Genomic DNA, 225,182 nt, shown 5'->3' with positions numbered 1-225,182 from the left:
GAGACGCCGACCTCGGCCGAGACGTCGACCGCGACCTGCCCCTCGCCGTTCCGGCCTCCGGCGCCCCGCCCTTCGGCGACGGTCTGTCCCCCGCCGCGCGGGCCCTGTGCGACGCCCTGTCGGCCGTCTTCCCCGGCCCCGGGGACGTGGCCGCGCTCCGGGCCGCCTCGGCGCCCCGGGACAAGCCGGCCCGCGCCCTCGCCTCCGTCCACGACACGGTCGCCCAAGGGGTGCCGGTACGGGTCTACGACCCCGCGCCCGGGTCCGTGGGCCGGCCCCTCGTCGTGTACTTCCACGGTGGCGGGTGGGTGATGTGCGGGCTGGACACGCACGACGCCCTCTGCCGTGACCTGGCCGCCGCCTCCGGGGCGGTGGTCGTCTCCGTCGACTACCGCCTCGCCCCGGAACACCCCTGGCCCGCCGCGCCCGACGACGCGCTCACCGTGCTGCTGTGGGCGCGCTCCGAGGCGGGCGCCCTCGGCTGCGACCCCGGGCGGGTGGTGGTCGCCGGGGACTCCAGCGGCGGCAACCTGGCCGCCGTGACCGTGCTGCGGGCGCCCGGGCTGACGGCGGGGCAACTGCTCGTCTACCCGCCGCTGGACGCCTCCATGGGCTCCGGGTCCGTGACCGCGTACGGGCGCGGGTACTTCCACACCGCCGCGCACATGGCCTGGTACTGGGACCAGTACGGCGGCGACCCGGCTCACCCGCACGTCTCCCCGCTCCGCGCCCCGGACCTCTCGGGGCTCCCGCGCACCCTGATCGTGCTCGCCGACTGCGACGTGCTGCGGGACGAGGGAGTGGCGTACGGGCGCCGGTTGGGCGAGGCGGGAGTGGACTGCGAGGTCCGGATCCACCCGGGCGTCTTCCACGGCTTCCTCGGCCTGCCGCTCCCGGCCGCCCGCGCGGCTGTGGCGGGAGCGGCGGCCTGGCTCGCGGCGACGCCGTAGACCGGCCGGGACGGGGGCCGTTGCCCAGGGCCTCGGGTCTCGGGTCCCGGGTCTCGGGGGGCGGACGGACGGGTGCGCCACGCCCGTTCGACTGCATGATGTGTCCATGCCTGGATTCCTGTTGCGCGCCTGCCTGCTCCTCGCGGGCCAGTACGCGGCCCACGTGCTGCTGAGCGAGGTCGGCGCGCCCTGGATCCCCGTCCTGCTGGGGGTGTTCGTCCTCGGCTCGGCCGTCCCGCACGGCACCCCGGCCGAGTTCGGGGGCCGCTTCCTCGTCGCCGTCCTGGCGGTCGGCGCCACCCTGGCCGGCTCCGCGGCCTGGGAGGCGTACGGCCGAGCGGACGCCGGCCCCGCCGAATGGGCCGCCCAGGCCGCCGCGGTGGTGCTCCTCCTCTTCCAGACGGCCGTCCTGATGCGCCTCTCCCTGCGCCGCGCGTGAGGCCCGGTCGGCCGACCGGCGCGGCAGGACCTGGCCGCCGAACGGGCTGGTCACGGGCCGGGCGGTCGAAAACAATGGGGACATGACCACACGCGCCCGCTCCTTCGACTCCGCCGCGGCCCTCTACGCCGCGCACCGGCCCGGCTACCCCGAGGCGTTGTACGACGCGCTGGAGGAACTCGCCGGCCGGCCGCTCGCCGGAGCCCGCGTCGCCGACGTCGGCGCCGGTACGGGCATCGGGACCGGACCGCTGCACGCGCGCGGGGCCGACGTGGTCGCCGTCGAGCCCGGAGACGGCATGGCCGCGCAGTTCCGGCGCGCCCACCCGGGGATCCCCGTGGTCCGGGGCGACGGGGACCGGCTGCCGCTCGCCGACGCCTCCGTGGACCTCCTCACGTACGCCCAGGCCTGGCACTGGACCGACCCCGCCCGCTCCGTCCCCGAGGCCCGCCGCGTGCTGCGCCCCGGCGGCGCGCTCGCGATCTGGTGGAACGACATCGACGATTCCGTCCCGTGGGTCGCCGCCCAGGGAGCCCGGATCCGCGAGCTGTTCGCGGCCGACGGCGCCACCCCCTTCCGCACCCTTCCCCAGGGCCTCGACACCGGTTTCACCAGCCGCTCCCTGGCCTGGTCGCGGCGGATCCCCCTGGCCGCGCACCTGGCGAACCTCTCCAGCCACTCCGCCTTCCTGCTCCTCGGCGAGGACGGCACGCGCGCCTTCATGGACGCCGAGCGCGCGCGGTTGGCGCCGCTCTTCCCGGACGGGGTGGTCGAGGAGCCGTACGTCGTCGGCCTGCACGTGGCCCGGATCGGCTGACGGGTGACCCGCTCCGCCCCGCACCGGGCCTTCGCCCTGCTCAACGACGTCCTCGCGTTCCTGCTGGAGGTCGTCGCCCTCCTCGCCCTCGCCGTCTGGGGCTACGAGCAGGGCGGCGGGCTCGTGCTCGGGGTGCTGCTCGGCGCCGTGGTGGCGGGCGCGGCGGCCGTCCTGTGGGGGGCCTTCGCCGCGCCGCGCGCCCGCCACCCGGTCCCGACACCGGTCGCGCTCGCCGTGAAGGCCCTCGTCTTCGGGGCCGCCGCCCTCGCCATCGCCGGGCTCGGGCAGCCCTCGGAGGCCCTCTGGTTCGCCGGAGTGGCGCTCGTCAACACCGCCCTCGTCACGGCCTACCGTTCAGCCGCCCACCGTTGCGCCTCCCGCCCCTCCCGGGACTGAAGCACCAGCGCCCGACACTGCGCGGGCGTTCCCCACGCGTCGCGCAGCGGCCGGGCCTTGCGCAGCCACAGCGAGAGGTCCAGCTCCTCCGTGTAGCCGACCGCGCCGTGGAGTTGGAGCGCCGTCAGCGCCGCCGCGTACGCCGCCTCGCCCGCGGTCAGCTTCGCCGCCGCGATCTCGCCCGCCTCCAGGGACAGCGCCGCCGCCCACAGCAGCGGCCGCGCGAACTCCAGGCCGATCAGGGTGTCGGCGAGGCGGTGCTTGACCGCCTGGAAGGAGCCGATGGGCGCGGCGAACTGGGTGCGCTGCTTGGCGTACTCCACCGTCCGGGCCAGGAGCGCCTCGCCCACGCCCAGGCTCTGGGCCGCCGTCAACAGCCGGGCCCAGCCCAGCGCTTCGCCGGCCGCCCGCGCGACGGCCGGCCCCGCCGCGAGGAGTTCCCCGCCCGGCGGCGACACCGACAGGCGCCGGGCCGGGTCGAGGGAGGTCAACGGGGCGCCGCCCGCCGGAGCCAGCCGCAGCTCCCCTTGCGCCGACACCGTGAACCGGTACGCGGCGGCGTCGGCGTCCAGGGCGTACGGGGAGCCCCCGGGCAGGGTCAGGGTGGCCAGGGAGTCGCCCGCGACCAGCCCCGGGAGGAACCGTTTCGCCAACCCCTCGTCCCCGAGCCGGGCCAGCAGCACGCACACCGCGGCGGTCTCCACCGCGGGTCCCGCCACCCCCGCCCGCCCGAGTTCCACGAAGCCGAGGGCCAGCTCCACCGGCAGCAGTCCGACCCCGCCGAATTCCGCGGGTTCCTCCGGCGCGGCCAGCGCCCACAGGCCCGTCCCCGCGAGCCGGGACCACAGGGCCAGCCCGGGGCCGTGGTCGCCGGCCGCCCAGGCCCGTACCGTCGCCGGGACCTCGGCGGCGCCCAGCAGGGAGCGCAGCGTACGGGCGAAGTCGGACTGTTCCTCGGTCGGCAGGAAGCGCATCAGCGGCGGCCCTTCGGGAGGCCGAGCAGCCGCTCGGCGATGATGTCGCGCTGGATCTCGTTGGTCCCGGCGTAGATCGGTCCGGCCAGGGAGAACACCCACGGCTCGGCCCACTCGCCGTCCGCCAGCTCCGCGTCCGCCCCCAGGAGGTCCAGGGCCGTCTCGTGCAGGGCGATGTCGTACCGGGACCAGAACACCTTGTTCAGGCTGGACTCCGCGCCGATGGTCTCGCCCGCCGCGAAGCGGGAGGCGTTGGTCCAGGTGAACAGCTCGTAGGCGCGGGCGCCGACCACCGCGTCCGCGACCCGGTCGCGCAGCGCCGTGTCCGAGGGGTCCCCGGTCGCCTCCCACAGGCAGACGAGGCGGTCGGCGGCGGCGAGGAAACGGCCGGGGGAGCGCAGGGTCAGCCCGCGTTCGTTGCCGGTGGTGGACATCGCGATCCGCCAGCCCTGACCCGGCTCGCCGATGACGTCGGCGTCGGGGACGAAGACCTCGTCGAGGAACAGCTCGGCGAAGGCCGGCTTCCCGTCGAGCCGGCCGATGGGCCGCACCGTCACCCCCGGCGCCCGCAGGTCGAACATCAGGTACGTGAGGCCCTGGTGGGGCTTCGGGGTGTCCGGGTCGGTGCGGAAGATGCCGAAGGCCCGGTCCGCGAAGGCGGCCCGCGAGGACCAGGTCTTCTGCCCCGACAGCAGCCAGCCGCCCTCGGTGCGCACCGCCCGGGACTTCAGGGAGGCCAGGTCGGAGCCCGACTCCGGCTCGGACCAGGCCTGCGCCCAGATCACCTCGCCGCTCGCCATGGAGGGCAGGACGCGGGCCCGCTGTTCGTCCGTCGCGTGGTCGAACAGGGTGGGGGCGAGCAGGTTGATGCCGTTCTGGGAGACCCGTCCGGGCGCGCCCGCCGCCCAGTACTCCTCCTCGAAGACCAGCCACCGCTCGATGTCCGCGCCCCGGCCGCCGTACTCCTCGGGCCAGGACACCACGGCCCAGCGGTCCGCGTGCAGGCGCGCCTCCCACTCCCGGTGGGCGGCGAAGCCCTCCTCGGTCTCCAGGGACGGCAGGGGCACGGGGGGCACGTGGGCGCGGAGCCAGGCGCGGGCCTCGGCCCGGAAGTCCGCCACGCCCGCCGAGTGGTCGAGGTCCATCAGCCGTTCGCCTCCTTCGTCGCGGCGCTCTTCATGGCGGCCACGTCCATGCCGCCGAGCGGGTCCGCCGCCGTCTCGGCGTTGTGGGCGTGCGCGAGGTGGTGCAGTCCGAAGACGGAGTCCATGCCGGTGTGCAGGCCCTGGAGGTCCTCGGCCTGGTTGACGGCCCGCTTGGTCAGGGCCAGCCCGAAGCCGGGCATCTCGGCGATCCGCAGTGCCAACAGCTCGGTGGCGGCGTCGAGTTCGGAGTGCTCCACGACCCGGTTGACCATGCCGACCTCGTACGCCCGGCGGGCGGGCATCCGGTCGCCGGTGAAGAGGAACTCCTTGGCGACGCGCGGGGGCATCGCCCACGGGTGGGCGAAGTACTCCACCCCGGGGATGCCCATCCGCACCACCGGGTCGGCGAAGAAGGCGTCCTCGCTCGCCACGATCAGGTCGCACACCCAGGCCAGCATCAGCCCGCCCGCCACGCACGCCCCCCGCACCGAGGCGATCACCGGCTTGGGCAGCTCCCGCCAGCGCCGGCACATGCCCAGGTAGACCTCCGACTCGCGGGCGAAGCGGGATTCGGCGCCCGACCGCTCGGAGTGGTCCCACCAGAGCCCGGCCCGGCGGGTGAAGGGGAGGTGGGCGTCGCGGCCGGGGGTGCCGATGTCGTGGCCCGCCGAGAAGTGGTCGCCGGCCCCGGTCAGGACCACGACCTTCACGGCGGGGTCCTCGGCGGCCCGGTAGAAGGCGTCGTCCAGCGCGTAGGTCATGGCGCTGTTCTGGGCGTTGCGGTAGCGGGGGCGGTTCATGGTCACGTACGCGACGGGGCCGCGGCGCTCGTAGAGCACCACGGGAGCCTCGGTGAGGGCCTCGTCGGCGGTGGGGTCAGCAGGCATCCACGGATCCTTCCCTAACAAGTGTTTGGTAGGTTAACGTACGCCCATGAGCAGCGTCGAGGAGTTCCGCACCGAGGTCCGCAGTTGGCTCCGCGCCCACCTCACCGGCGGGTTCGCGACCCTCAAGGGCCGCGGCGGACCCGGGCGCGAGCACGAGGCCTTCGCCGAACGCCTCGCCTGGGAACGGCACATGGCGGCCCACGGCTGGACCTGCGTCGGCTGGCCCGTCGAACACGGCGGGCGCGGCGCGAGCGTCGAGGAGCAGATCGCCTTCCACGAGGAGTACGCCCTCGCCGACGCCCCCGCGCGCGTGGGCCACATCGGGGAACAACTCCTCGGCCCCACCCTCATCGCCCACGGCACCGAGGAACAGAAGGCCCGCTTCCTCGAACCCATCAGGACCGTCCGGGAACTGTGGTGCCAGGGCTACAGCGAACCCGACGCCGGCTCCGACCTGGCCGCCGTCCGCACCCGCGCCACCCCGCTCGACGGGCAGTGGAGCATCGACGGCCAGAAGACCTGGACCTCCCTGGCCCACGAGGCCCAGTGGTGCTTCGTCCTCGCCCGCACCGAGCCGGGCTCGCGCCGCCACGCCGGCCTGTCCTACCTCCTGGTCCCCATGGACCAACCCGGCGTCGAGGTCCGCCCCATCACCCAACTCACCGGCACCTCCGAGTTCAACGAGGTCTTCTTCGACGGAGCCCGCACCGACGCCGCCCACGTCGTCGGCGCCCCCGGCGACGGCTGGGCCGTCGCCATGGCCACCCTCGGCTTCGAACGCGGCGTCTCCACCCTCGGCCAACAGGTCGGCTTCCGCCGCGAACTCGAAGGCATCGCCGACCTCGCCCGCCGCAACGGCGCGATCGACGACCCGCTGGTCCGCGACCGCCTCGTCCGCGCCTGGATCGGCCTGGAGGCCATGCGCGCCACCGCCCTGCGACCCGACGCCGCCCCCTCCAGCGCCAAGTTGTACTGGGCCCGCTGGCACCGCGACCTCGGCGAACTCGCCATGGACGTCCGCGGCGCCGCCTCCCTCCTCGCCACCGGCGCGCACGGGGACCCGTACGACCTCGACGACCACCAGCGGCTCTACCTCTTCTCCCGCGCCGACACCATCTACGCGGGCTCCGACGAGATCCAGCGCAACATCGTCGCCGAGCGGATCCTCGGCCTTCCCAAGGAGGTCCGGGCATGAACGAAGCGCCCGCCTACGTCCCCGCCCACGGGCTCCTCACCGGCCGCACCGCCGTCGTCACGGCCGCCGCCGGAGCGGGCATCGGCGGCGCCACCGCCCGCCGCTTCCTGGAAGAGGGCGCCCGCGTCCTCCTCGGCGACGCCCACGCCCGCCGCCTCAAGGAGACCGAGGAGGCCCTCGCCGCCGAGTTCGGCGCCGACCGCGTCGCCTCCCTGCCCTGCGACGTCACCGACGAGGACCAGGTCGGCGCCCTCTTCGCACGCGCCGAACACCTCCACGGCGGCCTCGACGTCGTCGTCAACAACGCCGGCCTCGGCGGCACCGCACCCCTCGTCGACATGACCGACGACCAGTGGTCCCGCGTCCTCGACGTCACCCTCAACGGCACCTTCCGCTGCACCCGCGCCGCCCTGCGCTCCTTCCGGGCCGCCGGCCGGGGCGGGGTCATCGTCAACAACGCCTCCGTCATCGGCTGGCGTGCCCAGACCGGCCAGGCCCACTACGCCGCCGCCAAGGCCGGGGTGATGGCCCTGAGCCGCTGCGCCGCCCTGGAGGCCGCCGAGTTCGGCGTACGGATCAACACGGTCGCCCCGAGCCTGGCCATGCACCCGCACCTGGTGAAGGTCACCAGCGAGGAACTGCTCACCGAACTCACCGCCCGCGAGGCCTTCGGCCGCTACGCCGAGCCCTGGGAGATCGCCAACGTCATCGTCTTCCTGGCCTCCGGCTACTCGTCGTACATGACGGGCGAGACCGTCTCCGTCAGCAGCCAGCACGCGTAGGGGGTGTCTGGTGGATCAGACACCCCCGGGGCCCAGAATGGGCGCGTGCCAACGAACAAGAAGAAGACGCAGGTGACGGCGTCACCAGAGCGGCGCCGCGAGCTGCTCGACACCGCAGCCGAGGTGTTCGCGGCCCAGGGCTACAACGCCACCACCGTCCGGAAGATCGCCGACGCCGCCGGGATGCTCGCCGGCAGCCTCTACTACCACTTCGATTCCAAGGAATCGATGCTCGACGAGATCCTCTCGGCCTTCCTGACCGAGCTGTGGGCGGGCTACGACACCGTCCTCGCCTCCGGCCTCGGCCCCAGGGAGACCATCGAGGCCCTCGTCACGGAGTCCTTCCGGGAGATCGACCGGCACCGCGCCGCCGTCGCGATCTACCAGAAGGAAGCGCGCACCCTGTCCGCGCAGCCCCGCTTCCACTACCTCTCGGACTCCCAACAGAAGTTCGAGAAGGCCTGGTTGGGGACGCTGGAGCGGGGGGTCGCCGCGCAGGTCTTCCGGGCCGACCTCGACATCCGCCTCACCTACCGCTTCGTGCGCGACACGGTGTGGGTGGCGGCGTCCTGGTACCGGCCCGGCGGACAGCACAGCCCCGAGGAGATCGCCCGTCAGTACCTGTCGATGGTGCTGGACGGGATCGCCGTACGGACCTGATCCGTCAACCCGTCAAGGAGTCGTCATGGCCGAGGCCTACATAGTCGATGCGGTACGCACCCCCGTGGGACGGCGCAAGGGCGGCCTCGCGGCCGTCCACCCCGCCGACCTCGGCGCCCACGTGCTCAAGGCCCTCGTGGAGCGGACCGGAGTGGACCCGGCCGCCGTCGAGGACGTGGTCTTCGGCTGCCTCGACACCGTCGGGCCGCAGGCCGGCGACATCGCGCGGACGGCCTGGCTGGCGGCGGGCCTGCCGGAGGAGGTCCCCGGCGTCACCGTCGACCGGCAGTGCGGCTCCTCGCAGCAGGCCGTGCACTTCGCCGCGCAGGGCGTCCTGTCCGGCACGCAGGACCTCGTGGTCGCGGGCGGCACCCAGAACATGTCCATGATCCCCATCGCCTTCGCCTCCCGGCAGGCCGCCGAACCCCTCGGCTTCAGCGAGGGCCCCTACGCGGGCTCGGCCGGCTGGCGCGCCCGCTACGGGGACGCCCCCGTGAACCAGTTCCACGGGGCCCAACTCATCGCCGAGAAGTGGGGGATCAGCCGGCGCGACATGGAGGAGTTCGCCCTGCGCTCCCACCGGCGGGCGCTGCGGGCCATCGACGAGGGCCGCTTCGAGCGCGAGATCGTGGCCTACGGGGACGTGCGCGTGGACGAGGGACCGCGCCGGGACACCACCCTGGAGAAGATGGCCGGTCTCAAGCCGGTCGTCGAGGGCGGCACCATCACGGCGGCCGTCTCCTCGCAGGTCTCCGACGGGGCGGCGGCGATGCTGATCGCCTCCGAGCGGGCGGTCGCCGAACACGGCCTCACGCCGAGGGCGCGCATCCACCACCTCTCGGTGCGCGGCGAGGACCCCATCCGGATGCTGTCCGCGCCGATCCCGGCGACCGCGTACGCCCTGAAGAAGACCGGCCTGTCCCTCGCCGACATCGACCTGGTCGAGATCAACGAGGCCTTCGCCCCCGTGGTCCTGGCCTGGCTGAAGGCGACGGGCGCCGACCCGGAGCGGGTCAACGTGAACGGCGGAGCCATCGCCCTGGGTCACCCGCTGGGCGCCACGGGCGTCAAGCTCATGACGACGCTCCTGCACGAGCTGGAACGCACGGGCGGCCGCTACGGCCTCCAGACGATGTGCGAGGGCGGCGGACAGGCGAACGTGACGATCATCGAGCGGCTCTGAGCCCGTGACCGGGGGCGCCACCCGAGGCGCCCCCGTAGGGGGCCTTCCGGGCGGGGGGAGGTTCCTCCGACGGAGGTGTGCTAGCTTTGGACGCGTTGCAGTTGTGGTACCCATGAACTTTATGTGCGCCTGACGGGAACTCTCCGACAGGCGCTTTAATTGTTTTTACCGGGATCTCCGGATGGGGCCCTTGCCGCCTATTCAGGAGATTCAAATGGCACTTGGCACCGTGAAGTGGTTCAACTCGGAAAAGGGCTTCGGCTTCATCGAGCAGGACGGTGGCGGCCCGGACGTCTTCGCCCACTACTCGAACATCGCCACCCAGGGCTTCCGTGAGCTCCAGGAGGGCCAGCGCGTGTCCTTCGACGTGACCCAGGGCCAGAAGGGCCCCCAGGCGGAGAACATCCTCCCCGCCAACTAAGTACGTCAGCCGGCCGGGGTCCGCACCGCGAGGTGCGGGCCCCGGCTTGTCTGCTGTTCCACCCGTTTCACCCGCGTTCCTACCTCACCGCGTACGAACGTGTTTACCTGCCGGTATCAGGAGGGCGTTTTCCGCATGACCAGCTCCAGCTCCGCACGACCCAGTCGCCGCCCCACCCGGGGTCGAGGTGCGGCCCAGGGACGTCCGAAGGCTGGCGCGGGACGGCAGAAGTCCGCCCCCGTAGCCCGGCCCCAAGAATTCACCATGCCCGAACCGCTGACCCCGGCCCTCCCGCCGGTGGACGCCTTCGCGGACATGGACATGCCCGAGGCGCTGCTGAAGACCCTCGCCGCCCAGGGCGTCACCGAGCCGTTCCCCATCCAGGCCGCGACCATCCCGAACTCCCTCGTCGGCCGTGACCTGCTCGGCCGCGGCCGTACCGGCTCCGGCAAGACGCTGGCCTTCGGCCTGGCCCTGCTGGCCCGCACCGCCGGCCGCCGCGCACAGCCGAAGCAGCCGCTCGCGCTGGTCCTCGTACCGACCCGCGAGCTCGCGCAGCAGGTCACCGACGCGATGGCCCCGTACGCCACCTCCGTCAACCTGCGGATCACCACCGTCGTCGGCGGCATGTCGATCAACCGGCAGTCCGGCGCCCTGCGCCGCGGCGCCGAGGTGCTCGTCGCCACCCCCGGCCGTCTGAAGGACCTCATCGACCGCGGTGACGCCGACCTCTCGCAGGTCTCCATCACGGTCCTCGACGAGGCCGACCAGATGACCGACATGGGCTTCATGCCGCAGGTCACCGCCCTGCTCAAGCAGGTCCAGCCCGAGGGCCAGACCATGCTGTTCTCGGCGACCCTCGACAAGAACATCGACAAGCTCGTCAAGATGTTCCTGCACGACCCGGTCGCCTTCTCCGTCGACCCGTCCGCCGGTGCGGTCAGCACGATGGAGCACCACGTCCTGTACGTCATGGACGAGACCGACAAGAAGGCCGTGGCCACGCGCATAGCCGCTCGTGACGGCCGGGTGATCATGTTCGTCGACACCAAGCGCGGGGTCGACCGCATGGTCAAGAAGCTCCTCGCGGACGGCGTGCGCGCCTCCGGCCTGCACGGCGGGCGCTCGCAGCCGCAGCGCAACCGCACTCTGGACTGGTTCAAGACAGGCGAGGTCACCGCGCTGGTCGCCACGAACGTGGCCGCGCGCGGCATCCACATCGACGACCTCGACCTGGTCGTCAACGTGGACCCGCCGACCGACCACAAGGACTACCTCCACCGCGGCGGCCGTACCGCCCGCGCCGGCGAGTCCGGCAGCGTGGTCACCCTGGTGCTGCCCGACCAGAAGCGGGACATGACCCGCCTCATGTCGGACGCCGGGATCAACCCGCGCACCGCGCAGATCAAGTCCTCCGACGCCGAGCTGTCCCGCCTCACCGGCGCCAAGGAGCCCTCGGGCATCCCCGTGGTGATGGAGGTCCCGCAGGCCACCCCGCCGAAGCAGCGCAACGGCAGCGGGAACGGCAGCGGGAACGGCAACGGCGGCAACGGGTCCGCGCGCCGCCGCTCCGGCGGTCCGCGCACCGGCTCCGCCACGGGCGGCGCCCCGGCCACCGGCGGTCGCGCCCCGCGCCGCTCCGGCGGCGGCGCCTCCGGCCAGGCCCCGGCCTCCGGGTCGGGCCAGGCCCGCCGCGGCCAGGGCGGCCAGGGTGGCGCCGGCGGCTCCGGTTCCGGCTCCGCCGGCCAGGCCCGTCGCACCGGGGGCGGCGCCTCCGGTGGCGCCGCCGCGGCCTCCGCGCGCAGCCGGGTGGGCACCGGCGGCCAGGGCCGCCGCCGCGCGGTCTGATCCGTACGCACGCACGACGAAGCCGGGCAGCGCCTCACGCGCTGCCCGGCTTCGTGTCGTTCCGCGCCGGTTACCGGACCATCTTGGCCTGGAGCTTCGCGAGCGTCCCGAGGTCCAGGCCGAGGCCCTTGGTCAGGTAGCCGTAGAAGCTGCCGTAGTCGGCCTCCATGCGCTCGGTCGCCGAGTCCAGGTAGTCGGGGCGGACCTCCTGGAGCGGGATCAGCAGGTCCGGGTTCTGCATCCGGCCCGATTGCTTGAGGCCCGCGCGCACCTGGGCGTCGTAGGCACCCCGGAAGGTGTTCGACGCCAGGTAGTCGCTCTCGGCCGTCGCCTCCGGCACCGCCAGCGCGCGCAGCAGCACGTAGCTCATCCAGCCCGTACGGTCCTTCCCGGACGTGCAGTGGTAGAGCAGCGGGCCCTGCTTGCCGTCGGCGATCTCCCGGAGCGTCTTCGCGAACTGCGCCCGGTTCTCGGGGCTGGTCACGAACGTCCGGTAGATGTCCCGCATGTACGCCTCGGCCTTCCCGCCGCCGAGCATCTGCTCCTGCGTGACCGGGTCGCCGCTGGCGATCGCGCCGACCAGGGTGGCGTACAGGCCCAGGTCGCTGACCGGGCGGGCGGTGGCGGTGAGTCCCGGCGGCAGCTTGTCGGCGCCGTCGTACTGGACCTCCATCGGGATGCGGAAGTCCACGGCCTTCGTGAGGCCCAGACCGGCGACGGCGGTGATGTCCGCGGCGGTCAGCTTGCCCAGTGCGTCGGAGCGGTAGACCAGCCCCTGGCGGACCTGTCCGCCGGTGTACGTGCGGTAGCCGCCGAGGTCCCGGACGTTGACGGCGCCCTGGAGGGGTATCTGGCGGATCGTTTCAGCCCTGGAATGCCGGGACCCGGAGGCGGTGTCGGGCACCGGCGCCGCCTGACGGGCGGCGGCGGGCAGGGCGGCCACGGCGACGAGCGCTGCCGCGGCGCAGGCGGCGGTCGCCAGGCGGATTCGTGCACGGCTCATGGAGACGACTCCTGTGACGGAGAAGGGGGATCACCCTGGTGGTGGCAGGGCGCTGAGCGTGAGCAGTACTGCGCGGGCCTCGGCCATGACGCGCTCGACGAGTTCCGCACACGACGGAAGATCCTCGATCACGCCCGCGACCTGGCCCGATGCCATGACGCCGAGGTCCGTACGGCCCTCGACCATGGACGCCTTGAGGAGCATGGGGGTGTTCGCGGCGAGCAGGACCTGGCTCCAGGACAGGTCCTTGCCGTGCTTCATCGCCAGCCCGTCGCGCACCATCCGCGACCAGGACAGGCCCGACATCTTCTTGAACCCGGCCGCGTGCCGCACCGCCCGCGCCAACGCCCGGGCCCGCCCGGACCGCTCCAGCGCGTCCACCAGCTCGGTGCGCAGCATCCGGTGCGGAAGCCCGTCGACGGCGGTGGTCACGGTGACGTCCTTCACGCCGGCCTTGAGGTACTCGGCCTTCACCGCGTCCGGGACGGTGGAGTCGGACGTCAGCAGGAAACGGGTGCCCATGGCGATGCCCGCCGCCCCGTACGCCAGGGCCGCCACCAGCCCGCGGCCGTCGTGGAAGCCGCCCGCCGCGATCACCGGGATGTCCACCGCGTCGACCACCTGGGGCAGCAGCACGGTCGTGGCCACGTCCCCGGTGTGCCCGCCGCCCTCCCCGCCCTGGACGATCACCGCGTCCGCGCCCCAGGCCGCCACCTTCTCGGCGTGCCGGCGCGCCCCGATCGAGGGGATCACCACCACCCCGGCGTCCTTGAGGCGGGAGATCAGCTCCTTCGACGGGGCCAGGGCGAAGGAGGCCACCCGTACGCCCTCGTCGATGATCAACCGCGCCCGTTCGGTCGCGTCCCCGGCGTCCGCGCGGAGGTTGACCCCGAACGGCGCGTCGGTGCGGGACTTGACCTCGTGGACGGCCACCCGCAGCTGCTCCAGGGTCATCGTGGCCGACGCCAGGATGCCCAGCGCGCCCGCGTTCGCCGCGGCCGACACCAGGCGCGGGCCCGCCACCCAGCCCATGCCGGTCTGCACGATCGGGTGGCGGACCCCGACCAGCCTGGTGAACTCCGTCTCCATCCCCGGCCCGCCCACGTCAGACCCGCACTTCGCGGTCGCGCAGACCCTTGGGGTCGATCACCTCGCGGATCAGCCGCAGCTCCTCGGCGGTCGGCTCGCGGGTGAACGGAACCTCCTCGGGCAGCGCCGGCTCGAAGCCGGTCGCCTCCCGGACCCGCTCCAGGGTCACCCCCGGGTGCAGGGAGGCCAGGCGCATCGTGTGCCCGGGGCCGGCGAAGTCGAAGACGCAGAGGTCGCTGACGACCCGGGGCAGCCGGTGGAAGCGGGTCACCCCGGCCGCCTCGGCGCGGTCGTAGCCGACCCCGCTGACCATGTCGACCCGCTCGACGAACACCCGCGTGGAGTGCTTGGGCACCCAGTAGCTCACCGGGTTGTTCAGGGTGTTCACGGGAGCCCCGCGCACGCCCAACAGTTGGCGTGCGGGCCGCTCCCAGTCGCCGATGCAGGAGATGTTCTGATTGCCGTACCGGTCGATCTGGCTGGCGCCCATCATCACGTGCCGCCGCCCACCGGTGACCATCGCCAGGTGCCTGCGGTACGGGAGCCAGCCCTCCGGCGTCCCGTCGAGGCCGACCAGCATCGCCTCCCCGTCGGTGAGCAGCAGGTCGGGGGAGAAGGTGCGCTTGGCGAGACGGGCCCCGAAGGAGGGCACCAGGCCCATCGGGCTGGCCAGCACCTCCCCGTTGTCGCGCCAGGCCTCGGCGCAGGCGATCACGCAGTATTCGGCGCGGGTGGTGGGGGCGGTCGCGGCGCTCACTGCTGCTCCTCGTGCCAGGTCCGGACGGCGGACTGGTAGTCGTGCTCGCTCGCGCCGGACAGGAAGCGGGCGGCGAACTCGGGCCAGGGGGTGGTCGCGTAGAGCTTCTGGAAGGTCTCGTCGCGGTCGTAGTCGGGGGCGCAGGAGGTGAAGTGGGCGCCGTTGGGGGTCTCCACGACCCCGGTGACGGAGTGTCGGCTGACCAGGAGGGACTGCGGGGGTCCGGCCTTGGACAGCTCGGCGGTCTCGACGAGCTGCTCGCAGGAGACGTACGCGGTGTCGGCGGCCTCGCAGAAGAGGTCGTCGAAGTAGGGGTCGGGGCCCAGGTACTGGCCGTTGCCGAGGCGGTCGGCGCGGTTGAGGTGGACCAGGGCCGCGTCCATGCGCAGGGCGGGGGCGGCGACGAACTCCTCGCCGTCGTCGTACGGGGAGGTGACGGTGCGCAGTTCCGGGTTGACCCGCATCACGTCGGAGCCGAGGCCGGCCCGGACGGGCAGGAAGGGCAGCCGGTTCGCGGCGGCGTGCAGCCCCCACATGAACATGGCCTCGTCGTATTCGGTGAGGGCGAGCGCGCCGCTCTCGCGGGCGGCCCGGTAGTGCGGCTCCAGCGGGATGCTGTCGAGGGTGACGAAGGGGGTGACGAGCCGGCGGATCCGGCCCGCCGCAGCCAGGAGGCCCACGTCCGGGCCGCCGTAGGAGATCACGGTCAGATCGGTGATCTCGGACCGGAGCAGCGCTCTGACCAGGGCCATCGGCTTGCGCCGGGAGCCCCAGCCGCCGATCCCGAGGGTCATGCCGCTGTGCAGCCGCCCGACCACCTCGTCGGGGGTCATGGTCTTGTCGGTCACGGGGTCTCTTCCTTCCCGAAGGTGTCGCGGACCCGGTCGGCGACACCGCTGAGGTTGGCCTCGAAGGTGAAGCCCTGCTCGAAGCGGTAGCTGCGGCGGACGTCGACGGGGTCGATGCCGTTGATGGCGGCCTTGGCCAGCCGGATCAGGTAGCCGTCCTTCTTCGCGATCTCGGCGGCCAGTTCCAGGGCGGCGGCCCGCAGTTCCGCGCGCGGGACCACCCTCCAGACCGAGCCGTGCGCGTGCAGTTCGGCGGCGGTCGCCGTGCGCGAGGTGTAGTAGAGGGTGCGCATCAGGTGCTGCGGGACGAGCCGGGCCAGGTGGGTGGCGGCGCCGAGGGCGCCCCGGTCCAGCTCGGGCAGGCCGAAGGTCGCGTCGTCGGAGGCGACGATCGCGTCCGCGTTGCCGACCAGGCCGATGCCGCCGCCGAGGCAGAAGCCGTTCACGGCGGCGACCACCGGGACCTCGCACTCGTAGACGGCGGCGAAGGCCTCGTAGCAGCCGCGGTTGGCGCCGATCAGGGAGGCGTGGCCGGTGTCGCGCTGCATCTCCTTGATGTCCACGCCGGCGTTGAAGCCGCGGCCCTCGGCGGCCAGCACCACGCAGCGGACCTCGGGGTCGCGGCCGGCGGCGCGCAGGGCGTCGGCGAGGTCGTACCAGCCCTGCACCGGGAAGGCGTTGACGGGCGGGAAGTCGACTGTGACGAGTGCGATGCCCTTGTCCGGGCTGGAGGTGGAGACACCCATGAGCGGATCAGCTACCTTTCCACCAAACATTTGTTAGGTGAGGAAGGTAGCAGCCGATGGAGCTCAATGGGAGGGTTGTCGTCGTCACCGGCGGAACCCGGGGCGTGGGCGCCGGGATCGCGCGCTCGTTCCTCGCGGCCGGGGCGGAGGTGGTCGTCTGCGCCCGCCGGCCACCGGAGGAACCGGTGGCCGAAGGCGGCCGGCAGGCCGACTTCACCGCCCTGGACCTGCGCGATCCGGACGCCGTCGGCGGCTTCTTCGCCGGGGTCGCCGAGCGGTACGGGCGGCTCGACTGCCTGGTCAACAACGCGGGCGGCACCCCGTACCGACTGCTGGACGAGGGTGATCCACAGCGGCACGCGCGGGTGCTGGAGCTCAACCTGATCGCGCCGCTGACGGCCTCGCTCGCCGCCCACCCCTGGCTGCGGGCCTCCCGCGGCTCGGTGGTGATGATCGGCAGCGTGAGCGGCACCCGGCCCTCGCCGGGCACCGCCGCCTACGGGGCGGCGAAGGCGGGCCTGGAGAACCTGGCCCGCTCCATGGCCGTGGAATGGGCGCCCGAGGTACGGGTCAACTCCCTCGTCCTCGGCATGGTGCGCACCGAGCTGTCGCACCTGCACTACGGGGACGAGGCCGGCATCGCGGCGGTCGGCGCCACCGTGCCCCTGGGGCGGCTGGCCGAACCGTCGGACGTGGGGGCGGCGGCGGTGTTCCTGGCCTCCGAGCGGGCGGCCTACGTGAGCGGGGCGAGCCTGCTCGTGCACGGCGGCGGGGAGCGACCGGCGTTCCTGGACGCGGCAACTGTCAACAAGGAGGACTGAGATGGGTATCGCAGAGGGTCGTGTGGTCATCGTGACGGGCGCCGGGCGCGGACTGGGCCGGGCCCACGCGCTCGCCTTCGCGGAGCAGGGCGCGCGGATCGTCGTCAACGACCTGGGCGTGGGCCTGGACGGGCTGCCCGGGCCCGACGGTCCGGCGGCCCGGGTGGTCGAGGAGATCCGGGCGGCCGGCGGGGAGGCCGTGGCGCACGGCGGGGACATCGCGACCGTCGAGGGGGCGGTCTCCCTGGTGGAGTGCGCGGTCTCGGAGTTCGGCCGCCTGGACACCCTCGTCAACAACGCCGGCTTCCTGCGGGACCGGATGCTCGTCAACCTCGACGAGGACGACTGGGACGCGGTCATGCGGGTCCACCTCAAGGGCCACTTCCTGCCGCTGAAGCACGCCGCCGCCTGGTGGCGGGCCGAGGCGAAGGCGGGCCGGCAGGTCGCCGCCCGGGTGGTCAACACCTCCTCGGGGGCCGGCCTGCTCGGCTCCGTCGGCCAGGGCAACTACAGCGCCGCCAAGGCGGGGATCCTCGGCCTGACCCTGGTGGCCTCGGCCGAGATGGGCCGGTACGGGGTCCAGGTCAACGCCATCGCCCCGGCGGCCCGGACCCGGATGACCGAGGAGACCTTCGCCGCGACCATGGCGGCCCCCGTCCCCGGAGCCTTCGACGCCATGGCCCCCGAGAACGTGTCCCCGCTGGTGGTCTGGCTCGGCTCCGACGCCTCGGCCGGGGTGACGGGCCGGGTCTTCGAGACGGAGGGGGGCCGCATCACGGTCATGGAGGGCTGGCGCCCGGGCCCCACCGTCGACCGGGCAGCCCGCTGGACCCCGGCGGAGGCGGGGGAGGCGGCGGCGAAGCTGCTCACGGCCTCGGAGCCGCCGTGGCCGGTGTACGGGGCCCGGTAGGGCGGTCGGTAGCAGGGCCGGTCGGTAGGTCGGCCGGTCGGGGCGGCGTTGGTCCGGAGGGGGTGGGGCCCGGGCGGCGGCTTTCGGGACATCCTGGGGGCCGCCCCGCGTCCGGGCGGGGGTGTCCGGATGCCGGGTCCACTGGTCGGCGGTGGTCGGCGATGGTCGGCGGGGGGTGCGGACTCGCGGGTTCCGGCCAGGGGGCGGGCGGCGGGAGCGGGGGCGGGGCCGTTGTCCGGTACGCGCCCCCACCGGACCCCGTTCCCCGTGGTGGCATGTGCATGCCCAATCGCACGGGATCCGCACCGGTCCCGCACGCGTCCCGCACCGTTACGACGGACGGAGCACCCGAACATGTACCCGCGCAGACTGGCCTTCGGGGCCGCGGCCCTGACCCTGGCGGCCGTGGCCGCCCCCGCGCCCGCCCAGGCTGACACTCCCTCCGCGCCACCCGGCCGGGTCACCGTGGAGGTGGTCGGGGCGAACGGCTCCGGCTGCCCCCAGGGGACCACCGAAGTGGCCACCGCCCCGGACAACACCGCCTTCACCGTCACCTACAGCGACTACCTCGCCCAGACGGGCGCCGGCTCGGGCGGCACCGAGTTCCGCAAGAACTGCCAACTCGCCCTCCAGGTCCACGTGCCGCAGGGCTTCACGTACGCCGTCGCCCGCGCCGACTACCGCGGCTTCGCCAGCCTCCAGCGCGGGGCCTTCGGCCAACAGCGCGCCGGCTACTACTTCCAGGGCGCCTCGCAGACCGCCCGCACCACCCACCAGTTCGGCGGCCCGTACGCGGACAACTGGCAGGCGAGCGACCAGACCGGATACACGGACCTGGTCTGGGCCCCCTGCGGAGAGACCCGCAACCTCAACGTCAACACCGAACTGCGCGTCTACCAGGGCTCGTCGAGCCCCCAGACCCTGAGCTTCATGAGCATGGACTCGACGGACGGGAGCGTCAGCACGGTCTACCACTTCGAATGGAAGCAGTGTCCGGCCGCCTGAGCGTGCGCACGCAGAAGGAGTGACAACGATGTCCCGTTCCCTGTCCCGCACCCTGCTCATCGGCTGCGCGGCCGTCGCCCTGGTCGCCACCGCCGCCCCGGCCCAGGCCGGGGGCCACACCCCCGGCCCGATCACCGCCCCGCCGGACAAGATCGTCATCGAACTCGCCACCGTCAACGGCTCCGGCTGCCGCGAAGGCACCGCCGAGGTCGCCGTCGCCCCGGACAACACCGCCTTCACCGTCACCTACAGCGAGTACCTCGCCCAGGTCGGCGCCGGCGCCCCGCCCACCGGATTCCGCAAGAACTGCCAGCTCAACCTGCGCGTCCACGTCCCGAACGGCTTCACGTACGCCATCGTCCAGGCCGACTACCGCGGCTTCGCCTCGCTCCAGCCCGGCGCGTGGGGCCAGGAGCGGGCCAACTACTACTTCCAGGGGATGTCACAGACGGCGCAGCGCACCCACCAGTTCAACGGCCCCTTCAACGACAACTGGCAGTCGACCGACAGGACCGAGTACGCCGACCTCGTCTGGGCCCCGTGCGGCGAGAAGCGGAACTTCAACATCAACACCGAACTCCGGGTGAACGCCGGCACCTCCGGCCCCACCGCCACCAGCTTCATGGCGATGGACTCCACCGACGCGAGCGTGAGCACCCTCTACCACCTCGCGTGGGCGGTCTGCCCGACGTAGGCGCTGCCGCTTGAGGTGGGGTGCCTACGGGGGGGGGGGGGCGGGACCGACGTGCGACGGGCCCCGCCCCTTTCCCGTGGGGGTGACGGATCGACCGTTCCCCGTGCCGGAGCGGATCCGAGTGGTTACGCTCGGGAGTCGACCGGAACGAACGTCGTACGGCGCGTACTTGGGGGTGACCGCCTCGTGGTCAACATCCGCGACCTCGATCCCAGCGCGTCGGCGCTGGACTACTACGGCTCCGAACTGCGTCGCCTACGGGAGGCCGCCGGACTGAAGCAGGGGCAGCTGGGGGACATCGTCTTCTGCACGGGCTCCCTGATCGGCCAGATCGAAACCGCGCGCAAGGTCCCGACCAGGGACTTCTCGGAACGGATCGATGCCGCGCTGGGGACCGGTGGAGTGTTCAGCCGGCTGGTGGGACTGGTCCTGCGGAGCCAGTTGCCGCACTGGTTCCAGCCGTATGCGGAGATGGAGGCCAAGGCCGAGTACCTCTCCACGTACCAGGCGCAGGTGGTTTACGGCCTGCTGCAGACCGAGGCGTACGCGCGTGCCGTGCTGGCAGCCGATCGCCCGAGCAACCTCGACGAACTCGTGGTGGCTCGGCTGGAGAGGCAGCGCATTTTGATGCGGAGCTGTCCTCCTGCTCTCTGGGTGGTTCTGGACGAGGCCGTGTTGCTTCGGCAGGTGGGCGGCCGGGACGTCATGCGGGAGCAGCTCTTGTATCTCCTGAGCCTGCGAGACCGGCCGTGGGTGCAGATCCAGGTGCTCCCCTTCGTGACCGGTGAACACAGTGCCACCCGAGGGTCGTTCAACCTCCTGCGCTTCGAAGGCGATCCGGATCTCTTCTACGCCGAGAGTTACGACATCGGTCACATGACCGCCAATCCACAAGTGATCAAGGAGCGTTCGGTCGGCTACGCTCGCTTGCAGGCCGACGCGCTCTCGCTGGAGGACTCGGCGGCACTGATTGCCCGCGTAGTGGAGGAGCGCTATGGACATCACCCTGGCCCTGACGGGTGCGCAGTGGCGTAAGGCGTCGTACAGCGGATCCGGCGGCGGTGACTGCATCGAGTGTGCCCCCCTCGGCGCCGCCACCTGGGTCAAGTCCAGCTACAGCGGAGGTACCGGCGGCGAGTGCGTCGAGGTCGCCGCGCAGCCCCGCGTCGTCGCCGTGCGGGACTCCAAGGTTCCCGGGGGGCCCGTCTTCACCGTCGGGCGGGACGCCTTCGCCGCCTTCGTCGGGGCGCTCTAGGTCGGGCTGGCGTCGAAGTGGCCGTGGTCTGAAGGGACTTCGACGACAGAGGCCAGGCCGGCTCCGCGGTCCCCGCCGATAACCGGTGGCTCCGGGGTCCGCTGCCCGCGCAGGATGGCGCACATGACCACGCCGACGGGCCGCCGCCCCGACCGTCCCGACCCGCACCGGGTGGAGTTCCTGCGCCACCCCCACGCCGACTTCCCCCACCTGTCGGCGTGGGGCATCCGGATCGACGGCACCGACCTGCGTGTCCTCGTCGCGGAAGCGACGCGGGGGCTCTGGGCGCTCGAACTCGACGACGGCGAGCCCGACGAGTACGACGACACGCCGCAAGAGCGTGACGCGTTCCTCCTGCGCCAGCACGCCCCACTGCACCTGAACGACGATGACGACGGCGCCGCCGCTCGGGCGCACTTCCTGGGCGACGCCCGGCCGGAGCTGCGCCACGCCGAGAGCGGCGCCCTGGTACTGCTGAGCTGCTCCTGCGGCATAGACGCCTGCTGGCCGCTGCTCGCCACGGTCACGGCCACGGCGCAGACCGTCACCTGGTCCGGCTTCCACCAGATCCACCGCCCCCAGTGGGGCGAGCTTCCCCTCGGCCCCTACACCTTCGCGCGAGCGCCCTACGAACAGACCCTGGCCGCCCCGGTGCACCTCCCCGAGGACCCGCTCGACCCACGCCCGGGGTCCGACCAGGCCGGCGACACCTCCCGGCGGTAGCCGCGCCCTTTCCCGCTGAGCGGGAACGCGACCTCCCGCCCGCACCCGCCCCCCGCCTACCGTCTGCGGCACCACACACCACCGCAGCCGGGAGGCCCCCATGCTCAACGACCGGCTCCGGCGCGAAGCCGCCGAGCTGCTGCGCGCGGCGGAGGCGCTGCGCGCGCCCGTGCGGCCCCTGACCGAGCTGTTCGAGGGGATCGACGCGCAGGACGCGTACGAGATCCAGCTGTACAACGTCCGCCGCCGGGTGGAGGAGGACGGCGCCCGCGTCACCGGCCACAAGGTGGGGCTCTCTTCCCCGGTCATGCAGGCCATGATGGGCGTCGACGAGCCCGACTACGGACACCTCCTCGACTCCATGGAGCTGCGGTCGGGCACCCCCGTGCGGGCCGCCGCCTACTGCGCGCCCCGCGTGGAGGTCGAGGTCGGCTTCGTCCTCGGCGCCGACCTGCCCGGCGAGGGCTGTACCGAGGCCGACGTCCTGGCCGCCACCGAGCGGGTCGTCCCCGCCCTGGAGCTGATCGACAGCCGCGTCGCGGACTGGCGGATCGCCATCGCCGACACCATCGCCGACAACGCCTCCTCCGCCGGCTACGCCATCGGTGAGGGCCGCGATCCGCGCGAGCTGGACCTCAGGGCGATCGAGGCCCGACTGACCTCGGGCGCCGACACCCTCGCCACCGGCCGCTCCGACGCGGTCCTCGGCGACCCGACCACCGCCGTCGCCTGGCTGGCCCGCACCGTCGCACGGTTCGGCGTACCGCTGCGCAAGGGGCACCTGATCCTGCCGGGGTCCTGCACCCGCGCCGTGGACGTGAGCGCCGGGCGGACCTACACGGCCGGGTTCGCCGGTCTGGGCTCCGTGTCCCTGTCCTTCGTCTGACATCCCCGTACGGGAGTAACCGCATGAAGAAAGCCACCGCCGCCATCGTCGGCTCCGGCAACATCGGCACCGACCTGCTCCACAAGCTCCTGCGCTCCCCGCACATCGAGCCCCGCTGGATGATCGGCGTCGACCCGGACAGCGAGGGCCTCGCCCGGGCCCGCCGCTTCGGACTCGACGCCTCCCACGAGGGGGTCGACTGGCTGCTGGCCCGCGACGAGCTGCCCGACCTGGTCTTCGAGGCCACCTCCGCGTACGTGCACCGGGCCAACGCCCCGCGCTACGCCGAGCTGGGCATCAAGGCCGTCGACCTGACCCCCGCCGCCGTCGGCCCCGCCGTGGTCCCGCCGGCCAACCTGACGGCCCACCTCGACGCCGCCAACGTCAACATGATCACCTGTGGCGGTCAGGCCACCATCCCCATGGTGTACGCCGTCTCCCGGGTGGTGCCCGTGGCCTACGCGGAGATCGTCGCCTCGGTGGCCTCCGTCTCGGCCGGCCCCGGTACCCGCGCCAACATCGACGAGTTCACCCGCACCACCTCACGGGGCATCGAGGAGATCGGCGGCGCCGCCCGCGGCAAGGCGATCATCATCCTCAACCCCGCCGACCCGCCCGTGATCATGCGCGACACCGTCTTCTGCGCGATCCCCGAGGACGCCGACCGCGAGGCGATCACCGCCTCGGTCAAACAGGTCGTCGAGGACGTGGCCTCCTACGTCCCCGGCTACCGGCTGCGCGCCGAGCCGCAGTACGACGACCCCTCCCCGCAGAGCGGCGGCACGGCCCGCGTCGCGATCTTCCTGGAGGTGGAGGGCGCGGGCGACTACCTGCCGCCGTACGCCGGGAACCTCGACATCATGACCGCCGCCGCCACCAAGGTCGGCGAGGAGTTCGCGAAGGGGCTCACCGCGTGAAGACGTACCCGAACACCCGCACGTACTCCGACACCCTCGACATCCGGATCACCGACTCCTCCCTGCGCGACGGCTCGCACGCCGTGGGCCACCGGTTCACCGCCGAGGACGTACGGGCGATCGTGTCCGCCCTCGACGGCGCGGGCGTTCCCGTCATCGAGGTCACCCACGGCGACGGACTGGGCGGCTCCTCCTTCAACTACGGGTTCTCCACGACGCCCGAGCAGGAGCTGATCAAGGTCGCGGCCGAGACGGCGCGGCACGCGAAGATCGCCTTCCTGATGCTGCCGGGGCTGGGCGTCATGGACGACATCCGCGCTGCCCACGGCAACGGCGGCCGGATCTGCCGGATCGCGACCCACTGCACCGAGGCCGACATCTCCGTCCAACACTTCGGCCTCGCCCGGGAGATGGGCCTGGAGACCGTCGGGTTCCTGATGATGTCGCACTCCACCACCCCCGAGAACCTGGCCCGCCAGGCCCGGATCATGGCCGACGCCGGCTGCCAGTGCGTGTACGTCGTCGACTCCGCCGGCGCGCTGGTCATGGACGAGGTCACCGACCGCGTCACCGCCCTGGTCGCCGAGCTGGGCGACGACGCGCAGGTCGGCTTCCACGGCCACGAGAACCTCGGCCTCGGCGTCGGCAATTCCGTCGCCGCCGTCCGCGCGGGCGCCCTCCAGATCGACGGCTCCACCCGCCGGCTCGGCGCGGGCGCCGGCAACACCCCCGTCGAGGCCTTCGCCGCCGTCTGCCAGAAGATGGGCATCCGTACCGGCATCGACGTCCTGAAGATCATCGACGCGGCGGAGGACGTGGTCCGGCCCGTCATGGACGAGGAGTGCCGCCTCGACCGGATGTCCCTGCTCATGGGGCACGCCGGCGTCTACTCCAGCTTCCTCAAGCACGCCTGGCGCCAGGCCGAGCGCTACGGCGTCCCCGGCGCGCAGATCCTGCTCCGCGCGGGCGAACGCCGCCTGGTCGGCGGCCAGGAGGACCAGCTCATCGACATCGCCGTGGAACTCGCCGGCGAACGCTGACCGCGCCCCCGTACGCCGCCGCATCCCCGTACGCCGCCACACCCGCCACGCCCCCCACCCGGGGGCTCGCACCACCTCGCTCGCCCCCCCCGTACCGCACCCACAACGAAGTGGAGGGCCACCCCGTGACCTCAACCGACGAATCCCCCCGCGTCATCGAGGCGGCCGCCGTGCCGACCCGGTTCGCCCGCGGCTGGCACTGCCTCGGGCTCGCCGCCTCCTTCAAGGACGGCGCGCCCCACGAGGTCGAGGCCTTCGCCACCAAGCTCGTCGTCTTCCAGGGCGAGGCGGACGGCGCCCTGCACGTCCTCAACGCCTACTGCCCGCACATGGGCGGCAACCTCGCGCACGGCTCCGTCAAGGGCGACACCGTCGCCTGCCCGTTCCACGACTGGCGCTGGTCCGGCGACGGCCGCTGCGCCGCCGTCCCCTACGCCCGCCGCGTACCGGCCCGCGCCAAGACCCGCGCCTGGACCACCCTGGAGCGCAACGGCCAGCTCTACGTCTGGCACGACCCCGAGGGCAACCCGCCGCCCGCCGGGGTCACCATCCCCGAGATCGAGGGCCACGGCAGCGCCGACTGGAGCGAATGGAGCTGGAACTCCCTGCGCGTGGAGAACGCCAACTGCCGCGAGATCGTCGACAACGTCGTGGACATGGCGCACTTCTACTACGTGCACTACGCCTTCCCGCACTACTTCAAGAACGTCTTCGACGGTCACGTCGCCACGCAGTACATGGAGTCCACCCCGCGCGGGGACGTGGACCTCGGCACCCTCTCCACCGGCGGCGGACTGCGCTCCGACGCCTCCTACCACGGCCCCTCCTACATGATCGACCGGCTCTGGAGCGATGTCGGCGGGGGCCTGGAGATGGAGTCCGTCCTCATCAACTGCCACTACCCGATCGACGAGAACAGCTTCGTGCTCATGTACGGGGCCACCGTCAAGAAGCTCCCCGGCATGAGCGACGCACAGGCCGCCGACGCGGCCCGCCTCACCGCCGAGGGCCTCGCCGTCGGCTTCGAGCAGGACGTGGAGATCTGGCGGAACAAGACCCGGATCGACAACCCCCTCCTCACCGAGGAGGACGGCCCCGTCTACCAACTGCGCCGCTGGTACGAGCAGTTCTACGTGGACACCGCCGACGTCAAGGACGAGATGGTCCACCGCTTCGAGTTCGAGATCGACACCGCCCGCGCCACCGCCGCCTGGAAGGCCGAGGTCGCCGAGAACCTCGCCCGCCGCGCCGCCGCCGGGGGCACCGGTCCCGGCGCCTCCGGGGAGCGGTGATGCGGCCCGTCGCCTGCGGGGAGTGCGGCAACCAGGTGCTGTGCGAGAAGTTCAGCGCCGCCCACACCCAGGTCCAGTGGACCGAGGAGGCCGCCGCCGTCTGCCCCCGCATCGCCGACCGGGTCGCCGCCGGGCAGCCCAGCGCCCGGGTCCGCTCGTGCCCGGCCCTGCGCGACAGCATCGACGCGGCCGTCCGCGAGGGCCGCCTGGAGGTGCCCGCCGATGTCTGACGCCCCCCTTCCGCCGAGGGCCGGCGGCCCGCTGAGGGTCCGGGTCCGGGAGCGGATCCAGGAGACCCCGGAGGCCGTCTCCCTCGTCCTGGAGCCCGAACTGCCCTATCTTCCGGGCCAGTTCCTGACCGTACGGATCCCCGGGGGCGCCGCCCGCTGCTACTCCCTGGCCGGCTCCCCGCACACCGGCGAGCCGATGCGGATCACCGTCAAGCGGGTCCCCGGCGGGCTCGGCTCCGGCTGGATCTGCGAGCAGGTGGCCCCGGGCGACGAACTGGAGGTGCTCCCGCCGGCGGGGACCTTCACCCCCGGCCCCGGCGGCCTCGACCGGGACCTCCTGCTCGTCGCGGGGGGCAGCGGGATCACCCCCGTGCTCTCCCTCGCCAAGTCGGCCCTCGCGGCCGGGCGGGGGCGGGTCGCGCTGGTGTACGCCAACCGCGACGCCGCCTCCGTCATCTTCCGCGCCGAGCTGTCGGCCCTGGCCGGGGAACATCCCGACCGGCTCACCGTCGTCCACTGGCTGGAGGACCTGCGGGGACTGCCGACCGCCGACCGGCTCGGCCCGCTCCTGGCCCCGCACGCCGGCCGCGAGGCCTGGCTGTGCGGACCCGCGCCGATGATGGACGCCGCCGAGGCCGCCCTGCGCGCGGCCGGAGCGCCCGGCCGCCGGATCCACCGCGAGCGCTACTTCTCGCTGAACGGCGACGTCTTCGCACCCGTGGCGCCGGTCGAAGGGGCCCGGCCCGGAGCCGGGGATCCAACCGACCCGGACCCCGGCGACCCGGACCCCGCCGGTCGGGCCCTCGCCGAGGTCGAACTGGACGGGCGCGAGCACCGGCTGCCCTGGGCGCGCGGGGCGCCGCTGCTCGACGTGCTGCTCGCCGCCGGGGTCGAGGCCCCGTACTCCTGCCGGGAAGGGGCGTGCAGCGCCTGCTGCTGCCGGGTGGTGGAGGGCGAGGTCACGATGGCCCGCAACGAGGTCCTGGACGCCGAGGACCTGGCCGAGGGGTACGTCCTGGCCTGTCAGGCGCTCCCGCTGAGCGACCGGGTCCGCGTCACCTACGCCTGAGCCCGAACCCGCGCCCGAACCCGCGCCCGGGCCGCGCGTCGACCGCCGTGGAAAACCGTGGGGCACACACACGGGAGGCCCCGGTTCCGGCCCCCTGGCGAGGGGTCGGGGCCGGAGCCTCACGCGTGCTGTGGAGTATGACTACCCGCTACATCCACTCGCTGAACCGCAGCCAGCCCATCATGTTGTCCATCGCCCGCGCGGAGACCGCCGGCGGCTGCTCCCGAGGCGGCGCGGACGCCGAACGACCGGCCCGTCCGGGCCCGTACAGCTCCCGCCACACCGCCCGCGCGCACGCCAGTACGGCGGGGGCGAGCCGGGCCGACTCGCGCTCCCCGTGGCAGGAGGACACCGAGACGGCGGCGACGGCCCGCCCGGCCCCGCGCAGCGGCGCGGCCACGCAGGTGATGCCGCGGAAGTTCTCCTCGCGGTCGTAGGCGATCCCGCGGTCCCGGGTCGCCGCCAGCTCCGCCCGCAGCGCGAGCGGCCGGACCAGGGTCCGGGGGGTGCGCGGGCGCAGCCCCTGACCGAGGACGTGCTCCACGGTGTCCGGGTCGCTGAAGGCGAGGATCGCCTTGCCGGAGGCCGTGCAGTGCGCGGGCATCCGGCCGCCGACCCGGGAGGGCACGGTCGTGGTCTCGGAGCCGCCGATCCGCTCCAGGCAGACCACCTCGGCCCCGTCCAGCACCGACAGGTGCACCAGCCGACCGGTCTGCTCGTGCAGGGCGTGCAGCAGCGGCAGGGCCGCCCGGCGCAGCCGGTTGTGGTGAGAGGCGAGGCCGCCCAGCTCCAGCATCCGCATGCCCATGCGGTAGTCCCGGCCCTCCCGGTCCAGCCAGCGCAACTGCACCAGTTGATCGAGGATGCGGTGGGCGGACGAGCGCGGGATCCCGGAGCGGCGCACGACTTCCGTGAGGGAGAGCCGGGGCTCCGGGCCGTCGAAGGCGCCCAGGACCCGCTCGGCCTTCTCCAGCAGCGACAGCGGTGCGAACTCGGTCTCCATGACCTGGTCGAGCACGAGAAACCCCCTGCGTGAGGCGTTGGGCCGACCCTGCCACGCACCCCCCGGCGCAGGGAAGCACCCGGAAGCATGTATTTCAATCAGTAATACTCCTGATCGTCCGATCGGGGTGTTCCGGGGACCCGGGAACCCCCGTCGGACGGCCTTCCCACTCAGCGGGAACGCCGCGTTCCACGCCCCGGACCCCCGGGCGTACGTTCACCGCACCCCGAAGCCGCCGCCCCCGAGAAAGGGACACCATGAGCGACGAAGACGTCCTCGACGCAGTCCGCGCCCTCGCCCCGGCCCTGCGCGCCCGCGCCGCCGAGGCGGAGGCCCAGCGCAAGGTCCCCGAAGCGAGCATCAAGGAACTGGCCGACACCGGCCTCTTCCGCCTCCTCCAGCCCCGGGCGTACGGGGGCCGCGCCGCCCACCCCGGCATCTTCTACGCCGCCGTCAAGGAGATCGCCAAGGCCTGCGGCTCCACCGGCTGGGTCTCCTCCGTCGTCGGCGTCCACCCCTGGCACGTGGCCCTCTACGACCCCCGCGCCCAGGAAGAGGTCTGGGGCGAGGACCGCGACGCCCGGATCTGCTCCTCCTACGCCCCCACCGGCAAGGTCACCCCCGTCGACGGAGGCTTCACCCTCAGCGGGCGCTGGCACTTCTCCTCCGGCTGCGACCACGCCGAATGGGCCCTCCTGGGCGGGCTCGTCACCGACGCCGAAGGCCGGCCCGTCGACATGCGGACCTTCCTCGTGCCCCGCTCCCAGTACCGGATCGACGAGGTCTGGGACACCGTCGGCCTGCGCGGCTCCGGCTCCAACGACATCGTCGTCGAGCCCGTCTTCGTGCCCGAACACCGTGCCCTCAGCTTCGGCCCCGTCACCGCCCTCCAGGTCCCCGGGCACGAGACCAACCCCGAGCCGCTCTACCGCCTCCCGTACGCCTCCGTCTTCACCACCACCATCTCCACCCCGATCGTCGGCATCGCCGAAGGCGCCTACGAGGCGTACGTGGCCGCCACCCGCGAGCGGTTCCGCGTCTCCTACGGCCAGCAGGTCGCCGAGGACCCCTTCGCACAGGTCCGCATCGCCCGCGCCGCCGCCGACATCGACGCCGCCTGGCTCGCGCTCGCCCGCAACATCGACGAGCTGTACGCCCTCGCCGAGCGCGGCGAGCCCCTCCCCACCGAGCTGCGCACCCGCACCCGCCGCGACCAGGTCCTCGCCACCGAACGCTGCGTCGGCGCCGTCGACCTCCTCATGGAGAACGCGGGCGGCGGCGCCATGCGCACCGGGCCCCACCCCGTCCAGCGGGCCTGGCGCGACGCCCACACCGGGCGGGGCCACGCCGCCAACGACCCCGAACGGGCGCTGGTCCTCTTCGGCCAGGGCGCCCTCGGCCTCGACATCCAGGACACGATGCTGTGAGCCCTCGCCCCCTCACCCACGCGAGCACCTCCCGTACGGCCAAGGCCGCCGGACTCACCCTCCACTTCCACGAGGCAGGCCCCGCCGAGGACCCCGACGCACCCGTCGTGATCATGCTGCACGGTGGTGGCCCCGGCGCCTCCGGCTGGTCCAACTTCGGCGGCAACCTGCCCCACTTCGCCGAGCGGTTCCGCACCCTGCTCGTCGACCAGCCCTGCTACGGCCGCTCCGACAAGCCCGAGCCCGACCGCGACTACTTCGGCTTCAGCGCCGCGGCCGTCGTCGCCCTCATGGACGAACTCGGCATCGAACGGGCCCACTTCATCGGCAACTCCCTCGGCGGCGGCGCCGCCACCCGGATCGCCCTCGACCACCCCGACCGGGTCGGCAAACTGCTGCTGATGGGCCCCGGCGGGATCTCCCTGAACCTGTTCTCCGCCGACCCCACCGAGGGCATCAAGCGGCTCTTCGAGTTCAGCCTCGACCCCGAGCCCACCCGCGAGCGGATGCGCACCTTCCTCACCACCCTCGCCCACGACCCGGCCCTGGTCACCGACGCCCTCGTCGAGGAGCGCTTCGCGCAGGCCACCGACCCCGAGGCCCGGCTCGGCAACGCCCGGATGGCGGCCTCGTTCGCCAAGTGGCCCGAGGAGGCCATGCTCTGGCGCGAGGCCCACCGGATCACCTGCCCGGTGCTGCTGACCTGGGGGCGCGAGGACCGCGTCAACCCCATCGACGGGGCCTTCCTCGCCCTGAAGACCATCCCCGACGCCCGCCTCCACGTCTTCCCGCACTGCGGCCACTGGGCCCAGACCGAGGCCGCCGACGAGTTCAACCGCCTCGCCACCGACTTCTTCCTCCACTGACCGCCCCAGGAGCCCCCATGGACATCCGCGCACTCGGCTACCTCCGCATCGAGACCGCCGACCTCCCCGCCTGGCGCACCTACGCCCTCGACGTCCTCGGCATGGCCGAGGCCCAAGGCGGCACCGACGACCAGCTCAACGTCCGCATCGACGACCGCGCCCACCGCTTCCAGTTCGTCGCCGGGACCACCGACCGCCTCCTCGCCGCCGGCTTCGAGGTCGCGAACGCCCGCGCCCTGGCGGAGGCGACCGCCGAACTGGAAGCCGCCGGCCTCGCCGTCAAGCAGGCCGACGGCGCCACCCTCGCCGACCGCCGCGTCCAGGGCCTGATCCACTGCGAGGACCCCAGCGGCAACCCCCTGGAGATCTACTGGGGCCAGGCCCAGGACCACAGCCCGCTGCCCGCCCGCTACGGCAACCGCTTCGTCACCGGCGGACGCGCGGGCGACCTGGGCCTGGGCCACGTGGTCCTGCCGGCCCCCGACACCGAGGCCACCCTCGACTTCTACGAGAACCTCCTCGGCTTCCAACTGCGCGACTCGATGAGGCTGCCCCCCGTCGCCGTCCCCACCGGAGCCCCCGGCAAGGACTTCCACCTCATGCACTTCCTCAGCCCCAACCGCCGCCACCACAGCCTCGGCCTCTACCCCGGCGCCCTCCCGCCCGGCATCGTCCACTTCATGGTCGAACTGGAGCGCCTCGACGACGTCGGCTACTGCCTCGACCGGATGAACGCGGCGGGCATCCCCATCGCCTCCACCCTCGGCCGGCACTCCAACGACCACATGGTCTCCTTCTACGCCCAGGCCCCCGGCGGCTTCCAGGTCGAGTACGGCTGGGACGGCCTCCTCGTCGACCCCGCCACCTGGACCGCGAAGGAGATCACCGCCGACAGCTTCTGGGGCCACCAGTGGAACGGCTGACCACGCCCCCGGCCGCCGCCCTGGGCCCCGCCGAGACGCCGGCACCGGCCCCCGCCGAGGCCCCCGTCGACCCCGCCGCCTTCCGCGAGGTTCTCGGAGCCTTCGCCTCCGGCATCACCGTCCTCGCCGCCACCGACGCCGACGGCAGCCCCGTCGGCCTCGCCTGCCAGTCCTTCGCCTCCCTCTCCCTGGACCCGCCGCTGGTGCTCCTCTGCGTCGGCAAGGGCTCCTCCAGCTGGCCCGCCGTACGGGACGCCGGCCGGTTCGGCGTCAGCATCCTCGGCGCGGACCAACGGGCCGTCTGCGAGGCCCTCGGCCGCCGGGGCGGCGACAAGTTCACCGGCGTCGAGTGGGAGACCTCCGCCCACGGCGCCGTCCGCGTCACCGGAGCCCTCGCCACCGCGGACTGCGCCCTCGAAACCGTCCACGAGGCCGGCGACCACTGGCTGGTCACCGCCCGGGTCCTCGAACTCACCACCCGCGAGGGCGGATCACCCCTGCTGTACTTCCGCAGCGACTACGCCACCGGAGCCTTCGGATGACCGACGCCCTCACCCACGAGTACGACGTCGTCGTCGTCGGCTCCGGCGCCGCCGGCCTCGCCGCCGCGATCACCGCCCGGCTGCGCGGCCTGAGCGCCCTCGTGGTGGAGAAGACCGACAAGTACGGCGGCTCCACCGCCCTGTCCGGCGGCGCCGTCTGGGTCCCCGGCAACCTCCACCTCGACCGCGCCGGCATCGCCGACACCCACGACAAGGCCCGCGCCTACCTCGACGCCACCGTCGGCGACCGCGTCCCCGCCTCCCGCAAGGAGGCCTACCTCACCCACGGCCCCCGCATGGTCCGCGAGTTCCACGACCGCACCGAGGTCCGCTTCATGTACACCCCGGGCTACTCGGACTACTTCCCCGAGGCCCAGGGCGGCATGGCCCAGGGCCGGTCCGTGGAGCCGTGCATCGTCGACCTCAAACGCCTCGGGGAGCTGGGCCGCGGGATGCGCCGGGCGGGCCTGCCCACCTATGGGCTGACGATGACCTCGTACGACTTCCGCTTCCTCAACATGGTCGCCCGCACCTGGGCCGGCCGCCGCACCTCCGTCAAGGTCGGGCTGCGCGCCGTGAAGGCCCTCGCCACCGGACGCAGACTGCTCTCCCTGGGCGAGGCCCTCATCGCCCGGATGCGGCTCTCCCTGGACCGGCTCGACGGCGACCTGTGGCTGTCGGCCCCCCTGACCGGGCTGCTCACCGACCCCGACGGACGGGTGAGCGGCGTACGCGTCACCCGCGACGGCCGCGAGGTCACCGTCCTGGCGCGCGGCGGGGTGGTGCTGGCCTCCGGAGGCTTCTCGCACGACCAGGCGCTGCGCGAGAAGCACCTGCCGGCGCCCACCTCCACCGCCTGGACCCATGCCTCGGAGGGCCAGAACGGCGACGCGCTGCGCCTGGGCGAGGAGTTGGGGGCCGCCACCGACCTGATGGACCGGGTGTGGGGCGCGCCCTCGGTCTGCCCGCCGGGGGAGCGACCGTTCTTCCTCGTCGCCGACCGGGGCATCCCCGGCATGGTCATCGTCAACGAGGCGGGGGAGCGCTACGCCAACGAGGCCCTGCCCTACCACGCGTTCGTGGACGAGATGTACGCCGCGGACCGGCCCGAGGCGACGACCGTGCCGTCCTGGCTGATCCTCGACGCCCGCTCCAAGGCCCGCTACCTCTTCGCGGGCCTGTTCCCCGGGCAGCCCTTCCCGAAGTCCTGGCGCGAGAGCGGCTTCCTGAAGCAGGCCGCCACCCTGGAGGAACTGGCCGAACGGATCTCGGCCCCCGGCCTGCCCGCCACCGTGCGCCGCTTCAACGGCTTCGCCGAGCGGGGCGTGGACGAGGACTTCGGGCGCGGCGAGAGCGTCTACGACCGCTACTACGGAGACCCGACGCTGCCCCATCCGAACCTCGCGCCCATCGAGAAGGGCCCCTTCTACGCGGTCCCCGTGCACCCGGGCGACATCGGCACCAAGGGCGGACTGGTCACCGACGGCGACGGCCGGGTCCTGCGCGAGGACTCCACCCCGATCCCGGGCCTCTACGCCTCGGGCAACTGCTCGGCCGCGGTGATGGGGGAGACCTATCCGGGGCCGGGCGCCACGATCGGCCCCGCGATGGCCTTCGGTTGGGCCGCCGCCAACGCCATCGCGGCCTCCCTCGGAGCTCCGGAGCAAGAGGCGGACATACACTGACGGAGCAGGGTGTTCCGCCGCCGCGTTCCGGGCACAACGCCCGAAACGACGCCGGGGGGCGGTGGGGGCATGGGTCGGTTCGGTTGGTGGACTCTGATCAACGGAGTGCTGTGCGGGGGGACGTGGGGTGTGCTGGGCTGGGTCCTGTGGGACCCGGGCCTCCAGCCCACCCAGGACGCCCTGGGCGGGTGGATGATCGGACTCGCCGTCATACCGGCGGTGATCGCCGCCGTGAGCCTGCTCACCGTCGGTGAGTGGACGGGCGGGGGCGGGGGCGGCGGGAGCTGGAGCGGCGGCGACGGGGGCGCCGGCTTGGGGGGGTGGCTGTGGCGGCGGTTGCGGCGGGTGCGGAGGCGGACTCTGAGCGCGCCGCCGCACCGGCCGCGCGGGGTCAGGAGAGCTTGCCGCCGTAGTCGGGGAGCTTGACCGTCCGCTCGGCGTGGCCGCCGACCAGGTCGCCGTCGTTGTTCCCGATGTTGGCGATGATCGTGTAGCCGCGGGCCTCGATCTCGGCGCGCTTGGCCGTCTTGTACGCGCTGACCGGGCCGAAGAGGTCCGGCAGGTCGCGGACGTAGAGGCCGCTCACCGGGTAGCCGACGGAGGTCAGGTTGCGCTCGGTGAGGGAGTACACGATCCCCGGGCGGGCCGTCACGAAGAAGATCGCCACCCCGCGGTCGTTCGCGTACCGGGTCAGCTCGCGCACCTTGGAGATCGCCGGGGTCGGGACGGTCCAGAACCAGTGGAAGTCCGTCTCCAGCGAGGTGTTGTCGATGTCGAGGACGATCGCCGGCTTCTCCCCCGCCGGGGAGTCGGCGATCCGCCGCTCGATGCCCGGACGGGCGGCGTCGACCACGGCGGCCACGTCGCGCTGCCAGCCGCCGTAGTCGATGCCCAGGAGCAGCGCGTTGCCGCCGGGCGCGGAGGCCGTCACGGCGGCGGCCGTCGTGGAGGCGGTCCCCGCGGTCACTGTCTGCGCGGCGGTCCGGGCGGCGGCGGCAGGGGCCGCCTCGGCCGTCCCGCCGGGCAGCAGGGTCAGCGCGGCGGCCGCGAGGGCGCTCGCGGCGACGGTACGGGTGGTCCTGGTGCGGCGGGTGCTGCGCATGTGGGGGACGCTCCTCGGTCACGCATTGGCATGTACGCGACCAGGCTGGGGGAGTGCGCCCCCTGTGTCTACCGGTCGGTAGGAAATTTTTCGTGGCCCCCCGATGAATCCCCCTCGCGCGGCCCCCTCACGTGTCGCACTCCAGCACCGAGCGGCACAGCCCGCACCGCGCCCGCAGCGGGCCGCCCACCGCCACCCGCAGCAGCTGCCCGCACACCGGACAGGGGAACGCCACGCGCAGCGGGCCGCCCTCGGGCCGGTCGAAGCGGTACGCGGCCCCGGGCGCGGGGGCGCTCGCCCCGGCCCGGCGGTGGCGGGCGTAGCGGCGGGCCTCCGAACCCCGGGCGGCGGCCAGGGGGGCCCGGCGCAGCTCCCGGTCGGCCTCCGCGCGACCGCGCGCGTACGCCTCGTACGCCTGGGGGCTGGTGAACCAGGGGGAGGGGTCCTCCCCGAAGGCCCGGGCGCGCCGGGCCAGGACGTAGCCGAACTCCTCCGGGGTCAGGTAGCCGAGCCGTTGGCGGGTGAGGGCGTCCTCGCGGTAGGCGTCGAGGAGCAGCCAGCCCACGCCGAGGTAGGCGGCGGCCGTGTCGGTCAGGATCTCGTCCTCGGCGGTGGTGGGGAAGCGCAGGCCCAGGCGGTGCAGCAGCACGTGGGTGACCTCGTGGGCCAGGGCGGCGCCCAGGTCCCGGCGGTGGATCCGGAAGCGGTCGCTCACCTCGACGAAGTACTCCGGGCCCGCGGTCAGTTCCACCGTGGCCGCGTCCCGCATGGGTCGGAAGGCGACCACGATCCGCGCGTCGGGCAGCCGCAGCGCGCCGACGATCGCGGAGGCCACCCGGTGGGCCCCCAGGTGCAGGTCCTCGCCGGCGCCGAAGGCGACGTCGGCGGCCGGGACGGCGGTGGCGTAGGCCTCGATCCCGGTGGGGGAGAGGGCGCGGTACAGGGCGGTGACCGCCGCGCGGACCGTGTCCAGATGTGGAAATCCGTGCTCCACCGGGCTCGGGTGCCCACCGTTCTGCGTCATGCCGCCCCCTGGGCCGGAAGTTGTCCGAAAACACCGTCTTGTTGTCCGCGGCACGAGAGATGTGTCATGGACGTGTCATTGACCCGATGGCAGTACGCACGGCACAGCTCGCCCAACCCCCCACGAAAGGCAGTGTGTTGACCGTGACCACCCTCGGCACGTTCTTCAAGCGCACCCTCGCCGTCAGCGCCGTCGCCCTCGCGGCCGTCAGCCTCCAGCCCACCAACGCCGGCGCCTCCCAGGCCCCCGTCGTCGGTGGAACCCGCGCCGCGCAGGGCGAGTTCCCCTTCATGGTCCGCCTCTCCATGGGCTGCGGCGGCGCCCTCTACACCCAGCAGATCGTCCTCACCGCCGCCCACTGCGTGAACGGCTCCGGCAACAACACCTCCATCACCGCCACCGCCGGAGTCGTCGACCTCAACAGCGGCAGCGCGATCAAGGTCAAGTCCACCAAGGTCCTCCAGGCCCCCGGCTACAACGGCAAGGGCAAGGACTGGGCCCTCATCAAGCTCGCCAAGCCCATCAACCTCCCCACCCTCAAGATCGCCGACACCAAGGCCTACGACAACGGCACCTTCACCGTCGCCGGCTGGGGAGCCACCCGCGAGGGCGGCGCCCAACAGCGCTACCTCATGAAGGCCACCGTCCCCTTCGTCTCCGACGCCTCCTGCCAGAGCGCCTACGGCAGCGATCTCGTCCCCTCCGACGAGATCTGCGCCGGCTACAACCAGGGCGGCACCGACACCTGCCAGGGCGACTCCGGCGGCCCCATGTTCCGCCGCGACAGCGCCAACGCCTGGATCCAGGTCGGCATCGTCAGCTGGGGCGAGGGCTGCGCCCGCGCCGGATACCCCGGCGTCTACTCGGAGGTCTCCACCTTCGCCGGCGCCATCGCCTCCGCGGCGGCCGGCCTCTAGGTCCTGCCGGCACGGCCCACCCCCGTCGCCTCGTCCTTCCGGTCCCCCCGCGAACGGGCCGGAAGGACGAGGCGACGTACCCCGTACGCACGTAGGGTCGGCTGAGCCTTCCCGGGGCCGCGCCACCGCCGTCCCCGCCCCGCGACAGGCTCCCGACGGCCCGCCGTGCGGTTGCGGGCCGACGCGCGCACAGGTCCCATGGGAACGATCCATAGGCGACGGCGGGCGACAGTGGGGCAGGCAGCGCATGGCGATCAGAGTGGTCATCGCGGACGACCAGGAGATGGTCAGGACCGGCTTCCGGATGATCCTCGAAAGCCAACCGGACATCGAGGTGGTAGCCGACGTCGTCGACGGCGAAGCGGCCCTCGCCGCCGTCGCCGAGCACCGCCCCGACGTCCTCCTCCTCGACATCCGCATGCCGAAGCTCGACGGCCTCGAAGTCACCCGCCGCCTCGCCGGCCAGGACACGCCGCACATCGTCATCGTCACCACCTTCGACCTCGACGAGTACGTCCACGCGGCCCTGCACGGCGGAGCCTCCGGCTTCCTCCTCAAGGACGCCAGCCCGGCCATGCTGGTCGAAGCGGTCCGGGCCGCCGCCGTCGGCGACTCCCTCGTCTCACCCGCCATCACCGTACGGCTGCTGCGCGAGATGGCACCGCGCATTCCGGCCGCCCAGGCGGCCCGCCGCCCCGTCGAACCCCTGACCGAACGCGAGCGGGAGGTCGTACGCTGCCTCGCGCGCGGGATGACCAACGCGGAGATCGCCGGCGAGCTGTACGTGTCGCTGTCCACCGTCAAGACGCACCTGGCGAACGTCCAGGTCAAACTCGACGCCCGCAACCGGGTCGAGATCGCCGCCTGGGCCTGGGAAAGCGGCCTCGCCACAGCCCCCCGGTGACCGCCGCCGCCCCCGCACGAGCCGGCGGCGGCGACCGGCGCCGGGCCTCCCGCCGCGCCGCCCGGCCCACCTGCGCTGCCGCCCGGCCCACGTGCTGTGCCGCCCGGCCCACCTGCGCTGCCGCCCGGCCCACCTGCGCTGCCGCCCGGCCCACGTGCTGTGCCGCCCGGCCCACGTGCTGTGCTGCCCGCCCCGCCTGCTGTGCCGCCCGGCCCACGTGCCGTGCCGCCCGGCCCGCCTGTCGCGCCGCCCGCCCCACCTGCGCTGCCGCCCGGCCCACGTGCTGTGCCGCCCGGCCCGCCTGCTGTGCCGCCCGGCCCACGTGCCAGCGCGCCCTGCCCGCCTGCCATCGGCCCGCCTGCCGCCGTGCCCGGCCCGCCTGCCACCGAGGCCGGCCCGCCTGTCACCGAGGCCCGCGCGCGGGCCTCGGCCGGGACCTGCGCGCGGCCTCCCACCGGGGCCCGCGCGCGGCCTCCCACCGGGGCCTGCGCCGGGCTTCCCGCCAGGACCCCGGCGGGGGTCCGCGGTGAGCCCCCTCGCACCTTGGGCCCGCCGGCACCCCTACGCCGCCCGCTGGACCCGCGTCCTGCTCTCCCTGGTCCTCTTCGCCCTCGTCACCTTCGAGGGCGTCGTCCTGGCCCGCCAACCCAGCCTGCCCCACGCCGCCGTCTGGATCTCCGGCATCCTCGTCTGCCTCAGCGCCGTGTCCTGGCCCGGGATCCCTCTGATCACCCGCGCCTGGTTCGCCGCCGTCACCACCTGGACCGTCACCTTCCTGCTGATGTTCGGCCACCACCCCCTCGTCGTCTGGGGCGGCGGCGAGGCCATCGCCCTGCTCGTCCTGCTCACCCAGGTCCTGCTGCGGGCCCCCGCCCGCACCGCCGCGATCCTCGGCCCCCTCCTCGGGCTCGGCTGCATGGCCGTACCCGTGCGCGACGCCGACCCCGGACGCTTCACCCTGCTCTTCTCCGTCCTCGCCGTGGTCGTCGGCGCCTACTCCCTCCTCCTGCGCCTCCAGTCCGTGCAACGCGTCCGCGAACTCCGCGCCGTCCGCACCGCCGAACGCCTCGAACTCGCCCGCGAACTCCACGACCTCGTCGCCCACCACGTCACCGGCATCGTCGTAGAGGCCCGCGCCGCCCACTTCACCAAGGTTTCCGCCGAACGCGCCGCCGAGATCTTCGGCCGCATCGAAACCGCCGGGGACGAGGCCCTCGGCTCCATGCGCCGCCTCGTCAAGATCCTCCGCGAGGACGCCGGCGGCGCCCCCGACGCGGACCGGCCCCCCGCCGCCGGCCGGGCCCCCGTCGCCGGCCTCGCCGACATCCGCGTCCTCGCGACCCGCTTCTCGGCCACCGGCCCGCCCGTCGCCCTCTACGTCGAAGAAGGCCTGGAGGACCGCCTCCCCGGCGACGTCGCCGCCACCGCCCACCGCATCGTCCTCGAAGCCCTCACCAACATCGGCAAGCACGCCGCCGGCGCCACCGCCGTCCGCATCGGCCTGCGCACCATCCCCGCCGGCCTGGAGGTCCGCGTCGCCGACGACGGCGGCCACTCCGCCCGGCTCTCCGAGAAGGCCCGGGGCGGCGGCTACGGCCTCGTCGGCATGGCCGAGCGCGCCGAAGCCCTCGGCGGCTCCCTCACCGCCGGCCCACCCCCGGAAGGCGGCTGGCTCGTCACCGCCACGCTCGCCCTGTGACCGCCATGTCACCGCTGTGACCTGCGCGCCACCGCAGTGACCGCCACGCTGCCGCAGTGACCTCCGCGCCGCCGCTGTGAAGGCCCACCGGCCCACGGTCACCCCAGGGCGATGGCCCGCAGCGCGTCCAGATGCCGCCGGTAGACGACGCGCCCCTCGGGAGTCAGGGAGAGCCAGGTACGCGGATGCCGCCCGACCCGCCCCTTGTGCACGCCGACCAGCCCCGCCCCCTCCAGCGCGGCGACCTGCTTGGACAACACCGAGTCGCTGACCTCCACCACGTCCCGGACGAAGCCGAACTCCGCCTTGTCGAGCGGAGCCAACGCCGCCACCACCGAGAGCCGCACGGGCGCGTTGAGCAGCGGTGCCAAGTCGTGCCGCGGATGCCCACCAACCCACGTCCGGGCCGCTCCGTCCGCACCCGTCGCGTCTGCCGCTTCCGGTGCTTCGGCTGCCCCGTCCGCGCCGTCCGCGCCGTTCGCCCCGTCCGCCGCCCCCGCCGTGTCCGTCCGCGGGTCTTCTTCCCTCACGAGGCCCTCCGCGTCTCGGACAGGGCGCCGATCGCGGGCGGCAGCGCGCAGGCCACCGCGGCGGCCACCGCGAAGCCCGTCCGGTCCGCGAACACCGTGGTGCCCAGCCCGACCCCGACGCCGAACAACGCCCCCCAGGTCCCGATCACCAGTCCGTGCTTGAGCCCGAAGCCCCGCCGCACCACGCGCTGCCGCGCCGCGTACACGCTCAGCCCGCCCACCAGTGCCGCGTTGAGCACCGCGAAGGCGATCGCCTGCGCGGGACCGTGCCACAGCAGGGCCAGTGGCACGAGGACCAACTGTCCCGCCGCGAAGACCCACAGGTAGCGCGCGTACCAGCCCGAACGTGCCCGAGCCGTGTGCTCCAGCCCGGCCGACCGGGCCAGAGCCTCCTTCGCGCCGGCGTAGTCGCTCACGACCTGCCCCCTTCTCCCCGATCCCGTCCGTGGGCGATCTGCCCACTTGCCAATATGGGAGCTACTTTCCACATGGGCAAGTACTCAAAATGCGCCAATGGCCGAGAAGGAGTGGGCACCCGTCTCAAGGACCGATTGGCCGAGGAAACACGCGCGTCCGCCCCGTATTCTCGGGAACCATGAACACCAGCGACATCGACGAGAGCGTCAGCGCCGAGCTGGCCCGCCTGCGCGACAGCATCGACAACATCGACGCGGCCGTGGTCCACATGCTCGCCGAGCGCTTCAAGTGCACCCAGCAGGTCGGCCACCTCAAGGCCAAGCACCAGCTCCCCCCGGCCGACCCGGGCCGCGAGGCACGCCAGATCACCCGGCTCCGCGAACTCGCCGAGAACGCCAAACTGGACCCGGCCTTCGCCGAGAAGCTCCTCAACTTCATCATCGCCGAGGTCATCCGGCACCACGAGACCATCGCCGCGGGCGAGGACCAGTAACCGGCGGGCGGCGCCGCCCCGCCGCCCCACTCCGCCCCCCGCTCCGACCGGCCGCCCGAGTCCGGTCCGCCGTCCGCGTCAGGCCCGCCCGGCCCGCCGCCGCGAGATCCTCGCCCCCCGCCGGTCGACCCGGGCCCGCAGCCCCGGGGTCCCAGGACCCGCCCCGCCGCCCCCGTCCCGACCGCCACCGGGGCGCCCTCGCGCCACGGCCCCTTCGACACGGCCCGCCCATCCGGCAGCATGGGCCCCATGTCCGCACTGACGCGCAACGAAGCGCAGCTCCGAGCCCGCATCCTCGACGTCCACCACTACGCCGTCACCCTCGACCTCACCACCGGTGACGACACCTTCGACTCCACCACCGTCATCCGGTTCACCGCCCGCACCGCCGGAGACACCTTCCTGGAGCTGAAACCGGACGAGCTGCGCACCGCCACCCTCGACGGACACCCCCTCGACCCCGCCGCCCTCGACGGCAACCGCCTCCCGCTCACCGGCCTCGCCGAAGGCCCCCACGAGCTGCGCGTCGACGCCCGCATGCGCTACTCCCGCACCGGGGAGGGCCTGCACCGCTTCACCGACCCCGCCGACGACGAGACGTACGTCTACTCCCAGATGTTCCTCGACGACGTCCAGCGCGTCTTCCCCGCCTTCGACCAGCCCGACCTGAAGGCCGTCTTCGAATTCGCCGTCACCGCCCCCGCCCACTGGACCGTCCTCGCCAACGGCATCACCACCCGCACCGGCGACCGCGAAACCGACGGAGCCGGCCACTGGACCTCCGCCCCCACCCCCGTCATCTCCACCTACCTCGCCGCCGTCGCCGCCGGCCCCTGGCACAGCATCACCACCGAACACGCGGGCATCCCCTTCGGCATCCACTGCCGCCGCTCCCTCGCCCCCCACCTCGGCGCCGACGCCGACGAGTTGCTCTCCCTCACCACCGCCTGCTTCGACCACTACCACGCCACCTTCACCGAGCCGTACCCGTTCGACTCCTACGACCAGGCCTTCGTCCCCGAGTTCAACGCCGGCGCCATGGAGAACCCCGGACTCGTCACCTTCCGCGACGAATACGTCTTCCGCTCCGCCGTCACCGACACCGAACGCCAACGCCGCGCCGTCACCATCGCCCACGAGATGGCCCACATGTGGTTCGGCGACCTCGTCACCCTCGCCTGGTTCGACGACATCTGGCTCAACGAGTCCTTCGCCGAGTACATGGGCTACCAAGCCCTCACCGAAGCCACCCGCTTCACCGGCACCTGGACCGACTTCGCCGTCAGCCGCAAGGCCTGGGGCTACGACGCCGACCAACGCCCCTCCACCCACCCCGTCGCCCCGGACCCCGCCGACGTCCCCGACACCGCCTCCGCCCTCCTCAACTTCGACGGCATCTCCTACGCCAAGGGCGCCTCCGCCCTGCGCCAACTCGTCGCCTGGATCGGCGAGAAGGACTTCCTCGCGGGCATCAACACCCACTTCGCCCGCCACAAGTTCGCCAACGCCTCCCTCGCCGACTTCGTGGACTCCCTCGCCGCCCACACCGACCGCGACGTCCACACCTGGGCCGAGAGCTGGCTGCGCACCACCGGCACCGACACCCTCACCCCCCGCATCCAGGAGAGCCGCGGAGGCTGGACCCTCACCGTCGACCGCCACGGCAGCCGCCCCCACCGCATCACCGCCGGCACCTACGAACTGGCCCCCGACGGCATCCTCGAACGCGGCGAACTCATCGACCTCGACGTCCCCACCGACGAGATCCTCTCCGTCGCGGGCCCCCGCCCCGACCTCCTCGTCCTCAACGACGGCGACCTCACCTACGCCAAGGTCCGCCTCGACGAGACCTCCCTGGAGACCGCCCTGCGCGGCATGCGCCGCATCCCCGACCCGCTGACCCGCGCCGTCGTCTGGGGCTCCCTGCGCGACATGGTCCGCGACGGCGAACTCGCCCCCGCCGCCTACCTCGCCACCGCCGAGGCACACCTCCCCGACGAGAGCGACCTCGCCATCGTCCAGGGCGTCCTCGCCTTCGCCCGCACCCACGTCGCCGACCACTACACCGCCCCCGCCGACCGCGGCGACGCCCTCGCCACCCTCACCGGTATCGCCCGCGACCTCCTGCGCCGCACCGAGGACGCCACCGACCCGGGCCTGCGCCTCACCGCCGTACGCACCCTCGTCGACAGCGCCACCCAGCCCGACACCATCGCCGCCTGGCTCGCCGACGGCACCGTCCCCGGCGGCCCCGAGCTGGACCCCGCCCTGCGCTGGCGCATCCTCGCCCGCCTCGCCGTACTCGGCGCCGTCGACGAGGCCGCCATCGACGAGGCCCTCGCCGCCGACCCCAGCGCCACCGGCCGCGAAGGCGCCGCCCGCTGCCGCGCCTCCCTCCCCACCCCCGAGGCCAAGGCCGCCGCCTGGCAGAGCCTCTTCCACGACGACACCCTGTCCAACTACCTCTTCAGCGCCACCGCCCAGGGCTTCTGGCAGCCCGAACAGGCCGACCTCGTACGGGACTACGTCCCCCGCTACTACCCCGACGCCATCGCCCTCGGAGCCCGCCGCGGCCCCGCCATCGGCGAAGCCGCCGGCCGCTGGGCCTTCCCCGTCCACGCCGCCGACGAGACCAACCTCGAAGCCGGCCGGGCCGCCCTCGAACACCCCGACCTCATCCCGCTCCTGCGCCGCAAACTCGCGGACCACCTCGCCGACCTCACCCGCACCCTCCACATCCGCAACCCCTGACCCGCCCCCCACCAGGCCAAGCCCCCGCCCCGGGGGCGAAGAGCGGGGGCGAGCCCCGCCCCGGGACCCCTGCCCCGTCCTCCGACGTGGTTCCCCGGGCCCGGCACCCGGGCTGGGGCCCGTGCCCCGGCCCGCGCCGAGCGGGCCCCGCCCCCGGCCCGGCCCGGTACATCCCCCGGCGTGGTTCCCCTGGCCCGGCACCCGAGGCAGGTTGCCGTGCCCCGTTACGGGGGAGTGAGCCCCGGCCCTCCGGCCCGGTCCCGGCCGGGGAGCCCAGTACGTCCCCCGGGCCCGGCACCCGGGGGCCGTGCCCCTTCCGGTCCGCGCTCGGCGCGGCGGTGCGTCCGCAGCCGGCCCCCGGGACCCGCGCGGTGGACCGCCTCCGCGGTGCGATTCCGGCCACGGCCGGGCCCCCAGGGGCCCTGCGCCGCTCCCGCCCTGCCGGCCCCACGAGGACGGCACCCGCAGTCGGGCCCCACTGGTGCGGGCAGCCCGTCCGGGAGGCTGTGGCCGTGCCGTCCGGCGAGTGGCACCGCTCCCCGCCGCAGAGCCACGCGTACGACCCTGCTCCGGAGATCGACCACAAGGCGGCCCCCGCCGCCCGGCAGAGCCACCCCCCGCCCGGCAGGCCCCCTCGCCCGTCGGGGGGTCCGCCCCCACCCAGCAGGCCCCGCCCCACCCGGCCAGAGCCACCCCCCACCCGGCAGGCCCACCCCCCACCCGGCAGGGCCCCCGCCCGCGCCCCACCCCCGGCTGGGCCCGGCCGGAAATCGACCCCGGACAAACCCCGGCGGTTACCCCATTCGGGTCTGATCGTTGTACCGGCAGGGTGTCCCGCCCGGCCTTCGCGACGTACGGCGGTGGCGGTCGCGGCGACGCCCCACCCCGCCCAGCCACCGGAGGCCACCATGACCGTGCCAGAGCCGGCGCCGGCCATGGCGCCCCCGCTCGCCGGCGGACCTCGCGGACCCGACGCCCTGCGGCCCCTCCTCGACACCGTCCTCGACGCCCTCCGCACCGGCGCCGAGGAACGCGGCGGCCCCCTCCCCGCCGGCGGCCCCGCCACCACCGCCGCCCGCGTCGCCGCCGCACTCGGCGACGTACTGCCCACCCACGGCACCGGCGACCACGAAGCCCTCCGCACCCTCGTCCACACCCTGGCCGCCGGCGCGGCCGACCCCGCACACCCCCTGTGCGCCGCCCACCTGCACTGCCCCCCGCTCGCCGTCGCGGCCGCCGCCGACCTCGCCGCGAGCGCCCTCAACCCCTCCCTCGACTCCTGGGACCAGGCCCCCGCCGCCTCCGCCCTCGAAGCCGAACTCACCCGCACCCTCGCCGCCGAGTTCTACGACACCCCCCACCCCGAAGCCCTCCTCACCACCGGCGGCACCGAAGCCAACCAACTCGCCGTCCTCCTCGCCCGCGAACGCCACGGCCCCCGCCTGACCGTCCTGCACGGAGCCAACGCCCACCACTCCGTCCCCCGCGCCGCCTGGCTCCTCGGACTGCCCCCCGCCCGAGCCCTCCCCACCCCCACCGGCACCCTCGACCCCCGCACCCTCGCCGAGGCCCTCGCCACCACCCCCGGCCCCGTCCTCGTCACCGCCACCGCCGGCACCACCGACGCCGGGCTCATCGACCCGCTCCCCGCCCTCGCCGACCTCTGCGAGCGGCACGGCGCCGACCTCCACATCGACGCCGCCTACGGCGGCCTCCTCGCCCTCAGCCCCCGCCACCGCCACACCCTCGCCGGCCTCCACCGCGCCCGCTCGATCACCCTCGACCTGCACAAACTCGGCTGGCAACCCGTCGCCGCAGGACTCCTCGTCGTCCCCGACGCCGCCCTGCTCGCCCCCCTCGCCCACCAGGCCGACTACCTCAACGCCACCGACGACACCGAAGCCGGCCTCCCCGACCTCCTCGGCCGCTCCCTGCGCACCACCCGCCGCCCCGACGCCTTCAAGATCGCCGTCACCTTGCGCTCACTCGGCCGTCAAGGCCTCGCCGACCTCCTCGACCGCACCGTCGCCGCGGCCCGCCACCTCGCCGAACTCCTCGAAGCACACCCCCGCTTCGAACTCCACGCACACCCCACCCTCACCACGGTCCTCTTCCGACCCACCCCCACGGACGACGACCGCCTCGCCGCACTACGCCGCACCCTCCTCCACACCGGCACCGCCGTCCTCGGCCGCGCCACCGCCGACGGCCGCCTCTGGCTCAAGGCCACCCTCCTCAACCCCCACACCACGACGGCGGACCTGCACACCCTCGTCGCCCTCCTGGAAGGCAGAACCCCGCGATGACCGCCGCCCCCCTCGACACACCCCACGACCTCGTCGGAATCGGCATCGGCCCCTTCAACCTCTCCCTCGCCGCCCTCGCCCACGGCCTCCCCCAACAAGGCGTCGGCCCCCTCGCCACCGCCTTCTACGACCAACGGCGCGACTTCCGCTGGCACCCCGGACTCCTCATCGACGGAGCCACCCTCCAAGTCCCCTTCCTCGCCGACCTCGTCACCCTCGCCGACCCCGCCAGCCCCTGGAGCTTCCTCAACTACCTCCGCCACAAGGAACGACTCTTCCCCTTCTACTTCGCCGAGCAGTTCCACATCCAACGCGCCGAATACGACGCCTACTGCCGCTGGGTCTCCGAACGCCTCCCCGGACTCCACTTCGGCCACCAGATCGACGCCGTCCGCTGGAACCCCGAACGCGACCTCTTCGAAGTCGACTACACCCAACTCGACCCCGACGGAGAAGCCCAAGCCCTCGGCCGCACCCACACCCGCAACCTCGCCCTCGGCATCGGCACCGCCCCCTTCGTCCCCGAACCCCTGCGCCCCCTCGCCGACGCCCCCACCGTCCCCGTCATCCACTCCGCCGACTACCTCGACAACCGCCAACGCATCCTCGGCGCCGAACACGTCACCGTCATCGGATCCGGCCAATCGGGCGCCGAAGTCTTCCTCGACCTCCTGCGCGCCCGCCCCCACGGCCGCGAACGCCTCACCTGGCTCTCCCGCACCGAGTCCTTCGCCCCCATGGAGTACTCCAAACTCGGCCTCGAACACTTCACCCCCGACTACACCCGCTACTTCCACGCCCTCCCCGAACCCGTACGCGACCGACTCGTCCCCGCCCAATGGCAACTCCACAAGGGCATCGACTCCGCGACCATCGCCGCCATCCACGAAGAGCTCTACCGCCGCACCCTCCACGGAGGCTGGCCCGACGCCGTCCTCACCCCCGGCGTCAACGTCCGCACCGCGGGCCGCGTCGCCACCACCAAGGTCGAACTCCACCTCGAACACGCCCAGCAGGGCACCCGCTCCCGCCTCACCACCGACGCCGTCGTCCTCGCCACCGGCTACCAGGAACGTTCCCTCACCAGCCTCTTCGCCGGCCTCGACCCCTACATGCGCAGGGACTCCGCCGGCCGCCCCCGCATCGACGACCGCCACCGCATGATGCTCGATCCCTCCGTCACCGGCAGCGTCTTCGTCCAGAACGGCGAACGCCACACCCACGGCGTCGGCGCCCCCGACCTCGGCCTCGCCGCCTCGCGCAGCGCCTCCATCCTCAACACCCTCACCGACAAGGACCCCTACCCCCAGCCCCGCCGCACCGCCTTCACCACCTTCGGCCTCGAACAGCGGGAGCACACCCGCCCCCACCCCGCGGGCGAGCTGCTCCCACTCGTCGAACACCCCTGACGAGGCCGGCCCGCACACCGGCCCCCCAGGAGACCGACGGCTAGAACACCGGCACACCCGCCCGCGTCAGCCGCCAGTCCACCGAAGCGAACACCGACGGATCCACCGTCCCCTTCGCCTTCACCCACTGGATGATCGTGTTACGGATCTCGTCCGAGTCCGCCCACAACTGCCTGGCCTGCGGCACGTGCGGGAAGTTCCCGCCACCCGAGGCCCGGTAGTTGTTCACCGCGAACACGAACCGCCCCGCCGGATCCACCGGCTTCCCCTGGAAGGACAACCCCACGATCCGCGACCCCACCGGCTGCGCCACGTCTATGTCATACGTCAACCCGTACACCGCGTCGTAGTTGTAGTCCGGGATGCTCTCCGCGTTCGTCAGCTTCGCCGGATCCACCACGTCACCCGGCGCCGTCCGCACGTAGTACCGCGCCGAATACTCCAGGTAGTCCTTCAGCTGCGCACCCGTCAACAGCCGCGCCTCAAGGGTGTTCTCGAACGGGTACAGCCCCGCCGCGTCCTTGATCGTGATCTGCCCCGCCGGGATCGCCGCCGTCCGCGAGAAGCAGGACGCCTGCGAGAGCACCGGCAGCGCCGCCCACTCCGAACCGGCCAGAGCCGCCTTCACCGTCTCCGCCTGCACGTGGTTGATCAGATCGATGATCGCCACGTCCTTCACCGGCCCCTCCGCCGAGGACATCGCCTGCGTCGAGGTGCCGATCACCTGGTTGACGTACGCCACCACCTTGCGGTGCTCGTCCGACAGCAGCCGCACGATCTTCGGGTCCTCGACCACGGCGTTCGAGTTCAACACCCGCGCCGCGACCTTCGCCACCGACCAGCGCCCCCGCTCCCACGTCAGGTCGAAGTCGAACAGCGTCAGGCGCTGACCCCACTTGAGCGGCTCCGACAGCACCACGTCCTTGCCGGTCGCCTTGTTCCGCACCCGGTACTCCGGGATCTCCGTGTGCGCGTGACCGACCAGGATCGCGTCGATCCCCGCCACCTGCTCCGCCACCAGACCGGCCGCGTTCTCCACGTACGGCAACTGGTCACCGTAGGACGACGTACCGCTCGACCCGGAGTGCGCCGACACGATCACCACGTCCGCGCCCATCGAACGCAGCCGCGGCACGTACTTCGCCGCCTGCTCCTCCAGCCCCGGGAAGGTCATCTTCCCCTGCACGTTCGCCTTGTCCCAGATCGCGATCCCCGGGTTCGTCAACCCCAGCACCGCCACCTTCACGTCCCGCCCGCACGGCGTCCGCAACCGGTGCATGCTGTACGGCGCGAACGCCGGCCGCAGGGTCTTCGCGTCCAGCGCGTTCGCCCCCAGCAGCGGGAAATCGCACTGCTCCTCGAACTTCCGCAGGACCGGGATGCCGTAGTTGAACTCGTGGTTCCCCAACGCCGCCGCGTCGTAGCCGATGGCGTTCATCGCCTGCGCCATCGGATGCACCGGACCACGCCGCGCCGTGATCGGGTCCACCTTCGCGTAGTAGTACGAGAGCTGCGTCCCCTGGATCGTGTCGCCCGCGTCGATCAGCAGCGTGTTGCGCCGACCCTTCTGCTCCCGCACCTGGTTCACCAACGTCGAGATCTTCGCCAGACCGACGTCGTTGTGCGCCTTGTCGTCGAACTCCTTGTCGGTGAAGTAGTCCCAGTTGAAGACGTTCCCGTGCAGGTCGGTCGTCCCCATCACGGTGAACGCGTACGTGCGCGCGCCCGCCGCGTTCGCCGCCGGCGCGGGCTCCGCCGCGGCCGCGACCGCCGGGGAGCTCGTGGCCCCCGCCAGCGCCACGGCCGCACCGGTGGCCGCAGAGGCCCCCATGAACTTCCTACGGTCAACCGCCATGTCATCTCCCCTTGTGAGGCGTGTAATGAGGCGTGAACAACGCGCGTAGATTCTGACCCAGGAGTAACAAGGCGCAACACCCCCACCAGGTTTCGATCCGGTGACCGCCGGGTCGCGCGAGCGGTACGCGCGTCTTGACGCGGCCGAGGCGTCGCGCCTTCAATCAAGTCGTGAGCGAAGAAGTCTCGTTCGCAGTCATTGTCATGCGCATGCCCCCACGCGAAGCGATGTGATGTGATGACCCCCCGCCCCGCCCACTCCCACACAGGCCGACACCGCCCCGGCCGGCGCCACCCCACCTGGCGCCACCGCGCCACCCTCGGCGCCCTCGCCCTCCTGTGCTGGAGCGCCCTCGCCGCCCCACCCACCGGCGCCGCACCCCTCCCCGGCAACCCGGCCGCCGCCTCGGCCGCCGCCGGCTTCACCGACAACTTCGACGGACCCGCCGGAGCCGCCGTCGACCCCGCCCGCTGGCAAACCGAAACCGGCGACAACGTCAACAACCACGAACGCCAGTACTACACGGCCGGCACACAGAACGCCGCCCTCGACGGCCAAGGCCACCTCGTGATCACCGCCCGCCGCGAAAACCCCGGCAACTACACCTGCTGGTACGGACGCTGCGAATACACCTCCGCCCGCCTCAACACCTCCGGCCGCTACGCCCAGGCCTACGGACACGTCGAAGCCCGCCTCAAGATCCCCCGGGGCCAAGGCATGTGGCCCGCCTTCTGGATGCTCGGCAACGACATCGGCCAGGTCGGCTGGCCCGCCTCCGGCGAGATCGACATCATGGAGAACGTCGGCTTCGAACCCTCCACCGTCCACGGCACCCTCCACGGCCCCGGCTACTCCGGAGCCGGCGGCATCGGCGCCCCCTACACCCTCCCCGGCGGTCAGGTCTTCGCCGACGCCTTCCACACCTTCGCCGTCGACTGGGCACCCGGCTCGATCACCTGGTCCGTCGACGGCACCGTCTACCAACGCCGCACCCCCGCCGACCTCGGCGGCCGCGCCTGGGCCTTCGACAAGCCCTTCTTCCTCATCCTCAACCTCGCCGTCGGCGGCTACTGGCCCGGCGACCCCGACGGCGCCACCACCTTCCCCCAACAACTCGTCGTCGACCACGTCCGCGTCACCACCTCCACCACCGACCCCACCCGCACCGGCCCGGTCACCGGCCTCGCCGGCAAGTGCGTCGACGTCGCCGCCGCCAACCCCGCCAACGGCACCCCCGTCCAGCTCTACGACTGCAACGGCACCCCCGCCCAACAATGGACCGCAGCCGCCGACGGCACCCTGCGCGCCCTCGGCAAATGCCTCGACGTCAAGAGCGGCGGCACCGCCGACGGCACCCCCGTCCAGCTCTACGACTGCAACGGCACCCCCGCCCAACAATGGGCCCTCCCCGCAGCCCGCGACATCGTCAACCCGCAGGCCGACAAATGCCTCGACGTGACGGGCGCCAACCCCGCCAACTCCACCCCCCTCCAGATCCGCACCTGCGCCGGCACCCCCAACCAGAAATGGACCACCCCCTAAGCCCCGTAGCCCCCTGAGCCCTCCGGGCCCAAGACCTGAGCCCTCCGGGCCCAAGGCCATCGGACCGGCCGGCGGACACCCGCACGAAACTCCGCCGGCCCACCGCCGCACACCCCACCACGGTGCGACAGTGAATCCATGACCCAGGACTCCGCACACCAGCCCTACGGAACCCCCGAAGTCCCCCGCGTCGCGGTACGCGGCGAAGCCCGACTCGAAGTCGACCCCGAGATCGCCCGCATCGGCATCACCGTCAGCGCCCGGGGCACCGACCGTCGCACCGCACTCGAAGACCTCACCCGCCGCAACAACACCGTCCTCGACCTCATCAAGAGCTACGGCGACCCCGTCGAAAAACTCGAAACCGGCGCCTTCTCCATCAGCCCCGAACTCACCCGCCACGGCCGGGGAGAACGCGTCCGCGCCTATCACGGCCGCGTCCACCTCACCGCCGAACTCAACGACTTCACCGCCCTCGGCGAACTCACCACCCGCCTCGCCGACCTCGAACTCACCCAGGTCGACGGCCCCTGGTGGGACCTGCGCCCCACCTCGCCCGCCCACGGCGAAGCCCGCCGCCAAGCCGTCCTCGAAGCCGTCCAACGCGCACGCGAATACGCCCAGGCCCTCGGCGCCAACCTCGCCGCCCTCGTCGAACTCGCCGACCTCGGCGCCGAGAACGCCGCCCCCTTCGCCCAAGCCCCCGGCGGCGGCATGCGCACCATGGCCTTCGCCTCCGAGGAAGCCGCCCCGGCCCTCGACCTCGAACCCCAACGACAGACCGTCTACGCCCAGGTGAACGCCCGCTTCACGATGACCCCGCCCCAGCTCTGAAGCCCGTACAAAAACTCGAAGCAGTGCCACCCCGGGGGTGCTCATCAGAGCACCCCCGTGCACATTCAACATTTGTCAACAAGCTTTTTCCCAAAGGTTGTTGATAGGACACCCAGAACCAATTTCCTACTGCCTGGTAGGGGCATACGCTCGCCTTATGCGCCGAGCGAAAATCGTATGTACCCTGGGCCCCGCAACCGACTCATACGACCAGATCAAAGCCCTGGTCGAAGCCGGAATGGACATCGCCCGCCTCAACCTCAGCCACGGCACCCACGCCGAACACGAGGAGCGCTACCAGCGCGTACGCAAGGCCTCCGACGAGACCGGCCGCAGCGTCGGCATCCTCGCCGACCTTCAAGGCCCGAAGATCCGCCTCGGCCGCTTCCGCGAAGGACCCGTACTCCTTGAACGCGGAGACGAGTTCACCATCACCACCGAGGACCACGAAGGCGACCGCCACACCTGCGGCACCACCTACAAGGGACTCGCCGCAGACGTCACCACCGGCGAACGCATCCTCGTCGACGACGGCCGCGTCACCCTCGAAGTCACCGACATCGACGGCCCCCGCGTCCGCACCCGCGTCATCGAAGGCGGCATGGTCTCCGACCACAAGGGACTCAACCTCCCCGGAGTCGCCGTCTCCGTCCCCGCCCTCTCCACCAAGGACATCGACGACCTCCGCTGGGCCCTGCGCACCGGCGCCGACGTCATCGCCCTCTCCTTCGTGCGCAGCGGCCGCGACATCGAAGACGTCCACCGCATCATGGACGAGGAAGGCCACCGCCTCCCCGTCATCGCGAAGATCGAAAAGCCCCAGGCCGTCGAGAACATCGACGACATCGTCGCCGCCTTCGACGGCATCATGGTCGCCCGCGGCGACCTCGGCGTCGAAATGCCCCTGGAACAGGTCCCGATCGTCCAGAAGCGCGCCGTCAAACTCGCCAAGCGCAACGCCAAGCCCGTCATCGTCGCCACCCAGATGCTCGACTCGATGATCGAGAACTCCCGACCCACCCGCGCCGAAGCCTCCGATGTCGCCAACGCCGTCATCGACGGCACCGACGCCGTGATGCTCTCCGGCGAGACCAGCGTCGGCAAGTACCCCATCGAAACCGTCAAGACCATGTCCCGCATCATCGAAGCCGCCGAAGAGGACATCCTCGCCAAGGGGCTCCCGCCCCTCACCGACCGCAACAAGCCCCGCACCCAGGGCGGAGCCGTCGCCCGCGCCGCCGCCGAGATGGGCGACTTCCTCGAAGCGAAGTTCCTCGTCGCCTTCACCCAGAGCGGCGACACCGTCCGCCGCCTCTCCCGCTACCGCTCACCCATCCCGCTCCTGGCCTTCACCCCCGACGAGGCCACCCGCTCCCAGCTCAACCTCACCTGGGGCGTCGAGACCTTCCTCGGCCCCCACGTCGACTCCACCGACGCGATGGTCGCCCAGGTCGAGGAAGAACTCCTGCGGATCGGACGCTGCTATCCCGGCGACATCGTCGTCATCACCGCCGGCTCGCCCCCCGGCGTCAGCGGCAAGACCAACCTCGTCCGCATCCACCACATCGGCGACGCCGTCCGCTGACCGCAGCACCCCGGTGACACCCCGCCGCACCCAGGGGTGTCACCACCCGAACCGCCGGTCCACCACCGCCGCGAACTCCTCGAAGCTCAACACCGAGTCCCCGTTCGCGTCCGCCGCGTCGAACAACGCCGACGACGCGTCCGCGTCCCCCAGGCCCCAGAACGGCAGATCACCCCGCGCCGCCAACGTCGGCCCCTGGCTCCGCAACGCCGAGATCACCTCCTCGCGCGTCAGCTCCCCGTCGTGGTCCAGATCCAACGCGTCGAACAACTTCCGAGCCTTCTCGCTCACAGCGGTCCCCCTCTTTCCTTGACCTCGTACGTTCGGGATGAAGACCAAGACATACCCCGAAGAGCCGGTCGCTGCCCAGGCCGTCGCCCCCTGAAGCACCGCCGCCGGCCTGCGGGCCGACCCACCTGGTACTTGGCCCCGATCCGCGCGTCCATGAGCGCGACGGAGTCCCGCCGGGCGACGGACACGTTGAAGGGGTCCCCACCCCGCGCCGTCACGGTCCACCGGATCCCGAGCGCGGTGAGCGTGTCCGTGCACAGCCGACGGATGTCGTCGGACTTGTTGGTGAAGAAGTACCGGGGGTACTCGTACCGCTTCCCGTTCCGCACGGTCCAGTTGGTGATCCGACACCCGTCGGAATGGATCAGCCCCCGCACGAACTCCCAGGGATGCGCCTCGACGATCCCCCGCTGCCACCCTTCGAGCACGATCGCCCGCTCATGCTTCTTCCCGGGCCCGTGCTGCGGGAACAGGCAGGTCCAGTGGTGACTGTAGGACTTGACCTCCACGCACCCGCTTCTGTGCCGCCGACTGACTCGCGGGAGTTGCATGACGCGCCGCATGGCTTCCTCGGCGGCGTCGATCAGGCCGGTCCATGCCGCATCACAGGAGATGGACAGATGGTGCTGCTTCGTCTTCGACGTGATGTGGCCATCGCCGAGGTAGAGGCCGAGCAGGTACGCGTACGCGGGCCGATCGAATTCCAGGCCAGTGCACAGGGGGCAGTCGGTCGGCGGGACGTATATGTCGCCCCGGTGTCTTCGGTCTTCGTACCGCCACCAGCCGACGGTTCCGCGTGGGACTCCGAGGGACTCGGCCACGACTCGGTTGGTCACGCCTTGGCGCAGTAGGAGTACTGCTTCTTCGCGAATGGCAGGATTGTGCTCCACGCTCGGAGCTTCACTGCTGTTCGTCCGCTGATCGTGATTCGAAGATTCGTTCACCGGGACGAGTGAAGATCGCAAAAAACGCTTGGCGTCCTTTGAATCGAAGGAGAAGTGCCCCGAGTCGGATTCGAACCGACGCTGAATGGGTTTTGAATCCATCGCCTCTGCCGCTGGGCTACCGGGGCCCCTTCGAAACGAAGGATACATAAGACCCTCCGTGTCACAAACATACAGGAGCTAGGTAGGCTCGGGGGAGCTGAATCACCTTGCAACAAGGAGCCCCCCGTGACCGCCGAGCACGAGTCGACGCCCACGCCCGACGCCGACCAGTCGCACGTTCCGCCGCTGACGACCCGCGTCGTCATCGCCGAGGACGAGGCGCTCATCCGTCTCGACCTCAAGGAGATGCTCGAAGAGGAGGGGTACTCCGTCGTCGGCGAGGCCGGGGACGGCCAGCGGGCCGTGGAGCTGGCCCGGGAGCACCGGCCCGACCTGGTGATCCTCGACGTGAAGATGCCCGTCCTGGACGGGATCTCCGCCGCCGAGCAGATCGCGGCGGAGTCCATCGCCCCGGTGCTCATGCTGACCGCGTTCTCGCAGCGCGACCTCGTCGAGCGGGCCCGTGACGCCGGTGCCATGGCGTACCTGGTGAAGCCGTTCAGCAAGAGCGACGTGGTGCCGGCCATCGAGATGGCGGTGTCCCGCTTCGCGGAGCTGAAGGCCCTGGAGAAGGAGGTCGCCGACCTCTCGCTCCGCCTGGAGACCCGCAAGCTCGTGGACCGCGCCAAGAGCATCCTGCAGACCCAGTACGGGCTGACCGAGCCCGCCGCCTTCCGGTGGATCCAGAAGACCTCCATGGACCGCCGCATGTCCATGCAGCAGGTCGCCGAGGCGGTCATCGAGGACGCCGAGGAGAAGAAGAACGCCGCCAAGGGCGAGTAGCCCCGCCCGCCGCCCCGCACTCCCCGCACGCACGCGTGAGGCCCGTCTCCCCCCGAGGGGAGACGGGCCTCACGGCGTACTACGGCGTGGACTCAGTCCTCGCCGAGGTAGGCCTTGCGGACGTCCTCGTTGACGAGGAGCTCGCGGCCCGGGCCCGACAGGACGATCTTGCCGATCTCCATGACGTGGCCTTGGTCGGCCAGCGACAGCGCGGCCTGGGCGTTCTGCTCGACCAGCAGGATCGTGGTGCCGTCCGCCTTGAGTTCGGCGATCGTCGCCATGATCTTCTGCATCATGATCGGGGAGAGGCCCATCGAGGGCTCGTCGAGCATGAGCAGCTTCGGGCGGCACATGAGCGCGCGGCCCATGGCGAGCATCTGCTGCTCGCCGCCCGAGAGGGTGCCGGCCGCCTGCTTGCGACGCTCTCCCAGGATCGGGAAGAGGTCGTAGGCGCGGTCGATGTCCTTCTGGATGCCGACCTTGTCGTTCTTCAGGTAGGCGCCGAGGAGGAGGTTGTCCTCGATGGTCATGCGCGGGAAGATGTGCCGCCCCTCCGGGGAGTGGGCGAGACCGAGCGCGACGATGTCGTGCGCCTGGACCTTCTTGAGGGACTTGCCCTCGAACCTGATCTGGCCGCCGCGCGGTTTGATCAGGCCGGAGAGGGTGCGCAGGGTGGTCGTCTTGCCGGCGCCGTTGGTGCCGATCAGGGTGACGATCTGGCCGGCTTCGACGCTGAAGGAGATGCCCTTGACGGCTTCGATCTTGCCGTAGGCGACGCGGAGGTCCTCGACCTCGAGGAGGGCGGTCACTTGGCTTCTCCGTCCGTGCTGGTGGTGCTCTGCGCTTCCGCGGCCTCGACCTCCGCGACCTCTTCGGCGCCGGGGGCGCCTTCGAAGGGTTCGCCGAGGTAGGCGGCGATGACGCGCTCGTCGCCCTGGACCTCGGCGGCGGTGCCTTCGATGAGCTTCTCGCCCTGGACGAGGCAGGCGACCCGGTCGCAGAGGTTGAAGATGAAGCGCATGTCGTGCTCGATGACGAGGACGGCGATGCCTTGGTCCCGGATGGCGAAGATGAGCTCTTCGGTGGCGCGGGTCTCCTGCGGGTTCATGCCGGCGGTGGGCTCGTCCAAGAGGATGAGGCCGGGGTCGCTGGCGAGGGCGCGGGCGATCTCCAGCTTGCGCTGCTCGCCGTAGGGGAGGTTCCGGGCGAGGTGTTCGGCCTTCTGGTCGAGGCCGATGAACTCCAGGAGTTCCATGGCGCGCTTGCGGCTGGCTTCTTCGGCGCGGCCGAAGGAGGGCAGGCGCAGGAGGGCGGACCAGAGGCCTTCCTTGGTGCGGGTGTGACGGCCTACGAGGACGTTTTCCAGGACCGTCATGTTGTTGAAGAGACGGATGTTCTGGAAGGTGCGGGCGATGCCGGCCGCGGTGACCTTGTAGGACTTGGGGGGCAGGACCGTGCCCTTGTACCGGACTTCGCCCTCGGTGGGGATGTAGAGGCCGGTGAGGCAGTTGAAGAAGGTGGTCTTGCCGGCGCCGTTGGGGCCGATGAGTCCGACGATCTCGCCGCTCCGCACGGTCAGATCGACGTTCTTGACTGCGGTGAGGCCGCCGAAGCGCATCGTGACGCCACGGGCGTCGAGGACCGTCTCGGTGACCGTCTCGGTCGTGGTGGTGGTCATGGATCAGGCCCCTGTCTTGCCGAGGACTGTGGGCGCTTCGAGGTCCTTGTGCAGTTCGAGCTGGTTGCGCCGGTTGGGGATGAGGCCCTCGGGGCGCAGGCGCATCAGGATGACGAGCGCGAGGCCGAAGACGAGGAGTTGGTACTCGCCCAGGAACTGGAGCTTGTTGGGGATCATGAAGAGGAGGGCGCCGCCGACGAGGGGGCCGGAGATGGTGCCCATGCCGCCGAGGACGACCGCGGCGAGGAGGAACGCGGAGTTCGGGGGTACGGCGTTGGCGAAGACGTACTGGTCCGGGGTGACGGTGTAGTTCACGTGGGCCTGTACGGCGCCGGCGAGGCCGGCGAGGGTGGCGCCGAGGGCGAAGGCGATGAGCTTGACGCGGAAGCCGTTGATGCCCATGGCTTCGGCGGCGGTCTCGTCTTCGCGGATGGCGACCCAGGCGCGGCCGATGCGGGATTCGGCGCTGCGGCGGAAGACCAGGACCACGATGAGGGTGATCACGAGCATCAGGAAGAAGTAGTTGGCGAAGCGGCCGATGGTGATTCCGGCGAGGGTGTGGGTGGCGCCGAAGTCGAAGCCGAAGAGGTCGACGTTGGGGACGCCGGCGATGCCGTTGGGGCCGTTGGTGATGTCCGGGCCGGAGACGCCGTCGAGGTTGCTCATCGAGATGCGGAAGATCTCTCCGAAGCCCAGGGTGACGATGGCGAGGTAGTCGCCGCGCAGCCGCAGGGTCGGGGCGCCGATGAGGACGCCGAAGACGAGGGAGGCGCCGGCGCCGATGAGGATGGCGGCCCAGAAGGGGAAGTGCACTCCGAAGGGGGAGTTGGGGGAGCCGGAGACCAGGGCCGCGGTGTAGGCGCCGACGCCGAGGAAGGCGACGTAGCCCAGGTCGAGGAGACCGGTGAGGCCGACGACGATGTTCAGGCCGAGGGCGACGGTGGCGAAGATGAGGATGTTGACGCCGAGGGTCGCGTACTGGTCGTCGCTCTGGGTGAGGGGGAAGACGGCTGCGGCGGCGAAGGCGCCGATGAGGGCGATGTTGCGGTGCTTGTTGGTGAGGGCGGTGAAGCGGGCCACCAGGCCGGACTTCTGGAGGGCTGCGAAGCCGAAGCCTGCGGCGAACAGGAAGCCGACGAAGAGTTCCTGGTAGGGCGTGGTGACGCCGTAGGTGAAGACGGCGAGGCTGACTGCCAGGACGGCGGTGATGATGAGGATCTCGGCGTAGGCCGGGAGGGCGCGGGCCGGGGCGGGGGTGCCGCTGGCGTAGGCGGCCTTGGTCGCGGCCCACCTGTTGGAGGCGTTGTGCTTGGTCTGCTCCCACCAGGTGTCTTCGGGGTCGGCCGGTTCGAGGACGGCCGGTTCGAAGGGGAGGGCGCGGGCGCCGACGGACGCGAGGAGCGCGGTGAGGATGGCGACGAAGGCGCCGGGCTCCAGGTTGACGAAGCCGCCGAGGGTGTTGGAGATCGCGCAGGCGGTGTAGAGCATCGTGAGGAGGGTGCCGCGGGCGGCGAGTTTGATCGCCGCGTCGGCTCCTGCGGGGGTGATCCAGCGCAGGCCCTTGATGCCGTAGGACGAGAGTCCGAAGACGGTGGTGAGGGCTCCGCCGACGAGGACGAGCCACTGGAGGCCGCCGGGGTATCCGTAGACGGTGAGGTCGCCGGGGAAGGCGGAGGTCCAGGTCCAGGCGAGGAAGCAGGAGACGACGGTGAGGGCGCCGCCGGCGGTGGCGAGGGCGCGGGCCGTCTTCTCGGGGATGCTGATTCCGCTTCGGCCTTCCGTGGCCTCGGGCGTGGTGTCGGTGATGGTCGTCGTCATGGTTCTCACGCCCTGTCGGCCACGCGCTCGCCCAGCAGACCTTGAGGTCGCAGGAGGAGTACGAGGATGAGGAGTACGAACGCCCAGGTGTTGCCCCAGGACTGGCCGCCGAGCTGGCTCATGCCGGGGACGTCGGCGATGTAGGCGGTGGTCAGGGTCTCGGCGAGACCGAGGACCAGGCCGCCGATCATGGCGCCGTAGATGTTTCCGATGCCGCCGAGGACGGCGGCGGTGAAGGCCTTGAGTCCGAGGATGAAGCCCATGCGGTAGTTGACTTCGCCGTACTTGAGGCCGTAGGCGACGGCTCCGATCGCGGCGAAGGCGGCGCCGAGGGCGAACGCGATCGTGATGATGCGGTCGGTGTTGATGCCCATGAGCTTGGCGGTGTCGGGGTCCTGGGCGGTGGCCTGCATGCCGCGGCCGGTGCGGGTCTTCTTGACGAAGAAGCCGAGGATGGCCATGGAGATGGGGGCGGCGATGATCAGGAAGACGTCACCGGTCTGGATGGTGATGCTGCCGAGGTGGAAGGGGCCGCCGGGTATTTCCGGGAAGACTCGGGAGGACTTCGCGTCGGGGTACCAGGCCCATACCGCCTGCTGGAGGACGATGGAGAGGCCGATGGCGGTGATGAGCGGCGCGAGACGGGGAGCGCTGCGCAGGGGGCGGTAGGCGAAGCGTTCGGCGCCGACGGCTATGAGGGTGGCGATGATGATCGCCCCGATGATCATGAGGGGCAGGGCGACCCACATGGTGGTGCCGCCGGGGAGCATCAGCCAGACCGTGAGGGCTCCGAACCCACCGGTCATGAAGATCTCGCCGTGGGCGAAGTTGATGAGCTGGACAATGCCATAGACCATCGTGTAGCCGATGGCGACGAGCCCGTACATGGATCCCAGTAGCAGGCCGTTGACCAGCTGTTGCGGCAGTTCGTGCACCGCAGGTCCTCCGAGTCTTTCGACGGATGTGACACCGCGCGGGGCGCTTTGGTGCGCGCCCCGCGCGGCAGGTGAGGGGTGAGGGCTAGCGAGCGGGTGCTAGCGGTTGTGGGTCAGCCGGCGAGGGTGCCGGACTCGACGGCCTTGAAGTCGTCGCCCTCGACCTTGTAGACGGTGAGCTGCTTGTTGGTGGCGTCACCGAACTCGTCGAAGGCGACCTTGCCGGTCACGCCGTCGAAGGAGACGTTCTGGACGGCTTCGAGGACCTTGGCGCGGGCGTCGCTGGGGAGCTTGCCGTCGTTGGCCTCGACGACCTTCTTGACGCCCTCGATGATGGCCCAGGCGGAGTCGTACGAGTAGCCGCCGTAGGCGGAGAAGTCGTCCTTGTAGCCGGCCTTCTTGTAGTTCGCGATGAACTCCTTGGCGGACGGCAGGGACTCGACGGGGGCGCCGACGGAGGTGCAGAGGTCTCCGGCGGCGGTGGCGCCGGCGAGCTCGACGAACTTCTTGTCCTTGATGCCGTCGCCACCGATGAGCGGGATGTTGGCGCCGGAGGCCTTGATCTGCTTGCTGAGCGGGCCGGCCGCGGGGTACTCGCCGCCGTAGTAGACGACGTCGGCGCCGGAGCTCTTGACCTGGGTCACGATCGCCGAGAAGTCCTTCGACTCGGGGTCGATGTGGCCTTCGCCCGCGACGGCGCCGCCGAGCTTGGTGAACTCGCCCTTGAAGGTGCCGGCGAGGCCTGCGCCGTAGGTCTTCTTGTCATCGATGATGAAGACCTTCTTCTTGCCCGCCTTGTTGAAGAGGTACTGCGCCGCGTACGGGCCCTGGATGGCGTCCGTGGTGGCGGTGCGGAAGTAGCTCTTGTAGGTGCGGGCCTTCTGGCCTTCGGCCCACTTGGGGCCCTGGGTCAGGGAGGGGCTGGTGTTGGCCGGGGAGATCTGGACGAGCTTGGCGTCGTCGAAGACCTTCTGCATCGACTCGGAGACCGAGGAGTTCAGGGGGCCCACGACACCGAGGACGTTCTTGTCCGCGGTGAGCTTGGTGGCGTTCTGCTGGCCGGAGGAGGCCTGCGCCTGGTCGTCGAGCGCCGTGAACTTGAAGGTGACGCCCTTGACGTACTTCTTCTCGTTGGCCTGCTTGACGGCCAGTTCGGCGGAGTTCTTGATGCCGAGGCCGAGGGCCGAGAGGTCGCCGGTGAGCGGGGCGTCGACGGCGATGGTGACGGTGGTGTCGCCGCCGCCGGTGTTGTCGCCGGCCTTGTCGTCGCGCGAGCCGCAGGCGGTGAGAGTGAGGGCACCCGCGGCGAGGGCGGCCGTCACGGCGATGAGCTGACGATGACGCACGTTCAGTCCTTTCCTGGCGCCGCGTCCCCCGTGGGACGCGCCGAGTCGAACGCGGGGAACCGAACTGAATGGAATCCGGCGGTCGCGGTAACTGGCCGTGACTCTAAGCGGGTCATCGGGGGATATGGAGGGCTGAGGCCAAGGATGTGACTCTCTTGTTATGCCACGGCGTAATACATAGCGGATCTCTAGGGGTGGAACGGGGGAATTCAGGCCGGTTCGTCTTGTCCGCATGGTGAGATGCGTCAGTGCTCTCGGGTGGTTTGAGTCCTGTCATTCCAGGAGTCTGGGGCTAGTTGACTCATGACCGCGGGGAGGGGTCGACGTCTCGATCTTCGGGACAGGCCCTGGTCAGGGCGACGGAGAGATCCCTGGCATATCGGTCACCGGGGATGTAACTGTGATCCTCTTTCTGAAATCCATTACTGAGGGTTACTTCCAGGAATGGCAGGCTCGAATTCCGTGCCACATGCACGCAGTCTTTCGCCTGAATCGTCAGGATCACCTCGACCGCTTCCCCCGGACCGACCGTGACCGGCAGGCGTGGCTGGATCGTCACGCTGAGCGCTCGGGACGGTTGCCCGATCCGCTCCACCGTGACGGGGGGCCCGCCCGTGTTCCGCACACGGACAGTGAACGTGAAACCGGCCTGGTCGGGCGTCGGGGGCAGTGGCTCCCCGTAGCTCAGCGAGAGGGTCTGCGAGGGCGCCGCCGGGGGGAGCGGAGCCGGATGTTCCGGGCGGGTGGCGTAGAAGCGGACGGTGCCCGCCGCCACGACGCAGGCCGCGGCCAGGACGATCAGGGGCCGGCGGTGGCGGCCACCCAGGGTGCGCAGGCCGTGGACGGCTCGGGCGAGCGGGCCGGGCCCGGGCGTACGGGATTGCGTGCGCGGGACTTCGTGGCCCTCGGTGCCCTCGCCCGGCTCCACGGGCCCGATGCCGCCGCCGGGGAACCCGCTCACCAGGACCCGCCGGTCGGGGTCCCGGAGCGGTGGCGTTCGGTGCGGCGGTGGCCGGTCGGGCGGCCGTGGGCCCGGTCCTGGGTGCGTGGTGCGGGCGCCCGGGGGCGGGGCGGGGCTGCCGGGAGCGCCGGCTGTGCGCGTGCGGCCGCGACATGGCGCGGCGCCGGTCCGGATCCCATGCGGGAACGCTAGACCGGCGCCGGATGCCGCACAACTGCTCGTCTCGGCCTTGTTGTTAAGAGTCCGTGTCGCGCAGGAGGCAGGTCAGGCGGGCCGTGCAGACGCGGCGGTCCTGGTCGTCGGTGATGACGATCTCGTACGTGGTGGTGGAGCGGCCCCGGTGGACGGGGGTGGCCACGCCGGTGACCAGGCCGGAGCGGGCGCCGCGGTGGTGGGTGCAGTTCAGGTCGACGCCGACGGCGACCTTCGTGATGCCGCCGTGCATCATGGCGCCGACGGAGCCGAGGGTCTCGGCGAGGACGGCGGAGGCTCCGCCGTGCAGGAGTCCGTAGGGCTGGGTGTTGCCCTTGACGGGCATGGTGCCCACGACCCGGTCGGAGGAGGCCTCCAGGATCTGGATCTCCATGCGTTCGCCGAGGGCGCCGGCGGAGAACAGGGCGGGCAGGTCTATGCCCAGGGCCGTGTACTCGTCGAGGACTTCCTGCGGGAACTTCACGGCGTGCTGCTCGCCCATGGGGCTGCTCCGTTCGTCAACGTTCGTTAACCGGTCTGTCGGAGCCGTTCTATCAGGCCGGCTCGAAGCGCACGACGACGGACTTGCTCGCGGGGGTGTTGCTGACGTCGGCGGTGGAGTCGAGGGGGACCAGCACGTTGGTCTCGGGGTAGTAGGCGGCGGCGCAGCCGCGGGCGGTGGGGTAGTGGACGACGCGGAAGCCGGGGGCGCGGCGTTCGACGCCGTCCTTCCACTCGCCGACGAGGTCGGTGTAGGAGCCGTCGGCCAGGCCCAGCTCGGCCGCGTCCTGGGGGTTGACCATGACGACGCGGCGGCCGCCGGTGATGCCGCGGTAGCGGTCGTCGAGGCCGTAGATGGTGGTGTTGTACTGGTCGTGGCTGCGCAGGGTCTGGAGCAGGAGGCGGCCGGCGGGGACCTTCGGGTACTCCACGGGGGCGGCGGTGAAGTTGGCCTTGCCGGTCTTGGTGGGGAAGCGGCGTTCGTCGCGCGGGGCGTGGGGGAGGCGGAAGCCGCCGGGGTGGGCGACGCGGGCGTTGAAGTCCTCGAAGCCGGGGACGACGCGGGCGATGCGGTCGCGGATGGCGGCGTAGTCGCGCTCGAACTCCTCCCACGGGGTGGCGGAGGCGTCGCCGAGGACGGCGCGGGCCGTGCGGGCCACGATCGCGGGCTCGGAGAGCAGGTGGGGGGAGGCGGGGGCGAGGTTGCCGCGGGAGGCGTGGACCATGCCCATCGAGTCCTCGACGGTGACGATCTGCCTGCCGCCGGCCTGGACGTCCTTGTCGGTGCGGCCGAGGGTGGGCAGGATCAGGGCGCGCCGGCCGGTGACGGTGTGGGAGCGGTTGAGTTTGGTGGAGACGTGGACGGTGAGGGAGGCGCGGCGGATCGCGGCCTCGGTGACTTCGGTGTCGGGGGTGGCGCCGACGAAGTTGCCGCCCATGGCGAAGAGGACCTTGGCCCGGCCGTCGCGCAGGGCCTGGATGGAGCGGACCACGTCGAAGCCGTGCCGGCGCGGTGAGGTGATGCCGAATTCGCGGTCGAGGGCGTCGAGGAAGGCGGGTGCGGGGCGTTCGAAGATGCCCATGGTGCGGTCGCCCTGGACGTTGGAGTGGCCGCGTACGGGGCAGACGCCGGCGCCGGGGCGGCCGATGTCGCCGCGGAGCAGGAGGAGGTTGACGACCTCGCGGATGGTGGCGACGGAGTGCTTGTGCTGGGTGAGGCCCATGGCCCAGCAGACGATGGTGCGCCGGGAGGTGAGGATCATGGCCAGGGCGGCTTCGATCTCGGGGCGGGTCAGGCCGGTGGCGGTGAGGGTCTCGTCCCAGTCGGTCTTCGCGGCGGCGGCGGCGAGGTCCTCGTAGCCGTGGGTGTGCTCGCGGACGAACTCCTCGTCGACGGCGCCCTCGGTCTCGATCACGAGCTTGTTGAGGAGCCGGAAGAGGGCCTGGTCGCCGCCGATGCGGATCTGGAGGAAGAGGTCGTTCAGGGCGGTGCCCTTGACCATGCCGAGGGGGGTCTGGGGGTTCTTGAAGCGCTCCATGCCGGCTTCGGGCAGCGGGTTCACCGAGATGATCTTCGCGCCGGCGTTCTTGGCCTTTTCCAGGGCGGAGAGCATGCGGGGGTGGTTGGTGCCCGGGTTCTGGCCGGCGACGATGATCAGTTCGGCCTGGTGGAGGTCTTCGAGGGTGACGCTGCCCTTGCCGATGCCGATGGTCTCGTTCAGCGCGGAGCCCGAGGACTCGTGGCACATGTTGGAGCAGTCGGGCAGGTTGTTGGTGCCGAACTCGCGGGCGAAGAGCTGGAAGAGGAACGCGGCCTCGTTGCTGGTGCGCCCGGAGGTGTAGAAGAGGGCCTCGTCGGGGGAGGCGAGGGCTCGCAGTTCCTCGGCGATCACCGCGAAGGCCCGCTCCCAGGTGACGGGCTCGTACCGGTCGGCGCCCGCTTCGAGGAGCATCGGCTCGGTGATGCGGCCCTGCTGGCCGAGCCAGTAGCCGGAGCGGTCGGCGAGGTCGGCGAGGGGGTGCGCGGCGAAGAACGCCGGGGTGACCCGGCGCAGGGTGGCCTCCTCGGCGACGGCCTTGGCGCCGTTCTCGCAGAATTCGGCGGTGTGCCGCTTGTCCTCTTCGGGCCAGGCGCAGCCGGGGCAGTCGAAGCCGTCCTTCTGGTTGACCTTGAGCAGGGTGCGGGCGGTGCGGGCCAGTCCCATCTGCTGCTGGGCGATCCTCAGGGTGTGCCCGATGGCCGGCAGTCCGGCGGCGGCGTGCTGCGGGGGCGCGACCTGCGGCGCGTCCTGTACGGGATCACCTGCGGGCGGCTTGGTGGCCATGTCGCTCCCCTTCGAGCTTCCTGAGTGCGTCGGGCCGCGTGGCCGGACCGCACGGTATTCGCCTACACGTCCGATCCTGTCACGCCCTGCGGACATCGCCGTCGCCGGAATTGTCGGCGGGGCGGCCTAGGATCGGGGGCGTGGCAGAGAACGCATCGAAGAAGACCGACCAGACGACCGCAGCGGACCGCCCCCGCCTGATGCTCATGGACGGGCACTCCCTGGCGTACCGGGCGTTCTTCGCGCTGCCCGCGGAGAACTTCACCACCGCGTCGGGCCAGCCGACGAACGCCGTGTACGGCTTCGCGTCGATGCTGGCGAACACGCTGCGCGACGAGGCGCCCACGCACTTCGCGGTGGCGTTCGACGTCTCGCGCAAGACGTGGCGTTCGGTGGAGTTCCCCGAGTACAAGGCGAACCGCTCCAAGACCCCCGACGAGTTCAAGGGGCAGGTCGAGCTGATCGGCGAGCTGCTCGACACGATGAAGGTGCCGCGGTTCGCGGTCGACGGCTTCGAGGCCGACGACGTGATCGCGACGCTGGCCACCCAGGCCGAGGCCGCCGGTTTCGACGTCCTGATCGTCACCGGTGACCGGGACTCCTTCCAGCTGGTGTCCGAGCACACCACCGTGCTGTACCCGACCAAGGGCGTCTCCGAGCTGACCCGGTTCACCCCGGCGAAGGTCGAGGAGAAGTACGGGCTCACCCCGCAGCAGTACCCGGACTTCGCGGCGCTGCGCGGGGACCCGTCGGACAACCTGCCCGGCATTCCGGGGGTGGGCGAGAAGACCGCCGCCAAGTGGATCACCCAGTTCGGGTCGTTCGCGGAGCTGGTGGAGCGCGCCGAGGAGGTCAAGGGCAAGGCCGGGCAGAACTTCCGGGACCACCTGGAGGCCGTCAAGCTCAACCGGGTCCTGACCGAGATGGTCAAGGACGTGGAGCTGCCCAAGACCCCCACCGAGCTGGAGCGGGCCCCGTACGACCGGACCGCCATGATCGGCGTGCTGGACGTGTTGGAGATCCGCAACGCCTCGCTGCGCGAGCGGCTCCTCGCGGTGGACCCGGGCGCGGCCGAGGAGGCGCCGCCCGCGCCGGCCGCCGGGGTGGAGCTGGACGGCTCCGTGCTGGGCGCCGGCGAGCTGGCCCCGTGGCTGGAGGCGCGCGCCGGTGCGCCGCTGGGGGTGTCCACGGTGGACACCTGGGCCCTGGGCCAGGGCAACGTCGCGGAGATCGCGCTGGCCGCGGCGGACGGGACGGCCGCGTGGTTCGAGCCGTCCGCGCTGGACGAGGCCGACGAGAAGGCCTTCGCGGCGTGGGCCGCCGACGAGGCCCGGCCCAAGGTCGTGCACCACGCGAAGGGCCTGTGGCGGGTCCTGCCCGAGCACGGCTGGACGTTGGCCGGGGTCACCATGGACACCGCGCTGGCCGCCTACCTGGTCAAGCCGGGCCGGCGGTCCTTCGCCCTGGACGTACTGTCCAACGAGTACCTGCACCGGGAGCTGGCGCCCGCCGCCGCCGATGGGCAGTTGGCGTTCGGCGCGGACGAGACCGCCGAGGCCGGCGCGCTGATGGCGCAGGCCCGCGCCGTCCTGGACCTCGGCGACGCCTTCACGGCGAAGCTCGCCGAGGTCGGAGCCGCCGAGCTGCTCCACGACATGGAGCTGCCGACCTCCGAGCTGCTGGCCCGCCTGGAGCGGGCGGGCATCGCCGCCGACCGGGACCACCTCGAAGGCATGGAGCAGCAGTTCGCCGGAGCCGTGCAGCAGGCGGTGAAGGAGGCGCACGCGGCGGTGGGTCACGAGTTCAACCTCGGCTCGCCCAAGCAGCTCCAGGAGGTGTTCTTCGGCGAGCTGGACCTGCCGAAGACGAAGAAGACGAAGACCGGCTACACCACGGACGCCGACGCGCTGGCCTGGCTGGCCAAGCAGACCGACCACGAACTGCCGGTCATCATGCTGCGGCACCGGGAACAGGCCAAGCTCCGCGTCACCGTCGAGGGCCTGGTCAAGTCGATCGCGCCCGACGGCCGGGTCCACACGAGCTTCAGCCAGACCGTCGCCGCGACGGGCCGGCTGTCCTCCACCGACCCCAACCTGCAGAACGTGCCGGTGCGCACCGACGAGGGCCGGGCCATCCGGCGCGGGTTCGTCGTCGGCGAGGGCTACGAGTCGCTGATGACGGCCGACTACAGCCAGATCGAGCTGCGCGTCATGGCGCACCTGTCCGAGGACGAGGGCCTGATCGAGGCCTTCGCGACCGGTGAGGACCTGCACACCACGGTCGCCTCCCAGGTGTTCGGGGTGGAGCGGTCCCAGGTCGACGCCGAGATGCGCCGCAAGATCAAGGCGATGTCCTACGGTCTGGCGTACGGGCTGTCCGCGTTCGGTCTCGCCCAGCAGCTGAACATCGAGCCCGCCGAGGCGCGCGGGCTGATGGACACCTTCTTCGAGCGGTTCGGTGGGGTTCGCGAGTACCTCCAGCGCGTGGTGGACGAGGCCCGTGCCACCGGGTACACGGCGACGGTCTTCGGGCGCCGCCGTTACCTGCCGGACCTCAACAGCGACAACCGTCAGCGCCGCGAGGCCGCGGAGCGGATGGCGCTGAACGCCCCGATCCAGGGCACGGCCGCCGACATCGTGAAGGTGGCGATGCTGCGGGTGGACGCGGCCCTCACCGGGGCCGGGCTGACCTCGCGGATGTTGCTCCAGGTCCACGACGAAATCGTGCTGGAGATCGCCCCCGGCGAGCGGGAGCGGGTCGAGGAGCTGCTGCGGCGCGAGATGGGCGCCGCCGTCGAGCTGCTGGCCGCGCTGGACGTGTCCGTGGGCGTGGGCGGCGACTGGGAGTCCGCCGCGCACTGACCCGGCCGGCACGCCCCGACGCCCGTCCCCGCTATCGGCTGGGGGCGGGCGTTCGCGTGGGGCGGTCCCGGTCGGGGAGGTGCCGGTCGGGGCGGTGGCGCAGCCGCACGAGCGCCCCGTACAGCAGGAGTCCGACCGCGAGGCCGCCGCCCGCTCCGAAGCAGACGGTGGGGATGATGTCCAACGGGGTGCGGATCTCGTCGAAGAAGGTGAAGAAGCGGACCACCCGCAAGGTGATGCCGACCGCCGCGCAACCGCCGAGCAGGGCGAGGGAGCCCAGGAGTTCGGCGCGGCCGAGGTGGGGCACGGTGGGCGGGGCGGGCGTGGCCGGGAGCCGGCGCAGGCCGGTCACCGTGAACCAGAGCAGCGCGTAGCCGGCCGCCGCCGAAGTGCCGTACTGGAGCCAGGAGTAGAGCGGAAGCCCGAGGGCGAGGGGTTCGCCCAGCCAGGGGAGGGCGGTCGTTCCCCAGCGGTCCAGGTGCGTGAAGCTGTCCCAGACCACGTGCGTCAGCGAGCCGATGACGGCGGACAGGTAGAACCGGAGGGCGAGCGCGGTCCGTCGCCGCCCGCGCCAGTCCTCCCCGCGCAGGAAGCGGTGGACGCGGCCCTGCCGGGCGTACGGCAGGAGGGCGACCAGCGGCTCGCGCAGCAGGAGCCAGCACGCGGCGAGGACGGCCGTCAGGGCGGCGTCGGCGGTGAGGACGCCGAGCGGGGAGTGCGTGAAGGCGCCGTAGCCCATGACCCCTTCGACGATCGCGTCGCCGAAGTAGAAGGTGTCCGGCGCGAACGAGCCGAGGACCAGTGCGCAGGCGACCAGCGGTCCGCGGGCCCGTCCGGTCCGGCGGAGGGCCGGAAGGACCGCGGCCGCGTGGCTGAGGGTGAACGGCACTGCGCTCTCCAGGGTGCTCGGCGGTTCGGACAGTATGCGTGAGCTGCGGGGTACGTGGTGATGTGGTGAATTCCGATGCTCACCCCCTCACCTCTACGGGGAGTTGACGTATGGTCACGCGAACGTCTAGGGGAGGGGTTCCGTCATGGCGGCACGCACATTCGGACGCGATCTGCGCAGGATCGCCACCGCGGCCCTGGTCTCGGCGCTCGTGGCGGCGGCCGTGACGGCCTCGCAGGGCCCGGGGGGCGGGCGCGACCGGCTGCTCGCGGCCGGGGACGGACCCGGTGGGACCGCGGCGGCCGCGGCGGCGGGAGGCAACGGCTCCACGGGGAGCGACTCCTCCTACTACACCGAACTCCCGCCGCTGGTGAGCCCCGAGCCGCCCGCCGTGCTGCTCCCGGAGGGGGCGGTCCCGGGGGAGCCGGTCGTACCGGAGCAGCCCGCGCCGACGCCCGCCGTGGTGCCGGCGGTGGCACCCGCCCCCGCACCCCTGGCGGCGGGCGCGAAGGGGATACCCGCGAGCGTCCTCGCCGCCTACCGGGGGGCCGAGGAGAAGATCGGGCGCAGCGACCCCGGGTGCGGGCTGCGCTGGCAACTCCTGGCCGCGATAGGCAAGGTCGAGTCCGGGCAGGCGGGCGGTGGGCGTCTCGACGCCGCCGGGAACACCCTGCGGCCGATCCTGGGCCCGGTGCTCGACGGCAACGGCTTCGCGAACATCTCCGACACGGACGGCGGGGCGTACGACGGCGACGCCCGTTACGACCGCGCGGTCGGACCCATGCAGTTCATCCCGTCCACCTGGGCGGCCTGGGGCCAGGACGCGGACGGCGACGGCCGGCGCAACCCGAACAACGTCCACGATGCGGCCCTGGCCGCCGGCCGCTACCTGTGCGCGGGCAGCCGTGACCTGCGGGCGGGCGCCGACCTGGACCGGGCGGTGCTCTCCTACAACCAGTCCGGGGAGTACCTCCGCACGGTGCGGACCTGGTACGCGTACTACCTCCAGGGCGCGCAGGAGATCCCGGACGCGGGCGGTACGGGCGGTACGGGTACGGGGGCGCCCCTGCCCGGGGGTCAGCCGGCGGGCGGCAGGCCGACCCCGAAGCCGACCCCGGATCCCAAGCCGACGCCGACGCCGACGCCGACGCCGACGCCGACGCCGACGCCCACGCCGGAGCCGACCCCGACTCCCACGCCGACCCCGACGCCGACCCCGGATCCCAAGCCGACGCCCACCCCGACCCCGACGCCCACTCCGACCCCGGAGCCCAAGCCGACCCCCACGCCGACTCCGACCCCGACGGCCACCCCCAAGCCGACGCCGACGGGCGGCGCTTCGGGCAGCGCGGCGCCCTCGCCGAAGGCGACCCCGTCCCCGCTCCCCAGCACCGCCCCGAGTACGACGAAGGCCGGCTGATCACCCTCCCGGCATGACGCCCCACCCCGCCGGCACCGCGCGCAGCAGGACTTGAGGCGCGGCCCGGCGGGACCGGGGCACCCCGCACCCCCCGCACGCCCGGCCCCCGAACCCCCGGCCCCGGCCCCCGCGGCCGGCCCCCGGCCCCCGCGCGAGCACGGCCCCGTTGCCCCGGCCCGCGCCGCCCGCGCCCCCGCGCGCGTACGCGCACACGCATCCGCACGCCCCCGCCGGCCCCGCGCGCCCGGCCCCCGCGCGAGCACGGCCCCGGCCTCGGCGCCCCGCCTCCGCGTCAGCACGCTCACGCGCACGGCCCCGTCGCCCCCGGCCCGCGCCGCCCGCCCCCCCCGGTCGCCCCCGCGCGCGCGCGCACACGCCCCCGTCGCCCGCCGGCCCCGTACGCCCGCCGCCCGGACGGTTCTCATCTCACCTCCGCGTTGCTACGGTGCGCCTCCGTCCCTGACTCCCCATCAGATTCCGGAGGCCCCGGCATGCGCGCACTCGTCGCCGCCGCCCTCGGGCTGGCCGCCGCGCTGGCCCTCGTCCTCGCCATCACGGCGGTCGGGGTGCCGGACGGCAAGACCTCGCCCAAGCCGCTGCTCACCACCGCGCCCCCCGCGCCCGGAAAGTAGAGGAGGCCCGGCCATGCGACGCAGAGCGAGCCTCGTCCTGCTGGCCCTCGCCGTGTTCTGCGCGGCCCTCGCACCACTGCTGCGCTGGTACGCGTACCCGCGGCTCGCCAAGATCCCGCCGAACCAGTACCAGGAGATGGTGTTGGAGGCGAAGGACGCCACGCTCCTCGACTACACCGGCGGCATGCAGCCCAAGAAGGTCGACAAGGTCACCATCGTCCAGACCCTCAAGGGCAACGTCGAGGCGTCGAAGGAGATCGAGGCCGACGCGGGCAAGGACGTCGTCGTCTGGGACACCCTGTCCTACATCATGGGCCCCGACGGCAAGATGGTCTCCCGGATCCCCGAGCGCTACATCTTCGACGCCCACACCCAGGACCCGGTGCACGCCACCGGCGAGATGGTCGACGGGGACCCGGTCCGCCGCGAGGGCATCGAGTTCAAGTGGCCGTTCTTCACCGAGCCGCGCGACTACCTCTACTTCGACGCCCAGACCCGCACCTCCTCGCCGATCCACTACCTCGGACCGCGCACCTTCAAGGGCATGGACGTCTACTACTTCGAGCAGACCGTGCCGTGGACCAAGGTCTCCATGCCCAAGAAGATGCCGATCGAGGGCATCGACCCGGCGACCATCGAGCAGACCACCGGCACCACCCTCTGGTACACCGTGACGGCCCGCTTCTGGGTGGACCCCGTCACCGGCGCGCCCGTCAACGCCGAACAGGACATCCGGCAGGAGATGCGCGGCGGCATCGCGGCCGGCGCCCCCGACGGCAAGCTCACCGCCTTCGCCGGACACGTCACCATGCGGGAGGACTACGCGAAGTACACCCGCGACCTCGTCGCCGCGAACCGTACGAAGGTCCTCGCGCTGCACACCTACGCCCCGGCGGGCCTGGCCCTGGGCGGTCTCGCCCTCCTCGGCCTCGCCCTGTGGCTGGAGGCCCGCGGCCGACGCGGGGAGGACCGGGACGGGGCGGACCCCGACCGGGAGCCGGACGGGCTCAGCGCCTGAGGCGGGCGTTGGTGTGCCGGGTGGGCTCGGCGGTCGCCGGGTCCTCGGGCCACGGGTGCTTCGGGTAACGGCCGCGCAGCTCCGCCCGGACCGATCGGTAGCCCTCCCGCCAGAAGGAGGCCAGGTCGGCGGTGACCGCGGCGGGCCGCCCCGCCGGCGACAGCAGGTGCACCAGGACCGGGACCCCCGCCACCCGAGGGGTCTCGGCCAGCCCGAACAGCTCCTGGAGCTTCACCGCCAACACCGGCTGCTCCCCGGAGTAGTCGACGCGGATCCGGGAGCCGCTGGGCACCTCGATCCGCTCGGGGGCCAGCGCGTCGAGCCGGCCGGCCTCCCCGCCCGCCCACGGCAGGAGCCGGTTCAGGGCCTGACCGGCGTCGATCCGGGCCAGGTCGGAGCGGCGCCGGGCCCTGGACAGCTCGGGCTCCAGCCATTCGTCGGCCCGCTCCACCAGGACGGAGTCCCGCGCCACGTCGGGCCAGGCGCCGCCCAGCGTGCGGTGCAGGAAGCCCAGGCGGGCCCGCAGCGCCACCGCGTCGGGGGACCAGCGCAGCAGGCCCGTGCCCTGCGCACGCAACCCGTCCAGCAGGGCGGCGCGCACCAGCGCCGGGGCCGGGTCGCGCAGCGGCCGGGCCACCAGCTCGATCGCCCCCAGCCGCTCGGCGGAGCGGGCCACCAGGTCGCCGTCTTCCCAGCGCACCTCGTCCCCGGAGGTCAACAGGTGCGCGGCGGCCGTCCGGGCGGTGTCCTCGTCGAGCACCGCGCCCAGGCGGACCCGGGCCGACGCGGAGTGCGGCGCCCGGTCGGCGACGGCCACGGCCAGCCAGGGCGCGGCGCGCAGCACCGACCCGTCGCCGACCTCGGCCCCCGTCCCGGAGGCCATGAGGAACGCCCCCGCGCCCCGGGCCCTGGCGACCCGCTCGGGAAAGGCCAGGGCGGCCACCAGCGCGGCCGCGGCGTCGTCGGAGGGCGGGGGTCCGGTCCGTGCGGGCTCCCCGTCGCCGGCGGCCCGCTCCAGTCGGCGGACCTCCGCCCGCCAGCGGGCCCCGTACGCGTCCCGGCCGGCCCGGGCCGCCCGCCAGGCGGCGGCCAGGTCGTCGCCGTACTCCCGGGGAGGCTCCTCCGACAGCAGCGCCACCACCTCGGCGGCCCGCCGCACCCCCAGGGTCCGCGCCCCGTCCAGCAGCGCCCGTGCCAGCCGGGGGTGCACCCCCAGGCGGGCCGTGCGCAGCCCGCGCGGGGTGGGCCGCCCGGCGGCGTCCACCGCGCCGACGGCGGTGAGGACCTCCCGGGCCGCGGCCATGGCCCCGGCGGGCGGCGGGTCCAGCAGGGCGAGGCCGGTGGCGTCGGGGTCGCCCCAGCAGGCGGCCTGGAGGGCGAACTGCGCCAGGTCCGCGAGCCGGATCTCGGGGGAGGGGTAGGAGGGGAGCCGGGCGTCCTCGGCCTGCTCCCAGCAGCGGTACACCGTCCCGGGCGCCTCGCGTCCGGCCCGGCCGGCCCGCTGCCGGCCGGCCGCGCGGGAGGCCCGTACGGTCGCGAGCGCGCCCAGGCCGCGGGCGTGGTCCACACGGGGTTCGCGGGCCAGTCCGGAGTCCACGACGATCCGTACGCCCGGCACGGTCAGGCTGGACTCGGCGACCGCCGTGGAGAGGATCACCCGGCGGTGGTCGGCGGCGGTCAGCGCCGCGTCCTGCACGGCCTGCGGGGCCCGGCCGTGGACCTGGAGGACCTCCGCGTCGATCCCGGAGAGCCGACCGGCGACCCGGGAGATCTCCCCGACGCCGGGCAGGAAGCACAGCACGTCGCCCGTGCGTTCCGTCAGGGCCCGGCGCACCACCGAGGCCACGTGCGCGAGCTGCGCCGGATCGACCCGCATCCCGTGCGGCGGGCGCACGGGGCGGGCCGGCGGCGCCCACACGGTCTCCACCGGGTAGGAGACGCCGGCCGCCTCCACCACCGGGGCGTCCTCGCCGCCCCCCGACAGCAGCCGGGCCCAGCCGGCCGCGTCCGTCGTCGCCGAGGCGGCCACCAGGCGCAGCTCCGGGCGCAGGGTCGCGCGCACGTCCAGCAGGAAGGCGGCGACGGTGTCGGCGTCGAGGTGGCGCTCGTGGCACTCGTCCAGCACCACCACGTCCACGCCCGCCAGCTCCTGGTCCCGCTGGAGGCGCTGGAGTAGCACCCCGGTCGTGACCACCTCCACCAGGGTGTCGGGGCCCGTCACCCGCTCCCCGCGCACCGTGAAGCCCACCGAGGCGCCGACCCGTTCGCCCAGCAGCCACGCCATCCGTCGGGCGGCGGCCCGGGCGGCGATCCGGCGGGGTTCGGCGACGACCACCCGGCGCCGCCCACCGGAGCCCACGAGCCCCGCCAGCACCAACGGCACCAGCGTGGTCTTCCCGGTCCCGGGCGGCGCGCACAGCACGGCCGCGCCCCGGGACTCCAGGGCGGCGACGAGCGCGGGCACGGCTTCGCGGACGGGCAGGGCTTCGAGGGCGGCGGTGCGGATCAAGGGATCAGTCCCTCTCGCACACGAAGATCGCGGTGCCCGGGATCAGGTTGCCGCGCAACGGGGACCAGCCGCCCCACTCCTGGTCGTTCCAGGCGGGCCACTCCGGCTCGACGAGGTCCACCAGGCGGAACCCGCCCGCGACCACGTCCCGGACCCGGTCGCCCAGGGTGCGGTGGTGTTCCACGTAGACGGCGTTGCCCTCCTCGTCCTGCTCCACGTACGGGGTCCGGTCGAAGTAGGAGGCGGCGACGGACAGCCCCTCGGGGCCCGCCTCGTCGGGGAAGGCCCAACGGATGGGGTGGGTGACGGAGAAGACCCAGCGCCCGCCGGGGCGCAGTACGCGGCGCACCTCCCGCATCACGTTGACCGGGTCGGCGACGAAGGGGACGGCGCCGTAGGCGGAACAGGCCAGGTCGAAGGAGGCGTCGCGGAAGGGCAGGCGTCCGGCGTCGGCCTCCACCAGCGGGACCTCGTCGCCGATGCGCAGGGCGTGCTGGAGCTGGCGGTGGGAGAGGTCCAGGGCCACCGGCCGGGCCCCGCGCGCGGCGAGCCAGCGCGAGCACTGGGCGGCGCCGGCGCCGATCTCCAGGACGTCCTTGCCCTTGAGGGAGTCCGCCGGGCCCAGCAGCCCGGCCTGCTCCTCGTCGAGGCCCTCGGGGCCCCACACGAAGCGGTCGTCGCCGAGGAAGGCGCCGTGTTCGCTCTGGTAGTCGTCGGCGTTGCGGTCCCACCAGCCGCGGCTGGCCCGGCTGCTCTCCGCTTCCCCGGCGTCACGCCGGGTGGCGTCGGCGTCGTCGGCGTCGTTCCCGGCGGGAATCGGCGCCTCGTACGCGTCTTCGTGGGCGTAGTCCTCTTGGTTCATGGGGCCCGTCGTCGTAGTCTGCGGATGGCTGGAGCGGCGTGGTGCGTTCCGGTCATGGTGTATGGCCACGGGTGTGGCCGTGCGTCGCGGTGCGCGGCCGGCCTCGGTCGTGAAGTGGACCGAAAGGGCCATCGGGGCGTCTGTGCCCGCGAATTGTGCCGGTTGTGCGGTGATCTGCCCGTGGTGTGCACCTTCGCGCATTGACCCTGTCCGGCTGCCCCCGTATGCTACAAGTTGCGCTGCGAGCCTGTGCTCCTCAGACCTAGCAGGCTGCGCTTGCTTCTGTCGATGTCCCCTCGGTTTTCGAGGCCCTGCCGCATTCGCGGATCCGGGCTTCCTTGGCTGTCCGGCTTCGGCAGATGCCGATAAGGGCTCCCGGCGTAGCAGTACCTACGACTTTCTGTCCGTAACCGGAGCCCTTTCCCACATGACGAGCAGCACCGAGACCACCGCCACCACCCCTCCGCAGGTAGCGGTCAACGACATCGGCGACGCGGACGCGTTCCTCGCGGCCATCGACGCGACGATCAAGTACTTCAACGACGGCGACATCGTCGATGGCGTCATCGTCAAGGTGGACCGGGACGAGGTTCTCCTCGACATCGGTTACAAGACGGAGGGCGTGATCCCGAGCCGCGAGCTCTCGATCAAGCACGACGTCGACCCGAACGAGGTCGTCAAGGTCGGCGACGAGATCGAGGCCCTGGTCCTCCAGAAGGAGGACAAGGAAGGCCGCCTGATCCTGTCCAAGAAGCGCGCACAGTACGAGCGCGCCTGGGGCACGATCGAGAAGATCAAGGAAGAAGACGGCATCGTCACCGGTACCGTCATCGAGGTCGTCAAGGGTGGTCTCATCCTCGACATCGGCCTCCGTGGCTTCCTGCCGGCCTCCCTCGTCGAGATGCGTCGCGTCCGCGACCTCCAGCCCTACGTGGGCAAGGAGCTCGAGGCGAAGATCATCGAGCTGGACAAGAACCGCAACAACGTGGTCCTGTCCCGCCGCGCCTGGCTTGAGCAGACCCAGTCCGAGGTTCGCCAGACGTTCCTCACCACCCTGCAGAAGGGTCAGGTCCGCTCCGGCGTCGTTTCCTCGATCGTCAACTTCGGTGCCTTCGTGGACCTGGGTGGCGTCGACGGTCTCGTGCACGTCTCCGAGCTGTCCTGGAAGCACATCGACCACCCGTCCGAGGTCGTCGAGGTCGGTCAGGAAGTCACCGTCGAGGTTCTCGACGTCGACATGGACCGCGAGCGTGTCTCCCTGTCGCTGAAGGCGACGCAGGAAGACCCGTGGCAGCAGTTCGCCCGGACCCACCAGATCGGCCAGGTCGTCCCGGGTAAGGTCACCAAGCTGGTTCCGTTCGGTGCGTTCGTCCGCGTGGACGAGGGCATCGAGGGTCTGGTCCACATCTCCGAGCTGGCCGAGCGCCACGTGGAGATCCCGGAGCAGGTCGTCCAGGTCAACGACGAGATCTTCGTCAAGGTCATCGACATCGACCTTGAGCGTCGCCGGATCTCGCTGTCCCTGAAGCAGGCCAACGAGTCCTTCGGTGCCGACCCGGCCTCGGTCGAGTTCGACCCGACGCTGTACGGCATGGCTGCCTCGTACGACGACCAGGGCAACTACATCTACCCCGAGGGCTTCGACCCCGAGACCAACGACTGGCTCGAGGGCTTCGACACCCAGCGCGAGACGTGGGAGCGCCAGTACGCCGAGGCGCAGGTCCGCTTCGAGCAGCACCAGGCCCAGGTCATCAAGAGCCGCGAGGCCGACGAGGCCGCTGCCGCCGAGGGCGCTGCTGCCCCGGTCGCCAGTGGCAACACCGGTGGCGGCGCGGGCGGCGGCAGCATCTCCGGAGGTTCGTACTCCTCCGAGGGTGCGGACGAGACCTCTGGCGCCCTGGCGTCCGACGAGGCCCTCGCCGCGCTCCGCGAGAAGCTGGCCGGCGGCCAGAGCTGATCGCAGCACGACGACGCTCCACGCCACGGCGTGAGCTGAGCCGTTAGACGAGGCCCGTCCCCTTCGGGGGGCGGGCCTCTTCGTGTGCCCGGGGAGCCGGCTCGCCCACCGGACGGAGGCTCCCAGGGGTCGATTTCCCGTGAATGCCGTCAACTGGGGAATGACGTCGCCCCCTTGGACGTTCTTGGCAGGGACCGCGCGGCGAGGGAGGAGTGGTGACGTTGCTTGATCCACAGGGTCTGTACGAATGGGATGCCAAGGGCCTGGCGGTGGCCGACCTGGCGCTCGCCCAGGACTCGGCCGGGTTGGTCATGCTCTACCACTTCGAGGGGTACATCGACGCGGGCGAGGCCGGCGAGCAGATCGTCGAGCGCGTCCTCGACACGCTGCCCCACCAGGTCGTGGCCCGCTTCGACGCGGACCGCCTCGTGGACTACCGGGCCCGGCGCCCGCTGCTGACCTTCCAGCGCGACCACTGGACCGAGTTCGAGGAGCCCCTGCTGGAGGTCCGGCTCGTCCAGGACGCCACCGGCGCCCCCTTCCTGCTGCTCTCCGGCCCCGAGCCGGACGTGGAGTGGGAGCGCTTCGCCGTTGCCGTCCGGCAGATCGTCGAGCGGCTCGGCGTCCGCCTGTCCGTCAACTTCCACGGCATCCCCATGGGCGTCCCGCACACCCGACCCGTCGGCATCACCCCGCACGGCAACCGGACGGACCTCATGCCCGGCCACCGCAGCCCCTTCGACGAGGCACAGGTCCCCGGCAGCGCCGAATCTCTGGTCGAGTTCCGCCTCGGCCAGTCCGGGCACGACGTCCTCGGCGTCGCCGCGCACGTCCCGCACTACATCGCCCGCTCCCCGTACCCGGACGCGGCCCTGACCGCCCTGGAGGCGATCACCGCGGCCACCGGGCTGGTCCTGCCGGCCGTGGCGCACGCCCTGCGGACCGAGGCCCACCGGACCCAGACGGAGATCGACCGCCAGATCCGCGAGGGCGACGAGGAACTCGTCAGCCTGGTCCAGGGGCTGGAGCACCAGTACGACGCCGCCGCCGGGGCCGAGACCCGGGGCAACATGATCGCCGAACCCGCCGAGATCCCCTCGGCCGACGAGATCGGCCGCGAATTCGAGCGGTTCCTCGCGGAGCGCGAGGGCGAGGGCTGATCCCGTCCCGGGCCCCCGGGGGGCTGATGCGGCCCGGGGGTCGGGGTCTAGGCTGCCGAGCATGCTGAAAGTGGGCCTGACAGGCGGAATCGGTGCCGGCAAGAGCGAGGTCTCGCGGTTGCTGGCGGGGTACGGGGCGGTCGTGGTGGACGCCGACCGCATCGCGCGGGAGGTCGTGGAGCCCGGTACGCCCGGGCTCGCCGCCGTGGTGGAGGCCTTCGGCGGCTCCGTACTGACCTCCGACGGGCAGCTCGACCGGCCGGGCCTGGGGGCGCTCGTCTTCTCCGACCCGGCGAAGCTGCGGACCCTGAACGCGATCGTGCACCCGCTGGTCGGTGCCCGCTCCGCCGAGCTGGAGGCCGCCGCGGGCCCCGACGCGATCGTGGTGCACGACGTGCCCCTCCTCGCGGAGAACGGCCTCGCGGCCCTCTACGACCTCGTCGTCGTGGTGGACGCCGCCCCCGAGACCCAGCTGGCCCGACTGACCGGCCGGCGCGGGATGACGGAGGACGAGGCGCGGGCGCGGATGGCGGCGCAGGCCGAGCGGGAACAGCGGCTGGCCGTCGCCACGATCGTGATCGACAACGACGGGCCGCTGGAGGCCCTGGAACCGCAGGTCCGCAAGGTCTGGGAGGAACTCGTCGCCCGCGCCGCGGCCCAAGCGTCCCCGGAGGGGGACCCGAAGGGCTCCGCGGAAGCGTCCCCGGCGGAATAGGGCGCGCGCGGTCGCGCGTTGAACGCGCCCGTAGAGGGAAGGAATCACACCGTGTCCGACACCACGCCCCCGCCGCCGCCCGACTCCTCCGCCTCCGGGGACCCGTCGTCCTCCGGGGCGTCCTCCGGGTCGCGCCGGTCGGTGAGCCCGGAGACCCACGTGATCGACTACCGGGCCGCCGAGCGACTGTTGGAGGCCCGGGACCCGCGCGGGGCGGTCAGGCTCCTCGACTCCGTCATAGCCGCCCACCCCGAGAACACCTCCGCCCGGCTGCTGCGGGCCCGGGCCTTCTTCGCGGCGGCCCAGCTGCGGCCGGCGGAGCTGGAGTTCGAGCTGGTCCTGGAGCGGGAACCGGACAACGCCTTCGCCCACTTCGCGCTGGGCCGCACCTACGAACGCTCCGGCCGGCGCGAGCAGGCCCGCCGCCACTTCCGGCTGGCCGCCGCCCTGGACCCCCGGCCCGACTACCTGGCGGCCGCGCGCTTCGAGGACTGATCCGGGCGGGCCGGCCCGGACCGGGGCGCCGGCCGCGTCCTCAGCGGGACGCGCGCGGAGGCTCGTACGGGGGCACGTCGCGGCCCGGCTGGTAGTGCGGGCCCTGCCGCATGTGCCGGACGACGACGAACAGGTCCGCACCGGCCAGCAGGACCACCACCGCGCAGGCCGCCGCCCATCCGGGCCGGCCGACGAGGGAGAAGGCGACCGCCCCGGCGGCGGCCCAGATCAACCCCCACAGACTCAGCCAGAACCGCAGCCGCAGCGGGCTGCGGGCGGTCACCGGCTCGTTTCCGGTACGCATGGCCATCGCCGCCTCGTACTACGCCCCCCGGTGGGACCCCCTCCCATGGTCCCACCGGGGGGCGCGCCGCGTCATGGGGTCACGGGTTGAGCTTGTTCACGGCCGTGACGGTGGTCTTCTTGAAGGCGGGCACCGGGGCGTCGGTCAGGTGACCCATCTGCCCCCACTTCACGACGGTGACGGTGGCCCCGTCCCGCCCGATCCCGTACAGGTGCACGCCCGGCTCGGAATCCGGGACGGAGGTGTCCACGCCGTAGACGTGCGCGCCCTCCTCGACGCTCAGCTTCCCGTAGTCCTGCCAGGAGGCGGTGCCGCCCGGAGTCCGGCGCAGCCAGTCGGCGGCGCAGGCGGCGACCTTTCGCTCCAGGGCGGAGGCGAGACTGCCCGCCTCGGCGTCCGACGCGGTCCGCACGGAGACCTGCACCGCGCCGGTGTCGAGGTCCGTTCCGAAGGTGCGGTGCCAACTCCCGGTCTTCGGGAGCACTCCCTCCAGGCAGAACGGCGTGGTCTCGGGCAGGCCCTTGGTGACCGGGCCCTGGAACCAGGCGGAGGACGGGTGCGGCGGCAGGTCGGTGCCCTTCAGGAACCCGGGTGCGGTCACGGCGGCCGAGGCGGTGGTCGAGGTGGTGAGGGTGAGCGCGGCGGCCGCCGCCAGGAGGGCGGTGGCGAGGGCCGAGGTGCGGGTGGTTCGGAACACGGTGTTCTCCCCGTACGAGATGCGGTCGTGGTGCGGTGCGGTGCTGTGCGTGGTGCGTGGTGCGTGGTGCGTCGTGAGGTGTGGAGCGATGTGTGAACAGCCTTACCCGGAGGGGGCCGTGGGACGACAGGGCGTGGCGGAATCGGGACACTGGAACGGCCGTACACGCGGTCACCTGGGGGAACACCCCCGGGGTGGAACGCGGTCACGGGACGGGGGGACAAGGTGGGCGAGGGGGAACGGTCGGTGGGGACGGAACGGTCGGTCGAGGCGGAGCGGTTCGCGCGGCTGATGCGGGAGCTGAAGGAACGTGCCGGGCTGAGCTACGGGGCGTTGGCGCGGCGGCTGCACACCAGCACGTCGACGCTGCACCGGTACTGCAAGGGGGAGGCGGTGCCCGCGGAGTTCGCGGTGGTGGACCGCTTCGCGCGGGCCTGCGGGGCGGAGCGCGAGGAGGCGGTGGAACTGCACCGGGCCTGGCTGTTGGCGGACGCGCGACGCAGGGCGGGGACGGCGACGGGGGTGGGGGCCGCAGCCGTGGAGCCGCCCGCTCCGCCCGCGCCGTCCGCGTCCGCGTCGTCCGAGGAGCCGTCGTCCGAGCGGGCGCCGGTGGTGGTGCCGGCGGTGCGGTACGGGAGGTTGCGGCGGCGGGTGCTCGCCCTGGCGGTGTCCGGGGTGGTCGCCGGGGCGGTGGTGGCCGCGCTGGCCGTCGCGGCCCCGGAGCGGGGGCGCGACGGGTCGCCCGCGGTCGCGGCGTCGGCGGGACCCACGGGCAGCGCGCCCGGGTCCCCGTCCCGGGCGGGGTCAGCCGCCCCCTCGGGGGCCGGGACCGAGTCGCCCGGGACCGCCTCGGCCGGGGCCACGGGCGGCTCCGGGGCGTCCCCGTCCGCCGCGCCGGACGCCGGCGCCGCCACCGACGGGGCCCCGAGCGGCGCGGCGAGCGGTCCGGCTCCCGGTTCGGGCGGTTCCCCCGCGCCGCCCGCCGGGGTCGCGCCCCTGGGCGTGGCCGTGCGGTCGCACGTGTGGGCCTCGGGCTGCGACCACGCCTACCTCACCGACCGGGCCCCGGCGGCGGTGCCCGCGCCGCCCGTGCAGGCGGACGCCCTCGGCTGGGCGCGGGCCCAGCGGGCGGTGCACGCCGGGACCCAGATCGTGGAGGTCACCCTGCACGGCAAGGGGGAGGGGGCGGTGGTGCTGGAGGGGCTGGAGGTACGGGTCGCCGCCCGACGGACCCCGCCGGCCTGGAACGTGTACCGGATGTCCCAGGGCTGCGGCGGCGCCCTCACCCCCGCCACCTTCGCGGTCAACCTGGACGCGCCGAGGCCGCTGGCCCGCGGAGTGGCGGGCAATGACGCCGGGGAGCCGCTGCCCGCTCCGACGTTCCCGATGCGGGTCTCGGCGGCGGAGCCGGTCGTGCTCCGGGTGGAGGCGGCGACGACGGGCTGCGACTGCGACTGGTACCTCGACCTGCGCTGGAGCGGGCCCGGGGGCTCCGGCACCCTGCGCCTCGACGACGGGGGCCGGCCCTGGCGGGTCAGCGCCTCGGGGGGCCGGCCCGCGTACGGGTTCGCGACCGAGCTGGGCCGCTGGACCCGCTGACCGCGCGGCCCGCACGGCCTGCACCGGCCTGCACCGGCCTGCACCGGCCTGCACCGGCCTGCACCGGCCTGCACAGCCTGCACCGGCCTGCACAGCCTGCTCGGCCGGTACGGCCTGCTCGGCCGGTACGGCCTGCACGCCTGCACGGCCGGTACGGCCCGCACGCCTGCACGGCTCGCACGCCTGCACGGCTCGCACGCCTGCACGGCCTGCACGCCTGCACGGCTCGCACGCCTGCACGGCTCGCACGCCTGCACGCCTGCACGGCTCGCACGCCTGCACGGCCGGTACGGCCCGCACGCCTGCACGGCTCGCACGCCTGCACGGCCTGCACGCCTGCACGGCTCGCACGCCTGCACGGCCTGCACGCCTGCACGGCTCGCACGCCTGCACGGCTCGCACGCCTGCACGGCTCGCACGCCTGCACGCCTGCACGCCTGCACGGCCTGCACGCCTGCACGGCCTGCACGCCTGCGCGGCCTGCACGCCTGCGCGGCCCGCACGCCCGCCCGGCCGTACCGCGCGCGGCGGTGAACGTGCAGGTCAGCCGCCCTTGTCGGTGGCCCCCTCTAGACTCGGCCGCACAGGCCGTGCCATGACCGGGCGGGGCCGCGACGAGGGAGGGAGGACACCGTGGCCACGCGACCACCGGCGTACGCGTCCGGGCCGGAGCCGTTGCTCGGCCGCGCCGCCGTGTTCCTCCCCGCCGCCGTGCCCCGAGAGGGCCGGATCGCGTTCTGGGCGCCCGGGGGAGAGGCCCTGCCCGAAGCCGGGACGCCGCACACCCTCTCCGTGGTCCGGCCCCACGGCGAGGGCGTCCGCACGCGCACCGTTCCCGCCGTGACCCTGGGCGTCGCCGAGGCCCTGCCCGTGCTGGTGCGGGCCGCCCGCGCCGCCGCCGCGCACCCCGCCGCCCGAGCCTGGGGCACCGCCGCCGTCCAGGCGCTGTCCCTCGCCGCCCGGGGCCGCCTGCTGCCGGGCCTCACCCCCGAGGGGATCGACGCCTGGCGGGCCGGTCCGCTCGACGCCGAGGACCTGGGGCACCTGCGCGCCGTCGCCGCCGCCCTGCCGTACGAGGGGTACGCCGTCCCCCTGTCCGGGCGCCGTCCGCTGACGCTGCCCGAACCGGAGGCCCTGGTCCGGGCCTTTCTCGACGCCGTCGCCGACACCCTGCCGCGCACCGCGGCCGCGCCCTTCGCCTCCGGCGCCCCCTTCGCCGCCCGGGAGCCGCAGCGGGTGCCCGGGATACAGGAGTGGGCCGCCCAGGTCGCGGCCGGCGCGGACACCGGGGTGGGGATCTCGCTGCGGCTCGACCTGTCCTCCTTCGCCCTGTTCGACGAGCCGGAGCCGCAGGACGTCCGCCGCGCCGGAGCCGCCGTCGTGCAGGTGCACAGCCTCGCCGACCCGACCCTGGTGACCGATGCCGGGACGCTGTGGGCCGGGGCGTCCGCCGCCGGTTTCGGCCCCCGCGCCCGGATCGACGCCGTGCTCGCGCTGCGCCGGGCCGCCCGGGTGTGGCCGCCGCTGCTGCGGCTCCTGGACCAGCCGGCGCCCGACTCCCTGGCGCTCTCGGACCCGGAGCTGGAGGACCTCCTCGGCGTCGCCGCCACCCGCCTCGCCGCGGCCGGGGTTCCGGTCCACTGGCCGCGCGAGTTGGCCCGTACGTTGTCCGCGACCGCCGTCGTACGGTCCACCGCGCCCGGCTCCGCCACCGACGGCACCGCCTTCTTCGACGCGGCCTCCCTGTTCGCCTTCTCCTGGGAGCTGGCCCTCGGCGGGGACCGGCTCACCCCGGGGGAGATGGACTCCCTCGCCCAGGCGCACCGGCCCGTGGTGCGGCTGCGCGACCAGTGGGTCCGGGTCGATCCGGCGCTCGTGCGCAAGGCCCGCAAGCGGGAACTGGGCCTGCTGGACCCGGTGGACGCGCTGACGGCCGTGCTCACCGGTTCGGCCGACGTGGACGGGGAGCCGGTGCCCGCGGTCCCGGTGGGTTCGTTGGCGCGGTTGCGGGACCGGTTGGCGGGGGATCCCGAGCCGATCGCGGCGCCCGCCGCGCTGAAGGCGACCCTGCGGGACTATCAACTGCGGGGACTGGCCTGGCTCGACCTGATGACCTCCCTGGGCCTCGGCGGCTGCCTCGCCGACGACATGGGTTTGGGCAAGACCGTCACCCTCATCGCCCTCCACCTCCACCGCGACCGCCCCGAACCCACCCTCGTCGTCTGCCCCGCCTCCCTCCTGGGCAACTGGCAACGCGAAATCGAGAAATTCGCCCCCGCCACCCCCGTACGCCGTTTCCACGGCGCCGGCCGCACCCTCGACGACCTCCCGCCCGGCGGATTCGTCCTCACCACCTACGCCACCATGCGCGCCACCGCCCCCCACCTCGCCACCCACGCCTGGGGCATGGTCGTCGCCGACGAGGCCCAACACGTCAAGAACCCCCGCTCCTCCACCGCCAAAGCCCTCCGCACCATCCCCACACCCGCCCGCGTCGCCCTCACCGGCACCCCCGTCGAGAACAACCTCTCCGAACTCTGGGCCCTCCTCGACTGGACCACCCCCGGCCTCCTCGGCCCGCTGACGACCTTCCGGGCCCGCCACGCCCGACCGGTGGAGCACCAGCAGGAGGAGGACGGGGGCAACGAGGCCGCGGTGGCCCGTCTGGCCGCGCTCGTACGGCCGTTCCTGTTGCGTCGCAAGAAGTCCGACCCCGGGATCGCCCCCGAACTTCCGCCCAAGACCGAGACCGACCACCCGGTGTCCCTCACCCGGGAGCAGGCCTCGCTCTACCAGGCGGCGGTGGAGGAGGCGATGGCCGTCATCGAGGCGAGCGAGGGCATCGAACGGCGCGGCATGATCATGAAATTGCTGGCCTCGCTCAAGCAGATCTGCAACCACCCGGCGCAGTACCTGAAGGAGGATCCGCCCCGGATCCCGCACCGCTCGGGCAAGCTCGCCCTCCTCGACGAGCTCCTCGACACGATCCTCGCGGAGGGCGGCTCCGTCCTGATCTTCACCCAGTACGTGACCATGGCCCGGATCATCGAACGGCACCTGCGCGAGCGGGGAATCTCCCACCAACTCCTGCACGGCGGGACGCCGGTGCCGCGCCGCGAGGAACTCGTCGACCGCTTCCAATCCGGCGAGGTCCCCGTCTTCCTGCTCTCCCTCAAAGCCGCCGGAACCGGCCTCAACCTCACCCGCGCCGGCCACGTCGTCCACTACGACCGCTGGTGGAACCCCGCCGTCGAGGAACAGGCCACCGACCGCGCCTACCGCATCGGCCAGACCCAACCCGTCCAGGTCCACCGCATCGTCGCCGAGGGCACCGTCGAAGACCGCATCGCCGAACTGCTGGAGGCCAAGCGGGCCTTGGCGGACGCGGTGCTGGGATCCGGCGAGGCCGCCCTGACCGAGCTGACCGACCGCCAGCTGGCCGACCTCGTCTCCCTGCGGGGGCCCGCGTGATCACCGCGCGCGAGGACCGCCGCCGCACCTTCGAGACCGTGCCCGCCGGGGTGGAGGCCGTGACCTGGTGGGGTCGGGCCTGGGTGGCCGCGCTGGAGCGGCGCGCCCACGATCCGGCCCGGCTCGCGCGCGGCCGGACGTACGCCGCCGAGGGCCACGTCGACGCGGTCACCGTCACCCCGGGGCGGATCGTGGCGTACGTCCGCGGCAGCCGGGCCCGCCCCTACCGCACCGAGCTGTCCCTCGCCGCCTTCACCGACGCCGAGTGGGACGAGGTGCTGGAGGCGGTGGCGGCGGATCCGGCGGCCCTCGGGGCGCTGCTGGAGCGGGAGGTCCCGCAGTCCCTGGCGGACACCGTCCTGCCCGGTGCGGGAGAGCCGACCGCCCGCTGCTCCTGCCCGGACCCGGCCAGGCCGCCCTGCAAGCACGCCGCGGCCCTCTGCTACCGGGCGGCCAGGCTCCTCGACAGTGATCCCTTCGTCCTGTTGCTCCTGCGCGGCCGGGGCGAGCGGGAGCTGCTCGACGAGCTGACCCGCCGCAACGCCGCCCACGCCGCCCGCGAACAGCCCGACACCGCACCGGACTTCCCCGGGGTGCCGGCCCGCGCCGCGGTGGCCCGTACGGTGCTGCCCCCGCTGCCCGCCCCGCTCGCGGTGCCGGACGTGGTGGGCCTGCCGCCCGCGTACCCGGAGGACCCGGCGGCGCCGGACCCGCTCGCGCTGGACCAGCTCGCCACCGACGCGGCCGCCCGCGCCCTGGGCCTGCTGGCCACGGGCGTCGACCCGACGGGGGACCTCACCCTGTGGCAGGACGCCGTCCGGCTGGCCTCCGCACACCCGACGGCGGGGCTCACCGGCGCGGCCCGGACCCTGTACCGGGACCTGTCCCGGGCCACCGGCCGCAGCACCACCGCCCTGGCCCGCGCCGCGGCGGCCTGGCGGCAGGGCGGCCTGCCCGCCCTCACCGTGCTGGAGGAGCCGTGGGACCCCCCGGCGGGCCCCTTCGACCGGGCCCGTCCGGCCCTCCTCGCGGCGGGCCAGGGCACGTTCCGCCCGGACCGCAACCGCCTCACGTCCCGCACCCGTCAGCTCCGTCTGAGCCGCGAGGGCCTCTGGTACGCCTACGAATCGCGCCCGGAGGAGGAGGACTGGTGGCCCACCACGCCCCCCTCCCCGGACGCGGTCACGGCGCTCCTGCGCCACGCGGAGTCCTGAGGGGCCCGACGGCCGCCGGGCCGGGGGCCGTTCACCGCGGCGGGGGCGCCTCCAGGCCGGCCGCCCAGGTGGTCAGGGTGGTGAAGTCGCGCTCGCGCAGGCCGTGGCGGGGGTGGATGCGCAGGAGGAGGGCCGGCGACGGGTGGTGGGCGTCGACCCAATCCCGGTCGTGCGCGGTGATCATGTCGTCGACCCAGGCGAAGGGCCGGCCGGCGGCCCAGGCGACGAGGGCGCGGGTCTTCCAGGACAGGCCGTCGGGATCACGTGCGAAAAGTTCCGGCCAGTCGACGACGGGCAGGTCGACGGGCAGCCCGATGTGCGGGGCGATCAGCGTGTTGGCCTGGTGGGTCCAGGCCGTGGCCCAGGTGAGCTCGAAGGGCAGGGCCAACAACCGCGCCCCGTGGGCCGGGTGGAGGCGGACCCGCGCCCCGCGCCGGGTGCGCCGGGCGGCGGGGTCCCGGTGGGCGAGCCAGACGTCGGGCCGCATGCGATGGCTCGTGTAGCCACGCAGCCCGGCGGAGAGGGACCGGAAGGGATTGAGGGGGCCGTCGACGTCGAGCAGGAGCAGCGGTCGTCCAGTCATGAAGTAGGGACTACCCAGTACACGATGGAGTGAAATGCGTACCGGCTCTATAACCCGAACGGGTTTGAGGGCGTTGTCTCCGGTAAGGGCGAGATGCCCCGCAACCCTCCGGAAGGCAGGAACACTGATGCGTCACAGTCGTCGAAGTGGCTTGATCGCGGCCGTCGTCGCGGGCGGCGGACTGGCGGTCGCGGGTGTGGGCGGTCTCGCCCATGCCGATGCGGACGCGGCCGGTCGGGCCGAGCGTTCGCCGGGTCTGCTCTCGGGGAACCTGGTGCAGTTGCCCGTGCACACCCCGGTCAACGCGTGCGGGAACACGGTCAGCGTGGTCGGCGTCCTCAACTCCGCCGCGGGCAACAGCTGTACGAACGCGAGCCCCGGTGGAGGGAGGTCTTCCCATCCGGGCTCCTCGGGCTCTTCGCACTCCTCCGGGTCCTCGGGATCAGGGTCGGGATCGGTGACCCACGGGGGAGCGGTGGCCGCCGGCGGCGGAAAGGATTCTCCGGGAATCCTCTCGGGGAACGGGCTCCAACTCCCCGTCGATCTGCCGCTGAACATCACCGGCAACTCGGTGAGCGTGGTCGGCGTCGGCAACACCTCGCACGGCAACACCTCCGTCAACGGGGAGACCCCCAGCGGGGCCAAGCCGCCCCAGCCGCCCGTCGTCCGGCCGCCCGTGACCCCGCCGCCCGTCGCCCCGGTCACCTCCGTGACCCCGCCCCGGCACGCCGAGGCGCTCGCGCACACCGGCTCCGACGGCCTCGGGTACGTGCTGGCCGGCAGCGGGGTGCTGATGCTCGGCGGGGTCGTGCTGTACCGGCGCTTCCGCCTCAACTAGGCCGTCTCTTACGGATCTTGTTCGGATCTTGCCGGGCCGGGGCCGTCCGACACGGCACCTCTCCTCGGCTACCGCCGGGGAGGCCCCCGCGTTGTCGGGCCTCCCGCGTACGACCGGTGCGCGGGAGGCCCTCCGCCCGGCGAGCCGTCCCCTCGGGCCTGGGAGGCCCCGGTAGTGGACGCCTCGGCCCCGTCCGCGACCCCCGAAGCGCGGTTTGACCCTCCCCTTACGTCAGGCTTGAGGCTGGGTGCCGACGAAAGGGCGGGTGGATGAGCTACTCCGTTGGACAGGTCTCGGCGTTCGCCGGGGTGACGGTGCGGACACTGCACCACTACGACAAGGCGGGGTTGCTCTCGCCCGGTGACCGCAGCCACGCCGGCTACCGGCTCTACGGCGAGGCGGACCTGGTCCGTCTCCAGCAGATCCTCTTCTACCGTGAACTCGGCTTCCCCCTCGACGAGATCGCCGCGATCTTCAAGGATCCCCGGGCGAACCCGCTGGACCGCCTACGGGAACGGCAGCGGCAGTTGAGCGAGGAGATCGCCAGGCTGCAGCGGCTGACCGAGGTGGCGGAACGGGCGATCGAGGTCCAGAAGACCGGGGTGTCCCTCACCCCACAGGAACGCTTCGAGGTCTTCGGAGAGATCACCTTCGACCTGAGCTACGCCACCGAGGCCGAGCTGAAGTGGGCCGGCTCGAAGGGACAGCGCGAGGCCATGGCGCGCGCGACCGCCCACACCAGGGAGGACTGGCGCAGGCTCATGGGCGAGGCCACCGCTTGGCGCGCGGACCTGCTCGCGACCTTCGACGAGGGGGAGCCGACCGACGGCGAGCGGGCCATGGACCTCGCCGAGGAGCACCGCCTGCACATCTCGTGCTGGTTCACCTCCTGCCCGCCCGACATGCACCGGCGCATCGCGGACGACTTCGTCGCCGACCCGCGTGCCTTCGCCCTGGTCGTACCGCCGTCGCAGCAGCGCCCGGGCCTGGCCGCCTACACCCGCGAGGCGGTCCACGCCAACGCGGCCCGCCACGGGGCCGGCCCCGCGGATCCCGAGGGGGCCCGATGAGAATCCTGATCGCCACGGCCGGATCGCGCGGCGACGTCGCGCCCTACACGGGCCTGGGCGTGGAACTGCGCCGGGCCGGGTACGAGGTCGCCCTCGCCACCACGGAGACCTTCGCACCCCTCGTACGCGACGCGGGCCTGGAATTCCGCGGTCTCCCCGCCGACACACGGGCGCGTGGCGGGGTCACCGGCAAACGTGAACTGATGCGCACTGCCGCCGCCTTCACCGCCGACCTGGGCCAGGGTTTCGCCGATGCGTGGGACGAAGGCACGGATCTGCTCCTCCTGTCGACCACCACAGCCCCGCTGGGCTGGCACCTCACCGAGGCCACCGGCACTCCGAGCCTCGGCGTGTATCTCCAGCCCACCGCGCCGACCGGCGACTTCCCGCCCGTCGTCACGGGCTCCCGCTCCCTGGGCCGCGCGGCCAACCGGACCACCGGACGCTTCGCTCTGGGGATGGCCGACCGCGTCTACGCGGACGCGGTCACCGGACTCCGCCGCCGTCTCCGGCTGCCCCCGGCCACGCCTTCCGCCATGCGGCGGCGACAGGAACGGGCGCACTGGCCCGTCGTGCACGGCTTCAGTACGGCTCTGGTGCCCCGCCCGTCCGACTGGCGCTCGGGCCTGGAAGTGGTGGGCAACTGGTGGCCCCACCACGCCGCGAACGAGCAGCTGCCCGCCGACCTGGAGGACTTCCTGACGGCCGGCCCCCGGCCCGTCCTGATCGGTTTCGGGAGCATGGCGTCCGGCGACGGGGAACGGCTGAGTGGGATCGCGGTACGGGCCCTGCGCCGCGCCGGACTGCGCGGCATCCTCCAAGCCGGCAGCGCGGGACTCGCCGCCGACGGGGACGACGTGCTCACCATCGGGCACGTACCGCACGCCCTGCTCCTTCCCCGGGTGGCCGCGGTGGTCCACCACGCGGGCGCCGGTACCTCGGCCGCGGCGTTGCGGGCCGGAGCCCCGGCGGTCACGGTGCCGGTGACCGCGGACCAGCCGTTCTGGGCGGGGCGGCTCGCCGCCGTCGGCGCCTCCAGCGCCCCGATTCCCTTCCGCCTCCTCACCGCCGAACGGTTGGCCGACGCACTCCACCGAGTCGTGAACGACCAGACGTACGTCCGGGCCGCGGCAAGGGCGGCGCAGCACCTGGCGACCGAGGACGGAGCGGGCCGGACGCTGAAGGCCATCCAGCGGCTGACGGAGGGATGACGACGGCCCCGCGGCAGGCGCTGGTGTCGGCGGGTGTTCGTGGACACCGGCCGCGTCCGGCGCCGCGAGCCACCGCGGAACCTCCGTACCGACCACCCGTGCCGAGGTTGACCTGATTGCGCGCTGCCGGGATCCGTCCGAGCCCCCACCATGGGCCGCACCTGCGGGAACGCCGCCCACGGACGGGACGACCGACCATGACCGCACTCCTCCGGCACGCCGTGTGCCCCGAAGGCACCTGGGACGTGGCCCTCGCCCGCCCCGGCCCCGCGCTCTTACCCGGCGTGCGCCTGTACCGGGGCGTGCGCTTCGGGACGGGGGTGGTCCGCCGCCGGCTGGAGATCCCCGGGCCCTGGGTCACGCTGGTCCTCGGATTCGGCCCCCCGATGCGGCTCATCAGCCCGGCCCGGGCCCCGGGGGTCCCGGCGATCGACCTGCTCCTGGCCTCCTCGGTGTCGGGCCTCCAGACCCGGCCCACCATCGGGGAACACGGCGGCCACCTCGCCGCCCTGGAGGTGGTCCTCACCCCGTACACCGCCCACCGCCTGCTCGGCGTCGAGATGGGCGCGCTGGCCAACCGCCACCTCGACCTCGCCGATGTGGCCGGGGCCCGGGCCTCCCGCCTCGGCGACGCGCTCGCGGAACTGCCCGGCTGGTCGGCGCGGTTCGCCCTGCTCGACCGGGAGTTGACCCGCTGGCTGGAGGCCGGGCCGGAGCCCGCGGCGCGCCTGGTGTGGGCCTGGCGGCGGCTCGCCGCGTCGGGGGGCCGGCTGCCGGTGTCCGTGCTCGCGGCCGAGACGGGCTGGAGCGTGCGGCAGTTGGAGAACCGGTTCAACGAACAGGCGGGGATGCCCCCCAAGGCCGTGGCCCGCGTCATGCGGTTGAACCGGGCGATGCGCCTGCTCGCGGCGGGCTCCCTCGCCCCGGCCGACGTCGCCACCACCTGCGGGTTCAGCGACCAGTCGCACCTGCACCGCGACTTCAAGGCCATGACCGGGGCCACCCCCCGCGCGTTCTTCGCGGCCCGCCTCACCGGTCCCGGCGGTCCGGCCGAACCGCCCGTCGCCGATCGGGTGGCGGGGCAGGTCACGAGCGCCCCCGCCGGGTCCCGGGGCGGGGCGAGTGCGCATTCGTCCAAGACCGCGGCCCGTGCACTCCGCGAGGATCCCGTCCCAGCAGGGCGCAATCCGGCGCCGGGCACGTGAGGAGACGCAGCATCATGTTCCGTACCTCCAGCGACACCCCCAAGAAGTCCCGCACCGTCCGCAAGGCCCTCGTACTGGCGGGCGCGGCCGCCGCCGCGGTGGTGCTCATGGCCCCCTCGGCGGGTGCGGCCGGCAGTGTCGGGGGAGCGGGCTCGGCCACCTGGTACTCGAACGGCGACAAGATGACCGTCTGCGACAACGCCTCGGACGGCAAGTCCGTCGTGGTCGAGGCCTACGTGAACGGCAGCTGGCAGTACAAGTGGCACACCGGTGGCGCCGGCGGCTGCACCGACCGCTCCTACGGCAACCTGCCCGAGGGCTACCAGTTCGACTTCCGCGTGTGTCTGGGGACCAACAACACCGTCCAGTGGAACACCTGCGGCGGCTGGGCCCACGCCACGGCCTGATCCGGCAGACCGCCCGTGAGGGGCGCCGGTCCGGCGGCCGGCGCCCCTCACGCGCCACCGGACCCGTTCACCCGTGGGCGGTGTCGACGGGCGGCCCCGCCGGACGCGGTGCGCCAGTCGTCGAGGATCACGTCGATCCGGGACGCCAGTCGGGCGCGGGCCGTGAACCGGGGCACCCCCGCCATCAACAGGGCGTCGTAGTCGGTGTCGAGGTGGCGCACGGCGGCCCGGACCGCCATGGACACGGCCCCTTCGTCCAGGGCCCGGCCGGCGGCGGTGCGACCCACCCGGCCGCTGCCGCGCACGGAGGCGTGGGCGGCGATCGCGTGCGCGCGCTCGGGCGGGCAGCCGGGGAACAACCGCAGGATCTCGGCGGCGAAGGCGGCCGTGAAGCGGACGTCCTCGGCGGCGCGCCGCAGCCGGTCGCGCTCGCGGCGTCGGGCCCGGGCGTCGGCGTCCGCGAGGCAGGCCCGCTCGGCCCGGGCCAGCGCGCCGTCCTCGACCAGCAGGCCCTGGCGTTCGTAGCGGCGCCGGCCCCGGTGTCGGCGGACCACGACGGCGTGCAGCGAACTGGCCTCCCGTGCCCGCCGGGTGAGGGCCGCGTTCCCGCGCGGGAGGTACACGAGGTGTCCCAGGTCGGCGCAGTCCAGGCAGCGGGGCACGCCGGCCTCGCGCACGAGGTGCCGTAGCGGACCCCGTCGGCACTCCGCGCAGTGAATCTGCTTCTGTGACTCGAAAACGACGAGACTCATAGGGTGGTGATACCGCTACGCAATGCGTATATCACCTTGTCCGAATGGGTTGTTGGACTTTCATCAAACCCTCTTCGACGTCATGATGTCCTCCTACCGTGAGTCGGATGGGCCGAGGTGGGCCCATGGAGGAGGGCGCATGGGTGGGCGACAGGTGATGGCGCGACGGTCGGGAACGGCGGCGCCCTCGGAGTTGATGCTCCGCGAGGTGGTGATACCGGCCGGCGGCTGCACGGGCTGGCACTACCACCGGGTCCCGCTGATGGCGGTGGTCAAGTCCGGAACGCTGACGAGGATCCTGGCCGACGAGAGCCGCGAGGTGCACACCGCCGGGGACACCTTCGTCGAACCGGCGGGCACCGGACACATCCACCTGGGGCGCAACCTGGGTGAAGAACCGATCCTCCTCCACGTCACCTGCCCCCTCGCGTCCGACGACGCGTTCGCGGTGGCCGTCGCGGCCCCGCCCGGGGCCACGCCGTGCGGCTGTCCCGAACACGCCGGGTGAGGAGGCTCGCGGTGCCGTGGTGACCCCCGTCCGCCACGGCACCGCGAGAACACGGACCGGCGGGCGCCCCGCGCCCGGCCGGTGGTTCGGGACCGGTCGACGACTCCGTTTCGACGACCCGGACCGGTGGACGACTCAGACCAGGCGGCGGATCTCGCCGCGCACCCGGTAGAAGCCTCCGGACGCCGCGTGCAGCCCGTCCACGACGTACCGCGCGCCGGGCTCCCGGATCCCGCGCGGGAACTGGACGTTCCAGGAGCCGTCGAACCCGTCCGACACCACCTGCACCCGCACCCGCCCGGACTGCTGGACGCACTCGACGACCACACCGCCGGCCGGGAGCGAGGCCACCGACACCGTCTGCACCGCCGAGGCGGAGGCCGCCGGGGTGAAGACGGGCAGGGCCGCCGCCGACTTCACATCGAGCGGTGCGGGGACCGAACCCCGCTGGGCGGCGGCGATCGCGGCCTCGCTCGCGTCCACGCACACCAGCGAGCCGTCCGTGGTGACCAGGTAGAGGCGCTCGTCCAGGTACTGCATGGACAGGGCCGATCCGCTGCCCGTGCCGAGCTTCCACAGCCGCCGCCCGTCGGCGTCGAAGCAGTACACCGAGGACGAGGAGTCCCCGGCGAACACGTGCCGGCCGTCGGGCGAGGTCGCGCACGAGTACACCGCCGCGTCGCAGGCGTAGGCGGCCTCGATCCGGCCGGTCTCCTTCGAGAGGCGTTGCACGCTGTTGCGCACCGTTCCCGCGTAGACCGCCCGGTCCTCCTGCCAGCCGAACAGCACCCCGCCGGGGGTCTTGGTGTGCCACAACTGCCCGGTGCCGTCCGCCGCGTACGCCGTCACGCCGTCGGCGTGGCCGTGGTAGACCGCCCGCTCGTCCGCCCGGACCATCCAGGCGCCGGCCCCGGAGGACTTCCGCGACCACTGGTGCTCGTCCTCGTGGTCGATGACGGTCAGCCCGCCGTTCGCGTCCGAGACGTTCAGCACGCCCTCGTGGATGTCGAGCCAGTAGATGTCCACGTCCGCCGCGATCCCGTAGGCCGCGAAGGGAACCTTCGACGACAGGTCGTACACCGTGCCGTCGTCACAGCCCGCGTAGATCCAGAACTCGTCCGCCACCAGGCACTTCACCCCGTCCGGCAGCGAGTAGCGGGCCAGGACCTCGCCGCCGTGGCTGAGGGTGTGGACGTCGCCGGCCTGGTTGCCGACCCAGCAGCGGTCCTGGTCCACGTGGATGCCGAACGCCGAGGACCCCGTGCGGAAGCGCCACAGCACCGGGGCCACCGCCCGCGCCGTGGACGGAGCCGAGGCCACCTGGCGGCGGGTCACCGAGCGTGCCGCGCGGCCTCCGGGCACGGCCGGGGCGTACCCCTTGCGGACCTTCTCGCCGATCTTCTTCGCCGCGGCGGCGCGGGCCTTCTCGGCCGTGGGGAAGGCGGAAGTCTGCAGCTGACCGGCGGCGCCGATGCGCCCGTACCGCACGGAGACCGCGACGCCGTCCACGATCACCTCGTAGAACTTGTGCGCCGCGCCGTCCGCCTGCGACAGCTCCAGGTACGTCGTCTCCCGAGCCATGACAGACCCCTCCCCAAAACCGGTCCGACCGGCTCCTGTTCGCCGGCGGTCCCTCGTGGAAAAAGCTAGGCGCCGCCACTGACAATGGGTCGGTGAAGCTCGAAGCGATCACCTGGCAGCGCATGGCGGACCGGCTCGCCGCCCACCTCGACGACCACGCGCCCGCCCCCGGCGCGCGGACCTGGCAGCGGGTGGGGATCGACGGTGCGCCGGCCGCCGACACGGGCCTGCTCGCCGGCCTCCTCGCCGACGCCCTGCGCCCGCGCGGTCGTCCGGTGCTGGTGGTCGCGGCCCGGGACTTCCTGCGACCGGCCTCGCTGCGCTTCGAGTTCGGCCGCGAGGACGTGGACGCGTACCTCGCCGGCTGGTACGACACCGGCGCGCTGTGGCGCGAGGTGTTCGGCCCGACCGACCCGGGCGGCGCCGGCCGGGTCCTGCCCGACCTCTGGGACCCGGCGACCGACCGCGCCACCCGCAGTCCCTACGTCGAGCTCCCGGCCGGCGGAGTGCTGATCGTCCACGGCCCGCTGCTGCTGGGCCACTGGTTCCCTTTCGACCTCAGCGCGCACATCAGCCTCTCCGCACCCGCGCTGGCCCGACGTACGGACCCCTCCGAGCAGTGGACCCTCCCGGCGTTCGCCCGCTACGCCCGGGACACCGAGCCCGCCTCGACGGCGGACGTCCTGGTCCGGGCCGACGACCCCCGCCACCCCGCCTGGTCGGACATCCGCCCGGGCGGGGAGGGCGGTTGACGGGCCCGGTCGGCAAGATCCGAAAGAGACGGCCTACCCCCGCGCCAGGTCCATCGGGGGTCGGCCGCCCAGGTGGGCCACCGCCCGGGCCGCGGTACGGCAGCCCGCCCGGGCCGCCTCGGCCGGTCCCGCCCCGGCCAGGCGCGCCGCGAGGAAGCCGCCCGTGAAGGCGTCCCCGGCGCCCGTGGAGTCCACCGCCACGGTCGGCTCCGCCTCCACCTCGGCGGTGATCCGGCCGTCCTCCGCGACGAGCGCCCCGCCCGTGCCCCGGGTCACCACCACCAGGGGCACGCGAAGGCTCAGCTCCACCGCCGCCCGGGCGACCCCGGCCCGCTCCGGCAGCCCCGCCAGCAGCAGGGCCTCGTCCTCGTTCGGCAGGAGCGCCCCGGCCCCCGTCACGGCGGTCAGGAAGCGGTCCGGCCCCAGCTCCGAGAGGAACCCCGCCGACGCCGGGTCCACGCTCACCGGGACCCCGTGCGTACGGGCGGCCCGCAGCGCGACCAGGGCCAGCGCCCGACTGCTGTCCGCGAAGAACAGGTAACCCGACAGGTGCAGATGGGCGGCGCCGTCCAGCAGGGCGGGCACCCAGTCGGCGGGGCACAGCCGCAGCGAGGCCCCGCTGTCGGTCAGGAAGGTCCGCTCCGCGTCCCCGCCGACCAGCGCCACCACCGTCCCGGTCGGCTCCGCCGGGTCCACGACCAGTCGGGGCCGCACCCCCGCGTCGACCAGGGCCCGTTCGTGCCACCGCGCCGACTCGGCGCCCACCCGCGCCAGGAGGCGTACCTCGGCCGCGCCGGAACGGGCCGCCCAGCAGGCCGCGTTGGCCCCGGCGCCACCCGGCAGGGTCCGGATCCTGGCCGCCGTGTCGGTGGCCGGGGCCAGGGGCCGCGGGTGCACCGCCACCACGTCGGTCACCACGTCGCCGACCACCAGCAGCGCCCCCGGGGTCGCCGTCACGCCCGGGCCGCCCAGGCCGCCGCGATCCGGGCCCCGAGCCGCACGTTGCCCCGTACCGCGGCCAGGTTCGCCTCCAGCGAGGCCCCTCCGGTCGCCCGTACCAGGAAGTCCAGCAGGAACGGGGTCACCGCCTGTCCCGCGATCCCCCGCTCCCGGCAGGCGTCGAGGGCCTCGGCCAGCACCCGGTCGTGCAGATCCGGGTCCAACTGCTCGTTCACGGCCACCGGGTTGGCGACCAGCAGGGCCGACTCCGCGCCGCCCAGGGCGTCCTGGGCGGCCATCACCGCCGCCACCTCCTCGGGCCGCTCCACCGTCCAGTCGACGCCCTCGCCGGAGTCGGCCAGGTAGAAGCCGGGAAAGCGTCGCGTCCCGTAGCCGAGGATCCCCACGCCCAGGGTCTCCAGCCGCTGGAGGGTGGCCGGGACGTCCAGGATCGACTTCACCCCCGCGCACACCACCGTGATCCGGGTCCGCGCCAACAGCGCCAGGTCGGCCGACTCGTCCTGGGACGCGGTCCACTCCCGATGGACCCCGCCGAGCCCGCCCGTCGCGAAGACCCGCAGCCCCGCCCGCGCGGCCAGGAAGGCCGTCGCCGAGACCGTCGTGGCGCCCGTGGCCCCCGCGGCCAGGGCGGGCGCCAGGTCCCGGTGCCCGAACTTGCGCACGTCGTCGCCCGTCGCGACGCGCTCCAGGCGCGCCTTGTCGAGCCCGGCGTACGCCACTCCGTCGATCACCGCCACCGTCGCCGGGACGGCGCCCTCCGAGCGGACCAGGGCCTCCAGTTCGAGGCCCACCTCCAGATTGCGGGGGCGGGGCAGCCCGTGCGCGATGATCGTCGACTCCAGCGCGACGACGGGCCTGCGCGCGGCGAGCGCCTCGCGCACCTCCTCCGACAGGACCGGTACCTCTGCTGCTCTGTGCTGTGGCATGTCCCCATCCATGGCACGGGATTCGCGCCCCCAAACGCGCCGTGTCCGCTCCCGGGCGAAAGGTGTCCGAGTAGCGTGCCCCCATGGACACGCGAGGCTTCTACGACGAACTCGCCTCCCGCTACGACCTCATGTACGAGGACTGGGACGCGAGCGTCGCCCGCCAGGGCCGGGCCCTGGACTCCCTGCTCGTCTCCGCGCTGGGCCCCGGACCGCACAGCGTGCTCGACAACGCCTGCGGGATCGGCACCCAGGCGCTGGGCTTGGCGGGCTTGGGCCACCGGGTCACCGGAACCGACCTCAGCCCACGCGCGGTCGCCCGCGCGACCCGGGAGGCCGCCGACCGCGGACTGACCCTGCCGGTCGCCGTCGCCGACATGCGGGCCCTGCCCTTCCCCGAGGCCTCCTTCGACGCCGTGGTGTGCGCCGACAACGCCCTCCCGCACCTGCTGACCGCCGAGGACGTCCACGCGGCTCTGGCCGAAACCCGGCGGGTGCTGCGCCCGGGCGGCCTGCTCCTGCTCTCCACCCGACCCTACGGAGCCCTGCTCCGGACCCGGCCGCAGAGCGAGCCCCCGCGCGTCCGGACCGGCCCCGACGGGCGGACGATCACCTTCCAGCTGTGGCACTGGCACGCCGACGGGGAGCGCTACGACCTCGAACTGTTCCGGCTGCTGCCGTCCGGGGAGACCTGGACCACCCGGACCTCGACGGTGACGTACTGGGCGCTTCCGGAGGAGGAGACGGCCGGGTACGTGCGCCGGGCCGGCTTCGGCGAACCGGTGTGGCACTCCGCCGAGGCCTGTGGCTTCCACCAGCCCGTCCTCGGCGCCCGCCGCCCGCTGCCCCGGGTCCGCTCGACGCAATGACGCGTCCGACGCGCCCGCGCTGGACGATCTGGCCACCCCGGAGCCCGGTGGGACCGCACTAGGCTGGCGCGCCATGAGCACCAGTGATCACACCGCCCCCGCCTCCTTCGCCGTCTCCGTGGCCGACGTCCCGGACGCCGAACTGGAGGTGGAGGAGCTCGACCCCGCGCAGGTCGTGTCCGGTACGCCGGTGGTGACCGGCAAGGTGCTGTGGGAGTCGGCGGACGGGTCCCAGATCCGGGGCATCTGGCAGATCACCCCCGGGGTGGTCACCGACACCGAGGCCGACGAGCTGTTCGTGGTGGTGACCGGCCGGGCGACCATCGAGGTCGAGGGCGGTCCGACCCTGGAGGTGGGCCCCGGCTCCGCCTGCGTGCTGCGGGAGGGCGACAAGACGACCTGGACGGTCCACGAGACGCTCCGCAAGGCCTACCACATCAACGGCTGACGGCCCCGTGGGCCGTCGTCGCGCCCTGATGGACGCCGCCTCCCGGCTCGCGCCCTCCCGCCGAGTCCCTCAGGCCTGCGCCGACGGAGCCGGCCCCGCGGGCGTCTTCGCGGGCGCCGGGTGTCGCCGGGCGGTGAAGAGGGCGAGCGCCGCCATCGGCAGGAGCAGCGCGGCGCCGATGGCGTTCAGCCGGCCGTAGCCCGCGTGGGCCATGACCAGCCCGGACAGCGCTCCGCCGACGCCGGCGGCCGTGTTCATGGTGAGGTCGCTCAGGCCCTGGACGGCGGCCCGGGTGGGCTGCGGGACCGAGTCGGTCAGCAGCGCGGAGCCGGAGACCATGCCGGCCGACCAGCCGAGTCCCAGCAGGAACAGGCCCGCCGCGCTCTGGGCGTGGTCGCCGTCGGCCGTTCCGGCGAGCAGCGCGGCGACGCAGAGCAGGCCGGCCGCCATGCCGATCACGGACAGTCGCCCGAGCCGGTCGGCGAGCCACCCCATGACGGGGGAGAAGGCGAACATCCCCGCGATGTGCCCGCTGATGACCAGACCGACCAGCCTGAGGTCGGCGCCGTGGTGGCCGAGGTCGACCGGGGTCATCACCATGATCGACACCATGGTGGTGTGCGAGACGGCGACGGCCACCAGGGCGAGCCGGGCCCGGGGCGAGGCCTTCACGGCGGCGAACCCGGCGCGCAGGGAGCGGCTCTGCGGGGTCTGTTCCGCGGGCCCGGCCAGGGCGCGGGCCGTCAGCAGCGGGTCCGGCCGCAGGAACACGGCGAGCAGGGTGGCCGTGAGGACGAAGACACCGGCGGCCCAGACGAAGGGCCCCGCCGTCTGGGGCACGGGGGTCCCGGCGAAGCTGTCGGCGGCCGGGGCCGAGAGGTTGGGGCCGAGCACCGCCCCGATGGTGGACGCCCAGACGACCATCGAGATCGCCCGGGCCCGCCGGTCCGGGGCCGCGAGGTCGGCGGCGGCGAAGCGGGCCTGGAGGTTGGCGGACGAGGCGGCGCCGAAGGCGGCCATGCCGACCATGAGCAGCGGGAAGCTCTTCACCCAGGCGGCCAGGACGACCAGACAGGCGCCGAGGGCGCCGATGACGTACGCGAGGACGAGCCCGGGGCGACGACCGCGCGCGGTCATCAGCGCGGCCAGCGGCAGCGAGACCAGGGCCGTGCCGATCACGGAGGCCGTGGAGGCGAGTCCGGAGAGGGCCTCGGTGCCGCTGATCTCGGTCGCCAGCACCGGGGCCAGGGCGATGCTGATCGGGACGCCTATCCCGCCCAGTATCTGGCCGGCTATCAGCACCCCGGTGGTGCGGCGCCGCAGCCGGGGCAGCTGCGCGGCGTCGACCGCGAGCCCGACGACGGGCCCGACCGCGGGTGCGGGGGAGGCACCGAGCGGATCCCGGGCCGAGGTTCCGGGCGGGGTTCCGGGCGAGGCCTCGGGCTGGGAGGTCACGCCGGGCACCCCCGTCGCGGGGAGACGGGTCGCACGTCGGGGGCGTGGGGGTGCGCGGTGGGGCCGGCTGCGGCGCGAGTGGTCACCGCGGAAGTTTCCCACCCGGCGCCGTACGGGGGAACAGGCCGGGGGACGGCCCGATCCCCGGGTCGCGGGGCGGGGCGCGGCCCGTCGCGCCGGCGGGCTCCCCGGTCGGGAACGGCGGGCCCCGTCGGCGACGGCTGATCCCCGGTCCGGAACGGCGGGGCCCCCCCGTCGGCGACGGCTGATCCCCGGTCGGGTCGGGAACGGCGGGCTCCCCGTCGGAGACGGCACATCCCAGGTCCCGGACTCCCCGGTCAGAACAGGGGCGGCGGAAGCACTCCCTCCAGGGCGAGCAGGATCCGCTTGGTCTCCACCCCGCCCCCGAAGCCCCCGATCCCGCCGTTGTTCTCCACCACCCGGTGGCAGGCCACGACCAGCGGCAGCGGGTTCGACCCCATGGCGTTGCCGACGGCCTGGGCGGCCCCCGGCTGCCCGACCCGGGCGGCCAGCTCCCCGTACCCGACGACCGAGCCGTAGGGGACCGAGCGGTCCAGCTCCATGAGCACCTGGCGGTTGAAGCCGGAGCTGAGCCGCCAGTCCAGCGGCAGCTCGAAGCGGCGCGACGCACCGGCGAAGTACGCCCGCAGCTGGCGCACCGGCTCCGCGAGCAGCACCTCCCGGCCCGGCTCCGGCCGCAGGGCGTCGGCGCCGAGCCGGGAGACCAGCGAGCCGATCATCCGGTCGACCCGCTCCGGCTCGGCGTGGAATTCGACCCGGACCAGACCCTCGGGGGTCGCGGCCAGGAGCAGGGGGCCGATGTCGCTCGGGAGAACGGTCCATTCGAGGTGCGGCCCGCGGGGCCGCTCGGTGCTGTCCACGCTCCCACCGTACGGCGCGCCGCCGACGGCTCCCCTCCCCGGCGGACACCGCCGGCCGGGCTCAGAACCCGAGCACGGCCTCCCGTACGACGTCGGGCGCGTTGGTGATGATCCCGTCCACGCCCATGCCCTGGACCTTCCGGGCGGTGGCCGCATCGTCCACGATCCAGGTGTCCACCTCCATGGCCTTGCCGTGGGCGCCCCGCAGGCCGTGCACGGCGGCGACCCAGTCGGCCGAGATGGTGGTGTGCCACGGGTTGATCCGGTCGGTGAACTCCGCGTAGCGCGGCAGCTCCGCCACGGTCGGGGTGCCCAGGAAGGCCGTCACCAGGTCGGGCCGCAGGCCGTGCACGATCTTGACGGAGTCGGCGCTGAAGCTCTGCACCACCAGGCGGCGCGAGACGTGCTCCTCGTCGAGCCAGCCGGTGTCCTCCAGGAGCCGGAGGGTCTCCCCCTCGATCCCCGGGTAGAGCTCCGGCTTCTTGATCTCCAGCAGCAGGCTCTGCCGGTTGTCCTGGACCCGTTCCATGTACTCCCGCAGGGTCGGCACCCGGGCGCCCGCGAACCGCGGCGCGTACCAGCTCCCGGCGTCCAGTCGGGCGATCTCCGCCGCCGTGAAGTCCTTGACCCGCCAGGGCTTGCGATCGGGGAACACCTGCTCGACATCCGTGGTGCGGGCCAGGGTGTCGTCGTGGACCACCACCAGCTCCCCGTCCTTGGTGCGCTGGACGTCGTTCTCCACCCAGTCGATCCCCAGCCACATCGCCAGGTCGATCGCCTCCAGGGTGTTCTCCGGGGCGTACGCGGAAGCCCCCCGGTGGGCGTACACGACGGGTCCCGACGCGCCGGCGGCCCCGGATCCGGCGCTGGGCCCGGGCGGGGCCGCCGGCGCGGCCGGCGGCGACGCCCCGCCGGCCGCCGCGGTCGCCGAGCCCAGCACGGTGAGGGTGAAGCCCAGGAAGGCGGCGGCGGCCGCCGCGGCGGGTCGGACGAGGTGCATGTGCGTTCTCCTCGGATCGTGAGCCCTGCTCCTGCCTCAAACGGGTACGGAGCGGCAGACGTTGCGGCGACGCACCCGCTGGGTACCGACGGAGAGCCACGCCACGGCGATCATGGGGTTGAAGATCACCACCGCGCCACCGAACTACGACAAACGGACCAGACCGCACCCGCTGTCAGTGGGGGGCCGTACGGTTGACCCATGCGGCCCGTATCGAAGATCGAACGCACGGGGCGGCCCTTCGAGGTCGTCAGCTCCTACCAGCCCAGCGGTGACCAGCCCACGGCCATCGCCGAGCTGGAGAAGCGCGTCCGTGCAGGTGAGAAGGACGTCGTACTGCTCGGCGCGACCGGCACGGGCAAGTCGGCGACGACGGCCTGGATGATCGAGAAGCTCCAGCGCCCCACGCTGGTGATGGCGCCGAACAAGACCCTCGCCGCCCAGCTGGCGAACGAGTTCCGCGAGCTCCTGCCGAACAACGCCGTCGAGTACTTCGTCTCGTACTACGACTACTACCAGCCCGAGGCCTACGTACCGCAGTCGGACACCTACATCGAGAAGGACTCCTCGATCAACGAGGAGGTGGAGCGGCTGCGCCACTCCGCCACCAACTCGCTGCTGACCCGGCGCGACGTGATCGTCGTCGCCTCCGTGTCCTGCATCTACGGCCTCGGCACCCCGCAGGAGTACGTCGACCGGATGGTCCCCCTCCGGGTCGGCGAGGAGATGGACCGGGACCAGCTGCTGCGCCGCTTCGTCGAGATCCAGTACACCCGCAACGACGTCGCCTTCACGCGCGGCACCTTCCGCGTGCGCGGCGACACCATCGAGATCTTCCCGGTCTACGAGGAACTGGCCGTCCGCATCGAGATGTTCGGCGACGAGATCGAGGCGCTGTCCACCCTGCACCCGCTGACCGGCGAGGTCATCAGCGAGGACCGCGAGCTGTACGTCTTCCCCGCCAGCCACTACATCGCCGGCCCCGAGCGCATGGAGAAGGCGATCGCCGGCATCGAGACGGAGCTGGCCGAGCGCCTCGCGGAGCTGGAGAAGCAGGGCAAGATGCTGGAGGCCCAGCGCCTGCGCATGCGCACCACCTACGACCTGGAGATGATGCGCCAGATCGGGTCCTGCTCCGGCATCGAGAACTACTCGCTGCACATGGACGACCGTGCGCGCGGCACCGCGCCCCACACCCTCATCGACTACTTCCCCGAGGACTTCCTCCTCGTCATCGACGAGTCGCACGTCACCGTCCCGCAGATCGGCGCGATGTACGAGGGCGACGCCTCCCGCAAGCGGACCCTGGTCGACCACGGCTTCCGGCTGCCGTCCGCGCTGGACAACCGGCCGCTGAAGTGGGAGGAGTTCCAGAAGCGGATCGACCAGACGGTCTACCTCTCGGCGACCCCCGGCGCGTACGAGCTCTCGCGCGGCGACGGCTTCGTCGAGCAGATCATCCGTCCCACCGGCCTGATCGACCCCGAGGTCGTGGTCAAGCCCACCGAGGGCCAGATCGACGACCTGGTGCACGAGATCCGGGCGCGCGTGGAGAAGGACGAGCGGGTCCTGGTCACCACCCTCACCAAGAAGATGTCCGAGGACCTCACGGACTACTTCCTGGAGCTCGGCATCCAGGTCCGCTACCTGCACAGCGACGTGGACACCCTGCGCCGCATCGAGCTGCTGCGCGAGCTGCGGGCCGGCGAGTACGACGTCCTCGTCGGCATCAACCTGCTGCGCGAGGGACTCGACCTGCCCGAGGTCTCGCTCGTGGCGATCCTCGACGCCGACAAGGAGGGGTTCCTGCGCTCGGGGACCTCCCTCATCCAGACCATCGGTCGCGCCGCGCGCAACGTGTCCGGCCAGGTCCACATGTACGCGGACCGGATCACCCCGGCGATGGAGAAGGCCATCGACGAGACGAACCGGCGCCGCGAGAAGCAGGTCGCCTACAACACGGCGCACGGCATCGACCCGCAGCCGCTGCGCAAGAAGATCAACGACATCGTGGCCACCATCGCCCGCGAGGAGCTGGACACCGAGCAGCTGCTCGGCTCCGGCTACCGCCAGGAGGGCAAGGGCGCCAAGACGCCCGTCCCGGCCCTCGGCGGCAAGGCGGCGAAGGCCGCCAAGGGAGCGAAGGGGGCCAAGGCCGCCGAGACGCCGACCGACCGGCCGGCCGCGGAACTGGCCTCGCTCATCGAGCAGATGACCGAGCGGATGCGAGGAGCGGCCGCGGAGCTCCAGTTCGAGGTCGCGGCCCGGATCCGCGACGAAGTGGGCGAGCTGAAGAAGGAGCTTCGTCAGATGAGGGAAGCGGGTCTCGCCTGACCCGGAGGCTGTCAGTAGGGTTGGGCACAGCCGCAGGTACACGCTGCGCACCCGTTATCGGGGCGGGCTATGGAGAGGGGACAGCGCGTGACGGTCAACATGACCAAGGGTCAGGCCATCAGTCTGCAGAAGGCGGACGGCGGCACGCTGACCGCGGTCCGCATGGGTCTGGGCTGGCAGGCGGCCAAGCGCCGCGGCCTGTTCGGCTCGCGGACCCGGGAGATCGACCTGGACGCCTCGGCGGTGCTCTTCGCCGACAAGCAGCCCGTGGACGTCGTGTTCTTCCGGCACCTGCAGAGCGACGACGGCTCGGTCCGGCACACGGGCGACAACCTCGTCGGCGGCGTCGGTCAGGGCGGGGACGACGAGGCGATCCTCGTGGACCTCCAGCGCGTACCGGTGCACATCGACCAGATCGTCTTCACGGTGAACTCCTTCACCGGCCAGACCTTCCAGGAGGTGCAGAACGCCTTCTGCCGCATCGTCGACGAGACCAACGGCCAGGAACTGGCCCGCTACACCCTCGACGGCGGCGGCCAGTACACCGCGCAGATCATGGCGAAGGTGTCCCGGGACGGTGCCGGTTGGAAGATGACGGCCCTGGGCAACCCGGCCAACGGCCGGACCTTCCAGGACCTGATGCCGGCGATCCTGCCGCACCTGTAAGTCCCGTAGGCACCGCACAAGAGAAGAAGAAGGCACGGGGGAGGGCTGCACGATGACGGCCGAACTGGTCCGGGGGCAGAACCACCCCGTGTCCCGGAGTCGGGTGGAGGTCAGGGTCTCGGCGGGCACACCGCTGCTCGCCCTGGCCTCGCTGGCCGACGAACAGGGCCGGTTCGCCGGCGACGGGGTCCTGGCACACCCCGGCGCCCCGGACCTACCCGGAGTACGGGCGCCCGGGGCGGTGGCCGACCGGCACACCCTCGCCCTCGACCTCGACGCCGTTCCGGCGCGGGTCCACCGGATCGGCGTGCTCCTCGTCCTCCCGCCCGGCGGAGCGCCCCGCTTCGGCTCCGTCCCGGCCCCGCACGTCGCGGTGGCCGAGGAGGCGGGCGGCCCCGACATCGCCGGCTTCACCCTGACCGGGCTGGACGCCGAGACCGCCGTGGTGGCCCTGGAGCTCTACCGGCGCCAGGGTGCCTGGAAGGTCCGGGCCGTCGGCCAGGGCTACGCCGCCGGGCTGGAGGCCCTGCTCACCGACGGGGGACTGCCCGCGCCGCAGGCCTCCGGGCTGGCCTCCGCCGCGCTGGGCCTCGTGCCGTCCGGGGACATCACCCTCGCCGCCCTGCCCACCGCGCCCGCGCCCACGGTCCCGCGCGGACTGCGCGCCCCGCGGGACCCCGAGTCCACGCCCCGGCAGCCCACCCCGCCGCCGGACCCGATCCCGGTCGCCGGCGCCCCGTACTCCGGTACCGCCGGGTCCGCTCCGGGCGCCGGGGACGGCGCCGACACGGTCGTGGGGGGCCCGCCCACCATCGACTACGCCCACCCGCGCCGCCGCCGCACCAGCACCGAAGCCCCCGAGCCCGCACCCCGGGCCGCGCCGGCCGCCGAACCGGGACAGCCCCCGCGCCCCGTCGCCGGGGACGCGAGCGGCTGGTCCATGGACGAGCGCCTCTACAACCAGGTCTGGGGCATGTTCGAGGACCTGGCCCGGACCGTCGCCGCCTACCGCAGCGCCGTCGAGTTCGCCGACCAGCGCCTGGACCGCGAGCTGGACGCGGCCCTGTCCGACCCCCGCCACCGCCTCGGCGGCGCCGACGGCGGAGCCCGTGACGTCGCCCGGGCCCGCCACGACGACCTCGTCGCGCAGGCCCGCGCCGTCCTCGACCGCGACCTCGCCCAGCTGGTCGCCGAGTCCGAGGTGGTCGAGCCCGCCCTGCCCGGCGCCTACGCCCGCTGGGACAACCCCGTCTGGCACGGCGGCCCGGCGACCGGTACGCCCGAGGAAGGCCCGCTCGCCCTGCGCCTGGGCGACCTGAGCCTGCCCGAGCGACCCGACCTGCGGATCCCCATGCTGATGCGGCTCCCGCTCGAACGCGGCCTGTGGATCGACAACGGCCGCACCGGCTCCGAAGCCGCCATGACGATGGACACCGACCGGCTGCGCCGCGCCGCCATGGACATGGCCGTCGCGCACGTCGTACGGGTCCTCGCGGTCCAGCCCGCCGGGCAGCTCTCCGTCCACGTCATCGACGCGGCCGGGGCGGGCGCCGCCTCCCTGGCCCCGCTGGTGCGGGCCGGGGTCTTGGCCGCGCCGCCCGCCGCCGGCGCCGCCGGGGTCACCCGGACCCTCGCGGAGCTGACGCGGCGCGTGGACCTCGTACAGATGGCCCTGCGCGCCGGCGCGCCCGAGGACCTGCCGCCGGACGTGGACCGGGCCGAGCAACTGCTCGTCGTGCACGACTTCCCGCACGGCTTCGACGACCGGGCCGTCACCCAGCTCCGCTACCTGGCCGACGAGGGCCCCGCCGTCGGGGTGCATCTCCTGATGGTCGCTGACCGTGACGAGGCCTCCGCGTACGGCCCGTTGCTGGACCCGCTGTGGCGCTCGCTGCTGCGGCTCTCGCCCGTCCCGGACAGCCATCTCGCCGATCCGTGGGTCCACCACTGCTGGACCTTCACCCCCGACCTCCCGCCGCAGGGCAGCGCCGTCCTGGAACAGACCCTGGCCCGGGTCGCGGCGTCCCGACGCGGGGGTCGATGACCATCGTCTGACCCGTTCTTGGGATTCCCTTTACCTTTACCGCCCGCGGCGGGTAGTCTGGTGCGTGCGGAGGGGAGTATTCCTGCACCCCTGTACGGCGTACCCGTCAATACGGACAGTCACTGTCCCGGGGCGTCGGCCCACGGCCTCCAGGTCGTCCGGGTGGAAGAGACCTCCGGCAGCGATGACGCTGACGAAGTGCTGAGCCATCCGCCGGAGGCGTGTTCACCATGGAAGTTTCCTGGGCCCTATGGGCTGCGACCATTCTCGGTCTGTCCCTTCTCATCGGCGCCGATTTCTTCATCGGCCGCAAACCGCACGACGTCTCCATGAAGGAGGCGGGCATCTGGACGGTCGTCTGGATCGCCCTCGCCGGAATCTTCGGCCTCGGCCTGTGGTTCTTCGGGAACGGCCAGGCCTCCCAGGAGTTCTTCGCCGGGTTCATCACCGAGAAGTCCCTGAGCGTCGACAACCTCTTCGTCTTCGTCCTGATCATGGCGAAGTTCGCGGTGCCCTCCCAGCTCCAGCAGCGGGTCCTGCTCATCGGCGTGCTGATCGCCCTGGTCCTGCGCGCGATCTTCATCGCCGCCGGCGCCGCGATCATCACCAACTTCTCGTGGGTCTTCTACATCTTCGGCGCCTTCCTGATCTACACCGCGTGGAAGCTGATCCAGGAAGCCCGCAAGGACGAGGAGGACGAGGAGTTCGAGGAGAACCGCCTCCTCAAGTCCATCGAGAAGAAGTTCGGCGTCGCCGACCGCTACCACGGCACCAAGCTCTTCATCCGGAGCAACGGAAAGCGCATCCTGACCCCGCTGATGGTCGTCATGCTCGCGATCGGCACCACCGACGTGCTGTTCGCGCTGGACTCGATCCCCGCGATCTTCGGCCTCACCCAGGACCCGTACATCGTCTTCACGGCCAACGCCTTCGCCCTGATGGGGCTGCGCCAGCTGTACTTCCTGATCGGCGGCCTGCTCAAGAAGCTGGTCCACCTCAGCTACGGCCTGTCCGTGATCCTCGGCTTCATCGGCATCAAGCTGGTCCTGCACGCCCTGCACGAGTCCGGGGTGCACGTCCCGCAGATCTCCATCCCGGTCTCCCTGGGCGTCATCTGCGGCGTCCTGGTCATCACCACCATCACCAGCCTGATGGCCTCCAAGAAGCAGGCGGCGGCCGAAGCGGCCGCCGCCGGCCCGGAGACCAAGAGCGTCGACGCCTGATTCCCTCGGGCCCCAGGGTCCTACGCGGGGGCGGCCGCTTCGGTCGCCCCCGTTCCCGTGCCCGCGCCCCGGTCCGCACGGGCCCGGGCCAGGACCGGATGGGTCTCCGGGAGCAGCGCGAAGCAGCCCAGGCTGACCAGCGCGATCACCGTCAGGTACACGGCCACGCCCCACGGCGGCCCCGACCCGTCCGCCAGGGCGGTCGCCACGAGCGGGGTCAGGGCGCCGCCCAGCACCCCGCCGAGGTTGTAGCCGACGGCCGCGCCCGTGCAGCGGATCCGCGGGGCGTACAGCTCGGGCAGGTACGCGCCCACCACCGCGAACACCGTGACCATCCCCAGCAGCGCCCCGACGCAGCCCACCGTGATCAGCAGGGGCTCGCCCGTCCGCAGCAGGGCCACGAAGGGGAACATCCACAGCGCGCAGGCCGCGCTCCCGGCCAGGCACAACGGTCGGCGCCCCCAGCGGTCGCCCAGCACCGCGACCAGCGGGGTGGCCAGGCCCTTGACGAGGATCGCCGCCATCACGCAGGTCAGCATCACCGTGCGGTCCACCCCCAGGCGCCCGGTGGCGTAGGCGAGGGACCAGGTGGTGACCGCGTAGAAGACGGCGTAGCCGACCGCCATCGCCCCGGCGGTCAGCAGCAGCAGTCGCCAGTGGTCGCGGACCACCTCGGTGAGCGGCGCGTCGGCCCGGCGGTCGGTCTCGGTCAGCGCGCGGAACTCCGGGGTCTCCTCGACGGCCCGGCGCAGCCACAGTCCGACCAGCGCCAGCAGGCCCGCGCCCCAGAAGGGCACCCGCCAGCCCCAGGAGGTGAACTGCGCGTCGCTGAGGGTGCCGGACAGGACCAGCACCAGCCCGTTGGCCATCAGGAAGCCGACGGCGGGCCCCATCTGCGGGAAGCTCGACCAGAGCCCGCGGCGCCGCTCGGGGGCGTGCTCGGCGGTCAGCAGCACCGCCCCGCCCCACTCCCCGCCGAGCCCGAGCCCCTGGAGGAAGCGCAGGGCGAGCAGCAGGAGGGGCGCGGCGATCCCGATGGAGGCGTACGAGGGCACGCAGCCGACGGCGACGGTGGCGACGCCGGTCAGCAGCAGCGAGCCGAGCAGCACCGGGCGGCGGCCGTAACGGTCGCCGATGTGGCCGAAGACGACGGAGCCGAGCGGGCGGGCGAGGAAGCCGACGCCGAAGGTGCCGAAGGCGGCGAGGGTCGCGGCGAGCGGGGAGAACGAGGGGAAGAACAGCGGGCCCAGGACCAGGGCCGCGGCCGTGCCGTAGGCGAAGAAGTCGTAGAACTCGATCGCGGTGCCGGCGAGGGAGGCCGTGGCGATGCGCAGCATCGAGGGGGAGTCCGGGGAGGGGTGTTGGTGCATGGTGCAGCAACTACCCCGCCCCGTAATCCCAGGACATTCGTTCGGTCAGGTTCTACCAGAAGGAGTGCACGGCCCCTCGCGGCGTTGACGCGGGTCCGGCGGGGTCGCCGGCCGGGTCACCAGCCGCGCTCGCGCCATTCCGCGAGGTGGGGGCGCTCCGCGCCGATGGTGGTGTCGTTCCCGTGCCCCGGGTAGACCCACGCCTCGTCCGGCAGCCGCTCGAAGAGCTTGTGCTCGACGTCGTCGACCAGGCTCGCGAAGGCCTTCGGGTCGCCCCAGGTGTTGCCGACGCCGCCGGGGAAGAGGCAGTCGCCGGTGAACACGTGCGGGTGGCCGTGCGGGTCGTCGTAGACCAGCGCGATCGAGCCGGGGGTGTGGCCGACGAGGTGGCGCGCGGTCAGCTCCACCCGGCCGACCTTGATCACGTCCCCGTCCTGGACGGGGACGTCGGTGTCGACGGGAATGCCCTCGGCGTCGAAGGCGCCCGCGTACGTCCGTGCCCCGGTGGCCTCGACCACGGCCGCGAGCGCGCCCCAGTGGTCGCCGTGCTGGTGGGTGGTGACCACGGACGTGATGCCGTCGTCGCCGATCAGGCCGAGCAGCGTGTCCGCCTCGGCGGCCGCGTCGATCAGCAGCTGCTCGCCGGTGGCCCGGCAGCGCAGCAGGTAGGCGTTGTTGTTCATCGAGCCCACCGCGACCTTGGAAATCATCAGGTCCGCGAGTTCGTGCACGTCGGCCGGACCGCCGACCTTGACCGCTCCGCTGTACGTCATGTCTTCGATCCTAAGGGTGTCGGGGGGGGGTGGGGCGGGGGTGGGGACGAGGCGCTAGAGCGGGGGCAGCTCGGGGAGGGGGCCGCCTTCGATCAGCGTCAGGTGCGCGCCCCGGTCCCCGCGTCCGGCGAGCCAGCCGAGGAGTTCGGCGCGGGTGCCGGCCACCGTGAGGGGGGAGCCCTCGGCGGAGCCGGTGTGCCAGGCGGGTCCGGTGCCGTCGTACCCGAGCCACAGGGTCACGGGCGGGACCTCGGGGCGGCCCGACCAGCGGTCGGCGAGGAAGGCGATCTCGCGCTCGGCGAAGTCGTCGGGGAGGTCGGAGAGGCCGTGGCCGATGTTCAGGTCCACGTGGTGCAGCTCGATCTCGACCCAGCGCCGGAACGGCACGTTGGCGGCCAGATCGGTGACCCCGTTGCGCAGCTCGACCGTGCGGGACCAGTCCTGGTCGCGTTCGGTGGTGGCGAGGAAGCGGTCCCAGGAATCACGGAGGTCCGTGAGGTGTTCTTCCAGGGGTCGGCCGGCGTCGCGCTCGATGTCCGCGTCGCGCGCGGTGGCGCTCTCGTACATCGGTCGCCCCTCGAAGACGTTTACGAGAGCGTCCGCGTTGCGTGCGAGGTGGGCCAGGACGTGGCCCCGGCTCCAACCCGGAAGGTGTGACTCCTCTGACAGGGAGGCGTTGTCCAGTTTCGCGACCGCGTTCAGCAGTCGCTCCGTGGCCTCACGTACAGATCGCAGGTCGTGCACATGATCAGTCATGGAAACGAGCCTAGTGGGATCAGGGTCCCCACCACACGATCGGGTGAAGCGGTCCGCGTAGTGCCTTAAATCGAATGTGCGTGCTATACGCTCGGAAGTCCAGACCCACTCCATCGCAGAGGCGCCCCCCATACCCTGGGACTGGGGCCTGTGCCCCCGCTCTCTCAAGAAAGGTGCGGACCGGCGTGACCGACCGTCTCATCGTTCGTGGCGCTCGCGAGCACAACCTGAAGAACGTCTCGCTCGACCTGCCCCGCGATTCACTCATCGTCTTCACCGGACTCTCCGGCTCGGGCAAGTCCTCCCTGGCTTTCGACACGATCTTCGCCGAGGGCCAGCGCCGCTACGTCGAGTCGCTGTCGTCCTACGCCCGCCAGTTCCTGGGGCAGATGGACAAGCCCGACGTGGACTTCATCGAGGGCCTTTCCCCGGCCGTCTCGATCGACCAGAAGTCGACCTCGCGCAACCCCCGCTCCACCGTCGGAACCATCACCGAGGTCTACGACTACCTCCGCCTGCTGTTCGCGCGCATCGGCAAGCCGCACTGCCCCGAGTGCCGCCGACCCATCTCGCGCCAGTCCCCGCAGGCGATCGTCGACAAGGTCCTGGCGCTCCCCGAGGGCAGCCGCTTCCAGGTGCTGTCCCCGCTGGTCCGTGAGCGCAAGGGCGAGTTCGTCGACCTCTTCGCCGACCTCCAGACCAAGGGCTACAGCCGGGCACGGGTCGACGGGGAGACCATCCAGCTCTCCGAGCCGCCCACGCTCAAGAAGCAGGAGAAGCACACCATCGAGGTGGTCATCGACCGCCTCACCGTCAAGGACAGCGCCAAGCGCCGGCTCACCGACTCCGTCGAGACCGCCCTCGGCCTCTCCGGCGGCATGGTCATCCTGGACTTCGTCGACCTGGCCGAGGACGACCCCGAGCGTGAGCGGATGTTCTCCGAGCACCTCTACTGCCCGTACGACGACCTCTCCTTCGAGGAGCTGGAGCCGCGCTCTTTCTCCTTCAACTCGCCCTTCGGCGCCTGCCCCGAGTGCACCGGCATCGGCACGCGCATGGAGGTGGACCCGGAGCTGATCGTCCCCGACGAGGACAAGTCCCTGGACGAGGGGGCCGTCTCGCCGTGGTCGCTGGGCCACACCAAGGACTACTTTCAGCGGCTGATCGGCGCCCTCGCGGGCGAGCTGGGCTTCCGTACGGACATCGCCTGGGCCGGGCTGCCGCTGCGGGCCAAGAAGGCCCTGCTGTACGGCCACAAGACGCAGATCGAGGTCCGCTACCGCAACCGTTACGGGCGGGAACGGGCCTACACCACCGCCTTCGAGGGGGCCGTCCCCTTCGTCAAGCGCCGGCACTCGGAGTCCGAGAGCGACGCCAGCCGCGAGCGCTTCGAGGGCTACATGCGCGAAGTGCCCTGTCCGACCTGTGAGGGCACCCGCCTCAAGCCGATCGTGCTCGCCGTCACGGTGATGGACAAGTCCATCGCCGAGGTCGCCGCCATGTCGATCAGCGAGTGCGCGGACTTCCTGGGACGGATGCGTCTCGACGCGCGCGACAAGAAGATCGCCGAGCGGGTCCTCAAGGAGGTCAACGAGCGGCTGCGGTTCCTCGTCGACGTCGGCCTGGACTACCTCTCGCTCAACCGGGCGGCGGGCACCCTGTCGGGCGGCGAGGCCCAGCGCATCCGCCTCGCCACGCAGATCGGCTCCGGCCTGGTGGGCGTGCTGTACGTGCTCGACGAGCCGTCCATCGGCCTGCACCAGCGCGACAACCACCGCCTGATCGAAACCCTCGTCCGCCTGCGCGACATGGGCAACACCCTCATCGTCGTCGAGCACGACGAGGACACCATCAAGGTGGCCGACTGGGTGGTCGACATCGGCCCCGGCGCGGGCGAGCACGGCGGCAAGGTGGTGCACAGCGGCTCACTCAAGGACCTGTTGAAGAACCCCGAGTCGCTCACCGGGCAGTACCTGTCGGGCAAGCGGTCCATCCCGCTCCCCGACGTGCGCCGCCCCGTGGACCCGAGCCGCCGGCTCACCGTCCACGGAGCCAAGGAGAACAACCTGCGGGACATCGACGTGTCCTTCCCGCTGGGCGTGCTCACCGCGGTCACCGGAGTCTCCGGCTCCGGCAAGTCCACGCTGGTCAACGACATCCTGTACACCCACCTGGCGCGCGAGCTGAACGGCGCCCGGTCCGTGCCGGGCCGGCACACGCGGGTGGAGGGCGACGAGCTGGTCGACAAGGTCGTGCATGTGGACCAGTCGCCCATCGGCCGGACCCCCCGCTCCAACCCGGCCACCTACACGGGCGTCTTCGACCACGTGCGCAGGCTGTTCGCGGAGACGATGGAGGCGAAGGTGCGCGGCTACCTGCCGGGCCGCTTCTCCTTCAACGTCAAGGGCGGTCGCTGCGAGAACTGCTCCGGCGACGGCACGATCAAGATCGAGATGAACTTCCTGCCGGACGTCTACGTCCCCTGCGAGGTCTGCCACGGGGACCGGTACAACCGGGAGACGTTGGAGGTCCACTTCAAGGGCAAGTCCATCGCGGAAGTCCTGAACATGCCGATCGAGGAGGCGCTGGGCTTCTTCGAGGCGGTGCCGACCATCGCCCGCCACCTGCGCACCCTCAACGAGGTCGGGCTCGGTTACGTCCGCCTCGGCCAGTCCGCCCCCACCCTCTCGGGCGGTGAGGCCCAGCGCGTGAAGCTGGCCTCGGAGCTCCAGAAGCGCTCCACGGGCCGAACGGTCTACGTCCTGGACGAGCCCACGACCGGCCTGCACTTCGAGGACATCTCAAAGCTGATCAAGGTGCTGTCGGGGCTGGTGGACAAGGGGAACTCGGTGATCGTCATCGAGCACAACCTCGATGTCATCAAGACCGCCGACTGGGTCGTCGACATGGGCCCCGAAGGTGGCTACGGAGGCGGCCTGGTGGTCGCCGAGGGCACGCCGGAGGAGGTCGCCGCGGTGACCACCAGCCACACCGGCAAGTTCCTCCGCGACATCCTCGGCGCGGACCGGGTCTCGGACGCGGCGGTTCCCGCGCCGCGGACGGCGAGGAAGTCGGCGCCGGCCAAGAAGTCGGCCACGGCGGCCACGGCGACGGCGACCAAGAAGACGGCGACGGCGACGGTGACCAAGAAGGCCGCGGCGACCAAGAAGACCGCCGCGACGAAGAAGGCGGCGGCCACGGCGGAGAAGACCGCCGCCGCGGCCGAGAAGGCGGCCCCGGCCAAGAAGGCCACGCGCGCCCGCAAGGCGTAGGCCGGCCGACCACCTCGTACGAGCAGCCGGGGCGGGCCCCGACCGGAGACGGTCGGAGCCCGCCCCGGCTGCGTTTTACCGGCCGCGGTCCAACTCGGCCGCGTACGGGGGCTCCGCGCCCGGCCGCGAACAGGTCAGCGCGGCCGCGCGGGCCGCGTAGGCCAGCGTCGCCGGCCAGTCCACCGCGTCCGGGCCGGCCGCGACCAGCCCTTGTAGCAGCGCCGCGTTGACGGTGTCCCCCGCGCCGATGGTGTCGGCGACGGTCACGGGCCGGGCCGCCTGCGTGTGCTCCTCGCCGCTCGCGGTCCACACCGTCAGCCCCGCCGCACCCCGGGTGAGCACCACGGCCGAAGGTCCCGCCGCGAGCCAGTCGTCGACCCGGCCGCCGATCCAGTCGGCGTCCTCCTGCGACAGCTTGAGCACCGACACGTAGGGCAGCCGCTCCAGGAAGCGCCTGCGGTAGGCGGCCGGGTCCGCGATCAGGGCCGGGCGGACGTTGGGGTCCACCAGCGTCGTCAACCCGCGCCGCGACTCCCGGCGCAGCAGGGCCTCGTACGCGCTCGCGCCCGGCTCCAACACCAGCGAGCACGTGCCGAGCGCGAGGGCCCGCGCCCCCGGCGGCAGGGCGGGCGGCAGGGTGAACAGCCGGTCGGCGGTGCCCTCGACGTAGAACCCGTACGCGGCCGAGCCGTCCGGGGCCAGCGAGGGCACGGCCAGGCTGGTCGGCTCCGGCCCGCGCCGCACCAGCGAGAGGTCCACCCCGGCGGCCCTCAACCCGGCCAGCAGCGCGTCCCCGAAGCCGTCCGTGGACACCCGGGAGCAGAAGGCGACCTCGGCCCCGAGTCGGCCGAGCGCCAGGGCGGTGTTGTAGGGGCCTCCGCCGGGCCGGGGCAGCAGCGCGCCCGCCGGCCGCTCCAGGGGCACGAGGTCGATCAGGGCTTCTCCGCCGACGACGATCACGCCGGGGAAGGTATCCCATCGAGGGGGCCTTCCGGGCCCCCGGTATCGTCGGCCGGGCCGAGCCCCCGTCGTCCCGTGCCAGGAGAACCGCATGTCCGCGTCGCAGTCCGCCGCCCGCCGTACCGTCCTCAAGGGCGCCGCCGCGCTCGCGGGGGTCGTGGGCGCCGGAGCGGGGCTCTCCGCCTGTTCCACCGAGACCAACAGCGGCGCAGGCGGCCCGGCCGTTCCGAAGGAGCCGGTGGACCTGGGCGCGGTCGGCGAGGTCCCGGTGGGCGGCGCGAAGCTGTTCCGCGAGCGCAAGCTCGTCGTCAGCTGCCCGGCGGCGGGGGAGTACAAGGCGTTCAGCGCCCAGTGCACGCATGCCGGCTGCATCCTGGACAAGATCGACGCGGGGGAGGGGAACTGCCCCTGCCACGGCAGCCGCTTCGACGTGGCCACCGGCAAGGTGCTGCGGGGCCCGGCCTCCGCCCCGCTGCCCGCCGTCCCGGTGAAGGCGGAGAACGGCCGGCTGATCGCGGGCTGATCGGCGGGTTGGCCGGCGGGTCGACCGTGCGCTGATCGCGGGTCGATCGGCGGGTTGACCGCCGGCTGCTCCCGGCTGGATCGGCGGCCCGTCGCGGGCCGGGGGCGTCCCGCGCGTCAGTCCCAGTCCCAGCCGATGCCGAGGATGCCCCGCCGGACCTCCCGCTCCACCAGGTGCACCGCCCGGTGCCGGCCGCTCGGGGTGAGGTCGGTCAAGTCCGTGCGCGGGCCGTTCGGGCCGGTGCGGCCGAAGCGGTGGCAGCGCACCGGCAGGGCCGCCTCGTCGAAGCGGACCTGGAGCATGTACTGGCCGCCCGCGTACACGAAGCCCCGTACGTACTCGGCGCTGCGCGGGCCCGTGCCGTCCTCGATCCCGTAGCCGAAGACGTACGTGTCCCCGCGCCGCAGCCGTGCGTCGAAGAGGAGTTCCGCGACCACCACCCCGGCCCCGGGGTGCCTGCGGACCCGGCCCGTGCGGCAGTTCTCGTACGCGGTCACCACCACCCGGTCCGCGTCGCACCCCGGATCGCCGTGGTGGACGGCGAGGTAGCGGTCGACCCCGTCGCGGTGGGCCCGGACGATCTGCTGGGACTCCCGGGAGCGCAGCTCCCCGCCGCCGCCGATGCGCACCCGCTCGTGGTGGCCGACGGAGTGGAGGCCGCCGTCGGCCGGCAGGTCCATCCCGTCGAGCAGTTCCTCCACGGCCGCGCCGACGCTCACCAGCGCCCGGTAGCGGCGGGCGGCGGGGCGGGCCGGCGCCCCGGTGGGCTCGGGGTCGGTGAGCAGCCGTAAGAGGGCCCCGTCGGGGAGTTCGAGGATCTGCTCCAGGGCGGAGACGGCCCGCAGGGACTCCGGCCGGTGGGGGCGCCGGGCGCCCTGTTGCCAGTAACTGAGGCTGGTGACCCCCACCTTGATCCCGCGCGCGGCGAGCCGGTGCTGGACCCGGTGCAGGGGGAGTCCGCGGGCGGCGAGGGCGGCGCGCAGGGCGAGGTGGAAGGGGCCGCCGCGCAGGAGCCGGCCCAGCTCCGTCGTCCCTGCCGGGCCCGCCGGGTCGCCGGTCGGCCGCATGGCGACTCCTCTGTGAACGTTCACACGCTCCGGTGTGGGGACCGGACGGCGCGCGCGGGGGACCGGGCGGAACGGCGGGAACCGTTCACACCCGGGCCCCACCGTTCACACCGCGACGTCACCGCGTATTGAAGCGTGTTGACCTGATCGCGACAACCGCCCCATGCTCCTCCACAGCGTCCGGACGCGCTCCTCCATCCCCCCACACCCCCCGGCCCCGCCGGGGGATCCCCACGCCTCGGGAGGAACGCGATGCGCCCAAGAAACCGGCGGCTCCCCCTCGCCGCCTTCGTCACCGCCCTGCTCCTCGCCCTGTCCCCGGGCATCGGCACCGCCACCGCCGCCGATGCCGGCGCCCGCTCCACCGCGGCCGTCACCACGGCGTCCGCCCCCGCCGCCCCCGCCGACCCGACCGCGTCCGCCCTGGCCTCGAAGCGCCTGAACCTCACGATGCAGGCGCAACAGAAGACCAACTGGTGCTGGGCCGCCGGCGGCAACACCATCGCCACCTGGTTCGGCCGCTCCTACAGCCAGAACCAGTTCTGCAACGCCGCCTTCAACCGTCAGCAGAACACCGAGTGCCCCAACAACCAGGCCAACCTGGGCAACGTCCAGACCGCCCTGCGCTGGGCCGGCATCAACTCCGGCAGCTACGTCACCGGCTGGCTCCAGTACTCCACCGTGCAGACCGAGATCAACGCCGACCGTCCCGTCGAGACCCGCATCCAGTGGTCCAACGGCGGGGGCCACATGCACGTGCTCTACGGCTACGACACCGCCAACAGCTGGGTCTACTGGGGCGACCCGTGGCCCTCCAGCGACCGCTACAACTGGGCCTCCCACGCCTGGTACGTGAACAACTCCACCTTCTCCTGGACCCACTCCCTCTACCGGATCGGGGCGTGACCGCCATGACCCCCGTACCCCAGCGCCCCTCCCTGAAGGCCGCCGCCGCCCTCGCCGCCGCGGGCGCCGCGCTCCTCGCCCTCGCCGGGCAGGCATCGGCCGACCCGGTGCCACAGCCCCGGACGGTCACCGCCGAGACCAGGGCGGCCGCCCACGGGGCCGTCGCCGCCCCGGACACCCTGGCCACCCTGTCCCGGTTCTTCGCCCGCGAGGGCAAGGTGTCCGTCGCCGCCGCGCGGCCCCGGGTCGAGGACGAGCTGATACCCGTGCACTACCTCTCCCCGGAGTTCGTCGCCGGGAAGGCCGGGGCGCCGGTGGCCCGCCTGGAGTTCCTCGCGGGCCGGGCCGTCTCCTCCGACGGCCAACAGGCCGCCCTGTGGACCGCGAAGACCGAGGCGGGCTGGCAGGTGGTGAACATAGCCACCGGCGACGACGAGTTCCGCTACGCCCGACTCGGCGCCGACAAACTGCCCGGGGGCACCGTCTTCCGCGAGCCCCAGATCGACGCCTGGTACGTGGCCGACGGCGGCCGGGTCCTCCCGCTGGACGAGGACGCCGTACGGGCCGTGGGCGACCGGGGCACGACCCTCGCCGCCTACCGCACCCGGGTGACCCGGGCCTACGGGGACAAGCTGCCCGGCTCCGCCTACGCCCGGGACGGCGCGGCGGGCGGCTTCGCGGAGCCCGCCGGTGAGGACTCCGGGGCGCCCGTCGGCCTCGTCGCCGCCGGGGCGGGGGCCCTCGCCCTCGGCGCCGTCGGATCCGTGGCACTCCTGCGCTCCCGCCGCCGCACGACGGCGTAGCCCCACCACCCCCGTCGGGGGCCCGGCCACCGCCAGGGGCCGGGCCCCCGACGGCCTGGGGGTACGGCCGCTTGTCGGTCGGCGCCAGTAGGGTGGACGCCATGGCCGACCCTTCCAGCTACCGTCCAGAACCCGGGCAGATCCCCGACTCCCCGGGGGTCTACAAGTTCCGCGACGCGCACCGCCGGGTGATCTACGTCGGGAAGGCCAAGAACCTGCGCCAACGCCTGGGGAGCTACTTCCAGGACGTCGCCAACCTGCACCCCCGCACGGCGACCATGGTGACCACCGCCGCCTCCGTCGAGTGGACGGTGGTCTCCACCGAGGTCGAGGCGCTCCAGCTCGAATACACGTGGATCAAGGAGTTCGACCCCCGGTTCAACGTCAAGTACCGGGACGACAAGAGCTACCCCTCCCTCGCCGTCACCCTGAACGAGGAGTACCCCCGGGTCCAGGTCATGCGCGGGCCCAAGAAGAAGGGCGTGCGCTACTTCGGACCGTACGGGCACGCCTGGGCCATCCGCGAGACCGTCGACCTGATGCTGCGGGTCTTCCCCGTCCGCACCTGCTCCGCCGGAGTGTTCAAGCGCTCCGCCCAGATCGGCCGCCCCTGCCTGCTGGGCTACATCGGGAAGTGCTCCGCGCCCTGCGTCGGCCGGGTCACCCCCGAGGAGCACCGTGAACTCGCCGAGGACTTCTGCGACTTCATGGCCGGCCGCACCGGGACCTACCTCACCCGCCTCGAACGGCAGATGCACGATGCCGCCGAGGAGATGGAGTACGAGAAGGCCGCCCGGCTGCGCGACGACATAGGGGCCCTGCGCCGGGCCATGGAGAAGAACGCCGTCGTCCTCACCGACGCCACCGACGCCGACCTGATCGCGGTCGCCGAGGACGAGCTCGAAGCCGCCGTGCAGATCTTCCACGTCCGCGGGGGACGCGTGCGCGGCCAGCGCGGCTGGGTCACCGACAAGGTCGAGGCCGTGGACACGGCCGGACTCGTGGAGCACGCCCTCCAGCAGCTCTACGGGGAGGAGAAGGGCGAGGCCGTCCCCAAGGAGGTGCTGGTCCCGGCGCTGCCCGAGGACACGGCCGCCCTGGGCCAGTGGCTGGCCGAGCGGCGCGGCTCCCAGGTCAGCCTGCGCATCCCGCAGCGCGGGGACAAGAAGGCCCTCATGGAGACCGTCCACCGCAACGCGCTGCAGTCCCTGGCCCTGCACAAGACCAAGCGGGCCAGCGACCTCACCACGCGTTCCCGCGCGCTGGAGGAGATCGCCGAGGCCCTGGAACTGGACGGGGCGCCCCTGCGCATCGAGTGCTTCGACATCTCCCACCTCCAGGGCGACGACGTGGTGGCCTCGATGGTGGTCTTCGAGGACGGTCTGGCCCGCAAGAGCGAGTACCGGCGCTTCCAGATCAAGTCGTTCGAGGGACAGGACGACGTCCGCTCCATGCACGAGGTGGTCTCCCGGCGCTTCCGCCGCTACCTCCAGGAGAAGCTCAAGACCGGCGAGTGGGCCCCGGAGGTCCCGGACGGCTCCGAGGTCCCGGACGGCTCCCAGGTCGCGGACGGCTCCGCGGTCCCGGCGACCGGAGCCCCGGCAGCCGCCGGGCCGCTCGCGAGCGGCCCCGTCTTCGAGGTCGACGACACGCCCGGGGACGATGGCCGGCCCAAGCGTTTCGCGTACCCCCCTCAGCTCGTCGTCGTCGACGGCGGGCAACCCCAGGTGGCCGCCGCCAAGCGCGCCCTGGAAGAGCTGGGTATCGACGACGTGGCCGTGTGCGGCCTGGCCAAGCGGCTGGAGGAGGTCTGGGTGCCCGGCGAGGACGACCCGGTCGTGCTGCCCCGCACCAGCGAGGGCCTCTACCTGCTCCAGCGCGTCCGTGACGAAGCCCACCGCTTCGCCATCCAGTACCAGCGCGGCAAGCGCGCCAAGCGCCTGAGGTCCGGGCCTTTGGACGAGGTGCCCGGCCTCGGCGAGAGCCGCAAGCTAGCCCTCGTCAAGCACTTCGGTTCGGTGAAGAAGCTGAGACAGGCGACAATCGACCAGATCTGCGAGGTCCCGGGCATAGGCCGCAAGACGGCCGAGACCGTGGCCGCGGCCCTCGCCCGCGCGGTCCCCGCCGGCCCTGCCGTCAACACGGCCACAGGAGAGATCATGGAGGACGAGACTCCCGCACCCGCGGGAGCGTCGTCCGAACGGGGGACCGAGCAATGACCGAGCACGAGTCCGATCGCAAGACCGAGCACGACCGAGACGGAGCACAGGTGAGTACGGGCACGACAGTGGAGCCCGGCGACAACGCCGAGGCCGCCATCCCCGAGCTGGTGATCATCTCCGGCATGTCCGGCGCCGGCCGCAGCACGGCGGCCAAGTGCCTGGAGGACCTCGGCTGGTTCGTCGTCGACAACCTGCCACCGGCGCTGATCCCCACCATGGTGGAGCTCGGCGCCCGCTCCCAGGGCAACGTGGCGCGCATCGCCGTCGTCGTCGACGTCCGCGGCCGGCAGTTCTTCGACGCCCTGCGCGAATCCCTCTCCGACCTCGACAGCAAGAGCGTCACCCGCCGCATCGTCTTCCTGGAGTCCTCCGACGACGCGCTGGTGCGCCGCTTCGAGTCGGTGCGCCGCCCGCACCCCCTCCAGGGCGACGGCCGCATCACCGACGGCATCGCCGCCGAGCGCGACCTGCTGCGCGAGCTGCGCGGCGACGCCGACCTCGTCATCGACACCTCCAGCCTGAACGTGCACGAACTGCGCGCCAAGATGGACGCCCAGTTCGCGGGCGACGAGGAGCCCGAGCTGCGGGCCACCGTCATGTCCTTCGGCTACAAGTACGGCCTCCCCGTGGACGCCGACCTCGTCGTCGACTGCCGCTTCATCCCCAACCCGCACTGGGTCCCCGAACTGCGCCCCTTCACCGGGCTCAACGAGGAGGTGTCGGGCTACGTGTTCAGCCAGCCCGGCGCCAAGGAGTTCCTCGACCGGTACACCGAGCTGCTCCAGCTCATCGCCACCGGCTACCGCCGCGAGGGCAAGCGGTACGTGACGATCGCCGTGGGCTGTACGGGTGGCAAGCACCGCAGCGTGGCGATGTCCGAGAAGCTCGCCGCCCGCCTCGCCTCCGAGGGAGTCGAGACCGTCGTCGTCCACAGGGACATGGGGCGCGAGTGACCGCTCGGACCCCGCGACTGAGCCGCCTGCGCCGCCTCACCCCGGGTCGGGGCGAGGACGGCGCGGGCCGCTCCGGCCGCCGGCGCGGCGCCGCGCCGAAGGTGGTCGCCCTCGGCGGCGGCCAGGGCCTGTCGGCCTCCCTCACCGCCCTGCGCCGCATCACCGGCGAGCTGACCGCGGTGGTCACCGTCGCCGACGACGGCGGCTCCAGCGGGCGCCTGCGCGAGGAGCTGGGCGTCCTGCCCCCGGGCGACCTGCGCAAGGCGCTGGCCGCGCTCTGCGGGGACGACGAATGGGGCCAGACCTGGGCCCGCGTCATCCAGCACCGCTTCCAGTCCCGCGGCGACCTGCACGAGCACGCGGTCGGCAACCTGCTGATCGTCGCCCTGTGGGAGCAGCTCGGCGACCCCGTGCAGGCCCTCGACCTGGTCGGGAGACTGCTGGGGGCGCACGGCCGGGTGCTGCCGATGTCGGCGGTCCCGCTGGAGCTCCAGGCCCTGGTCAAGGGCCACGATCCGGCGCGCCCGGACGACGTGGACACCGTACGGGGGCAGGCCACGGTGGCCCTGACGCCCGGTGAGGTGCTCTCCGTCCAGGTCGTGCCCGGGGACCCGCCCGCCGTGCCGGAGGCCGTCGCCGCCGTGCTCGACGCGGACTGGGTGGTGCTCGGTCCGGGGTCCTGGTTCTCGTCCGTCATCCCGCACCTGCTGGTGCCGGAACTGCTCGACGCGCTGATGGAGACCAAGGCCCGGCGGGTGCTCTCGCTGAACCTCGCTCCGCAGCCCGGCGAAACAGAGGGCTTCTCTCCGCAGCGTCATTTGGAGGTTTTGGCCCGACACGCCCCTAAACTCGCCCTGGACGTGGTGCTGGCCGACGAGGCCGCCGTGCCCGACCGCGAGTCACTCTCCGATGCCGCGAAACGGTTCGGTGCCGCGGTCGAGCTGGCGCCCGTGGCCAGGCAGGACGGCTCTCCGAAGCACGATCCGGAGCTGCTGGCCGCCGCGTACGACCGTATTTTTCGGATGCATGGAAGGATCGGCCCATGGCGATGACGCCCGCGGTGAAGGATGAGATTTCCCGCCTTCCCGTCACCCGGACCTGCTGCCGAAAGGCGGAGGTCTCCGCGATCCTCCGGTTCGCCGGAGGGCTGCACCTGGTGAGCGGCCGCATCGTCATCGAGGCGGAGCTGGACACCGGCGTCTCGGCGCGACGCTTGCGCAAGGACATCCTGGAGATCTTCGGCCACTCCTCCGACCTGGTCGTGATGGCCCCGGGCGGCCTGCGCCGGGGCAGCCGCTTCGTCGTGCGCGTCGTCGCGGGCGGCGACCAGCTCGCGCGCCAGACGGGCCTCGTGGACGGCCGGGGACGGCCGATCCGGGGCCTGCCCCCGCAGGTGGTCTCCGGGGCCACCTGTGACGCCGAGGCGGCGTGGCGCGGCGCCTTCCTGGCCCACGGCTCCCTCACCGAGCCGGGCCGGTCCTCCTCCCTGGAGGTCACCTGCCCCGGCCCCGAGGCCGCCCTGGCCCTGGTCGGCGCCGCCCGCAGGCTCTCCATCGCCGCGAAGGCGCGCGAGGTGCGCGGGGTGGACCGGGTCGTCGTACGGGACGGCGACGCCATCGGCGCCCTGCTGACCCGCCTCGGCGCCCACGACTCGGTGCTGAACTGGGAGGAGCGGCGGATGCGGCGCGAGGTGCGCGCCACCGCCAACCGCCTCGCCAACTTCGACGACGCCAACCTGCGCCGCTCGGCGCGGGCCGCGGTGGCGGCCGGAGCCCGGGTGCAGCGGGCGCTGGAGATCCTCGCCGAGGAGGTCCCCGAGCACCTCGCCGCCGCCGGCCGGCTGCGCATGGAGCACAAGCAGGCCTCCCTGGAGGAGCTGGGCGCCCTCGCCGACCCGCCGCTGACCAAGGACGCGGTCGCCGGCCGGATCCGGCGCCTGCTGGCGATGGCCGACAAGCGGGCGCAGGATCTCGGGATCCCGGGGACCGAGTCCAACCTGGACCTCAGCGAGGATCTGGTCGACAACTTGGTGGGCTGACGTTCGACCGCTCCACCGAAAGGGCCCGCGCGATCACTCGTGCGGGCCCTTTTCGGCCTGTTTCACCGCCGGGCCCATTGACATGAGCATGGACCGGTCGTGAGCCTGGCGTCCGCACGCTTTCGTGGCAGACGACGCCCAGGGGGGCACATGAGGCACCGCGCGAGATCGATCCTCGCCGCAAGCGCACTCGTCTTGGGAACCACACTGGCCGCGCTACCCGCGACGGCCCAGGCCCGGCCCGCGCCCGGCCCCACATCCGGGGCCGACGAGGTACGGGTCTACGACGCCGACATCACCCGGGAGCAGGTCCCGCTCGTCCTCGCCGCCGGCCAGGACGCCCACGAACTCGCCGAACGCGCTCCCGAGACGGGCACCGCGAAGGTGGAGCTCTTCCTGACGGGGGACCAGGCCGCTGGGCTGGCCGCCCAAGGGGTCGCGCTGGCCGAGCGCAAGGTCGCCGCCCAGGGACTGGCCCGCTCCAAGGCCGCCGGGGACGGGGTCTTCCGCCCGTACAGCGGCAAGGGCGGCCTCCAGGAGGAGATCCTGCGCACCGCGCAGGAGAACCCGGGGCTCACCAAGGTCGTCTCCATCGGCAAGACCGTCCAGGGCAAGGACATCCTCGCCCTCAAGGTCACCAAGGACGCCAAGAAGTCCCGGGACGGCGACAAGCCGTCCGTGCTCTACATGTCCAACCAGCACGCCCGCGAGTGGATCACCCCGGAGATGACCCGGCGGCTGATGCACCACACCCTGGACAACTACGGCAAGGACCAGCGGATCACCAAGCTGGTCGACTCCACGGAGCTGTGGTTCCTGCTCTCGGCCAACCCCGACGGCTACGACTACACCTTCACCGCGGACAGCGCGCGGCTGTGGCGCAAGAACATGCGCGACAACAACGGCGACGGCAAGACCACGGCCGTCGACGGGGTCGACCTGAACCGCAACTTCGCCTACAAGTGGGGCTACGACAACGAGGGTTCCTCCCCGAACCAGGCGAGCGAGACCTACCGCGGCCCGAAGGCCGCCTCCGAGCCGGAGACCACGGCCCTGGACCGGTTCGAGAAGCGGATCGGCTTCGACTACGCCATCAACTACCACTCCGCCTCCGAGCTGCTGCTCTACGGGGTCGGCTGGCAGGTGGCCACCCCGACCCCCGACGACGTGGCCTACAAGGCCCTGGCCGGAACCCCGGAGCACCCGGCGGTCCCCGGCTACTACCCGCAGCTCTCCTCGGAGCTGTACACGACCAACGGCGAGGCCGACGGGCACGCGGCCAACACCAACGGCGTCATGATGTTCACCCCGGAGATGACCACCTGCCAGACGGCCTCCGCGAGCGACCCGAACGACCAGTGGAAGCCGGAGGACTGCGCCTCCGGCTTCAACTTCCCGGACGACGAGAAGCTCGTCCAGGAGGAGTTCGCCAAGAACGTCCCCTTCGCGCTGTCCGTCGGCGAGAGCGCCGCGCACCCGGACAAGCCCAGCTCCTCCGTCGGCCTGAGCGCCGCCGACTTCACCGTGGACCCCTTCACCACCTCCTACGTGGCGCGGGGCGAGGACCAGACGGTCGCCGTCACCGCCCGCAAGGCGCTGAAGGACAAGCGGCTCAACTTCAAGGTCAACGGGGGCCGCACGCACGACGACGCGCTCAAGGCCTGGAAGGGCGGTGACGTCTACGGCGGCGAGGACAACAACTGGTTCGACGAGTACCGGGCCAAGGTGGACGGCACGAAGCCGGGCGACAAGGTCGAGGTCTGGTTCAGCGGCCGCGACCGCTCCGACCGGCAGGTCTCCAGCGAGCACTTCACGTACACCGTGGCCGAGCGCCCCGGCGCGGACGTCCTGGTGATCGCGGAGGAGGGTGCCAAGGCCCAGCAGGCGCAGACGTACGTGGACGCCCTGCGCGCCAACGGCAAGTCCGCGGCCGTGTGGGACGTCGCCGTCCAGGGCGCCCCGCACCACCTCGGGGTGCTCTCGCACTTCCGCACCGCCGTGCACTACACCGGGGCCAAGGCCCCGGGCGGCGAAACCCAGTTGGCCGTGCGCGACTTCCTCAACGAGGGCGGCAAGCTGATCGAGGCCGGGGAGCTGGCCGGTGGCCGCGCCCAGGTGGGCCGGGCCCTGACCGACGACTTCAGCCAGTACTTCCTGGGCGCCTACGGCCGCGCGAGCGTCTCCGGCCCCAGCGGCTTCACCGGCGCGGGAACCCTGAACGGCGCCAAGGGCGCACTCGGGGACGCGGCGGGCAACCCGCTCAACGCCCCCGGCGCGTACACGGTCACCTCCGACACCCTGCCCGCCGCGCAGTTCCCGCAGTTCAAGAGCGCGCAGGCGGGCCAGTACGCCGGCGTCGTGAACCCGTACGCGCCCTACGCGGGCACCTCGATGGCCTCGGCCCTGCACGACGACGACGACTGGAAGCGGCTCACGCGCACCATCGACCTCACCCAGGTCACGGCCGCGGACAAGCCGCAGTTGAAGACGGCCCTCAACTGGAACACCGAGGAGGGCTACGACCACGTCGCCCTGGAGGCCCGTACGGCCGGCGGCGACGACTGGACCACGCTGGCGGACGCGGGCGGTCTGAGCTCCACCACCGTCCCGGCCGAGTGCGAGGCCGGGTTCTTCGTGAACGACCACCCGTTCCTGCGTCACTACCTCACCCTCGACGGCGGCGGCTGCACCCCGCAGGGCACCAGCGGCACGTGGAACAGCTTCACGGGCTCCTCCGGTGGTTGGAAGCAGGTCTCCTTCGACCTGAGCGCCTACGCCGGCAAGACCGTCGAGGTGTCGCTCTCCTACATCACCGACCCCGGGTCGGGCGGTCGCGGAGTCTTCGCGGACGAGGCGCGCGTGAGCGTGGGCGGCGCGGACCAGGCCGTCGAGGGCTTCGAGACCTCTCTCGGAGCCTGGGCGGCCCAGGGCGCACCCGCCGGAAGTCCCGATGTTCCGGGAGATTGGTCCCGGTCGGGCGAACTGTTCAAGTCCTTCGCCTCGGTCACTACGCGTGACACCGTGCTCCTCGGCTTCGGACTCGAACACCTGCCGGCGGCGGCCGACCGAGCCGTACTGGTCGGTAAGGCGCTGCGGGCCCTGAACCACTGACCTGCGTCCCCGTCCCCCGTCACCCTCGGTGACGGGGGACAAAGTCCCCGAGGTCCCGTACCGCAGCGGCTGGTACCGGGCCTCGGGGCGTGTCAGGCCCCCGTCGATGTCACTCAAAAGCTCACGGAGAGGTAGGGTCGTAAGCGGTCGGGGACATCCCATACAGCTCGCCGGCGGACAGGCCGGCGCACCAACGAGGAGATCGGTTCGTGACGATCCGCGTAGGCATCAATGGTTTTGGCCGAATTGGCCGTAACTACTTCCGGGCGCTCCTGGAGCAGGGAGCGGACATCGAGATCGTCGGTGTCAACGACCTGACTGACAACGCGACCCTGGTGCATCTGCTCAAGTACGACACCATCCTGGGCCGCCTCAAGGCCGAGGTCTCCCACACCGCCGACACCATCACGGTGGACGGCAACACCTTCAAGACCTTCGCCGAGCGCGACCCCGCGAAGCTCCCCTGGGGCGAACTGGGCGCCGACATCGTCATCGAGTCGACCGGCATCTTCACCAAGAAGGCCGACGCCGCGAAGCACATCGCCGCGGGCGCGAAGAAGGTCCTCATCTCGGCTCCGGCCAAGGACGAGGACATCACGATCGTGATGGGCGTCAACCAGGACAAGTACGACGCGGCCAACCACCACGTCATCTCCAACGCCTCCTGCACCACCAACTGTGTGGCGCCGATGGCCAAGGTTCTCCTGGAGAACTTCGGCATCGTCAAGGGCATGATGACCACGGTCCACGCGTACACGAACGACCAGCGCATCCTGGACTTCCCGCACTCGGACCTGCGCCGCGCACGCGCCGCCGCCGAGAACATCATCCCGACCACCACCGGTGCCGCCAAGGCCACCGCGCTGGTGATCCCGGAGCTGGCGGGCAAGCTCGACGGCATCGCGATGCGCGTCCCGGTCCCCACCGGTTCCGTGACCGACCTGGTCATCGAGCTGGAGCGCGAGGTGACCAAGGACGAGGTCAACGCCGCCTTCCAGAAGGCCGCCGAGGGCCAGCTCAAGGGCATCCTCGACTACACCGAGGACGCGATCGTCTCTTCCGACATCGTGAACTGGCCGGCCTCCTGCACCTTCGACTCCTCCCTGACCATGGTCCAGGGCAAGAGCGTCAAGGTCATCGGCTGGTACGACAACGAGTGGGGCTACTCCAACCGCCTCGTCGACCTGACCGTCTTCGTCGGCGGGCAGCTCTAAGCACCACGTAGGGCAAGGCAGGATGTGAGCACAGGGTCCGGGCAGCGCGACGATGCGCCGCACGGGCCCTGTGGCTTGCCTCCCGCCGCTCGCCCGGCTGGGAACCGACCCCCGCACGGGGACAAGGAGTAGGGAACACATGAAGACGATCGACGAACTTCTCGCCGAAGGCGTGGCCGGCAAGCGGGTCTTCGTCCGCGCCGACCTCAACGTGCCGCTCTCGAACGGCAAGATCACCGACGACGGGCGCATCCGCGCCGTGCAGCCGACCATCGCGAAGCTCGCCGAGTCCGGCGCCCGCGTGATCGTGGCCTCGCACCTCGGCCGCCCCAAGGGCGAGCCCGACCCGGCCTTCTCGCTCGCCCCGGCGGCCAAGCGACTCGGTGAACTGCTCGGCACGGACGTGGCGTTCGCCACCGACACCGTCGGCTCCTCCGCCAAGGCGACCGTCGAGGCACTCGCCGACGGTCAGGTCGCCGTCATCGAGAACCTGCGCTTCAACGCCGGTGAGACCGCCAAGGACGACGCCGAGCGCGGCGCCTTCGCGGACCAGCTCGCCGAGCTGGCCGACGTCTACGTCGGCGACGGCTTCGGCGCTGTCCACCGCAAGCACGCCTCGGTCTTCGACCTGCCCGCGCGCCTCCCGCACGCGGCCGGTTACCTCATCGCCACCGAGGTCGGCGTCCTGCAGAAGCTCACCGCCGACGTCAAGCGCCCGTACGTGGTCGTCCTCGGCGGCGCCAAGGTCTCCGACAAGCTCGCCGTCATCGACGAGCTGCTCGGCAAGGCCGACCGCATCCTCATCGGCGGCGGCATGGCCTACACCTTCCTCAAGGCCCTGGGCCACGAGGTCGGCATCTCCCTCCTGCAGGAGGACCAGATCCCGAAGGTCACCGAGTACATGGAGCGCGCCAAGGCGACCGGCGTCGAGCTGGTCCTCCCGGTCGACGTGCTGGTCTCCAAGGACTTCCCCGACCTGAAGACCAAGGCCCCGGCCGACTTCGAGACCGTCGACGCGGACAAGATCCCCGCCGACCAGGAGGGCCTGGACATCGGCCCCAAGACGCGTGAGCTGTACGCCTCGAAGATCACGGACGCCGAGACCGTCTTCTGGAACGGCCCCGTGGGCGTCTTCGAGCACCCCGACTACGCGGGCGGCACCTCGGCGATCGCGCAGGCGCTCCTGGACAGCAACGCCTTCACCGTCGTCGGCGGCGGCGACAGCGCCGCCTCCGTCCGCATCCTGGGCTTCGACGAGAACGCCTTCGGTCACATTTCCACCGGTGGCGGCGCCAGCCTCGAATACCTCGAAGGCAAGACGCTCCCCGGCCTCGCCGCCCTGGAGGGCTGAACCCCTATGTCTGCTGCTGTCAACGGCCGCACCCCGCTGATGGCGGGCAACTGGAAGATGAACCTCAACCACCTTGAGGCCATCGCCCACACCCAGAAGCTCGCCTTCTCCTTCGCCGACAAGGACTTCGACGCCGTCGAGGTCGCGGTGCTCGTCCCCTTCGTCGACCTGCGCTCGGTGCAGACCCTCGTCGAGGCCGACAAGCTGAAGATCAAGTACGGCGCCCAGGACATCTCGGCGCACGACTCCGGTGCCTACACGGGCGAGATCTCCGGCCCGATGCTGGCCAAGCTCGGCTGCGCCTTCGTCGCCGTCGGCCACAGCGAGCGCCGCCAGTACCACGGCGAGAACGACGAGATCTGCAACGCCAAGGTCAAGGCCGCCTTCAAGTACGGGATCACCCCGATCCTGTGCGTCGGCGAGGGCCTGGAGATCCGCAAGGCCGGCGACCAGGTCGCGCACACGCTGGCGCAGGTCGACGGCGGTCTCAAGGACATCACGGCCGAGCAGGCCGAGACCATCGTGATCGCCTACGAGCCCGTCTGGGCCATCGGGACCGGCGAGGTCGCCACCCCCGACGACGCCCAGGAGGTCTGCGGGGCCATCCGCGGCCGGCTGGCCGAGCTGTACTCCCAGGAGCTGGCCGACAAGGTCCGCATCCAGTACGGCGGCTCCGTGAAGTCCGGCAACATCGCCGCGATCATGGCCCAGCCCGACGTCGACGGCGCCCTCGTCGGCGGCGCGGCGCTGGACGTGGACGAGTTCGTCAAGATCGTCCGCTTCCGCGACCAGTGAGTATGCGGTAGGGCCGATCCGTCGTACCCTTGCGGGGGCCGGGGCTGCACGCGCAGCGTCGGCCCCCGCGCCCCTTTCCGCGCGGCGGCGGAACACCGCAAGCCCTGAATGCCCAGAAGGCCCAGAAAGTAGGAATCAGCCGTGATTATGGGGTTCTCGATCGCCCTGGTCGTCTTCAGCGCCCTGATGATGCTTCTCGTGCTGATGCACAAGGGCAAGGGCGGCGGCCTTTCCGACATGTTCGGTGGCGGCATGCAGTCCTCGGTCGGCGGTTCCTCCGTGGCCGAGCGCAACCTCGACCGCATCACCGTCGTGATCGGGCTCCTGTGGTTCGCCTGCATCGTGGTGCTCGGCCTGCTCTCGAAGTCCGCGACCTGACGGTTTCGGCCATTTCGGCGGTCCGGTCGGCTCCCTCCTGCCTATCATGAGGTCCTGCGTTCACGGCTGGAGCGAGTAACTCCGGTTGCTGGACGCGCGTTGGGCCTTCCGTAGACTGGGGCGCCCGCAGCGGACACCCCCTCACGCTCCGCGGCACCATCACGCAGGGAGTTACGACCGTGGCAAGTGGCAACGCGATTCGTGGTAGTCGGGTCGGAGCCGGGCCGATGGGCGAGGCCGAGCGCGGTGAATCCGCGCCCCGCCTGCGCATCTCCTTCTGGTGCTCGAACGGGCACGAGACGGTGCCGAGCTTCGCCAGCGACGCCCAGGTGCCGGACACCTGGGACTGCCCTCGCTGCGGGTTCCCGGCCGGTCAGGACCGGGACAACCCGCCCGCGCCGCCGCGGACCGAGCCGTACAAGACCCACCTCGCCTACGTCCGGGAGCGCCGCACCGACGCCGACGGCGAGGCGATCCTCGCCGAGGCCCTCGCCAAGCTGCGCGGCGAGATCTGAGCCTCGTCCGAGGCGGTGTCACCCTCAAGAGTGAGTCAGGGCCCGGCCCGTGGGAGAACGAATCCTGCGGGCCGGGCCTTTTGCTGTCCTTCGTCCCCCTTCCGATCCCTTAGGTTGGGACGCGGCGGGGCACGACAGGACGGAAGAAGTGGGTTGATGTCCGAGATGAACGCAGACACCCGTACGAGGCTCAACCGGACGCCCGAGTGGATCGCCCTCGGCAAGCACCGGGACGAGCTGGGGAAGACGCATCTGCGGGAGCTGTTCGAGAAGGACCCGGACCGGGGCACCGGCTACACCCTGCGGGTGGGCGACCTGCACATCGACTACTCGAAGCACCTCGTCACCGACGAGACGCTCGCGCTGCTGCGCGAACTGGCCTCGGCGACGGGCGTGGCCGAGCTGCGGGACGCGATGTTCCGCGGCGAGAAGATCAACACGACGGAGGACCGCGCGGTCCTCCACACGGCGCTGCGGGCGCCGAAGGGCGCCGTCGTCAAGGTGGACGGCGAGAACGTGGTCCCGGAGGTGCACGCGGTCCTCGACAAGATGGCGGCCTTCTCCCGCCAGGTCAGGTCGGGGGAGTGGACCGGCTTCACCGGCCGGCGCATCAAGAACGTGGTCAACATCGGCATCGGTGGCTCCGACCTGGGCCCGGCGATGGCGTACGAGGCCCTGCGGGCCTTCACCGACCGGGAGTTGACCCTGCGGTTCGTGTCCAACGTGGACGGCGCGGACCTGCACGAGGCGGTGCGCGACCTGGACCCGGCGCAGACGCTGTTCATCATCGCCTCCAAGACCTTCACCACCATCGAGACCATCACCAACGCCACCTCGGCGCGCGGTTGGCTGCTCGACGGGCTGGGCGGCGACCAGGCCGCCGTGGCACGGCACTTCGTGGCGCTGTCGACCAACTCCGAGAAGGTCACGGACTTCGGCATCGATCCGGCCAACATGTTCGAGTTCTGGGACTGGGTCGGAGGCCGCTACTCCTTCGACTCGGCCATCGGCCTCTCCCTGATGATCGCGATCGGCCCGGACGCCTTCCACGAACTCCTGGCCGGCTTCCACGCGATGGACGAGCACTTCCGCACCGCGCCGCCGGAGGCGAACGCGCCCTTCCTGATGGGCCTGTTGGGCGTTTGGTACGGCGGGTTCTTCGACGCGCAGTCGCACGCGGTGCTCCCCTACAGCCATTACCTCTCGCGCTTCACCGCGTACTTGCAGCAGCTGGACATGGAGTCCAACGGCAAGTCCGTGGACCGGGACGGGAAGCCGGTCGACTGGCAGACCGGCCCGGTGGTCTGGGGCACCCCGGGCACCAACGGACAGCACGCCTACTACCAGCTGCTCCACCAGGGCACTCGGGTGATCCCGGCGGACTTCATCGGCTTCGCCCGGCCGGTGGCCGAGCTGGAGCCGGCCCTGGAGGCCCAACACGACCTGCTGATGGCGAACTTCTTCGCGCAGACGCAGGCGCTGGCCTTCGGCAAGACGGCCGACGAGGTCCGCGCGGAGGGCGTCCCCGAGGAGCTCGTCCCGCACAAGACCTTCCAGGGCAACCACCCGACGACGACCATCCTCGTCGACGAACTGACCCCGGGCGTCCTGGGCCGGCTCATCGCCCTCTACGAGCACAAGGTGTTCGTCCAGGGCGCGGTGTGGAACATCGACTCCTTCGACCAGTGGGGCGTGGAACTCGGCAAGGTGCTGGCCAAGCGCCTGGAGCCGGCCCTGGTGGACGGCTCGGACGTGGACAACCTCGACCCGTCCACGCGGGCGCTGGTGGCCAGGTACCGCGAGCTGCGGGGTCGCTGACCGCGACGGACGGACATGAGCGCGTGAGCGCCCCGCACCGCCACGGTGCGGGGCGCTCACGCGCGTCGGCGTCGGTCGGCGCCGGCTCGGACCCGCCCTAGGCCGGCGGGTACAGACCGGACGGGAGGCGGGCCGCCGCCGCGCGGTCCAGGAGCCACAGGGTGCGGCTGCGGCCGTGGGCGGCCGCGGCCGGTGCCTGGACCTCGCCCGCGCCGCCGAGGGCGATGGCCACGGCCGCGGCCTTGTCCTCGCCGGCGGCCAGCAGCCAGACCTCGCGCGCCACGCGGATCGCCGGGAGGGTCAGCGAGACCCGGGTGGGCGGCGGCTTGGGCGCGCCGTGCACGCCGACCACGGTGCGCTCGGTCTCGCGCGAGGCCGGGTGCTCGGGGAACAGGGAGGCCACGTGCGTGTCGGGGCCCACGCCCAGCATGAGCACGTCGAAGGTGGGGACCGGGCCGTGGTCCTCGGGACGGGAGGCCGCGCGCAGTTCCTCGGCGTACGCCGCCGCGGCGGCGTCCACGTCCTCGCCGTACGGGCCGTCGGAGGCGGGCATCACGTGCACGCGGGCCGGGTCCACCGGGACGGAGTCCAGGAGGGCCTCGCGGGCCTGGGTGTGGTTGCGTTCGGGGTCGTCGGCGGGGACGTAGCGCTCGTCGCCCCACCAGAGGTCCAGGCGGGACCAGTCGATCGCGTCCCGCGCCGGGGCCGCGGCGAGCGCCGCGAGGAGGCCGTTGCCGTTGCGGCCGCCGGTCAGGACCACGGACGCGGTGCCGCGGGCCGCTTGGGCGTCCACGACCTTCGTGATCAGCCGGGCGGCGGTGGCCTGGGCCATCAGCTCCTTGTCCCGGTGGACGACGACCTGGGGAGTCGTCATACCCATGTGCTGCCGCCTTCGTGTGGTGGGGGTGGGGTGGGGCGTTCACGCGGGCGTCCGGGCCCGGACGCGAACGCGCCCGGCCCCCCTGCCCGTGGGGGAGGGGGGCCGGGCGGCCGTGCTACTTGGCCGAGGCCTTCTTCGCCGCCTGCTTGGCGGCCGGCTTCGCGGCCGGGGCCGGGTCGGCCGGAGCCGCCTCGGTGGCGGGCGCGGCCGGGGCGGCCTTGCCCTTGGGGGCGCCGGACTCCTGAATACGGGACACGCCGAACTTCAGCGAGGCCTCGTAGGTGTTGTCCGGGTCCAGCCGGCGCAGCTCCTCCGCCAGCAGCTCGGCCGTGTCGCGGCGCTTGAGCGCCACCGCGCGGTCGGGCTGCCCCGGCATGCACAGCGTCGCCAGGGCGCCGTCCGCCCGGTCCAGGACGATCACGCCGTCCTTGGTCTCCAGGCGTACGGCCGTCAGGCCCGGGCCGCCGGACTCGGTGCGGTGGACCGGGACCCCGAGGCGGTCCGCCAGCCACATGGCCAGCAGCTCGCAGCTCGGGTTCTCGCCCTCGCCCTCGACGGTCGCCGAGGAGACCGTCGAGCTCTGCTGGTCCAGTGCGGCCGCCAGCATGGAACGCCAGGGGGTGATCCGGGTCCAGGCCAGGTCGGTGTCACCGGGGGCGTACGCCTGCGCTCGGGAGCCGAGCGCGGCGGTCGGGGTCTCGGACGAGTAGGTGTCCGTGATCCGGCGCTGCCCCAGCGCGCCCAGCGGGTCGCCCGCCAGGTCCGCCGGAGCCCGCTCCGGCCACCAGACGACCACGGGGGCGTCGGGCAGCAGGAGCGGCAGAACGACCGACTGGGCATGGTCGACCAGCTCGCCGTGCAGGCGGAGCACCACGGTCTCCCCGCTGCCGGCGTCCGCCCCGACGCGGATCTCCGCGTCGAGCCGGGCGTCACGGCGGCTGCGGGGCGAGCGACTGGCCCGCTTGACCACGACCACGATCCGCGAGGGGTGTTCGTGTGACGCGTCGTTCGCCGACTTGAGCGCGTCGTACGCGTTCTCTTCGTCGGTCACGATCACCAGCGTGAGGACCATCCCGATGGCCGGCGTGCCGATGTCCCGGCGTGCCTGCACCAAAGCGGCGTTGATCTTGCTGGAGTTGGTCTCCGTGAGGTCGATCTTCATGGCCGGCGCCAGCTCCGTCCGTCTCGTGCGAGCATCTCGTCCGCCTCGACCGGTCCCCAGGTGCCCGACGCGTACTGCGCGGGCTTCCCGTGCTTGTCCCAGTACTGCTCGATCGGGTCGAGGATGTTCCAGGAGAGCTCGACCTCCTGGTGGCGCGGGAAGAGGTTCGCGTCACCCAGCAGGACGTCGAGGATCAGCCGCTCGTAGGCCTCGGGGCTGGACTCGGTGAAGGACTCGCCGTAGGCGAAGTCCATCGTGACGTCCCGCACCTCCATGGAGGTGCCCGGCACCTTGGAGCCGAAGCGGACCGTCACGCCTTCGTCCGGCTGGACCCGGATGACCAGGGCGTTCTGCCCCAGCTCCTCGGTCGCGCCCGACTCGAACGGCAGGTACGGCGCCCGCTTGAAGACCACCGCGATCTCGGTCACCCGACGACCCAGGCGCTTGCCCGTGCGCAGGTAGAACGGAACGCCCGCCCAGCGGCGGTTGTTGATCTCCAGGCGGATGGCCGCGTAGGTGTCGGTCTTCGACTTGGGGTCGATGCCGTCTTCTTCGAGGTACCCGACGACCTTCTCGCCACCCTGCCAGGCCGCCGAGTACTGGCCGCGCACGGTGTGCTTGCCCAGGTCCTCCGGCAGCTCCACGGCGGTCAGCACCTTGAGCTTCTCGGCCACCAGCGCCTTGGGGTGGAAGGAGCCGGGCTCCTCCATCGCGGTCAGCGCCAGCAGCTGGAGCAGGTGGTTCTGGATGACGTCGCGGGCGGCGCCGATGCCGTCGTAGTACCCGGCCCGGCCGCCGATGCCGATGTCCTCCGCCATGGTGATCTGTACGTGGTCGACGTACGACCGGTTCCAGATCGGCTCGAACATGGTGTTGGCGAAGCGGAGCGCCAGGATGTTCTGGACGGTCTCCTTGCCGAGGTAGTGGTCGATCCGGAAGACCTCGTCACGAGGGAAGACCTCGTGGACGACCTTGTTGAGCTCTTCCGCGCTCTTGAGGTCGTGGCCGAAGGGCTTCTCGATGACGGCGCGCCGCCAGGAGCCCTCCTTCTGGGCCAGACCGTGGTCCTTGAGCTGCTGGACCACCTTGGGGAAGAACTTCGGCGGGACCGACAGGTAGAAGGCGAAGTTGCCGCCCGTGCCCTGGGCCTTGTCGAGTTCCTCGATGGTGGCCTTCAGGGTCTCGAAGGCCGCGTCGTCGTCGAAATCACCCTGCACGAACCGGCAGCCCTGGACCAGCTGCTGCCAGACCTCCTCGCGGAAGGGGGTGCGCGAGTGCTCCTTGACGGCGTCGTGCACCTCCTGGGCGAAGTCCTCGTCCTGCCACTCGCGGCGGGCGAAGCCGATCAGGGAGAAGCCCGGCGGCAGCAGGCCGCGGTTCGCGAGGTCGTAGATCGCCGGCATGAGCTTCTTGCGCGACAGGTCACCCGTAACGCCGAAAATGACCAGGCCGGACGGCCCCGCGATGCGCGGGAGCCGCCGGTCCTGTGCGTCACGAAGCGGGTTCGCTCCGTTTACAGACAAGGTGTTCAGGCCTCCGTGGGGGCAAGGCGCTTGAGCTCCGCCTCGGTCGACTTCAGCAGGTCAATCCAGGACGCCTCGAACTTCTCGACGCCTTCGTCCTCAAGCACCTGCACCACATCGTCGTACGAGATGCCCAGCTTCGCGATCGCGTCGAGTTCGGCGCGCGCCTGCTCGTAAGTGCCGCGGATGGTGTCACCGGCGACGACGCCGTGGTCGGCGGTGGCCTCCAGGGTGGCCTCGGGCATCGTGTTCACGGTGCCCGGGGCGACCAGGTCCACCACGTACAGGGTGTCCTTGTACGCGGGGTCCTTGACGCCGGTCGAGGCCCACAGCGGACGCTGCTTGTTGGCCTGCGCCTTGTCCAGGGCCGCCCAGCGCTCGCCCGAGAAGACTTCCTCGAAGGCCTCGTAGGCCAAACGGGCGTTGGCGAGGGCCGCCTTGCCCTTCAGGGCCTTCGCCTCGTCGCTGCCGACGCCGTCGAGGCGCTTGTCGATCTCGCTGTCCACGCGGGACACGAAGAAGGACGCGACCGAGTGGATCTTGGACAGGTCCAGGCCGGCGGCCTTGGCCTTCTCCAGGCCCGCCAGGTAGGCGTCCATGACCGCGCGGTAGCGCTCCAGCGAGAAGATCAGCGTGACGTTGACGCTGATGCCCTTGCCGATGACCTCGGTGATCGCCGGCAGGCCGGCCTTCGTCGCCGGGATCTTGATCAGGGTGTTCGGACGGTCCACCAGCCAGGCGAGCTGCTTGGCCTCGGCGATCGTCGCCGTGGTCTCGTGCGCCAGACGGGGGTCGACCTCGATCGACACCCGGCCGTCCTGACCCTGGGTGGCGTCGTAGACGGGGCGCAGGATGTCGGCGGCGTCGCGGACGTCCGCCGTGGTGATCATGCGGATCGCCTCTTCGACGGTGACCTTGCGGGCGGCGAGGTCGGTGAGCTGCTGCTCGTAGCCGTCACCGCTGCTGATCGCCTTCTGGAAGATCGACGGGTTGGTGGTGACACCGACCACGTGGCTCTGGTCGATCAGCTCGGCGAGGTTGCCGGACGTGATGCGCTTGCGGGACAGGTCGTCCAGCCAGATCGCCACGCCCTCGTCGGAGAGGCGCTTGAGTGCGTCTGTCATGGGAATTGCATCTCCTACTGGGTCGGGTACCGGTGTCAGCGCGCGGCGGCGGCGAGGGAGGCCTTGGCGGCCTCGGTCACCGCTTCGGCGGTCAGACCGAACTCGCGGAACAGGACGGCGCCGTCGGCCGAGGCACCGAAGTGCTCCAGCGAGACGATGCGGCCCGCGTCACCGACGTAGCGGTGCCAGGTCAGGCCGATGCCGGCCTCGACCGCGACGCGCGCCTTGACGGAGGGCGGCAGGACGCTGTCCTTGTACTCCTGGGTCTGCTCCTCGAACCACTCGACGCAGGGCATCGAGACCACGCGGGCGGGAACGCCCTCGGCCTGGAGCGCCTCGCGGGCGGCGACGGCGAGCTGGACCTCGGAGCCGGTGCCGATCAGGACGACCTCGGCGGGACCGCCCTCCGCCTCGAAGAGCACGTACCCGCCCTTGGCGGCGTCCTCGTTGCGGTCGTAGGTCGGCACGCCCTGGCGGGTGAGCGCCAGACCGTGCGGGGCGCCCTTGCCGAACACCTTGGTGTGGCGGCGCAGGATCTGGCGCCAGGCGACGGCCGTCTCGTTGGCGTCGGCAGGGCGGACCACGTTCAGGCCCGGGATGGCGCGCAGGGCGGCGACGTGCTCGACCGGCTGGTGGGTCGGACCGTCCTCGCCGAGGCCGATGGAGTCGTGCGTCCACACGTACGTCACCGGCAGGTGCATCAGCGCGGACAGGCGGACGGCGTTGCGCATGTAGTCGGAGAACACCAGGAAGGTGCCGCCGTAGACGCGGGTGTGGCCGTGCAGCGTGATGCCGTTCATGGCCGCGGCCATGGCGTGCTCGCGGATGCCGAAGTGGATGGTGCGGCCGTACGGGTCGGCCTCCGGCAGCGGGTTGCCCACCGGCAGGAACGAGGAGTTCTTGTCGATGGTGGTGTTGTTGGAGCCGGCGAGGTCGGCCGAGCCGCCCCACAGCTCCGGGATGATCGCGCCGAGCGCCTCCAGGACCTTGCCCGAGGCCGCGCGGGTGGCGACGCCCTTGCCGGTCTCGAAGGCGGGGATCTTGTCTTCCCAGCCGGCGGGCAGCTCGTTCGCGTTGATGCGGTCGAACGAGGCGGCGCGCTCCGGGTTGGCGGTGCGCCAGGCGGAGAAGTCCTTCTCCCAGGCGGCCTTGGCGTCACGGCCGCGGTCCTGCGCCTTGCGGGTGTGGGCGATGACCTCGTCGGCGACCTGGAAGCTCTTCTCCGGGTCGAAGCCGAGCACGCGCTTGGTCGCGGCGACCTCGTCGTTGCCGAGCGCCGAGCCGTGCGCGGCCTCGGTGCCCTGGGCGTCCGGGGCGGGCCAGGCGATGATCGAGCGGGCCGCGATGAAGGAGGGGCGGTCCGTCTCGGCCTTGGCGGCGACGAAGGCCTCGTACAGCGCCTTCGGGTCGAGGTCGCCGTTGGCCTGCGGGGCGACGCGCTGGACGTGCCAGCCGTAGGCCTCGTAGCGCTTGAGGGTGTCCTCGGAGACGGCCGTCTCGGTGTCGCCCTCGATGGAGATGTGGTTGTCGTCCCACAGCAGTACGAGGTTGCCGAGCTTCTGGTGGCCGGCCAGGGCGGACGCCTCGTGGGAGATGCCCTCCTGGAGGCAGCCGTCGCCCGCGATCGCGTAGATCATGTGATCGAACGGGGAGGCGCCCGCGGCGGCCTCCGGGTCGAACAGACCGCGCTCGTAGCGGGATGCCATGGCCATGCCCACCGCGTTGGCGATGCCCTGGCCCAGCGGGCCGGTGGTGGTCTCGACGCCCGTGGTGTGACCGTACTCCGGGTGACCGGGGGTCTTGGAGCCCCAGGTGCGGAAGGCTTCCAGGTCTTCCAGCTCCAGGCCGAATCCGGCCAGGTAGAGCTGGGTGTAGAGGGTCAGGGACGAGTGCCCTGCGGAGAGCACGAAACGGTCACGGCCGACCCAGTCCGGGTCGGACGGGTCGTGCCGCATGACCTTCTGGAACAGGGTGTACGCGGCGGGGGCCAGGCTCATCGCCGTACCGGGGTGGCCGTTCCCGACCTTCTGGACCGCGTCCGCGGCCAGGATGCGGGCGGTGTCGACGGCCCGCTGGTCCAGTTCGGTCCACTCGAGCTCTGTGGTGGTCGGCTTGGTGCTCACCGTGGGTCAGGGCTCCTCTCCACATGTTTGTTTTTCCGGTGACGAACGTTGCACCGGACGCGATTCCGAGCCTACCCCCGTGAGGGCGTGCGGCTATTCGAGTGCTCGTGGTGCGTCGCCGGGTCGGCATCCGCCGTTCATCCGCCGGCCGGCCGGCCGGTCCGATCGGCCCAACACGAGGGGACCCCCGCGCGGGGCGGGGTAAGCGCAACGTCTAGAGTGGCGTGGTACGCGCAAGCCTTTACCGGACCTTCATCTTGGAGGCGCCCCGGTCGGACTTGCTGGATTCTCTCTCAGGGGTGTGCGTGACGGCCGTCGAATCCCGTCCAGCGGGGGTACTCGGGACGAGCCCCGGTCACCGGCCGTTCGGGGCCCGCGTCATGGCTTTCGTGGCGCTGACCAAGCCGCGGATCATCGAGCTTCTGCTCATCACCACCGTGCCGGTGATGTTCCTCGCCGAGCAGGGAGTGCCGTCGCTGTGGCTGGTGCTCGCCACCTGCTTCGGCGGCTACCTCTCCGCCGGTGGCGCCAACGCGCTGAACATGTACATCGACCGCGACATCGACGCGCTGATGGACCGTACGGCCCAGCGGCCGCTGGTGACCGGGATGGTGAGCCCGCGAGAATGTCTGGTTTTCGGCATCTCGCTCGGTGTGATCTCGACCCTCTTCTTCGGGCTCCTGATCAACTGGCTCTCCGCCGCGCTCTCGCTCGGCGCTCTCCTCTTCTACGTCGTGGTCTACACGATGATCCTGAAGCGGCGCACCGCGCAGAACATCGTGTGGGGCGGCATCGCGGGTTGCCTGCCGGTGCTCATCGGCTGGTCGGCGGTGACGAACGAGCTTTCCTGGGCCGCGCTCATCCTCTTCCTGGTCATCTTCTTCTGGACGCCCCCGCACTACTGGCCGCTGTCCATGAAGGTGAAGGACGACTACGCGCGGGTCGGCGTGCCGATGCTGCCGGTCGTCGCGGGCAACAAGGTCGTCGCCCGTCAGATCGTCATCTACAGCTGGGTGATGGTCGCCGTCTCGCTGCTGCTCACCCCGCTGGGGTACACGGGCTGGTTCTACACCTCCGTGGCGCTGCTGGCGGGCGGCTGGTGGCTGTGGGAGGCGCACGCGCTGAACGCCCGGGCGAAGTCCGACGTGACGGGCGCGAAGCTCAAGGAGATGCGACTGTTCCACTGGTCGATCACCTACGTGTCGCTGCTCTTCGTGGCGGTGGCCGTGGATCCCTTCCTCCGCTGATTACTCACCGGTAGCATGCCTTCCATGGCAGAGACCCCGGAGAGCACGCAGGCCGCGGAGACCGCGGACAAGAAGCAGAGCCGCACGGCGGCGAGGCTGGCCAAGCAGATCGGCGCGTTCGCCAAGCGGCACGGCGGCGCCGAGGGACAGCTCGCGCACATCGGGCAGGCGGGCACCCGCATCGTCCTCGTCGGCACCGACGGCGGCTGGGGCGACCTCGTGGCCCCGACCTACGCGGTGGCCGAGCAGGCCGCCGAGAAGGCGGGCCTGACCCTCCACGAGGAGTTCGACGGGGAGTTCGCCGCCCGGGTCAAGACGGGTCCGTACGAGTGGACCCGCATGGCGGGCATCCAGATCGGCGGCCCCGCGAACCCGGCCTAAGGGTCTTTCGGATCCGCACGGCCCAGGCCCCTTCCGGTCCGGTCGCCCCTTCACGGGTCCGGGCGGGGCCCCCGCGGGCCGGGTCCGCGCGGCGCTCCGCCGCGCACCCGCCTGTGCGAGTGGCCCCCGCGAGCGACACCTCGCACCCGCTCACCCGTTAGGACGTGTGGAAGCACCTTCCCCACGTCCGCAACGGGATGCCCGGATGATCGAAACGCCGCCCCTGGTGGACCAGCACTGCCAGGGAGTGCTCCGCACGGAGCTGGGACTCGGCACCTTCGAGGCCCTGCTGATCCCCTCGCAGGGCCCGCCCGCCGCGGGCACGACCTTCTTCGACACGCAGACCGGCTTCGCCGTGCGCCGCTGGTGCCCGCCCCTGCTGGGGCTGGAGCCGCACTGCCCGCCGGCCCGCTATCTGGCCCGGCGCCGCGAGCTGGGAGCCGCCGAGGCCGGGCGCAGGCTGCTGCGGGGGTCCGGGGTGGGGGCCTACCTGGTCGACACGGGGGAGCCCGCCGACCTCACCGGGCCCAAGGAGCTGGCCCTGGACGGGGGAGCGGAGGCCTTCGAGGTGGTCCGGCTGGAGTTGCTGGCCGAGCAGGCCGCCGACACCTCCGGGACGGTGGCCGCCTTCCTCGCCAACCTCGCCGGGGCCGTCCACCACGGCGCCGCCGGAGCCGTCGCCTTCGGCTGCGGGCCGGGATCCGGGTACGCCGCCGCGCTGGCCGACGACCCCGAGCCGCCGGGGCCGGGTGAGGTGCGGGGGGCCGCGGGGCGGTGGTTGGCCGCGCGGGGCAGGGGCGGGGCCGTACGGGACCCCGTGCTGCTGCGGCACCTGGTGTGGAGCGCCGTCGCGGCCGGACTCCCGCTGCAACTGCACGTCGGGGAGGCGGAGCCGGAAGCGCTGACCGGGTTCGTACGGGCCACCGGGGGCCTGGGCGCGGCGCTGGTGCTGCTCGGCGGGTACCCGTACCACCGGGGCGCGGCGCGGCTCGCGGCCGGGTACGCCCACGTCCACGCCGACCTCGGGGCCGCTTCGGCGCAGACCGGTGCCCGGGCCGCGGCCGTACTGGCCGAACTGCTGGAGCTGGCCCCCTTCGGCAAGCTGCTCTTCTCCAGCGGGGGCCGGCACCTGCCCGAACTGCACGCGGTCGCGGCCCTGGTGTTCCGCGAGGCCCTGGGCCGGGTGCTCGGGGGGTGGGTCGCCGACGGGGCCTGGAGCCGGCGGGACGCCGACCGGGTGGCGTGGATGGTCGCGGCCGGCAACGCCCGGCGGGTCTACCGGCTGGACGAGCGCGGCTGAGGGGCGGCGCCGGCGAACCGGGCGGCCCGGGGCCCTCGGCCCGCCGGGGTCGCCCTCGGGCCGTCAGACCGACGCGAGTTCCGCTTCGCCCTCGGCCGGCGCGCCGACGCTCCCGGAGGGGCGCTCGCGCAGGCTCAGGACCACGCGCACCACGGAGATCCAGACCAGGCAGGAGCCGAGCATGTGCGCGGCGACGAGGGCCTCGGGGACATCGGTGAAGAACTGGACGTAGCCGATGGCGCCCTGGGCGAGCAGCACGACCAACAGGTCACGGGCACGGGCCCGGGTGTCGACGGGGGCGTCGACCACGCGCAGCACCAGCCAGATGGCGACGGCCAGCGCGCACACCACCCAGGCGGCGATCGCGTGCACATGGGCGGTGGCGGCCCAGTCGAAGGGCATGCGCCGGATCTCGCTGCTGTCGCCGGCGTGCGGGCCCGAGCCGGTGACGACGGTGCCCGCCGCGATCAGCAGCAGCGTGGCCGCGACCAGCGCCCACGACAGCTTGCGCACCGGACCCGGCACGCGCGGTCGGGGGGCGCCGTCGCCCTCGCGGGTGCGCTGCCAGGTGACGGTGGTGACGGTGATCAGGCTGGTGGCCAGCAGGAAGTGCCCGGCCACGCTGTACGGGTTGAGCCCCGTCAGGACCGTGATGCCGCCGAGGACCGCGTTGCCCATCACGAGGGCGAACTGGAGCCACCCGAGCCTCGTCAGCGAGTGCCGCCACGGCTTGGCCGAACGGGCCGCGAGGACGACCCAGCCGACGGCCGCGCAGAGCACGTACGTCAGCATGCGGTTGCCGAACTCGATGGCGCCGTGGAAGCCCTGGGCCTGCGTCACGATCAGACTGTCGTCGGTGCACTTGGGCCAGGTGTCGCAGCCGAGACCGGAGCCGGTCAGCCGCACCGCGCCGCCGGTGACGACGATGACCACGCTCATCAGGAGCGCCGCGGCCGCGGCCCGTCGGACGATCCGGGGTGACGGAGTCCAGCGGGCGGCGATGTATGCGAATGGGTTCAACACGGCCCCTATCGTAAACGTCGCCTTGTGCAAACTTTCACGAGGGGGTGCCGGTCGCCGCGTCCGGTCCGATGACCAGGCGGAACCTGGCTCCGGCCGGGTCGCCCTCGGCGTGCCACCAGACCCGCACGCGCCAGCGGCCGGCCTCGCCCGGGTACGCGGTCGAAGCGGTGAACCCCCGGACCAGCTCGTCCCCCACGTCCGCCGCCGTCCGGTTCCTCACCTCGGTGCCGCCCTGCCAGGGCGGCGGCTGTACGGTCCACAGCCCGTCGACCCCGCGCACCTCGATCCGCCACACCGCGACCCAGGGGGTGACCTCCAGCATGGTCGCCACCTGATCGGGGTCCAGGCCCAGCCGGGTGGCGATCGCGGGCTCCGGTACGCCCTGGACGAAGGCGGCGACCACGGCCTGGGGCAGCAGCCGTTCGGGCAGCAGGCCGTCCGCGCGCAGGCCGGCGAGGGAGTCGAAGCCCAGGAAGCGCAGCCGCAGTTCCAGCTGCCGGCCGATGTGGTCCAGGGCCTCCTCGGCCTCCTGGGCCTCTTCGGGACCGGGACCGTCGAGCAGCAGCCGGCGGAACCCGGCCTCGGCGTCCACCGCCCAGGCGACGGCGTCGGCCGCGAACCCCAGCTCGGCGAGGCGGTCCCCGAGGAACACCTTGGCCTGGGCGAGGCCCCGCCGGTTGACCGGATCGTGCTGGTCCAGCCCCGCCCACACCTCGACGGCGGCCCGGGTCAGGTCACGGGCCCGCTCGCCGGCCGCCCGTTCCATCGGGGCCGGGCCGCTCTCGCCGGCCTCGCCGAGCGGGTACCGGGGCAGCCGGCCCCCGTCGCTCAGCGGCCAGGCCAGCCAGACCCCCTGATTGATCAGGCTCCGGGCGTACCAGCGGGCGTACTCCGGGGCGTGCCCGGCGGCCTGCTGCCCGTGGTGGAGCCCCTCCTCAAGGGCGGCCAGGGCTCCGGCCCGGTCCCCGGCCGCGAACCGGCGCGCCGCCAGGTCGCCCAGGCGCAGCCCCAGCCGGGCCGCGCACTCGGCGTCGGTCCGGGCGGGCTCGCGCAGGGCGCCGATCAGCTCGCCGAGCAACCGCTCGCTCTCCTCGGGCGTCGCGTGAGCGGCCCCCGACCGGATGCGCGCCCACTGTCCGTCCAGCCGCAGAACGGCCTCCCGCTGCGCCATGCCCACCCCCCGGCTCGGTCGTGCGTCGCTGATGTACGGAGGCGGTCATCCTCCTGCTTCGCCAACGCCCGACGGAAGGGATTCACTCCCAGCGGAAGAGTTTCGCCGCCGCGCCCAGTCCCAGCACCGCCCAGACCGCCAGGATCCCGGCATCCGCCCACGGCAGCGGGGCCCCGTGTTGCAGCACCTCGCGCAGACCGTCGGACAGGGCCGAGATGGGCAGCAGCTCCAGCGCCGACCGGACGGCTCCGGGGAACTTGTCGAGCGGCACGATCACCCCGCCGCCGACCAGCAGCAACAGGAAGACCAGGTTCGCCGCGGCCAGGGTGGCCTCGGCCTTGAGGGTGCCCGCCATCAGCAGGCCGAGCCCGGAGAAGGCGACGGTGCCGAGCAGGAGCAGCGCGGCGACCGCGAGGGGGTTGCCGTGCGGGGACCAGCCCAGCGCGAACGCGATGGCCGTCAGCAGGGCGATCTGGAGCACCTCGGTGACCAGCACCGACAGGGTCTTGGCGGCCATCAGGGCCCAGCGCGGCAGCGGTGAGGCCCCGAGCCGCTTGAGGACCCCGTAGCGGCGGTCGAAGCCGGTGGCGATGGCCTGACCGGTGAAGGCGGTCGACATCACGGCGAGGGCGAGGACGCCGGGGGCGAGGAAGTCCACGGACTTCCGCGCGCCCGTGTCCACGATGTCGACGGAGGAGAAGAGGGCCAGCAGCAGGGCCGGGATGATCACGGTCAGCAGCAGCTGCTCGCCGTTGCGCAGCAGCATCCGCGTCTCCAGCGCGGTCTGCGCGGCGATCATGCGGGACACGGGGGCGGCCCCGGGTCGGGGGGTGAACGTACCGGCGCTCATGCGCGCAGCTCCTTGCCCGTGAGCTCCAGAAAGACGTCTTCGAGGGTGTGCCGCTCCACGGAGAGGCTGCTGGGCATCACGCCGTGTTGGGCGCACCAGGAGGCGACGGTGGCCAGCAGCTGGGGGTCCACGGCGCCGGTGACCCGGTAGGAGCCCGGGAGGAGCTCGGCGGCCTCGGTGCCGTCGGGGAGGGCCTTGAGCAGGGAGGCGAGGTCGAGCGAGGGGCGGCCGGTGAAGCGCAGGGTGTTCTCGGCGCCGCCGCGGCACAGCTGCTCGGGGCTGCCGTGGGCGATGACCCGCCCGGCGTCCAGGATGGCGACCTCGTCGGCGAGCTGTTCGGCCTCGTCCATGTGGTGGGTGGTGAGGATGACGCAGACCCCGTCGGCGCGCAGTTCCCGTACGAGGTCCCAGGTCGCGCGGCGGGCCTGGGGGTCGAGGCCGGCGGTCGGCTCGTCCAGGAAGACCAGCTCCGGGCGGCCGACGACGGCCATGGCCAGGGCGAGCCGCTGCTGCTGGCCGCCGGAGAGGCGGCGGTAGGGGGTCCGGCCGCAGCCGCCGAGGCCGAGGCGTTCCACGAGGGGGTCGACGTCCAGGGGGTTCGCGTGGAGCTTCGCCATGTGGCGCAGCATCTCCACGGCGCGGGCGCCGGAGTAGACCCCGCCGGACTGGAGCATCACGCCGATCCGGGGGCGCAGCGCCTCGGCCCGGGCGACCGGGTCGAGGCCGAGGACGCGGACGGTGCCCGCGTCGGGGCGGCGGTAGCCCTCGCAGGTCTCCACGGTGGTGGTCTTGCCCGCGCCGTTGGGGCCGAGGACCGCGGTGACGGCGGCGGCGGGGACGGTGAGGTCCAGGCCGTCCACCGCGGTCTTGGTGCCGTAGCGCTTCACCAGTCCGCGGATCTCCACGGCGGGGTCGTTGCTCATGGTGGGTGAGTCTACGGAGCCCGGGAGGGGGTCCTTGGTCCTGGGGGTGGCGGGGTCAGGGACCCGTCGGTTGGTGACCTTTTCACGCGGTGTCGGGACCGTGCGCGGGCCTAGCGTTGAATGGTGAACAGCATCGCTCAGAACGTCGAAGCCACCTCGGGGCAGGCCGAGCACAAGGCCCACGACCTCGGGCACCCGCCGCGCTACTTCGTCTCGGCGATGCTCGCGGGGGCGTACATCGGCGTCGGCGAGGTGCTGCTGCTGGTGGCGATCTCGCCGTTCGTGGCCAAGGGCTCGGCGGCGGTGAAGCTGCTGGAGGGCGCGGTCTTCCCGATCGCCCTGACCATCGTGATGTTCGCCGGGGCCCAGCTGTTCACCAGCAACGTGATGGTGATGCTGGTCGGCGCCCTGTCGGGGCGGACCGGACCGCGCGACCTGCTGGCCTCCTGGGGCCTCTCGCTCGCGGGCAACCTGGTCGGGGCCTTCGCCTTCGGGGCGATGGTGCACGCCTCCGGGGTGACCTCCTCCCCCTCGGCGCGGGCCATGCTCACCGAGATGGTGCACGGGAAGATCGCGCTCGGCGGTGGCCAGCTCTTCTGGCGCGCGGTGCTCTGCAACATGCTCGTCTGCCTGGCGATCTGGATGTTCACCCGGGCCCGGGGCGACGCGGCCAAAATCTTCGTCCTGTGGCTGCCCGTGGCCGTTTTCGTGGCCGTCGGATTCGAACACTGTGTCGCGAACATGGCTCTTTTCAGCCTGGCGATCCTGGATGGCTCAGCGTCTTTCGGTGATCTTTTCCGTAATCTGATGTTCACGGTCCCCGGGAACATCGTGGGCGGAGGATTGCTGGTGGGAGCCGTGTACTGGTTCACCGGCGGTGCCCACCGAGAGTCCGGAGCGATGGGCTCCGATTAACTCTCCGTAGATAAATTAGGTAACCCTTAGTGATGGAGGCCACCACGAGTGGCTTCCATCACGGCTTGTCGGAGCTGGACTAATTACGCAACAATGGCGTTGTGAAATACGGCGAACGGATGATCGAGGCCCCCCAGGGGGAACTCGCTACCGGGGAGCGGTCAACCCGCAACCGGGTGGCGCGCTCCATCCTGGACCACGGCCCCTCCACCGTCGCCGACCTCGCGCAGCGCCTCGGCCTCACCCAGGCCGCCGTCCGCCGCCACCTCGACACGCTCGTCACCGACGACGTCGTCGAAGCCCGTGAGCAGCGCGTGTACGGCGCACGCACCCGAGGTCGGCCCGCCAAGGTCTTCGCACTCACCGACTGCGGGCGCGATGCCTTCGACCAGTCCTACGACACCCTCGCCGCGGACGCCCTGCGCTGGATCGCGCAGGCCGTCGGGGGCGGGGAACAGGGAGAGGCGGCCGTCGCCGCCTTCGCCCGAGCCCGCATGGAGACCCAGGCGGAGCCCTACCGGGAAGCCGTCGAGGCGGCTGCCCCGGGGGGCCGCGCGGAGGCCCTTGCCAAGGCGTTGACCACGGACGGGTACGCTGCTACGGCGAAGAGCGCTCCCGGTCCGCACAGCGGCGAACAGCTCTGTCAGCACCACTGCCCGGTCGCGCACGTGGCCGAGCAGTTCCCGCAGCTCTGCGAGGCGGAGACCGAGGTCTTCTCCCGTTTGCTCGGGACGCATGTGCAGCGCCTCGCCACGATCGCCCACGGCGACGGGGTGTGCACCACGTTCATTCCGCGAAGCGCCACACAGACCGACACATCAGCAGCAGCAAGTACGGCCGGGAGGAACCCCGCATGACCACGGAGACTGCTCACCCTGAGCTCGATGGCCTGGGCACCTACGAATACGGCTGGGCCGACTCCGACACGGCCGGAGCCACGGCCAAGCGGGGTCTGTCCGAAGAGGTCGTCCGCGACATCTCGGCGAAGAAGTCCGAGCCGGAGTGGATGCTGAACCTCCGCCTCAAGGGCCTCAAGCTGTTCGGCAAGAAGCCCATGCCCAACTGGGGTTCCGACCTCTCGGGCATCGACTTCGACAACATCAAGTACTTCGTGCGTTCGACCGAGAAGCAGGCGACCTCCTGGGAGGACCTGCCCGAGGACATCAAGAACACGTACGACAGGCTCGGCATCCCCGAGGCGGAGAAGCAGCGCCTCGTCGCCGGTGTCGCGGCCCAGTACGAGTCCGAGGTCGTCTACCACCAGATCCGCGAGGACCTGGAGGAGCAGGGCGTCATCTTCCTCGACACGGACACCGCGCTCAAGGAGTACCCGGAGCTCTTCCAGGAGTACTTCGGCACGGTCATCCCGGTCGGCGACAACAAGTTCGCCTCCCTGAACACCGCCGTGTGGTCGGGCGGCTCCTTCATCTACGTCCCCAAGGGCGTGAAGGTCGACATCCCGCTCCAGGCCTACTTCCGCATCAACACGGAGAACATGGGCCAGTTCGAGCGGACGCTGATCATCGTCGACGAGGACGCCTACGTCCACTACGTCGAGGGCTGCACCGCCCCGGTCTACTCCTCGGACTCGCTGCACAGCGCCGTGGTGGAGATCATCGTGAAGAAGGGCGGCCGCTGCCGCTACACGACCATCCAGAACTGGTCGAACAACGTCTACAACCTGGTCACCAAGCGCGCCGTGGCGTACGAGGGCGCGACCATGGAGTGGATCGACGGCAACATCGGTTCCAAGGTCACCATGAAGTACCCGGCCGTCTACCTGATGGGCGAGCACGCCAAGGGCGAGACCCTCTCCATCGCCTTCGCGGGCGAGGGCCAGCACCAGGACGCCGGCTCCAAGATGGTCCACATGGCGCCGAACACCTCCTCGAACATCGTCTCCAAGTCGGTGGCGCGAGGCGGCGGCCGCACCTCCTACCGCGGTCTCGTCGAGATCGGCGAGGGCGCCCACGGCTCCAAGTCCAACGTGCTGTGCGACGCGCTGCTCGTCGACACGATCTCCCGCTCCGACACGTACCCCTACGTGGACGTCCGCGAGGACGACGTGTCCATGGGCCACGAGGCCACCGTCTCCAAGGTCTCCGACGACCAGCTCTTCTACCTGATGAGCCGCGGTCTGACCGAGTTCGAGGCCATGGCCATGATCGTGCGCGGTTTCGTCGAGCCCATCGCGAAGGAACTCCCGATGGAGTACGCGCTGGAACTCAACCGGCTGATCGAGCTGCAGATGGAGGGCTCGGTCGGATAGTTCCGACCGCCCGACTACCGCAGCACATTCTTCGACGCAGGCACTGCTTTTCAGAGAGCGAGCAACACGACAGCCATGGCTGAGGCTCAGAACGCCCCCAAGAACCCCTCGGTTCAGGGAGGTACCCCCGCGGCGGGATCCACCACCGCCGGCGCGATCGCGGTGGCCGCCGAGTCCACCGTCGCCACCCGGATGAGCGCGCCCCCGTCCTTCGACGTGGCCGACTTCCCGGTTCCGAACGGACGCGAGGAGGAGTGGCGGTTCACCCCGCTCGCCCGCCTCAAGGGTCTGCACGACGGCACCGCGGTCGCCAACGGCACGATGAAGGCGCAGATCGACGCGCCCGACGTCGTCACGATCGAGTCCGTCGACCGCGACGACGTCCGCGTCGGCAAGGGAGGCGCCCCGGTCGACCGGGTCGCCGCCCAGGCGTTCTCCTCCTTCACCAAGGCCACGGTCGTCACCGTGCCCAAGGAGGCCGTCCTGACCGAGCCCGTGCGCGTCTCGCTGCACGGCGAGGGCGGCACGACCTTCGGCCACACGGTCTTCGACATCAAGGCCTTCGCCGAGGCCGTCGTCGTCATCGACCACACCGGTGACGGCGTGCGCGCCGCCAACGTCGACTTCCTCGTCGGCGACGGCGCCAAGCTCACCGTGGTCTCGGTGCAGGACTGGGACGACACCGCCGTCCACGTCTCCCAGCACAACGCGCTGGTCGGCCGCGACGCGACCTTCAAGTCGATCGTGGTCACCTTCGGCGGCGACCTCGTGCGCCTCCACCCGCGCGTGAACTACGCCGGCCCCGGCGGCGAGGCCGAGCTGTTCGGCCTGTACTTCACGGACGCCGGCCAGCACCAGGAGCACCGCCTCCTGGTCGACCACAGCGCCCCGCACTGCAAGTCGCACGTGGTCTACAAGGGCGCGCTCCAGGGCCAGGACGCCCACGCCGTCTGGATCGGTGACGTGCTCATCGAGAAGACCGCGGAGGGCACCGACACCTACGAGATGAACCGCAACCTCGTCCTCACGGACGGCGCGCGGGTCGACTCGGTGCCGAACCTGGAGATCGAGACCGGCGAGATCGTCGGCGCCGGCCACGCCTCCGCGACCGGCCGCTTCGACGACGAGCAGCTCTTCTACCTCCAGTCGCGCGGCATCCCGGCCGGCGAGGCCCGTCGTCTGGTCGTGCGCGGCTTCTTCGCCGAGCTCGTCCAGCAGATCGGTGTCGACGACATCGAGGAGCGCCTGCTCACCAAGATCGAGACCGAGCTCCAGGGTTCCGTCTGATGTCCTACGTCAAGGCCTGTGGGCTGAGCGAGCTGGAGGAGAACACCCCCAAGCGGGTGGAACTCGACGGCACGCCGGTTTCCATCATCTCCACCGACGGGGAGGTGTTCGCGATCAACGACATCTGCTCGCACGCGAACGTCTCCCTCTCGGAGGGCGAGGTCGAGGACTGCATGATCGAGTGCTGGCTGCACGGGTCGGCCTTCGACCTGCGCACCGGCAAGCCCTCCGGTCTTCCCGCGACGCGCCCCGTACCCGTTTACCCCGTAAAGATCGAAGGGGACGACGTGCTCGTCTCCCTCACCCAGGAGTCCTGAGGTATCCATGGCAACGCTTGAAATCCACGACCTGCACGTCTCCGTCGAGGCCGAAAACGGCGCCCGCGAGATCCTCAAGGGCGTCGACCTCACCGTCAAGCAGGGTGAGACGCACGCCATCATGGGTCCGAACGGCTCCGGCAAGTCCACGCTGGCGTACTCGCTGGCCGGGCACCCGAAGTACACCATCACCGGTGGCACCGTGACCCTCGACGGCGAAGACGTCCTGGAGATGTCCGTCGACGAGCGCGCCCGCGCCGGCCTGTTCCTCGCCATGCAGTACCCGGTCGAGGTCCCCGGCGTCTCGGTCTCCAACTTCCTGCGGACCTCGGCCACGGCCATCCGCGGCGAGGCCCCCAAGCTGCGCACCTGGGTGAAGGAGGTCAAGTCCGCCATGGAGCAGCTCCAGATGGACACGGCCTTCGCCGAGCGCAACGTCAACGAGGGCTTCTCCGGCGGCGAGAAGAAGCGCCACGAGATCCTCCAGCTGGAGCTCCTCAAGCCGAAGATCGCGATCCTCGACGAGACCGACTCCGGCCTGGACGTCGACGCGCTGCGCGTCGTCTCGGAGGGCGTCAACCGCGTCCGCGAGACGGGTGAGGTCGGCACCCTGCTGATCACTCACTACACGCGCATCCTGCGCTACATCAAGCCCGACTTCGTGCACGTGTTCGCCAACGGTCGCATCGCCGACTCCGGCGGCGCCGAGCTGGCCGACCAGCTGGAGGCCGAGGGCTACGACAAGTACGTGAAGGGTGGCGCGACCGCGTGACACAGCTGCCTGGCCTCCTCGACACCGAGGCGATCCGCAAGGACTTCCCCCTGCTGGATCGTGTGGTCCACGATGGGAAGAAGATCGTTTACCTGGACAACGCGGCGACCTCCCAGAAGCCGCGCCAGGTGCTCGACGCGCTGAACGAGTACTACGAGCAGCACAACGCAAACGTCCACCGCGGCGTGCACGTGCTCGCCGAGGAGGCCACGGCACTGTACGAGGGCGCCCGCGACAAGGTCGCCGCCTTCATCAACGCGCCGAGCCGCAACGAGGTGATCTTCACCAAGAACGCCTCGGAGTCGCTCAACCTGGTCGCGAACATGCTCGGTTGGGCGGACGAGCCCTACCGGGTCGACCGCGAGACCGAGATCGCCATCACGGAGATGGAGCACCACTCCAACATCGTCCCGTGGCAGCTGCTCTCGCAGCGCACCGGCGCGAAGCTGAAGTGGTTCGGCCTCACCGACGACGGCCGGCTCGACCTGTCCAACATCGAAGAGGTCATCACGGAGAAGACGAAGATCGTCTCCTTCACGCTGGTCTCCAACATCATGGGCACGGTCAACCCGGTCGACGCGATCGTCCGGCGCGCGCAGGAGGTCGGCGCGCTGGTGCTGATCGACGCCTCGCAGGCCGCTCCCCACATGCCCCTGGACGTCCAGGCCCTCGGCGCCGACTTCGTGGCCTTCACCGGTCACAAGATGTGCGGCCCGACCGGCATCGGCGTCCTGTGGGGCCGCCAGGAGCTGCTGGAGGACCTTCCGCCGTTCCTCGGCGGCGGCGAGATGATCGAGACCGTGTCGATGCACTCGTCGACGTACGCTCCCGCGCCGCACAAGTTCGAGGCCGGTACGCCCCCGATCGCCCAGGCCGTAGGCCTCGGCGCGGCCGTGGACTACCTGAGCGCGATCGGCATGGACAAGATCGCCGCCCACGAGCACGCGATCACCGAGTACGCGGTCAGGCGCCTCCTGGAGGTGCCCGACCTGCGGATCATCGGCCCCACCACGGCCGAGGACCGCGGCGCGGCGATCTCGTTCACGCTGGGTGACATCCACCCGCACGACGTCGGCCAGGTTCTGGACGAGCAGGGCATCGCGGTCCGCGTGGGACACCACTGCGCGCGCCCGGTCTGCCTGCGCTACGGAATTCCTGCGACGACGCGAGCGTCTTTCTACCTGTACTCCTCTCCGGCCGAGGTCGACGCACTGATCGACGGGCTGGAGCACGTACGGAACTTCTTCGGCTGACGAGGCGACGAGGACGTTGTGAAGCTGGATTCGATGTACCAGGAACTGATCCTGGACCACTACAAGCACCCGCACGGCCGTGGCCTGCGCGACGGTGACGCCGAGGTGCACCACGTCAACCCGACGTGCGGCGACGAGATCACGCTGCGCGTGAAGTACGACGGGGAGACGCTCACCGACGTCTCCTACGAGGGCCAGGGCTGCTCCATCAGCCAGGCCAGCGCGTCCGTGCTGAACGAGCTGCTCGTCGGCAAGGAGCTGGCGGACGCGCAGAAGATCCAGGCCGCGTTCCTGGAGCTGATGCAGTCCAAGGGCAAGATCGAGCCCGACGAGGCCATGGAGGAGGTGCTGGAGGACGCCGTGGCGTTCGCCGGCGTCTCCAAGTATCCGGCCCGTGTGAAATGTGCTCTGCTGAGCTGGATGGCCTGGAAGGACGCGACCGCCCAGGCTCTGGGCGACGCGGAGAGGAAGACGGCATGACCGAGAACGCGACGCCCGAAGCGGCGTCGATCAAGCCGGCCACCGAGGAAGAGGTCCGCGAGGCCCTCTACGACGTGGTCGACCCCGAGCTGGGCATCGACGTCGTCAACCTGGGCCTGATCTACGGCATCCACGTCGACGACGCGAACATCGCCACCCTCGACATGACCCTGACCTCGGCGGCCTGCCCGCTGACGGACGTCATCGAGGACCAGGCGAAGTCGGCGACGGACGGCATCGTCAACGAACTTCGCATCAACTGGGTCTGGATGCCCCCGTGGGGCCCGGACAAGATCACGGACGATGGCCGTGAGCAGCTGCGCGCGCTCGGTTTCAACGTCTGAGCGACGTACGAGGAGGACCCCCGGCACGGTCGTGCCGGGGGTCCTCCCTGTTTTCCGGCCCGCTGTTCGCCGGGAGGACAGATGAAGTGCACGGAGAGTTGGCCACGGTGGCCGAATCTTCTCGACGGCCGTCACGTGGTGACGGCGCACACGAGAGGACCATCCGTGACCGCACGCTCTTCCGTCGCACGCCGGTACGGAGCCCTCGGCGCGGCCGGAGCCGCGGCCCTGCTGCTGGCCGGGCCGACCGCGCCCGCGCACGCCGAGGCCGCCGACCCCGCCACGCCGACGATCTCCCTGTCCACCCCGTACCTGTCCGGCGCGGTGGGAGCCCTCGGGGAACCGTCGGTCACCGTGGACCTCGGCCAGGCCGGGGTCCCGGACGGGTTCCTGCGCCTCCAGGTGATCGGGTCCAGCAATCCGGCCGTGGCCGCGGTGGGGGACGTACGCCAGGAGCGCACCCCGCGCGGTGACCGGAAGCTGACGGTCCGGGCGCACGGCCGGGGATACACCGACCTGACCCTCCGGGTGACCGGGCGCGGCGGGAAGACCGCCACCGCCGTGCTCTCCTACGCGGCCTCGGCCCCCGCGGCCGGCGCGCTCTCCACGCGTTACCTGACCGGCTCCTCCGACGCCTCGGCGGCCGTGGACGTCGGCGGCGGCTACGCGCTGGTCGCGGACGACGAGTCGAACGTGCTGCGCCTGTACGACCGTTCCCGCTCCGGCGCCCCGGTGAAGACCTGGGACCTCGGTCCCGCGCTCGGGGTGAAGAAGGAGGCCGACATCGAGGCCGCCACCCGCGTCGGGAACACCGTCTACTGGACCGGCTCGCTCGGCAACAACAAGGACGGCAAGTACAAGGCGGAGCGCAACACGGTCTTCACCACGAAGATCACCGGCTCCGGCGCCGCCACCGAGATCACCTTCACCGCCGCCTACAAGGGCCTGCGCGAGGACCTCGTCGCCTGGGACGCCGCCCACGGCGACCGCTACGGCTTCGCGGCCGGCACCGCCGCCGGCCGGGTGCCCAAGCGGATCGACGGCTTCAACGTGGAGGGTCTGGAGTTCGCCCCCGGCTCCACGACCACCGCCTACCTGGGCTTTCGCGCCCCGCTGGCCCCGGCCGTCCCCGGTGGCAAGGCGCTGGTCGTGCCCGTCGTCAACTTCGACCGGGTCGTCGCGGCGGGGGAGAAGCCCGTCTTCGGCGAGCCGATCGAGTGGGACCTCGGCGGCCTCGCCGTCCGTGACGTCCGCAAGAACGCCGCCGACCAGTACCTGATCCTGGCCGGCTCCTTCGCCGCCGACGACAACACCGACCCGTACGCCCTCTACCAGTGGGACGGCGTCCCCGGCCACGCCCCGCGCAAGCGCGTGGACCTGCCGACCGCCGACGCGGGCGCCTGGGAAGCCGTCGTGTCCGTGCCCGACCTGAGGGCGCCCGGCGCCCGCGTCCAGCTCCTCACCGACAACGGCGCCGCCGACCTCTACGGCGACGGCACCGAGGCCAAGGACCTCGCCCACCCGGAGTGGAAGAAGTCCCGGGCGGCCTGGTTCAGGCTGGGATGACCGGTTCCGGATCCGCCGCGAGGGCCTCCGTCAGGGGCTCGCGGCGGATCCGGCGGTCCACGTAGAGCAGCCCGGCGGGCAGCTGGGGGAAGACCGGGAGCAGGAACAGCGCCACCAGCGCCCCCGCCACCCCCAGCCGCAGCGGGAGGGCGACGGCGGCGGCCGCCGTCAGGGCCGCGGACGGGGCGACCACCCACAGGGTCCGCCACCAGGAGCCCCGCACCAGCGCGGCCGAGCGCCGCAGCCCGGCCAGTGGGCCCAGCCCCTCGAACCCGGCCGCGAGGGGCGCCAGGACGAACAGCACCCCGACCCACACGGCGACCGGGGCCAGGGGCAACAGCACCGCCGACGGGAGCCCCGCGAGGACCACCGCCGCCACCGGTCCCGCCGAGGCGAGCAGGGCCACGAGCTGGGCGCCGAGCACCCGGGGCACCGCCGGGAGCGCGGCCCGCAGCAGCCCGGAGGCGGTGACGGAGCGGCCGAGCACCGCCGGTCGCAGCAGGACGGCCGTCAGGGCCGTGGCCAGGGCGCAGGTGAACAGCAGGAACAGGGCCGTGGCGGGGAGCAGGGTCCACACGAAGACCCGGCTGTCGGCCCGCCGGCTCAGCGAGCCCGCGAGGGCGGCCCCGGCCGCCGCCGCGACCAGCAGGGCCGCCCCGAGCTGCCCGAGCAGCAGGGCGCCGTACAACCGACCGCCGTAGCGGCCCAGGAGGGTGAAGACGCCGCCCGCGATCTCGGAGGGCGCCAGCGGGCGCAGGGGCACCACGCCCGGCCGGGGTTGCCGAGGGGGTAGCCAACCGCCGCCCCGGTGGGTCCATTGCTGCGCCATGCGCGGGCCCCCTGTCCCCTGAGTGGGGGACACCGTAGTCCCGGATCGACGAGGTGTCCCGGGGTCTGCCTGTGTACACCTGTACGCATCGGGATTCGTTCGTGTGTACCGTCGTACACATGCCTTACGTACTGCTCGCCGCGGCCATCGCCGCCGAGGTCGCCGGGACCACCGCCATGAAGTACAGCGAGGGCTTCACCCGGCTGTGGCCCTCGCTGGGCACGGTGCTCGGCTACCTCATCGCCTTCACCCTGCTCGCGCAGACCCTGAAGTCCATGTCCGTCGGCACCGCGTACGCGATCTGGGCCGGCGTCGGCACCGCCGCCATCGCCGCGATCGGCATCCTCTTCATGGGCGAGGCGGCCACCGCGGCCAAGCTCGGCGGAATCGCGCTGATCATCGGTGGGGTGGTCCTCCTCAACCTGGGCGGGGCGAGCCACTGATGGCCCCGACAACGCGCCGCCACGACCCGCGCCGCCGCCGTCGCATCATCGACGCCGCGATCAGGGTGATGGCCGCCAAGGGGATCGCCGGGCTCACCCACCGCAGCGTGGCGGCGGAGGCGGACGTCCCGCTCGGCTCGACCACCTACCACTTCGCGACCCTGGACGACCTCCTCGTCGCGGCCCTGCGCCAGGCCAACGAGGGCTACGCCCCCGCGCTGACCGTCCGGGACGGCGAGGACCTGGCCGGTGCGCTGGCCCGCCTGCTCGGCGAGGCCCTGACGGCCGACCGGGGGCGCGCCGCGCTGGAGTACGAGCTGTACCTGGAGGCCCTGCGCCGCCCCGCGCTGCGCCTGGTCGCGGCCGAGTGGGGAGAGGCGGTGGCGCACGCCCTGGCCGGGCGCGTCGACCCGGTGACGGCCCGCGCGCTGGTGGCGGTGATGGACGGCATCACCCTCCAGGTCCTGCTCACCGACGCCCCGTACGAGGAGGCGTACGCCCACGAGGTCCTGACCCGGGTTCTGGGCCACCGGGGCTGAAGGGGCCGAGGGGTCCGAAGGGGGTTGGAGGGGCTGAAGGGGTCGAGGGGTCCGAAGGGGGTTGGAGGGCCCGACGGGGTCGGAGGGGCCGATGGGTTGGACGGCTACCGGGGGCTACCGGAGGGCCGCCCCGGTCAGCTCGCGCGGACCGCGGCCAGGGCCGCCGCCACGCTCGCCTCGATGTCCCGGACCGGGTAGAACACCTCGCGCACGGTCCGCTCCCGGTCCACGACCAGGGTCAGCCGCTTGATCCGGCTCACCCCCGCCGCGCGGAAGGTCGGCAGCCGCAGGGCCGTCACCAGGTCCAACCCCGCGTCCGAGAGCAGCGGGAAGCGCAGCCCCTCCTTCTCGGCGAACTCCCGCTGCTCGTCGGGGCGCTGGGTCGAGACCCCGTGGACCGTCGCGCCGGCCGCGGTGAACTCCGCGAGCATGTCGCGGAAGGTGCACGACTCCAGGGTGCAGCCCGGCGCGCCGGGGATCGAGCCCCAGCCCGGCGGGTAGGAGTCGGCCCGGGCGTACGCCCCGGGGAAGCAGTACAGGACGGTGAACGGCGTGTCCGCCACCGGATCGCGGGACTCGCCGAACCGGTCCGGCAGCAGCAGCTCCGGCAGTCGGGTGCCGCGCAGCGCGTGGACCCGTACGGCCTCCTTCGAGGATTCTTCGGTCGTCGCCGTCATCTCTCCCTCTCCCAGCACCCAGGTGTCACCCCAGTCCTGGAGGGCGACCAGGACGGGCAGCAGGCCCCGTCCGCGCGGGGTCAGCCGGTACTCGTGCCGCACCGGGCGCTCCTGGTACGGCTCGCGCGTCAACACCCCGGCCTCGACCAGCAGTTTGAGTCGCTCGGCGAGCACCTTGCGGGAGACGCCCAGCTCGTGCTGGAGCTCGTCGAAGCGGTGCAGCCCCCGCGCGGTGTCACGCACGATCAGCAGCGTCCACCAGTCGCCCACCACGTCGAGCGCCTGGGCGATGGAGCAGTCCGCGTCGCCGAGGTGTGTGCGCTGGGCCATGGCACTCCTTTGTCCGTTGACCCCAGGCTGTCATGCTGACATAGTCAGTTCCTAAAGGGAACTGACTCGGGAGTGCGGGGGGACACGGTGTGCTGCAGGGGTTCAAGGACGTACCGAGGGTCGTGTGGCTGCTGGCTGCGGGGGTGTTCGTCAATGCCGTCGTCAGCTTCACCTTCGTCTTCGTCTTCCTCTACCTGACCGGCCCGCGCGGCCTCGGCGCCGCCGAGGCGGGCGTGGTCACCGGCATCGGCGGCGTCGGCCTGGTCGCCGGCAACTTCACGGGCGGCTGGTACGGCGACCGCTTCGGCCACCGCCGCGTGCTGCTCGCCGCCTCGACCGTCGGCGGCCTGACCCTGATGGGCGTGCCGCTGCTGTCGACCTCCCTCCTCTACGCGGCCCTGCCGCTGGCCCAGTACGCCTCGGGCGTGGTGCGGGCGGCGAACTCCGCGCTCGTCGCCGTGACCGTGGCCGAGGGGGCCCGGCGGCAGGCCTTCGCCGTCGTGCGGTGCGCGTCCAACGGGGGCTTCGCCCTCGGCCCGCCGCTGGGGGCCCTGATCGCGGCCGGCGCCTCGTACGACTGGCTGTTCCTCGCGGACGGGCTCGGCACCCTCTTCTTCGCCCTCTGGACCGCCCGCGCCGTTCCGGCGCGCGGCGCCGCCAGGGCGCCCGCCGCGGCAGGGGACGGGGGTTCCGGTCGCGGCGGGCTCCTGGCCGAACTGCGTGCCCGGCCCACCGTGGCGGTCCTGCTCGGCGCCGTCCTGGTCGCCGACGTGGTCTACCGGCAGCAGTACTACGTCTTCCCGGTCTTCCTCGCCGACTACGGTTTCGACGTAGGGACCTTCGGGCTGGTCATCGCCCTCAACGGCGCGGTCATCCTCCTCCTGGAGCTGCCCGCGGCCGTCGCCCTGCGCGACCGGCCGCCCCTCGCCGTCATCGGCAGCGGCCTGGTCCTGGTCGGCGCCGGCTACGCGGCCCTACTGGCCGGGGCCGGGATCGCGAGCGCCGTCACCATGATGGTGCTGCTGAGCCTGGGCGAGATCCTGTACAAGACCACCGCCACCGCCTTCGTGGCGGACCGGGCCCCCGAGCACGCGGTCGGCCGCTTCCAGAGCCTGTACGCCGGGGTGTCGGTCAGTGGGACCGTCCTCGCCGCCCCCCTGGGAGGGGCCCTGTACGCGGCGGCCCCCGGGCTGTTGTGGCCGCTGTGCGCCGGGCTGGCCGCCGGGGCCGGGGCGGTCCTGATCCGCCTGTCGGCACGCGAGCGGGGGGCGGGCCCGGCCGGGCCCGGGGCGCGCCCGGCACATGAGACCGGTTCGCGGGCGCGGGCCGTCGCCGGTTAGGTTTCGGGCATGACTGCTACGCGTACCACCGGCGCCGTCGCCGCCGGACTTGCCACCATCGCCGCCGACGGCACCGTCCTCGACACCTGGTTCCCCGCCCCCGCCCTGACCGCCGAGCCCGGCCCGGCCGGCACCGAGCGCCTCACCGCCGAGCGGGCCGTGGAGCTGCTGGGCGCCGCCGCGGCCAAGGCCATCCGCTCGGACGCGGTCCGCGGGGTCGAGGTCGTAGCCGTCCGCACCGCCATCGCCTCCCTGGAGGACAAGCCGCTGGACGCGCACGACGCGTACCTGCGCCTGCACCTGCTGAGCCACCGCCTGGTCAAGCCGCACGGCCAGAACCTGGACGGCGTCTTCGGCCTGCTGGCCAACGTGGCCTGGACCTCGCTCGGCCCGGTTCCCGTCGACCAGGTCGAGACCGTCCGCCTGAACGCCCGCGCCGAGGGCCTGCACCTCCAGGTCACCTCGATCGACAAGTTCCCCCGCATGACCGACTACGTCGCCCCCAAGGGCGTGCGCATCGCCGACGCCGACCGCGTCCGCCTCGGCGCGCACCTCGCCGAGGGCACGACCGTCATGCACGAGGGCTTCGTCAACTTCAACGCGGGCACCCTGGGCACCTCCATGGTCGAGGGCCGCATCTCGGCGGGCGTCGTGGTCGGCGACGGCTCCGACATCGGCGGCGGCGCCTCCACGATGGGCACCCTCTCGGGCGGCGGCAAGCAGATCATCTCGATCGGCGAGCGCACCCTGATCGGCGCCGAGGCGGGCGTGGGCATCGCCCTGGGCGACGAGTGCGTCGTCGAGGCCGGCCTCTACGTCACCGCGGGCACCCGCGTCACCCTGCCGGACGGCGCGGTCGTCAAGGCCCTGGAGCTCTCCGGCGCCGACAACATCCTCTTCCGCCGCAACTCGGTCACCGGCACCGTCGAGGCCCGCCCGTACAAGGCCACCTGGGGCGGCCTGAACGAGGTCCTGCACAGCCACAACTGACGTACCCGCACGCGAAGAGCGCCCCCTCACCCCCCGACCGGGGGTGAGGGGGCGCTCGCGTGCGCGCGGCGTGCCGCTGCGCTCAGTGCAGGGGGATCGTGCGGATCAGGCCGGCGAAGGCCTGCTGCTCGGCCTCCGTCAGTTCCACCGACTCCATCGGGTGCGCCGACGTGGTCCGCTGCGCCGGGATCACCGACAGGCCCTCGAAGGCGCCGGGCTCCGGGTGGTGGAAGCGGCTGTCCCACAGCATGTGGCCGAGGCCGACGAGCCAGACGAGCGCGGCCACGAGCAGGACGGCGACGCCGATTTCCTGGGCGAGGGATATGGAGGGGAACACGCGGTCCTCCAGAAGAGTGCGGGCGGGACAAGCCGGACAAGATCGGACGTGCAGTCACTCAACACCACAAGCGGCGCTTTCGGTAGGGGTGTGTCGAGCGTCACGCCAGGGCCGAAAGTCCCGATGTCGACCGGCACAGGACCGCCGCACACCCGGTCCGACACCCCAGGTCCCGCACCGGCCCCGCACCGGTCCCGCACCGGCTCCGGGCATGGCGAAGGGCCCGGCCGGGACGGCGGCCGGGCCCTTCGCGGTCTCGGGGACTACGGACGGAAGCGCAGCACCTGCGGGTCGTGGTCGCTGTTCTGCGCCGAGAACTCCGCGTTGACGTGCACGCTGTCGTACGTGAAGTTCTTGATCGCCGGGCTGGTCAGGATCTGGTCCAGGACCTGCGCGTTGCCCTGGTAGACGTAGGAGTAACGTTCCGCCTTCGGCAGCGACTTGATCGCCGAGTACAGCGCCCCGCCGTCCTCCAGCGCCTGCGTCGTCGCCGAGAACTCGAAGTCGTTGATGTCACCGACCGCGAGGACCGACGCGTTCTTGTCCGCAGCCAGGAGGTCCTTCACGAAGCCGTTCACGGCCTGAGCCTGGAGCAGCCGCTTGGCCTCCGAGGAGCGAACCGGCGGCTGGTGGTGCGAGGCCAGGCCCTCGTCGCCGCCCTTGGAGCCGAAGTGGTTGGCGATCACGAAGACCGTCTTGCCCTTGAAGACGAACTCGCCGGCCAGCGGCTTGCGGCTGTCGGCCCACGCCGGGTTCGCCGGGTCGATCCGGCCTGGGGAGTGGGTCAGGGCGGCCTTGCCGTTCACCTGCGTCACACCGGTCGCCGTCACCGCGTCGCCCGGGGCGCGCTCGGTGAAGGAGACCCGCGCCGGGTTGAAGAGGAACACCTGGCGGATGTTGCCGCCGGGCTCGCCGCCGTCCTTGCCGTTCTCCGGGTTGACGGTCCGCCACTGGTACGCCGGGCCGCCCGCGGCCACGATCGCGGCCGTGAACTTCGTCAGCGTCTGCTCGGCCGAGACGGTGCCGTCGTTGGTGGCGCCGTTGTCGTCCTGGATCTCCTCCAGGGCGACGACGTCGGGGGAGGCCAGGTTCTCGACGACCGCCTTGGCGAGGTTGTCGAACTTGGTCTGCGGGTCGGACGGGTCGAGGTTCTCGACGTTGTACGTGGCCACCGCGAGCTCGTTCGCGGCCTGCGCCTTGGTCTTCTCGGGGGCCAGGGTGCCCGCCTTGACCGTGCCCAGGGTGCGGGCCACCAGGGTGTAGCCGCCGAACTGGTTGAAGTCCAGCGGGCCCTCGGTGGTGCCGGTCAGCTTGTCGCCGACGTTGGCCACCGGGAAGGGCTGCTGCGCGAGCGGCGCGAGCTGCTGGATCTGGAGGCGGCCGGTGTTCTGGGACTCGTAGGAACCGTAGAGGGTGCCGCCGCGCTTGGCGGTGTTCTCCCAGCCCTTCACCGTGACCCACAGCTCCGCGTACGGGTCGGTGGCGCCGACCACGCGGGAGGAGCCGATCTTGACGTTCATGCCCTCAAGCGACTCGTAGAGGTCCAGGGCGTAGCGTCCGGGCTTCAGGGTCAGGCCGTTGATGCTGCCGGCGGCGGCGGGGTCGCCCGCCGGGGCGTAACGGTCCGGGACGTTGTACTCGTTGAGGGCCGTGGCGGCCGGCAGGGCGTTGCCGGAGGAGACCACGGTCACGACCGGCTTGGCGATCTGGGTGACCGACTGGTTGCCGGAGGCGACGCCGCCGGGGACGTACTCGCCGACGGTGCCGGAGACCTTGACGGCGTCGCCGACGGCCACGGTCGGGACGGAGCCGGTGAAGACGAACACGCCCTCGCTGGTGGCGTCGTCGTCGTCCGCGTCGGGGTCCTGGATCCAGAAGCCGCGCGAACCGTAGGTGCGCACGCCCGTGACGATGCCCTCGACGTCGGCGACCGGCTTGCCGTTGAGGGGGGAGACGCGGGTGGTGCCCTGGATGTCGTGGATGCGTATCGGATCGGCGGACACGGCGCCTTCGGCAGCGTCGGCGGAGCCCGCGAGCAGGCCGGTGGCGAGCGCGGTGGCGACGAGTGCGGCGACGGCGGCGGAACGGGGATGCGAGGAGCGCATGGGCGGGAACTCCGGTGTGTGGAGGAGGGTGGGAGCCAGGTGGTTGCCCTGGGGCTCCGATATATCTACGCGCGTCAATTTCCTTGGTGCGCAGCGAAGTTGTCAAGGCCTCCAGGGCAGACGGCGGCTGACTGTGGGATGAACCAAAGGAGATGGGCCGCCGGGCGTGCCCGAAATGCGTCTACGCTGGGTCGCCGCAGCAGGCCCGAGGGTCCGCCATCGCGACGCCACGGACGGGGCGGCGCCCGGCGCCCCGCGGGCCGCCGCGCCCGTTCCGCCGCCCCACGGCCTCCACGGCCCCCAGCCTCCACAGCCCCACCGCGCACCCTCCGAGGAGAACCACTCCATGTCCGCAGAGCCGCACCCCACGCTGCCGCCGGTACGGCTGCACTCCGATGCGGAGCTGGCCCGCGACGCCCTCGTCGCCCCGCTGTTCGCCCGCGCCGTACGCCTCGCCCGCTGGGCCGGACCCGACACCCGGGTCGACATCGGCGGGGAACTCGTCGCCGACCAACTGCCCGGGGCGGCGGCGCACCTCGGCCTCGACCCCGACGACGAGGACGGCCCCGTCCACGCGAGCCAGGCCTGGCGGGTGGCCGTGGACACGGGGCTGGTCGACGTGACCGAACCCGAGCCCGAAGACGACGGGGTCGACGGCGTCGCGGCCCTCGACGCGTCCGACGGGGCCGACGCGTCCGACGGCGCCCACGGCGCGGGCGAACCCGAATACGGCACCGCGGCACCCGGCGAGGACCTCGCCCTCCTGGTCGGCGGCGCCCCCGGCGACGTGCTCGACCTGTGGCTGGCCGCCCTGGAGACCGTCCTCGCGGACGCGGCGGTGCCCGATCTGGACGACCTCGTCGACGCGTTGGACACGGGCGGCGAGATCGACTTCGACCGGCTCGACTGGAATCCACAGCGCGAGGCCGACTTCCTCGACGGGGTCCTCGCCAACCTCTACCTGCTCACCGTCGCCGAGGGCGGCTCGGGCGAGGACCCGGTGCCCCTGCCGGTGCTCGCCGCGTCGATGATCGTGCCCGACGACATGGGCGACCCGACCGACGCCGTACTGGAACAGGTGTCGGACGCGATGATGCGCCTCGACGACCAGTTCCGGCAGCTGGAGCCGATCGGACTGGTCGAGTTCCGGCCCGTGGACGAGGAGTTGATGGCCGAGGCCGACGACGAGGAGCTCGCGGGGGCGGGCTCCGGCGCGGCCGGGGGCGAGTTCGAGGACGACGAGGACGTCTCCCGCTACGGGATGGTGCGGCTGACCCCGCTCGGCCTCTACGGCGTCCGGGCGCGGATGCTGGAGGCCGGGGTGGAGGCCCCCGCCATCGGCGACCTGGCCGCTCAAGGCGCCGAAGTGCTGCTCGACACCGTGGCGTCCTACCCCGAGCGCGCGGCGCAGGCCGAGATGGACCTGTGGCTGGGGGAGCGCGAACTGCCCGTCGCCGTCGCCGAGCTGCTGGCCGCGGCGCGCGGCGACGACGCGGGCGCCCCGCTGCGCCGACTGCGCTGCCAGCAGGCGCTCGCGCCCGCCGGCCCGGAGGCGGAGCCCGTCGTCCGGTCCGTGCTGGACGACCCGCAGCTCGGCGGGCTGGCCCGGGTCTGGCTGGCGGAGCACAAGGTGGGCGACGTGCCCGCGCCGGACGGGGCGATGGTGTTCTGGCTGACGGTGGACACGCTCGCCGCGCAGCTCGCCGCCGACGGGGAGAGCGAGGAGCTGCCGCTGCTGATGCTGAGCCTGACGGAGCACCACACCGGCTTCTTCGAGCAGGCCTGGCGGGTGGAGCACCCCGCCACCGCCTACGTACTGGAGGCGATGGGGCGGATGCACCCCGACAAGAAGTCCTCCAAGGAGGCCCGGAAGGCCGCCTTCAAGGCCCGTTCGCGCCCCTCCTGAGCCGGCGGGGAGAGGGGCAGGCGCGCCCCGGCCGGCGATCGCGAGGTCGTCCGGCCGGGGTGCGCAACCGGACTTTGTGCGGCGGGAGTCGGCCATCGGGGTCGACCGGCAAGGGGTCGGTCGTCTTCCCGGGTAGTTCAGCCGCCGTTCACGTACGGGCGGGAGCGTGTGCGCCGACGACCCGTACGACCGTACGTCAGGCGCACCCCCTCCCCACCCCTGGAGATCAGATGCCCCTCAGCCGCAGAGACTTCACCGCCCGTACCGCCCTCGCCGGCGCGGGAGTCGCGCTCACCGGGACGGTCGGGGCCCTGGCCACCGCCCCCGGGGCGCTGGCCGCCGACGAGGACCTCCGCGCGGGCGGAGCCACGAACCCCGAGGGCGCCGACGGGCACGGCCGCCCCCACGGCCCCGGCTACGGCCCGCTGCTGCCCGACCCGGCGGGACTGCTCGCGCTGCCCGCCGGGTTCACGTACCGGGTGATCACGCACAGCGGGGTCACGCGGTTGGACTCCGGCGAGAGCACCCCCTCCAACCACGACGGCACGGCCGCCTTCGAGGGCCACCGGGGGGTCACCCTCCTCGTCAACAACCACGAGCTGAAGGGCCCGCGCGCGAACTGGGCGCACCCCGTCCCGCTCACCGCGGACCTCGTCTACGACTCGGCGGCGGCCGGCGGCTGCACGGTCGTCGAGGTCCGGCGCGGCGGCGAGGTCGCCGAATGGGTCGCCGTCGCCGGTACGTCGACCAACTGCGCGGGCGGCGCCACCCCCTGGGACACCTGGCTGACCTGCGAGGAGACCGAGGACCTGGCCGGCAAGAACGGGATGACCAAGGACCACGGCTACGTCTTCGAGGTCGACCCGCACGACCGGCGGGCCAACCGCGACCCGCGCCCGGTGAAGGCCTTCGGCCGGTACGCCCACGAGGCCGTGGTCATCGACCCGCGCCAGGGCCACGCGTACCTGACGGAGGACGCCTCCGGCCCCAACGGGCTGCTCTACCGCTGGACCCCGCCGCAGGGATTCCGGCACGGGCGCGGCAAGCTCCGTACGCTCGCCCCCGACGCGGGCGTGCTCGCCGCGGCGAAGTGCTTCGACAGCTCGGGCCATTTCGTCGACGACCTCTCGCGCGCGACGAAGACCGGCACGGTGTACGGGGTCGACTGGGTGACCGTCACCGACCGGGACGCGCGCACGACCTCCGTGCGCAAGCAGTTCGCGGAGGGCGCCGTGACGCGGGCCCGCAAGCTCGAAGGCATGTGGTGGGCGGACGGCGGAGCCTACTTCGTGTCCTCCTACGCGCGCGAGGAGAGCCCGGGCGCCGCGCACGACGGTCAGGTGTGGTTCTACGACCCCAAGCGGCGCACGATCCGGCTGACCGTCCTGATCGGGGTGAACGCCGACCCGTCGGTCGAGGGCGGCTATGACGGCCCCGACAACATCACCGTGTCGCCGTACGGGGGCCTGGTCATCGCCGAGGACGGCAGCGGACTCCAGCACCTGTTCGGCGCCACCGAGTCGGGCCGGATCTATCCGCTGGCGCGCAACGAGCTGAACATCGGGACCCCGCAGGCCCCCGAGTACTCGGAGTTCACCGGGGTCTGCTTCTCGCCGGACGGGAGCACCCTGTACGCGAACATCCAGGAGCCGGGGATCATGCTGGCCGTCACCGGCCCTTGGCGGCGCGGCCGCTGACCTTCGAGGCCGGTGGGCCGGGGGGTCGGCGTGGTGGGCCGACGGTGACCGGCTCAGTGGGCCGACGGGTTACCGGGCCGACGGGTCACTGGGTCGCGGTCTCCGCCTGGGAGGCCGCGGCCCACTCCTCCAGCAGGAACTCGTACGCCTCGGAGGGCCACTCGCCGTCCACCCGGGACTCCACGAGTCGCCGGATCGCCTCGTTCGCCTCTGCGGCGGACGGGCGAGCGGGACCCGCGGGCCGGAGTGTGTTCTGCATGGCTCCAGGCTACGGGCGGGCACTGACAGCCACCGCCGAATTACGCGTGGCATCCATCACCCGCGTTGGCGGTCGGCGGCGGCCGACCGAGCCATGTGCCCGCCCACCTGCTCAGAGTGCCTGCGAGGCGGGCTTCACCATGCCGCGCACTGTGCGGGACTTCACAAAGTCCCCCATGGCCGTCATCTCCCACTCGCCGGAGAACTGCTTGATGAGCTTGGCCATCATGACGCCGGTCTGCGGTTCGGCGCCGGTCAGGTCGAAGCGCACGAGCTCCTCGCCGCTGGCCGCGTCGATGAGCCGGCAGTAGGCCTTGGCGACCTCGCTGAACTTTTGTCCGGAGAAGGAGTTCACCGTGAAGACCAGGCCGGTGGCCTCGGCGGGCAGCCGGCCGAGGTCCACGACGATGACCTCGTCGTCCCCGGCGCCCTCGCCCGTCAGGTTGTCGCCCGAGTGCTTGACGGCGCCGCCCAGGATGGACAGCTTGCCGAAGTAGCAGCTGTCGATGTGGTTGCGCTGCGGGCCGTAGGCGATGACGGACGCGTCGAGGTCGATGTTGGCCCCTCGGAAGGCGGGCTCCCAGCCCAGGCCCATCTTCACCTGGGAGAGCAGCGGGCGGCCGCCCTTGACCAGGGAGACGGTCTGGTTCTTCTGGAGGTTGACGCGCCCCTTGTCGAGGTTGATCTTCCCGCTGCCGGCGGCGGCCGGCGCCGTGACGGGCGGGGCCGGGGGAACGGGGGGAGCGGCGGGGGTGGTGGGGCCGCCGAGCCAGGGGGAGGCCGGGTATGCCGGGGTCGGCGGGGCTGCGGGCGGGGCCGGGGGCGCGAGGGGGGCGGCGACGGGGGCGGCGGCGACCGGGGGCGGCTCCTCCTCCACCGAGACGCCGAAGTCGGTCGCGATGCCGGCGAGGCCGTTGGCGTAGCCCTGACCCACCGCGCGCACCTTCCACACGCCGCCGCGCTGGTAGACCTCGACCACCACGAGGGCGGTCTCGGATCCCAGCCGGGGCGGGGTGAAGGTGGCGATCACCGCACCGCCGACCGCGTCCCGCACGGTGGCGGTGGGCTCGACGCCCTGGAACGACTGGCCGGCGGCGTCGGGGCTGGCCGTGACCACGATCCGCTCGATGCCGGGCGGCAGGGCGGAGGTGTCCACCGTGATCGAGTCCGGCGCGGAACCGCCGCCCGAGCGGTAGTCGACACCGGGCCCGGACGGCTGGTTGTAGAAGATGAAGTCGGCGTCGGAGCGCACCTTGCCGTCCGCCGTGAGCAGGAGACCCGACACGTCGAGCCGCACCGGGGCGGCCACGTCCACCGTCACGCGGACGGTGTTGAGCGGCAGATTGGAACCAGGGGTCATAGCGGTCATGCCGGGAGAACGACCGGACCCGCTTTGCCGTTCCCTTACCCTCGCCGGAGATTTCCCGAGGGGTATCGGGTGGGTGTACGCGGGCCCCGACGGCTCCCGGCCGGCCCCCGACCGGTCTTCAGTGCCGGTTGCGGGGGTGGTTCCCGGCCGTGCGCTCGTTGCCGATCTTGTAGGCGCCGGTCCAGCGGGCCATCACCAGCTGCGCGTCCCCGGACTCCACCTCGATCAGGAACTTGTCGGCCCGGCCACCGCGCAGGGTGCCGGCGGCGCGGCCCCGGTGCGTGATGACGACGGTGCGGTCGCTGCGTACCTCGTACGTGAACCCGTGCGGCTTCGGCATGGCCGCAGCCTGCCCCGCCGGACGCGGGGCGGGCAACGGAATTAGGCCGCCGCCCGGGGGGCTCGGCCGGTGGTGGTGCCGCTCAGCGGGCGCCCGTGACCCGGCGGGGCAGGCCCAGGGGGTTGGCCTCGCGCAGTTCCGGCGGGAGCAACGCGTCGGGGACCGACTGGTACGCCACCGGACGCAGCCAGCGCTCGATCGCGGTCCCGCCGACGGAGGTGGAGTGCGAGGTGGCCGCCGGGTACGGGCCGCCGTGGTGCTGGGCCGGGGCCACCGCGACCCCGGTCGGCCAGCCGTTGACCACGATCCGGCCCGCCAGCTCCGTGACCCGCCCGATCAGCGCGGCGGCCGACGGGGCCCCGTCGGATCCCGGCGCGCCCCCGGTCTCGGCGGTCGACAGCTGGAGGGTCGCGCTCAGGTTCCCGTCCAGCAGGTCCAGGACCGCGGCCGCCTCGCCTTGGTCCGCGTACCGGACGACGACGGTCACCGGGCCGAAGCACTCCTCCAGCAGCAGCGCGTGGGGGCCGCCTTCGAGGAGGCTCACGGCCGGGACGCTCAGGTAGCCGGCCGTGACGGTGTGCTCCCCGCCGGAGCCGGCCGGGACCGGCGCGTCGACCTGGGGGAGCGCGGCCCGCTCGCGGACCCCGGACAGGAAGTTCTCCCGCATCCGGTGGTCGAGGAGGACCCCGGGGTCGCTCTCCCCGAGGGACTTGGCGAGTGCCCCCGTCAGCCGGTCGCCGTCCGGGCCGGTCGGGACCAAGACCAGGCCGGGCTTGACGCAGAACTGCCCGACGCCCAGGGTGACGGAGCCCGCGAGCCCGGCGCCGATCTCCTCGGCGCGCTCGGCGGCAGCCGCCGGGGTGACCACGACGGGGTTGAGGGAGCCGAGTTCCCCGTGGAAGGGGATCGGCACGGGCCGGGCGGCGGCCGCGTCGAACAGGGCCCTGCCGCCCCGGACGGAGCCGGTGAAACCGGCGGCGGCGACGAGCGGGTGACGGACCAGTTCCAGGCCGGCGTCGAACCCGTGGACCAACGAGACCACGTCGGCGGGCAGTCCGCTCTCCACGGCCGCCCGGCGCAGCAGCGAGGCGCACAGCTCGGAGGTGGCGGGGTGGTCCGGATGGGCCTTCACGACGACCGGGCAGCCCGCGGCGACGGCGCTGGCGGTGTCCCCGCCCGGGACGGAGAAGGCGAGGGGGAAGTTGGAGGCGGCGTAGACGACGACCACGCCCAGCGGCACCTTGTAGCGGCGCAGTTCGGGCCGCGGCGGGCTGAGCGAGGGGTCGGCGCGGTCGATCCGGACGTCGAGGTAGGAGCCCTCCTCGACGGAATCGGCGAAGGCCCGCAGCTGGCCGGTGGTGCGGGCGAGTTCGCCGGTCAGGCGGCCCGGGCCCAGCGCGGTCTCCGCGTCGGCGGTCTCGACCACGCGCTCGGCGGCCCCGTCGAGCAGGTCGGCGGCGGTCCGCAGGAAGGTGACGCGGGCGACGGCGTCGGCCAGGGCGGCGCGGGAGGCGTGGGCGGCGCGTACGGCCCGGTCGACGTCCTCGGGTGTGGCTTGCGCCGCAACCTCTTCGCGTTGCTTCCCGGTGCGGGGGTCCACACTCCAGACTGGTGTCGCTGCCATGGCCGGCTGCCTCCTGGATCGTTCAGTATTCTGAACGCCGTTCCGGTGGATGAATGATCACTTCTGCTGCGGACTCTATTTCCGCGTCCACCGTGTGACAAGAGGCGATCCGAGCCGACCAGAGGGGAAGCAGTCGTATGACGACAGTCGAGTCGGAGGGCCCCGCGCCGGCGGCGCCGGTGAAGTCGGCGGTGCGCACGGTCCTGCTGCTGGAGCACTTCGCGGCGCGGCCCGGTCTGCACAGCCTGGCCGACATCCAAAGCGACCTCTCCCTGCCCAAGTCCAGCCTTTACATGCTGCTGCGGACCCTGGTGAACCTGGGGTGGGTGGAGACGGACGCGACCGGCACCCGGTACGGGATCGGCGTACGGGCCCTGCTGGTCGGCAGCTCCTACATCGACGGCGACGAGGTGGTGGCGGCGGCCCGGCCCACCCTGGACCGGCTCTCCGACGACACCACGGAGACCATCCACCTGGCCCGGATGGACGGCACCAGCGTGGTCTACCTCGCGACCCGGCAGTCCCAGCACTACCTGCGCCCCTTCACCCGGGTCGGGCGGCGGCTGCCCGTGCACTCGACCGCCCTCGGCAAGGCGCTGCTGGCCTCGCACACCGACGAAGAGGTGCGCAGGCTGCTCCCGAAACGCCTGGAGTCGGTCACCGAACACACCATCACGGACCGGGAACGGCTGGTGGAGGAGCTCGCCCTGGTGCGGGAGCAGGGCTACGCGGTGGACCGCGAGGAGAACACCCTGGGACTGCGGTGCTTCGGGGTGGCGGTGCCGTACCGCACTCCGGCGCGGGACGCGGTGAGCTGCTCGGTCCCGGTGGCGCGGCTGACGCCGGGGCACGAACGGGTCATCAAGGAGGCCCTGTTCGAGGCGCGGGACCGGCTGTCGGTCGTGACGCGGCGCATGTGAGACGACGGAGGCGGTGCTTCCTCCCCCACGTGGGGGAGGGGGTTCACCTTCATGGGGGAGGTGGCGGGGTCGCGGACGCGGGACCGTGGGGACATGACCACACGAGCCGCCCGCGACGGGTCCCACCGGTCCACCGGGTCCGACGGATCCGTTGATTCCGACCAGTCCGCCAAATCCGCCAATTCCGCTGATTCCGACGAGTCCACCGAGTTCGCCGAGTCCACCGAGTCCACCGGCTCCGGTTCCGCGGGGTCCACCGGGCCCATGAGGAGCGAGCCACCCCCGCCGGCGGGGAGGTGGGCAGTCGCGCGGCGGGTTTTGCGGGCGGCGGCCGTGGTCGCCACCCTGCCCTACCTGGCCCTCAAGGCGGCCTGGCTGGGCGGCAGTCACGTCGGGATACCCGACGGCAGCGTGCTGCTGGATCCCGGGCCCTTCCTCGTCGTGGGCAATGCGCTGACGCTGCTGATGGACGCCACCGTGATCCTGCTCGTCATGGTGCTCACCCGTCCCTGGGGCATGCGGGTGCCGGGCCCGCTGCTGACCGTCCCCGTCTACGTGGCCACCGGGCTGCTCACCCCGATCGTCCTGGGGTTCCCGGCCCAACTCCTCGTCAAGGCGGTGGGCCTGGGGGCGGACGAGGCGGCCCGGGCGGCCCGGGAACCCTTCCTCGACCCCTGGGTGCCCGACCTCGTCTACACCGGCTTCATCATCCAGGCGGTGGCTCTGGCGGGACTGTTCGTCCCCTACGCGTACGAGCGTTGGGGCGGACGCCGACGGGTCGCCCAGGGGCAGCGGCTCCCGTCACCCACGGGGGTGGTGGCGGGAGCCGCGGCACTGGTCGGAGCGGCGGTGGCGGCGGCGCACCTGTACTGGGCCTTCGGAGGCGACGCGGGGTTGCCCGCCGAGCGGGTGGCGGCATACTCGGCCGAGACGGGCGTGGTGTCGGGGACCCACGCGCTCTGCGCGCTCACCGCGGCGATCGGAGCGGTGCTCCTGGCCCGGGGAGGGACGCGCCGGGCGGGGTGGTCCCTGGCGGCGGCCTGGATCGGCTCGGCCGCGACGCTCAGTTGGGGGATGTGGTTGCTGACCCCGCTGTTGGGATCGGATTCCGAGTTCGGGGAATCGATCACCACGGCGATACTCCTGACCTGCGTCGGTCAGATCGTCACCGGGGCGCTCGGGGCGGGCGTCCTGATCCGGTACCTCCGCTCCCGAGGGGAGGTCTGAGGGACCCGGTTCGGCCGGGGAGGGGAAGAGAGCGACGTGAGCGGGGGAGACGTGTACGGCTCCGGCAGGGGGAGACGGGCCGACAGCGGGCCGGGGGGTACGGCGCCGGCGGGGACGGCGCCGGGACCGGCGCCGGCGCGGCCCGAGGTCGGGCGGGCGAAGGCCGGGCGGGCCAAGGCGAGGCGGGCGCGGGCCGGGTTGCCGGGGGGCCGGGTCGGGCTTCGGTGGGTGCACCTGGTCCTCGGCGGGGCCCTGCTGATGCCGTACTTCCTGCTCACCGAGGTCGGCGTGGGGATGGCGGCGGGCAGGGGCAGCACCGTCGGCTCCCTGCCCCTCACCCTGATCGCCTACGGGGCCGCCCTGCCGCTCGCGGCGGTCACCGGGTTGTTCGGGTTGGTCCGGCCGCTGTCGGCGGGAGCCGTGCGCGCACTGTGCGCCGTCCCGGGAGAGCGCCTCGCCGAGGGGTCGGCCCGGTCCTGGGGCGCCCGGTGGCGGGCCTCCGCCTGGTGGACCCTGCACCTGGGCGTCGGAGCGGTGCTCAGCGGGATCAGCCTCGCGATACCGCCCCTGGCGGTGGTGCTGATCGGGCTGCCGTTCTCGCCGAGCCTGCGCGCGCTGCGCGAGGAGACGGACGGCTGGTCCATCGGCGGCCTGCCGACCTGGGCGGGCCCTCCGCTCGGTACCGCCCTGCTGGTGGCGATCCTGCTGTGCGCGGCCGCGGCGGGGGAGCTGCTGGCCCGGATGGCCCCGGTGCTGCTCGGCCCGACCGCGGCGGACCGGCTGGCCGCCGCCGAGGAACGGGCCGCCGACCTCGCCGTGCGCAACCGGCTCGCCCGGGAACTGCACGACGCCGTGGGACACGCGCTGAGCGCCGTCACCCTCCAGGCGGGCGCGGCCCGACGGGTGCTCGACCGCGACCCGGAGTTCGTCCGGGAGGCCCTCGCCGCGATCGAGGACACCACCCGCCGGACGGTCGGCGAGCTGGACGCGGTCCTCGGCCTGCTGCGCGACGGGGACCCCGACCGCGCCGACGCCGTACCCGCCCCGACCCTGGCCGCCGACCTCGACGGGCTGCTCGCCCGCACCCGGGTCGGGGGCACCGTGATCACCGCCGATCTGGACCCGGGCCCGGTCGGGGACTGGGCGCAGCTGCCGCGGATCGCCTCGCGGGAGGCGTACAGGATCGTCCAGGAGGGCCTCGGCAACGCCCTGCGCCACGGAGCGCCCCCGGTCGCCCTGCGGATCCGGGTCCACAGCCCCGCAGGACAGCGAGAACTGGAGATCACCATGACCAATCCCCCGGCCGTGGACCCGCCCGCCCACGAGCGGGCGGAGCCGCGCACCACCGGGGGGCGCGGCCTGCGCGGCGCCACCGAGCGGGCCACCCTGCTCGGCGGCCGGGTGGAGGCCGGGCCGCTCGCGGGAGTGTGGCGGCTCCGAGCGGTCCTGCCACTGGGCCCCGCCGCCGGCCCGCCCGGCCCCACCGTCGGCACGCCCGGTCCGTCCGGCGGGGGCCTCCGGTGAGCCGGCCCCCGCTGCGCGTGGTCATCGCCGACGACGAGCGGATGGTCCGTACCGCCCTGCGGGTCATCCTCGACGCCGAGCCCGATCTGGAGGTCGTCGGCGAGGCGGCCACCGGAGCCGAGGCCGTCCCGCTGGTCCGCTCGCTGGCCCCGGACGTGGTGCTGATGGACGTACGGATGCCGGAGATCGACGGCATCCGGGCCACCGAGCAGATCCTCGCCGCCATGGCGGAGCCGCCCCGGGTCGTGGTCGTCACCACCTTCGAGAACGACGCGTACGTCTACGAGGCGCTGCGCGCCGGAGCCGCCGGGTTCCTCCTCAAGCGGGCCCACCCCGAGGAGCTGATCGGCGCGGTGCGCCTCGTCGCCCGGGGGGACTCGCTGCTCTTCCCGGCCGCCGTCCGGTCCCTGGCGGCCGCCTACACGCCGTCCGGTCCGTCCGCCGCCCCGCCCTGGGCGGCCCGTCTCACCCGGCGCGAGGCCGATGTACTGCGCCTGATGGCCGGCGGACTGTCCAACCCCGAGATCGGCGAACGCCTCGGGGTGGGCCCGCAGACCGTCAAGTCACATGTGGCGTCCGTGCTGGCCAAGACCCGTTCCCGGGACCGCACCCAGGCGGTCATCGCCGCGTACGAGGGAGGTTTCCTCATGAAGGGAAGCTGAGAATCCGGCCACAATCGGGGCAGAGCGGAACGGCTGGGGCCGCTCATACGTCCTTCCGGGGGATGAACAAGACGATCAGGCGTGCGTCGGTCTTCTGTCTGCTTCTGGTGCTTGCCCTTTTGGTGCGGGTCACCTGGGTGCAGGCATATCAAGGCCAGGCCCTCGCAGAAGACAAGCACAACCGGCGCAACCTCATCGGGCAGTACGAGAACCCGTTGGGGAACATCATCGTGGGCGGGGAGGCGATCACGGGCTCGGTCAAGACCGGCGGCAAGGACTTCGGCTACAAGCGGACCTACCTCGACGGACCGCTGTACGCGCCGATCACCGGCTACAGCTCGCAGGCCTACGGCACGAGCATGCTGGAGGGCGTCTACAAGAACGTCCTGAACGGCAACGACAGCCGACTCAAGACGATGATGGACGTGCTCACCAACAAGCGGGCCGCCCCGGGCAACGTGCTGACCACCATCGACAAGGACGTCCAGAAGGCCACCTACGAAGCCTTCAAGGGCAAGTCGGGAGCGGCCGTGGCCATGGACCCGGCGACCGGCGCGATCCTCGGCGTGGTCAACAACCCCTCCTTCGACCCGGGCCGCATCGCCGGAGCGAACGACGGGGACGCCTGGGGGGAGCTGTCGGCGGACAAGGGCAAGGCCATGGAGAACGTGGCCCTGCGCAAGCCGCAGGCCCCCGGCTCCACCTTCAAGTTGGTCACCCTGGCCGCCGCCATCGAGAACGGGCTGGTCACAGGCATCGACACGCCCACGGGCGTGGCCGCCCCGTACACGATCCCCGGCACTCGCACGCCCCTGCCGAGCGAGGCGGGTGACGCGGCGTGCAACAACGTGTCACCGCGCACCGCGCTGAAGCTGTCCTGCAACAACGTCTTCGCGGACCTCGCCTCGAAGCTCGGCCAGGACAAGATGCGGGCGATGGCGGAGAAGCTGGGCTTCAACGTCCAGATCGACACCCCGATCCGGATCAACCCGCCGAGCAAGTACCCGTCGCAGAAGATGTCGATCGACCAGGTCGCGCAGACGGGCATCGGCCAGTTCGACGTGCAGGCCACCCCGCTCCAGATGGCCATGGTGACCGCCGCGATCGAGAACGGCGGCAAGCTCGTCGCCCCGCACCTGGTCTCCGAGGTGACCGACGCCAACGGGAACGTGCTGGAGAGCTTCAAGGACCCGAAGTCCGACGAGGTCATGAGCGAGAAGACGGCGTCCATGCTCCGGGACGCCATGCGTACGGTCGCCACCGAGGGCGGCGGCAAGTCCGCGCAGGTGGCGGGGGCCGAGGTGGGCGGCAAGACGGGCACCGCCCAGCGGGGCGTCAACAACAGCATCCCGCCGCTCGCCTGGTTCACCTCGTACGCCAAGGCGGGCGACAAGCAGATCGCGGTCGCGGTGATGATCGAGAACTCGGACGCGGACCGCTCCGAGATCGGCGGCAGCCGGCAGGCCGCGCCGATCGCCCAGAAGATGATGGCGGCCTGGCTGAAGAACTAGCCACGCGCGCACGTGGGCGTCGCCCGCCGGGAACCGAACGGGGTTCCCGGCGCGTTCCCCATCTCATGATCCGGACCGCGCTCGACACCGACCTCGACGCCATCACCGCCCTGCACGCCCGGGCCCGTGCCACCTACTACCGCGGCCGCCTTCCCGAGGAGGCCTACGCGGGGGAGGCGGAGACGGCCCGTGCGCGCGAGGGCTGGGCCCGGGCCGTCGCCCGGGCGGAGACCTCGGGCCGGGTGTTCTGCGCCGAGCTCGACGGCGCGGTCACCGGGGTCGCCGCCTTCCACACCGCCGACGGCCAGACCACCCTCACCCAGCTGCACGTCGACCCCGACCAATGGCGCCGGGGAACCGGCGCCGCCCTGCACGCCGCCTGCCTCGCGGCCTGGCGGCGGGCCGGGATAGCGCGGGTCCGCCTGGAGGTCTACGAGCACAACCGGCGCGCCCAGGCCTTCTACGCCTCGCACGGCTGGCGCCCCGACCCGAAGGCCACCCCCTCCGGCTCCCACCGCACGCTGTGGCTGGAGGTGCCCCCCGTGTCCGGGGAATGAGACGCCGGCGAGAGTGGTTGAACCGAGAACCGATTTACCCCCCCGAGCCCGGAGAGAAGAAGGAACATGCGCGTCGAGATCTGGAGCGACATCGCCTGCCCCTGGTGCTACATCGGGAAGGCCCGCTTCACCAAGGGCCTGGCCGAGTTCGCGCACCGCGACGAGGTGGAGGTCGTCTTCCGGTCCTTCGAGCTCGACCCGAACGGCGCCAAGGGCGTCACCGCCCCCGTCCTGGAGATGCTGTCCCGCAAGTACGGACGCACCCTCGACGAGGCGCGCGGCATGGAGGAGAACGTCGCGGCGAGCGCGCGCGCCGAAGGGCTGGAGTACCGGACCGAGGGCCGCCTCCACGGCAACACCTTCGACGTCCACCGCCTGCTGCACCTGGCCGCCGCCCGGGGCCGCCAGGAGGAGCTGCTGGACCTCGCCTTCCGCGCCAACTTCGCCGAGGAGCGCTCCGTCTACGAACCGGAGGCGCTGCTCGCCCTCGCCGTCGAGGCCGGCCTCGACGGGGCCGAGGCCGCCGCCGTCCTGGCCGACGACTCCGCCTACGCGGACGAGGTGCGGGCCGACGAGCGCGAGGCGTCCGAACTCGGCGCCAACGCGGTGCCGTTCTTCGTGTTCGACCGCCGCTACGGCATCTCCGGCGGGCAGCCGGCCGAGGTGTTCACCCAGGCCCTCGAACAGGCCTGGGCGGGCCGCGAGCCGGCCGCCCCGGCCGAGACCGCCGACGCCTGCGAGCCCGACGGAGCCTGCGCGGTCCCCCAGGCCTGACCCGGAGCGGTCCCCGGACGCCCCCACCGAGGGGCGCCCGGGAACCGGCTGCCCGAGGATGGATTTCGGGCCGGCCGCGGCGCAGAGCGCGTGGAACGTCCGCTCTCCGCCCTGGAGAGCCGAGTTCGCGCACACCACCACCTACCTCGACACCGCCACCCCCGGCGTCCTCCCGCGCGCAGCCGTCGCGCAGGTCCGCGCCCTGGCCGAGGCGGCCGGCGCCGGAGTGGCCGCCGGATTCGGCGACTTCGACCGGGTCGACCGGGTATGCGAGGCCTTCGCCCGCCGATCGGCGTCGCCCCCGGCCGGGTGGCCACCGGCTCGGCCGTCGCCACCCACGTCGGCCTGATCGCGGCCGGCCTCCCCGCCGGAGCCGAAGTCCCCGTCCCCGAGGGTGACTTCGTCTCCGCGATGAACCCCTTCGTGGTCCGCGGCGACCTCGCCGTCCGCTTCGCCCCGCTGGAGCGGCCCGCCGAATCCATCGGCCCCGCCACGGCCCTGGTCGCGCGGAGCGCCGTACCGTCCCCGGACGGACGGACGGACGGACGCGTCGCCGACCTCGCCGGGCCTCGTGGACCGCCGGCCCGCACTCCTCGCGGCCGGCGGCGCCACCGCCGCCCTGGCGGGGGCCCCGCGCGCCTCGTTCCACCTCTACGACACCGGGGCCGACGTCGACCGCCTGCCGGCCGCCCTCGGCACCTGACCCCGCGGGCGGGGCGGGCCCCGACCTACGCCCAGACCGCCGCGGCCGCCGACAGGGCCGGCTCCGGGTCGCTGCCCAGCGCCGCCGCGAGGGCTTCGAGGGCGGTGGCGACCGCCTCGGGGGAGGCCGCCGGGCCGTAGTGGTTGACCCGGACCATCTCCCCGGCCAGTGCACCGCCACCCGCCGCGAGCACGGCCGACGGCCGCGCCGCCAAGGCCTTGCCGACCACCGCGGAGGCGTCCGCCACCCGCAGCGTGGTCGCCACCGGAGCCGCCTCGGCCGCGTCGGAGACCCACGGGGCGATGCCGAGGGCGGCGGCTCCCGCCCGGGTGGCCCGCGCCGCGGACCCGTGGCGGGCCAGGACCCCGTCCAGGCCCTCGGCCGAGATCCGGTCCAGGCAGGCCTCCAACGCCAACATCTCCAGCTGCGCGGGCGCGTGCAGCAGCGCCTTGCGGCCGCCGTCGATCCAGCGTTCCTTCCAGTCCAGCAGCGAGAGGTACGAGCGGCGCGGGGCCGCCGGATTCTCGGCGAACCGGGCCCAGGCGCGGTCCGACACCGACACCGCCGAGACGCCCGCCGGGCCACCCATCGCCTTCTGCGCGCCGATCACGCACAGGTCCACGCCCCACTCGTCCGGCAGCAGCGGCTCCGCGCCCACCGAGGCCACCGCGTCCAGCATGAACAGCCCCCCGTGGGCCCGTACGGCCTCGCCGATCTCCGCCACCGGGTTCGTGTTGCCGGTGGCGGCCTCGGCGTGCACCAGCGAGACGAAGTCGATCTCCGGGTGCGCGGCCAGGGCCTCGGCCACCCGCGCGCCCGTCACCGCCGTGTCGAAGGGCACCGCCAGGTCGACGACCCGGGCCCCGGCGTCGCGCAGCCAGTTGCCGAAGGTGGTTCCGTAGGGCCCGGTCACGATGTTCAGCGCCGTCGAACCGGGCCGCGCCCCCGAGCGGATGCAGCCCTCCAGCGGAAGCAGTGCCTCGCCCTGGGTGATCACCACGTCCTGCCGGGTACCGAGGAGTTCGGCGACCCCCCGCTCGATCGAGGCGAAGCGCTCGGGGGTGAGCGGCGGAAGGTCCAGGAGGGGGTGGGTCACGGCGGTGCTCTCTTCGTCCGGGGTTTCCGGTCGAGCGTACCCAGGGCGCACGTACAGTGCCGACATGAGTGATCACAACGGTGTGCTCCATGTGAAGGGACGCGTGCTCGTCGGGCCGCACGAGGCGCGCGACGAACTCTGGATCGTCGACGGCCGGATCTCTTACGAGCGGCCCCGCGCCGCCCGCGAGGTCACCACGGTCACCGGCTGGGCCCTGCCCGGGCTCGTCGACGCCCACTGTCACGTCGGCCTCGACGGCCACGGCCCGGTCGACGCCGCGACCGCCGAACAGCAGGCCCTGGCCGACCGGGACGCCGGCACCCTCCTGATCCGCGATGCCGGTTCCCCCTCCGACACCCGCTGGATCGACGAGCGCGAGGACCTCCCGAAGATCATCCGGGCGGGCCGGCACATCGCCCGTACCCGGCGCTACATCCGCAACTACGCCCACGAGATCGAGCCGGCGGACCTGGTCGAGTACGTCGGCCGGGAGGCCCTGCGGGGCGACGGCTGGGTGAAGTTGGTCGGAGACTGGATCGACCGCGAGGTCGGCGACCTGACCGCCTGCTGGCCGCGCGCCGAGGTCGAGGCGGCCATCGCGGAGGCACACCGGCTCGGCGCCCGGGTCACCGCGCACTGCTTCGCGGAGGATTCGCTGCGGGACCTGGTCGAGGCGGGCATCGACTGCGTCGAGCACGCCACCGGCCTCACCGAGGACACGATCCCGCTGTTCGCCGAGCGCGGGGTGGCGATCGTGCCGACCCTGGTCAACATCGCCACGTTCCCGAGGATGGCCGAGGGCGGCGAGGCCAAGTTCCCCCGCTGGTCGGCCCACATGCGCAGGCTGCACGAGCGCCGCTACGACACCGTCCGGGCGGCCTGGGACGCGGGCGTTCCCGTCTTCGTGGGCACCGACGCGGGCGGGTCGCTGCCGCACGGCCTGGTCGCCGCCGAGGTGGCCGAACTGGTCAAGGCCGGGATCCCGCCGCTCGACGCCCTCTCGGCGACGACCTGGGCGGCGCGCGAGTGGCTGGGCCGCCCCGGTCTGACCGAGGGGGAGCCGGCCGACCTCGTGGTCTACGCCGCAGACCCGCGGGCCGACGTACGGGCGCTGGCGCAGCCGGAACGGGTCATCGTCAACGGCACCGTCCGGGCCTGACCGGAGCGGGCCGTCGACCGGGGTGTCCGGTTGACCGGGCGTGACGTCCGGGCGGCGACGATCGTTAGGGATGCCTCGTGGTGGCCGGAAACCGGTCCTTCGATGGGACGGGGGAGAACGCCCGTGCCGCCTGAGGCGTCATAAATCGAATATCTGCATGGAAACCACCCGTTGGGGTGAACTCACCTCAGGTGGCCGCCCGTTCACTCACAGTGCGTAAAGATTTCCAGGGTCGAAGCCGTCGGCGCGCGCAATGTCCCCCATTGGCGGCGCGACGGCGCCCATCTCCCTGGGGGTTCCACCACCTTGAACAGCAATACCTTCCGCATGCCCGCAGCCGTTCTCCTCGCCACGGGAGCGGTCGCGCTCCTCGCCGCGCCGCCCGCCTCCGCCACGGGCGGCGGCGCCGGGCGCCAGGGCAGCTCGGGCGCGGTCGTCCTGCGGGCCGGACTCGACGTGAGCCTGCTCAACAAGGCCGTGAACGTGCCATTGAAGGCCACCCTCAACGAGGTCAGCGCGCCCGAGACGGCCCGCAAGACAGCCCTCGCCGTGACCGTCGAGGGCGCCGAACAGGGCAAGCCCGTCGACGTGTTGAAGGCCGAGGTCGCCACCACCAAGGCCACCGCGGACAAGAACCGGGCCGAAGCCGAGGCGAACCTGGCCCACGCCAAGGTCCACGTGCCGGGCCTGCCCTTCCTCTCCCTCATCGAGCTGCAGGAGGTCACCTCCAAGGCGGTCTGCGAGGCGGGCAAGAAGCCGGTGGCCACCTCGAACGTCCTCGGGCCGGTCACCGCGCTCGGCAAGAAGGTCACCCTCTCGGCCGGCGGCCCCACCAAGGTCGAGGTCCCGGGCGTCGGCCTGGTCAGCCTGGAGCTGTCCGGTACGCAGACCACCTCCACCACGGCCGCCGCCGCGGCGCTCCGCCTCAAGGTGTCGGTCAATCCGCTCAACCTGAACGTGGCCGAGGTCGAGGGCGAGATCGTGCTCGCCGAGGCGCACTGCGAAGCGCCCACCGGCGGCGCCTCGCCCAGCGCCCCGGCGAAGCCCGACGCCAAGCCGCAGACCGCCACCGGTACCGGAACCGCCATCACCACGCAGGCCAACCTCGCCGAGACCGGCGCCGGTTCGGTGACCCCCTACGTGGCGGGCGGCGCGCTGCTCCTGCTCGCCGTCGGCGGGGGCGCGCTGGTCGTGACCCGGCGCGGCAGGGCCTCGTAGGCCGTCCGGCGGGGTTCAGCGGGTCGCGTGCTCCAGCCCCTGGTCGGCCGCTCCGCGCGCGGTCACGGCAGCGGTGACCTCCTGGTCGATGCGGGTGTACTCGGCCCGCTTGGCGGCGGAGAGATCGGCGCCGCCGGCGTCCCCGGCGGCGCAGGAGGCGCACACCACCCGGAAGGGCGGCCCCATGTCCGAGTACTGCGTGAGGTACTCGGCCTTCGTCACCAGCCAGCGCCCCACATGGGTGTCGGAGGGGGAGAAGGTGAACCGGGGGATCGAGGACTGGTTGCCGCGCAGTTTGTCGACCGGGACGAAGGAGGCCACCTGGTCGCCCATCCCGAAGACCACCCAGGTGCCGTTGATCTTCTCGTACGCCTGCGGCACGTGGTTGTGCGTGCCGATGACCAGGTCGATGTCGGGGAGCCCGTCGGTCCCGCGCGAGGCCGTCAACGACTCGGCCAGCTCCCGCTGTTGCCGGTCGGGGGCCGGCTGCCACTCGGTGCCCCAGTGGACGCTGAGCACCACCACGTTCGCACCGGCGGCGCGGGCCGCGCGGGCGTCGGCGATAATCCGCTCCCCGTCGATGAGGTTGACCGACCAGGGCTTGTCCGCGGGGAGCGGGATCCCGTTGGTGCCGTACGTGTACGACAGTTGGGCCACCGCGGCCCCGCCGGCGGAGAGCAGCGCCGGAGCCTTGGACTCCTGCTCGCTGCGGGCCGATCCGACGTGCCGGACACCGACCCGGTCGAGGTGGTCGAGGGTGCGTACGAGGCCGTCCCAGCCGTCGTCGAGGGTGTGGTTCGAGGCGGTGGAACAGCTGTCGTACCCGGCGTCCTTGAGGGCGTCGGCCAACTGGTGCGGCGCCTTGAAGGCGGGGTAGCCGGTGTAGGGGCCGCCGGGCGCCCCGTACGGTATCTCGTGGTGGCACACCGCCAGGTCGGCGGCGGAGACGATCGGCTTGACCCCGGCGAGTATCTTGCGGAAGTCGTAGGTGCCGGCCTGCTCCGCGTCGGCCGCGGACCGCTGGACTATGGACGGGTACGGGATGATGTCGCCCGTCGCCACCAGCGTGAACGGTCTCGCCGTCGGGGCGCTCCCTGCCGGCCGCGAGGGGTCGGGACCGAGCCGCTGTCCGGTGGCCGCCGGGCCGCCGCCGCCCGGGCCGAGCAGCTCCCAGCCGGCGTAGAGTCCGCCGCCGAGCAGCGCGAGCGCGGCCACGGCCGCCCCCGTCCGTCCCCAAGCCTTCAACGCCGCCCCCGTGGTCACCCTGCCGACAGTGCCGTCATGGTAGGCCCGCCCCCGCGGCCCCGCCCCTCCGGCCGGCACGACGGGGCGGCCGGGGGACGGCGGACGGGGGCGGGGCGGCGCCGCGAGGTCAGCGCGCGGTCAGCGCCAGGGCGTGGTCGAGGGCCTGGAGGAGGCGGCCCGTCGTCGCCCGGTCGCGGACCGCCAGGCGCAGCCAGGAGGAGTCCAGCCCCGGGAAGGTGTCCCCGCGCCGGACCGCGAAGCCGAGGGCGCGCAGCCGGGTCCGTACCTCCGCCGCTCCCTCCACCCGGATCAGCACGAACGGCCCCTCGGCGACCCCCGACACCGAGATCTCCTCGAACTCCGCGAGCCCCGCGAGGAGGTGTTCGCGATCCACCACCGTCCGCAGGGCCGCCGCCTCCGCCTCGGCCAACGCGTCCGGGGCCAGGCAGGCCTCCGCCGCCACCAGGGCCGGGCTCGACACCGGCCACAACGGCTGCGCCGCGCCGAGCTTCGCGATCACCTCGGGTTCGGCCAGGACGTAGCCGATCCGCAGTCCCGCCAGCCCCCAGGTCTTCGTCAGGCTGCGCAGCACCACCAGCCCGGGCACGTCCAGCCGCCCCGCCAGGGCCTCCCGTTCGCCCGGGACGGCGTCCATGAAGGCCTCGTCCACCACCAGGATCCGGCCGGGCCGGGCCAGCGAGGCCAGCACGTCGGCCGGGTGCAGGACGGAGGTCGGGTTGGTCGGGTTGCCGATGACCACCAGGTCCGCGTCCTCGGGCACGTCGGACGGGTCCAGCCGGAAACCGTCCGCCGCCCGCAACACCACCCGCTCCACCCGGTGCCCGGCGTCCCGCAGGGCCGCCTCCGGCTCGGTGAACTGCGGGTGCACCACGACGGGCCGTACGCCGCCCAGGGCGCGGGCGATCAGCACGAACGCCTCGGCCGCCCCCGCCGTCAACAGCACCCGCTCGGGCGGCAGCCCGTGCCGCTGCGCCACCGCCGCCCGCGCGGCCCGGCCGTCGGGGTAGGCGGCCAGGGAGCCGAGGCTGTCGGCGATCCGCCGCTTGAGCCACTCCGGCGGGGTGCCCGCCCGTACGTTCACCGCCAGGTCCACGAGGGAGCCGCCCGCGTCCACCACCTCCGCGTCCCCGTGGTGGCGCAGGTCGTGCTCCTGGAAGGTGGCCACGGCGCAGGTCGCCGCCACCGACCGGCGCTTGGGCACGAGGAGTTCCCCGCCGCCCGCGAGCGCCGCCGCCTCCGCCACCGAGGCCGTCCCGGCGGCGTCCCGTACGGCCGACGAGGGGTGCGGCACCTGTATCCGGGCCAGCTCCTGGGCGGAATAGCCGACCAGCGGCACGCCGAAACGTTCCGCCGCGCCGACGATGCCCGCCTCGGACGTCTTCGACTCCACCGTGGCCAGCGCCGACAGGGCGCCGGTGGTCAACCCGGCCCCCCGCAACGTCTCCTCCACCAGCGCGCAGACCTCCGCGACGGAGACCCCCGCCCGCCCGCCGACCCCGACCACCAGCCGCGTCACGTACTCGCCCACCGGGGTCCTCCCTCCGTAGTCACTTGCGTCCGTTTCTCGTCGTCAACACGGTGTCCCCCGCCACCCGCGCGCGGAAGTGCGCGGACGGCCGCCAGTCGGTATTCAGGGGCACATGGCGGTGATCGTTGCGTTGGGCGCGTTCCTGATGACGCTGGCGGGCGGGTGGACGGCACAGCACGTCACCGACCGCCGCCACCTCGTGCTGGGCCTGGCCGGGGGACTGATGCTCGGCGTGGTCGGCCTCGACCTGCTCCCCGAGGCCCTGCACGCGGCCGGGGACGAGGTCTTCGGCGTCCCGCTCGCCCTGCTGCTCTTCGTCGGCGGGTTCCTCGTCGCCCACGTGGGCGAACGGCTGCTGGCCGTGCGCCAGGCCGCGCACGGGGCCGAGGAGGGCGATCGCGTCCCCCAGGTCGGGCTCACGGCGGCGGCCGCGATGGTCGCGCACAGTTTCGCCGACGGGGTGGCGCTGGGCGCCGCCTTCCAGGTCGGCGGGGGGATGGGCGTGGCCGTCGCGCTCGCCGTCATCACCCACGACTTCGCCGACGGGTTCAACACCTACACCCTCACCCGGCTCTACGGGAACGCCCGCCGCAAGGCCCTCGCGATGCTGTTCGCCGATGCGCTGGCCCCCGTCGTGGGCGCGGCGTCCACCCTGCTGTTCACCCTTCCGGAGGAACCGCTCGGGGCGTACCTCGGATTCTTCGGCGGCGTCCTGCTCTACCTGGCCGCCGCCGAGATCCTGCCCGAGGCGCACCACAAGCACCCCGCCCTGTCCACGCTGATGTGCACGGTGGGCGGGGTGGCCGGGATCTGGCTCGTGGTCGGCCTCGCGGACTGAGTTCACCGCCCGGCGGCCCCGGCCGAACCGGCCGCCTGGACGGCCGGGGAGACGGCCCGCGCGGCGGTCCCGGCGACCGGACCGGCCGACGCGGCGGCCGTCGCCGAGGCTCCGAGCGCGCGGACCGCCCCCGCCGCCCAATCTGCCGCCGCCTGCGTGAAGCGCCCGGCCACGGACGGCTGCGCCGCCCAGTGCGTGTGCAGGTAGCTGGCGTGCACCCCGCCCGCCACGAACCCCTCCACGCGCCGCTCCGGATGGGTGAACCCCCAGGCCGGGACCGCTCCCGCGCCCGGCTCCACCACCGTGCGGTGGAACTCGTGCCCGCGCAGCCGGGTGCCGTTCGCGGCGAGGACGCTGTCCGAGACGGCCACCGCGTCCCGGTAGCCCAGGGTCAGCCGCTCCGTCATCCGGGCGTCGGCGTCGAGCACCCCGCACATCGGCTTCCCGTCGAGGCTCCGCGCCAGGTACAGCAGCCCCGCGCACTCCGCCGCGACCGGGCCGCCCGCCCCCGCGAACGCCGCCACGGCCCTGCGCAGCGGCTCGTTCGCCGACAGCTCGGGCGCGTACACCTCGGGGAACCCGCCCCCGATCACCAGGCCGCCCGTGCCCTCGGGCAGGGCCTCGTCCCGCAGCGGGTCGAAGGTGACGACCTCCGCCCCGGCTGCGGTGAGCAACTCCGCGTGCTCGGCGTAGGAGAAGGTGAAGGCCGGTCCGCCCGCGACGGCCACCACGGGCCGCCGCTCCCGGGCCGGTCGGGACTGCTGCGGCCACGGCTCCGGGGACCACGGCTCGCAGTGCAGCGGCGGAGCCGTACGGGCCAGCGCCAGCAGCGCCTCCAGATCGCAGCCGGAGCGCACCTGTTCGGCGAGGGCCGCCACCGAGGCCAGCGCGTCCGCCCGGCGCTCCGCCACCGGGACCAGGCCCAGGTGCCGGGACGGGGTCGCCACCTGCGGGGCCCGCCGGAGCACGCCGAGGACCGGCATTCCGGCCTCCTCCAGCGCCTCGCGCAGCATGACCTCGTGCCGGTCGGAGCCCACCTTGTTGAGGATCACCCCGCCCAGGCGCACCTGGGGGTCGAAGGACGCGAAGCCGTGTGCCAGCGCGGCCACCGAACGGGACTGCGAGGAGGCGTCCACCACCAGCACCACCGGCGCCCGCAGCAGCTTCGCCACCTGCGCCGTCGACGCCAGCTCGCCCCGCCCCGCGGCCCCGTCGTACAGGCCCATCACGCCCTCGACCACGGCCAGGTCGCACCCGGCGGAGCCGTGCGCGAACAGCGGGGCCACCAGCTCCGGGCCGCACATGAAGGCGTCCAGGTTGCGCCCCGGCCGCCCGGTGGCGAGCGCGTGGTAGCCCGGGTCTATGTAATCGGGGCCGGCCTTGTGCGGGGACACGGCGAGGCCGCGCTCCGCGAAGGCCGCCATCAGGCCCGTCGCCACGGTGGTCTTGCCGCTGCCGGAGGACGGCGCGGCGATGACCAGCCGGGGCACGTCGACGGACGTCACCACTCGATGCCCCTCTGGCCCTTCTGACCGGCGTCCATCGGGTGCTTGATCTTGGTCATCTCGGTGACCAGGTCCGCGTACTCCACCAGCTTCTCCGGCGCGTTGCGGCCCGTGATGACCACGTGCTGGGTCCCGGGGCGCCCGCGCAGCACCTCGATGACCTCGTCCACGTCGATCCAGCCCCAGTGCATGGGGTACGCGAACTCGTCGAGCACGTACAGCTTGTGCGTCTCGGCGGCCAGGTCCCGCTTGACCTGCTCCCAGCCCTCCTTGGCCGCCTGCTCGTTGTCGAGCTGGGCGTCGCGCTGGACCCAGGACCAGCCCTCGCCCATCTTGTGCCAGACGACCGGACCGCCCTCGCCGGAGGCGCCCAGCACCTTCAGCGCGTTCTCCTCGCCGACCTTCCACTTCGCCGACTTGACGAACTGGAACACCCCGATCGGCCAGCCCTGGTTCCAGGCGCGCAGCGCCAGCCCGAAGGCGGCCGTCGACTTCCCCTTGCCCGGGCCGGTGTGGACGAACACGAGCGGACGGTTGCGGCGCTGACGTGTCGTGAGTCCGTCGTCCGGAACGACGGACGGCTGTCCCTGCGGCATTACGCGGCCCTCCTGGGGGTGCTGTTGGCGGATGCGGTCGACGTCACCGCGGTACGTACGTTCTTCACGAGCCCGGCCAGCGAGTCGGCCCGCAGCCCGTCCAGGGTCACGGCGGGCCCGCCCAGATCGACGGCCAGCGCCCCGGCCAACCCCAGCCGGACCGGCCCCGACTCGCAGTCCACGACCACCGAGGTGACCCCCTCGGCCGCCAACAGCCGGGCACTGCGCCCCGACAGCTCGCGCGGGTCGCCGCCCAGGGCCCCGGCCGAGGTGGCCCGCCCGTCGGTGACGACCACCAGCAGCGGACGCCGCGAGGGATCCCGCAACCGCTCGATCCGCAGCACCTCGCGGGCCTTGAGCAGCCCGGCGGCCAACGGGGTGCGCCCGCCGGTCGGCAGCTGCTCCAGCCGGGTCGCCGCCGTGTCCACGGAGGAGGTCGGGGGCAGCGCCAGCTCGGCGCCCGCGCCGCGGAAGGTGATCAGGCCGACCTTGTCCCGGCGCTGGTAGGCGTCCAGCAGCAGCGACAGCACGGCACCCTTGACGGCGCTCATGCGCTGCCGGGCCGCCATGGAGCCGGAGGCGTCGACGAGGAAGAGCACCAGGTTCCCCTCGCGGCCCTCCCGGGTGGCCTGGCGCAGGTCGTCCTTGCGCACCACCAGCCCGCGCCCGCTGCGGCCGCGCGCCTTCTGGTGCGGGGCCGCGGCGTGCACGGTCGCCGCCAGGTGCAGCTTCGTCAGGTGCCCCCGGGGCCGCTGGGCCCCGGTGGTCCGGCCGTGTGCCGTCCGGGCGCGCGAACGCCGCCCGGCCGCGCCCTCGCCGAGGCCGGGCACGCTGAGCATCTTGGTGCGGAACGGCTCGGAGGCCCGTACGGCGGCCTGTTCGGGAGCCGGGTTCCCGGGAGCCTCCGGAGCCGGGGGCGCGTCGGCGCCCTCGGGGGAGTCGGCGGCCTCCGGAGCCTCGGGGCCCTCCGGCGCGTGCGCGGGGTCGGGGCCGGGGGAGCCGTCGCCCTGCGGGGGCGTCCCGCCGCCGTCCCCGTCCGGACCGCCGCCGTCGCTGCCGTCGCCGTCGTCGCCTCGGTCGTCCGGCCCCTGCGGCTCCGGGTCGGGCTCGGGCTCCGGCTCGTCGTCCGGGAACTCGTCCAGGATCCGGTCCAGCTTGTCCTCGTCGAGACCGGGGGCGTCGAAGGGGTTGCGCCGGCGCCGGTGGGGGAGGGCCAGCAGGGCGGCCTGCCGGACGTCCTCCTTGAGGACCTCGCTCCGCCCCGCCCACGCGGCCAGGGCCGTCGCGGTACGGGCCATCACGATGTCGGCGCGCATCCCGTCGACCTCGAAGCCGGCGCAGGTCGCGGCGATCCGGAGCAGGGCCGTGTCCCCGAGGGAAACCTGCGGGAGCAGCGCCCGCGCGGCCGTGATCCGGGCGCGTACCGCGTGCTCCTCCTCGTCCCAGCGACCGGCGAAGCCCGCGGGATCGTCCTCGTAGGACAGCCGACGGCGCACCACCTCGACGCGCTGGGCGGGCTCGCGGGAGGCCGCCACCTCGACGGTCAGCCCGAAGCGGTCCAGGAGCTGCGGGCGCAGCTCGCCCTCCTCCGGGTTCATGGTGCCCACCAGCAGGAAGCGGGCGGCGTGGCGCACCGAGACCCCCTCGCGCTCCACGTAGGAGGCACCCATCGCCGCCGCGTCGAGCAGCACGTCCACCAGGTGGTCGTGGAGGAGGTTGACCTCGTCGACGTAGAGGATCCCGCGGTGGGCGTCGGCCAGCAGGCCGGGCTCGAAGGCCTTCACGCCCTCGGCGAGGGCCCGTTCGATGTCCAGGGCGCCGACCAGGCGGTCCTCGGAGGCGCCGACGGGCAGCTCCACCATCCGCGCCGGACGGAAGGCCGAGGCCCCCGCCTCGTGCGGGCCATCGGGGCAGGCCGGATCGGGAGCGGCGGGCGCGCAGCTGAACCGGCAGCCGGGGACCACGTCCACCTGCGGGATCAGCGCGGACAGCGCGCGCACGGCGGTGGACTTCGCGGTCCCCTTCTCGCCGCGCACGAGTACGCCGCCGACCGCCGGGCTCACGGCGTTCAGCAGGAGCGCCAGGCGCAGGTCGCTCTGGCCGACCACTGCGGTGAACGGGTAGGGCGTGCTCATCGGTTGCTCACCTCTGCTGCTGGGCGGGTGTGTGGATCGCGCCGACGGCGCGTCGGGGCGCTCACGGAGCGCCCGGGGGAAGGAAGGGGAGGCCCGAGGGGGCGCCGGACTCGATCAGCCGGAGCAGGGCGTCGGTGTCCGCGTGCTCCGCGATCAGGTCGCCGAGCAGGTCGAGCTGCTCCTCGCGCAGGGCGCCGAACGAGGTGTCGGGGGCCGGGACGAACCGCCGTCCGGCTGCCGCGGCGACCTCCCGCAGGAACGCCCTGCGGAAGCCGTCCGACTCCAGCGAGCCGTGCCAGTGCGTACCCCACACCGCGCCGACCCGGCAGCCGTCCAGGAAGGGGACGCCGCCCAGCACCTCGGCCACGCCGTGGTGGATCTCGTACCCCTCCACCGGCTCGCCGAGCGCCGTTCCGGTCGGCCGGGCCAGGGTCTTCTCCACGGCGAAGCGGACGCGTACGGGCAGCAGGCCGAGGCCCGCCACCGCGCCGGCCTTCGACTCGACCTCGTCCTCGATGTGCTCGCCCAGCAGTTGGAAGCCGCCGCAGACGCCCAGCACCGGACGCCCCTCGGCGGCCCGCCGCACCAGGGCGTCCGCGAGTCCGCGCTCGCGCAGCCAGGCCAGGGCCTTCACCGTGCCGCGCGTACCCGGCACGACGACCAGGTCCGCGTCGGCCAGCTCCTCGGCCCGGTCCACGAACCGCACGACCACGCCCGGCTCGGCGGCCAGCGCGTCGACGTCCGTGAAGTTCGACATCAGCGGCACCGCGCACACCGCGACCCGCAGCACGTCCTCGCCGACCGGCGGCGCCACCACGGACTCGCGCACCGCGCCGCGCAGGGAGACCCGCAGGCCGTCCTCCTCGTCGATGCCCAGACCGTGCCGGAAGGGCAGCACCCCGTAGGTGGCGCGGCCGGTCAGACCGCGCAGCATCTCCATGCCCGGCTCCAGCAGGGACACGTCCCCGCGGAACTTGTTGACCATGTAGCCGGCGATCAGCGACTGGTCCTCGGACGACAGCAGGGCGGTCGTACCGAAGAAGGAGGCGAAGACCCCGCCCCGGTCGATGTCTCCGACGACGACCACCGGGAAGCGCGCGGCCCGCGCGATGCCCATGTTCACGATGTCGGTCCGGCGCAGGTTGATCTCGGCCGGACTGCCCGCCCCCTCGCAGATCACGGCGTCATACGTGCCCCGAAGCTGCTCCAGGCAGTCCGTGACGATGCCGAGCAACTGCTCCTGGCGCCCCCCGTGGTAGCCGCGGGCGCTCATCTCGCCCACCGGCTTGCCCAGCAGCACCACCTGGCTGCTGCTGTCGCTGCCCGGCTTGAGCAGCACCGGGTTCATCAGGGCGGTGGGCTCCACCCGGGCGGCCTGCGCCTGCATGGCCTGGGCCCGGCCGATCTCCGCGCCCTCGCGGGTCACGAAGGAGTTCAGCGACATGTTCTGCGCCTTGAAGGGGGCCACCTTCACGCCCTGGCGGGCCAGCCAGCGGCAGATGCCCGCCGTGACCACGCTCTTGCCCGCGTCGGAGGTGGTGCCGGCGACCAGCAGCCCGCCGCCGCGCCGTGCGCCGCTCATCCGCGTCCCTCTTTCCCGATGCGGCCGGTGGTGCCGGGGATGTTCGTGGTGCCCGTGGTGGGGTGCGGCCCGCCGGCGCGTCGCGCGATCAGCGTCCGGGCCGCCACGCAGACCCCGAGCGACAGCCAGGTGACCCGCCGGGACAGCCGTACGGCCCGCTCGATGTCTGCGACCTCCACGGGCCGCCCGGCCGCGCCGTTCAGCACGGCCCGGTGCTCGACCCGGCCGCCGTAGGCCAGGGTGCCGCCGAGGCGGACGCCGAGCGCTCCGGCGAAGGAGGCCTCCACCGGGCCCGCGTTGGGGCTCGGGTGGGCGGCGGCGTCCGCGCGCCAGGCCCGTACGGCTCCCCGCCGGTCGGGACCGGCGGCGACGGCCGCGAGGGCGGTCAGCCGGGCCCCGGGCCAGCCGGCCAGGTCGTCGAGTCGGGCGGAGGCCCAGCCGTAGCGCAGGTGGCGGGGCGAGCGGTGGCCCACCATCGCGTCGAGGGTGTTCACGGCGCGGAAGGCGAGCAGTCCGGGCACCCCGGCGACGGCTCCCCACACCAGGGCGCCGACCACCGCGTCGGAGGTGTTCTCCGCGACGGACTCCACGACGGCGCGGGCCATCTGCTGCCCGTCCAGGGAGTGCGGGTCGCGCCCGCACAGGTGGGGGAGGCGTTCACGGGCCACCTCGACGTCGCCGGCGGCCAGCGCGCCGCCGATGGCGCGGGCCTCCCGGCCCAGCGAGGTGCCGCCGACGACGGCCCAGGTGGCGGCGGCGGTCAGGGCGACGCGGGCCGCCGCGGGGCGGGACCGCACGGCTCGGGCGGCGAGCAGCCCCGCGGCGGCGGCGCCCCCGGCGCACACCGCGGTGTGCAGGAGGCCCCGGGCGCGGTCGTCGCGCCACAGGGCGCGTTCGACGGCGGCGGCGGCTCGTCCGAAGGCGGCCACGGGGTGCCCTCGGCGCGGATCCCCGAGGATCCGGTCGCCGATCAGCCCCGCCGTGGCGCCGTACGCGAAGACGCGATCGGCACGCATGGTGGCAGGTATGTCCTCACTCAGGGTCCGCGCCCTGGTTCGACGTGTCCGGCGGTGAGAGTTCCTGGCTCCCGGGACCCGCGCACGCGCCGCGTGCGCTCCCCGGTGACAGTGGCGGGACCGCGCCGGATTCGCACCGGACTTCCTCTTCATGCCGCCGTATTGGCTCGGGCAGTCCACCACGGCCCGCGAACGCCCGTCAACTTGCTGTTGACCTGCGGGGGAGACGCGGAACGGGGACGTGCGGCGGGTGGGACGGCCGGGAGCAAGCGAAAGCTCCCTCCGGCGGACCGGAGGGAGCCTTCGTCGTGCGGTGTCAGCTGACGATCAGGTAGATCGCGTACGCCACGGCGCCCGCGCACAGCGCGAAGCAGACGTACGCGCCACTGCGGGCCACGGTGGCGGCCCCGCCCTGCTCGGTGGCGGCCTCGTGCTTGGAGAGGCCCACCAGACCCAGGGTGAACAGGGTCACGAGCGCGACGGTGGCGGAGAGGCTGACGCCGAAGACGGAGCCGAGCGCTTCCCAGTCGATGTTCATGCTGCCGTTACCTCAGTCGTTCTCGGGGTCAGACCGCGGCGGCCGGCGCCGCGGGGGCGGCCGGATTCGCCGTGGCGGCCGGGATGGTGGCCCGCAGGGCTTCGTCGGTCACCGCGGAGGTCGTGCCCGCGGCGTTCGTGCCCGCGGTGTTCGTGCCCGCGGTGGGCGGCACGGCGACGGCGGCGATGGCGGTGGTGACGACACCGGGCTGCTCGGCGGGAGCGGCCCCGGAGGCGGCGGACTCGCCGTCGACCTCGTTGACGTTGGTGTGGTCGACGACCTGGCGACGGGAGATCAGCCAGATGGCGAGGCAGGAGGCGACCAGGAAGACCGCGACCGCGGCGACGCCCACGTCACCGGTCCGCATGACCAGTTCGGCCAGCGAGGCCACCAGGGCGGCGGCCGGCAGGGTCAGGCCCCACGCGATGAACATGCGGCTCGCGGTGGACCAGCGGACCACACCGCCCTTGCGGCCGAGGCCCGCGCCCATCACCGCGCCGGAGCAGGCGTGGGTGGTGGAGAGGGAGAAGCCGAGGCTGGAGGAGGCCAGGATGACGCTGGCGGCCGAGGTCTGGGCGGCGAAGCCCTGCTGCGGCTGCAGGTCGGTGAGGCCGCTGCCCATGGTGCGGATGATGCGCCAGCCGCCCAGGTAGGTGCCCATCGCGATGGCCATGCCGGCGGAGACGATGACCCACACCGGCGGGTTCGAGCCGGGCGCGAGCGCGCCTCCGGCGACGAGTGCCAGAGTGATGATGCCCATCGTCTTCTGGGCGTCGTTGGTGCCGTGTGCGAGGGAGACCAGACTGGCCGAGGCGATCTGACCGGCGCGGTAGCCCTTGGCCGAGGTCTTCTTGCCGACCTGGCCGTTGAGCTTGTAGGTCACCTTGGTCGCGAGCATCGCGGCCAGGCCGGCGACGATCGGCGCGGCGATGGCCGGGATCAGCACCTTGGTGACGACGACGTCACCGTTGACGGCGCCCATGCCGGCGGAGGCGACGGCCGCACCGATCAGGCCGCCCATCAGGGCGTGCGAGGAACTGGAGGGCAGGCCGACCAGCCAGGTGACGAGGTTCCAGAGGATCGCGCCGACCAGGGCGGCGAAGATCACTTCCGGTTGGATGCCCTCTTCGTTGACGAGCCCCTTGGAGATCGTCTTGGCGACCTCCACGGACATGAACGCGCCGACGAGGTTGAGCACGGCGGACATGGCCACCGCCGTCTTGGGCTTGAGAGCGCCGGTCGAGATGGTGGTGGCCATCGCGTTGGCCGTGTCGTGGAAACCGTTCGTGAAGTCGAACACGAGAGCGGTGATGATCACGATCCCGAGGAGAAGCGTTACGTGCTCCATTTACCCAGGCTTCTGTTTGACGTCAGTGGCTCGGCGACCGTAGGCAACCTGGATGAACGGAAGATGAACTGCCCGGGGTCTTGTGGTGTCTCGGCCAGAGGCCTGATCGAGACCTTCGTCCCGATTCTGTCGTAGATATATCGATTAATGCACGTCAAAGCCGGGTGAACGAACCCCTCCGCGCGGGCCCTTCGGCCGGGCGGCACCCCCGCCGGGCGGTCGGAAAGAGACCCAGATCACTCCCTGGGCCCTCAGGGCGCAACCGCCCCGTCGTCCCCACCCCGTGGACCCCTCCGGGTGGCCCCCGCGCCGCCCCGCCCCGAGACTGGAGCCGTGCGTACCGCGACAGCGACGGCAGCGGCCGTCACCACGACCCTGATCGGCGCCGGAGCGGCGGCCGTCGCGGCGGGCCGGTACGCCGCCGGCGCCGCCCTGCGACCGCGGCCCGGGCGCCCGCTCCCCGGCGGACACCGCCTCGTCGTCCACTCCGCGGACCCCGGCCGGGTGGTCCTGACCCGCTCCCTGGCCTCCCTGCGCCCGGGCACCCACGGACTGGACGGCCCGGGGATGCACGCGGTGGTCGGCCCGGTCCTCGCCGACGCCGAGAACTCCCCGGACACCGTCGTGCGCCGGCTCCTCGCCGTCACTCACGGCAGCCTCCACCCCGGCACCCGGGTCACGCTCACCCCCCAGGTGTACCTGGGCAACCCGCGCACCGCCCTCGGCCTCGACCACGCCGACGTGGACGTCCCCGGCGAGCTGGGCCCGCTGCCCGCCTGGTTCGTGCCCGCATCCCGGGACACCTGGGTCATCACCGTGCACGGGCTCGGCGCCGGCCGGGAGCACCCGATGGTGGTCATGCCCTTCCTGCACCGCCACCACCTGCCCGTGCTCGACCTCGCCTACCGGGGCGACCTCGGCGCCCCCGCCTCCCCGGACGGCCTCGGCCACTTCGGCGAGTCCGAGTGGCGCGACCTGGACGCCGCCATCCGCTACGCCCTGCGCTACGGGGCCCGGCGCGTGATCCTGCACGGCTGGTCCACCGGAGCCGCCATGGCGCTGCGCGCCGTCGAGCGCTCCGCCCTGGCCGACCGGATCTCCGGGGTCGTGCTGGACTCGCCCGTCCTGGACTGGCGCACGACCCTGCGCGCCCTGCTCGCCGCCCGTCACACCCCCGCCCCGCTGATCCCGCTCGCCGTCCGGGCCGCAGAGAGCCGCGCGGGGCTGCGCGCCGAACGGCCGGCGCCGGGCGCGGACCCCGGCGCGCTGCGGGTCCCCGTCCTCCTCATCCACGGTCCCGACGACACCCTCGCCCCCTGGGGCCCCTCCCGCCGGCTGGCCGCCGCCCGCCCCGATCTCGTCACCCTGCACCCGGTCAAGGGCGCCGGCCACGGGGCGATGTGGAACGCCGATCCGGCCGGGTACGAGGAAGCGTTGCGCCGTTTCCTGACCCCTCTGATGTGAAGGGCCTGTGGCGGAGGGGGCCCGGTGGGGGGTTTGTCCCGGTTCCTTCACCCCGTGACCTGTGGAAACGACCCGTTCCGTTTGGGCTTTCGGCCAGTGACGGGCGAGACTGCTTCCGTGACGTCCCGAAAGCCTGATGAGCAGTTGGCTCGCGACTCCAGACTCCGACTCGTCTCCCCGCGCTCCGTCGCCACGGCGCGCAAGGCGGTGACCGACCGGCGAACCCGGCCGACTCCCCGGCCCCCGGCGGGCACCCCCGCCACGGCGGACCTGGCGAACAGGGCCCGAACCTCCCTCGCCGACGCGGTACGGCTGGCCCGCTGGGCCGAGCTGAACCTCGGCGCGGGCGACGGCGGGCGGCCCGCCCCGGCGGGGGCCCTGCCCACCGCCGACGTCGAACGGGCCTCCGCCGGCCTGGGCCTGACACACGGCCAGATCCGCGTGGGCTGGGACCGTGCCCGCCTCTCCGGCCTCGTCGAGGTCCACGGCGGCCACGCGCGCCCCGGCTGGCGCCTGCGGGCCTGGGACCGGGACGACACCGCCGTGCTCCGCGGCTGGGTCGCCCTCTTCGACGCCTGGTCGCTGGTCCACCCGGCCCCCGCCGACATCGCCCCCTGGGCCGTCGCCGAGGTGGTCGAGGCCATGCCCCAACTCCTCTCGCTGCTCCAGTTGTCGGCCGGTCCGGTGACCGTCCCGGACCTGCTGGACCTCCTCGACAAGCGGGTCGCCGAACTGCGCGACGAGCGCTGCGAGGTGCCCTACGGCCCGGAACCCGCCCCGCTCTCCGCCGACACCCGGCCGGTGCCGCTGGCCCGCCTGCTGCGCTGGGCGCTCGGCGGACTCGCCGCCGTGGACGCCGTCACCCTCGGCCCCGCGCGGGCCACCCTGACCCCCCTCGGCAGTTGGGCCGTCTGGGTCAAACTGGAACAGATCTGCGTCGCCGCCCAGAGCCCCGCCGGGAACATCGAGCAGTCCGCCGCGGCCATGCTGCGCGGCTGCGCCCGACTCACCCCGGGCCCGGCCCGCGCCGAGTACCAGGCCTGGCTCGCCGCCCGGCCCGTCGGCCATGCCGTGAGCGAGCTGCTGCAAGCGGCCCGGGGCGAGGACGCGCTGCTGCGCGGACTGGCCTTCGAGGCCCTGCGCGTGGTCGGCGCCCCCGCCGAGCCCGAGGTGCGCGCGGCCGTACGGGATCCCGCGCTGCGGCCCTACGCCCTGCTCTGGCTGGCCGTGCACGACGGGGTGGACCCCGACGAGGCCCAGCACGTACTGACCCCGGAGGAGTCCACCTGGCTCTGGGTGGACACGGCCGCGGCCATCGCCGACCACGGGGAGGCGGACCTGCTGGCCCGCCACCTCGACTCGGCGGTCCGCACCACCGTCCCCCGGCTGCTGGACGAGGTCCGCGCGGTCGGCCACCCGCGCACCGTCCAGGTCCTGGTCGCGCTGGCCGCCGCCCACCCCGACCCGGCCCTCGCCAAGGCCGTCCGCCGGGCCGCCTTCCAGGTCCACACCGGCGGCGTCTAGGTCGCCCACCAAGATCCGGAAGAGACGGCCCAGGTCGTCCCTTCCGGACCGTGCCGGGCGCCGGACCGCCGCCCGGCACCTCGTGCGCGCCACCGGCTCACAGCTGCGGCGCGTACGTCCCGAAGCTCCAGACGTTGCCCTCGGTGTCGCGGGCCATGTAGTCCCGCGAGCCGTAGTCCTGGTCGGTGGGCTCCATCAGGATCTCCACCCCGTGCTCCGCGGCCCGCCGGTGGTGGGCGTCCACGTCGTCGACCACGACGTAGACCCCCGCCGGTCCGGCGCTCTCCATGACCGTGTCGAACTGCCCGCCGCGGCCCTTGCTGCCGAGCATCACCACGCCGTTGCCGTACGACAGTTCCGCGTGCATCACGACTCCGTCGTCCCCCTCGTACACGGCGAGCCGGGTGAAGCCGAACGCCTCGGTCAGCTGTCGGACCGCCGCCTTCGCGTCGCGGTAGAGCAGGGTCGGAAAGACGGTCGGAACGCCTGCCATGACGATCACTCCCTCTCGTGCGCATGAGCGTGTGACTCACGACACAGCATGGCAGGGAGCGCCGACCGTCAGCGGAAGGTGTTGCACTGGGCCATGTCGCCCGTGCGGTAGCCCTGGTAGAACCACTGCTGGCGCTGCTGGGCCGAGCCGTGGGTCCAGGACTCCGGGGTGACCCGGCCCTGGAACTTCTCCTGGATCCGGTCGTCGCCCACCGCTGCCGCCGCGTCCAGGCCGTCGCGGATGTCCTGGTCGGTCAGGCTGGTGATCAGCGGCCGGCCGGTGGTCTTGTCCGGGGTCCTCGTCGCGTTGTGCGCCCACACCCCGGCGTAGCAGTCGGCCTGGAGCTCCACCTTGACCGCGTTGCTGTTCGCGCCCTGTTGGCCGTCCTGGGCCCGCTGGAGGGTTCCGGTCAGGTTCTGGATGTGGTGCCCGTACTCGTGGGCCACCACGTAGGCCTGGGCGAAGGGGCCGCCGCTCGCGCCGAACTTCGTGCGCAGCTCGTCGAAGAACCCCAGGTCGAGGTAGACCTGCCGGTCGCCGGGACAGTAGAAGGGGCCCACCGCCGCCGTGGCCGCGCCGCAGGCGGTGTTCACCCGGCCGGTGAAGAAGACCGTGGACGCCGGGCTGTACTGGCCGCCCCGCTTTTGGAACTCCTGCTTCCAGAAGTCCTGGGTGCTGTTCACCACGGCCACCAGTCGACAGTCCTCGCGCGCGTTGGCGTCCGCCCCGGTCTTGCAGGTCTGCTGCACCTGGGCGATGGAGGACGAGGTCGCGGACGGCTCCGGACTTCCGTCGGACAGGCCCAGCTGATCCGGCCCCACCCCGAAGAGCAGGCCCAACACCAGGGCGAGCAAGCCGACGATGCCGCCACCGACCGTGGCCCTGCCACCGGGGATGCGACTGCCGCGGACGTCCTTGACCTCGGAAGTGTCCAGATTGGCATCGTCGTCGAACTGCATACCGCACCGCCCTCGCATCCACGTGTCCGCCCCTGCGGCGAGTATCAACCCCTTCATCCTCTTACGTGCCCCGACCGGGCCGCCGCACCCGTGGGCCGAACGGGCGACGGGAGCCCTCGGAAAGTGGTTGCGCACCCCCGGTAGAATGGCTCCCATGGGACATCTCCTCGCGGATTAGCGACGTCGAAGAACGCGCGTCCTGCCCCCCTCTCGCCGTCCACCGTCCTGGAGCATTTCCGTGATCACCGCCACCGGCATCGAGCTGCGCGCCGGCGCCCGCATCCTCATCGAGTCCGCTTCCTTCCGCATCGCCAAGGGCGATCGCATCGGCCTCGTCGGCCGCAACGGAGCGGGCAAGACCACCCTCACCAAGTGCCTGGCCGGCGAAGGTCTGCCCGCCGCCGGCTCCATCACCCGATCCGGTGAGGTCGGCTACCTCCCGCAGGACCCCCGCACCGGGGACCTCGACGTGCTGGCCCGCGACCGGATCCTCTCCGCCCGCGGCCTCGACGTGCTCATCAAGAAGATGCGCATGAACGAGGAGCGCATCGCCACCGGCTCCGGCGGCACCCGCGACAAGGCCATGAAGCAGTACGAACGCCAGGAGACCGAGTTCCTGACCAAGGGCGGGTACTCCGCCGAGGCGGAGGCGGCCACCATCTCGGCCGCCCTCGGCCTGCCCGACCGCGTCCTCGGCCAGCCGCTGCACACCCTCTCCGGTGGTCAGCGCCGCCGCGTGGAGCTGGCCCGGATCCTCTTCTCGGACGCCGACACCCTGCTCCTCGACGAGCCCACCAACCACCTCGACGCCGACTCGATCGTCTGGCTGCGCGACTACCTGAAGAACTACCGCGGCGGCTTCATCGTGATCTCCCACGACGTCGACCTGGTCGAGACGGTCGTCAACAAGGTGTTCTACCTGGACGCCAACCGCGCGCAGATCGACGTCTACAACATGGGCTGGCGGCTCTACCAGCAGCAGCGCGAGGCCGACGAGAAGCGCCGCAAGCGCGAGCGCCAGAACGCCGAGAAGAAGGCCGCCGCGCTGAACTCGCAGGCCGACAAGATGCGCGCCAAAGCCACCAAGACCGTCGCCGCGCAGAACATGGCCAAGCGCGCCGACCGGCTGCTCGCGGGCCTGGACGCGGTCCGCGTCTCCGACAAGGTCGCCAAGCTCCGCTTCCCGGACCCGGCGCCCTGCGGCAAGACCCCGCTGACCGCCGAGGGCCTGTCGAAGTCGTACGGATCGCTGGAGATCTTCACCGACGTCGACCTGGCCATCGACAAGGGCTCGCGCGTGGTCATCCTCGGCCTCAACGGCGCCGGCAAGACCACCCTGCTGCGACTGCTCTCGGGCACCGAGAAGCCCGACACCGGCTCGGTCGTGCCCGGCCACGGCCTCAAGCTCGGCTACTACGCCCAGGAGCACGAGACCCTGGACCCGGAGCGCTCGGTCCTGGAGAACATGCGCTCCTCCGCCCCCGACCTGGACCTGGTCTCCGTCCGCAAGACGCTCGGCTCGTTCCTCTTCTCCGGCGACGACGTGGACAAGCCCGCGGGCGTGCTCTCCGGCGGCGAGAAGACCCGTCTGGCCCTGGCCACCCTGGTCGTCTCCTCGGCGAACGTGCTGCTGCTCGACGAGCCCACCAACAACCTCGACCCGGCCAGCCGCGAGGAGATCCTCGGCGCGCTGCGCACGTACAAGGGCGCGGTCATCCTCGTCACCCACGACGAGGGCGCGGTGGAGGCCCTGGAGCCGGAGCGGATCATCCTGCTCCCGGACGGGGTCGAGGACCTGTGGGGCCCGGACTACCGGGACCTGGTCTCCCTCGCCTGAGCCGCGACCCCCGGATCGACCGTCCCCGATGGTGGTCCCTTGGCCGCTCCAGTTCCTTATGGATCATTCGGCTCAGACGTGATCCATCATCTGAGTGAGACGGTCTCGTACCGTCGCGCGCTCTCCGACGGCCCCGGCCGCGTCCTCCACGGACGCGCGACCGGGGTTTTTCGTTTCCCTCGTCCGGCCCCTGACCTGGCGATTCTCTCCGCAGGCGAAGAAGTGTGACGGAAGTCATGCAGCGGAAGAGAAGATTCCGTTCTGCTGATGTGTCCACCGCGCCGGCATCGGCGCCGTACGGACCTTGCTGAATGGGTGGCCAGGAAGCCGGGGAGGGGTGATCATGAGAAGTCCAGAGCGCACTTCCCATGAGGAGGCACGGGTGGCCGAGACTCTGAAGAAGGGCAGCCGGGTAACCGGCGCCGCGCGCGACAAGCTCGCGGCAGACCTGAAGAAGAAGTACGACTCCGGGGCGAGCATCCGGGCACTGGCCGAAGAGACCGGCCGGTCCTACGGATTCGTCCATCGGATGCTCAGCGAGTCCGGAGTCACACTGCGAGGTCGCGGAGGCGCGACACGCGGAAAGAAGGCGACTGCGGCCTGACCCCGGCCGAGAGGCCGGGGCCGGCGTCGAAGCCGTCCGACGACAGCTCCACGCTCCAACAGCTCCATGCCCGACATCTCCATGTTCGATGATCGACGTCTTGATGGATCGGCGGAGTCATCCACCCGGTTCTTCGGTGACCCCCGGTCGGCCTCGCGGTCGATCGGGTGGTTACTGTGCAGTCACTTAGGCCGAGTAGGCGGCCACGACTGCACACCGGAGGCACCAGATGGCCCTGCTCGACAAGGATGGCGTACGGCTCACCATCGACGACACGGTCGCCACGGTGACACTGACCAATCCGGCCAAGCGAAACGCTCAGTCTCCCGCGCTCTGGCGGGCGTTGGCGGAGGCCGGACGGTCGTTGCCCGGGACCGTACGGGTCGTCGTGCTGCGCGGAGAGGGCCAGTCCTTCTCCGCAGGGCTCGACCGGCAGGCCTTCACCCCCGAAGGCTTCGAGGGCGAGCCGTCCTTCCTTGACCTGGCACGTGGTTCCGACGAACTGCTCGACGCGACCATCGCCGAATACCAGGAGGCGTTCACCTGGTGGCGCCGCAATGACATCGTCTCCGTAGCCGCCGTACAGGGGCACGCGATCGGGGCGGGCTTCCAGCTCGCGCTCGCGTGCGACCTGCGCGTGGTCGCGGACGACGTGAAGTTCGCCATGCGCGAGACCAGCCTGGGGCTGGTCCCCGACCTGGCGGGCACCCAGCCGCTGACCGCCCTGGTCGGCTACGCCCGCGCGCTCGAAATCTGCGCGACGGGCCGCTTCGTCCACGCCGAGGAGGCCGAGCGGATGGGCCTGGCGAACCTCGTGGTCCCGGCCGACGAACTCGACGCCGCCGTCCAGGACCTCGCCGCGGCGCTCGTCGCGCCGCCGCGCGACGCCGTGATCGAGACCAAGGCGCTGCTCCGAGCCGCCGGCTCCCGCCCCTACGACGACCAGCGCGCCGCCGAGCGCGCCGCCCAGGCACGCCGCCTGCGCGACCTCGCGGGCCTCTCCGACTGAGGCGCCCGACCCTGCCGCCCCGCGCGCCGCCCGCCGGGACCGTAAGCCGGTCCCGGCCCGGCCCGCCGGGCTCACCCCGCCACCGGGTACATCAGCCCGCGCCGGCCCTCCGGCGAGGTCAGCCACTCCAGCTTCTCGGCGGTGTCCGCCTCCGGCAGCGGGGTGTGCAGCACGATCGACAGGTCCGGCCGGGCCGGCACGCGCAACTGCGTCGACTCCACGAACAGCGGTCCGACCACGGGGTGCTCGATCCGCTTGCGGATCTGCCCGCCGGGCGCGATGTCCCGCCGCTTCCACAGCTCGGCGAACTCCGGGCTCAGCGACCGGGCCTCCTCGACCACCGCTTGGAAGCCCTCGTCCCGCGGATGCTCGGAACAGGCCGCCCGGAACTGGGCGACCACGTCACAGGCGATCGTCTCCCACTGCGTGGCCCGCGACCGGTAGATCGGGTCGGTGAAGAAGGCGATCAGGCAGTTCTGCACGATCTCCGGGCGCATCGCGAAGACCAGCGCGGCGGAATCGTTGTACATCACCGTGTTCCAGTACCGGTCCAGGATGTGCGCGGGGAACGGCATCCAGGCGTCGATCAGCCGCTTCAACCCGTGGCACATGTCCCGCGCGCCCGGCTCCACTTCCAGCGCGGGCGGGTTCAACCCGGCCAGGACGTACAGGTGTCTGCGTTCGGCGCTGGACAGTTTGAGCACCCGGCTCACCGAGTCCAGGACCTGGGCGGACACCGTGATGTCCCGCCCCTGCTCCAGCCACTGGTACCAGGACGCCCCCACCCCGGCCAGCACCGCGACCTCCTCCCGGCGCAGCCCCGGCGTCCGTCGGCGGGCCCCGCCGTCCGGCAGGCCGGCCTCCGTCGGCGAGACCCGGGCCCGACGGTTCATCAGGAAACCGCGCAACTCGCTGCGACGGTGCTGCTCGATCGGAACGGCCACGGACTCCCCCTGTCGGACGGCTGGTGCTGCCACCAACAGGATAAGTTCCCACTCTCCACCGGCATTCCCGGACCGCGAGGGTGTGGTCATGGCGATCGACACCCCTCCCCAGACAACGGCGGCCCCCCGGCGCGCCGTTCCCCAGACCGACCGGCTCACCGGCCGCACGCGCCTGGTCCTGCTGGTCCTGTGCGCCGCCCAGTTCATGGTGGCCCTCGACTTCTCCGTGCTGAACGTGGCCCTGCCGGTCCTCGGCAAGGACCTCGGCCTCGGCACCTCCGCCCTCCAGTGGGCGGTCACCGCCTTCGCCCTGCCCTCCGGCGGCTTCCTGCTCCTCTTCGGCCGGATCGCCGACCTCTTCGGCCGCAAGCGGCTCTTCCTGACCGGCCTCGCCGTCTTCGGGGCGGCCTCCCTGCTGGCCACCTTCGCCTGGGACCCGGCCTCCTTCCTCGTGGGACGGGCCGTCCAGGGCCTCGGCGCGGCGGTGATCGTGCCGACCGGCATGTCCCTGCTGACCACGACCTTCCCGGAGGGCCCGCTGCGCGCCAAGGCGCTCGGCATCTCCGGGACCCTGCTGTCCCTCGGCTTCACCGTCGGCATGGTGCTCGGCGGGGTGATGACCGACACCCTCGGCTGGCGCTCCACCATGGGCCTGCTGGCGGTCGCCGCCGTCACCGTGCTGGCCCTCGCCCCCCGACTGCTGCCCGAGTCCCGCACCCCGCAGCGACCCCGCCTGGACGTCCCCGGCGCCGTCACCGTCACCGGGGGACTCCTCGCCCTGATCTACGCCCTGTCCACCGCCGCCCAGCACGGCTTCGGCGGCGCCGACGTCCAGGCCACCCTGGCCGCCGGACTCTTGCTGCTCGCCGCGTTCGTCGCGGTGGAGCTGAGGTCCGACGCCCCGCTCGTGTCCCTGCCGATGCTGCGCCGACGCACCGTGGCCTGGGGCAACATCGCCGGCCTCGTGACCTTCTCGATGATGTCGACGGTCGTCTTCGCGCTGACCCTCTACCTCCAGGAGACCCTGGAACTGTCCCCCTTCCGCACCGGCCTGGTCTTCGGGGTCCAAGGCGTCGCCTCCGCCCTCGCCGGCACCTACGCCCCGAGGGTCATCGGCCGCTTCGGCGCCCGTCGCACCCTGGTCGCCTCGCTGGTCGGCCAGGGCCTGTTCACCGCCGCGCTGCTCGCCGTGGGTGCGGAGTCCGGGGCGCTGGTCGCGACCGTCGCCGTCTCCGTGGCCAGCGCGTTCCACCTCGGCGCGATCATCTCGTACGGGGTGACCGTGACGAGCGGGGTGCCCGACGAGGAGCAGGGGCTGGCGACCGGGCTGGTCACCACCACCCAGCAGGTCGGCCTCACCGTCGGCATCCCGCTGCTCGGCGTCCTCGCCACCACGGGTGACTCGCTGTTCGCGGGGGTGCGGACGGTGCTGGCCGTCGACGCGGCCATCGTGCTGGCCGCCGCCCTGCTGGTGGGAGCGGGCCTGGGGTCGGCCCGGAAGAGGGCGTGAGCCCGGCGCGGGCCGCGGTCAGAAGCCGTGGCGGGAGCCGCCGTCCACCGGGACCATCACCCCGGTGAGGTACGAGGCGGCCGGGGACAGCAGGAACGCCGCCGTACGCCCGAACTCCTCCGCGGTCCCGTACCGGCGCAGCGGGATCCGTGCCTCGTTGCCCGCGCGGGCGGCGTCCGCGTCGCCGGACAGCGCGTCCAACTCGCGCACCCGGTCGGTGTCGATGCGGGCCGGCAGCAGGCCGACGACGCGGATCCCGCGCGGGCCCAGCTCCACCGACAGGGACTTGGCGAAGCCCGCCAGCCCCGGGCGCAGCCCGTTGGAGATGGTCAGTCCGGGGATCGGCTCGTGCACGGAGCCCGACAGCACGAAGCCGACGACCCCGCCCTCACCCAGCTCGGCGGCGGCCGCCCGGGCGAGGCGCACGGCTCCCAGGAACACCGACTCGAAGGCGGCGGTCCACTGTTCGTCGGTGTTGTCGGCGGCGCTGCCGGGGGCCGGTCCGCCGACGCTGACGAGGATGCCGTCGAAGCGGCCGAAGCGCTCCCGCGCGGTGACGATCAGCCGGGCGGCGGCCGCCGGGTCGGCGTTGTCGGCCGCGACGCCCACCGCGTTCGGCCCGAGCGCGGCGGCCGCTTCCTGCGCCCGCTTCTCGTCGCGGCCGGTCAGTACGACCTTCGCCCCGTCGGCGGTCAGCTCGCGCGCGGAGGCGAAGCCGAGGCCGCGGGTGGCGCCGGTGACGACGTAGACACGGTCTTTCAGTCCAAGATCCATGCGGGTCACGCTACGCCGAAGCGGGCACCGGTGGCGCGGCCTTCGCCGCCTCCTCCTCGCGGTCGCGCCGCTCGCGGCGGACCAGGACCATCCAGCCCACCGGGACCGCCGCGGTGAACAGCCACCACTGCACGGCGTACGCCATGTGCGGGCCGATCGAGTCGTGGTCCGGCTCGGCCACCAACTCGGGCCCGTCGCCGGTCGGCGCGGGCGCGGTGAGCTCCAGGTAGCCGCCGAGGACGGACCTGCCGAGGCTCGCGGCCTGCTGTGCGCTGTTGATCAGCATGACCTGACGGTCGGGCAGGCCCTTCTTGTCCTTGATCCCGCTGCCACCGGTGGTCTCGTCGGCCTTGAGGCGTCCGGTCACCGTGACCTCGCCCGAGGGCGGGGCCGGCACCGGAGGGAAGGCGCGCGGGTCGTCGCCGCCCGGGATCCAGCCCCGGTTGACCAGGGCCACCCGGCCGTCGTCGAGGACGAGCGGAGTCACCACCTGGAAGCCGACCTTGTCGTCGTTGGAGGTGCGCATGCGGACGACGACCTCGTGCGCGGTGTCGTAGGTGCCGGTGGCGGTGACGGCGCGCCAGTAGTCGTCGCGGGGGACCGTGTGGCCGGGCGAGGTCAGGTCGGAGACCGGGACCGGCTTCCCGTACAGGTTCCGCGCGATCAGCTCGTTCTGCGCGACCCGGTGCTCGTGGCGGTGGTACTGCCAGAAGCCCAGCTTGATCATCGCGGGGATGAGGGCGAGGGCGATCAGGGTGAGGCACACCCACTGCCGGGTCAGGACGAAGCGGTACACGCCCACGACGGTACCCCCAGCGAGGAGGACCCCGGCGGCCGGGTGGCCTTCCGGGGTCGGGTGATCACGGGGGCGGAGGAGGGGACGGGGGTCAGACGCGGTCGGTGATGCCCACCTTCCCCTCGGCGCGGGCGCAGTGCCCGCCACAGAACCACTGCCCCTCGACCTCGACTCCCTGCCCGATGATCTGGACCCGGCAGTGCTCGCAGATGGGCGCCATGCGGTGGATGGCGCAGGAGAAGCAGTCGAAGACGTGCACCGCGCCCTGCGCGTGCACCTCGAAGGACATGCCGTAATCGTTTCCGCAGACCTCACAACGTGCCATGCGCCGCATGCTGCGCAGGGCGGAGGGACGGAACAAGATCCACGGGGGTGAGTCGCCGCGCGTGCACCCGGCCGGCGCAACGCGCGCCCGCCCGCTCGGCGGAGCGCGCGCCTACTCGCCGGCCGCGGCCACGTCCCGCAGCAGCTGGGTGAAGGCCGCCTCGTCCACCACCGGGGTGCCGTACGACTTGGCCTTCACCGTCTTGGAGGTCGAGGAGTCCGGGTCGTTCGTCACGAGCAGGCTCGTGAGCCGCGACACGCTCGTCGCCACGTGCAGGCCGGCCTCGATGGCCCGGTCCTCCAGCAGCTCCCGGTCCACCGAGGTGTCTCCGGAGAAGGCGATCCGCATGCCCTGGCGCAGCGGCCGGCCGTCCTCGAAGCGCCCCGGGTTCGGGTGCGGGCACGGGGGCCGCTTGCGCGACGCCCGCCAACTGCCCGCGCTCCCGTACGAGGCCTGCCGGCCGATCCGGGGGGCGGCGGGGGAGTCCGACCACTCGGTCAGCGGACGGCACTCCAGCAGCGGCAGCCGGACGTTGTCCCGCGCGGCGGCGTGCAGCGAGGGCCGGAAGGCCTCCGCCAGCACCCGGGCGTCGTCGAGCGCATGGTGGGCGCGCTGCTGGACCACGCCGAAGTGCGCCGCGAGGGACTCCAGCTTGTGGTTGGGCAGCGGCAGGTTCAGTTCCTTCGACAGGGCGATGGTGCACAGGCGCTGACGGACCGGGGCGGCCGAGGAGGCCCGCGCGTACTCCCGGGCGATCATCTGCCAGTCGAAGATGGCGTTGTGCGCGACGAGGACCCGACCGTCGAGGCGGCCGGCGAACTCCTCGGCGATGTCCTCGAAGAGCGGGGCGTCGGTGAGCATCTCCGTCGTCAGACCGTGGATCCAGACCGGCCCGGGGTCCCGGCGCGGGTTGACGAGGGAGTACCAGTGGTCCTCGACGTTGCCCTGCGCGTCGAGCCGGTAGACGGCCGCGGACACTATCCGGTCGTCGCGAGCGAGCCCGGTCGTCTCCACGTCGACGACCGCGTACCCCTGGGGGTAGGCGGTCGGCCACGTCGTCTCGGTGGTCGTCAGGTCGTAGGGCATGGTCACAGAGGATATCGGCCCCGACCGACAGCCGTGCCCCGATGGCCCCTCGGGCCGGCCCGGCGAGCGGGGCGACGGCCGGCGCGGGAGGGCGTGTACGGGTTCACCCGGGGCCCGCCAGCAGCGCTTCGGTCAGCGCCCTCACCGCCAGCACGAACAGCCGTTCCGGGTCGGCCGGACGCGACAGGGCGCGGGCGAGGGCCGGGTCGTCGGGGGCCGTCGCGGGGTCCCAGAGTTCGCCCTCGGCCGGGGACTGCGCGGGGGAGCGCTCACGATTGCGCTCCACGAGCAGGAAGCCGACGATCTGGAACTGCACGGCGCGCACCGCGTCGGCGGCCCGCGCCCCGCGCAGCCCGGCGGCGTGCACCTCGTGGACCAGGGCCTGCTGGGCGGGCAGGAACATCCGCTCGGTGAGACCTCGTTCGTGGACCATCGCGATCAGGTGCGGGCGTCCGCGCAGCTCGCGGCGCAGGGTCCGGGCCACCGACACGATCCGGTCGGCGGGCGTGCGGCCGGTCGGGCGGACGGCGCCCATCTCCTGGACGGTCCGCTCCACGAGGGCGTCGAGGAGGGACTCGCGGTTGCCGACGTGCCAGTAGATGGAGGTCACCGCCGTGCCCAGTTCGGCGGCGAGCCCCCGCATGGTCAGGGCCCGCGGCCCGTGCCGCCTGACCAGGTCCGAGGCGGCCTCCAGCACCTCCTCGCGGGTCAGCGAGCTCCTCGCCATGAACCGTGCCGCCCATCTGTTGCTCCGTCAGTTCCCGTACGTGCAGGGGTCTTTACCCTTCATCGGTGTCGGTGTAACTGTGTTACAGAACCGACTGCGTCCTAGACGAGGGTGGTGCGATTGATGGCACGCGTACGGTACGGAGCGCGGACCGAGGCCGAGATCGAGGCGTCCCGGGAGAAGAGTTCCAAACTCCCCGACATCTGGTCCACCGGAGTGGTGGCCATCTGGGAGAGCGACCCGGACGTGGTGGCGGCCGTCCTGCCGCCCCCGCTCAAGCCCGCCGAGCGGCCCCTCGTACGGGCCAACATCAGCAAGGTGGACCTGCCCGGCTACCCGCTCGGCGCGGGCTCCGTGGCCGTCGCCGCCCGGCACGGCGGGGTCGAGGGCTGGTACCCCCTGGTCATGCCGATGACCCACGAGCGGGCCCTCACCGGCGGCCGCGAGGTGTTCGGCGAGCCGAAGAAGCTCGGCGAGGTCACCGTCGAGCGCGAGGGCCTCGTCGTACGGGCCTCCCTCGCCCGGCACGGCATCGCCTTCGTGGAGGTGCGCGGGGCGGTGGACCGCGCGCTCCCGCTGCCCGAGCCCACCCGCAAGACGGACTTCTACTTCAAGTTCCTCCCGGCCGTGGACGGTTCCGGCTTCGACGTGGAGCCGCTGCTGGTCCACGTCACGCGCAACGAGAAGGTCCGCAAGCTGGAGCACGTCACCGGGGACGTGGTGCTGCGCGAGTCGATGTTCGACCCGGTCGCCGACCTCCCCGTACGCCGCCTCGTCGAGATCACCATCGGGGAGAAGACCACCGACCAGAAGGGCAGGGTCGTCGAGCGCGTCAGCGCCGGGGCCCTGCTGCCCTTCATCCACCAGCGCTACGACGACCCGCTGCAGATCCTGGACGGCCCCCCGGAAGGCAGCGTCTGAGATGCGCGTCGAACCCGGCCAGGTGGCCGTCGTCACCGGAGCCGCGAGCGGCATCGGCCTCGCCATGGCCCGCCGCTTCGCCGCCGAGGGGCTCAAGGTCGTCCTCGCCGACGTGGAGGAGGGCGCCCTGCGCAAGGCCGCCGACGAACTCGCGGCCGACGGGGCCGAGGTCCTCGCCCGCCTCGTCGACGTCAGCGACCGCGACTCCGTCCTCTCGCTCGCCGACGCCGCCTACGACACCTTCGGCGCCGTCCACGTCCTGTGCAACAACGCGGGCGTCGGCTCCGGAGCCGAGGGCCGGATGTGGGAGCACGAGCCCAACGACTGGAAGTGGGCCTTCTCCGTCAACGTCTGGGGCGTCTTCCACGGCATCCAGGCCTTCGTCCCCCGCATGATCGCCGCCGGCGGCCCCGGCCACGTGGTCAACACCTCCTCCGGCGACGGCGGCATCGCCCCCCTGCCCACCGCCTCCGTCTACGCCGTCACCAAGGCGGCCGTGGTCACCATGACCGAGTCCCTCTACGCCCACCTCAAGGCGGAGGGTGCGCCCGTCGGCGCCTCCGTGCTCTTCCCCGGCCCGCACATGCTGCGCACCGGCCTGTGGGAGTCGCACCGCAACCGGCCCGCCCGCTACGCCAAGGAGCGCCCGCGCAAGACCCCGTACCGCAGCCTCGACCAGTACGAGGCCGCCATGCGGCGGGCCGGGCACGAGGTGGACTTCACCCCGGTCGAGGAGGTCGCCGAGCACGTGCTCGACGGCATCCGCGCCGACCGCTTCTGGATGCTCCCCGACAGCGAACACAGCGACCGGCAGATCCGCGCCCGGTCGCGGTCGATGCTGGAGCGCGCCAACCCCGGCTACCTGGAAAGCTTCATCCTCGACTGAGGGGCCCCGCAGTGAACGCGTACGAAGACCCGTACCTGATCATCTCCTCCGACTGTCACGCGGGCCTGCCCACCGAGCAGTACCGCCCCTACCTCGACAGCGCCTTCCACCCCCGGTTCGACGAGTTCCTCGGGCAGCGCGACGCCCGCCGCGAGGAGGCCACCCGGCTCGGGGTGCGCAACGAGGCCTTCGCCCAGAAGTGGTTCCACGACCACGAGGAGGGCCTCAAGGGCGGCTGGGACGTGGGCCAACGGCTCAAGGAACTCGACGGCGACGGCGTGGCCGCCGAGGTGGTCTTCCCCGACGCCGACGCCGTGGACAGCCAGACCGCCGCCCCCTTCGGCGTGGGCCTCGGCCTCTCCGGCGACCAGGACCCCGCCCTCGGCATGGCGGGCGCCCAGGCCCACAACCGCTGGCTCGCCGAGTTCGTCTCGCAGAACCCCGAACGGCACTGCGGGGTCGCGCTGTTGCCCATCACCGGCGAGCCCGCCAAGGTGGTCGCGGAGATCCACCGCGCCAAGGAGTCCGGGCTCGGCGCCCTGATGATCCCCTCCATGTGGGTGGATCAAGCCCCCTACCACGACCGCCGCTACGACCCCGTGTGGGCGGCGGCGGCCGAGACCTCGATGCCGATCGTCACCCACTCGGGGGCCGCGCCCCGCCACGAGTACGGCAACCACCTGGGCATCTACGTCTCCGAGGTCACCTGGTGGCCGGCCCGCCCCCTGTGGTTCCTGCTCTGGTCCGGGGTCTTCGAGCGGCACCCGGGCCTCAGGTTCGGCGTGGCCGAGTCGGGTTGCTGGTGGCTGCCCAACCAACTCTGGTTCATGGACCGGCTCTACCTCGGCGCGCACGGAGGCAAGAAGCTCTCGCCTTTCGCCGAGCTGAAGCGCCCGCCCAGCGAGTACCTGGACCGCCAGGTGTTCGTCTGCGCCACGAACACCAAGCGCCGGGAGCTGGCCCAGCGCTACGAGATCGGCGTGGACAACATCCTGTGGGGCTCGGACTTCCCGCACCCCGAGGGCACCTGGCCCAACACCCGGACCTGGCTGAAGAACACCTTCCACGACATCCCCGTCGCCGAGACCCGCCGCATGCTGGGCCTCGCCGCCGCCGAGGTCTTCGGCTTCGACACCGCCCGGCTCGCCCCGCTGGCCGCGCGCATCGGCCCCACCCCGGCCGAGCTGGGCCAGAGCCCCGACCAGGCGGCGGTGGAGGCCTCCTGGTCCCGCTCCCGAGAGACGGGCCGGCACTGGCTGACCGGCGGGGACTTCCCCGTCCTGGGGGTGGACGGGTGAGCGCCGCCGAAGACCGGTACACCGTCATCTCGGCCGACTGCCACGCGGGCGCCGACCTGCTGGACTACCGGCCGTACCTGGCCGCGCGCCACCACGAGGCCTTCGACGCCTGGGCGGCCGGCTACGTGAACCCGTACGAGGACCTCCTCGCCGACACCGCCGACCGCAACTGGAACTCCCAGCGGCGGCTGGCCGAGCTGGAGGCCGACGGGATCGTGGCGGAGGTGCTCTTCCCCAACACCATCCCGCCGTTCTTCCCCAAGGCCTCCCTGATGGCCCAGCCGCCCACCGCCGCCGAGTACGAGCTGCGCTGGGCCGGTCTCCAGGCGCACAACCGCTGGCTGGCCGACTTCTGCGCCGACGCCCCGGGGCGTCGGGCCGGGGTGGCGCAGATCCTCCTCAACGACGTGGACGCGGCGGTCGCCGAGATCCGCCGCGCCAAGGAGGCGGGCCTGACGGGCGGCATCCTCCTGCCGGGCGTCCCGCCGGGCTCGCCGGTCCCCGAGCTGTACTCCTCGGCGTACGACCCGATCTGGGCCGTCTGCGACGAGCTGGAGGTCCCGGTCAACCACCACGGCGGCTCGGCCTCGCCCCCGCTCGGGGACGAACCGGCGGCGCGGGCGGTCTTCATGGTGGAGACCACCTGGTTCTCGCACCGGGCCCTGTGGCACCTCGTCTTCGGCGGCGCCTTCCGTCGGCACCCGGGCCTGAAGCTGGTCCTCACGGAGCAGGGGTCCGGCTGGATCCCCGGCGTGCTCGACATGCTGGACTACTACCACGGCCGCCTGGTCGCGGCCTCGTCCACCGCCGAGGCCAAGTTCGGCGCGGGCCTGGCCGACTCCATGGGCAAGGGCCCGAGCGAGGTCTGGCGGGACAACTGCTTCGTGGGAGCCAGCTTCATGCGCCCCCACGAGGTCCCGCTGCGGGGGCGGATCGGCCTCGACAAGATCATGTGGGGCAGCGACTACCCCCACGACGAGGGCACCACCCCCTTCTCCCGCGAGGGCCTGCGCATCGCCTACGCGGGCCTGCCCCGCGAGGAGGTCGCGGCGATGGTCGGCGGCAACGCCGCCCGCGTCTACGGCTTCGACCTCTCGCTCCTGGACGCCCTGGCGGCCAAGCACGGCCCCCTGGTCTCGGAGGTCGCCGAGCCCCTGACGGAGGTCCCGGCGGGCGCCACCAGTCCGGCCTTCGCCCGGGGCGCCTCGGTCCGCGTCTGGTGACCCGACTCCCGACGGGGCGGCCCCGGTCCGTGGGGGACCCGGGCCGCCCCGTCGGGTCAGGCGGAGGAGCGCCGCCGCCACGCCGCCTCCCCGCCAGGCCGCCTCCCCGCCGCGCCACCTCCCCGCCCTGGCGGACCGCGCCTCGGGTACCGCCGGTAACTTCGTCGGATACCGATCGGTAACAACCTCTAGCGCAGGCCCTGAGGCCGCCTCTATGGTGCGGGACATGCCGAACCTGCCCGATGTCGTGCTGTGGTCCATACCTGCCTTCGTGCTGCTCACCGTCGTCGAGGTGGTCAGCTACCGGCTGCGTCCCGACGAGGACGCCGCCGGGTACGACACCAGGGACGCCGCCACGAGCGTCGCCATGGGCCTGGGCAGCATCGGCTTCGACCTGCTGTGGAAGCTCCCGGTCGTCGCGGTGTTCACCGCGGTCTACGAACTCACCCCGCTGCGCGTGCCGTTCCTGTGGTGGACCGCCCTGCTGATGTTGCTCGTCCAGGACTTCCTCTACTACTGGCAGCACCGCCTCCACCACGTCATCCGCATCCTGTGGGCCTGCCACGTGGTCCACCACAGCAGCCGGCGGTTCAACCTCACCACCGCCCTGCGCCAGCCCTGGACCAGCGCCACCACCTGGTGGTTCTACCTGCCGATGGTGGCCCTCGGCGTCCACCCGGCGGCCATTCCGTTCTGCTACGGGATCAACCTGCTCTATCAGTTCTGGGTCCACACCGAGCGCATCGGGAAGATGCCCCGCCCCTACGAGTACGTCTTCAACACCCCCTCCCACCACCGCGTCCACCACGCCTCCCAGGGCGGCTACCTGGACCGCAACTTCGGCGGGATCCTGATCGTCTGGGACCGGATGTTCGGCTCCTGGGTGGGGGAGACGGAACGGCCCGTCTACGGGCTCACCAAGAACATCGCCACCCACAACCCGCTGCGCGTCGCCACCCACGAGTACGCCGCCATCGCCCGCGACGTACGGGCCGCCGGCAGCTGGCGCGAGCGCGCCGGACGGGTCTTCGGCGGCCCCGGCTGGCAGCCGACCCCCCGCCCCGGCGAGCAGCCGGGCCCCACCCGGGCCACGACCCCCGCCCCGACCGCCGCCGCCCCGGCGGCGAGCCCCGCCACCGCCGCGGCCCCGGCCCCCGCGCCGGAGCGCGAGAGCGCCGCGTGAGCGCCACCGGAGCCCGTACGCCCTCCTGGGCCGCCGACACCGGGGCCGACCGCGCCCCGGCCGGGCTCGCCGGGCGGCTGCTGCTCGCCGCCTTCGGCGTGGCCGCCGCCCTGGACCTCGGCGCGCTGCTCGCCGGATGGCACCTCGGGCACGTGATCGCCAAGCCGCTCCTGATGCCGCTGCTGGTGGGGTACGTCCTCACCCGCGGCGCGCCCCGCGCGCTCGTCGCCGCCCTGCTGTTCGGCTGGGGCGGGGACCTCGCCCTGCTCTTCGACGCCGACCTCGCCTTCCTCCTCGGCATGGGCTCCTTCGCCGCCGGGCACGTCTGCTACCTCGTCCTCTTCGGCCGGGGCCGGACCGGCCCCGCGCTCGGCGGCGCGTACGCCCTCGCGCTCGTCGGGACCGTCGCGCTGCTCTGGGGCGACCTCCCGGCGGAGCTGCGGATCCCCGTCGCCGGGTACAGCCTGCTGCTGACCGCGATGGCCTACCGCTCCGGCGCGCTCGGCCGGACCGCCGGGATCGGCGGGGCGCTGTTCCTGCTCTCCGACACCCTCATCGCGACCGGGGTCGCCGCGTGGCCGCAGCCGCCCCGCCCCGACTTCTGGATCATGGCCACCTACCTCGCGGCCCAGTACCTGCTGGCCACCGGGGTCCTGGGGCCTCGCGCCGGCGGAACGGGCGTACGGTGGTTGCGGTCACACAAGACGTGACCGTCCCCGAGCCGGAAGAGTGCACCACCATGCGCGCCACCGTCATCCACGCCCCGCACGACATCCGCGTGGAGGAGGTGCCCGACGCTGCGATCCAGCGCCCCGAGGACGCCGTCGTCCGCGTCCTGCGCTCCTGCATCTGCGGCAGCGACCTGTGGGCCTACCGCGGCGAGGCCGCGCGTCAGCCCGGACAGCGGATCGGCCACGAGTTCCTCGGCATCGTCGAGGAGACCGGCTCCGCCGTCTCCGGCCTGCGCGCCGGCGACCTGGTCGTGGCCCCCTTCATGTGGTCCGACGGCACCTGCCACTACTGCGCCGACGGGCTCTTCACCTCCTGCGTGCACGGCGGGTTCTGGGGTTCGGTCGGCCACGACGGCGGCCAGGGCGAGGCCGTGCGCGTCCCGCACGCCGACGGCACCCTCGTGAAGCTGCCCGCGGAAGCCGCCTCCGACGACCACCTGCTGACCGGGCTGCTCGCCCTCTCAGACGTCATGGGCACCGGGCACCACGCCGCCCTGGGCGCCGGCGTCCGCGCGGGCTCCACCGTCGCCGTCGTCGGCGACGGCGCGGTCGGCCTGTGCGGGGTGCTCGCCGCCAAGCGGCTGGGCGCCGAGCGGATCATCGCGCTCGGCCGGCACACCGCACGCACCGACATCGCCAAGCTCTTCGGGGCCACCGACGTGGTCGCCGAGCGCGGCGAGGCCGCCGAGGCGGCCGTCCGCGAACTCACCGGCGGCCAGGGCGCCCACTGCGTCATCGAGGCCGTCGGCACCGAGCAGTCCATGCGCACGGCCGTGAACATCACCCGTGACGGCGGAGCCATCGGCTACGTCGGCGTCCCGCACGGCAGCGGCACCGGCCTGGACCTCGGGGTGATGTTCGACCGCAACATCACCCTGCGCGGCGGAGTCGCGCCGGTCCGCGCCTACATCCCGGAACTGCTGGAGGACGTCCTCAGCGGGGCCATCGACCCGTCGCCCGTCTTCGACCGCGCCGTCACCCTGGACGGGGTCCCGGACGGCTACCGCGCGATGGACGACCGCAGCGCCCTCAAGGTCCTGATCAAGCCCTGACCGGGTCGCGTACGTGAAGGGGCCGGGCGGGGTGATCCCCGCCCGGCCCCTTCCGCGTGCCGTTCCCTCAGCGTGCCGCGCCCTGCGCGTGCCGTCGGTGTCGCGGGGGACGGGCCGCTACTTGACGGCCTTCAGGGCGTCGACCACGCCCGCGCCGTAGTAGCCCGTCTGGCCCCACTTGGCCTGGCAGGTGGCGGCGTCGATCAGGTTGCCGGCGCCGTCGTAGATCTTCTCCGGGCAGCTCTTCTTCGTCGCCTGGAGCTTCAGCATCGCCTGGAGCTGCGAGGGCGAGGCCCACGGGTGCGCGCTCTTGAGCAGCGCCGCGACGCCGGCGACGTGCGGGGCGGCCATCGAGGTGCCCTGCTTGTAGCCGTAACCGCCGCCCGGGAGGGTGGACAGGACCCGGCCGTTGGCGTCCGAGGTGGCCGGGACCTGCCACTTGTCGCCGCCGGGAGCGGCGACGTCCACGACTCCGAGGCCGTAGCTGGAGTAGTAGGAGCGCAGCCCCTGGTCGCCGGTGGCGGAGACGGTGACCACGCCCGGCAGTTGGGTGGGCAGGTCCAGGCAGACCTTCGGGTCGATGGTGCGCGGCACCGGGGTGGAGTCGTTCGGGCTGGTCGCGTCGACGATCGAGTCGCCCGCCAGGTCGTGGTCGGAGTTGCCGGCGGAGGCCACGCTGAGCACGCCCTTGCGCTCGGCGTACTTCGTCGCCCGGGCGAGGGCCTCCACCAGCGCCTTCTGGTCGTCGTCGTTCTTGCAGGTGTAGTTCCAAGGGTCGACGTAGTAGCTGCTGTTGGTCACCTCGATCCCCTTCTCGGCGGCGAACATGAACCCGCAGACGACGGCCTCGGTGTAGAAGAGGCTGGTCGCCGGCTCGCTCACCTTGATCGCGGCGACCTGCACGCCGGGTGCCACTCCGCTGACGCCGATCCCGTTGCGCGCGGCGGCGATGGTGCCCGCCACGTGCGTGCCGTGGTCGCTGCCGTCCGGGTACGGGCGCCAAGCGCCGTCGGTGGTGTCGGCCACGCCGCCCACGCAGTTGGCGGACTGGCCCTTGGAGAAGTTGGCGGCCAGATCGGGGTGGGTGTCGTCCACGCCCGTGTCGATGACGCCCACGGTGACGTCCCGGCTGCCGTCGTTGATCTGGTGGGCCTGGTCGGCGTTGATCGCCCTCAGGTCCCACTGGTTGGGCTCCAGCGGCTCCTGCTCCGGCGTGGCCCGCGCCGCCGCCTTGGCGGCGTCCGCCGCGCTCAACCGCTGCGTCGAGCCCTCCTCGGTGGTCTGCACCGCCGAGAGGGGAGCGGTCCGGGTGGCGCCCACCGACACGAAGAGGCTGCGCTGCGCGCGCAACTGCCGGGCGAAGTCCGGGTTCTGGGAGTGGGCGACGACGACGCCGATCTGCTCGTACGCCGTCACCACCGTTCCGCCCGCGCGTTCGACGGCCTTCTTGGCCTGCTTCGCCGTTCCGTACGCGGTCAGGTTCGCCACGTACGAGAGCTTCGGGCCGGTGGCGGTGGGCTGCGCGGCCGCCGCCGTGTCCGCCGTGTTGCCCAGCGGTGCGGCCGAGGCCGCCACCGCCGGCAGGAAGGCGAGCGAGGCGGTGAGAGCCAGGCCGACCGGTACGGCGAGGGCTCGGCGGCGGGCGTGTCCCAGATGCGCCATGGGTTCTCCACATCATCCGTGAAAAAGCCGTCCTGACGCGATCGCGTCGGACGGGTGCATGACACGTGAACCTAGCGTCGCCGTTCCCTCCTCCGCCATCAGTTCGAGAAATCAATTCACCGAGAAACATCGGGCGTTGAACCGTCCCGACGCGCCGGCCGTGCCGTTGTCAGGGAGCCATCAGCGTTACGGCCCCTCACACGGAGGTTGTTTTGTCCGTCGTTCCCCCCGCACCCGCGTCACAAGGAGAGCCCCCCGTGACCACCGACGAAGCAGCGCCGCCGAAGGGCGGCGCGGGACCGGCCCCCGACCGGACCCTTCCCTCGGCCGAAGAGTTCGATCGAGTCCAGCGCAGCCCCGAGTTCGCCGAACTGCGCGGCTCCTTCCGGTCCTTCGCCTTCCCGCTCACCGCGGCCTTCATCGCCTGGTACCTGCTGTACGTACTGCTGTCCAGCTACGCGGGCGGCTTCATGGGGACCAAACTCTTCGGCAACATCAACGTCGCCCTCGTCCTCGGGCTCGGTCAGTTCGCGACGACCTTCCTGATCGCCTGGCTGTACTCCCGCCACGCCGCCGCGAAGCTCGACCCCAAGGCCGCGGCCATCAAGCAGCAGATGGAGGCCGGAGCGTGAGCGCCACCGCGCAACTGGCGGGCGCGCCCCTGACGGTCGCCGCCGGGGCCACCGAACACCGCCCCCTGATCATGACCCTGTTCGGCCTCTTCGTCGTCGCCACCCTGGTCATCACCGTCTGGGCCGGCCGCCAGACCAAGGGCGCCGCCGACTTCTACGCCGGCGGCCGTCAGTTCACCGGCTTCCAGAACGGCCTCGCGATCTCCGGCGACTACATGTCCGCCGCGTCCTTCCTCGGCATCGCCGGAGCCATCGCCCTCTTCGGCTACGACGGCTTCCTCTACTCCATCGGCTTCCTCGTCGCCTGGCTGGTGGCGCTGCTCCTCGTCGCCGAGCCGCTGCGCAACTCCGGCCGCTACACGATGGGCGACGTCCTCGCGTACCGGATGCGCCAGCGGCCCGTCCGCACTGCCGCGGGCACCTCCACCATCGTGGTGTCGATCTTCTACCTGCTCGCCCAGATGGCCGGCGCGGGCGTACTCGTCTCCCTGCTCCTGGGCATCACCAGCGACGGCGGCAAGGTGGCGGTCGTCGCCCTGGTCGGCGTACTGATGATCCTCTACGTGACCATCGGCGGCATGAAGGGCACCACCTGGGTCCAGATGATCAAGGCGGTGCTGCTCATCGCGGGCGCCCTGCTGATCACCTTCCTGGTGCTGCTGAAGTTCGACTTCAACGTCTCCGCGCTGCTCGGCCAGGCCGCCGAGAACAGCGGCCAGGGCTCCAAGTTCCTCGAACCCGGCATGAAGTACGGCAAGGACGGCATCACCAAGCTCGACTTCATCTCGCTCGGCCTCGCCCTGGTCCTCGGCACCGCGGGCCTGCCCCACATCCTGATCCGCTTCTACACCGTCCCCACGGCCAAGGCCGCCCGCAAGTCCGTGAACTGGGCCATCGGCATCATCGGCGTCTTCTACCTGATGACCATCGCCCTCGGCTTCGGCGCCGCGGCCCTCCTCAACCGGGCCGACATCCTCGCCTCCAACAAGGCCGGGAACACCGCCGCCCCACTGCTGGCCCAAGAGGTCGGCGGCGGCGCGGGCTCCACCGGCGGCGCCGTCCTGCTCGCGGTGATCTCCGCCGTCGCCTTCGCCACCATCCTCGCCGTGGTCGCCGGCCTCACCCTCGCCTCCTCCTCGTCCTTCGCGCACGACATCTACGTGAACGTCATCCGCAAGGGCAAGGCCACCGAGAAGGAGGAGGTCCGCGCCGCCCGCTGGTCCACCGTGGTCATCGGAGCCGTCGCCATCGGCCTCGGCGCCCTGGCCCGCGACCTCAACGTGGCCGGACTGGTGGCCCTCGCCTTCGCGGTCGCCGCCTCCGCCAACCTCCCGACGATCCTCTACAGCCTCTTCTGGAAGCGCTTCACCACCCGGGGCGCGCTGTGGTCCATCTACGGAGGTCTGATCTCGGCCGTCGGCCTGGTCCTCTTCTCCCCGGTGGTCTCCGGCAAGCCGACCTCGATGTTCAAGGACGCCGACTTCTACTGGTTCCCCCTGGAGAACCCCGGGATCATCTCCATCCCGCTCGGCTTCCTCCTCGGATGGCTGGGAACCGTCCTGTCCAAGGAGAAGGCCGACCCGCAGAAGTTCGCCGAGCTGGAGGTCCGCTCCCTCACCGGAACAGGGGCGCACTGAGATCCACCGAACACGCAGCGTGGCCGTGTCGTACTTCCCTACGACACGGCCACACCGCGTCTCGTTCATTCGGGCACCCCTACACGGCGAGACCGTCGCGTAGGCTCGAAAGGAGCGCTTCCGCCACCCGCGACGGCGCCGACCTCTATACATCCGGACAGGGGAGGGGGCCCACAGTGCTTCTCGACACGTACGGGCGCGTGGCCACTGACCTGCGCGTCTCGCTCACCGACCGGTGCAATCTGCGCTGTACCTACTGCATGCCCGAAGAGGGTCTCCAGTGGCTCGGCAAGTCGGACCTGCTCAGCGACGACGAGATCGTCCGGCTGGTTCGCATCGCCGTCACCCACCTCGGCATCACCGAGGTCCGCTTCACCGGCGGAGAGCCCCTCCTGCGTCCCGGCATCGTCGGGATCGTCGAACAGTGCGCCGCCCTGGAGCCCCGCCCCCGGATGTCCCTGACCACCAACGGCATCGGCCTCAAGCGCACCGCGCAGGCGCTCAAGACCGCCGGCCTGGACCGGGTCAACGTCTCCCTCGACACGCTGCGCCCCGAGGTGTTCAAGACCCTCACCCGCCGCGACCGCCACAAGGACGTCATCGACGGCATGGCGGCCGCCCGCGAGGCCGGTCTGACCCCCGTCAAGGTCAATGCCGTCCTGATGCCGGGGCTGAACGACGACGAGGCCCCCGACCTGCTCGCCTGGGCCGTGGAGAACGAGTACGAGCTCCGCTTCATCGAGCAGATGCCGCTCGACGCCCAGCACGGCTGGAAGCGCGACGGCATGATCACCGCCGGGGACATCCTCCAGTCCCTGCGCACCCGCTTCACCCTCACCGAGGAGGGCGCCGACGAGCGCGGCTCCGCCCCGGCCGAACGCTGGGTGGTCGACGGCGGCCCGGCCACCGTCGGAGTCATCGCCTCCGTCACCCGCCCCTTCTGCGGGGCCTGCGACCGCACCCGCCTCACGGCCGACGGCCAGGTGCGCACCTGCCTGTTCGCCACCGAGGAGTCCGACCTGCGGGCCGCGCTGCGCTCGGGCGCCGCGGACGAGGAGATCGCCCGCCTGTGGAAGGTGGCGATGTGGGGGAAGAAGGCCGGCTCCGGCCTGGACGACCCGTCCTTCCTCCAGCCCGACCGCCCCATGTCGGCGATCGGAGGCTGAGCCCACCGGGCCCGGCCCCCTCCACCGTTTCGAGCCCCGGCCCCGGCCGGGGCTCAGGTGCGTTCCGAGCCGTCAGGTGCGTTCCGAGCCCTCCGGCTGGACCCACTCGTCGATCTTCACCACGTCCTTGAGGAAACCCCGTACGCCCAGGAACTGCGACAGGTGCTCGCGGTGCTCCTCGCAGGCCAGCCAGGTCTTCAGCCGTTCCGGGGTGTGCAGCGTCGGGTTGTTCCACGCCAGCACCCACACCGCCGCGTCACGGCACCCCTTGGCGGAGCAGGTGGGAGCGGGGACGGCCGGGCCGGCGGGGGTGCCGGCGCCGTCGGTCTCGCGGGGGGTGTTCGCGTTCGCATCAGGGGAGTTCACAGCCTCAACCCTACAAACGGAAGGGCGACGCCGGGCAGCCACGGGGGGAGCTGCCCGGCGTCGGTCCGTCGCTCCGACGGGGGATGCGGAGCGCGTAGGCAGTATGTCACGCAGGACCCGGTGCGGTGCACCGGAACTTCATGATTGATCTGAGCTTTTCTTGAGGTTCGCGGCGTCCAGTGCGGGGCGCACAGGCGCCGGTACGAAGTGCGACGGAAGGGAGGGGGTCGACTCCCGGCCGGCGTTCGCGATGACCACCGCGATGTACGGCAGCAGCAGGCCGGCGGCGAGCGTCACCATGGCCACGTGGCGCTCCACGTTCCACAGGACCACCGTGGCGATGACCGACAGGGTCCTGACGACCATCGAGATCACGTACCGACGCTGGCGCCCCCGTACGTCGTCCTCCAGGCCCATCCGGGCACCCGTGATCCGGAATACCTCGGTCTCGTTCCGCTTCGCCCGTCGCATGCTCCACCACCCGATCCGCCCGCCGGACACACCCGGGCCCGGACGCACCCACGGTACGCCGCCGTCGCGTAGGCGTGGAGAGGGGGTGTCCCCCGAATGCTGGTGTCCGAAATGCGAAGTACGTCGGACGGGTTGAGACTGGGCCCACATGCGCATCACGCGTCACGCATCACGAGGAGGCTCGACATGCAGTGGTTGTGGGCGATCATCGTCGGATTCGTGCTGGGCCTCATCGCCCGCGCCATCCTGCCGGGCAAGCAGCACCAACCCCTCTGGCTTACCACCATCTTCGGCATCGTCGGCGCCCTCATCGGCAACGCCGTCTCCCGGTGGATCGGCGTCGAGGACACCAAGGGCATCGACTGGATCCGGCACCTGCTCCAACTCGTCGGAGCCGTTGTGATCGTCGGGCTCGGGGACATGGCCTACATGGCGGTCCGGGGCGGCAAGAGCCGCACCACCTAGGGCTCATGACGAAGGGGCCGGTACGGACATGGGTCCGCACCGGCCCCTCGGCCGTTCGGCCGGCCCCGATCAGGCCCCGATCAGGCCCCGATCAGGCGGGCGCCGGTCAGGCGCCGGTCACCTCGACGGCGGCCAGGTTCTTCTTGCCGCGCCGCAGCACGAGCCAACGGCCGTGCAGCAGGTCCTCCGCGGCGGGCACCGCGTCCTCGGCGGTGACCTTCACGTTGTTCACGTAGGCACCGCCCTCCTTCACGGTCCGGCGCGCGGCCGACTTGCTGGCGACCAGCCCGGTCTCCGCGAGCAGGTCCACGACCTGACCCAGCTCGGCGACCTTCGCGTGCGGCAGCTCCGACAGGGCCGCGGCCAGCGTGGCCTCGTCGAGCCCGGCCAGGTCGCCCTGACCGAACAGCGCCTTCGAGGCGGCGATCACGGCCGCGCACTGGTCGGCGCCGTGCACCAGCGTGGTCAGCTCCTCGGCCAGCGCCCGCTGGGCGGCGCGCGCCTGCGGCCGCTCGGCGGTCTGCGCCTCCAGCACTTCCAGTTCCTCACGGGACTGGAAGGACAGGATCCGCATGTAGGTGGAGATGTCCCGGTCGTCCACGTTCAGCCAGAACTGGTAGAACGCGTACGGGGTGGTCATCTCCGGGTCCAGCCAGACGGCCCCGCTCTCGGACTTGCCGAACTTGGTGCCGTCGGCCTTGACCATCAGCGGGGTCGCCATCGCGTGGACGTGCGCGCCCGGCTCCACCTTGTGGATCAGGTCGAGACCGGCCGTCAGGTTGCCCCACTGGTCGGAGCCGCCCTGCTGCAGGGTGCAGCCGTAGCGCCGGTACAGCTCCAGGAAGTCCATTCCCTGGAGGAGCTGGTAGCTGAACTCGGTGTAACTGATGCCCTGGTCGGACTCCAGCCGCTTGGCGACCGAGTCCTTCGTCAGCATCTTGTTGACACGGAAGTGCTTGCCGATGTCCCGCAGGAACTCGATGGCGGACATTCCCGCCGTCCAGTCCAGGTTGTTCACCATCAGCGCCGCGTTCTCGCCCTCGAAGGACAGGTACGGCTCGATCTGCGAACGCAGCCGGTTCACCCATTCCGAGATGACGGCGGGATCGTTCAGCGTGCGCTCGGCGGTCGGACGCGGGTCGCCGATCTGGCCCGTGGCCCCGCCGACCAGCGCCAGCGGCCGGTGCCCGGCCTGCTGGAGCCGGCGCACGGTGAGCACCTGGACCAGGTGCCCGACGTGCAGGGAGGCCGCGGTGGGGTCGAAACCGCAATAGAACGTGACGGGACCGTCCGCGAACGCCTTGCGCAGCGATTCTTCATCGGTGGACAGGGCGAACAGCCCGCGCCACTTCAGTTCGTCGACGATGTCCGTCACGGTTTTCGACTCCTCGGATCTTCGGAAATTCCGTGGTCATTCTAGGTGGTCAGACGCCCTTGCTGACCGAACTCATGTTGAAATCCGGGATGCGCAGAGCGGGCATCGCGGCGCGGGTGAACCAGTCGCCCCATTCGCGGGGGAGTGTCTTCTCCGTGCGCCCGGCCTCGGTGGCCCGCGAGAGCAGGTCCACCGGGGACTCGTTGAAGCGGAAGTTGTTGACCTCGCCCGTGACCCGCCCGTTCTCCACGAGGTAGACCCCGTCCCGGGTCAGGCCGGTCAGCAGCAGCGTGGCCGGGTCCACCTCGCGGATGTACCAGAGGCAGGTCAGCAGCAGACCCCGCTCGGTGGAGGCCACCATCTCCTCCAGGGACTTCTCCCCGCCCCCGTCCAGGATCAGGTTCCCGAAGGACGGCGAGAGCGGCAGGCCGGTCAGGGCCGCGCTGTGCCGGGTCGTGGTCAGCCGGGCCAGCTCGCCACCGCTGATCCAGTCGGTCGGTCCGACCGGCAGGCCGTTGTCGAACACCGAGGCGTCGTCGCCGGAGCTGTGCGCGATCACGAACGGCGCGGACTCCAGGCCCGGCGCGTTCGGGTCGCTGCGCAGGGTCAGGGGCAGCTCGGAGAGCCGCTCCCCGACCCGGGTGCCGCCACCGGGCTTGGAGAAGACCGTCCGGCCCTCCACCGCGTCCCGTGCCGCGGCCGACCACATCTGGTAGATCAGCAGGTCCGCCACTGCCGTCGGCGGCAACAGGGTCTCGTACCGCCCGGCGGGCAGCTCGACCTTCCGCTCGGCCCAGCCCAGGCGTACGGCCAGCTCCGCGTCCAGCACGGTCGGGTCGACGTCCTTGAAGTCCCGGGTGGAGCGGCCGGCCCAGGCCGAGCGGGACCGGTCCGGGGACTTGGCGTTGACCTCCAGGGTGCCGTTCGGCTGGTCGTGGCGCAGGCGCAGCCCGGTGGAGGTGCCGACGTAGGTGGAGACCAGCTCGTGGTTGGCGAAGCCGTACAGCTCGCGGCCCCCCGCCCGGGCCCGGGCGAAGGCCTCGCCGAGGGCCGGCGCGAAGGCGTCGAACACGGCGGAGGAGGTCTCGGCGGGAGCGTCGGTGAAGTCGGGCGAGGCCGGGGTCCCCGTCACCAGCGGCTGGGCGTCCTCGGCGGGACCGGCCCCCCGGGCGGCCGCCTCGGCGGCCCGGACCAGGGGTTCCAGGTCGGCCGAGGTCACGGCGGAGCGCGAGACGACCCCCGAGGCCGTGCCCTCCTTGCCGTCGACGGTGGCGATGACCGTCAGGGTCCGGCCCCGGGTGACGCCGTTCGTCGTGAGCGCGTTGCCCGCCCACCGCAGGTTGGCGCTGGACTCCTCGTCGGCGATGACCACGCAGCCGTCCGCCGTGGACAGCTCCAGGGCCCGCTCGACGATCTCGTGCGGCTTGGTTCGGGTCGACATCAGCGTCCGGCCTCCTGCGTCGTGTTGAGACTGTGCCGTCCCGGGGGGCGACCCCCGGACCCCCGGCGGATCGCGGGGCGACCGTGTCCGGTCATCGTCCGGCCTCCTGCGTCGTGTTGAGACTGTGCCGTCCCGGGGGGCGACCCCCGGACCCCCGGCGGATCGCGGGGCGACCGTGTCCGGTCATCGTC

The 225,182-nt window shown here is 72.7% G+C and carries 207 protein-coding genes, 1 tRNA gene, 1 pseudogene and 1 riboswitch (1 of these 210 running past the window's edge); of the genes and pseudogenes, 126 read left to right on the top strand and 83 right to left on the bottom strand.

The annotated features are described in order from the left end of the window. The 4 genes from ACIOD1_RS22360 to ACIOD1_RS22345 all read left to right on the top strand — a co-directional run. Positions 1 to 950, top strand: partial view of an alpha/beta hydrolase gene (locus ACIOD1_RS22360; RefSeq protein ID WP_401904140.1) — the 3' portion only. Its footprint begins 67 nt before the window's first position; only the last 950 of its 1,017 coding nucleotides appear in the window; its start codon lies beyond the left edge, outside the window; it ends in the stop codon at positions 948 to 950. A gap of 106 nt (positions 951 to 1,056) precedes the next feature. Then, positions 1,057 to 1,389: a hypothetical protein gene (locus tag ACIOD1_RS22355; RefSeq protein WP_365624647.1), complete on the top strand. Its 333-nt coding sequence runs from the start codon at positions 1,057 to 1,059 to the stop codon at positions 1,387 to 1,389. 82 nt (positions 1,390 to 1,471) lie between these two features. After that, a complete protein-coding gene (locus ACIOD1_RS22350; RefSeq protein ID WP_365624644.1) occupies positions 1,472 to 2,206 on the top strand; it encodes a class I SAM-dependent methyltransferase in 735 nt (244 codons plus the stop codon). 3 nt (positions 2,207 to 2,209) lie between these two features. Continuing rightward, on the top strand, positions 2,210 to 2,602 hold the full coding sequence (locus tag ACIOD1_RS22345) for a DUF2568 domain-containing protein (protein ID WP_365624641.1): 393 nt from the start codon (positions 2,210 to 2,212) through the stop codon (positions 2,600 to 2,602). On the opposite strand, the gene ACIOD1_RS22340 is transcribed toward ACIOD1_RS22345, so the two are convergent. Genes ACIOD1_RS22340 through ACIOD1_RS22330 form a run of 3 tightly spaced genes read right to left on the bottom strand, consistent with a single transcriptional unit; the run spans position 2,554 to position 5,608 of the window. Then, entirely contained in the window at positions 2,554 to 3,576 is a 1,023-nt protein-coding gene (locus tag ACIOD1_RS22340; protein ID WP_365624638.1) for an acyl-CoA dehydrogenase family protein, read from the bottom strand. The genes ACIOD1_RS22345 and ACIOD1_RS22340 overlap by 49 nt on opposite strands. Further along, positions 3,576 to 4,721 carry an acyl-CoA dehydrogenase family protein gene (locus tag ACIOD1_RS22335; RefSeq protein WP_365624635.1) on the bottom strand — a complete coding sequence of 382 codons (1,146 nt, stop codon included), beginning with the start codon at positions 4,719 to 4,721 and terminating at the stop codon, positions 3,576 to 3,578. Before ACIOD1_RS22335 ends, ACIOD1_RS22340 begins: the two co-directional genes overlap by 1 nt. Continuing rightward, the gene (locus ACIOD1_RS22330) at positions 4,721 to 5,608 is read right to left on the bottom strand and encodes an enoyl-CoA hydratase (RefSeq protein ID WP_365624632.1); all 888 of its coding nucleotides are present in this window, start codon (positions 5,606 to 5,608) and stop codon (positions 4,721 to 4,723) included. Before ACIOD1_RS22330 ends, ACIOD1_RS22335 begins: the two co-directional genes overlap by 1 nt. A 46-nt stretch (positions 5,609 to 5,654) precedes the next feature. Here ACIOD1_RS22330 and ACIOD1_RS22325 point away from each other — a divergent pair, with 46 nt between their 5' ends. The 6 genes from ACIOD1_RS22325 to ACIOD1_RS22300 all read left to right on the top strand — a co-directional run bounded on the left by ACIOD1_RS22325 (position 5,655) and on the right by ACIOD1_RS22300 (position 11,697). Further along, the gene (locus ACIOD1_RS22325; protein ID WP_365624629.1) at positions 5,655 to 6,803 is read left to right on the top strand and encodes an acyl-CoA dehydrogenase family protein; all 1,149 of its coding nucleotides are present in this window, start codon (positions 5,655 to 5,657) and stop codon (positions 6,801 to 6,803) included. Further along, the gene (locus ACIOD1_RS22320; protein WP_365624626.1) at positions 6,800 to 7,585 is read left to right on the top strand and encodes an SDR family oxidoreductase; all 786 of its coding nucleotides are present in this window, start codon (positions 6,800 to 6,802) and stop codon (positions 7,583 to 7,585) included. Before ACIOD1_RS22325 ends, ACIOD1_RS22320 begins: the two co-directional genes overlap by 4 nt. Positions 7,586 to 7,630: 45 nt before the next feature. Continuing rightward, positions 7,631 to 8,245 carry a TetR/AcrR family transcriptional regulator gene (locus ACIOD1_RS22315; RefSeq protein ID WP_365624623.1) on the top strand — a complete coding sequence of 205 codons (615 nt, stop codon included), beginning with the start codon at positions 7,631 to 7,633 and terminating at the stop codon, positions 8,243 to 8,245. Between the two features lie 25 nt (positions 8,246 to 8,270). After that, positions 8,271 to 9,428, top strand: a complete 1,158-nt coding sequence (locus ACIOD1_RS22310; protein WP_365624620.1) for an acetyl-CoA C-acetyltransferase — start codon at positions 8,271 to 8,273, stop codon at positions 9,426 to 9,428. 214 nt (positions 9,429 to 9,642) lie between these two features. Then, the gene (locus ACIOD1_RS22305; RefSeq protein WP_030707191.1) at positions 9,643 to 9,849 is read left to right on the top strand and encodes a cold-shock protein; all 207 of its coding nucleotides are present in this window, start codon (positions 9,643 to 9,645) and stop codon (positions 9,847 to 9,849) included. A gap of 135 nt (positions 9,850 to 9,984) precedes the next feature. Beyond that, positions 9,985 to 11,697: a DEAD/DEAH box helicase gene (locus ACIOD1_RS22300; protein ID WP_365624615.1), complete on the top strand. Its 1,713-nt coding sequence runs from the start codon at positions 9,985 to 9,987 to the stop codon at positions 11,695 to 11,697. Positions 11,698 to 11,767: 70 nt separating this feature from the next. Here ACIOD1_RS22300 and ACIOD1_RS22295 read toward each other — a convergent pair whose 3' ends face one another. Genes ACIOD1_RS22295 through ACIOD1_RS22275 form a run of 5 tightly spaced genes read right to left on the bottom strand, consistent with a single transcriptional unit; the run spans position 11,768 to position 16,140 of the window. Continuing rightward, positions 11,768 to 12,700 carry a tyrosine-protein phosphatase gene (locus tag ACIOD1_RS22295; RefSeq protein ID WP_365624612.1) on the bottom strand — a complete coding sequence of 311 codons (933 nt, stop codon included), beginning with the start codon at positions 12,698 to 12,700 and terminating at the stop codon, positions 11,768 to 11,770. Positions 12,701 to 12,730: 30 nt separating this feature from the next. After that, positions 12,731 to 13,789 carry an NAD(P)H-dependent flavin oxidoreductase gene (locus ACIOD1_RS22290; protein WP_401904131.1) on the bottom strand — a complete coding sequence of 353 codons (1,059 nt, stop codon included), beginning with the start codon at positions 13,787 to 13,789 and terminating at the stop codon, positions 12,731 to 12,733. Between the two features lie 16 nt (positions 13,790 to 13,805). Further along, positions 13,806 to 14,546 carry a CoA-transferase gene (locus tag ACIOD1_RS22285; RefSeq protein ID WP_365624606.1) on the bottom strand — a complete coding sequence of 247 codons (741 nt, stop codon included), beginning with the start codon at positions 14,544 to 14,546 and terminating at the stop codon, positions 13,806 to 13,808. Beyond that, entirely contained in the window at positions 14,543 to 15,394 is an 852-nt protein-coding gene (locus ACIOD1_RS22280; RefSeq protein WP_365624603.1) for a CoA-transferase, read from the bottom strand. The genes ACIOD1_RS22285 and ACIOD1_RS22280 overlap by 4 nt, the downstream gene beginning before the upstream one ends. Then, positions 15,391 to 16,140 carry an enoyl-CoA hydratase family protein gene (locus ACIOD1_RS22275; protein ID WP_401904129.1) on the bottom strand — a complete coding sequence of 250 codons (750 nt, stop codon included), beginning with the start codon at positions 16,138 to 16,140 and terminating at the stop codon, positions 15,391 to 15,393. Before ACIOD1_RS22275 ends, ACIOD1_RS22280 begins: the two co-directional genes overlap by 4 nt. A 56-nt stretch (positions 16,141 to 16,196) precedes the next feature. Here ACIOD1_RS22275 and ACIOD1_RS22270 point away from each other — a divergent pair, with 56 nt between their 5' ends. The 13 genes from ACIOD1_RS22270 to ACIOD1_RS22210 all read left to right on the top strand — a co-directional run bounded on the left by ACIOD1_RS22270 (position 16,197) and on the right by ACIOD1_RS22210 (position 26,982). After that, a complete protein-coding gene (locus ACIOD1_RS22270) occupies positions 16,197 to 16,961 on the top strand; it encodes an SDR family oxidoreductase (protein WP_365624597.1) in 765 nt (254 codons plus the stop codon). A 1-nt stretch (position 16,962) separates the two neighbouring features. Next, positions 16,963 to 17,871, top strand: a complete 909-nt coding sequence (locus ACIOD1_RS22265) for an SDR family oxidoreductase (protein ID WP_365624594.1) — start codon at positions 16,963 to 16,965, stop codon at positions 17,869 to 17,871. Between the two features lie 354 nt (positions 17,872 to 18,225). Beyond that, positions 18,226 to 18,876 (top strand): DUF4360 domain-containing protein, encoded by a 651-nt coding sequence (locus ACIOD1_RS22260; protein ID WP_401904126.1) that lies wholly within the window; start codon positions 18,226 to 18,228, stop codon positions 18,874 to 18,876. Positions 18,877 to 18,904: 28 nt separating this feature from the next. Continuing rightward, complete coding sequence (locus ACIOD1_RS22255) at positions 18,905 to 19,570, top strand: DUF4360 domain-containing protein (protein WP_365624588.1); 666 nt, start codon at positions 18,905 to 18,907, stop codon at positions 19,568 to 19,570. Positions 19,571 to 19,756: 186 nt separating this feature from the next. Continuing rightward, positions 19,757 to 20,605: a helix-turn-helix transcriptional regulator gene (locus tag ACIOD1_RS22250; RefSeq protein WP_365624585.1), complete on the top strand. Its 849-nt coding sequence runs from the start codon at positions 19,757 to 19,759 to the stop codon at positions 20,603 to 20,605. Continuing rightward, a complete protein-coding gene (locus tag ACIOD1_RS22245) occupies positions 20,565 to 20,825 on the top strand; it encodes a DUF397 domain-containing protein (protein WP_401904123.1) in 261 nt (86 codons plus the stop codon). Before ACIOD1_RS22250 ends, ACIOD1_RS22245 begins: the two co-directional genes overlap by 41 nt. Before the next feature lie 123 nt (positions 20,826 to 20,948). Beyond that, positions 20,949 to 21,548 carry a hypothetical protein gene (locus ACIOD1_RS22240; protein ID WP_401904122.1) on the top strand — a complete coding sequence of 200 codons (600 nt, stop codon included), beginning with the start codon at positions 20,949 to 20,951 and terminating at the stop codon, positions 21,546 to 21,548. A gap of 100 nt (positions 21,549 to 21,648) precedes the next feature. After that, on the top strand, positions 21,649 to 22,434 hold the full coding sequence (locus ACIOD1_RS22235; RefSeq protein WP_365624576.1) for a 2-keto-4-pentenoate hydratase: 786 nt from the start codon (positions 21,649 to 21,651) through the stop codon (positions 22,432 to 22,434). A gap of 23 nt (positions 22,435 to 22,457) precedes the next feature. Then, positions 22,458 to 23,351, top strand: coding sequence for an acetaldehyde dehydrogenase (acetylating) (locus tag ACIOD1_RS22230; protein WP_365624573.1), 894 nt, complete (start codon positions 22,458 to 22,460; stop codon positions 23,349 to 23,351). Further along, positions 23,348 to 24,391, top strand: a complete 1,044-nt coding sequence (gene dmpG, locus ACIOD1_RS22225; protein WP_365624570.1) for a 4-hydroxy-2-oxovalerate aldolase — start codon at positions 23,348 to 23,350, stop codon at positions 24,389 to 24,391. The genes ACIOD1_RS22230 and dmpG overlap by 4 nt, the downstream gene beginning before the upstream one ends. Before the next feature lie 125 nt (positions 24,392 to 24,516). Continuing rightward, the gene (locus tag ACIOD1_RS22220; protein WP_365624567.1) at positions 24,517 to 25,683 is read left to right on the top strand and encodes a Rieske 2Fe-2S domain-containing protein; all 1,167 of its coding nucleotides are present in this window, start codon (positions 24,517 to 24,519) and stop codon (positions 25,681 to 25,683) included. Further along, entirely contained in the window at positions 25,683 to 25,913 is a 231-nt protein-coding gene (locus ACIOD1_RS22215) for a hypothetical protein (RefSeq protein ID WP_365624564.1), read from the top strand. Before ACIOD1_RS22220 ends, ACIOD1_RS22215 begins: the two co-directional genes overlap by 1 nt. Beyond that, a complete protein-coding gene (locus ACIOD1_RS22210) occupies positions 25,906 to 26,982 on the top strand; it encodes a 2Fe-2S iron-sulfur cluster-binding protein (protein WP_401904119.1) in 1,077 nt (358 codons plus the stop codon). Before ACIOD1_RS22215 ends, ACIOD1_RS22210 begins: the two co-directional genes overlap by 8 nt. A 148-nt stretch (positions 26,983 to 27,130) precedes the next feature. Here the strand turns inward: ACIOD1_RS22210 and ACIOD1_RS22205 are convergent, their stop codons facing one another. Then, positions 27,131 to 28,000 (bottom strand): IclR family transcriptional regulator, encoded by an 870-nt coding sequence (locus ACIOD1_RS22205; protein WP_365624558.1) that lies wholly within the window; start codon positions 27,998 to 28,000, stop codon positions 27,131 to 27,133. 242 nt (positions 28,001 to 28,242) lie between these two features. Between ACIOD1_RS22205 and hsaA the strand changes: the two genes are divergently transcribed. The 5 genes from hsaA to ACIOD1_RS22180 are packed head-to-tail and all read left to right on the top strand — an operon-like array spanning position 28,243 to position 33,428. Then, positions 28,243 to 29,412, top strand: coding sequence for a 3-hydroxy-9,10-secoandrosta-1,3,5(10)-triene-9,17-dione monooxygenase oxygenase subunit (hsaA, locus tag ACIOD1_RS22200; protein WP_365624556.1), 1,170 nt, complete (start codon positions 28,243 to 28,245; stop codon positions 29,410 to 29,412). Next, entirely contained in the window at positions 29,409 to 30,278 is an 870-nt protein-coding gene (hsaD, locus tag ACIOD1_RS22195) for a 4,5:9,10-diseco-3-hydroxy-5,9,17-trioxoandrosta-1(10),2-diene-4-oate hydrolase (RefSeq protein ID WP_401904115.1), read from the top strand. The genes hsaA and hsaD overlap by 4 nt, the downstream gene beginning before the upstream one ends. A gap of 17 nt (positions 30,279 to 30,295) precedes the next feature. Continuing rightward, positions 30,296 to 31,201, top strand: coding sequence for a VOC family protein (locus ACIOD1_RS22190; RefSeq protein WP_365624550.1), 906 nt, complete (start codon positions 30,296 to 30,298; stop codon positions 31,199 to 31,201). Next, entirely contained in the window at positions 31,189 to 31,743 is a 555-nt protein-coding gene (locus tag ACIOD1_RS22185; protein WP_401904113.1) for a flavin reductase family protein, read from the top strand. Before ACIOD1_RS22190 ends, ACIOD1_RS22185 begins: the two co-directional genes overlap by 13 nt. Continuing rightward, on the top strand, positions 31,740 to 33,428 hold the full coding sequence (locus ACIOD1_RS22180; protein WP_401904110.1) for an FAD-dependent oxidoreductase: 1,689 nt from the start codon (positions 31,740 to 31,742) through the stop codon (positions 33,426 to 33,428). Before ACIOD1_RS22185 ends, ACIOD1_RS22180 begins: the two co-directional genes overlap by 4 nt. 391 nt (positions 33,429 to 33,819) lie before the next feature. Here the strand turns inward: ACIOD1_RS22180 and ACIOD1_RS22175 are convergent, their stop codons facing one another. Then, entirely contained in the window at positions 33,820 to 34,530 is a 711-nt protein-coding gene (locus ACIOD1_RS22175) for an HAD family acid phosphatase (protein WP_401904108.1), read from the bottom strand. A 127-nt stretch (positions 34,531 to 34,657) separates the two neighbouring features. Continuing rightward, the gene (locus ACIOD1_RS22170; RefSeq protein ID WP_401904106.1) at positions 34,658 to 35,554 is read right to left on the bottom strand and encodes a hypothetical protein; all 897 of its coding nucleotides are present in this window, start codon (positions 35,552 to 35,554) and stop codon (positions 34,658 to 34,660) included. 86 nt (positions 35,555 to 35,640) lie between these two features. Here ACIOD1_RS22170 and ACIOD1_RS22165 point away from each other — a divergent pair, with 86 nt between their 5' ends. The 3 genes from ACIOD1_RS22165 to ACIOD1_RS22155 all read left to right on the top strand — a co-directional run bounded on the left by ACIOD1_RS22165 (position 35,641) and on the right by ACIOD1_RS22155 (position 39,074). Further along, on the top strand, positions 35,641 to 36,471 hold the full coding sequence (locus ACIOD1_RS22165; RefSeq protein WP_401904103.1) for a serine protease: 831 nt from the start codon (positions 35,641 to 35,643) through the stop codon (positions 36,469 to 36,471). A gap of 247 nt (positions 36,472 to 36,718) precedes the next feature. Continuing rightward, positions 36,719 to 37,375 carry a response regulator transcription factor gene (locus ACIOD1_RS22160; protein WP_365624532.1) on the top strand — a complete coding sequence of 219 codons (657 nt, stop codon included), beginning with the start codon at positions 36,719 to 36,721 and terminating at the stop codon, positions 37,373 to 37,375. A 526-nt stretch (positions 37,376 to 37,901) separates the two neighbouring features. Then, positions 37,902 to 39,074: a sensor histidine kinase gene (locus ACIOD1_RS22155; protein ID WP_401904100.1), complete on the top strand. Its 1,173-nt coding sequence runs from the start codon at positions 37,902 to 37,904 to the stop codon at positions 39,072 to 39,074. A 98-nt stretch (positions 39,075 to 39,172) separates the two neighbouring features. Here ACIOD1_RS22155 and ACIOD1_RS22150 read toward each other — a convergent pair whose 3' ends face one another. Continuing rightward, a complete protein-coding gene (locus ACIOD1_RS22150) occupies positions 39,173 to 39,445 on the bottom strand; it encodes a transcriptional regulator (RefSeq protein ID WP_401904098.1) in 273 nt (90 codons plus the stop codon). Positions 39,446 to 39,600: 155 nt separating this feature from the next. Then, complete coding sequence (locus ACIOD1_RS22145; protein ID WP_401904094.1) at positions 39,601 to 40,020, bottom strand: hypothetical protein; 420 nt, start codon at positions 40,018 to 40,020, stop codon at positions 39,601 to 39,603. A gap of 179 nt (positions 40,021 to 40,199) precedes the next feature. Here ACIOD1_RS22145 and ACIOD1_RS22140 point away from each other — a divergent pair, with 179 nt between their 5' ends. From ACIOD1_RS22140 to ACIOD1_RS22125, 4 genes are all read left to right on the top strand, one after another. Continuing rightward, a complete protein-coding gene (locus ACIOD1_RS22140; protein WP_365624526.1) occupies positions 40,200 to 40,514 on the top strand; it encodes a chorismate mutase in 315 nt (104 codons plus the stop codon). Positions 40,515 to 40,763: 249 nt separating this feature from the next. Then, positions 40,764 to 43,265 carry an aminopeptidase N gene (pepN, locus tag ACIOD1_RS22135; RefSeq protein WP_401904092.1) on the top strand — a complete coding sequence of 834 codons (2,502 nt, stop codon included), beginning with the start codon at positions 40,764 to 40,766 and terminating at the stop codon, positions 43,263 to 43,265. Between the two features lie 908 nt (positions 43,266 to 44,173). After that, positions 44,174 to 45,571, top strand: coding sequence for a pyridoxal phosphate-dependent decarboxylase family protein (locus ACIOD1_RS22130; RefSeq protein ID WP_401904090.1), 1,398 nt, complete (start codon positions 44,174 to 44,176; stop codon positions 45,569 to 45,571). After that, on the top strand, positions 45,568 to 46,980 hold the full coding sequence (locus tag ACIOD1_RS22125) for a SidA/IucD/PvdA family monooxygenase (protein WP_365624517.1): 1,413 nt from the start codon (positions 45,568 to 45,570) through the stop codon (positions 46,978 to 46,980). Before ACIOD1_RS22130 ends, ACIOD1_RS22125 begins: the two co-directional genes overlap by 4 nt. Before the next feature lie 40 nt (positions 46,981 to 47,020). Here the strand turns inward: ACIOD1_RS22125 and ACIOD1_RS22120 are convergent, their stop codons facing one another. Beyond that, entirely contained in the window at positions 47,021 to 48,835 is a 1,815-nt protein-coding gene (locus tag ACIOD1_RS22120) for a 5'-nucleotidase C-terminal domain-containing protein (protein WP_365624514.1), read from the bottom strand. Between the two features lie 237 nt (positions 48,836 to 49,072). On the opposite strand from ACIOD1_RS22120, the gene ACIOD1_RS22115 reads away from it, so the two are divergent. The 3 genes from ACIOD1_RS22115 (at position 49,073) to pyk (ending at position 52,796) form a co-directional block, all read left to right on the top strand. Then, a complete protein-coding gene (locus tag ACIOD1_RS22115) occupies positions 49,073 to 50,377 on the top strand; it encodes a ricin-type beta-trefoil lectin domain protein (RefSeq protein ID WP_401904087.1) in 1,305 nt (434 codons plus the stop codon). Positions 50,378 to 50,515: 138 nt separating this feature from the next. Beyond that, positions 50,516 to 51,211, top strand: a complete 696-nt coding sequence (locus ACIOD1_RS22110) for an SIMPL domain-containing protein (protein ID WP_365624509.1) — start codon at positions 50,516 to 50,518, stop codon at positions 51,209 to 51,211. Between the two features lie 157 nt (positions 51,212 to 51,368). Continuing rightward, positions 51,369 to 52,796 carry a pyruvate kinase gene (pyk, locus tag ACIOD1_RS22105; protein WP_365624506.1) on the top strand — a complete coding sequence of 476 codons (1,428 nt, stop codon included), beginning with the start codon at positions 51,369 to 51,371 and terminating at the stop codon, positions 52,794 to 52,796. 39 nt (positions 52,797 to 52,835) lie between these two features. Here pyk and ACIOD1_RS22100 read toward each other — a convergent pair whose 3' ends face one another. From ACIOD1_RS22100 to ACIOD1_RS22090, 3 genes and pseudogenes are all read right to left on the bottom strand, one after another. Continuing rightward, positions 52,836 to 53,087, bottom strand: coding sequence for an EF-hand domain-containing protein (locus tag ACIOD1_RS22100; protein WP_365624503.1), 252 nt, complete (start codon positions 53,085 to 53,087; stop codon positions 52,836 to 52,838). 128 nt (positions 53,088 to 53,215) lie between these two features. Beyond that, a pseudogene (locus tag ACIOD1_RS22095) lies at positions 53,216 to 53,935 on the bottom strand (helix-turn-helix domain-containing protein); the annotation flags it as partial. A 151-nt stretch (positions 53,936 to 54,086) separates the two neighbouring features. After that, positions 54,087 to 54,159: transfer RNA gene (locus ACIOD1_RS22090), tRNA-Leu, on the bottom strand. A gap of 100 nt (positions 54,160 to 54,259) precedes the next feature. On the opposite strand from ACIOD1_RS22090, the gene ACIOD1_RS22085 reads away from it, so the two are divergent. Beyond that, the gene (locus tag ACIOD1_RS22085) at positions 54,260 to 54,916 is read left to right on the top strand and encodes a response regulator (protein WP_365624500.1); all 657 of its coding nucleotides are present in this window, start codon (positions 54,260 to 54,262) and stop codon (positions 54,914 to 54,916) included. A gap of 92 nt (positions 54,917 to 55,008) precedes the next feature. Here the strand turns inward: ACIOD1_RS22085 and ACIOD1_RS22080 are convergent, their stop codons facing one another. From ACIOD1_RS22080 to ACIOD1_RS22045, 8 genes are all read right to left on the bottom strand, one after another. Continuing rightward, positions 55,009 to 55,725 carry an ABC transporter ATP-binding protein gene (locus ACIOD1_RS22080; protein WP_401904082.1) on the bottom strand — a complete coding sequence of 239 codons (717 nt, stop codon included), beginning with the start codon at positions 55,723 to 55,725 and terminating at the stop codon, positions 55,009 to 55,011. Next, positions 55,722 to 56,594: an ABC transporter ATP-binding protein gene (locus ACIOD1_RS22075; RefSeq protein ID WP_401904080.1), complete on the bottom strand. Its 873-nt coding sequence runs from the start codon at positions 56,592 to 56,594 to the stop codon at positions 55,722 to 55,724. The genes ACIOD1_RS22080 and ACIOD1_RS22075 overlap by 4 nt, the downstream gene beginning before the upstream one ends. 3 nt (positions 56,595 to 56,597) lie before the next feature. Continuing rightward, positions 56,598 to 58,412 carry a branched-chain amino acid ABC transporter permease gene (locus ACIOD1_RS22070; protein WP_401904078.1) on the bottom strand — a complete coding sequence of 605 codons (1,815 nt, stop codon included), beginning with the start codon at positions 58,410 to 58,412 and terminating at the stop codon, positions 56,598 to 56,600. 5 nt (positions 58,413 to 58,417) lie between these two features. After that, complete coding sequence (locus tag ACIOD1_RS22065) at positions 58,418 to 59,347, bottom strand: branched-chain amino acid ABC transporter permease (protein ID WP_401904076.1); 930 nt, start codon at positions 59,345 to 59,347, stop codon at positions 58,418 to 58,420. 113 nt (positions 59,348 to 59,460) lie between these two features. Next, a complete protein-coding gene (locus ACIOD1_RS22060) occupies positions 59,461 to 60,693 on the bottom strand; it encodes a branched-chain amino acid ABC transporter substrate-binding protein (protein ID WP_401904073.1) in 1,233 nt (410 codons plus the stop codon). A gap of 301 nt (positions 60,694 to 60,994) precedes the next feature. Continuing rightward, positions 60,995 to 61,654, bottom strand: coding sequence for a Tat pathway signal sequence domain protein (locus tag ACIOD1_RS22055; protein WP_401904070.1), 660 nt, complete (start codon positions 61,652 to 61,654; stop codon positions 60,995 to 60,997). A gap of 235 nt (positions 61,655 to 61,889) precedes the next feature. After that, positions 61,890 to 62,348, bottom strand: a complete 459-nt coding sequence (locus ACIOD1_RS22050; RefSeq protein ID WP_401904069.1) for a PaaI family thioesterase — start codon at positions 62,346 to 62,348, stop codon at positions 61,890 to 61,892. A 52-nt stretch (positions 62,349 to 62,400) separates the two neighbouring features. Further along, positions 62,401 to 64,671, bottom strand: coding sequence for an FdhF/YdeP family oxidoreductase (locus ACIOD1_RS22045; RefSeq protein ID WP_365624479.1), 2,271 nt, complete (start codon positions 64,669 to 64,671; stop codon positions 62,401 to 62,403). Between the two features lie 140 nt (positions 64,672 to 64,811). Here ACIOD1_RS22045 and polA point away from each other — a divergent pair, with 140 nt between their 5' ends. Beyond that, complete coding sequence (gene polA / locus ACIOD1_RS22040) at positions 64,812 to 67,532, top strand: DNA polymerase I (RefSeq protein WP_365624476.1); 2,721 nt, start codon at positions 64,812 to 64,814, stop codon at positions 67,530 to 67,532. Positions 67,533 to 67,563: 31 nt separating this feature from the next. On the opposite strand, the gene ACIOD1_RS22035 is transcribed toward polA, so the two are convergent. Next, complete coding sequence (locus ACIOD1_RS22035) at positions 67,564 to 68,421, bottom strand: DUF4184 family protein (protein ID WP_401904067.1); 858 nt, start codon at positions 68,419 to 68,421, stop codon at positions 67,564 to 67,566. Between the two features lie 145 nt (positions 68,422 to 68,566). On the opposite strand from ACIOD1_RS22035, the gene ACIOD1_RS22030 reads away from it, so the two are divergent. The 3 genes from ACIOD1_RS22030 to ACIOD1_RS22020 all read left to right on the top strand — a co-directional run bounded on the left by ACIOD1_RS22030 (position 68,567) and on the right by ACIOD1_RS22020 (position 71,491). Then, complete coding sequence (locus ACIOD1_RS22030) at positions 68,567 to 69,841, top strand: lytic transglycosylase domain-containing protein (RefSeq protein WP_401904065.1); 1,275 nt, start codon at positions 68,567 to 68,569, stop codon at positions 69,839 to 69,841. Between the two features lie 491 nt (positions 69,842 to 70,332). Beyond that, complete coding sequence (locus ACIOD1_RS22025) at positions 70,333 to 70,473, top strand: SPW_0924 family protein (protein WP_365624467.1); 141 nt, start codon at positions 70,333 to 70,335, stop codon at positions 70,471 to 70,473. Between the two features lie 13 nt (positions 70,474 to 70,486). After that, positions 70,487 to 71,491, top strand: a complete 1,005-nt coding sequence (locus tag ACIOD1_RS22020; RefSeq protein WP_401904062.1) for a DUF3068 domain-containing protein — start codon at positions 70,487 to 70,489, stop codon at positions 71,489 to 71,491. Here ACIOD1_RS22020 and hrpB read toward each other — a convergent pair. Both hrpB and ACIOD1_RS22010 read right to left on the bottom strand, forming a co-directional pair. Continuing rightward, the gene (gene hrpB / locus ACIOD1_RS22015; RefSeq protein WP_401904060.1) at positions 71,481 to 74,000 is read right to left on the bottom strand and encodes an ATP-dependent helicase HrpB; all 2,520 of its coding nucleotides are present in this window, start codon (positions 73,998 to 74,000) and stop codon (positions 71,481 to 71,483) included. The genes ACIOD1_RS22020 and hrpB overlap by 11 nt on opposite strands. Before the next feature lie 4 nt (positions 74,001 to 74,004). Continuing rightward, the gene (locus ACIOD1_RS22010; RefSeq protein WP_365624458.1) at positions 74,005 to 74,862 is read right to left on the bottom strand and encodes a class I SAM-dependent methyltransferase; all 858 of its coding nucleotides are present in this window, start codon (positions 74,860 to 74,862) and stop codon (positions 74,005 to 74,007) included. Between the two features lie 427 nt (positions 74,863 to 75,289). On the opposite strand from ACIOD1_RS22010, the gene rpsA reads away from it, so the two are divergent. The 4 genes from rpsA to ACIOD1_RS21990 all read left to right on the top strand — a co-directional run bounded on the left by rpsA (position 75,290) and on the right by ACIOD1_RS21990 (position 79,189). After that, positions 75,290 to 76,819 (top strand): 30S ribosomal protein S1, encoded by a 1,530-nt coding sequence (rpsA, locus tag ACIOD1_RS22005; protein WP_365624455.1) that lies wholly within the window; start codon positions 75,290 to 75,292, stop codon positions 76,817 to 76,819. 221 nt (positions 76,820 to 77,040) lie between these two features. Beyond that, the gene (locus ACIOD1_RS22000) at positions 77,041 to 77,979 is read left to right on the top strand and encodes a PAC2 family protein (RefSeq protein WP_365624452.1); all 939 of its coding nucleotides are present in this window, start codon (positions 77,041 to 77,043) and stop codon (positions 77,977 to 77,979) included. Positions 77,980 to 78,040: 61 nt separating this feature from the next. Further along, entirely contained in the window at positions 78,041 to 78,694 is a 654-nt protein-coding gene (coaE, locus tag ACIOD1_RS21995; RefSeq protein ID WP_401904057.1) for a dephospho-CoA kinase, read from the top strand. Positions 78,695 to 78,835: 141 nt separating this feature from the next. Next, positions 78,836 to 79,189 (top strand): tetratricopeptide repeat protein, encoded by a 354-nt coding sequence (locus ACIOD1_RS21990; protein WP_365624812.1) that lies wholly within the window; start codon positions 78,836 to 78,838, stop codon positions 79,187 to 79,189. 40 nt (positions 79,190 to 79,229) lie between these two features. Here the strand turns inward: ACIOD1_RS21990 and ACIOD1_RS21985 are convergent, their stop codons facing one another. Beyond that, positions 79,230 to 79,493 carry a DUF6343 family protein gene (locus ACIOD1_RS21985; RefSeq protein WP_365624446.1) on the bottom strand — a complete coding sequence of 88 codons (264 nt, stop codon included), beginning with the start codon at positions 79,491 to 79,493 and terminating at the stop codon, positions 79,230 to 79,232. A gap of 79 nt (positions 79,494 to 79,572) precedes the next feature. Next, positions 79,573 to 80,190 carry a hypothetical protein gene (locus tag ACIOD1_RS21980; RefSeq protein WP_401904055.1) on the bottom strand — a complete coding sequence of 206 codons (618 nt, stop codon included), beginning with the start codon at positions 80,188 to 80,190 and terminating at the stop codon, positions 79,573 to 79,575. Between the two features lie 246 nt (positions 80,191 to 80,436). Here ACIOD1_RS21980 and ACIOD1_RS21975 point away from each other — a divergent pair, with 246 nt between their 5' ends. The 3 genes from ACIOD1_RS21975 (at position 80,437) to ACIOD1_RS21965 (ending at position 86,474) form a co-directional block, all read left to right on the top strand. Next, entirely contained in the window at positions 80,437 to 81,789 is a 1,353-nt protein-coding gene (locus ACIOD1_RS21975) for a helix-turn-helix domain-containing protein (protein ID WP_401904053.1), read from the top strand. A 633-nt stretch (positions 81,790 to 82,422) separates the two neighbouring features. Next, entirely contained in the window at positions 82,423 to 85,260 is a 2,838-nt protein-coding gene (locus ACIOD1_RS21970; protein WP_401904051.1) for an SNF2-related protein, read from the top strand. Next, positions 85,257 to 86,474, top strand: a complete 1,218-nt coding sequence (locus ACIOD1_RS21965) for an SWIM zinc finger family protein (RefSeq protein WP_401904048.1) — start codon at positions 85,257 to 85,259, stop codon at positions 86,472 to 86,474. Before ACIOD1_RS21970 ends, ACIOD1_RS21965 begins: the two co-directional genes overlap by 4 nt. 31 nt (positions 86,475 to 86,505) lie before the next feature. Here ACIOD1_RS21965 and ACIOD1_RS21960 read toward each other — a convergent pair whose 3' ends face one another. After that, positions 86,506 to 87,057: a hypothetical protein gene (locus tag ACIOD1_RS21960; protein WP_365624110.1), complete on the bottom strand. Its 552-nt coding sequence runs from the start codon at positions 87,055 to 87,057 to the stop codon at positions 86,506 to 86,508. A 127-nt stretch (positions 87,058 to 87,184) separates the two neighbouring features. On the opposite strand from ACIOD1_RS21960, the gene ACIOD1_RS21955 reads away from it, so the two are divergent. The 5 genes from ACIOD1_RS21955 (at position 87,185) to ACIOD1_RS21935 (ending at position 91,788) form a co-directional block, all read left to right on the top strand. Further along, positions 87,185 to 87,895 carry a chaplin gene (locus tag ACIOD1_RS21955; RefSeq protein ID WP_365624108.1) on the top strand — a complete coding sequence of 237 codons (711 nt, stop codon included), beginning with the start codon at positions 87,185 to 87,187 and terminating at the stop codon, positions 87,893 to 87,895. Positions 87,896 to 88,164: 269 nt separating this feature from the next. Next, complete coding sequence (locus ACIOD1_RS21950) at positions 88,165 to 88,965, top strand: MerR family transcriptional regulator (RefSeq protein ID WP_401904045.1); 801 nt, start codon at positions 88,165 to 88,167, stop codon at positions 88,963 to 88,965. Further along, positions 88,962 to 90,176: a glycosyltransferase gene (locus ACIOD1_RS21945; RefSeq protein WP_365624104.1), complete on the top strand. Its 1,215-nt coding sequence runs from the start codon at positions 88,962 to 88,964 to the stop codon at positions 90,174 to 90,176. Before ACIOD1_RS21950 ends, ACIOD1_RS21945 begins: the two co-directional genes overlap by 4 nt. Before the next feature lie 197 nt (positions 90,177 to 90,373). Further along, the gene (locus ACIOD1_RS21940; RefSeq protein WP_401904043.1) at positions 90,374 to 91,381 is read left to right on the top strand and encodes a helix-turn-helix domain-containing protein; all 1,008 of its coding nucleotides are present in this window, start codon (positions 90,374 to 90,376) and stop codon (positions 91,379 to 91,381) included. Between the two features lie 14 nt (positions 91,382 to 91,395). Next, positions 91,396 to 91,788: a hypothetical protein gene (locus ACIOD1_RS21935; protein ID WP_365624100.1), complete on the top strand. Its 393-nt coding sequence runs from the start codon at positions 91,396 to 91,398 to the stop codon at positions 91,786 to 91,788. 47 nt (positions 91,789 to 91,835) lie between these two features. Here ACIOD1_RS21935 and ACIOD1_RS21930 read toward each other — a convergent pair whose 3' ends face one another. Next, positions 91,836 to 92,540, bottom strand: a complete 705-nt coding sequence (locus ACIOD1_RS21930; protein WP_401904041.1) for a DUF2293 domain-containing protein — start codon at positions 92,538 to 92,540, stop codon at positions 91,836 to 91,838. 139 nt (positions 92,541 to 92,679) lie between these two features. Here ACIOD1_RS21930 and ACIOD1_RS21925 point away from each other — a divergent pair, with 139 nt between their 5' ends. Beyond that, positions 92,680 to 93,048, top strand: a complete 369-nt coding sequence (locus ACIOD1_RS21925; RefSeq protein ID WP_365624096.1) for a cupin domain-containing protein — start codon at positions 92,680 to 92,682, stop codon at positions 93,046 to 93,048. Between the two features lie 135 nt (positions 93,049 to 93,183). Here ACIOD1_RS21925 and ACIOD1_RS21920 read toward each other — a convergent pair whose 3' ends face one another. Beyond that, positions 93,184 to 94,629 (bottom strand): WGR domain-containing protein, encoded by a 1,446-nt coding sequence (locus ACIOD1_RS21920; protein ID WP_365624094.1) that lies wholly within the window; start codon positions 94,627 to 94,629, stop codon positions 93,184 to 93,186. Between the two features lie 92 nt (positions 94,630 to 94,721). Here ACIOD1_RS21920 and ACIOD1_RS21915 point away from each other — a divergent pair, with 92 nt between their 5' ends. Then, on the top strand, positions 94,722 to 95,381 hold the full coding sequence (locus tag ACIOD1_RS21915) for a uridine kinase (RefSeq protein WP_365624093.1): 660 nt from the start codon (positions 94,722 to 94,724) through the stop codon (positions 95,379 to 95,381). A 33-nt stretch (positions 95,382 to 95,414) separates the two neighbouring features. Here ACIOD1_RS21915 and ACIOD1_RS21910 read toward each other — a convergent pair whose 3' ends face one another. Further along, complete coding sequence (locus ACIOD1_RS21910) at positions 95,415 to 96,338, bottom strand: PfkB family carbohydrate kinase (protein WP_365624091.1); 924 nt, start codon at positions 96,336 to 96,338, stop codon at positions 95,415 to 95,417. After that, a complete protein-coding gene (locus ACIOD1_RS21905; protein ID WP_401904038.1) occupies positions 96,335 to 97,267 on the bottom strand; it encodes a pseudouridine-5'-phosphate glycosidase in 933 nt (310 codons plus the stop codon). Before ACIOD1_RS21905 ends, ACIOD1_RS21910 begins: the two co-directional genes overlap by 4 nt. A gap of 83 nt (positions 97,268 to 97,350) precedes the next feature. On the opposite strand from ACIOD1_RS21905, the gene ACIOD1_RS21900 reads away from it, so the two are divergent. Both ACIOD1_RS21900 and ACIOD1_RS21895 read left to right on the top strand, forming a co-directional pair. Continuing rightward, positions 97,351 to 98,136, top strand: a complete 786-nt coding sequence (locus ACIOD1_RS21900; protein WP_401904037.1) for a class I SAM-dependent methyltransferase — start codon at positions 97,351 to 97,353, stop codon at positions 98,134 to 98,136. A gap of 73 nt (positions 98,137 to 98,209) precedes the next feature. After that, complete coding sequence (locus ACIOD1_RS21895; protein WP_365624085.1) at positions 98,210 to 98,584, top strand: cupin domain-containing protein; 375 nt, start codon at positions 98,210 to 98,212, stop codon at positions 98,582 to 98,584. 69 nt (positions 98,585 to 98,653) lie between these two features. Here ACIOD1_RS21895 and ACIOD1_RS21890 read toward each other — a convergent pair whose 3' ends face one another. From ACIOD1_RS21890 to ACIOD1_RS21880, 3 genes are all read right to left on the bottom strand, one after another. Further along, entirely contained in the window at positions 98,654 to 99,916 is a 1,263-nt protein-coding gene (locus tag ACIOD1_RS21890; RefSeq protein WP_365624141.1) for an MFS transporter, read from the bottom strand. A 461-nt stretch (positions 99,917 to 100,377) separates the two neighbouring features. After that, positions 100,378 to 100,941 carry a methylated-DNA--[protein]-cysteine S-methyltransferase gene (locus tag ACIOD1_RS21885; protein ID WP_365624083.1) on the bottom strand — a complete coding sequence of 188 codons (564 nt, stop codon included), beginning with the start codon at positions 100,939 to 100,941 and terminating at the stop codon, positions 100,378 to 100,380. A 61-nt stretch (positions 100,942 to 101,002) separates the two neighbouring features. Further along, positions 101,003 to 101,941, bottom strand: coding sequence for a glycerophosphodiester phosphodiesterase family protein (locus ACIOD1_RS21880; protein ID WP_365624081.1), 939 nt, complete (start codon positions 101,939 to 101,941; stop codon positions 101,003 to 101,005). A gap of 201 nt (positions 101,942 to 102,142) precedes the next feature. On the opposite strand from ACIOD1_RS21880, the gene uvrB reads away from it, so the two are divergent. The 4 genes from uvrB to ACIOD1_RS21860 all read left to right on the top strand — a co-directional run bounded on the left by uvrB (position 102,143) and on the right by ACIOD1_RS21860 (position 108,208). After that, complete coding sequence (uvrB, locus tag ACIOD1_RS21875; RefSeq protein WP_365624079.1) at positions 102,143 to 104,275, top strand: excinuclease ABC subunit UvrB; 2,133 nt, start codon at positions 102,143 to 102,145, stop codon at positions 104,273 to 104,275. An 87-nt stretch (positions 104,276 to 104,362) separates the two neighbouring features. Then, positions 104,363 to 104,941, top strand: coding sequence for a TerD family protein (locus tag ACIOD1_RS21870; protein WP_365624077.1), 579 nt, complete (start codon positions 104,363 to 104,365; stop codon positions 104,939 to 104,941). A gap of 52 nt (positions 104,942 to 104,993) precedes the next feature. Beyond that, positions 104,994 to 106,985 (top strand): TerD family protein, encoded by a 1,992-nt coding sequence (locus ACIOD1_RS21865; protein ID WP_401904033.1) that lies wholly within the window; start codon positions 104,994 to 104,996, stop codon positions 106,983 to 106,985. A 230-nt stretch (positions 106,986 to 107,215) separates the two neighbouring features. Further along, the gene (locus tag ACIOD1_RS21860; RefSeq protein WP_365624073.1) at positions 107,216 to 108,208 is read left to right on the top strand and encodes a TerC family protein; all 993 of its coding nucleotides are present in this window, start codon (positions 107,216 to 107,218) and stop codon (positions 108,206 to 108,208) included. Positions 108,209 to 108,228: 20 nt separating this feature from the next. Here ACIOD1_RS21860 and ACIOD1_RS21855 read toward each other — a convergent pair whose 3' ends face one another. The 3 genes from ACIOD1_RS21855 to ACIOD1_RS21845 all read right to left on the bottom strand — a co-directional run bounded on the left by ACIOD1_RS21855 (position 108,229) and on the right by ACIOD1_RS21845 (position 111,107). After that, the gene (locus tag ACIOD1_RS21855; protein WP_401904030.1) at positions 108,229 to 109,578 is read right to left on the bottom strand and encodes an MFS transporter; all 1,350 of its coding nucleotides are present in this window, start codon (positions 109,576 to 109,578) and stop codon (positions 108,229 to 108,231) included. Positions 109,579 to 109,694: 116 nt separating this feature from the next. Further along, complete coding sequence (locus ACIOD1_RS21850) at positions 109,695 to 110,351, bottom strand: MBL fold metallo-hydrolase (protein ID WP_365624069.1); 657 nt, start codon at positions 110,349 to 110,351, stop codon at positions 109,695 to 109,697. 54 nt (positions 110,352 to 110,405) lie between these two features. Continuing rightward, positions 110,406 to 111,107 carry a maleylpyruvate isomerase family mycothiol-dependent enzyme gene (locus ACIOD1_RS21845; RefSeq protein ID WP_401904027.1) on the bottom strand — a complete coding sequence of 234 codons (702 nt, stop codon included), beginning with the start codon at positions 111,105 to 111,107 and terminating at the stop codon, positions 110,406 to 110,408. 185 nt (positions 111,108 to 111,292) lie between these two features. Here ACIOD1_RS21845 and uvrA point away from each other — a divergent pair, with 185 nt between their 5' ends. Beyond that, positions 111,293 to 114,379 (top strand): excinuclease ABC subunit UvrA, encoded by a 3,087-nt coding sequence (gene uvrA, locus ACIOD1_RS21840; RefSeq protein WP_401904025.1) that lies wholly within the window; start codon positions 111,293 to 111,295, stop codon positions 114,377 to 114,379. A gap of 75 nt (positions 114,380 to 114,454) precedes the next feature. Here the strand turns inward: uvrA and ACIOD1_RS21835 are convergent, their stop codons facing one another. Next, positions 114,455 to 115,339 carry a carbohydrate kinase gene (locus ACIOD1_RS21835; RefSeq protein WP_401904022.1) on the bottom strand — a complete coding sequence of 295 codons (885 nt, stop codon included), beginning with the start codon at positions 115,337 to 115,339 and terminating at the stop codon, positions 114,455 to 114,457. 91 nt (positions 115,340 to 115,430) lie between these two features. Between ACIOD1_RS21835 and ACIOD1_RS21830 the strand changes: the two genes are divergently transcribed. Beyond that, positions 115,431 to 115,862 (top strand): Rieske (2Fe-2S) protein, encoded by a 432-nt coding sequence (locus ACIOD1_RS21830; protein ID WP_401904021.1) that lies wholly within the window; start codon positions 115,431 to 115,433, stop codon positions 115,860 to 115,862. Positions 115,863 to 115,978: 116 nt separating this feature from the next. Here ACIOD1_RS21830 and ACIOD1_RS21825 read toward each other — a convergent pair whose 3' ends face one another. Next, the gene (locus tag ACIOD1_RS21825; protein WP_365624060.1) at positions 115,979 to 116,929 is read right to left on the bottom strand and encodes a hypothetical protein; all 951 of its coding nucleotides are present in this window, start codon (positions 116,927 to 116,929) and stop codon (positions 115,979 to 115,981) included. Positions 116,930 to 117,181: 252 nt separating this feature from the next. Here ACIOD1_RS21825 and ACIOD1_RS21820 point away from each other — a divergent pair, with 252 nt between their 5' ends. The 13 genes from ACIOD1_RS21820 to pgi all read left to right on the top strand — a co-directional run bounded on the left by ACIOD1_RS21820 (position 117,182) and on the right by pgi (position 133,033). After that, positions 117,182 to 117,835, top strand: a complete 654-nt coding sequence (locus tag ACIOD1_RS21820) for a papain-like cysteine protease family protein (RefSeq protein ID WP_365624058.1) — start codon at positions 117,182 to 117,184, stop codon at positions 117,833 to 117,835. Between the two features lie 5 nt (positions 117,836 to 117,840). Further along, the gene (locus ACIOD1_RS21815) at positions 117,841 to 118,638 is read left to right on the top strand and encodes a hypothetical protein (protein WP_365624139.1); all 798 of its coding nucleotides are present in this window, start codon (positions 117,841 to 117,843) and stop codon (positions 118,636 to 118,638) included. Positions 118,639 to 118,739: 101 nt separating this feature from the next. Continuing rightward, positions 118,740 to 120,857, top strand: coding sequence for an excinuclease ABC subunit UvrC (gene uvrC / locus ACIOD1_RS21810; RefSeq protein ID WP_401904018.1), 2,118 nt, complete (start codon positions 118,740 to 118,742; stop codon positions 120,855 to 120,857). After that, on the top strand, positions 120,854 to 121,813 hold the full coding sequence (rapZ, locus tag ACIOD1_RS21805) for an RNase adapter RapZ (RefSeq protein ID WP_365624054.1): 960 nt from the start codon (positions 120,854 to 120,856) through the stop codon (positions 121,811 to 121,813). Before uvrC ends, rapZ begins: the two co-directional genes overlap by 4 nt. Further along, a complete protein-coding gene (gene yvcK, locus ACIOD1_RS21800) occupies positions 121,810 to 122,865 on the top strand; it encodes a uridine diphosphate-N-acetylglucosamine-binding protein YvcK (RefSeq protein WP_365624052.1) in 1,056 nt (351 codons plus the stop codon). Before rapZ ends, yvcK begins: the two co-directional genes overlap by 4 nt. Beyond that, entirely contained in the window at positions 122,856 to 123,851 is a 996-nt protein-coding gene (gene whiA / locus ACIOD1_RS21795) for a DNA-binding protein WhiA (RefSeq protein WP_365624050.1), read from the top strand. The genes yvcK and whiA overlap by 10 nt, the downstream gene beginning before the upstream one ends. Before the next feature lie 150 nt (positions 123,852 to 124,001). After that, positions 124,002 to 126,962: a M14 family zinc carboxypeptidase gene (locus ACIOD1_RS21790; protein WP_401904013.1), complete on the top strand. Its 2,961-nt coding sequence runs from the start codon at positions 124,002 to 124,004 to the stop codon at positions 126,960 to 126,962. 209 nt (positions 126,963 to 127,171) lie between these two features. Then, entirely contained in the window at positions 127,172 to 128,176 is a 1,005-nt protein-coding gene (gap, locus tag ACIOD1_RS21785) for a type I glyceraldehyde-3-phosphate dehydrogenase (RefSeq protein WP_365624048.1), read from the top strand. 139 nt (positions 128,177 to 128,315) lie between these two features. Next, the gene (locus ACIOD1_RS21780) at positions 128,316 to 129,527 is read left to right on the top strand and encodes a phosphoglycerate kinase (RefSeq protein ID WP_365624047.1); all 1,212 of its coding nucleotides are present in this window, start codon (positions 128,316 to 128,318) and stop codon (positions 129,525 to 129,527) included. A gap of 6 nt (positions 129,528 to 129,533) precedes the next feature. After that, positions 129,534 to 130,322 carry a triose-phosphate isomerase gene (tpiA, locus tag ACIOD1_RS21775; protein ID WP_365624046.1) on the top strand — a complete coding sequence of 263 codons (789 nt, stop codon included), beginning with the start codon at positions 129,534 to 129,536 and terminating at the stop codon, positions 130,320 to 130,322. A gap of 147 nt (positions 130,323 to 130,469) precedes the next feature. Next, a complete protein-coding gene (secG, locus tag ACIOD1_RS21770; RefSeq protein ID WP_365624137.1) occupies positions 130,470 to 130,700 on the top strand; it encodes a preprotein translocase subunit SecG in 231 nt (76 codons plus the stop codon). 179 nt (positions 130,701 to 130,879) lie between these two features. After that, the gene (locus ACIOD1_RS21765; protein WP_365624045.1) at positions 130,880 to 131,215 is read left to right on the top strand and encodes an RNA polymerase-binding protein RbpA; all 336 of its coding nucleotides are present in this window, start codon (positions 130,880 to 130,882) and stop codon (positions 131,213 to 131,215) included. Between the two features lie 165 nt (positions 131,216 to 131,380). Next, a complete protein-coding gene (gene pgi, locus ACIOD1_RS21760; RefSeq protein WP_401904219.1) occupies positions 131,381 to 133,033 on the top strand; it encodes a glucose-6-phosphate isomerase in 1,653 nt (550 codons plus the stop codon). 97 nt (positions 133,034 to 133,130) lie between these two features. On the opposite strand, the gene pgl is transcribed toward pgi, so the two are convergent. The 5 genes from pgl to tkt form a co-directional block, all read right to left on the bottom strand. Further along, positions 133,131 to 133,907 carry a 6-phosphogluconolactonase gene (gene pgl, locus ACIOD1_RS21755; RefSeq protein ID WP_401904010.1) on the bottom strand — a complete coding sequence of 259 codons (777 nt, stop codon included), beginning with the start codon at positions 133,905 to 133,907 and terminating at the stop codon, positions 133,131 to 133,133. Between the two features lie 121 nt (positions 133,908 to 134,028). Beyond that, a complete protein-coding gene (opcA, locus tag ACIOD1_RS21750) occupies positions 134,029 to 135,075 on the bottom strand; it encodes a glucose-6-phosphate dehydrogenase assembly protein OpcA (protein ID WP_365624042.1) in 1,047 nt (348 codons plus the stop codon). Further along, positions 135,072 to 136,598, bottom strand: a complete 1,527-nt coding sequence (zwf, locus tag ACIOD1_RS21745) for a glucose-6-phosphate dehydrogenase (RefSeq protein ID WP_365624040.1) — start codon at positions 136,596 to 136,598, stop codon at positions 135,072 to 135,074. The genes opcA and zwf overlap by 4 nt, the downstream gene beginning before the upstream one ends. A gap of 5 nt (positions 136,599 to 136,603) precedes the next feature. Then, positions 136,604 to 137,722, bottom strand: a complete 1,119-nt coding sequence (gene tal, locus ACIOD1_RS21740) for a transaldolase (RefSeq protein ID WP_365624038.1) — start codon at positions 137,720 to 137,722, stop codon at positions 136,604 to 136,606. A 35-nt stretch (positions 137,723 to 137,757) separates the two neighbouring features. Beyond that, entirely contained in the window at positions 137,758 to 139,845 is a 2,088-nt protein-coding gene (tkt, locus tag ACIOD1_RS21735) for a transketolase (RefSeq protein WP_365624036.1), read from the bottom strand. Between the two features lie 299 nt (positions 139,846 to 140,144). Between tkt and ACIOD1_RS21730 the strand changes: the two genes are divergently transcribed. The 3 genes from ACIOD1_RS21730 to ACIOD1_RS21720 all read left to right on the top strand — a co-directional run bounded on the left by ACIOD1_RS21730 (position 140,145) and on the right by ACIOD1_RS21720 (position 142,773). After that, positions 140,145 to 141,092 (top strand): heme o synthase, encoded by a 948-nt coding sequence (locus tag ACIOD1_RS21730; protein ID WP_365624034.1) that lies wholly within the window; start codon positions 140,145 to 140,147, stop codon positions 141,090 to 141,092. Between the two features lie 15 nt (positions 141,093 to 141,107). Beyond that, positions 141,108 to 141,473 carry a hypothetical protein gene (locus ACIOD1_RS21725; RefSeq protein ID WP_365624032.1) on the top strand — a complete coding sequence of 122 codons (366 nt, stop codon included), beginning with the start codon at positions 141,108 to 141,110 and terminating at the stop codon, positions 141,471 to 141,473. Positions 141,474 to 141,678: 205 nt separating this feature from the next. Next, the gene (locus ACIOD1_RS21720) at positions 141,679 to 142,773 is read left to right on the top strand and encodes an amidohydrolase (protein WP_401904005.1); all 1,095 of its coding nucleotides are present in this window, start codon (positions 141,679 to 141,681) and stop codon (positions 142,771 to 142,773) included. 63 nt (positions 142,774 to 142,836) lie between these two features. Here the strand turns inward: ACIOD1_RS21720 and ACIOD1_RS21715 are convergent, their stop codons facing one another. The 4 genes from ACIOD1_RS21715 to ACIOD1_RS21700 form a co-directional block, all read right to left on the bottom strand. Further along, positions 142,837 to 143,826 carry a heme A synthase gene (locus tag ACIOD1_RS21715; RefSeq protein ID WP_401904003.1) on the bottom strand — a complete coding sequence of 330 codons (990 nt, stop codon included), beginning with the start codon at positions 143,824 to 143,826 and terminating at the stop codon, positions 142,837 to 142,839. Positions 143,827 to 143,830: 4 nt separating this feature from the next. Continuing rightward, on the bottom strand, positions 143,831 to 144,967 hold the full coding sequence (locus tag ACIOD1_RS21710; protein WP_401904001.1) for a hypothetical protein: 1,137 nt from the start codon (positions 144,965 to 144,967) through the stop codon (positions 143,831 to 143,833). 82 nt (positions 144,968 to 145,049) lie between these two features. After that, on the bottom strand, positions 145,050 to 145,817 hold the full coding sequence (locus tag ACIOD1_RS21705; RefSeq protein ID WP_365624026.1) for an ABC transporter permease: 768 nt from the start codon (positions 145,815 to 145,817) through the stop codon (positions 145,050 to 145,052). Beyond that, complete coding sequence (locus ACIOD1_RS21700; RefSeq protein WP_365624024.1) at positions 145,814 to 146,740, bottom strand: ABC transporter ATP-binding protein; 927 nt, start codon at positions 146,738 to 146,740, stop codon at positions 145,814 to 145,816. Before ACIOD1_RS21700 ends, ACIOD1_RS21705 begins: the two co-directional genes overlap by 4 nt. A 123-nt stretch (positions 146,741 to 146,863) precedes the next feature. Between ACIOD1_RS21700 and ACIOD1_RS21695 the strand changes: the two genes are divergently transcribed. The 10 genes from ACIOD1_RS21695 to ACIOD1_RS21650 all read left to right on the top strand — a co-directional run bounded on the left by ACIOD1_RS21695 (position 146,864) and on the right by ACIOD1_RS21650 (position 155,943). Further along, on the top strand, positions 146,864 to 147,655 hold the full coding sequence (locus ACIOD1_RS21695; protein WP_365624022.1) for a formate/nitrite transporter family protein: 792 nt from the start codon (positions 146,864 to 146,866) through the stop codon (positions 147,653 to 147,655). A 119-nt stretch (positions 147,656 to 147,774) separates the two neighbouring features. Continuing rightward, the gene (locus ACIOD1_RS21690; RefSeq protein WP_365624020.1) at positions 147,775 to 148,512 is read left to right on the top strand and encodes an ArsR family transcriptional regulator; all 738 of its coding nucleotides are present in this window, start codon (positions 147,775 to 147,777) and stop codon (positions 148,510 to 148,512) included. Beyond that, entirely contained in the window at positions 148,509 to 149,924 is a 1,416-nt protein-coding gene (sufB, locus tag ACIOD1_RS21685) for a Fe-S cluster assembly protein SufB (RefSeq protein WP_365624018.1), read from the top strand. Before ACIOD1_RS21690 ends, sufB begins: the two co-directional genes overlap by 4 nt. Before the next feature lie 75 nt (positions 149,925 to 149,999). Continuing rightward, complete coding sequence (gene sufD / locus ACIOD1_RS21680; RefSeq protein WP_365624016.1) at positions 150,000 to 151,211, top strand: Fe-S cluster assembly protein SufD; 1,212 nt, start codon at positions 150,000 to 150,002, stop codon at positions 151,209 to 151,211. Next, a complete protein-coding gene (locus ACIOD1_RS21675) occupies positions 151,211 to 151,528 on the top strand; it encodes a bifunctional 3-phenylpropionate/cinnamic acid dioxygenase ferredoxin subunit (protein WP_365624014.1) in 318 nt (105 codons plus the stop codon). The genes sufD and ACIOD1_RS21675 overlap by 1 nt, the downstream gene beginning before the upstream one ends. A 7-nt stretch (positions 151,529 to 151,535) precedes the next feature. Next, positions 151,536 to 152,300, top strand: coding sequence for a Fe-S cluster assembly ATPase SufC (gene sufC / locus ACIOD1_RS21670; RefSeq protein WP_365624012.1), 765 nt, complete (start codon positions 151,536 to 151,538; stop codon positions 152,298 to 152,300). Beyond that, the gene (locus ACIOD1_RS21665; protein ID WP_365624010.1) at positions 152,297 to 153,553 is read left to right on the top strand and encodes a cysteine desulfurase; all 1,257 of its coding nucleotides are present in this window, start codon (positions 152,297 to 152,299) and stop codon (positions 153,551 to 153,553) included. The genes sufC and ACIOD1_RS21665 overlap by 4 nt, the downstream gene beginning before the upstream one ends. Positions 153,554 to 153,571: 18 nt before the next feature. Beyond that, a complete protein-coding gene (gene sufU / locus ACIOD1_RS21660; protein ID WP_365624008.1) occupies positions 153,572 to 154,033 on the top strand; it encodes a Fe-S cluster assembly sulfur transfer protein SufU in 462 nt (153 codons plus the stop codon). After that, entirely contained in the window at positions 154,030 to 154,377 is a 348-nt protein-coding gene (locus tag ACIOD1_RS21655) for a metal-sulfur cluster assembly factor (protein ID WP_365624006.1), read from the top strand. Before sufU ends, ACIOD1_RS21655 begins: the two co-directional genes overlap by 4 nt. Positions 154,378 to 154,542: 165 nt before the next feature. Further along, entirely contained in the window at positions 154,543 to 155,943 is a 1,401-nt protein-coding gene (locus ACIOD1_RS21650) for a hypothetical protein (RefSeq protein ID WP_401903995.1), read from the top strand. Here the strand turns inward: ACIOD1_RS21650 and ACIOD1_RS21645 are convergent. After that, the gene (locus ACIOD1_RS21645; RefSeq protein WP_365624004.1) at positions 155,930 to 156,772 is read right to left on the bottom strand and encodes a hypothetical protein; all 843 of its coding nucleotides are present in this window, start codon (positions 156,770 to 156,772) and stop codon (positions 155,930 to 155,932) included. The genes ACIOD1_RS21650 and ACIOD1_RS21645 overlap by 14 nt on opposite strands. Positions 156,773 to 156,891: 119 nt before the next feature. On the opposite strand from ACIOD1_RS21645, the gene ACIOD1_RS21640 reads away from it, so the two are divergent. Together ACIOD1_RS21640 and ACIOD1_RS21635 are read left to right on the top strand one after the other, a co-directional pair. Beyond that, a complete protein-coding gene (locus tag ACIOD1_RS21640; protein WP_365624002.1) occupies positions 156,892 to 157,215 on the top strand; it encodes a multidrug efflux SMR transporter in 324 nt (107 codons plus the stop codon). Continuing rightward, the gene (locus ACIOD1_RS21635) at positions 157,215 to 157,754 is read left to right on the top strand and encodes a TetR/AcrR family transcriptional regulator (protein ID WP_401903992.1); all 540 of its coding nucleotides are present in this window, start codon (positions 157,215 to 157,217) and stop codon (positions 157,752 to 157,754) included. The genes ACIOD1_RS21640 and ACIOD1_RS21635 overlap by 1 nt, the downstream gene beginning before the upstream one ends. A 134-nt stretch (positions 157,755 to 157,888) precedes the next feature. On the opposite strand, the gene ACIOD1_RS21630 is transcribed toward ACIOD1_RS21635, so the two are convergent. Then, positions 157,889 to 158,761 carry a winged helix-turn-helix transcriptional regulator gene (locus ACIOD1_RS21630; protein ID WP_365623998.1) on the bottom strand — a complete coding sequence of 291 codons (873 nt, stop codon included), beginning with the start codon at positions 158,759 to 158,761 and terminating at the stop codon, positions 157,889 to 157,891. Positions 158,762 to 158,853: 92 nt separating this feature from the next. Between ACIOD1_RS21630 and ACIOD1_RS21625 the strand changes: the two genes are divergently transcribed. Both ACIOD1_RS21625 and dapD read left to right on the top strand, forming a co-directional pair. Then, the gene (locus tag ACIOD1_RS21625) at positions 158,854 to 160,101 is read left to right on the top strand and encodes an MFS transporter (RefSeq protein WP_401904216.1); all 1,248 of its coding nucleotides are present in this window, start codon (positions 158,854 to 158,856) and stop codon (positions 160,099 to 160,101) included. 9 nt (positions 160,102 to 160,110) lie between these two features. After that, positions 160,111 to 161,091 (top strand): 2,3,4,5-tetrahydropyridine-2,6-dicarboxylate N-succinyltransferase, encoded by a 981-nt coding sequence (gene dapD, locus ACIOD1_RS21620; protein WP_401903988.1) that lies wholly within the window; start codon positions 160,111 to 160,113, stop codon positions 161,089 to 161,091. An 82-nt stretch (positions 161,092 to 161,173) separates the two neighbouring features. Here the strand turns inward: dapD and ACIOD1_RS21615 are convergent, their stop codons facing one another. Further along, a complete protein-coding gene (locus tag ACIOD1_RS21615; protein ID WP_365623994.1) occupies positions 161,174 to 161,428 on the bottom strand; it encodes a hypothetical protein in 255 nt (84 codons plus the stop codon). A 263-nt stretch (positions 161,429 to 161,691) separates the two neighbouring features. Continuing rightward, the gene (locus ACIOD1_RS21610; protein WP_365624127.1) at positions 161,692 to 163,533 is read right to left on the bottom strand and encodes an endonuclease/exonuclease/phosphatase family protein; all 1,842 of its coding nucleotides are present in this window, start codon (positions 163,531 to 163,533) and stop codon (positions 161,692 to 161,694) included. A gap of 346 nt (positions 163,534 to 163,879) precedes the next feature. Here ACIOD1_RS21610 and ACIOD1_RS21605 point away from each other — a divergent pair, with 346 nt between their 5' ends. Together ACIOD1_RS21605 and ACIOD1_RS21600 are read left to right on the top strand one after the other, a co-directional pair. Continuing rightward, positions 163,880 to 165,439: a hypothetical protein gene (locus tag ACIOD1_RS21605; protein WP_401903986.1), complete on the top strand. Its 1,560-nt coding sequence runs from the start codon at positions 163,880 to 163,882 to the stop codon at positions 165,437 to 165,439. A gap of 230 nt (positions 165,440 to 165,669) precedes the next feature. Further along, complete coding sequence (locus ACIOD1_RS21600) at positions 165,670 to 167,136, top strand: alkaline phosphatase PhoX (protein ID WP_401903984.1); 1,467 nt, start codon at positions 165,670 to 165,672, stop codon at positions 167,134 to 167,136. 85 nt (positions 167,137 to 167,221) lie between these two features. Here ACIOD1_RS21600 and ACIOD1_RS21595 read toward each other — a convergent pair whose 3' ends face one another. From ACIOD1_RS21595 to ACIOD1_RS21580, 4 genes are all read right to left on the bottom strand, one after another. Further along, the gene (locus tag ACIOD1_RS21595; RefSeq protein WP_365623988.1) at positions 167,222 to 167,395 is read right to left on the bottom strand and encodes a hypothetical protein; all 174 of its coding nucleotides are present in this window, start codon (positions 167,393 to 167,395) and stop codon (positions 167,222 to 167,224) included. Positions 167,396 to 167,506: 111 nt separating this feature from the next. Then, positions 167,507 to 168,754, bottom strand: coding sequence for a TerD family protein (locus tag ACIOD1_RS21590; protein ID WP_365624125.1), 1,248 nt, complete (start codon positions 168,752 to 168,754; stop codon positions 167,507 to 167,509). 127 nt (positions 168,755 to 168,881) lie between these two features. Beyond that, a complete protein-coding gene (locus ACIOD1_RS21585; RefSeq protein WP_365623986.1) occupies positions 168,882 to 169,103 on the bottom strand; it encodes a hypothetical protein in 222 nt (73 codons plus the stop codon). 82 nt (positions 169,104 to 169,185) lie between these two features. Next, positions 169,186 to 170,727 carry an aldehyde dehydrogenase (NADP(+)) gene (locus ACIOD1_RS21580; RefSeq protein WP_401903981.1) on the bottom strand — a complete coding sequence of 514 codons (1,542 nt, stop codon included), beginning with the start codon at positions 170,725 to 170,727 and terminating at the stop codon, positions 169,186 to 169,188. Between the two features lie 137 nt (positions 170,728 to 170,864). Between ACIOD1_RS21580 and ACIOD1_RS21575 the strand changes: the two genes are divergently transcribed. The 9 genes from ACIOD1_RS21575 (at position 170,865) to ACIOD1_RS21535 (ending at position 178,605) form a co-directional block, all read left to right on the top strand. Next, entirely contained in the window at positions 170,865 to 171,647 is a 783-nt protein-coding gene (locus ACIOD1_RS21575) for an IclR family transcriptional regulator (RefSeq protein WP_401903979.1), read from the top strand. Positions 171,648 to 171,740: 93 nt separating this feature from the next. Continuing rightward, positions 171,741 to 172,874: a hypothetical protein gene (locus ACIOD1_RS21570; RefSeq protein ID WP_401903977.1), complete on the top strand. Its 1,134-nt coding sequence runs from the start codon at positions 171,741 to 171,743 to the stop codon at positions 172,872 to 172,874. 258 nt (positions 172,875 to 173,132) lie between these two features. Continuing rightward, positions 173,133 to 174,398 carry a histidine kinase gene (locus tag ACIOD1_RS21565; RefSeq protein WP_365624124.1) on the top strand — a complete coding sequence of 422 codons (1,266 nt, stop codon included), beginning with the start codon at positions 173,133 to 173,135 and terminating at the stop codon, positions 174,396 to 174,398. A 41-nt stretch (positions 174,399 to 174,439) separates the two neighbouring features. Beyond that, on the top strand, positions 174,440 to 175,060 hold the full coding sequence (locus ACIOD1_RS21560; RefSeq protein WP_401904213.1) for a response regulator: 621 nt from the start codon (positions 174,440 to 174,442) through the stop codon (positions 175,058 to 175,060). A gap of 62 nt (positions 175,061 to 175,122) precedes the next feature. After that, positions 175,123 to 176,571: a penicillin-binding protein 2 gene (locus tag ACIOD1_RS21555; RefSeq protein WP_365623976.1), complete on the top strand. Its 1,449-nt coding sequence runs from the start codon at positions 175,123 to 175,125 to the stop codon at positions 176,569 to 176,571. Continuing rightward, positions 176,556 to 177,128, top strand: coding sequence for a GNAT family N-acetyltransferase (locus ACIOD1_RS21550; protein ID WP_401904210.1), 573 nt, complete (start codon positions 176,556 to 176,558; stop codon positions 177,126 to 177,128). Before ACIOD1_RS21555 ends, ACIOD1_RS21550 begins: the two co-directional genes overlap by 16 nt. A 66-nt stretch (positions 177,129 to 177,194) precedes the next feature. Then, positions 177,195 to 177,902, top strand: coding sequence for a DsbA family oxidoreductase (locus ACIOD1_RS21545; protein WP_365623972.1), 708 nt, complete (start codon positions 177,195 to 177,197; stop codon positions 177,900 to 177,902). A gap of 58 nt (positions 177,903 to 177,960) precedes the next feature. Continuing rightward, positions 177,961 to 178,251 carry a hypothetical protein gene (locus ACIOD1_RS21540; protein ID WP_401903974.1) on the top strand — a complete coding sequence of 97 codons (291 nt, stop codon included), beginning with the start codon at positions 177,961 to 177,963 and terminating at the stop codon, positions 178,249 to 178,251. A gap of 222 nt (positions 178,252 to 178,473) precedes the next feature. Then, entirely contained in the window at positions 178,474 to 178,605 is a 132-nt protein-coding gene (locus tag ACIOD1_RS21535; RefSeq protein ID WP_401903971.1) for a hypothetical protein, read from the top strand. Positions 178,606 to 178,630: 25 nt separating this feature from the next. Here ACIOD1_RS21535 and ACIOD1_RS21530 read toward each other — a convergent pair whose 3' ends face one another. Beyond that, positions 178,631 to 179,701: a pyridoxal-phosphate-dependent aminotransferase family protein gene (locus ACIOD1_RS21530; RefSeq protein WP_401903969.1), complete on the bottom strand. Its 1,071-nt coding sequence runs from the start codon at positions 179,699 to 179,701 to the stop codon at positions 178,631 to 178,633. A gap of 64 nt (positions 179,702 to 179,765) precedes the next feature. On the opposite strand from ACIOD1_RS21530, the gene ACIOD1_RS21525 reads away from it, so the two are divergent. Further along, the gene (locus tag ACIOD1_RS21525) at positions 179,766 to 180,860 is read left to right on the top strand and encodes an amidohydrolase family protein (protein ID WP_401903966.1); all 1,095 of its coding nucleotides are present in this window, start codon (positions 179,766 to 179,768) and stop codon (positions 180,858 to 180,860) included. A 306-nt stretch (positions 180,861 to 181,166) separates the two neighbouring features. After that, positions 181,167 to 182,078, top strand: coding sequence for an SCO1860 family LAETG-anchored protein (locus ACIOD1_RS21520; protein WP_401903963.1), 912 nt, complete (start codon positions 181,167 to 181,169; stop codon positions 182,076 to 182,078). 15 nt (positions 182,079 to 182,093) lie between these two features. On the opposite strand, the gene ACIOD1_RS21515 is transcribed toward ACIOD1_RS21520, so the two are convergent. Next, entirely contained in the window at positions 182,094 to 183,293 is a 1,200-nt protein-coding gene (locus ACIOD1_RS21515) for a CapA family protein (protein ID WP_401903961.1), read from the bottom strand. A 157-nt stretch (positions 183,294 to 183,450) separates the two neighbouring features. Then, a complete protein-coding gene (cobC, locus tag ACIOD1_RS21510; RefSeq protein WP_401903958.1) occupies positions 183,451 to 184,872 on the bottom strand; it encodes an Rv2231c family pyridoxal phosphate-dependent protein CobC in 1,422 nt (473 codons plus the stop codon). Between the two features lie 112 nt (positions 184,873 to 184,984). Here cobC and ACIOD1_RS21505 point away from each other — a divergent pair, with 112 nt between their 5' ends. Then, positions 184,985 to 185,710: a ZIP family metal transporter gene (locus tag ACIOD1_RS21505; protein WP_365623958.1), complete on the top strand. Its 726-nt coding sequence runs from the start codon at positions 184,985 to 184,987 to the stop codon at positions 185,708 to 185,710. Between the two features lie 2 nt (positions 185,711 to 185,712). Here ACIOD1_RS21505 and ACIOD1_RS21500 read toward each other — a convergent pair whose 3' ends face one another. The 7 genes from ACIOD1_RS21500 to ACIOD1_RS21470 all read right to left on the bottom strand — a co-directional run bounded on the left by ACIOD1_RS21500 (position 185,713) and on the right by ACIOD1_RS21470 (position 194,430). Beyond that, entirely contained in the window at positions 185,713 to 187,218 is a 1,506-nt protein-coding gene (locus ACIOD1_RS21500; protein WP_401903955.1) for a cobyrinate a,c-diamide synthase, read from the bottom strand. Beyond that, a complete protein-coding gene (gene cobO / locus ACIOD1_RS21495; protein WP_365623954.1) occupies positions 187,212 to 187,811 on the bottom strand; it encodes a cob(I)yrinic acid a,c-diamide adenosyltransferase in 600 nt (199 codons plus the stop codon). Before cobO ends, ACIOD1_RS21500 begins: the two co-directional genes overlap by 7 nt. After that, positions 187,811 to 189,946 carry a putative cobaltochelatase gene (locus ACIOD1_RS21490; RefSeq protein ID WP_365623952.1) on the bottom strand — a complete coding sequence of 712 codons (2,136 nt, stop codon included), beginning with the start codon at positions 189,944 to 189,946 and terminating at the stop codon, positions 187,811 to 187,813. The genes cobO and ACIOD1_RS21490 overlap by 1 nt, the downstream gene beginning before the upstream one ends. A 61-nt stretch (positions 189,947 to 190,007) precedes the next feature. Then, on the bottom strand, positions 190,008 to 191,528 hold the full coding sequence (locus tag ACIOD1_RS21485; RefSeq protein ID WP_401903952.1) for a cobyric acid synthase: 1,521 nt from the start codon (positions 191,526 to 191,528) through the stop codon (positions 190,008 to 190,010). Further along, on the bottom strand, positions 191,525 to 192,544 hold the full coding sequence (locus tag ACIOD1_RS21480) for a cobalamin biosynthesis protein (protein ID WP_401903949.1): 1,020 nt from the start codon (positions 192,542 to 192,544) through the stop codon (positions 191,525 to 191,527). The genes ACIOD1_RS21485 and ACIOD1_RS21480 overlap by 4 nt, the downstream gene beginning before the upstream one ends. Before the next feature lie 56 nt (positions 192,545 to 192,600). Then, positions 192,601 to 192,713, bottom strand: a riboswitch (cobalamin riboswitch). A 147-nt stretch (positions 192,714 to 192,860) separates the two neighbouring features. Next, on the bottom strand, positions 192,861 to 193,082 hold the full coding sequence (locus ACIOD1_RS21475; RefSeq protein ID WP_365623946.1) for a hypothetical protein: 222 nt from the start codon (positions 193,080 to 193,082) through the stop codon (positions 192,861 to 192,863). A 28-nt stretch (positions 193,083 to 193,110) separates the two neighbouring features. Further along, on the bottom strand, positions 193,111 to 194,430 hold the full coding sequence (locus ACIOD1_RS21470) for an anion permease (protein ID WP_401903946.1): 1,320 nt from the start codon (positions 194,428 to 194,430) through the stop codon (positions 193,111 to 193,113). A 333-nt stretch (positions 194,431 to 194,763) separates the two neighbouring features. Here ACIOD1_RS21470 and ACIOD1_RS21465 point away from each other — a divergent pair, with 333 nt between their 5' ends. Together ACIOD1_RS21465 and ACIOD1_RS21460 are read left to right on the top strand one after the other, a co-directional pair. Then, positions 194,764 to 195,894 carry an alpha/beta hydrolase family protein gene (locus ACIOD1_RS21465; protein WP_401903944.1) on the top strand — a complete coding sequence of 377 codons (1,131 nt, stop codon included), beginning with the start codon at positions 194,764 to 194,766 and terminating at the stop codon, positions 195,892 to 195,894. Between the two features lie 117 nt (positions 195,895 to 196,011). Continuing rightward, on the top strand, positions 196,012 to 197,418 hold the full coding sequence (locus ACIOD1_RS21460) for a hypothetical protein (protein ID WP_401903941.1): 1,407 nt from the start codon (positions 196,012 to 196,014) through the stop codon (positions 197,416 to 197,418). Between the two features lie 97 nt (positions 197,419 to 197,515). Here the strand turns inward: ACIOD1_RS21460 and ACIOD1_RS21455 are convergent, their stop codons facing one another. Both ACIOD1_RS21455 and ACIOD1_RS21450 read right to left on the bottom strand, forming a co-directional pair. After that, a complete protein-coding gene (locus ACIOD1_RS21455; RefSeq protein WP_365623940.1) occupies positions 197,516 to 197,911 on the bottom strand; it encodes a VOC family protein in 396 nt (131 codons plus the stop codon). A gap of 68 nt (positions 197,912 to 197,979) precedes the next feature. Then, positions 197,980 to 198,870 carry a neutral zinc metallopeptidase gene (locus ACIOD1_RS21450; protein WP_365623938.1) on the bottom strand — a complete coding sequence of 297 codons (891 nt, stop codon included), beginning with the start codon at positions 198,868 to 198,870 and terminating at the stop codon, positions 197,980 to 197,982. 238 nt (positions 198,871 to 199,108) lie between these two features. On the opposite strand from ACIOD1_RS21450, the gene ACIOD1_RS21445 reads away from it, so the two are divergent. From ACIOD1_RS21445 to ACIOD1_RS21435, 3 genes are all read left to right on the top strand, one after another. Beyond that, complete coding sequence (locus ACIOD1_RS21445; protein ID WP_365623936.1) at positions 199,109 to 200,707, top strand: ABC-F family ATP-binding cassette domain-containing protein; 1,599 nt, start codon at positions 199,109 to 199,111, stop codon at positions 200,705 to 200,707. Positions 200,708 to 201,089: 382 nt separating this feature from the next. After that, positions 201,090 to 201,311 carry a helix-turn-helix domain-containing protein gene (locus tag ACIOD1_RS21440; protein ID WP_199883310.1) on the top strand — a complete coding sequence of 74 codons (222 nt, stop codon included), beginning with the start codon at positions 201,090 to 201,092 and terminating at the stop codon, positions 201,309 to 201,311. 229 nt (positions 201,312 to 201,540) lie between these two features. Next, the gene (locus ACIOD1_RS21435; protein ID WP_365623934.1) at positions 201,541 to 202,320 is read left to right on the top strand and encodes an enoyl-CoA hydratase/isomerase family protein; all 780 of its coding nucleotides are present in this window, start codon (positions 201,541 to 201,543) and stop codon (positions 202,318 to 202,320) included. Between the two features lie 71 nt (positions 202,321 to 202,391). Here ACIOD1_RS21435 and ACIOD1_RS21430 read toward each other — a convergent pair whose 3' ends face one another. Beyond that, on the bottom strand, positions 202,392 to 203,213 hold the full coding sequence (locus ACIOD1_RS21430; protein ID WP_365624119.1) for a helix-turn-helix transcriptional regulator: 822 nt from the start codon (positions 203,211 to 203,213) through the stop codon (positions 202,392 to 202,394). A 139-nt stretch (positions 203,214 to 203,352) separates the two neighbouring features. On the opposite strand from ACIOD1_RS21430, the gene ACIOD1_RS21425 reads away from it, so the two are divergent. Then, positions 203,353 to 204,774, top strand: coding sequence for an MFS transporter (locus tag ACIOD1_RS21425; RefSeq protein ID WP_365623932.1), 1,422 nt, complete (start codon positions 203,353 to 203,355; stop codon positions 204,772 to 204,774). Between the two features lie 18 nt (positions 204,775 to 204,792). Here the strand turns inward: ACIOD1_RS21425 and ACIOD1_RS21420 are convergent, their stop codons facing one another. The 5 genes from ACIOD1_RS21420 to ACIOD1_RS21400 form a co-directional block, all read right to left on the bottom strand. Then, positions 204,793 to 205,548: an SDR family oxidoreductase gene (locus ACIOD1_RS21420; protein WP_401903936.1), complete on the bottom strand. Its 756-nt coding sequence runs from the start codon at positions 205,546 to 205,548 to the stop codon at positions 204,793 to 204,795. Positions 205,549 to 205,558: 10 nt separating this feature from the next. After that, complete coding sequence (locus ACIOD1_RS21415; RefSeq protein WP_365623928.1) at positions 205,559 to 206,344, bottom strand: SURF1 family protein; 786 nt, start codon at positions 206,342 to 206,344, stop codon at positions 205,559 to 205,561. A gap of 91 nt (positions 206,345 to 206,435) precedes the next feature. Next, positions 206,436 to 206,669: a hypothetical protein gene (locus ACIOD1_RS21410; RefSeq protein WP_112453882.1), complete on the bottom strand. Its 234-nt coding sequence runs from the start codon at positions 206,667 to 206,669 to the stop codon at positions 206,436 to 206,438. Positions 206,670 to 206,780: 111 nt separating this feature from the next. Continuing rightward, on the bottom strand, positions 206,781 to 207,755 hold the full coding sequence (locus tag ACIOD1_RS21405) for a DEDDh family exonuclease (protein WP_401903934.1): 975 nt from the start codon (positions 207,753 to 207,755) through the stop codon (positions 206,781 to 206,783). Positions 207,756 to 207,858: 103 nt separating this feature from the next. Next, positions 207,859 to 208,482 carry a TetR family transcriptional regulator gene (locus ACIOD1_RS21400; protein ID WP_365623924.1) on the bottom strand — a complete coding sequence of 208 codons (624 nt, stop codon included), beginning with the start codon at positions 208,480 to 208,482 and terminating at the stop codon, positions 207,859 to 207,861. Positions 208,483 to 208,605: 123 nt separating this feature from the next. On the opposite strand from ACIOD1_RS21400, the gene ACIOD1_RS21395 reads away from it, so the two are divergent. From ACIOD1_RS21395 to ACIOD1_RS21365, 7 genes are all read left to right on the top strand, one after another. Next, complete coding sequence (locus tag ACIOD1_RS21395; RefSeq protein WP_365623922.1) at positions 208,606 to 209,403, top strand: acetoacetate decarboxylase family protein; 798 nt, start codon at positions 208,606 to 208,608, stop codon at positions 209,401 to 209,403. Between the two features lies 1 nt (position 209,404). Continuing rightward, a complete protein-coding gene (locus ACIOD1_RS21390; RefSeq protein ID WP_401903929.1) occupies positions 209,405 to 210,289 on the top strand; it encodes an SDR family NAD(P)-dependent oxidoreductase in 885 nt (294 codons plus the stop codon). A gap of 11 nt (positions 210,290 to 210,300) precedes the next feature. Further along, positions 210,301 to 211,587, top strand: coding sequence for an amidohydrolase family protein (locus ACIOD1_RS21385; RefSeq protein ID WP_365623918.1), 1,287 nt, complete (start codon positions 210,301 to 210,303; stop codon positions 211,585 to 211,587). Then, on the top strand, positions 211,584 to 212,810 hold the full coding sequence (locus tag ACIOD1_RS21380) for an amidohydrolase family protein (protein ID WP_401903925.1): 1,227 nt from the start codon (positions 211,584 to 211,586) through the stop codon (positions 212,808 to 212,810). The genes ACIOD1_RS21385 and ACIOD1_RS21380 overlap by 4 nt, the downstream gene beginning before the upstream one ends. Positions 212,811 to 213,036: 226 nt before the next feature. Continuing rightward, positions 213,037 to 213,993 (top strand): sterol desaturase family protein, encoded by a 957-nt coding sequence (locus ACIOD1_RS21375; protein ID WP_365623914.1) that lies wholly within the window; start codon positions 213,037 to 213,039, stop codon positions 213,991 to 213,993. Continuing rightward, positions 213,990 to 214,703, top strand: a complete 714-nt coding sequence (locus tag ACIOD1_RS21370) for a lysoplasmalogenase (protein ID WP_365623912.1) — start codon at positions 213,990 to 213,992, stop codon at positions 214,701 to 214,703. The genes ACIOD1_RS21375 and ACIOD1_RS21370 overlap by 4 nt, the downstream gene beginning before the upstream one ends. Before the next feature lie 29 nt (positions 214,704 to 214,732). Continuing rightward, positions 214,733 to 215,776, top strand: coding sequence for a zinc-dependent alcohol dehydrogenase family protein (locus ACIOD1_RS21365; protein ID WP_365623910.1), 1,044 nt, complete (start codon positions 214,733 to 214,735; stop codon positions 215,774 to 215,776). A 117-nt stretch (positions 215,777 to 215,893) separates the two neighbouring features. Here the strand turns inward: ACIOD1_RS21365 and ACIOD1_RS21360 are convergent, their stop codons facing one another. After that, a complete protein-coding gene (locus tag ACIOD1_RS21360; protein ID WP_365623908.1) occupies positions 215,894 to 217,438 on the bottom strand; it encodes a S8 family serine peptidase in 1,545 nt (514 codons plus the stop codon). A 257-nt stretch (positions 217,439 to 217,695) separates the two neighbouring features. Here ACIOD1_RS21360 and ACIOD1_RS21355 point away from each other — a divergent pair, with 257 nt between their 5' ends. The 3 genes from ACIOD1_RS21355 to moaA all read left to right on the top strand — a co-directional run bounded on the left by ACIOD1_RS21355 (position 217,696) and on the right by moaA (position 220,873). Then, positions 217,696 to 218,070: a DUF485 domain-containing protein gene (locus tag ACIOD1_RS21355; RefSeq protein ID WP_365623906.1), complete on the top strand. Its 375-nt coding sequence runs from the start codon at positions 217,696 to 217,698 to the stop codon at positions 218,068 to 218,070. A gap of 71 nt (positions 218,071 to 218,141) precedes the next feature. Then, positions 218,142 to 219,707: a cation acetate symporter gene (locus ACIOD1_RS21350; protein WP_365624117.1), complete on the top strand. Its 1,566-nt coding sequence runs from the start codon at positions 218,142 to 218,144 to the stop codon at positions 219,705 to 219,707. A 176-nt stretch (positions 219,708 to 219,883) separates the two neighbouring features. Then, the gene (moaA, locus tag ACIOD1_RS21345) at positions 219,884 to 220,873 is read left to right on the top strand and encodes a GTP 3',8-cyclase MoaA (RefSeq protein ID WP_365623904.1); all 990 of its coding nucleotides are present in this window, start codon (positions 219,884 to 219,886) and stop codon (positions 220,871 to 220,873) included. A gap of 72 nt (positions 220,874 to 220,945) precedes the next feature. Here moaA and ACIOD1_RS21340 read toward each other — a convergent pair whose 3' ends face one another. Then, positions 220,946 to 221,239 (bottom strand): hypothetical protein, encoded by a 294-nt coding sequence (locus ACIOD1_RS21340; RefSeq protein WP_365624143.1) that lies wholly within the window; start codon positions 221,237 to 221,239, stop codon positions 220,946 to 220,948. A gap of 138 nt (positions 221,240 to 221,377) precedes the next feature. Further along, positions 221,378 to 221,710, bottom strand: a complete 333-nt coding sequence (locus tag ACIOD1_RS21335; RefSeq protein WP_365623902.1) for a DUF3099 domain-containing protein — start codon at positions 221,708 to 221,710, stop codon at positions 221,378 to 221,380. A gap of 186 nt (positions 221,711 to 221,896) precedes the next feature. Here ACIOD1_RS21335 and ACIOD1_RS21330 point away from each other — a divergent pair, with 186 nt between their 5' ends. Further along, positions 221,897 to 222,175 (top strand): GlsB/YeaQ/YmgE family stress response membrane protein, encoded by a 279-nt coding sequence (locus tag ACIOD1_RS21330; protein WP_365623900.1) that lies wholly within the window; start codon positions 221,897 to 221,899, stop codon positions 222,173 to 222,175. 106 nt (positions 222,176 to 222,281) lie between these two features. Here the strand turns inward: ACIOD1_RS21330 and tyrS are convergent, their stop codons facing one another. After that, a complete protein-coding gene (gene tyrS, locus ACIOD1_RS21325; protein ID WP_365623898.1) occupies positions 222,282 to 223,550 on the bottom strand; it encodes a tyrosine--tRNA ligase in 1,269 nt (422 codons plus the stop codon). 49 nt (positions 223,551 to 223,599) lie between these two features. After that, the gene (locus tag ACIOD1_RS21320; protein WP_401903919.1) at positions 223,600 to 224,991 is read right to left on the bottom strand and encodes a metallopeptidase TldD-related protein; all 1,392 of its coding nucleotides are present in this window, start codon (positions 224,989 to 224,991) and stop codon (positions 223,600 to 223,602) included. Positions 224,992 to 225,182: the final 191 nt, after the last annotated feature.

Origin of the sequence: Streptomyces sp. NPDC088097, from assembly GCF_044741845.1 — a bacterium.
Classification (GTDB): domain Bacteria; phylum Actinomycetota; class Actinomycetes; order Streptomycetales; family Streptomycetaceae; genus Streptomyces.
Note: the sequence above shows the minus strand (reverse complement) of the source record. Positions and strands in the feature narration are given on the sequence as shown.

Coding starts and splice junctions, on each gene's coding strand:
- ACIOD1_RS22355 (WP_365624647.1), top strand. CDS start 1,057: ATGCCTGGATTCCTGTTGCGCGCCTGCCTGCTCCTCGCGGGCCAGTAC.
- ACIOD1_RS21435 (WP_365623934.1), top strand. CDS start 201,541: ATGGCCCTGCTCGACAAGGATGGCGTACGGCTCACCATCGACGACACG.
- ACIOD1_RS22025 (WP_365624467.1), top strand. CDS start 70,333: ATGCGCGCACTCGTCGCCGCCGCCCTCGGGCTGGCCGCCGCGCTGGCC.
- ACIOD1_RS21880 (WP_365624081.1), bottom strand. CDS start 101,941: ATGCACCTCGTCCGACCCGCCGCGGCGGCCGCCGCCGCCTTCCTGGGC.
- ACIOD1_RS21430 (WP_365624119.1), bottom strand. CDS start 203,213: ATGAACCGTCGGGCCCGGGTCTCGCCGACGGAGGCCGGCCTGCCGGAC.
- ACIOD1_RS21955 (WP_365624108.1), top strand. CDS start 87,185: ATGCGTCACAGTCGTCGAAGTGGCTTGATCGCGGCCGTCGTCGCGGGC.
- ACIOD1_RS21470 (WP_401903946.1), bottom strand. CDS start 194,430: ATGGAGCACGTAACGCTTCTCCTCGGGATCGTGATCATCACCGCTCTC.
- ACIOD1_RS21630 (WP_365623998.1), bottom strand. CDS start 158,761: ATGGCCCAGCGCACACACCTCGGCGACGCGGACTGCTCCATCGCCCAG.
- ACIOD1_RS21925 (WP_365624096.1), top strand. CDS start 92,680: ATGGGTGGGCGACAGGTGATGGCGCGACGGTCGGGAACGGCGGCGCCC.
- pyk (WP_365624506.1), top strand. CDS start 51,369: ATGCGCCGAGCGAAAATCGTATGTACCCTGGGCCCCGCAACCGACTCA.
- ACIOD1_RS22165 (WP_401904103.1), top strand. CDS start 35,641: ATGGCAGTACGCACGGCACAGCTCGCCCAACCCCCCACGAAAGGCAGT.
- uvrC (WP_401904018.1), top strand. CDS start 118,740: ATGGCCGACCCTTCCAGCTACCGTCCAGAACCCGGGCAGATCCCCGAC.
- sufB (WP_365624018.1), top strand. CDS start 148,509: ATGACCACGGAGACTGCTCACCCTGAGCTCGATGGCCTGGGCACCTAC.
- ACIOD1_RS22180 (WP_401904110.1), top strand. CDS start 31,740: ATGACCGACGCCCTCACCCACGAGTACGACGTCGTCGTCGTCGGCTCC.
- ACIOD1_RS22130 (WP_401904090.1), top strand. CDS start 44,174: ATGACCGTGCCAGAGCCGGCGCCGGCCATGGCGCCCCCGCTCGCCGGC.
- ACIOD1_RS21945 (WP_365624104.1), top strand. CDS start 88,962: ATGAGAATCCTGATCGCCACGGCCGGATCGCGCGGCGACGTCGCGCCC.
- ACIOD1_RS21605 (WP_401903986.1), top strand. CDS start 163,880: ATGTCCGCAGAGCCGCACCCCACGCTGCCGCCGGTACGGCTGCACTCC.
- ACIOD1_RS21820 (WP_365624058.1), top strand. CDS start 117,182: ATGCGCCCAAGAAACCGGCGGCTCCCCCTCGCCGCCTTCGTCACCGCC.
- ACIOD1_RS22075 (WP_401904080.1), bottom strand. CDS start 56,594: ATGACCACCACCACGACCGAGACGGTCACCGAGACGGTCCTCGACGCC.
- ACIOD1_RS22235 (WP_365624576.1), top strand. CDS start 21,649: ATGCTCAACGACCGGCTCCGGCGCGAAGCCGCCGAGCTGCTGCGCGCG.
- ACIOD1_RS21490 (WP_365623952.1), bottom strand. CDS start 189,946: ATGAGCACGCCCTACCCGTTCACCGCAGTGGTCGGCCAGAGCGACCTG.
- opcA (WP_365624042.1), bottom strand. CDS start 135,075: ATGAAGATCGACCTCACGGAGACCAACTCCAGCAAGATCAACGCCGCT.
- ACIOD1_RS21985 (WP_365624446.1), bottom strand. CDS start 79,493: ATGCGTACCGGAAACGAGCCGGTGACCGCCCGCAGCCCGCTGCGGCTG.
- ACIOD1_RS22325 (WP_365624629.1), top strand. CDS start 5,655: ATGAGCAGCGTCGAGGAGTTCCGCACCGAGGTCCGCAGTTGGCTCCGC.
- ACIOD1_RS22050 (WP_401904069.1), bottom strand. CDS start 62,348: ATGGGCGAGCAGCACGCCGTGAAGTTCCCGCAGGAAGTCCTCGACGAG.
- ACIOD1_RS22070 (WP_401904078.1), bottom strand. CDS start 58,412: ATGACGACGACCATCACCGACACCACGCCCGAGGCCACGGAAGGCCGA.
- ACIOD1_RS21825 (WP_365624060.1), bottom strand. CDS start 116,929: ATGCGGCCGACCGGCGACCCGGCGGGCCCGGCAGGGACGACGGAGCTG.
- ACIOD1_RS21940 (WP_401904043.1), top strand. CDS start 90,374: ATGACCGCACTCCTCCGGCACGCCGTGTGCCCCGAAGGCACCTGGGAC.
- ACIOD1_RS22320 (WP_365624626.1), top strand. CDS start 6,800: ATGAACGAAGCGCCCGCCTACGTCCCCGCCCACGGGCTCCTCACCGGC.
- tpiA (WP_365624046.1), top strand. CDS start 129,534: ATGTCTGCTGCTGTCAACGGCCGCACCCCGCTGATGGCGGGCAACTGG.
- ACIOD1_RS21935 (WP_365624100.1), top strand. CDS start 91,396: ATGTTCCGTACCTCCAGCGACACCCCCAAGAAGTCCCGCACCGTCCGC.
- ACIOD1_RS21360 (WP_365623908.1), bottom strand. CDS start 217,438: ATGGCGCATCTGGGACACGCCCGCCGCCGAGCCCTCGCCGTACCGGTC.
- cobO (WP_365623954.1), bottom strand. CDS start 187,811: ATGCCGCAGGGACAGCCGTCCGTCGTTCCGGACGACGGACTCACGACA.
- ACIOD1_RS22120 (WP_365624514.1), bottom strand. CDS start 48,835: ATGGCGGTTGACCGTAGGAAGTTCATGGGGGCCTCTGCGGCCACCGGT.
- ACIOD1_RS21540 (WP_401903974.1), top strand. CDS start 177,961: ATGGATTTCGGGCCGGCCGCGGCGCAGAGCGCGTGGAACGTCCGCTCT.
- ACIOD1_RS21365 (WP_365623910.1), top strand. CDS start 214,733: ATGCGCGCCACCGTCATCCACGCCCCGCACGACATCCGCGTGGAGGAG.
- ACIOD1_RS21395 (WP_365623922.1), top strand. CDS start 208,606: ATGGCACGCGTACGGTACGGAGCGCGGACCGAGGCCGAGATCGAGGCG.
- ACIOD1_RS22190 (WP_365624550.1), top strand. CDS start 30,296: ATGGACATCCGCGCACTCGGCTACCTCCGCATCGAGACCGCCGACCTC.
- ACIOD1_RS22030 (WP_401904065.1), top strand. CDS start 68,567: ATGGCGGCACGCACATTCGGACGCGATCTGCGCAGGATCGCCACCGCG.
- ACIOD1_RS21335 (WP_365623902.1), bottom strand. CDS start 221,710: ATGCGACGGGCGAAGCGGAACGAGACCGAGGTATTCCGGATCACGGGT.
- uvrB (WP_365624079.1), top strand. CDS start 102,143: ATGCGGCCCGTATCGAAGATCGAACGCACGGGGCGGCCCTTCGAGGTC.
- rapZ (WP_365624054.1), top strand. CDS start 120,854: ATGACCGAGCACGAGTCCGATCGCAAGACCGAGCACGACCGAGACGGA.
- pgi (WP_401904219.1), top strand. CDS start 131,381: ATGAACGCAGACACCCGTACGAGGCTCAACCGGACGCCCGAGTGGATC.
- ACIOD1_RS22115 (WP_401904087.1), top strand. CDS start 49,073: ATGACCCCCCGCCCCGCCCACTCCCACACAGGCCGACACCGCCCCGGC.
- ACIOD1_RS21450 (WP_365623938.1), bottom strand. CDS start 198,870: ATGCAGTTCGACGACGATGCCAATCTGGACACTTCCGAGGTCAAGGAC.
- pepN (WP_401904092.1), top strand. CDS start 40,764: ATGTCCGCACTGACGCGCAACGAAGCGCAGCTCCGAGCCCGCATCCTC.
- ACIOD1_RS22245 (WP_401904123.1), top strand. CDS start 20,565: ATGGACATCACCCTGGCCCTGACGGGTGCGCAGTGGCGTAAGGCGTCG.
- ACIOD1_RS21895 (WP_365624085.1), top strand. CDS start 98,210: ATGAGCACCAGTGATCACACCGCCCCCGCCTCCTTCGCCGTCTCCGTG.
- ACIOD1_RS21585 (WP_365623986.1), bottom strand. CDS start 169,103: ATGCCGAAGCCGCACGGGTTCACGTACGAGGTACGCAGCGACCGCACC.
- ACIOD1_RS22350 (WP_365624644.1), top strand. CDS start 1,472: ATGACCACACGCGCCCGCTCCTTCGACTCCGCCGCGGCCCTCTACGCC.
- ACIOD1_RS22310 (WP_365624620.1), top strand. CDS start 8,271: ATGGCCGAGGCCTACATAGTCGATGCGGTACGCACCCCCGTGGGACGG.
- ACIOD1_RS21405 (WP_401903934.1), bottom strand. CDS start 207,755: ATGCCCTACGACCTGACGACCACCGAGACGACGTGGCCGACCGCCTAC.
- ACIOD1_RS21930 (WP_401904041.1), bottom strand. CDS start 92,540: ATGAGTCTCGTCGTTTTCGAGTCACAGAAGCAGATTCACTGCGCGGAG.
- ACIOD1_RS21560 (WP_401904213.1), top strand. CDS start 174,440: ATGGTCCGTACCGCCCTGCGGGTCATCCTCGACGCCGAGCCCGATCTG.
- ACIOD1_RS21425 (WP_365623932.1), top strand. CDS start 203,353: ATGGCGATCGACACCCCTCCCCAGACAACGGCGGCCCCCCGGCGCGCC.
- ACIOD1_RS21320 (WP_401903919.1), bottom strand. CDS start 224,991: ATGTCGACCCGAACCAAGCCGCACGAGATCGTCGAGCGGGCCCTGGAG.
- ACIOD1_RS21790 (WP_401904013.1), top strand. CDS start 124,002: ATGAGGCACCGCGCGAGATCGATCCTCGCCGCAAGCGCACTCGTCTTG.
- ACIOD1_RS21455 (WP_365623940.1), bottom strand. CDS start 197,911: ATGGCAGGCGTTCCGACCGTCTTTCCGACCCTGCTCTACCGCGACGCG.
- ACIOD1_RS21720 (WP_401904005.1), top strand. CDS start 141,679: ATGATCGAAACGCCGCCCCTGGTGGACCAGCACTGCCAGGGAGTGCTC.
- ACIOD1_RS21330 (WP_365623900.1), top strand. CDS start 221,897: ATGCAGTGGTTGTGGGCGATCATCGTCGGATTCGTGCTGGGCCTCATC.
- ACIOD1_RS21580 (WP_401903981.1), bottom strand. CDS start 170,727: ATGGCAGCGACACCAGTCTGGAGTGTGGACCCCCGCACCGGGAAGCAA.
- ACIOD1_RS21400 (WP_365623924.1), bottom strand. CDS start 208,482: ATGGCGAGGAGCTCGCTGACCCGCGAGGAGGTGCTGGAGGCCGCCTCG.
- ACIOD1_RS21610 (WP_365624127.1), bottom strand. CDS start 163,533: ATGCGCTCCTCGCATCCCCGTTCCGCCGCCGTCGCCGCACTCGTCGCC.
- ACIOD1_RS21815 (WP_365624139.1), top strand. CDS start 117,841: ATGACCCCCGTACCCCAGCGCCCCTCCCTGAAGGCCGCCGCCGCCCTC.
- ACIOD1_RS22330 (WP_365624632.1), bottom strand. CDS start 5,608: ATGCCTGCTGACCCCACCGCCGACGAGGCCCTCACCGAGGCTCCCGTG.
- ACIOD1_RS21570 (WP_401903977.1), top strand. CDS start 171,741: ATGACCACACGAGCCGCCCGCGACGGGTCCCACCGGTCCACCGGGTCC.
- rpsA (WP_365624455.1), top strand. CDS start 75,290: ATGACGAGCAGCACCGAGACCACCGCCACCACCCCTCCGCAGGTAGCG.
- ACIOD1_RS22290 (WP_401904131.1), bottom strand. CDS start 13,789: ATGGAGACGGAGTTCACCAGGCTGGTCGGGGTCCGCCACCCGATCGTG.
- ACIOD1_RS21705 (WP_365624026.1), bottom strand. CDS start 145,817: ATGAGCGCCGGTACGTTCACCCCCCGACCCGGGGCCGCCCCCGTGTCC.
- ACIOD1_RS21850 (WP_365624069.1), bottom strand. CDS start 110,351: ATGACGTACAGCGGAGCGGTCAAGGTCGGCGGTCCGGCCGACGTGCAC.
- ACIOD1_RS22125 (WP_365624517.1), top strand. CDS start 45,568: ATGACCGCCGCCCCCCTCGACACACCCCACGACCTCGTCGGAATCGGC.
- ACIOD1_RS21865 (WP_401904033.1), top strand. CDS start 104,994: ATGACGGCCGAACTGGTCCGGGGGCAGAACCACCCCGTGTCCCGGAGT.
- ACIOD1_RS22020 (WP_401904062.1), top strand. CDS start 70,487: ATGCGACGCAGAGCGAGCCTCGTCCTGCTGGCCCTCGCCGTGTTCTGC.
- ACIOD1_RS22210 (WP_401904119.1), top strand. CDS start 25,906: ATGTCTGACGCCCCCCTTCCGCCGAGGGCCGGCGGCCCGCTGAGGGTC.
- ACIOD1_RS21600 (WP_401903984.1), top strand. CDS start 165,670: ATGCCCCTCAGCCGCAGAGACTTCACCGCCCGTACCGCCCTCGCCGGC.
- sufD (WP_365624016.1), top strand. CDS start 150,000: ATGGCTGAGGCTCAGAACGCCCCCAAGAACCCCTCGGTTCAGGGAGGT.
- ACIOD1_RS21855 (WP_401904030.1), bottom strand. CDS start 109,578: ATGCACCAACACCCCTCCCCGGACTCCCCCTCGATGCTGCGCATCGCC.
- ACIOD1_RS21505 (WP_365623958.1), top strand. CDS start 184,985: ATGGCGGTGATCGTTGCGTTGGGCGCGTTCCTGATGACGCTGGCGGGC.
- ACIOD1_RS21645 (WP_365624004.1), bottom strand. CDS start 156,772: ATGGCGCAGCAATGGACCCACCGGGGCGGCGGTTGGCTACCCCCTCGG.
- ACIOD1_RS21920 (WP_365624094.1), bottom strand. CDS start 94,629: ATGGCTCGGGAGACGACGTACCTGGAGCTGTCGCAGGCGGACGGCGCG.
- ACIOD1_RS21595 (WP_365623988.1), bottom strand. CDS start 167,395: ATGCAGAACACACTCCGGCCCGCGGGTCCCGCTCGCCCGTCCGCCGCA.
- dapD (WP_401903988.1), top strand. CDS start 160,111: ATGACTGCTACGCGTACCACCGGCGCCGTCGCCGCCGGACTTGCCACC.
- ACIOD1_RS21525 (WP_401903966.1), top strand. CDS start 179,766: ATGAGTGATCACAACGGTGTGCTCCATGTGAAGGGACGCGTGCTCGTC.
- ACIOD1_RS22335 (WP_365624635.1), bottom strand. CDS start 4,721: ATGGACCTCGACCACTCGGCGGGCGTGGCGGACTTCCGGGCCGAGGCC.
- ACIOD1_RS21675 (WP_365624014.1), top strand. CDS start 151,211: ATGTCCTACGTCAAGGCCTGTGGGCTGAGCGAGCTGGAGGAGAACACC.
- hsaA (WP_365624556.1), top strand. CDS start 28,243: ATGAGCGACGAAGACGTCCTCGACGCAGTCCGCGCCCTCGCCCCGGCC.
- ACIOD1_RS22275 (WP_401904129.1), bottom strand. CDS start 16,140: ATGGGTGTCTCCACCTCCAGCCCGGACAAGGGCATCGCACTCGTCACA.
- ACIOD1_RS21900 (WP_401904037.1), top strand. CDS start 97,351: ATGGACACGCGAGGCTTCTACGACGAACTCGCCTCCCGCTACGACCTC.
- ACIOD1_RS21905 (WP_401904038.1), bottom strand. CDS start 97,267: ATGCCACAGCACAGAGCAGCAGAGGTACCGGTCCTGTCGGAGGAGGTG.
- ACIOD1_RS22340 (WP_365624638.1), bottom strand. CDS start 3,576: ATGCGCTTCCTGCCGACCGAGGAACAGTCCGACTTCGCCCGTACGCTG.
- ACIOD1_RS21410 (WP_112453882.1), bottom strand. CDS start 206,669: ATGGCACGTTGTGAGGTCTGCGGAAACGATTACGGCATGTCCTTCGAG.
- ACIOD1_RS21655 (WP_365624006.1), top strand. CDS start 154,030: ATGACCGAGAACGCGACGCCCGAAGCGGCGTCGATCAAGCCGGCCACC.
- sufC (WP_365624012.1), top strand. CDS start 151,536: ATGGCAACGCTTGAAATCCACGACCTGCACGTCTCCGTCGAGGCCGAA.
- tal (WP_365624038.1), bottom strand. CDS start 137,722: ATGACAGACGCACTCAAGCGCCTCTCCGACGAGGGCGTGGCGATCTGG.
- ACIOD1_RS22240 (WP_401904122.1), top strand. CDS start 20,949: ATGACCACGCCGACGGGCCGCCGCCCCGACCGTCCCGACCCGCACCGG.
- secG (WP_365624137.1), top strand. CDS start 130,470: ATGGGGTTCTCGATCGCCCTGGTCGTCTTCAGCGCCCTGATGATGCTT.
- ACIOD1_RS22305 (WP_030707191.1), top strand. CDS start 9,643: ATGGCACTTGGCACCGTGAAGTGGTTCAACTCGGAAAAGGGCTTCGGC.
- ACIOD1_RS21565 (WP_365624124.1), top strand. CDS start 173,133: ATGCCGTACTTCCTGCTCACCGAGGTCGGCGTGGGGATGGCGGCGGGC.
- ACIOD1_RS21480 (WP_401903949.1), bottom strand. CDS start 192,544: ATGCGTGCCGATCGCGTCTTCGCGTACGGCGCCACGGCGGGGCTGATC.
- ACIOD1_RS22170 (WP_401904106.1), bottom strand. CDS start 35,554: ATGACGCAGAACGGTGGGCACCCGAGCCCGGTGGAGCACGGATTTCCA.
- ACIOD1_RS21640 (WP_365624002.1), top strand. CDS start 156,892: ATGCCTTACGTACTGCTCGCCGCGGCCATCGCCGCCGAGGTCGCCGGG.
- pgl (WP_401904010.1), bottom strand. CDS start 133,907: ATGACGACTCCCCAGGTCGTCGTCCACCGGGACAAGGAGCTGATGGCC.
- ACIOD1_RS21485 (WP_401903952.1), bottom strand. CDS start 191,528: ATGAGCGGCGCACGGCGCGGCGGCGGGCTGCTGGTCGCCGGCACCACC.
- ACIOD1_RS21690 (WP_365624020.1), top strand. CDS start 147,775: ATGATCGAGGCCCCCCAGGGGGAACTCGCTACCGGGGAGCGGTCAACC.
- ACIOD1_RS21545 (WP_365623972.1), top strand. CDS start 177,195: ATGCGCGTCGAGATCTGGAGCGACATCGCCTGCCCCTGGTGCTACATC.
- ACIOD1_RS21830 (WP_401904021.1), top strand. CDS start 115,431: ATGTCCGCGTCGCAGTCCGCCGCCCGCCGTACCGTCCTCAAGGGCGCC.
- ACIOD1_RS22215 (WP_365624564.1), top strand. CDS start 25,683: ATGCGGCCCGTCGCCTGCGGGGAGTGCGGCAACCAGGTGCTGTGCGAG.
- ACIOD1_RS21635 (WP_401903992.1), top strand. CDS start 157,215: ATGGCCCCGACAACGCGCCGCCACGACCCGCGCCGCCGCCGTCGCATC.
- ACIOD1_RS22175 (WP_401904108.1), bottom strand. CDS start 34,530: ATGCGCAGCACCCGCCGCACCAGGACCACCCGTACCGTCGCCGCGAGC.
- ACIOD1_RS21780 (WP_365624047.1), top strand. CDS start 128,316: ATGAAGACGATCGACGAACTTCTCGCCGAAGGCGTGGCCGGCAAGCGG.
- ACIOD1_RS21575 (WP_401903979.1), top strand. CDS start 170,865: ATGACGACAGTCGAGTCGGAGGGCCCCGCGCCGGCGGCGCCGGTGAAG.
- ACIOD1_RS21350 (WP_365624117.1), top strand. CDS start 218,142: ATGACCCTGTTCGGCCTCTTCGTCGTCGCCACCCTGGTCATCACCGTC.
- ACIOD1_RS21700 (WP_365624024.1), bottom strand. CDS start 146,740: ATGAGCAACGACCCCGCCGTGGAGATCCGCGGACTGGTGAAGCGCTAC.
- ACIOD1_RS22160 (WP_365624532.1), top strand. CDS start 36,719: ATGGCGATCAGAGTGGTCATCGCGGACGACCAGGAGATGGTCAGGACC.
- ACIOD1_RS21555 (WP_365623976.1), top strand. CDS start 175,123: ATGAACAAGACGATCAGGCGTGCGTCGGTCTTCTGTCTGCTTCTGGTG.
- ACIOD1_RS22010 (WP_365624458.1), bottom strand. CDS start 74,862: ATGAACCAAGAGGACTACGCCCACGAAGACGCGTACGAGGCGCCGATT.
- whiA (WP_365624050.1), top strand. CDS start 122,856: ATGGCGATGACGCCCGCGGTGAAGGATGAGATTTCCCGCCTTCCCGTC.
- coaE (WP_401904057.1), top strand. CDS start 78,041: ATGCTGAAAGTGGGCCTGACAGGCGGAATCGGTGCCGGCAAGAGCGAG.
- ACIOD1_RS21725 (WP_365624032.1), top strand. CDS start 141,108: ATGCCTTCCATGGCAGAGACCCCGGAGAGCACGCAGGCCGCGGAGACC.
- ACIOD1_RS21475 (WP_365623946.1), bottom strand. CDS start 193,082: ATGAACATCGACTGGGAAGCGCTCGGCTCCGTCTTCGGCGTCAGCCTC.
- ACIOD1_RS21390 (WP_401903929.1), top strand. CDS start 209,405: ATGCGCGTCGAACCCGGCCAGGTGGCCGTCGTCACCGGAGCCGCGAGC.
- ACIOD1_RS22265 (WP_365624594.1), top strand. CDS start 16,963: ATGGGTATCGCAGAGGGTCGTGTGGTCATCGTGACGGGCGCCGGGCGC.
- ACIOD1_RS21420 (WP_401903936.1), bottom strand. CDS start 205,548: ATGGATCTTGGACTGAAAGACCGTGTCTACGTCGTCACCGGCGCCACC.
- ACIOD1_RS21960 (WP_365624110.1), bottom strand. CDS start 87,057: ATGACTGGACGACCGCTGCTCCTGCTCGACGTCGACGGCCCCCTCAAT.
- ACIOD1_RS22110 (WP_365624509.1), top strand. CDS start 50,516: ATGACCCAGGACTCCGCACACCAGCCCTACGGAACCCCCGAAGTCCCC.
- ACIOD1_RS21860 (WP_365624073.1), top strand. CDS start 107,216: ATGGAAGTTTCCTGGGCCCTATGGGCTGCGACCATTCTCGGTCTGTCC.
- ACIOD1_RS21845 (WP_401904027.1), bottom strand. CDS start 111,107: ATGACTGATCATGTGCACGACCTGCGATCTGTACGTGAGGCCACGGAG.
- ACIOD1_RS22260 (WP_401904126.1), top strand. CDS start 18,226: ATGTACCCGCGCAGACTGGCCTTCGGGGCCGCGGCCCTGACCCTGGCG.
- ACIOD1_RS21950 (WP_401904045.1), top strand. CDS start 88,165: ATGAGCTACTCCGTTGGACAGGTCTCGGCGTTCGCCGGGGTGACGGTG.
- ACIOD1_RS21710 (WP_401904001.1), bottom strand. CDS start 144,967: ATGGCGCAGCGGGAGGCCGTTCTGCGGCTGGACGGACAGTGGGCGCGC.
- ACIOD1_RS21375 (WP_365623914.1), top strand. CDS start 213,037: ATGCCGAACCTGCCCGATGTCGTGCTGTGGTCCATACCTGCCTTCGTG.
- ACIOD1_RS22255 (WP_365624588.1), top strand. CDS start 18,905: ATGTCCCGTTCCCTGTCCCGCACCCTGCTCATCGGCTGCGCGGCCGTC.
- ACIOD1_RS22300 (WP_365624615.1), top strand. CDS start 9,985: ATGACCAGCTCCAGCTCCGCACGACCCAGTCGCCGCCCCACCCGGGGT.
- ACIOD1_RS22140 (WP_365624526.1), top strand. CDS start 40,200: ATGAACACCAGCGACATCGACGAGAGCGTCAGCGCCGAGCTGGCCCGC.
- ACIOD1_RS22295 (WP_365624612.1), bottom strand. CDS start 12,700: ATGAGCCGTGCACGAATCCGCCTGGCGACCGCCGCCTGCGCCGCGGCA.
- ACIOD1_RS21590 (WP_365624125.1), bottom strand. CDS start 168,754: ATGACCCCTGGTTCCAATCTGCCGCTCAACACCGTCCGCGTGACGGTG.
- ACIOD1_RS22230 (WP_365624573.1), top strand. CDS start 22,458: ATGAAGAAAGCCACCGCCGCCATCGTCGGCTCCGGCAACATCGGCACC.
- ACIOD1_RS22045 (WP_365624479.1), bottom strand. CDS start 64,671: ATGGCCACCAAGCCGCCCGCAGGTGATCCCGTACAGGACGCGCCGCAG.
- ACIOD1_RS22270 (WP_365624597.1), top strand. CDS start 16,197: ATGGAGCTCAATGGGAGGGTTGTCGTCGTCACCGGCGGAACCCGGGGC.